At 57.5% G+C, this 228,199-nt stretch carries 213 protein-coding genes, 3 tRNA genes, 1 other RNA gene and 6 pseudogenes (2 of these 223 running past the window's edge); 102 read left to right on the forward strand and 121 right to left on the reverse strand.

Translation table 11 applies throughout. The annotated features are described in order from the left end of the window. The 4 genes from ACSQ13_RS06480 to ntrX form a co-directional block, all read left to right on the forward strand. Positions 1–358, forward strand: partial view of a two-component system sensor histidine kinase NtrB gene (locus ACSQ13_RS06480; RefSeq protein WP_176249871.1) — the 3' end only. It extends 737 nt beyond the left edge of the window; only the last 358 of its 1,095 coding nucleotides appear in the window; its start codon lies beyond the left edge, outside the window; its stop codon occupies positions 356–358. Positions 359–360: 2 nt separating this feature from the next. Then, a complete protein-coding gene (locus ACSQ13_RS06485) occupies positions 361–1,728 on the forward strand; it encodes a response regulator (protein WP_176249870.1) in 1,368 nt (455 codons plus the stop codon). Between the two features lie 132 nt (positions 1,729–1,860). After that, positions 1,861–4,083 carry a sensor histidine kinase NtrY-like gene (locus tag ACSQ13_RS06490; RefSeq protein WP_295508939.1) on the forward strand — a complete coding sequence of 741 codons (2,223 nt, stop codon included), beginning with the start codon at positions 1,861–1,863 and terminating at the stop codon, positions 4,081–4,083. Further along, positions 4,076–5,482, forward strand: a complete 1,407-nt coding sequence (gene ntrX, locus ACSQ13_RS06495) for a nitrogen assimilation response regulator NtrX (protein WP_176249869.1) — start codon at positions 4,076–4,078, stop codon at positions 5,480–5,482. Before ACSQ13_RS06490 ends, ntrX begins: the two co-directional genes overlap by 8 nt. Here the strand turns inward: ntrX and ACSQ13_RS06500 are convergent. Beyond that, positions 5,479–5,949, reverse strand: a complete 471-nt coding sequence (locus tag ACSQ13_RS06500) for a hypothetical protein (protein WP_176249868.1) — start codon at positions 5,947–5,949, stop codon at positions 5,479–5,481. The genes ntrX and ACSQ13_RS06500 overlap by 4 nt on opposite strands. Before the next feature lie 152 nt (positions 5,950–6,101). Here ACSQ13_RS06500 and trkA point away from each other — a divergent pair, with 152 nt between their 5' ends. The 5 genes from trkA (at position 6,102) to ACSQ13_RS06525 (ending at position 11,225) form a co-directional block, all read left to right on the forward strand. Then, positions 6,102–7,478, forward strand: a complete 1,377-nt coding sequence (trkA, locus tag ACSQ13_RS06505) for a Trk system potassium transporter TrkA (protein ID WP_176249867.1) — start codon at positions 6,102–6,104, stop codon at positions 7,476–7,478. Between the two features lie 22 nt (positions 7,479–7,500). Next, entirely contained in the window at positions 7,501–9,039 is a 1,539-nt protein-coding gene (locus ACSQ13_RS06510; RefSeq protein WP_176249866.1) for a TrkH family potassium uptake protein, read from the forward strand. Positions 9,040–9,180: 141 nt separating this feature from the next. Beyond that, a complete protein-coding gene (gene hfq / locus ACSQ13_RS06515; protein ID WP_093915014.1) occupies positions 9,181–9,420 on the forward strand; it encodes an RNA chaperone Hfq in 240 nt (79 codons plus the stop codon). Between the two features lie 41 nt (positions 9,421–9,461). Further along, a complete protein-coding gene (gene hflX, locus ACSQ13_RS06520; RefSeq protein ID WP_295508936.1) occupies positions 9,462–10,715 on the forward strand; it encodes a GTPase HflX in 1,254 nt (417 codons plus the stop codon). Positions 10,716–10,823: 108 nt separating this feature from the next. Continuing rightward, complete coding sequence (locus tag ACSQ13_RS06525) at positions 10,824–11,225, forward strand: DUF2177 family protein (protein ID WP_295508469.1); 402 nt, start codon at positions 10,824–10,826, stop codon at positions 11,223–11,225. A gap of 69 nt (positions 11,226–11,294) precedes the next feature. Here ACSQ13_RS06525 and ACSQ13_RS06530 read toward each other — a convergent pair whose 3' ends face one another. After that, entirely contained in the window at positions 11,295–11,858 is a 564-nt protein-coding gene (locus tag ACSQ13_RS06530; RefSeq protein WP_176249864.1) for a pseudouridine synthase, read from the reverse strand. After that, entirely contained in the window at positions 11,855–14,323 is a 2,469-nt protein-coding gene (locus tag ACSQ13_RS06535) for a penicillin acylase family protein (RefSeq protein WP_176249863.1), read from the reverse strand. Before ACSQ13_RS06535 ends, ACSQ13_RS06530 begins: the two co-directional genes overlap by 4 nt. Before the next feature lie 100 nt (positions 14,324–14,423). Between ACSQ13_RS06535 and ACSQ13_RS06540 the strand changes: the two genes are divergently transcribed. Further along, on the forward strand, positions 14,424–15,296 hold the full coding sequence (locus tag ACSQ13_RS06540; protein ID WP_295508465.1) for an NAD(P)-dependent oxidoreductase: 873 nt from the start codon (positions 14,424–14,426) through the stop codon (positions 15,294–15,296). A 43-nt stretch (positions 15,297–15,339) separates the two neighbouring features. Here ACSQ13_RS06540 and ACSQ13_RS06545 read toward each other — a convergent pair whose 3' ends face one another. Further along, positions 15,340–15,906: a YSC84-related protein gene (locus ACSQ13_RS06545; RefSeq protein ID WP_176249861.1), complete on the reverse strand. Its 567-nt coding sequence runs from the start codon at positions 15,904–15,906 to the stop codon at positions 15,340–15,342. Between the two features lie 142 nt (positions 15,907–16,048). Further along, positions 16,049–17,047 carry a porphobilinogen synthase gene (gene hemB, locus ACSQ13_RS06550; RefSeq protein ID WP_176249860.1) on the reverse strand — a complete coding sequence of 333 codons (999 nt, stop codon included), beginning with the start codon at positions 17,045–17,047 and terminating at the stop codon, positions 16,049–16,051. Between the two features lie 153 nt (positions 17,048–17,200). Between hemB and ACSQ13_RS06555 the strand changes: the two genes are divergently transcribed. Then, on the forward strand, positions 17,201–17,728 hold the full coding sequence (locus ACSQ13_RS06555) for a component of SufBCD complex (RefSeq protein ID WP_176249859.1): 528 nt from the start codon (positions 17,201–17,203) through the stop codon (positions 17,726–17,728). Positions 17,729–17,759: 31 nt separating this feature from the next. Further along, positions 17,760–21,242, forward strand: a complete 3,483-nt coding sequence (gene mfd, locus ACSQ13_RS06560) for a transcription-repair coupling factor (RefSeq protein ID WP_176249858.1) — start codon at positions 17,760–17,762, stop codon at positions 21,240–21,242. Between the two features lie 50 nt (positions 21,243–21,292). On the opposite strand, the gene ACSQ13_RS06565 is transcribed toward mfd, so the two are convergent. Then, the gene (locus ACSQ13_RS06565; protein WP_295508462.1) at positions 21,293–22,168 is read right to left on the reverse strand and encodes a DUF533 domain-containing protein; all 876 of its coding nucleotides are present in this window, start codon (positions 22,166–22,168) and stop codon (positions 21,293–21,295) included. A gap of 138 nt (positions 22,169–22,306) precedes the next feature. Here ACSQ13_RS06565 and ACSQ13_RS06570 point away from each other — a divergent pair, with 138 nt between their 5' ends. Beyond that, complete coding sequence (locus ACSQ13_RS06570) at positions 22,307–23,200, forward strand: DMT family transporter (RefSeq protein WP_176249856.1); 894 nt, start codon at positions 22,307–22,309, stop codon at positions 23,198–23,200. On the opposite strand, the gene ACSQ13_RS06575 is transcribed toward ACSQ13_RS06570, so the two are convergent. The 4 genes from ACSQ13_RS06575 to mazG all read right to left on the reverse strand — a co-directional run bounded on the left by ACSQ13_RS06575 (position 23,197) and on the right by mazG (position 26,938). Continuing rightward, positions 23,197–24,609 carry a protein adenylyltransferase SelO gene (locus ACSQ13_RS06575; RefSeq protein ID WP_295508459.1) on the reverse strand — a complete coding sequence of 471 codons (1,413 nt, stop codon included), beginning with the start codon at positions 24,607–24,609 and terminating at the stop codon, positions 23,197–23,199. The genes ACSQ13_RS06570 and ACSQ13_RS06575 overlap by 4 nt on opposite strands. Positions 24,610–24,650: 41 nt before the next feature. After that, on the reverse strand, positions 24,651–25,100 hold the full coding sequence (locus ACSQ13_RS06580; RefSeq protein WP_176249854.1) for a GNAT family N-acetyltransferase: 450 nt from the start codon (positions 25,098–25,100) through the stop codon (positions 24,651–24,653). Then, entirely contained in the window at positions 25,097–26,038 is a 942-nt protein-coding gene (locus ACSQ13_RS06585; protein WP_295508456.1) for a nucleoside hydrolase, read from the reverse strand. The genes ACSQ13_RS06580 and ACSQ13_RS06585 overlap by 4 nt, the downstream gene beginning before the upstream one ends. A 75-nt stretch (positions 26,039–26,113) precedes the next feature. Then, a complete protein-coding gene (gene mazG, locus ACSQ13_RS06590; protein ID WP_295508454.1) occupies positions 26,114–26,938 on the reverse strand; it encodes a nucleoside triphosphate pyrophosphohydrolase in 825 nt (274 codons plus the stop codon). A 63-nt stretch (positions 26,939–27,001) separates the two neighbouring features. On the opposite strand from mazG, the gene ACSQ13_RS06595 reads away from it, so the two are divergent. The 4 genes from ACSQ13_RS06595 to ACSQ13_RS06610 are packed head-to-tail and all read left to right on the forward strand — an operon-like array spanning position 27,002 to position 30,563. Further along, entirely contained in the window at positions 27,002–28,171 is a 1,170-nt protein-coding gene (locus ACSQ13_RS06595) for a M20 aminoacylase family protein (protein ID WP_295508451.1), read from the forward strand. Beyond that, positions 28,171–29,136, forward strand: a complete 966-nt coding sequence (speB, locus tag ACSQ13_RS06600; RefSeq protein ID WP_176249850.1) for an agmatinase — start codon at positions 28,171–28,173, stop codon at positions 29,134–29,136. Before ACSQ13_RS06595 ends, speB (ACSQ13_RS06600) begins: the two co-directional genes overlap by 1 nt. Further along, entirely contained in the window at positions 29,133–30,080 is a 948-nt protein-coding gene (gene speB / locus ACSQ13_RS06605) for an agmatinase (protein WP_176249849.1), read from the forward strand. Before speB (ACSQ13_RS06600) ends, speB (ACSQ13_RS06605) begins: the two co-directional genes overlap by 4 nt. A 51-nt stretch (positions 30,081–30,131) precedes the next feature. Beyond that, positions 30,132–30,563: a DUF1499 domain-containing protein gene (locus ACSQ13_RS06610; RefSeq protein ID WP_295508446.1), complete on the forward strand. Its 432-nt coding sequence runs from the start codon at positions 30,132–30,134 to the stop codon at positions 30,561–30,563. On the opposite strand, the gene ACSQ13_RS06615 is transcribed toward ACSQ13_RS06610, so the two are convergent. Next, on the reverse strand, positions 30,492–30,791 hold the full coding sequence (locus ACSQ13_RS06615) for a hypothetical protein (RefSeq protein WP_295508443.1): 300 nt from the start codon (positions 30,789–30,791) through the stop codon (positions 30,492–30,494). The genes ACSQ13_RS06610 and ACSQ13_RS06615 overlap by 72 nt on opposite strands. Before the next feature lie 63 nt (positions 30,792–30,854). Between ACSQ13_RS06615 and prfA the strand changes: the two genes are divergently transcribed. The 3 genes from prfA (at position 30,855) to ACSQ13_RS06630 (ending at position 33,681) form a co-directional block, all read left to right on the forward strand. Beyond that, complete coding sequence (gene prfA / locus ACSQ13_RS06620; RefSeq protein ID WP_176249846.1) at positions 30,855–31,910, forward strand: peptide chain release factor 1; 1,056 nt, start codon at positions 30,855–30,857, stop codon at positions 31,908–31,910. Further along, positions 31,907–32,749, forward strand: a complete 843-nt coding sequence (gene prmC / locus ACSQ13_RS06625) for a peptide chain release factor N(5)-glutamine methyltransferase (protein ID WP_295508440.1) — start codon at positions 31,907–31,909, stop codon at positions 32,747–32,749. The genes prfA and prmC overlap by 4 nt, the downstream gene beginning before the upstream one ends. Positions 32,750–32,964: 215 nt before the next feature. Further along, the gene (locus ACSQ13_RS06630) at positions 32,965–33,681 is read left to right on the forward strand and encodes a DUF4167 domain-containing protein (RefSeq protein WP_176249844.1); all 717 of its coding nucleotides are present in this window, start codon (positions 32,965–32,967) and stop codon (positions 33,679–33,681) included. An 81-nt stretch (positions 33,682–33,762) separates the two neighbouring features. Here the strand turns inward: ACSQ13_RS06630 and rsmA are convergent, their stop codons facing one another. From rsmA to lptF, 6 genes are read right to left on the reverse strand one after another with little or no spacing between them, the layout of a single operon-like run. Beyond that, a complete protein-coding gene (gene rsmA / locus ACSQ13_RS06635) occupies positions 33,763–34,605 on the reverse strand; it encodes a 16S rRNA (adenine(1518)-N(6)/adenine(1519)-N(6))-dimethyltransferase RsmA (RefSeq protein ID WP_176249843.1) in 843 nt (280 codons plus the stop codon). Positions 34,606–34,651: 46 nt separating this feature from the next. Continuing rightward, a complete protein-coding gene (gene pdxA / locus ACSQ13_RS06640) occupies positions 34,652–35,623 on the reverse strand; it encodes a 4-hydroxythreonine-4-phosphate dehydrogenase PdxA (protein ID WP_295508435.1) in 972 nt (323 codons plus the stop codon). Then, complete coding sequence (locus ACSQ13_RS06645; protein WP_255200164.1) at positions 35,620–36,855, reverse strand: peptidylprolyl isomerase; 1,236 nt, start codon at positions 36,853–36,855, stop codon at positions 35,620–35,622. The genes pdxA and ACSQ13_RS06645 overlap by 4 nt, the downstream gene beginning before the upstream one ends. After that, positions 36,843–38,960 (reverse strand): LPS-assembly protein LptD, encoded by a 2,118-nt coding sequence (locus ACSQ13_RS06650; RefSeq protein ID WP_295508431.1) that lies wholly within the window; start codon positions 38,958–38,960, stop codon positions 36,843–36,845. The genes ACSQ13_RS06645 and ACSQ13_RS06650 overlap by 13 nt, the downstream gene beginning before the upstream one ends. Before the next feature lies 1 nt (position 38,961). Continuing rightward, positions 38,962–40,059 carry an LPS export ABC transporter permease LptG gene (gene lptG, locus ACSQ13_RS06655; RefSeq protein WP_176249840.1) on the reverse strand — a complete coding sequence of 366 codons (1,098 nt, stop codon included), beginning with the start codon at positions 40,057–40,059 and terminating at the stop codon, positions 38,962–38,964. Next, positions 40,056–41,186: an LPS export ABC transporter permease LptF gene (gene lptF, locus ACSQ13_RS06660; RefSeq protein ID WP_176249839.1), complete on the reverse strand. Its 1,131-nt coding sequence runs from the start codon at positions 41,184–41,186 to the stop codon at positions 40,056–40,058. Before lptF ends, lptG begins: the two co-directional genes overlap by 4 nt. A 137-nt stretch (positions 41,187–41,323) precedes the next feature. Between lptF and ACSQ13_RS06665 the strand changes: the two genes are divergently transcribed. Together ACSQ13_RS06665 and ACSQ13_RS06670 are read left to right on the forward strand one after the other, a co-directional pair. Beyond that, the gene (locus ACSQ13_RS06665; protein ID WP_295508427.1) at positions 41,324–42,796 is read left to right on the forward strand and encodes a leucyl aminopeptidase; all 1,473 of its coding nucleotides are present in this window, start codon (positions 41,324–41,326) and stop codon (positions 42,794–42,796) included. A 3-nt stretch (positions 42,797–42,799) separates the two neighbouring features. Beyond that, positions 42,800–43,258 (forward strand): DNA polymerase III subunit chi, encoded by a 459-nt coding sequence (locus ACSQ13_RS06670; protein ID WP_295508425.1) that lies wholly within the window; start codon positions 42,800–42,802, stop codon positions 43,256–43,258. A gap of 18 nt (positions 43,259–43,276) precedes the next feature. Here ACSQ13_RS06670 and ACSQ13_RS06675 read toward each other — a convergent pair whose 3' ends face one another. From ACSQ13_RS06675 to ACSQ13_RS06685, 3 genes are all read right to left on the reverse strand, one after another. Next, positions 43,277–43,864: a retropepsin-like aspartic protease family protein gene (locus ACSQ13_RS06675; RefSeq protein ID WP_176249836.1), complete on the reverse strand. Its 588-nt coding sequence runs from the start codon at positions 43,862–43,864 to the stop codon at positions 43,277–43,279. Between the two features lie 51 nt (positions 43,865–43,915). Continuing rightward, a complete protein-coding gene (locus ACSQ13_RS06680; protein ID WP_176249835.1) occupies positions 43,916–44,569 on the reverse strand; it encodes a MarC family protein in 654 nt (217 codons plus the stop codon). An 82-nt stretch (positions 44,570–44,651) separates the two neighbouring features. Then, on the reverse strand, positions 44,652–46,514 hold the full coding sequence (locus ACSQ13_RS06685) for an ABC-F family ATP-binding cassette domain-containing protein (RefSeq protein WP_295508423.1): 1,863 nt from the start codon (positions 46,512–46,514) through the stop codon (positions 44,652–44,654). A 104-nt stretch (positions 46,515–46,618) separates the two neighbouring features. On the opposite strand from ACSQ13_RS06685, the gene ndk reads away from it, so the two are divergent. Continuing rightward, complete coding sequence (gene ndk / locus ACSQ13_RS06690) at positions 46,619–47,041, forward strand: nucleoside-diphosphate kinase (protein WP_176249833.1); 423 nt, start codon at positions 46,619–46,621, stop codon at positions 47,039–47,041. A gap of 92 nt (positions 47,042–47,133) precedes the next feature. Here the strand turns inward: ndk and ACSQ13_RS06695 are convergent, their stop codons facing one another. After that, entirely contained in the window at positions 47,134–47,478 is a 345-nt protein-coding gene (locus ACSQ13_RS06695) for a TfoX/Sxy family DNA transformation protein (RefSeq protein WP_176249832.1), read from the reverse strand. A gap of 372 nt (positions 47,479–47,850) precedes the next feature. Here ACSQ13_RS06695 and ACSQ13_RS06700 point away from each other — a divergent pair, with 372 nt between their 5' ends. The 5 genes from ACSQ13_RS06700 (at position 47,851) to ACSQ13_RS06720 (ending at position 51,417) form a co-directional block, all read left to right on the forward strand. Beyond that, a complete protein-coding gene (locus ACSQ13_RS06700) occupies positions 47,851–48,021 on the forward strand; it encodes an RSP_7527 family protein (RefSeq protein WP_176249831.1) in 171 nt (56 codons plus the stop codon). A 96-nt stretch (positions 48,022–48,117) separates the two neighbouring features. Continuing rightward, positions 48,118–48,330, forward strand: a complete 213-nt coding sequence (locus ACSQ13_RS06705) for a DUF1127 domain-containing protein (protein ID WP_176249830.1) — start codon at positions 48,118–48,120, stop codon at positions 48,328–48,330. A gap of 180 nt (positions 48,331–48,510) precedes the next feature. Then, the gene (locus ACSQ13_RS06710; protein ID WP_295508418.1) at positions 48,511–49,485 is read left to right on the forward strand and encodes a Gfo/Idh/MocA family protein; all 975 of its coding nucleotides are present in this window, start codon (positions 48,511–48,513) and stop codon (positions 49,483–49,485) included. Positions 49,486–49,570: 85 nt separating this feature from the next. After that, the gene (trhA, locus tag ACSQ13_RS06715) at positions 49,571–50,224 is read left to right on the forward strand and encodes a PAQR family membrane homeostasis protein TrhA (RefSeq protein ID WP_176249828.1); all 654 of its coding nucleotides are present in this window, start codon (positions 49,571–49,573) and stop codon (positions 50,222–50,224) included. Positions 50,225–50,349: 125 nt separating this feature from the next. Beyond that, positions 50,350–51,417 carry an IS630 family transposase gene (locus tag ACSQ13_RS06720; RefSeq protein ID WP_295508412.1) on the forward strand — a complete coding sequence of 356 codons (1,068 nt, stop codon included), beginning with the start codon at positions 50,350–50,352 and terminating at the stop codon, positions 51,415–51,417. A gap of 433 nt (positions 51,418–51,850) precedes the next feature. On the opposite strand, the pseudogene ACSQ13_RS06725 reads toward ACSQ13_RS06720, so the two are convergent. The 7 genes and pseudogenes from ACSQ13_RS06725 to ACSQ13_RS06755 all read right to left on the reverse strand — a co-directional run bounded on the left by ACSQ13_RS06725 (position 51,851) and on the right by ACSQ13_RS06755 (position 59,726). After that, a pseudogene (locus ACSQ13_RS06725) lies at positions 51,851–53,281 on the reverse strand (IS3 family transposase). Positions 53,282–53,599: 318 nt separating this feature from the next. Continuing rightward, a complete protein-coding gene (locus ACSQ13_RS06730; protein WP_176249826.1) occupies positions 53,600–54,043 on the reverse strand; it encodes a nuclear transport factor 2 family protein in 444 nt (147 codons plus the stop codon). Further along, positions 54,040–55,737, reverse strand: coding sequence for a dihydroxy-acid dehydratase (locus ACSQ13_RS06735; protein WP_295508408.1), 1,698 nt, complete (start codon positions 55,735–55,737; stop codon positions 54,040–54,042). The genes ACSQ13_RS06730 and ACSQ13_RS06735 overlap by 4 nt, the downstream gene beginning before the upstream one ends. Next, a complete protein-coding gene (locus ACSQ13_RS06740; RefSeq protein ID WP_295508406.1) occupies positions 55,734–57,026 on the reverse strand; it encodes a TRAP transporter large permease in 1,293 nt (430 codons plus the stop codon). Before ACSQ13_RS06740 ends, ACSQ13_RS06735 begins: the two co-directional genes overlap by 4 nt. Beyond that, entirely contained in the window at positions 57,023–57,496 is a 474-nt protein-coding gene (locus tag ACSQ13_RS06745) for a TRAP transporter small permease (RefSeq protein ID WP_295508403.1), read from the reverse strand. Before ACSQ13_RS06745 ends, ACSQ13_RS06740 begins: the two co-directional genes overlap by 4 nt. A gap of 94 nt (positions 57,497–57,590) precedes the next feature. Beyond that, a complete protein-coding gene (locus ACSQ13_RS06750; RefSeq protein ID WP_176249822.1) occupies positions 57,591–58,598 on the reverse strand; it encodes a TRAP transporter substrate-binding protein in 1,008 nt (335 codons plus the stop codon). A 537-nt stretch (positions 58,599–59,135) separates the two neighbouring features. Continuing rightward, entirely contained in the window at positions 59,136–59,726 is a 591-nt protein-coding gene (locus ACSQ13_RS06755; protein ID WP_435988230.1) for a rhodanese-like domain-containing protein, read from the reverse strand. A gap of 471 nt (positions 59,727–60,197) precedes the next feature. Here ACSQ13_RS06755 and ACSQ13_RS06760 point away from each other — a divergent pair, with 471 nt between their 5' ends. Next, positions 60,198–60,788 (forward strand): hypothetical protein, encoded by a 591-nt coding sequence (locus tag ACSQ13_RS06760; RefSeq protein ID WP_295511702.1) that lies wholly within the window; start codon positions 60,198–60,200, stop codon positions 60,786–60,788. A gap of 173 nt (positions 60,789–60,961) precedes the next feature. Here the strand turns inward: ACSQ13_RS06760 and ACSQ13_RS06765 are convergent, their stop codons facing one another. Then, a complete protein-coding gene (locus ACSQ13_RS06765) occupies positions 60,962–62,170 on the reverse strand; it encodes an MFS transporter (RefSeq protein ID WP_176249819.1) in 1,209 nt (402 codons plus the stop codon). A gap of 194 nt (positions 62,171–62,364) precedes the next feature. On the opposite strand from ACSQ13_RS06765, the gene ACSQ13_RS06770 reads away from it, so the two are divergent. Beyond that, on the forward strand, positions 62,365–62,733 hold the full coding sequence (locus tag ACSQ13_RS06770) for a helix-turn-helix domain-containing protein (protein ID WP_295511700.1): 369 nt from the start codon (positions 62,365–62,367) through the stop codon (positions 62,731–62,733). Positions 62,734–62,940: 207 nt separating this feature from the next. Here ACSQ13_RS06770 and ACSQ13_RS06775 read toward each other — a convergent pair whose 3' ends face one another. After that, complete coding sequence (locus ACSQ13_RS06775; protein ID WP_176249818.1) at positions 62,941–63,384, reverse strand: winged helix-turn-helix transcriptional regulator; 444 nt, start codon at positions 63,382–63,384, stop codon at positions 62,941–62,943. Between the two features lie 181 nt (positions 63,385–63,565). Here ACSQ13_RS06775 and ACSQ13_RS06780 point away from each other — a divergent pair, with 181 nt between their 5' ends. Further along, entirely contained in the window at positions 63,566–64,984 is a 1,419-nt protein-coding gene (locus tag ACSQ13_RS06780) for an MATE family efflux transporter (RefSeq protein ID WP_295511699.1), read from the forward strand. 274 nt (positions 64,985–65,258) lie between these two features. Here ACSQ13_RS06780 and ACSQ13_RS06785 read toward each other — a convergent pair whose 3' ends face one another. The 3 genes from ACSQ13_RS06785 to ACSQ13_RS06795 form a co-directional block, all read right to left on the reverse strand. Beyond that, on the reverse strand, positions 65,259–66,143 hold the full coding sequence (locus tag ACSQ13_RS06785) for a nickel/cobalt transporter (RefSeq protein WP_295511697.1): 885 nt from the start codon (positions 66,141–66,143) through the stop codon (positions 65,259–65,261). Further along, positions 66,128–66,778 carry a DUF1007 family protein gene (locus tag ACSQ13_RS06790; RefSeq protein ID WP_295511694.1) on the reverse strand — a complete coding sequence of 217 codons (651 nt, stop codon included), beginning with the start codon at positions 66,776–66,778 and terminating at the stop codon, positions 66,128–66,130. The genes ACSQ13_RS06785 and ACSQ13_RS06790 overlap by 16 nt, the downstream gene beginning before the upstream one ends. 188 nt (positions 66,779–66,966) lie before the next feature. Next, positions 66,967–67,917: a LysR family transcriptional regulator gene (locus ACSQ13_RS06795; protein ID WP_295511692.1), complete on the reverse strand. Its 951-nt coding sequence runs from the start codon at positions 67,915–67,917 to the stop codon at positions 66,967–66,969. Between the two features lie 90 nt (positions 67,918–68,007). Between ACSQ13_RS06795 and ACSQ13_RS06800 the strand changes: the two genes are divergently transcribed. From ACSQ13_RS06800 to ACSQ13_RS06815, 4 genes are read left to right on the forward strand one after another with little or no spacing between them, the layout of a single operon-like run. Further along, entirely contained in the window at positions 68,008–68,967 is a 960-nt protein-coding gene (locus ACSQ13_RS06800) for a TAXI family TRAP transporter solute-binding subunit (protein ID WP_176249813.1), read from the forward strand. A gap of 1 nt (position 68,968) precedes the next feature. Further along, entirely contained in the window at positions 68,969–70,828 is a 1,860-nt protein-coding gene (locus ACSQ13_RS06805; protein WP_176249812.1) for a TRAP transporter permease, read from the forward strand. Continuing rightward, positions 70,825–72,123: an acyclic terpene utilization AtuA family protein gene (locus ACSQ13_RS06810; protein ID WP_295511690.1), complete on the forward strand. Its 1,299-nt coding sequence runs from the start codon at positions 70,825–70,827 to the stop codon at positions 72,121–72,123. Before ACSQ13_RS06805 ends, ACSQ13_RS06810 begins: the two co-directional genes overlap by 4 nt. Further along, entirely contained in the window at positions 72,110–72,421 is a 312-nt protein-coding gene (locus ACSQ13_RS06815; protein ID WP_176249810.1) for an AtuA-related protein, read from the forward strand. The genes ACSQ13_RS06810 and ACSQ13_RS06815 overlap by 14 nt, the downstream gene beginning before the upstream one ends. 119 nt (positions 72,422–72,540) lie before the next feature. Here the strand turns inward: ACSQ13_RS06815 and ACSQ13_RS06820 are convergent, their stop codons facing one another. Further along, positions 72,541–72,759, reverse strand: a complete 219-nt coding sequence (locus ACSQ13_RS06820) for a hypothetical protein (protein WP_435988231.1) — start codon at positions 72,757–72,759, stop codon at positions 72,541–72,543. 61 nt (positions 72,760–72,820) lie between these two features. Here ACSQ13_RS06820 and ACSQ13_RS06825 point away from each other — a divergent pair. The 3 genes and pseudogenes from ACSQ13_RS06825 to ACSQ13_RS06835 all read left to right on the forward strand — a co-directional run. Continuing rightward, positions 72,821–73,066 (forward strand): annotated as a pseudogene (locus ACSQ13_RS06825) (transposase); the annotation flags it as partial. A gap of 243 nt (positions 73,067–73,309) precedes the next feature. Continuing rightward, entirely contained in the window at positions 73,310–74,677 is a 1,368-nt protein-coding gene (locus ACSQ13_RS06830) for an IS110 family transposase (protein ID WP_435988232.1), read from the forward strand. Between the two features lie 25 nt (positions 74,678–74,702). After that, positions 74,703–75,587, forward strand: a pseudogene (locus ACSQ13_RS06835) (IS3 family transposase); the annotation flags it as partial. On the opposite strand, the gene ACSQ13_RS06840 reads toward ACSQ13_RS06835, so the two are convergent. Then, positions 75,584–76,189 (reverse strand): NADP-dependent oxidoreductase, encoded by a 606-nt coding sequence (locus tag ACSQ13_RS06840; protein WP_295510320.1) that lies wholly within the window; start codon positions 76,187–76,189, stop codon positions 75,584–75,586. The pseudogene ACSQ13_RS06835 and the gene ACSQ13_RS06840 overlap by 4 nt on opposite strands. A gap of 41 nt (positions 76,190–76,230) precedes the next feature. Beyond that, on the reverse strand, positions 76,231–76,728 hold the full coding sequence (locus ACSQ13_RS06845; protein ID WP_295510317.1) for a lactoylglutathione lyase family protein: 498 nt from the start codon (positions 76,726–76,728) through the stop codon (positions 76,231–76,233). Positions 76,729–76,832: 104 nt separating this feature from the next. On the opposite strand from ACSQ13_RS06845, the pseudogene ACSQ13_RS06850 reads away from it, so the two are divergent. After that, a pseudogene (locus ACSQ13_RS06850) lies at positions 76,833–77,723 on the forward strand (LysR family transcriptional regulator). A 15-nt stretch (positions 77,724–77,738) separates the two neighbouring features. On the opposite strand, the gene ACSQ13_RS06855 reads toward ACSQ13_RS06850, so the two are convergent. The 8 genes from ACSQ13_RS06855 to ACSQ13_RS06890 all read right to left on the reverse strand — a co-directional run bounded on the left by ACSQ13_RS06855 (position 77,739) and on the right by ACSQ13_RS06890 (position 83,723). After that, positions 77,739–77,891: a hypothetical protein gene (locus ACSQ13_RS06855; RefSeq protein WP_435988233.1), complete on the reverse strand. Its 153-nt coding sequence runs from the start codon at positions 77,889–77,891 to the stop codon at positions 77,739–77,741. Between the two features lie 299 nt (positions 77,892–78,190). Beyond that, the gene (locus ACSQ13_RS06860; RefSeq protein ID WP_295510313.1) at positions 78,191–79,198 is read right to left on the reverse strand and encodes a zinc-dependent alcohol dehydrogenase family protein; all 1,008 of its coding nucleotides are present in this window, start codon (positions 79,196–79,198) and stop codon (positions 78,191–78,193) included. 70 nt (positions 79,199–79,268) lie between these two features. Further along, a complete protein-coding gene (locus ACSQ13_RS06865) occupies positions 79,269–79,592 on the reverse strand; it encodes an NIPSNAP family protein (RefSeq protein ID WP_295510311.1) in 324 nt (107 codons plus the stop codon). Between the two features lie 172 nt (positions 79,593–79,764). After that, a complete protein-coding gene (locus ACSQ13_RS06870) occupies positions 79,765–80,442 on the reverse strand; it encodes a type 1 glutamine amidotransferase domain-containing protein (RefSeq protein ID WP_295510308.1) in 678 nt (225 codons plus the stop codon). Between the two features lie 10 nt (positions 80,443–80,452). Then, positions 80,453–81,487, reverse strand: coding sequence for an NADP-dependent oxidoreductase (locus ACSQ13_RS06875; RefSeq protein WP_295510305.1), 1,035 nt, complete (start codon positions 81,485–81,487; stop codon positions 80,453–80,455). 12 nt (positions 81,488–81,499) lie between these two features. Continuing rightward, positions 81,500–82,657: an iron-containing alcohol dehydrogenase gene (locus ACSQ13_RS06880; protein WP_295510302.1), complete on the reverse strand. Its 1,158-nt coding sequence runs from the start codon at positions 82,655–82,657 to the stop codon at positions 81,500–81,502. A gap of 4 nt (positions 82,658–82,661) precedes the next feature. After that, positions 82,662–83,078 carry an organic hydroperoxide resistance protein gene (locus ACSQ13_RS06885; protein ID WP_295510300.1) on the reverse strand — a complete coding sequence of 139 codons (417 nt, stop codon included), beginning with the start codon at positions 83,076–83,078 and terminating at the stop codon, positions 82,662–82,664. 57 nt (positions 83,079–83,135) lie between these two features. After that, positions 83,136–83,723, reverse strand: coding sequence for a TetR/AcrR family transcriptional regulator (locus ACSQ13_RS06890; RefSeq protein WP_295510299.1), 588 nt, complete (start codon positions 83,721–83,723; stop codon positions 83,136–83,138). A 1,361-nt stretch (positions 83,724–85,084) separates the two neighbouring features. Here ACSQ13_RS06890 and ACSQ13_RS06895 point away from each other — a divergent pair. The 8 genes from ACSQ13_RS06895 to ACSQ13_RS06930 all read left to right on the forward strand — a co-directional run bounded on the left by ACSQ13_RS06895 (position 85,085) and on the right by ACSQ13_RS06930 (position 93,158). Further along, positions 85,085–86,371, forward strand: a complete 1,287-nt coding sequence (locus ACSQ13_RS06895) for a tyrosine-type recombinase/integrase (protein WP_295510297.1) — start codon at positions 85,085–85,087, stop codon at positions 86,369–86,371. Next, positions 86,364–86,933 (forward strand): hypothetical protein, encoded by a 570-nt coding sequence (locus ACSQ13_RS06900; protein WP_295510295.1) that lies wholly within the window; start codon positions 86,364–86,366, stop codon positions 86,931–86,933. Before ACSQ13_RS06895 ends, ACSQ13_RS06900 begins: the two co-directional genes overlap by 8 nt. Positions 86,934–86,997: 64 nt before the next feature. Beyond that, positions 86,998–87,207, forward strand: a complete 210-nt coding sequence (locus ACSQ13_RS06905) for a helix-turn-helix domain-containing protein (protein ID WP_367268344.1) — start codon at positions 86,998–87,000, stop codon at positions 87,205–87,207. A gap of 95 nt (positions 87,208–87,302) precedes the next feature. Then, a complete protein-coding gene (locus tag ACSQ13_RS06910) occupies positions 87,303–89,828 on the forward strand; it encodes a virulence-associated E family protein (protein WP_295510293.1) in 2,526 nt (841 codons plus the stop codon). Positions 89,829–90,150: 322 nt separating this feature from the next. Further along, positions 90,151–90,669, forward strand: coding sequence for a hypothetical protein (locus ACSQ13_RS06915; RefSeq protein ID WP_295510290.1), 519 nt, complete (start codon positions 90,151–90,153; stop codon positions 90,667–90,669). 509 nt (positions 90,670–91,178) lie between these two features. Further along, the gene (locus ACSQ13_RS06920) at positions 91,179–91,331 is read left to right on the forward strand and encodes a hypothetical protein (RefSeq protein ID WP_435988234.1); all 153 of its coding nucleotides are present in this window, start codon (positions 91,179–91,181) and stop codon (positions 91,329–91,331) included. Positions 91,332–91,701: 370 nt separating this feature from the next. Next, the gene (acuR, locus tag ACSQ13_RS06925) at positions 91,702–92,349 is read left to right on the forward strand and encodes an acrylate utilization transcriptional regulator AcuR (protein ID WP_295510288.1); all 648 of its coding nucleotides are present in this window, start codon (positions 91,702–91,704) and stop codon (positions 92,347–92,349) included. 170 nt (positions 92,350–92,519) lie between these two features. Next, positions 92,520–93,158 (forward strand): CaiB/BaiF CoA transferase family protein, encoded by a 639-nt coding sequence (locus tag ACSQ13_RS06930; RefSeq protein ID WP_295510285.1) that lies wholly within the window; start codon positions 92,520–92,522, stop codon positions 93,156–93,158. Positions 93,159–93,301: 143 nt separating this feature from the next. On the opposite strand, the gene ACSQ13_RS06935 is transcribed toward ACSQ13_RS06930, so the two are convergent. The 16 genes and pseudogenes from ACSQ13_RS06935 to ACSQ13_RS07010 all read right to left on the reverse strand — a co-directional run bounded on the left by ACSQ13_RS06935 (position 93,302) and on the right by ACSQ13_RS07010 (position 114,849). Beyond that, the gene (locus ACSQ13_RS06935) at positions 93,302–93,868 is read right to left on the reverse strand and encodes an outer membrane beta-barrel protein (RefSeq protein WP_295510283.1); all 567 of its coding nucleotides are present in this window, start codon (positions 93,866–93,868) and stop codon (positions 93,302–93,304) included. Positions 93,869–94,552: 684 nt separating this feature from the next. Next, a complete protein-coding gene (locus ACSQ13_RS06940) occupies positions 94,553–94,786 on the reverse strand; it encodes a hypothetical protein (RefSeq protein WP_295510281.1) in 234 nt (77 codons plus the stop codon). Between the two features lie 90 nt (positions 94,787–94,876). Further along, positions 94,877–96,628, reverse strand: a complete 1,752-nt coding sequence (locus ACSQ13_RS06945; protein ID WP_295510279.1) for an ATP-binding protein — start codon at positions 96,626–96,628, stop codon at positions 94,877–94,879. 8 nt (positions 96,629–96,636) lie between these two features. Continuing rightward, positions 96,637–97,674 (reverse strand): SIR2 family protein, encoded by a 1,038-nt coding sequence (locus ACSQ13_RS06950; RefSeq protein WP_295510276.1) that lies wholly within the window; start codon positions 97,672–97,674, stop codon positions 96,637–96,639. 40 nt (positions 97,675–97,714) lie between these two features. Next, positions 97,715–99,778, reverse strand: a complete 2,064-nt coding sequence (gene brxL / locus ACSQ13_RS06955; protein ID WP_295510274.1) for a BREX system Lon protease-like protein BrxL — start codon at positions 99,776–99,778, stop codon at positions 97,715–97,717. Positions 99,779–99,787: 9 nt separating this feature from the next. Continuing rightward, positions 99,788–102,283: a BREX-1 system phosphatase PglZ type A gene (gene pglZ / locus ACSQ13_RS06960; protein WP_295510272.1), complete on the reverse strand. Its 2,496-nt coding sequence runs from the start codon at positions 102,281–102,283 to the stop codon at positions 99,788–99,790. Further along, entirely contained in the window at positions 102,276–105,779 is a 3,504-nt protein-coding gene (gene pglX, locus ACSQ13_RS06965; RefSeq protein ID WP_295510270.1) for a BREX-1 system adenine-specific DNA-methyltransferase PglX, read from the reverse strand. Before pglX ends, pglZ begins: the two co-directional genes overlap by 8 nt. Position 105,780: 1 nt before the next feature. Next, positions 105,781–109,302, reverse strand: coding sequence for a BREX system P-loop protein BrxC (brxC, locus tag ACSQ13_RS06970; protein ID WP_295510268.1), 3,522 nt, complete (start codon positions 109,300–109,302; stop codon positions 105,781–105,783). Between the two features lie 4 nt (positions 109,303–109,306). After that, a complete protein-coding gene (locus ACSQ13_RS06975; protein ID WP_295510266.1) occupies positions 109,307–109,915 on the reverse strand; it encodes a DUF1788 domain-containing protein in 609 nt (202 codons plus the stop codon). Then, positions 109,912–110,526 carry a DUF1819 family protein gene (locus tag ACSQ13_RS06980; RefSeq protein ID WP_295510264.1) on the reverse strand — a complete coding sequence of 205 codons (615 nt, stop codon included), beginning with the start codon at positions 110,524–110,526 and terminating at the stop codon, positions 109,912–109,914. Before ACSQ13_RS06980 ends, ACSQ13_RS06975 begins: the two co-directional genes overlap by 4 nt. A gap of 71 nt (positions 110,527–110,597) precedes the next feature. Then, positions 110,598–110,852, reverse strand: a pseudogene (locus ACSQ13_RS06985) (hypothetical protein); the annotation flags it as partial. 319 nt (positions 110,853–111,171) lie between these two features. Beyond that, entirely contained in the window at positions 111,172–111,507 is a 336-nt protein-coding gene (locus tag ACSQ13_RS06990; RefSeq protein WP_295510252.1) for a transposase family protein, read from the reverse strand. 155 nt (positions 111,508–111,662) lie between these two features. Then, complete coding sequence (locus ACSQ13_RS06995; protein WP_295510249.1) at positions 111,663–112,106, reverse strand: hypothetical protein; 444 nt, start codon at positions 112,104–112,106, stop codon at positions 111,663–111,665. Between the two features lie 69 nt (positions 112,107–112,175). After that, on the reverse strand, positions 112,176–112,583 hold the full coding sequence (locus tag ACSQ13_RS07000; protein WP_295510247.1) for a hypothetical protein: 408 nt from the start codon (positions 112,581–112,583) through the stop codon (positions 112,176–112,178). Positions 112,584–112,865: 282 nt separating this feature from the next. Beyond that, positions 112,866–114,482: a recombinase family protein gene (locus ACSQ13_RS07005; RefSeq protein ID WP_295510244.1), complete on the reverse strand. Its 1,617-nt coding sequence runs from the start codon at positions 114,480–114,482 to the stop codon at positions 112,866–112,868. Positions 114,483–114,681: 199 nt separating this feature from the next. After that, positions 114,682–114,849, reverse strand: coding sequence for a hypothetical protein (locus ACSQ13_RS07010; RefSeq protein WP_295510218.1), 168 nt, complete (start codon positions 114,847–114,849; stop codon positions 114,682–114,684). A gap of 481 nt (positions 114,850–115,330) precedes the next feature. Here ACSQ13_RS07010 and ACSQ13_RS07015 point away from each other — a divergent pair. Beyond that, a pseudogene (locus ACSQ13_RS07015) lies at positions 115,331–116,353 on the forward strand (recombinase family protein); the annotation flags it as partial. A gap of 513 nt (positions 116,354–116,866) precedes the next feature. Here ACSQ13_RS07015 and ACSQ13_RS07020 read toward each other — a convergent pair. Beyond that, positions 116,867–116,957 (reverse strand) — tRNA-Ser (locus ACSQ13_RS07020). Positions 116,958–117,103: 146 nt separating this feature from the next. Here ACSQ13_RS07020 and ACSQ13_RS07025 point away from each other — a divergent pair. The 9 genes from ACSQ13_RS07025 (at position 117,104) to ACSQ13_RS07065 (ending at position 124,795) form a co-directional block, all read left to right on the forward strand. Continuing rightward, positions 117,104–117,946: a DUF2059 domain-containing protein gene (locus tag ACSQ13_RS07025; protein WP_176249076.1), complete on the forward strand. Its 843-nt coding sequence runs from the start codon at positions 117,104–117,106 to the stop codon at positions 117,944–117,946. Then, entirely contained in the window at positions 117,946–118,755 is an 810-nt protein-coding gene (locus ACSQ13_RS07030; RefSeq protein ID WP_295510208.1) for a hypothetical protein, read from the forward strand. Before ACSQ13_RS07025 ends, ACSQ13_RS07030 begins: the two co-directional genes overlap by 1 nt. Before the next feature lie 197 nt (positions 118,756–118,952). Next, positions 118,953–119,669 carry a 50S ribosomal protein L21 gene (locus tag ACSQ13_RS07035; RefSeq protein WP_176249078.1) on the forward strand — a complete coding sequence of 239 codons (717 nt, stop codon included), beginning with the start codon at positions 118,953–118,955 and terminating at the stop codon, positions 119,667–119,669. A 12-nt stretch (positions 119,670–119,681) separates the two neighbouring features. After that, positions 119,682–119,951, forward strand: a complete 270-nt coding sequence (gene rpmA / locus ACSQ13_RS07040) for a 50S ribosomal protein L27 (RefSeq protein ID WP_008225807.1) — start codon at positions 119,682–119,684, stop codon at positions 119,949–119,951. A gap of 186 nt (positions 119,952–120,137) precedes the next feature. Beyond that, positions 120,138–120,740: a LysE family translocator gene (locus ACSQ13_RS07045; protein WP_176249079.1), complete on the forward strand. Its 603-nt coding sequence runs from the start codon at positions 120,138–120,140 to the stop codon at positions 120,738–120,740. Beyond that, positions 120,737–121,279 (forward strand): GNAT family N-acetyltransferase, encoded by a 543-nt coding sequence (locus tag ACSQ13_RS07050; protein ID WP_176249080.1) that lies wholly within the window; start codon positions 120,737–120,739, stop codon positions 121,277–121,279. Before ACSQ13_RS07045 ends, ACSQ13_RS07050 begins: the two co-directional genes overlap by 4 nt. Before the next feature lie 28 nt (positions 121,280–121,307). Then, positions 121,308–122,342 carry a GTPase ObgE gene (gene obgE / locus ACSQ13_RS07055; RefSeq protein WP_295510193.1) on the forward strand — a complete coding sequence of 345 codons (1,035 nt, stop codon included), beginning with the start codon at positions 121,308–121,310 and terminating at the stop codon, positions 122,340–122,342. After that, positions 122,330–123,439: a glutamate 5-kinase gene (gene proB / locus ACSQ13_RS07060; protein WP_295510190.1), complete on the forward strand. Its 1,110-nt coding sequence runs from the start codon at positions 122,330–122,332 to the stop codon at positions 123,437–123,439. Before obgE ends, proB begins: the two co-directional genes overlap by 13 nt. Positions 123,440–123,517: 78 nt before the next feature. Beyond that, positions 123,518–124,795: a glutamate-5-semialdehyde dehydrogenase gene (locus tag ACSQ13_RS07065; RefSeq protein WP_176249083.1), complete on the forward strand. Its 1,278-nt coding sequence runs from the start codon at positions 123,518–123,520 to the stop codon at positions 124,793–124,795. Between the two features lie 6 nt (positions 124,796–124,801). Here the strand turns inward: ACSQ13_RS07065 and ACSQ13_RS07070 are convergent, their stop codons facing one another. Then, positions 124,802–125,398, reverse strand: coding sequence for a histidine phosphotransferase family protein (locus ACSQ13_RS07070; protein WP_176249084.1), 597 nt, complete (start codon positions 125,396–125,398; stop codon positions 124,802–124,804). Between the two features lie 29 nt (positions 125,399–125,427). Between ACSQ13_RS07070 and ACSQ13_RS07075 the strand changes: the two genes are divergently transcribed. From ACSQ13_RS07075 to ACSQ13_RS07085, 3 genes are all read left to right on the forward strand, one after another. Then, on the forward strand, positions 125,428–125,631 hold the full coding sequence (locus tag ACSQ13_RS07075; RefSeq protein WP_176249085.1) for a DUF3553 domain-containing protein: 204 nt from the start codon (positions 125,428–125,430) through the stop codon (positions 125,629–125,631). A 63-nt stretch (positions 125,632–125,694) separates the two neighbouring features. Continuing rightward, positions 125,695–126,459 (forward strand): GNAT family N-acetyltransferase, encoded by a 765-nt coding sequence (locus ACSQ13_RS07080; RefSeq protein WP_176249086.1) that lies wholly within the window; start codon positions 125,695–125,697, stop codon positions 126,457–126,459. Next, complete coding sequence (locus ACSQ13_RS07085) at positions 126,456–127,289, forward strand: lysophospholipid acyltransferase family protein (RefSeq protein WP_176249087.1); 834 nt, start codon at positions 126,456–126,458, stop codon at positions 127,287–127,289. Before ACSQ13_RS07080 ends, ACSQ13_RS07085 begins: the two co-directional genes overlap by 4 nt. 2 nt (positions 127,290–127,291) lie before the next feature. Here the strand turns inward: ACSQ13_RS07085 and ACSQ13_RS07090 are convergent, their stop codons facing one another. After that, positions 127,292–127,786, reverse strand: a complete 495-nt coding sequence (locus ACSQ13_RS07090) for a GAF domain-containing protein (RefSeq protein WP_295510167.1) — start codon at positions 127,784–127,786, stop codon at positions 127,292–127,294. A 361-nt stretch (positions 127,787–128,147) separates the two neighbouring features. On the opposite strand from ACSQ13_RS07090, the gene rpsB reads away from it, so the two are divergent. Further along, complete coding sequence (gene rpsB / locus ACSQ13_RS07095; RefSeq protein WP_176249089.1) at positions 128,148–129,017, forward strand: 30S ribosomal protein S2; 870 nt, start codon at positions 128,148–128,150, stop codon at positions 129,015–129,017. 125 nt (positions 129,018–129,142) lie between these two features. After that, a complete protein-coding gene (gene tsf / locus ACSQ13_RS07100) occupies positions 129,143–130,018 on the forward strand; it encodes a translation elongation factor Ts (protein ID WP_176249090.1) in 876 nt (291 codons plus the stop codon). Between the two features lie 87 nt (positions 130,019–130,105). Here tsf and aroQ read toward each other — a convergent pair whose 3' ends face one another. Together aroQ and ACSQ13_RS07110 are read right to left on the reverse strand one after the other, a co-directional pair. After that, a complete protein-coding gene (gene aroQ, locus ACSQ13_RS07105; RefSeq protein WP_176249091.1) occupies positions 130,106–130,543 on the reverse strand; it encodes a type II 3-dehydroquinate dehydratase in 438 nt (145 codons plus the stop codon). A gap of 54 nt (positions 130,544–130,597) precedes the next feature. After that, positions 130,598–130,999, reverse strand: a complete 402-nt coding sequence (locus ACSQ13_RS07110; protein WP_176249092.1) for a rhodanese-like domain-containing protein — start codon at positions 130,997–130,999, stop codon at positions 130,598–130,600. A gap of 131 nt (positions 131,000–131,130) precedes the next feature. On the opposite strand from ACSQ13_RS07110, the gene ACSQ13_RS07115 reads away from it, so the two are divergent. Together ACSQ13_RS07115 and ACSQ13_RS07120 are read left to right on the forward strand one after the other, a co-directional pair. After that, positions 131,131–131,955 carry an FkbM family methyltransferase gene (locus tag ACSQ13_RS07115; protein WP_295510156.1) on the forward strand — a complete coding sequence of 275 codons (825 nt, stop codon included), beginning with the start codon at positions 131,131–131,133 and terminating at the stop codon, positions 131,953–131,955. Between the two features lie 140 nt (positions 131,956–132,095). Continuing rightward, positions 132,096–133,088: an IS30 family transposase gene (locus ACSQ13_RS07120; RefSeq protein WP_295510153.1), complete on the forward strand. Its 993-nt coding sequence runs from the start codon at positions 132,096–132,098 to the stop codon at positions 133,086–133,088. Between the two features lie 133 nt (positions 133,089–133,221). On the opposite strand, the gene phoB is transcribed toward ACSQ13_RS07120, so the two are convergent. The 10 genes from phoB to ACSQ13_RS07170 all read right to left on the reverse strand — a co-directional run bounded on the left by phoB (position 133,222) and on the right by ACSQ13_RS07170 (position 142,697). Beyond that, the gene (phoB, locus tag ACSQ13_RS07125; RefSeq protein ID WP_295508955.1) at positions 133,222–133,911 is read right to left on the reverse strand and encodes a phosphate regulon transcriptional regulator PhoB; all 690 of its coding nucleotides are present in this window, start codon (positions 133,909–133,911) and stop codon (positions 133,222–133,224) included. Positions 133,912–133,914: 3 nt separating this feature from the next. After that, entirely contained in the window at positions 133,915–134,622 is a 708-nt protein-coding gene (gene phoU, locus ACSQ13_RS07130) for a phosphate signaling complex protein PhoU (RefSeq protein WP_176249095.1), read from the reverse strand. Positions 134,623–134,626: 4 nt separating this feature from the next. Next, complete coding sequence (pstB, locus tag ACSQ13_RS07135; protein ID WP_295508959.1) at positions 134,627–135,424, reverse strand: phosphate ABC transporter ATP-binding protein PstB; 798 nt, start codon at positions 135,422–135,424, stop codon at positions 134,627–134,629. Between the two features lie 16 nt (positions 135,425–135,440). Continuing rightward, the gene (pstA, locus tag ACSQ13_RS07140) at positions 135,441–136,778 is read right to left on the reverse strand and encodes a phosphate ABC transporter permease PstA (protein ID WP_176249097.1); all 1,338 of its coding nucleotides are present in this window, start codon (positions 136,776–136,778) and stop codon (positions 135,441–135,443) included. Further along, entirely contained in the window at positions 136,775–138,271 is a 1,497-nt protein-coding gene (gene pstC / locus ACSQ13_RS07145) for a phosphate ABC transporter permease subunit PstC (RefSeq protein ID WP_295508963.1), read from the reverse strand. Before pstC ends, pstA begins: the two co-directional genes overlap by 4 nt. 115 nt (positions 138,272–138,386) lie before the next feature. Beyond that, positions 138,387–139,427 (reverse strand): substrate-binding domain-containing protein, encoded by a 1,041-nt coding sequence (locus tag ACSQ13_RS07150; RefSeq protein WP_295508966.1) that lies wholly within the window; start codon positions 139,425–139,427, stop codon positions 138,387–138,389. Between the two features lie 157 nt (positions 139,428–139,584). Next, complete coding sequence (locus tag ACSQ13_RS07155; protein WP_176249099.1) at positions 139,585–140,640, reverse strand: ATP-binding protein; 1,056 nt, start codon at positions 140,638–140,640, stop codon at positions 139,585–139,587. A gap of 3 nt (positions 140,641–140,643) precedes the next feature. Next, a complete protein-coding gene (locus tag ACSQ13_RS07160; RefSeq protein ID WP_295508970.1) occupies positions 140,644–141,165 on the reverse strand; it encodes a gamma carbonic anhydrase family protein in 522 nt (173 codons plus the stop codon). Next, the gene (gmk, locus tag ACSQ13_RS07165; protein WP_176249101.1) at positions 141,162–141,803 is read right to left on the reverse strand and encodes a guanylate kinase; all 642 of its coding nucleotides are present in this window, start codon (positions 141,801–141,803) and stop codon (positions 141,162–141,164) included. The genes ACSQ13_RS07160 and gmk overlap by 4 nt, the downstream gene beginning before the upstream one ends. A 3-nt stretch (positions 141,804–141,806) precedes the next feature. Then, the gene (locus ACSQ13_RS07170) at positions 141,807–142,697 is read right to left on the reverse strand and encodes a YicC/YloC family endoribonuclease (RefSeq protein ID WP_295508976.1); all 891 of its coding nucleotides are present in this window, start codon (positions 142,695–142,697) and stop codon (positions 141,807–141,809) included. 299 nt (positions 142,698–142,996) lie between these two features. Between ACSQ13_RS07170 and ACSQ13_RS07175 the strand changes: the two genes are divergently transcribed. After that, positions 142,997–143,614, forward strand: a complete 618-nt coding sequence (locus ACSQ13_RS07175) for a PAS domain-containing protein (protein WP_295508978.1) — start codon at positions 142,997–142,999, stop codon at positions 143,612–143,614. A gap of 105 nt (positions 143,615–143,719) precedes the next feature. Here the strand turns inward: ACSQ13_RS07175 and ACSQ13_RS07180 are convergent, their stop codons facing one another. Next, positions 143,720–145,090, reverse strand: a complete 1,371-nt coding sequence (locus ACSQ13_RS07180; protein WP_176249104.1) for a class II 3-deoxy-7-phosphoheptulonate synthase — start codon at positions 145,088–145,090, stop codon at positions 143,720–143,722. 199 nt (positions 145,091–145,289) lie between these two features. On the opposite strand from ACSQ13_RS07180, the gene ACSQ13_RS07185 reads away from it, so the two are divergent. From ACSQ13_RS07185 to ACSQ13_RS07220, 8 genes are all read left to right on the forward strand, one after another. Continuing rightward, complete coding sequence (locus tag ACSQ13_RS07185) at positions 145,290–146,294, forward strand: GlxA family transcriptional regulator (protein ID WP_176249105.1); 1,005 nt, start codon at positions 145,290–145,292, stop codon at positions 146,292–146,294. Between the two features lie 195 nt (positions 146,295–146,489). Continuing rightward, a complete protein-coding gene (locus ACSQ13_RS07190) occupies positions 146,490–147,683 on the forward strand; it encodes an ABC transporter substrate-binding protein (RefSeq protein WP_176249106.1) in 1,194 nt (397 codons plus the stop codon). A 95-nt stretch (positions 147,684–147,778) separates the two neighbouring features. Next, the gene (locus ACSQ13_RS07195) at positions 147,779–148,552 is read left to right on the forward strand and encodes an ABC transporter ATP-binding protein (RefSeq protein ID WP_176249107.1); all 774 of its coding nucleotides are present in this window, start codon (positions 147,779–147,781) and stop codon (positions 148,550–148,552) included. Next, positions 148,549–149,115: a hypothetical protein gene (locus ACSQ13_RS07200; RefSeq protein WP_176249108.1), complete on the forward strand. Its 567-nt coding sequence runs from the start codon at positions 148,549–148,551 to the stop codon at positions 149,113–149,115. Before ACSQ13_RS07195 ends, ACSQ13_RS07200 begins: the two co-directional genes overlap by 4 nt. An 11-nt stretch (positions 149,116–149,126) precedes the next feature. Further along, positions 149,127–149,948, forward strand: coding sequence for an ABC transporter ATP-binding protein (locus tag ACSQ13_RS07205; protein WP_176249109.1), 822 nt, complete (start codon positions 149,127–149,129; stop codon positions 149,946–149,948). Positions 149,949–149,950: 2 nt separating this feature from the next. Continuing rightward, complete coding sequence (locus tag ACSQ13_RS07210) at positions 149,951–150,397, forward strand: hypothetical protein (RefSeq protein WP_295508985.1); 447 nt, start codon at positions 149,951–149,953, stop codon at positions 150,395–150,397. Beyond that, entirely contained in the window at positions 150,397–151,407 is a 1,011-nt protein-coding gene (locus tag ACSQ13_RS07215; RefSeq protein WP_176249111.1) for a branched-chain amino acid ABC transporter permease, read from the forward strand. The genes ACSQ13_RS07210 and ACSQ13_RS07215 overlap by 1 nt, the downstream gene beginning before the upstream one ends. Then, on the forward strand, positions 151,404–152,708 hold the full coding sequence (locus ACSQ13_RS07220) for a branched-chain amino acid ABC transporter permease (protein WP_176249112.1): 1,305 nt from the start codon (positions 151,404–151,406) through the stop codon (positions 152,706–152,708). The genes ACSQ13_RS07215 and ACSQ13_RS07220 overlap by 4 nt, the downstream gene beginning before the upstream one ends. Before the next feature lie 88 nt (positions 152,709–152,796). Here ACSQ13_RS07220 and ACSQ13_RS07225 read toward each other — a convergent pair whose 3' ends face one another. Next, entirely contained in the window at positions 152,797–154,347 is a 1,551-nt protein-coding gene (locus ACSQ13_RS07225; RefSeq protein WP_295508990.1) for a helicase HerA-like domain-containing protein, read from the reverse strand. A gap of 448 nt (positions 154,348–154,795) precedes the next feature. On the opposite strand from ACSQ13_RS07225, the gene ACSQ13_RS07230 reads away from it, so the two are divergent. Then, the gene (locus ACSQ13_RS07230; RefSeq protein WP_295508993.1) at positions 154,796–155,440 is read left to right on the forward strand and encodes an invasion associated locus B family protein; all 645 of its coding nucleotides are present in this window, start codon (positions 154,796–154,798) and stop codon (positions 155,438–155,440) included. Positions 155,441–155,521: 81 nt separating this feature from the next. Here the strand turns inward: ACSQ13_RS07230 and ACSQ13_RS07235 are convergent, their stop codons facing one another. From ACSQ13_RS07235 to ACSQ13_RS07250, 4 genes are read right to left on the reverse strand one after another with little or no spacing between them, the layout of a single operon-like run. Beyond that, positions 155,522–156,730 (reverse strand): beta-ketoacyl-[acyl-carrier-protein] synthase family protein, encoded by a 1,209-nt coding sequence (locus ACSQ13_RS07235; RefSeq protein ID WP_295508995.1) that lies wholly within the window; start codon positions 156,728–156,730, stop codon positions 155,522–155,524. 5 nt (positions 156,731–156,735) lie between these two features. Beyond that, positions 156,736–156,993, reverse strand: coding sequence for an acyl carrier protein (locus ACSQ13_RS07240; protein ID WP_295508997.1), 258 nt, complete (start codon positions 156,991–156,993; stop codon positions 156,736–156,738). A 35-nt stretch (positions 156,994–157,028) separates the two neighbouring features. Continuing rightward, complete coding sequence (gene lpxD, locus ACSQ13_RS07245; protein ID WP_176249117.1) at positions 157,029–158,120, reverse strand: UDP-3-O-(3-hydroxymyristoyl)glucosamine N-acyltransferase; 1,092 nt, start codon at positions 158,118–158,120, stop codon at positions 157,029–157,031. A 26-nt stretch (positions 158,121–158,146) separates the two neighbouring features. Then, positions 158,147–159,733, reverse strand: a complete 1,587-nt coding sequence (locus tag ACSQ13_RS07250) for a L,D-transpeptidase family protein (RefSeq protein ID WP_295509110.1) — start codon at positions 159,731–159,733, stop codon at positions 158,147–158,149. A 358-nt stretch (positions 159,734–160,091) separates the two neighbouring features. On the opposite strand from ACSQ13_RS07250, the gene ACSQ13_RS07255 reads away from it, so the two are divergent. Beyond that, positions 160,092–160,661: a YcbK family protein gene (locus tag ACSQ13_RS07255; RefSeq protein WP_176249118.1), complete on the forward strand. Its 570-nt coding sequence runs from the start codon at positions 160,092–160,094 to the stop codon at positions 160,659–160,661. A gap of 101 nt (positions 160,662–160,762) precedes the next feature. Here ACSQ13_RS07255 and ACSQ13_RS07260 read toward each other — a convergent pair whose 3' ends face one another. The 14 genes from ACSQ13_RS07260 to ACSQ13_RS07325 all read right to left on the reverse strand — a co-directional run bounded on the left by ACSQ13_RS07260 (position 160,763) and on the right by ACSQ13_RS07325 (position 174,677). Further along, on the reverse strand, positions 160,763–161,206 hold the full coding sequence (locus tag ACSQ13_RS07260) for a YqaA family protein (RefSeq protein WP_176249119.1): 444 nt from the start codon (positions 161,204–161,206) through the stop codon (positions 160,763–160,765). A gap of 524 nt (positions 161,207–161,730) precedes the next feature. Further along, positions 161,731–161,820: transfer RNA gene (locus ACSQ13_RS07265), tRNA-Ser, on the reverse strand. Between the two features lie 70 nt (positions 161,821–161,890). After that, a complete protein-coding gene (locus tag ACSQ13_RS07270; protein WP_176249120.1) occupies positions 161,891–162,610 on the reverse strand; it encodes an alanyl-tRNA editing protein in 720 nt (239 codons plus the stop codon). Beyond that, positions 162,607–164,940: a DUF3772 domain-containing protein gene (locus ACSQ13_RS07275; protein WP_295509002.1), complete on the reverse strand. Its 2,334-nt coding sequence runs from the start codon at positions 164,938–164,940 to the stop codon at positions 162,607–162,609. The genes ACSQ13_RS07270 and ACSQ13_RS07275 overlap by 4 nt, the downstream gene beginning before the upstream one ends. Next, on the reverse strand, positions 164,937–165,971 hold the full coding sequence (locus tag ACSQ13_RS07280; RefSeq protein WP_176249121.1) for a cysteine synthase A: 1,035 nt from the start codon (positions 165,969–165,971) through the stop codon (positions 164,937–164,939). The genes ACSQ13_RS07275 and ACSQ13_RS07280 overlap by 4 nt, the downstream gene beginning before the upstream one ends. 14 nt (positions 165,972–165,985) lie before the next feature. Next, positions 165,986–167,119, reverse strand: a complete 1,134-nt coding sequence (locus ACSQ13_RS07285; RefSeq protein WP_295509006.1) for an NUDIX domain-containing protein — start codon at positions 167,117–167,119, stop codon at positions 165,986–165,988. Positions 167,120–167,123: 4 nt separating this feature from the next. After that, positions 167,124–167,564 carry a TrgA family protein gene (locus ACSQ13_RS07290; RefSeq protein ID WP_176249123.1) on the reverse strand — a complete coding sequence of 147 codons (441 nt, stop codon included), beginning with the start codon at positions 167,562–167,564 and terminating at the stop codon, positions 167,124–167,126. A 31-nt stretch (positions 167,565–167,595) separates the two neighbouring features. Then, complete coding sequence (locus ACSQ13_RS07295) at positions 167,596–168,804, reverse strand: SAM-dependent methyltransferase (RefSeq protein ID WP_295509009.1); 1,209 nt, start codon at positions 168,802–168,804, stop codon at positions 167,596–167,598. A gap of 70 nt (positions 168,805–168,874) precedes the next feature. After that, entirely contained in the window at positions 168,875–170,296 is a 1,422-nt protein-coding gene (locus tag ACSQ13_RS07300; RefSeq protein WP_295509013.1) for a cryptochrome/photolyase family protein, read from the reverse strand. Positions 170,297–170,470: 174 nt separating this feature from the next. Then, complete coding sequence (gene acuI, locus ACSQ13_RS07305; protein ID WP_176249126.1) at positions 170,471–171,463, reverse strand: acryloyl-CoA reductase; 993 nt, start codon at positions 171,461–171,463, stop codon at positions 170,471–170,473. A 106-nt stretch (positions 171,464–171,569) separates the two neighbouring features. Next, positions 171,570–172,673 (reverse strand): dimethylsulfoniopropionate demethylase, encoded by a 1,104-nt coding sequence (locus ACSQ13_RS07310; protein WP_176249127.1) that lies wholly within the window; start codon positions 172,671–172,673, stop codon positions 171,570–171,572. Beyond that, positions 172,674–173,183 carry a DinB family protein gene (locus tag ACSQ13_RS07315; protein WP_176249128.1) on the reverse strand — a complete coding sequence of 170 codons (510 nt, stop codon included), beginning with the start codon at positions 173,181–173,183 and terminating at the stop codon, positions 172,674–172,676. After that, positions 173,180–173,887, reverse strand: coding sequence for a DUF1326 domain-containing protein (locus tag ACSQ13_RS07320; RefSeq protein ID WP_176249129.1), 708 nt, complete (start codon positions 173,885–173,887; stop codon positions 173,180–173,182). The genes ACSQ13_RS07315 and ACSQ13_RS07320 overlap by 4 nt, the downstream gene beginning before the upstream one ends. Position 173,888: 1 nt before the next feature. After that, positions 173,889–174,677, reverse strand: a complete 789-nt coding sequence (locus tag ACSQ13_RS07325) for a DUF2182 domain-containing protein (RefSeq protein ID WP_295509022.1) — start codon at positions 174,675–174,677, stop codon at positions 173,889–173,891. 91 nt (positions 174,678–174,768) lie between these two features. Here ACSQ13_RS07325 and ACSQ13_RS07330 point away from each other — a divergent pair, with 91 nt between their 5' ends. The 8 genes from ACSQ13_RS07330 to ACSQ13_RS07365 all read left to right on the forward strand — a co-directional run bounded on the left by ACSQ13_RS07330 (position 174,769) and on the right by ACSQ13_RS07365 (position 179,978). Further along, positions 174,769–175,503 (forward strand): FadR/GntR family transcriptional regulator, encoded by a 735-nt coding sequence (locus ACSQ13_RS07330; protein ID WP_295509025.1) that lies wholly within the window; start codon positions 174,769–174,771, stop codon positions 175,501–175,503. 41 nt (positions 175,504–175,544) lie between these two features. Continuing rightward, positions 175,545–175,891, forward strand: a transfer-messenger RNA (tmRNA) gene (gene ssrA / locus ACSQ13_RS07335). A 235-nt stretch (positions 175,892–176,126) separates the two neighbouring features. After that, entirely contained in the window at positions 176,127–176,288 is a 162-nt protein-coding gene (locus ACSQ13_RS07340) for a hypothetical protein (protein WP_176249132.1), read from the forward strand. After that, the gene (chrA, locus tag ACSQ13_RS07345) at positions 176,285–177,535 is read left to right on the forward strand and encodes a chromate efflux transporter (RefSeq protein ID WP_435988235.1); all 1,251 of its coding nucleotides are present in this window, start codon (positions 176,285–176,287) and stop codon (positions 177,533–177,535) included. Before ACSQ13_RS07340 ends, chrA begins: the two co-directional genes overlap by 4 nt. 75 nt (positions 177,536–177,610) lie before the next feature. After that, complete coding sequence (locus tag ACSQ13_RS07350; protein ID WP_176249134.1) at positions 177,611–178,078, forward strand: SspB family protein; 468 nt, start codon at positions 177,611–177,613, stop codon at positions 178,076–178,078. 102 nt (positions 178,079–178,180) lie between these two features. After that, positions 178,181–179,575 carry a class II fumarate hydratase gene (gene fumC / locus ACSQ13_RS07355; protein WP_176249135.1) on the forward strand — a complete coding sequence of 465 codons (1,395 nt, stop codon included), beginning with the start codon at positions 178,181–178,183 and terminating at the stop codon, positions 179,573–179,575. Further along, positions 179,572–179,748: a DUF4169 family protein gene (locus tag ACSQ13_RS07360; RefSeq protein WP_176249136.1), complete on the forward strand. Its 177-nt coding sequence runs from the start codon at positions 179,572–179,574 to the stop codon at positions 179,746–179,748. Before fumC ends, ACSQ13_RS07360 begins: the two co-directional genes overlap by 4 nt. Beyond that, on the forward strand, positions 179,745–179,978 hold the full coding sequence (locus ACSQ13_RS07365) for a ribbon-helix-helix domain-containing protein (RefSeq protein ID WP_176249137.1): 234 nt from the start codon (positions 179,745–179,747) through the stop codon (positions 179,976–179,978). Before ACSQ13_RS07360 ends, ACSQ13_RS07365 begins: the two co-directional genes overlap by 4 nt. A gap of 285 nt (positions 179,979–180,263) precedes the next feature. On the opposite strand, the gene ACSQ13_RS07370 is transcribed toward ACSQ13_RS07365, so the two are convergent. From ACSQ13_RS07370 to ACSQ13_RS07385, 4 genes are all read right to left on the reverse strand, one after another. Continuing rightward, positions 180,264–181,157 carry a fructose bisphosphate aldolase gene (locus ACSQ13_RS07370; protein WP_295509032.1) on the reverse strand — a complete coding sequence of 298 codons (894 nt, stop codon included), beginning with the start codon at positions 181,155–181,157 and terminating at the stop codon, positions 180,264–180,266. 68 nt (positions 181,158–181,225) lie between these two features. Continuing rightward, positions 181,226–182,578, reverse strand: coding sequence for a cytochrome P450 (locus tag ACSQ13_RS07375; RefSeq protein WP_295509035.1), 1,353 nt, complete (start codon positions 182,576–182,578; stop codon positions 181,226–181,228). Beyond that, a complete protein-coding gene (locus tag ACSQ13_RS07380; RefSeq protein ID WP_295509038.1) occupies positions 182,575–183,801 on the reverse strand; it encodes a hypothetical protein in 1,227 nt (408 codons plus the stop codon). Before ACSQ13_RS07380 ends, ACSQ13_RS07375 begins: the two co-directional genes overlap by 4 nt. A gap of 55 nt (positions 183,802–183,856) precedes the next feature. Beyond that, positions 183,857–184,609 carry a cytochrome c biogenesis CcdA family protein gene (locus ACSQ13_RS07385; RefSeq protein ID WP_176249141.1) on the reverse strand — a complete coding sequence of 251 codons (753 nt, stop codon included), beginning with the start codon at positions 184,607–184,609 and terminating at the stop codon, positions 183,857–183,859. Positions 184,610–184,711: 102 nt separating this feature from the next. Here ACSQ13_RS07385 and ACSQ13_RS07390 point away from each other — a divergent pair, with 102 nt between their 5' ends. After that, positions 184,712–184,939: a sulfurtransferase TusA family protein gene (locus ACSQ13_RS07390; RefSeq protein ID WP_176249716.1), complete on the forward strand. Its 228-nt coding sequence runs from the start codon at positions 184,712–184,714 to the stop codon at positions 184,937–184,939. 59 nt (positions 184,940–184,998) lie between these two features. Here the strand turns inward: ACSQ13_RS07390 and ACSQ13_RS07395 are convergent, their stop codons facing one another. Further along, positions 184,999–187,827 (reverse strand): Rne/Rng family ribonuclease, encoded by a 2,829-nt coding sequence (locus ACSQ13_RS07395; protein ID WP_435988236.1) that lies wholly within the window; start codon positions 187,825–187,827, stop codon positions 184,999–185,001. Positions 187,828–188,393: 566 nt separating this feature from the next. On the opposite strand from ACSQ13_RS07395, the gene ACSQ13_RS07400 reads away from it, so the two are divergent. Then, positions 188,394–188,681, forward strand: coding sequence for a hypothetical protein (locus tag ACSQ13_RS07400; RefSeq protein ID WP_176249143.1), 288 nt, complete (start codon positions 188,394–188,396; stop codon positions 188,679–188,681). Between the two features lie 30 nt (positions 188,682–188,711). Here the strand turns inward: ACSQ13_RS07400 and ACSQ13_RS07405 are convergent, their stop codons facing one another. The 5 genes from ACSQ13_RS07405 to purC are packed head-to-tail and all read right to left on the reverse strand — an operon-like array spanning position 188,712 to position 193,559. Next, a complete protein-coding gene (locus tag ACSQ13_RS07405; RefSeq protein ID WP_176249144.1) occupies positions 188,712–190,046 on the reverse strand; it encodes a sigma-54-dependent transcriptional regulator in 1,335 nt (444 codons plus the stop codon). A gap of 3 nt (positions 190,047–190,049) precedes the next feature. Continuing rightward, positions 190,050–191,810 (reverse strand): sensor histidine kinase, encoded by a 1,761-nt coding sequence (locus ACSQ13_RS07410; RefSeq protein ID WP_176249145.1) that lies wholly within the window; start codon positions 191,808–191,810, stop codon positions 190,050–190,052. A 36-nt stretch (positions 191,811–191,846) separates the two neighbouring features. Further along, positions 191,847–192,515 carry a phosphoribosylformylglycinamidine synthase subunit PurQ gene (gene purQ / locus ACSQ13_RS07415; protein ID WP_176249146.1) on the reverse strand — a complete coding sequence of 223 codons (669 nt, stop codon included), beginning with the start codon at positions 192,513–192,515 and terminating at the stop codon, positions 191,847–191,849. Further along, the gene (gene purS, locus ACSQ13_RS07420) at positions 192,515–192,745 is read right to left on the reverse strand and encodes a phosphoribosylformylglycinamidine synthase subunit PurS (protein ID WP_176249147.1); all 231 of its coding nucleotides are present in this window, start codon (positions 192,743–192,745) and stop codon (positions 192,515–192,517) included. The genes purQ and purS overlap by 1 nt, the downstream gene beginning before the upstream one ends. 52 nt (positions 192,746–192,797) lie before the next feature. After that, entirely contained in the window at positions 192,798–193,559 is a 762-nt protein-coding gene (purC, locus tag ACSQ13_RS07425) for a phosphoribosylaminoimidazolesuccinocarboxamide synthase (protein WP_176249148.1), read from the reverse strand. Between the two features lie 183 nt (positions 193,560–193,742). Between purC and ACSQ13_RS07430 the strand changes: the two genes are divergently transcribed. From ACSQ13_RS07430 to bmt, 3 genes are all read left to right on the forward strand, one after another. Further along, complete coding sequence (locus ACSQ13_RS07430) at positions 193,743–194,060, forward strand: DUF1476 domain-containing protein (RefSeq protein ID WP_176249149.1); 318 nt, start codon at positions 193,743–193,745, stop codon at positions 194,058–194,060. A gap of 133 nt (positions 194,061–194,193) precedes the next feature. Beyond that, positions 194,194–196,056, forward strand: a complete 1,863-nt coding sequence (locus ACSQ13_RS07435; RefSeq protein ID WP_295509051.1) for a phosphatidylglycerol lysyltransferase domain-containing protein — start codon at positions 194,194–194,196, stop codon at positions 196,054–196,056. A gap of 36 nt (positions 196,057–196,092) precedes the next feature. Then, positions 196,093–197,115: a betaine--homocysteine S-methyltransferase gene (gene bmt, locus ACSQ13_RS07440; RefSeq protein WP_176249151.1), complete on the forward strand. Its 1,023-nt coding sequence runs from the start codon at positions 196,093–196,095 to the stop codon at positions 197,113–197,115. Here bmt and ACSQ13_RS07445 read toward each other — a convergent pair. Further along, positions 197,112–198,191, reverse strand: coding sequence for a PA0069 family radical SAM protein (locus ACSQ13_RS07445; protein WP_295509056.1), 1,080 nt, complete (start codon positions 198,189–198,191; stop codon positions 197,112–197,114). The two genes, bmt and ACSQ13_RS07445, sit on opposite strands and share 4 nt — an antisense overlap. Before the next feature lie 216 nt (positions 198,192–198,407). Between ACSQ13_RS07445 and ACSQ13_RS07450 the strand changes: the two genes are divergently transcribed. Together ACSQ13_RS07450 and ACSQ13_RS07455 are read left to right on the forward strand one after the other, a co-directional pair. Further along, on the forward strand, positions 198,408–199,106 hold the full coding sequence (locus ACSQ13_RS07450) for a corrinoid protein (RefSeq protein ID WP_176249153.1): 699 nt from the start codon (positions 198,408–198,410) through the stop codon (positions 199,104–199,106). A gap of 65 nt (positions 199,107–199,171) precedes the next feature. Continuing rightward, positions 199,172–199,810 (forward strand): DUF1638 domain-containing protein, encoded by a 639-nt coding sequence (locus tag ACSQ13_RS07455; RefSeq protein ID WP_295509060.1) that lies wholly within the window; start codon positions 199,172–199,174, stop codon positions 199,808–199,810. A 68-nt stretch (positions 199,811–199,878) separates the two neighbouring features. Here the strand turns inward: ACSQ13_RS07455 and ACSQ13_RS07460 are convergent, their stop codons facing one another. Beyond that, on the reverse strand, positions 199,879–200,289 hold the full coding sequence (locus ACSQ13_RS07460) for a SufE family protein (RefSeq protein ID WP_295509062.1): 411 nt from the start codon (positions 200,287–200,289) through the stop codon (positions 199,879–199,881). Between the two features lie 118 nt (positions 200,290–200,407). Between ACSQ13_RS07460 and ACSQ13_RS07465 the strand changes: the two genes are divergently transcribed. Beyond that, entirely contained in the window at positions 200,408–200,929 is a 522-nt protein-coding gene (locus ACSQ13_RS07465; RefSeq protein ID WP_176249156.1) for a hypothetical protein, read from the forward strand. 31 nt (positions 200,930–200,960) lie between these two features. Here the strand turns inward: ACSQ13_RS07465 and rnd are convergent, their stop codons facing one another. The 3 genes from rnd to purM form a co-directional block, all read right to left on the reverse strand. Beyond that, on the reverse strand, positions 200,961–202,118 hold the full coding sequence (gene rnd / locus ACSQ13_RS07470; protein ID WP_176249157.1) for a ribonuclease D: 1,158 nt from the start codon (positions 202,116–202,118) through the stop codon (positions 200,961–200,963). 74 nt (positions 202,119–202,192) lie between these two features. Beyond that, a complete protein-coding gene (gene purN, locus ACSQ13_RS07475; RefSeq protein WP_176249158.1) occupies positions 202,193–202,789 on the reverse strand; it encodes a phosphoribosylglycinamide formyltransferase in 597 nt (198 codons plus the stop codon). Next, the gene (gene purM / locus ACSQ13_RS07480) at positions 202,786–203,832 is read right to left on the reverse strand and encodes a phosphoribosylformylglycinamidine cyclo-ligase (protein ID WP_176249159.1); all 1,047 of its coding nucleotides are present in this window, start codon (positions 203,830–203,832) and stop codon (positions 202,786–202,788) included. Before purM ends, purN begins: the two co-directional genes overlap by 4 nt. A gap of 136 nt (positions 203,833–203,968) precedes the next feature. On the opposite strand from purM, the gene ACSQ13_RS07485 reads away from it, so the two are divergent. Further along, positions 203,969–204,045 (forward strand) — tRNA-Ile (locus ACSQ13_RS07485). Between the two features lie 755 nt (positions 204,046–204,800). Here the strand turns inward: ACSQ13_RS07485 and ACSQ13_RS07490 are convergent. Beyond that, a complete protein-coding gene (locus ACSQ13_RS07490) occupies positions 204,801–206,426 on the reverse strand; it encodes a long-chain fatty acid--CoA ligase (protein WP_176249160.1) in 1,626 nt (541 codons plus the stop codon). Between the two features lie 89 nt (positions 206,427–206,515). On the opposite strand from ACSQ13_RS07490, the gene ACSQ13_RS07495 reads away from it, so the two are divergent. From ACSQ13_RS07495 to ACSQ13_RS07505, 3 genes are read left to right on the forward strand one after another with little or no spacing between them, the layout of a single operon-like run. Continuing rightward, on the forward strand, positions 206,516–206,995 hold the full coding sequence (locus tag ACSQ13_RS07495) for an acyl-CoA thioesterase (RefSeq protein WP_176249161.1): 480 nt from the start codon (positions 206,516–206,518) through the stop codon (positions 206,993–206,995). 23 nt (positions 206,996–207,018) lie between these two features. Then, a complete protein-coding gene (locus ACSQ13_RS07500; protein ID WP_295509066.1) occupies positions 207,019–207,465 on the forward strand; it encodes a GNAT family N-acetyltransferase in 447 nt (148 codons plus the stop codon). Positions 207,466–207,485: 20 nt separating this feature from the next. Continuing rightward, complete coding sequence (locus ACSQ13_RS07505; RefSeq protein WP_176249163.1) at positions 207,486–208,742, forward strand: cation:proton antiporter; 1,257 nt, start codon at positions 207,486–207,488, stop codon at positions 208,740–208,742. An 86-nt stretch (positions 208,743–208,828) separates the two neighbouring features. Here ACSQ13_RS07505 and pgi read toward each other — a convergent pair whose 3' ends face one another. The 3 genes from pgi to zwf are packed head-to-tail and all read right to left on the reverse strand — an operon-like array spanning position 208,829 to position 212,552. Next, positions 208,829–210,418: a glucose-6-phosphate isomerase gene (pgi, locus tag ACSQ13_RS07510; RefSeq protein WP_176249164.1), complete on the reverse strand. Its 1,590-nt coding sequence runs from the start codon at positions 210,416–210,418 to the stop codon at positions 208,829–208,831. Next, on the reverse strand, positions 210,415–211,086 hold the full coding sequence (pgl, locus tag ACSQ13_RS07515) for a 6-phosphogluconolactonase (RefSeq protein ID WP_176249165.1): 672 nt from the start codon (positions 211,084–211,086) through the stop codon (positions 210,415–210,417). The genes pgi and pgl overlap by 4 nt, the downstream gene beginning before the upstream one ends. Next, complete coding sequence (gene zwf / locus ACSQ13_RS07520) at positions 211,083–212,552, reverse strand: glucose-6-phosphate dehydrogenase (protein ID WP_176249166.1); 1,470 nt, start codon at positions 212,550–212,552, stop codon at positions 211,083–211,085. Before zwf ends, pgl begins: the two co-directional genes overlap by 4 nt. Positions 212,553–212,729: 177 nt before the next feature. Between zwf and ACSQ13_RS07525 the strand changes: the two genes are divergently transcribed. Continuing rightward, entirely contained in the window at positions 212,730–213,677 is a 948-nt protein-coding gene (locus tag ACSQ13_RS07525) for a radical SAM protein (RefSeq protein ID WP_295509071.1), read from the forward strand. Between the two features lie 3 nt (positions 213,678–213,680). Here the strand turns inward: ACSQ13_RS07525 and ACSQ13_RS07530 are convergent, their stop codons facing one another. Next, positions 213,681–214,742, reverse strand: a complete 1,062-nt coding sequence (locus ACSQ13_RS07530; protein ID WP_295509073.1) for a DUF2855 family protein — start codon at positions 214,740–214,742, stop codon at positions 213,681–213,683. 242 nt (positions 214,743–214,984) lie between these two features. Between ACSQ13_RS07530 and gyrA the strand changes: the two genes are divergently transcribed. Further along, positions 214,985–217,756 carry a DNA gyrase subunit A gene (gene gyrA / locus ACSQ13_RS07535; RefSeq protein WP_176249169.1) on the forward strand — a complete coding sequence of 924 codons (2,772 nt, stop codon included), beginning with the start codon at positions 214,985–214,987 and terminating at the stop codon, positions 217,754–217,756. 196 nt (positions 217,757–217,952) lie between these two features. Here gyrA and ACSQ13_RS07540 read toward each other — a convergent pair whose 3' ends face one another. From ACSQ13_RS07540 to ACSQ13_RS07555, 4 genes are all read right to left on the reverse strand, one after another. Beyond that, positions 217,953–218,276 carry a hypothetical protein gene (locus ACSQ13_RS07540; RefSeq protein WP_176249170.1) on the reverse strand — a complete coding sequence of 108 codons (324 nt, stop codon included), beginning with the start codon at positions 218,274–218,276 and terminating at the stop codon, positions 217,953–217,955. A 266-nt stretch (positions 218,277–218,542) separates the two neighbouring features. Beyond that, the gene (locus ACSQ13_RS07545) at positions 218,543–220,018 is read right to left on the reverse strand and encodes a carboxypeptidase M32 (protein ID WP_176249171.1); all 1,476 of its coding nucleotides are present in this window, start codon (positions 220,016–220,018) and stop codon (positions 218,543–218,545) included. After that, positions 220,015–221,169 carry a heme A synthase gene (gene ctaA / locus ACSQ13_RS07550; RefSeq protein WP_176249172.1) on the reverse strand — a complete coding sequence of 385 codons (1,155 nt, stop codon included), beginning with the start codon at positions 221,167–221,169 and terminating at the stop codon, positions 220,015–220,017. Before ctaA ends, ACSQ13_RS07545 begins: the two co-directional genes overlap by 4 nt. Positions 221,170–221,224: 55 nt before the next feature. Continuing rightward, entirely contained in the window at positions 221,225–221,977 is a 753-nt protein-coding gene (locus ACSQ13_RS07555) for an RNA methyltransferase (protein ID WP_295509079.1), read from the reverse strand. A 144-nt stretch (positions 221,978–222,121) separates the two neighbouring features. Between ACSQ13_RS07555 and ACSQ13_RS07560 the strand changes: the two genes are divergently transcribed. Next, a complete protein-coding gene (locus ACSQ13_RS07560) occupies positions 222,122–222,742 on the forward strand; it encodes a thiamine phosphate synthase (protein ID WP_295509082.1) in 621 nt (206 codons plus the stop codon). Between the two features lie 13 nt (positions 222,743–222,755). On the opposite strand, the gene ACSQ13_RS07565 is transcribed toward ACSQ13_RS07560, so the two are convergent. Next, positions 222,756–224,081 carry a HupE/UreJ family protein gene (locus ACSQ13_RS07565; RefSeq protein WP_295509083.1) on the reverse strand — a complete coding sequence of 442 codons (1,326 nt, stop codon included), beginning with the start codon at positions 224,079–224,081 and terminating at the stop codon, positions 222,756–222,758. Between ACSQ13_RS07565 and ACSQ13_RS07570 the strand changes: the two genes are divergently transcribed. The 4 genes from ACSQ13_RS07570 (at position 224,080) to ACSQ13_RS07585 (ending at position 227,624) form a co-directional block, all read left to right on the forward strand. Next, the gene (locus ACSQ13_RS07570; protein WP_176249176.1) at positions 224,080–224,895 is read left to right on the forward strand and encodes a DUF4198 domain-containing protein; all 816 of its coding nucleotides are present in this window, start codon (positions 224,080–224,082) and stop codon (positions 224,893–224,895) included. The two genes, ACSQ13_RS07565 and ACSQ13_RS07570, sit on opposite strands and share 2 nt — an antisense overlap. 69 nt (positions 224,896–224,964) lie before the next feature. Then, on the forward strand, positions 224,965–225,849 hold the full coding sequence (locus tag ACSQ13_RS07575; RefSeq protein WP_295509084.1) for a PfkB family carbohydrate kinase: 885 nt from the start codon (positions 224,965–224,967) through the stop codon (positions 225,847–225,849). Beyond that, entirely contained in the window at positions 225,846–226,760 is a 915-nt protein-coding gene (locus ACSQ13_RS07580) for a pseudouridine-5'-phosphate glycosidase (protein WP_295509087.1), read from the forward strand. The genes ACSQ13_RS07575 and ACSQ13_RS07580 overlap by 4 nt, the downstream gene beginning before the upstream one ends. Positions 226,761–226,847: 87 nt before the next feature. Then, a complete protein-coding gene (locus ACSQ13_RS07585; protein ID WP_176249179.1) occupies positions 226,848–227,624 on the forward strand; it encodes a DUF502 domain-containing protein in 777 nt (258 codons plus the stop codon). 168 nt (positions 227,625–227,792) lie between these two features. Here the strand turns inward: ACSQ13_RS07585 and ACSQ13_RS07590 are convergent, their stop codons facing one another. Beyond that, positions 227,793–228,199 carry the 3' portion of a 3-hydroxybutyrate dehydrogenase gene (locus ACSQ13_RS07590; protein ID WP_295509088.1) on the reverse strand. The gene runs 379 nt beyond the window's last position, so only the last 407 of its 786 coding nucleotides appear in the window; the start codon falls outside the window, past its right edge; the stop codon is at positions 227,793–227,795.

The raw sequence follows: 228,199 nt of genomic DNA on the forward strand, positions 1-228,199 counted from the left end.
AAACGCCTCCGAGGCGGCAGGCGATACCGGCGGCACCATCCGGTTGCACAGCTTTTACGAACATTCCTTCCGGCTGCGCCGCGCTGATGGGTCCGGCCAATCCCTGCCGCTTCAGATCGAAGTGATTGATGACGGCCCTGGATTGCCCGAATCCATTCAGGACGATGTGTTCGAACCCTTTGTGTCGGGCCGTGAAAACGGCACCGGGCTGGGGCTCGCGCTGGTCAGCAAGATCATATCGGACCACGGCGGCTGGATTTCCGTCAATTCCGCCCCCGGCAAAACCGTATTTCGTATTTCCCTTCCGCGCGCCGACAAGGCGCAGTCGGAAGCCCTCGCACCCGAACAGGAGACGTAAAAATGGATGGCACAGTTCTGGTCGCCGATGATGACCGCACAATCCGCACGGTTCTGACGCAGGCGCTGACCCGCGCGGGCTGCAAGGTCCACGCAACCTCCAGCCTGACCACGCTGATGCGGTGGGTCGGCGAGGGCAAAGGCGATGTGGTGATTTCGGATGTGGTCATGCCCGACGGTAACGGGCTTGAGATGCTGCCCAAGATCGCCAAGGACCGTCCCGGTTTGCCGGTTATCGTGATCTCGGCGCAAAACACCATCATGACGGCGATCAAGGCCGCCGAGGCCGAGGCCTATGATTATCTGCCCAAACCGTTTGATCTGCCCGATCTGATGAAACGCACGGCGCGCGCCCTTGAACGCAACGGCGCGCCACGTCGCGCGGTGCAAACCAATGATGCGGGCGACCGTGATGACCTGCCCTTGGTGGGCCGCACCCCTGTGATGCAGGCGCTGTACCGTGTGGTTGCACGGGTGATGAACACCGATCTGCCGGTGTTGATCTGGGGTGAATCCGGCACCGGAAAATCCCTGATCGGCAAGGCGATCCACGATTTTTCCGACCGCCGCAACCTGCCGTTTGTGACCGTCACCTCCTCGGAGTTGCAAGACATCGAAGGACCGGCCCGCGTATTGGCACGGGTGCGCGGTGGTACGCTGCTGATCGACGAGATTGGTGATTTCTCCGAAGAAATTCAGGCCCGCATTGCACGGATGATGGATACCCCCGGCGAACATGCGCCGCGTTTTCTGGCGACCAGTCAATCGGATCTGGCCGCCGCGATGAAGGCAGGCACCCTGCGCCGCGATCTGTATTACCGCCTGTCCGGTGCAACCTTGCACGTGCCTGCCTTGCGCGACCGCGTCGAAGACATCAGCCTGCTGGCGGCGCATTTTCTGGAACGCTCTGAAACCGGGAACACCGTGCCACGGGCGCTGTCCGACGGGGCGGCCAAAGTCTTTGCCAATTACCAATGGCCCGGCAACGTGCGCCAGTTGGAACATGCGATGCGGCAACTGGCCCTGACCAGCCGCGCGCCGGAGATTACCCAAATCGAGGCTGAACAGGTCTTGGGCGCGCAGCCCGACCCCGAACCGTTGCGCGCACAGGCAAATACCGAAAAACTGGGGGCCTCCGTCGAACGGCATCTGCAGCGGTATTTTGACCAGCACGGGTCGATGTTGCCGCCTCCGGGGCTTTATGCGCGTATCCTGCGCGAGATCGAGGCCCCGTTGATTGAAATCGCCCTCTCCGCAACCGCAGGTAATCAGGCTAAATGTGCCGATCTGCTGGGAATCAACCGCAATACCTTGAGAAAAAAGATCACTGACCTCGATATAGAGGTGACACGCGGTCGCAAAATGATGTAAAAGAGCCACATAACCGTGGCCATCGGGCCTCACAGCCCGATCAGGACCACATTAATAGGCAGTGGATGCATTCTTGCATCACATCATCGGTGAGGATTGCGGGTGCTAACCCGGTCACGCAGTTATTATTTGTTGCGTCTTGAGCGTTTGCGCCGTGTCCGGCGTTATCGCAATGTTGCAACCATTGGGCTGGTCGTTTTGGGTCCCGTGCTGGCGCTTGTCACCTATCTGGTGCTGGGGCCATTGGGGCAGGGGGCGAACACCCCCAGCTTGCGGCTGATCCTGCTTACCGATCTTGTCTATATCCTACTGGTTGCGGCGCTCGTGTTCAGTCAGGTCGCGCGCCTGATTGCGGCACGCCGCGCGAAATCGGCAGGCTCGCGGCTGCATCTGCGGCTGACCGGTGTGTTTGCGCTGATGGCGCTGATCCCCACGGTCAGTGTCGCGGTCTTTGCCGGTCTGACGATCAATGTCGGGCTTGAGGGTTGGTTTTCGGAACGTGTGCGCAGCGTGGTTGGCAATTCGCTGGCGGCGGCACAGGCGTATGAATCCGAACAGCGCGACGATCTGATTGCCGATGCCATTGCCTTGGCGCGGGGCATCGACACGGCCCGATCCCAAGGCGTGAACATCCCCGATTCCCAACTGCTGGCCGAAGGACAATTGCAGATCCAGCGCGGCCTGCGCGAGGCCTATCTGATTGATGGCACGGCACAAATTCGGGCGCGCGGTGACCGGTCCTATCTGTTCGACTATGAGGCACCGGATGCCGAGCAGATCAGGCAGGCCCAGGAAAACGAAGGCCGCCCGCTGGTCATCGAGGACTGGCCCAACAATGAATTCCGCGCCCTTGTCCCGCTTGACTCCTATCTGGACCGGTTCTTGTACGTCAGCCGCGACGTCGATGGCGAAATCCTGTCGCTGCTGGATGACACAAGGGAAACCGTGCGGCTGTATCAACAGCTTGAAAACGAACGCGGCAAGCTGTTGTTCGAATTCGGGCTGCTTTATGTGGGCTTTGCGCTGATCCTTATTCTGGCGGCGGTCTGGTTGGGGCTGTGGTTTGCCGAACGTCTGTCCGGCCCCGTGGGCCGCCTGACTGTGGCCGCGCAACAGGTGGGCGCGGGCGATCTTGAGGTGCAGGTCCGCGAAGAAAACGGCGATGACGAAATCGCGATGCTGGGCCGGTACTTCAACCAGATGACCAAACAGCTCAAGGGCCAGCGCGAGACCCTGCTGGACAATACCCGTCAGATCGAACGTCGGCGCCGCTTGTTTGACTCGGTGCTCAGCTCAGTCACGTCTGGGGTTGTGGGCCTTGATCCCGAAGGGCGCGTGGCCTTTGTGAACCGCTCCGCGATGCGCTTGCTGGATTGGGAGGAAGATCAGCAATCGCTGGCGATTGCGGTGGCGGTGCCCGAATTCGGGCCGCTGTTCAACACCGTGGTGTCCGGCCATGGCGAAGTCGCCCAAGGCGAGGTCAAAGTATCGCGGCAAGGCCAGATGGAGAACCTGCTGGTCCGCGTGGGCACCCGCCGCAGCGAGGACGGGCGCCTTGAGGGCTATGTTGTGGCCTTTGACGACGTGACCGATCTGGTCAGCGCCCAGCGGATGGCCGCATGGGGCGACGTGGCCCGCCGGATCGCCCACGAGATCAAGAACCCGTTGACGCCGATCCAGCTTAGCGCGGAGCGCATCCAGCGCAAATTCGCACGCAAATTGCCCGACGATGCAGAGGCGCTTGAGCAATTGACCGGCGTGATCATCCGCCAGACCGGCGACCTGCGCCGTATCGTTGACGAGTTTTCCAAATTCGCGCGGATGCCCGAGCCCGAAACATCCGAGCAGGATGTCGCGCAACTGGTGCGCGATGCGGTGTTGCTGCAACAAAGCGGCCAGCCTGACGTGACGATTGTCGCGACCCTGCCAGAGGGGCCGGTCGTGGCCCCCGTGGATGCTACGATGATGTCACAGGCCCTGATGAACCTGATTAAGAACGCAGGCGAAGCCATTGAAAGCCTGAAACAAAAAGGCGCTCCAGATGACCTTGATCCGCGCATCGAAGTGACCCTGACCGTGCAGCCCACAACAGTTCAAATATCCATCGCTGACAATGGTATCGGCTTGCCAGAAGACCGCGCGCGGCTATTTGAACCCTATGTAACAACCCGCAGCGAAGGCACAGGCTTGGGCCTGCCCATCGTGAAAAAGATAATCGAGGAACATGGCGGCACTCTGGTGCTGGAAAACGCCCCCTGTTTCGACGGCCAATCCCATTTTGGCGCTATGGCGATCATTACATTGCCCCTTAGTGGCACACCCCCGACAACCGAATTGGAGACCCCAGATGAGTGACATCCTGATCGTGGACGACGAACGCGATATTCGCGAACTGATTTCTGACATTCTGGAGGACGAAGGCTATGCCACGCGGCTGGCGGGCAATTCGGACGAGGCAATGGCCTCCATCAATGCGGAACCGCCAGCGCTGATGATTTTGGACATCTGGTTGAAGGACAGCCAGATGGACGGGATTGATATCCTCAAGACGGTCAAGCGTGACAATCCTGATGTGCCGGTCGTTATTATCTCGGGGCACGGGAATATCGAAATCGCCGTCGCCGCGATCAAGCAGGGTGCCTATGATTTCATCGAAAAGCCGTTCAACATCGATCAGTTGCTGGTGGTGATCCGCCGCGCGATGGAAACCTCGCGTTTGCGCCGTGAAAACCAGACGCTCAAGCGGCGCGATGTCACGAATGCCAAAATGATCGGGTCTTCGACCGCGTTCAAAACCCTGATGGGCCAGTTGGACAAAGTCACCAAATCAAACGGGCGCGTCATGCTGCGCGGCCCCGCCGGTGCCGGCAAGGAAATCGCCGCGCGCTATATTCACAGCAATTCCGCCCGCGCTTCGGCACCGTTTGTGACGATCAACTGCGCCAGTGTGGCCCCCGACCGGATGGAAGAAGTCCTGTTCGGCGTGGAAAGCGCTGAGCGCGGGATCGAGCCGGGATTGCTGGAACAGGCCCATGGCGGTGTGATCTTTTTCGACGAGGTCGCAGACCTGCCGCTTGGCACACAATCGAAAATCCTGCGGGTGCTGGTCGACCAGCAATTCACCCGCGTGGGCGGGCATGACAAGGTGCGCGTCGATCTGCGTGTGGTTTCCAGCACCAACAAAGACCTTGATGCCGCGATCAAGGCCGAAACCTTCCGCGAAGAACTGTTTCACCGCCTGAATGTGGTCCCGATTTCCGTGCCGTCCCTGGAGGAACGCCGCGAGGATATTCCGGTGCTGGCCGATCACTTTATCGCCGAATTCAACAGCAGTCAGGGCTTGCCTTTGCGCGCGTTCTCGGATGATGCGGTGGCCTTGCTGCAAACCATGGTCTGGCCCGGCAATGTGCGTCAGTTGAAAAATCTGGTGGAACGGGTACTGATCCTTGGCGATGGCACCGGCCCGATCGAAGCGCGCGAATTGCCCGGAGAGGACGAAAACACCGAGGAAGACGGTCGCGTCGTCCTATCCGGTGCCTTGGCGACCTTGCCGCTGCGCGAGGCCCGCGAAGCATTCGAGCGGGAATACCTGCTGACCCAGATCAACCGTTTTGGCGGCAACATCAGCCGCACCGCCAATTTTGTCGGCATGGAACGGTCCGCGCTGCACCGCAAGCTGAAAAGCCTTGGTGTCGTGACCTCGGCCAAGTCCGGTACGCGCATCGCCCATGTCGATGACGAAGTCGAAGGCTAACCCAAGGTGACGATCTGAAAGCTGCCGTCGGGGTTGCGGATCACACAGGATTTCGCATTCAACGGGGGCAGGGTGGTCGTCGCCCGTTGCGGGGCCGATTGCGCCACAGATGCGGGGCAGGCCGGAATCGACACGGGGGCAAACCCCTTGTCGGCCATACATTGGGCTTCGACCCTTTTGCGCAAATCGTCGTTGGGATCGACCGTATAAAGCATCCCCGGCTCGTAAAACCCCGGCACAACGTAACAGGTGCCCGCAGCGTTGCATTCGCTGCGCGCAGGGATATAGCGCGGCGGCGTTTGGACGATACGGGTCGAGGGCGGCACCTTGTCGAGCGCTTCGACCTCGCAGATTGTCGTCTGGCGCTGGACGGCTGCAACACTGGCACCCGCCTTGTAATAAGTGTTCAGCGGGGCGCAGGCCCCAAGCCCGAGGACCCCCATCACCCCTATGGTCAGAGTTTTCATCTTATGTACCGCCTTTATTGCCGCTGAATGCCGCTGGGGCCATTTAGACATTTGAATTGACCCTTGCATAGCCATCTGTCATTCAAATCAACGATCAAGCGGGTGGTTGCCGCCTTGCCCCGACATCGGGCGAAACGCCAAAGGAACCTTTCATGAAAGTGATTATTTGCGGTGCAGGTCAAGTCGGCTGGCAGATTGCACGCCATCTTTCCGGTGAACGCAACGATGTGACAATCGTTGACAGCAACGCCGATCTGGTGCGCCGCGCCACCGATACGCTGGATGTTCAGGGCATTGCCGGCTTTGCCAGCTATCCCGATGTGCTGGACCGTGCAGGCGCGCGTGACGCGGAAATGATCATCGCTGCGACCCATTCGGACGAGGTCAACATGGTGACCTGTCAGGTCGCCCATTCGGTTTTCGGCATCAACCGCAAGATCGCCCGTCTGCGCAGCCAATCCTATCTGACGGCGATTTACTCCGACCTCTACCGCCGTGACCACATGCCCATCGACGTGGTGATCAGCCCCGAAAAGGAAGTCGCGGCCGCAGCGCTCCAGCGGTTGTCGGCACCGGCGTCTTTTGACACCGAAACCTTTATGGATGGTATGGCCCATCTGATCGGCATCCAGATCGACGAAGGCTGCCCCGTGGTCAACACGCCGTTGCGCCAATTGTCTGATCTGTTTTCCACCCTGCGTGCCGTTGTCGTTGGTGTGCGCCGTGATGGCACCTTGTTTGCCCCAGAAAGCAAAGACCAGATTTTCGTGGGCGACGCCTGCTATGTCTTTACGCACCGCGATGACATCGCCCGCACGCTCGAGATTTTTGGCAAGAAAACCAGCAAGTTGGAACGCGTTGTTCTGGTTGGTGGCGGGAATGTCGGTCTGGCCGTCGCACAAAGCCTTGAGGGCAAGGAAAAACGCGTCCGCACCAAGATGATCGAAAAGAACCGTGCCATTGCCGAACGGGCTGCCGAAGCTTTGGAACGCACCATCGTGTTGAACGGGGACGGTCTGGATGCGGCCCTTTTGGCCGAGGCCGGGATCAGCCGCGCAGATGCGATGATGGCGATCACCGATGATGATAAAACCAACATGCTGGCCTGTGTGCGCGCCAAGGCCGAAGGCTGCCCCTATGTCATCGCGCTGATCAACGACCCGACGCTGGTACCCCTGATGGAACCGCTTGGCATCGACGCCTATATCAACCCGCGCGCCACCACCGTCAGCTCCATCCTGCGCCACATCCGCCATGGCCGGGTGCGTGCGGTCTATTCGATCGGTGACGCCGAAGCCGAAGTGATCGAGGCCGAAGTGCTGTCCACCTCGCCACTCGCTGGCAAACGCATCGCCGAGATTGATTTCCCCGAAGGGGTGCTGGTTGGCATGGTGCGCAAGGGCGACAAGGTGATACGGCCCCTTGGCAGCACCCGCATTGACGAAGGCGATGTGATCGCTGTTTTCTGTATGGCAAAAGACGTGCCGCAGGTTGAACAGTTGATGCAGGTCTCGATCGACTTTTTCTGATGCGATATCAGGACGCCGCCGCATGAGCCGCAAACGCAATATCCGCAAGGAGCTTTTGGAACTGCCGTTGTTCCTGCTCATTTTCGGGATTTTCTCTGCGTCAATGATCGTGCCTGCGTTCTATGGGGTGGTCACCGATGACCTGCTGGCGTCACGGGCGTTTTTCTATTCCGCGCTGTTGGGTATGGTTGTCTTTGCGATGATCGCCATCGCGCATTCGGGGCGCAAACCCCGGCATGGGGCGCTTGGGCCGTTGTTGTCGCTGTTTTGCAGCTTTGTGGTTTTGCCCGCGATCCTTGCGGTGCCGTTTCTGGAAGCCTTGCCAACCACGCGGTTCCTGAACGCCTATTTCGATATGGTCAGTTCGATCACCACCACAGGGGCAAGCCTGTTCGACGATCCCGGACGGCTGAGCGATACCTTGCATCTGTGGCGCGCGCAGGTGGCGTGGATGGGCGGGCTGCTGATGTGGGTCGCGGCGTCGGCCATTCTGGCACCGCTGCACCTTGGCGGGTTCGAGGTGACATCCCAGGCCGAACCGGGCAACCCCGACGACCGGCGCACCACCGCCACGGCCCCGATCAATCCGCGCTTGCGGGTGTTACGCTCGGCCGGGGCGCTGACGCCGACCTATCTGGCGCTGACGCTGCTGCTTTGGGTTTTGCTGCTGGCCAATGGCGACCGGTCACTGGTTGCGCTGTGCCACGCGATGTCGGTGATGGCGACATCCGGTATTTCCCCCCTGGGCGGCATCCATGACACAGGCGTCGGCTTCGGTGCCGAGGCGGTGATGATGCTGTTTATGCTGTTTTCGCTGTCCCGGCTGACCTTTTCCAAAGATACCGTTACAGCCACCCAAGGCGGTTTGCGCACCGATCCGGAATTTCGCATGGGGTTGGCCCTGATCATCGGTGTGCCGCTGGTCCTCTTTGCACGGCATTTTATTGGCGCATTCGACGTCTCCGCCACCTCCGAAGCGCAGGAAAGCGGCAGTGCGCTTTGGGGCGCGATCTTTACCGTGACCTCGTTTCTGACGACCACGGGTTTTGTCAGTTCGTCCTGGGCGCAGGCCCAAAGCTGGTCCGGGCTGGAAACGCCGGGCCTGATCCTGATGGGGCTGGCCCTGATCGGGGGCGGGGTGGCGACGACTGCCGGTGGCGTGAAACTGCTGCGGGTTTTTGCGCTGTACCGCAACGGCGTGCGCGAGTTGGAACGGCTGGTGCACCCGAATTCGGTGTCCGGCGCAGGGACTGCGGGGCGGCGCCTGCAAAGCAATGGCGCGTTCATCGCGTGGATCTTTTTCATGCTCTTTGCCCTGTCGCTGGCCGGGGTGACCCTGCTGCTGACCTTTGTCGGTGCACCGTTTGAGGATGCGCTGGTGATGTCGGTGGCAAGCCTTGCCACAACAGGACCGCTGATCGAATTTGCCGCCGATGCGCCGATTGCGCTGATCGAGCTGGGCGACCCCGCAAAGATGATCCTGATCGGGGCGATGGTGCTGGGGCGGCTCGAAACTTTGGCTATTATCGCCTTGCTGACCCCTGATCTGTGGCGTGCGTGACACGAATTGTAGCCCGCCTGACAGGGCTGCGTGACATTTGGGGTGGAAACTCCTGACGGGCACCTACATACTCGGTCGAAATCGGGGTCCGGTCCGCGGACATCAGCAAGAACAACAGCAAGAAAAAAAGGCGAGACCATTATGGCGTCTGACAGACAAAACCTTCAGGATGCATTCCTGAACCATGTGCGCAAAACCAAAGTTCCAGTGACGATCTTTTTGATCAACGGGGTAAAGCTGCAAGGCGTGATTACCTGGTTTGACAACTTTTGTGTGCTTTTGCGCCGGGATGGTCAGTCGCAGCTTGTCTACAAGCACGCGATCTCGACCATTATGCCAAGCCAGCCAATCTCGCTTTATGAAGGTGAAGACGCGAATTGACGCGCCCTCCTTTTCAGATCGACGACACCGCAGGCCCGAAAATGACACGGGCCTGGGTGTTGCACCCTGACATCAAGACCGACAACAACCGCCGAATCGCGGAACCGGCCCTGGCCGAAGCCGTTGCCTTGGCCGAAGCGCTTCCCCAGCTTGAGGTCGTCGGCCAGGAGGTTGTCATCTTGCGCACCGTGAACGCGGGGATGCTGTTCGGGTCCGGCAAGATCGAAGAGCTGAAACAGCGCATGGAGGCCGTCGAGGTCGAGCTGGTGTTGGTGGACGGGCATGTGACGCCTGTACAGCAACGCAACCTCGAGAAAGCCTGGGGCGTGAAGCTGTTGGACCGCACCGGTCTGATCCTTGAAATTTTCAGCGACCGCGCCGCCACCCGCGAGGGTGTGTTGCAGGTCGAAATGGCCGCGCTGAACTATCAGCGTACGCGGCTTGTGCGGGCCTGGACCCACCTTGAACGCCAGCGCGGCGGATTGGGGTTTGTCGGGGGTCCCGGCGAAACCCAGATTGAATCGGACAGACGCGCCATCGACGAACAACTGGTGCGCCTGCGCCGCCAGCTGGACAAGGTGGTCAAAACCCGCGCCTTGCACCGTGCGGCACGCGCCAAGGTACCGTTTCCGATTGTGGCGCTGGTGGGCTATACCAACGCCGGAAAATCCACGCTTTTCAACCGGTTGACCGGTGCGGATGTGATGGCGAAAGACATGCTTTTCGCCACCTTGGACCCGACCATGCGCAGCCTGGTGCTGCCCGACGGCCCCGAGATCATCCTCAGCGACACGGTCGGGTTCATCTCGGATTTGCCGACCGAACTGGTTGCCGCGTTCCGCGCGACCCTCGAAGAGGTTCTGGCCGCCGATATCATCTGTCACGTGCGCGATATTTCCCACGCCGAGACCGAAGAGCAGGCCCAGAATGTCCGCGATATTCTTACATCCCTTGGCGTGCCCAAAGACACCCGCAGCTTTGAGATCTGGAACAAGATCGACCTGCTGAGCCCTGACCGCGCCGACGCTGTACGCGCCCGCGCGGCACGGGACGAGAACGTGTTGGCGATCTCATCCCTGACCGGTGAGGGTCTGGACGAACTTCAGGCCACAATCGCAAAAGCACTGCAAGGTGCCGTGCGCGAGGCCGATCTGGTGCTGAGCTTTGCTGACGGGAAAAAACGCGCATGGCTGTTTGCGCAAGAGGTGGTTTTGCACGAAGAGCAGACCGAGGACGGCTTTCATCTGACCGTGCGTTGGTCAGCACAGCAAGAAGACCAGTTTCAACGTCTTTGATCTGCCGGTAGCCTAGGCGGAAAATTTTTTCGAAAAATTTTGCCGGAAAATTCGAATTTTCCGCTGCGCGACGCATATGGTGTACAGTAACTTGTGCGGGGAAATCTTATGACGTTGATCATTATATATGTGCTGACATTCGCGGTTTTTCTGGGTCTGGATTTTCTGGGACTGAGCTATTTGATCAAGCCGGTGTTCTCGCGTGATATCGGGCCGCTGTTGCTGGAGAGTTTCCGCCTTGCGCCGGCCTTGGTTTTCTATGCCTTCTACATCGCCGTTTTACTGTATTTCGTCTCCTGGCCCGCGGTGGTTCAGGATAAATCCTTGATCTGGGTATTCCTGAACGCGGCCCTGATCGGGGCGTTGGGCTATGGCACCTACGAGTTTACCAACCTTGCCACGCTCAAGGATTGGACCCCGCAGATGGTCGCCACGGATTTTTCATGGGGTGTGGTTTTGACGGGCGTATCGGCAACCGTTGGGGTTTGGGCCACGCGGTTGTTTTCATAAGGTGACAGGTTGGCTGGGGGCCAGCCCCCCGGCCTTTGGCCGCCCCCCGGGATTTTATCCCATTTGGAATTAACGGCCTGTTTCCGATGAAAAGCGCCATGTGCCGGGTTGCATGTTGTTGAGCTGCCAGTCGCCGACCTGGGCGCGGATCAGGCGCAGGGTCGGCAGGCCCACATGGGCGGTCATGCGGCGGACCTGGCGGTTGCGGCCTTCTGTGATCGTGATCGCAAGCCATGCGTCGGGGACCGATTTGCGAAACCGCACGGGCGGGTCGCGGTCCCACAGCACCGAGGGTGCGTCGATCTGGGATGCTTTGGCCGGGGCGGTTTTGCCGTCTTTGAGGGTCACACCGCTGCGCAGGGCGTTCAGGGCGGCCTCGTCCGGGGTGCCTTCGACCTGGACCCAATAGGTTTTTGCCAGTTTGTATTTCGGGTGGGAGATGCGGGCCTGCAAGGGACCGCTATCGGTCAGCACCATCAGGCCTTCGCTGTCGCGGTCAAGGCGGCCGGCCGGGTAGAAGCCTTTTTCATCGATATAGGCCGACAGGGTCGGGCGCGGAGATCCTTCGGTGCTTTTGTCGGTGAATTGCGACAGCACCCCGAAAGGTTTGTTGAACAGGATCACGCGGTTCATGGTTGCGCCGGGATCAGTTTGGTGACGCCAACCGATGCGGCGCGGGCCAGGTCTTCGTCGAGGGACATCGGGATATATTCACCGCGCCGCCACAGCTGGGCGAGGTTGTCATAGTAGCGCGACAGGAAATGCCCCGACTGTCCGGTCGAGGTGATGAAGACCGAGGAATCCGGATCGGCAAAGTCGTAGACGCCGCGGTACCCCGCACCATGGACGTTAAAGAACGGATCGGGCCCCGTGCCTTTGGTGCGGCCGCGTTGCAGGGTGTTATCCCCGCCCGAGGTCGATTGGCGGATGTTGACGAAATAACGCAGGATCGGGACGTCGCCCAAGGTTTGGTGGTCGTGGGTTGCCTGATGCGCATCGCCCCACCGCAAGGATTCAAGCTGGCTGCCCCATGTTTCGTTGATCCAGATCAGGGCATCATCCAGCGCAAGCCGCGCCATGTCGGGGCAGGTTTCAACCGGGGCGGATTGCAGGACATCGCACCACACACCCGCGCCATCGACATTGCGGAACACCCGTTCGATGAACAAGGGTTCCACATGGTCGAATTCGGCTGCCAGGGGGCCCAGTTCGTCCTGGATCAGACGTTCCTGCAAGGCGCGCAGCCATGCGGCATAGATCAGCGGTTCGGGCAGGTGTTCGTTCATCTCGCCCGACCAGCCCGCCAGCAGGATCAGGGCGCGTTCGCGTTGACGCTCGGAGGTGCCTTCGGCGGTGGCTTCGCCGGTGAACCACAATTCGGCCCCGATCAGGGGCAGCAGGGTGCGCGCGGTAAAGCTGACCGTGTCCAGTTGCGCTTCGATAAAGCTGTCGCGGGTGTGGACCTGACGGCGTTGCATCAGATTGCGCCAGCGTTGAATGCGCTGCGTATCGCCCCAGACAAAGGACACATGGTTGGGGAAGGGCCGGTCCAGCGTCTTGTTGTTGGTATTGCCAAGGATACCGCCGCGGGGCGCGACAAATTCGGGGTTGGAGCCATAGGGCAGGCGGCCTTGCCAGCGGTTGGCAGCAACCCAGCCTGCGGTGGGCATCCGCCCCTGACTTTGGTGGGCAGGATCGCGGGCAGGCAGGGCACCGATGGTTTTCATCGCAATGGTTTCGCGGTCCACCAATGTCAGGTTCTGTGAGGGTGCCAGGTAGTCGGCGGCGGCGGCAAGGCCGGTTTCGACCGATTTCGCCTCCATCAGCGCCATGGCAGAGGCAAGAGAGGTGTCGGCGGGGCTGAGCGCGGTCCAGTTCAGGGTGGCCACGTGGCCGGGCGGTGTGATGGCGGCAAGGTTATAGTGACTGCCGGGCATGACTGGGCCATTATCTGTCCAGCGCAGGGTCAGGGTGATGGGATCGGCATCTTTCACCGTGATGATAGAGGCGCGTTTAACAAAGGCTTTGAACCCGTCCGGCGTGCGGTATTCTTCGGGGTTTTCGGAGTTCAGCTCTTCGATATAGACGTCCTGATCATCGGCGTATGACGATGTCAGCCCCCAGCCCAGTTCGGCCGAGCGCCCGGTCAGCACCACCGGAATGCCTGGAATTGTCGCCCCGATCACGCCGCCCGATTGCAGGTCAAGCCGTGCCAGATACCACATTGTTGGCGCGGTAAAGCCAAGGTGGGGGTCATTGGCGATCAATGTCCCGCCCGAGGCGGAACGGGCCCGCGCGGCAGCCCATGCGTTGGAGGCACCGGCCAGATCAAAGGATTTGAACGGCGACAGCGGGTTCGGATCAAGCGGTTTGTTTTCGGAAAACTGCGGCACGCCCGGTACAAGGGCTGCGTATTCGGGCAGGGCGGCAATGCCACTGCCCGGCGCGTCGGGCAGGATATCCTGCAGGCGCTTTTGATCGGGCAGGGCCAGCGAGGTGCGGGCGCGCTTTACCTCGGCATCCAGATGTCCCGACAGCTGCAACGCCATCAGTTTGACCATCGCCAGCGAATCTGCCGGGCGCCACGGCGCGATCGGCGCGTCAAACAGCAGCATTTCGGGGGCACCACGGCCCAGGGCTTCTTCGTTGATCTGGTCCAGACGGGCGTTCACCCCTGCGGCATAGGCCTCGAGCGCGGCGCGGGTCTTGGGGTCGAGGGTGTCGACCGACCTGACCGCCAAAGTATACAGGTCAAACCGGCGCAACAGCCGGTCGATGTTGATGGTCGCGGTGCCGAAAACTTCGGACAGGCGGCCCTGCACGGTGCGGCGCATGGTGATCATCTGCCACAAGCGGTCCTGCGCATGGGCAAACCCGAGGCCATAGAACACATCGCGATCATTCTGCGCGAAAATATGCGGCACATTGGCGTTATCGCGCACGATCTCGACCTCGGCCCGCAGGTTGGGCACCACGACGGTATCGTCATAATCGGGCAAGGATCGCGACGCGAGCCAGTATACCCCCCCAACAGCGACCACAATTAGAACGATCAACAAGGTGGCAAGACGCATAAGCCACTTAAAAATCACTGCCATCGGGTGCTCCTGCATGGACCCCACATATGATTGACCAAAGCACGTGGGGTGTTAGGTATTGTACCAGCCAATAGCGCAACTGAATGATAAGGAAAAGACGATGGCAAAACTCGCATTTCTGGGACTGGGCGTCATGGGCGGCCCGATGGCCGCGCATCTGCTAAAAGCAGGCCACGAGGTTACAGTATACAACCGCACGACTGAAAAATCCCGTCAGTGGGTCGAAGCCAATGGCGGCGCGATGGCAATGACCCCGCGCGAGGCGGCGAAAGGCGCTGATTTCGTGATGTCATGTGTCGGCAATGATGACGATCTGCGGTCGGTCTGTTTGGGTGATAACGGGGCGTTTGCCGGCATGCACGAAGGCGCGATTTTCGTGGATCACACGACGGTATCCGCCGCCGTCACCCGCGAGCTTTATCAGGCTGCGGATGCGGCGCAGATCAGCTTTGTTGATGCGCCGATTTCAGGCGGGCAGGCAGGGGCCGAAAACGGCCAGCTGTCGATCATGTGCGGCGGCGACACCGGTGCCTTTGACCGCGCGCTGCCGGTGATGGAGGTATATTCCAAGATCTGCCGCCGTTTGGGCGACAGCGGTGCCGGCCAGATGACCAAGATGTGCAACCAGATCGCGATTGCCGGTCTGGTGCAAGGCCTGTCGGAGGCGCTGCATTTCGCCCAGAAAGCCGGTCTTGATGGCCGTGACGTGGTCGAAGTCATCAGCCAGGGGGCCGCAGGAAGCTGGCAGATGTCCAACCGTTTCGAGACCATGCTGGATGACAAGTTTGATCACGGGTTCGCGGTGGACTGGATGCGCAAGGATCTGGGCATCTGTCTGGATACAGCAGATGAAATTGCCGCCAGCCTGCCGGTCACGGCACTGGTCGATCAGTTCTATAAAGATGTGCAAAAGCTGGGCGGTGGCCGTTGGGACACCTCGAGCCTGATCAAGCGCCTGAACGCCGCAGGCTAAGAGAGCGCCCGGTCCGCAAGATCTGCGGGCCGGGCCTGTCCGTTTATGGAATGATGCGAGAGTATTTGCTGCCCTCAAGGGTGGCACCGATGCGCAGACCGGCGCGGCCGAACACAGCCGCCAATACGGGCGAAAGCGCCGTGGTCGTGTCGGCGTTCACACTGTCGCCTTTGTCATCAATCACATATTCAACATTGGCACCTGCCGCCCAACCGGGGGACCGGCGGAAGCCGTTCAACGCGTCTTCGGTCATGAAAAACAGAACATGCGCATATTGCTGAGCGCCAATCTGAATCCCGCCCGTCGCCTTGGTCATCGAATAATAATCGACGGTGACATTGTTCACCAGCAACGCACCGCGCCCGTATCCGCCACCCAGACCCAAGCCCGCTTCGGTCACCAGAGGCATGACCAGCATGCCGTTTGATTTTTGGGCCAATTGCCGTGTGTTGGGGAACTGGCGGTACATTTCTTGCAAGGTTGTAGCAACCCGTGCGTCGATCTGGCCGCTGCCACGGCTGCCCACACCATTACCACAAGCCGCAACGGCCCCGACGCTTGCCAACGCGCCCAACGCAAAAGCGCGGCGCGAGAAAGAGGAATTGTTCATTGTATTTTGCCTGTAATTGCCTGTGCCGGTTTGTCCCGACTTATCAGCAATCATATGCCGAATAATCCGCGGTGTCACCAATTTAGGCCACGAATCGGCGGTGATCTGCCACCCATTCGTGATTTATATACGGGTTTAAGGGCTAAGCCCCCATCAAACGCGCGACTGCCGGTGCGAAATAGGTCAAGACGCCATCACAACCGGCGCGTTTGAAACCCATCAGGCTTTCCATCATGACGCGTTCTTCGTCGATCCAGCCGTTTTGGGCGGCGGCCTTGATCATGCTGTATTCACCCGACACCTGATAGGCAAAGGTCGGCGCACCAAAGGTCGTTTTCACCCGGTGGCAAATGTCCAGATAGGGCAGGCCGGGTTTGACCATGACCATATCCGCACCTTCGCGCAGGTCGCGTTCAATCAGGCGTAGGGCTTCGTTGCTGTTGGCGTAATCCATCTGATAGGTTTTCTTGTCGCCCGTCAGGGCACCCGATGCGCCGACCGCATCGCGGAACGGCCCGTAAAATGCCGACGCATATTTCGCGGAATAGCTCATGATCATCACATCGGAATGGCCGGCCCCTTCGAGCCCTGCGCGAATGGCACCGATGCGCCCGTCCATCATATCCGAAGGACCGATGATATTTGCCCCTGCATCCGCCTGTGCCAGCGACATCTTTACCAGCGCCTCGACCGTGCGGTCATTGACGATAATGCCGTTTTCGACAAACCCGTCATGGCCATTGATATTATAGGTATCCAGCGCGACATCGGTCATGATCACCATCTCGGGCACCGCATCGCGGATCGCGCGGATGGCCCGGTTGGGGTTGTTGTCAGGGTCCCAGGCACCGGCGCAATCCTCTGTGCGGTCCTCGATCCCGGTATAGGGGAATATGCACATCGCCCCGATGCCCAGATCAGCCGCCTCGCGGGCGGCTTCGACCACCTTGTCCACGCTGCGCCGGAACACGCCGGGCATCGACGGGATCGGCTCTTCGATGCCTTCGCCGGACCGCACGAACACCGGCCAGATCAGATCCCCCAGCTCAAGCGAGTTTTCGCGCACCAGCGCACGGATGCCCGCAGATTGACGGGTCCGGCGCAGACGTGTCGCCGGAAAGGCAGCTTGTTGGGGTCTCATGAAAAAATACCTCGGATGTTTCAACACAAGGCTTGCCATTTATTTTTGCACGGCTCAAGGCTAGGAATTGGTGAAACGCCCCGTTATCACGGACGTAGGTTGTATTGCTATGCGCCGCTGCTATAAAATTTCACGATCAAAGACAGGCACTCCTTGGATTTATACCAAACAATTTTAGAAGTGATCGACATGCGGTCGTTCTCGAACCTGTGGTTCTGGATCGCGCTGGCGGTTATCTGGTCCTCTGCCAGCCATTGGGTGCTGGGTGTGCCCTATGACATGGTGCTGCGCGCGCGCCGTCAGGGCGAACAGGCCCAGATCGATCTTGAGGACATGGTCCGCATCAACGTGAACCGTTTGCTGTATATCACGCAGGTGTCGGGCATGTGGATTTTGGGCTTTAGCTGCTTTTTCCTGACCATGCTGTTCACCTTGGCCGTGTTTTATCACTTTGAATTCGCACAAGCGGTGCTGCTCTTGGCCTTTCCGCTGTGCCTTGTCGGGGTGCTGAGCGTGTCGACAGCCCAGCAAATCCACGAGGAATCGGCCACGGGTGATCTGCTCTACCGGCGTCTGACGCGGCACCGGCTTTATACCCAGATGATCGGGATCGTTTCGATTTTCGTCACCTCGATCTGGGGGATGTATCAAAACCTCTATGTGGGTCCGTTCGGCGGTTGACAAAACCCGCCCGAGGATCAAGTGACATCTCATGTCAAATACCACTCAGATAACGCTGTCCGGCGTGCCCGAAGGCTTTGATGCCCGCGCGTTGCTGGACGAGCTGACCAAAAACAAGCGCCCCGTGATCCATGTAGCGCGCGATGACAAACGTATGGCCGCGATGCAATCCGCGCTGCGGTTCTTTGCGCCCGATATGCCGGTCATCACCTTTCCCGGCTGGGATTGTCTGCCCTATGACCGCGTGTCACCCAATGCCGATATCTCGGCGCAGCGCATGGCGACGCTGGCGGGGTTGGCGCATGGGATGCCCGACCAGTTTATCCTGCTGACCACGTTAAATGCGGCGACCCAGCGGGTGCCCGCGCGCGCCATTCTGCGCGATGCCGCCTTTGCCGCCCGTGTCGGCGACCGCATCGACGAAGCAGCCTTGCGCAATTTTCTGGTGCGTATGGGTTTTGTCCAAAGCCCAACAGTGACCGAACCCGGTGATTATGCGATCCGGGGCGGGATCATCGACATTTACCCGCCCGGTGATCTGGGCCCCGTGCGGCTGGATCTGTTCGGCGACACGCTGGATGGCGCGCGCCGTTTTGACCCGCTGACCCAACGCACCACCGAAAAGCTGGATCTGGTCGAACTGGCCCCCGTGAGCGAAGTCATTCTGGACGAGGCGGCGATCACGCGGTTTCGCCAGAATTACCGCATCGAATTCGGGGCGGCGGGTACGGATGATCCGCTTTACGAGGCCATCAGCGCGGGGCGCAAACATCAAGGTGCCGAACATTGGATGTCGTTTTTCCACGAAGAACTGGAAACCATCTTTGATTATCTGCCCAAGGCCAGCGTCACGCTGGATGATCAGGTCACCGCACAGCGTTTGTCGCGGTGGGACAGCATCGCCGACCAGTACGAGACCCGCCGCCTTGCGATGGCGAACCGCTCCAAGATGGACAGCGTGTACAAACCCGCGCCGCCCGAAGGTCTGTATCTGACCGACACCGCATGGGAACAGGCACTAATCGGCAAGCGGGTGATCCAGTTCAAGCCCTTGCCGCAGCCCACAGGCCCGAATGTTCTGGATGCAGGCGGCCGTATCGGCCGTGATTTCGCGCCTGAACGCCAACAGGAATCTATCAGCCTTTTCGGGGCTTTGGCCAAACATCTTAAGGTGAAACTGAACGAAGGCCCCGTTGTCATTGCCAGCTATTCCGAAGGTGCGCGGGAACGGCTGACCGGATTGATCGAAGACGAAGGCATGGGCGAAACCATTGCCATCAAAAATGGTACGCGCATTGGAAAGCGCGGGTTGCATCTGGCGGTCTGGGCGCTGGAACACGGGTTCGAGGCCCCATTGGCGGCTGAGAAAAGCAAGCTCACCGTCATCTCGGAACAAGACATCTTGGGCGACCGTCTGATCCGGGCCACCAAACGCAAACGCCGCGCCGAGAACTTCCTGACCGAAACCCAATCGCTGACACCGGGCGATCTGGTGGTGCATGTCGACCACGGCATTGGCCGCTATCTGGGGATGGAGGTCATCACCGCCGCTGGTGCCGCCCATGAATGTCTGCTGCTGGAATATGCAGAGAATTCAAAGCTGTACCTGCCGGTCGAAAACATCGAACTGCTGTCGAAATACGGCCATGACGAAGGTCTGCTGGACAAGCTGGGGGGCGGCGCGTGGCAGTCGAAGAAAGCCAAGCTCAAGGAACGCATCCGCGAGATGGCGGACAAGCTGATCCGGATTGCTGCCGAACGCGCCCTGCGCCGCGCCCCGATCATGGATCCGCCGCCGGGCATGTGGGACGCGTTTTCCGCGCGCTTCCCCTATACCGAAACCGACGACCAGATGTCTGCCATCAACGATGTGATTGACGATCTGACATCCGGCAATCCGATGGACCGTCTGATTTGCGGCGATGTCGGCTTTGGCAAGACCGAGGTCGCGATGCGTGCTGCTTTCGTGGCCGCAATGTCGGGCTTGCAGGTCGCGGTGATTGCCCCCACGACCTTGCTGGCGCGGCAGCACTATAAATCCTTTGCCGAACGGTTCCGCGGCTTCCCGCTCGAGGTCCGCCAACTGTCGCGTTTTGTGTCGGCCAAAGACGCCAATGCCACCCGCGAAGGCATGGCCAAGGGCACCGTTGATGTGGTGATCGGCACCCACGCGCTGCTGGCAAAGAACATCAAATTCAACAACCTCGGCCTGTTGATCATCGACGAAGAACAGCATTTCGGCGTGGGTCACAAGGAACGCCTCAAGGCGATGCGCACCGATATCCACGTGCTGACCCTGACCGCGACCCCGATCCCGCGCACCTTGCAGCTGAGCCTGACGGGCGTGCGTGATCTGTCGATCATTGGCACACCGCCCGTGGACCGTCTGGCGATCCGCACCTATGTCAGCGAATTCGACAGCGTCACCCTGCGCGAGGCGCTGTTGCGCGAACATTATCGCGGCGGGCAGTCATTCTACGTGGTGCCCCGCATCAGCGATCTGCCCGAGATTGAGGCCTTCCTGAAGGAACAACTGCCCGAACTGACCTATCTGGTCGCCCATGGCCAGATGGCTGCGGGCGAGCTGGATGACCGCATGAACGCGTTTTACGACGGCAAGTACGACATCCTGCTGGCCACAACGATTGTTGAATCCGGTCTGGATATTCCGACCGCCAACACCATGATCGTGCACCGCGCCGATATGTTCGGTCTGGCGCAGCTTTATCAGATCCGCGGCCGTGTCGGGCGCTCAAAAACCCGCGCCTATGCCTATCTGACCACCAAACCGCGCGCCAAACTGACCGCCACCGCCGAAAAGCGTCTGCGGGTGTTGGGCAGTCTCGATACGCTGGGGGCAGGGTTCACGCTGGCGTCGCAGGATCTGGACATTCGCGGCGCGGGCAACCTGCTGGGCGAAGAACAATCCGGCCAGATGCGCGATGTCGGGTTCGAGCTGTACCAATCCATGCTGGAAGACGCGATTGCCAAGATCAAGGCGGGCGAGCTGGAAGGCGTGATCGAAGATGACGGCCAATGGGCACCGCAGATCAATCTGGGCGTGCCTGTGCTGATCCCCGAAACCTATGTGCCTGACCTTGATGTGCGTCTGGGGCTCTACCGCCGCCTGTCGGGCCTGACCACCAAGGTCGAACTCGAAGGCTTTGCCGCCGAGCTGATCGACCGCTTTGGCAAGCTCCCGCGCGAGGTCAACACGCTGATCCTCGTGATCCGCATCAAGGCGATGTGCAAACGGGCAGGGATTGCCAAGCTGGACGGCGGGCCAAAAGGCGTGACGATCCAGTTCCACAACGACAAATTCGCCTCGCCCGAGGGGTTGGTGACCTTTATCCAAAACCAGCGTGGCTTGGCCAAGGTCAAGGATAACAAGATCGTGGTGAAACGCGATTGGGCGACGGATACGGACAAGATCAAAGGGGCCTTTGCCATTGCCCGCGATCTGGCCGAACATGTCATCGCCAAGGAAAAGCAGCAGAAAAAAGCAAAAGCCTGAGCCGTTTCCGGCCCAGGCTTTCACCCGCGTTTTAATTCGGTTCTAGCGGATCAGGTATACAGCGACGGCACACCCATTTGCGCGTGGATTTCATTCACCGCAGCCGGTGCCATCCCATACCCATTGGCCAGCTGGTGCAGATATTGCGCCTCGTCTTGGGTATCGAGATCAATGGCGAGCAGGGACATGGCATAAACCTGCGCGGCCATGCCATCGGGGGTCTGGGCAACCAATCCGTCAATATCAACGGGTGCTTCCATACGCGCCTGCACAAAGGCCGCTTCCTCGGCATCGACATCGCCAAGATGGCTAAGCAGCTTCTCGCGCTCGGCCTCGTCAAAGGTACCATCGGATTTCGCGGCCTGAATCATCGCGGCAATCATCAATGCGGCCAGAACTTCCTGATCCTGCGACGGCTGGATCGCGGGGGTGGCATTGGCATCAAACTGAGAATTCAGCACAGCACCGAAATCGGCTTCCTCGCGTTCCGGTTTACCGCTGGTTGAGCCGCCAAGCCCCGCCAGCAGACCGCCAGCACCCGCAGCACCCGCCAGACCGCCCAGCAATCCGCCCAGACCACCGCCGGATGCGGCAGACCCGCCAGCGCCGCCCAACTGGTTCAACAAACCACCCAAACCACCACCAGAGGCACCGGAACTGCCGCCAAGCTGGTTCAGCAATCCGCCCAAGCCGCCGCTTGATCCGGCGCTGCCGCCCATCAAACCGCCCAGCATGTCTTGCAATCCGCCGCCCGCAGTCCCCGTGCCGCCCGACGCACCACCTGTCAGACCGCCCAGCAAACCGCCAAGGCCGCCCGCGCTGCCCGCGTTTTGCGATCCGCCGCTGCTTTTCTTCATCATCGCGCTGGCACCTTTGGCCACGGCAACGCCAATCGCCACCTTGGCCAGTGTTTTCATCAAGCTCATTTTCAAAATCCCCGTTGGTAAATTATGCGCAGACTGTGTTGCAAATGAGGGGGCGGCACAACCTAATATAGACCTGCGGCCCAAAGCTCGGCGGCTTTATGCGATTGACAAGCAGCAAGCAACACGGGTTTGTGAGGCATGGAACGCAAATCTCAGATAGACACATTCGGGGCCATCGCGCTGATCGCTTTCGCCCTCAACCTTGCCTTTAACCAGGTGGTGATCAAAGTCACGAATGGCGGGTTCAATCCGGTGTTTGCGGCGGGGCTGCGGTCGCTTGGGGCGATTGTGATTTTGGTGATCTGGATGAAACTGCGGGGTGTCAGTTTTGCCTTTCCCCGCGCGGCGCGCGGCTGGGCTGTCGTATCGGGGTTGCTGTTCACCTTTGAGTTCACCTGCCTTTTCATGGCGCTGGATGGCACCACCGTCAGCCGGGCGTCGATTATTTTCTATTCCATGCCGGTTTGGCTGACGATTGCCGCGAATTTCCTGATCCCCGGTGAACGCCTGACCCGGCTCAAGATCATCGGGCTTGGGATGGCGATGTCCGGCGTGGCGCTGGCGCTGAGCGACCGCAGTGGCGGGCATGTCAGCTGGACAGGGGATATACTGGCGCTGACATCGGCGTTTTGTTGGGCCGGGATCGCGTTGCTGGTGCGGGTCACCCCGCTGGAAAAGGTCCCGCCTGCGCAGCAGCTGATGTGCCAGGTTGCGATTTCCGGGCCCATTCTGGTGCTGATCGCGCCGCTGTTCGGCCCTTTGATCCGCGACGTTCAGATGATCCATCTGGCGGGTCTGGGGTTTCAGATCATCGCTGTCGCCAGCCTTGGGTTTCTGGCGTGGTTCTGGCTGATGTCGGTCTATCCCGCATCCACCGTGGCATCGTTCAGCTTTCTGTCACCGGTGTTTTCGGTGATCTTGGGGTGGCTGTTGCTGTCCGAGCATGTCGCATGGTCGGTCTGGGCTGCCTTGGTGTTGGTGGCGGCGGGCATTTACCTGATCAACCGAAAGCCCCGCCTGCCAAACGCCTAGGTCCCGCAAAAGGTCGCGGGCACGATTTCCTGATCTGTCGGCGGACGGTGCAGATCGGGGTCCGTCGCCTCGAACGGTGTCGCCAGTGCGGTCATCAGCCGATTGAACGGGGCCATGTCGCCAGCAACCGCCGCCTGAATCATCTGTTCGATCCGGTGATTGCGCGGGATGATCGCTGGGTTTGCCGCCGCCATCACGGCCTGCGCATCCGGTTGCGACGCAATACGCGCCTGCCATCTGTGCTGCCACACGGCAAAGGCGTCGCGGTCGGTGAACTGGTCCTGCGCCGTATCGGTTCCCAACGCGCGGAACGCATTGGTGAAATCCGCGTCGTTCTGTTGCATCAACGCCAGCAGGTCATCGATCAAGGCGGCGTCTTCGGGCTGCGCTTCGGAAATGCCGATTTTCGCACCGAACCGTTTCAGCCAGGCCGCCTCGATCTGGTCGGGCATGGCGTGCACGATCTCGGTTGCCTCGGCGATGGCGTCGTCTGCCGCCTCCATCTGCTGGATCAGCGCGGTGGCTAGCTGCGCCATGTTCCACACCGCGATTTGCGGCTGGTTGGAGAACGCATAGCGCCCCTGACGGTCGATCAAGCTGAACACGCGGTTGGCGTGGAACGCATCCATGAAGGCGCAGGGGCCGTAATCAATCGTCTCGCCCGAGATGGAGCAATTATCGGTGTTCATCACCCCGTGGATGAACCCCACAGACATCCACGCCGCGATCAGATCGGCCTGCGCAGCAGAAACGGCGCGCAGCAGCCCCATAGGCCCGTCGGCCTGCGGATAGTGACGTTTGATGGCATAATCGGTGAGGGTGCACAGGTTTTCAACCTCGCCGCGATGGGCGAACACCTGAAACGTGCCAACGCGCAGATGGCTGGCGGCAACGCGGGTCAGCACGGCACCGGGCAGGGCGGTTTCGCGGTATATATCCTCGCCCGTGCTGACAGCGGCCAAGGCGCGGGTCGTGGGGATGCCAAGGGCGTGCATCGCCTCGGACACCACATATTCGCGCAACACAGGGCCAAGCCACGCCCGCCCGTCACCGCCGCGCGAATAGGGTGTCGGACCGGACCCTTTTAGCTGGATATCGCGCCGTTGGCCGGTACTGTCGATGACTTCGCCCAGCAGGATCGCACGGCCATCGCCAAGCTGCGGGTTGTAATTGCCAAACTGGTGGCCTGCGTAAAGCTGCGCCAAAGGGTCTGCGCCTTGGGGCAGTTCATTGCCACCAAAAGTAAAGGCCAGGTCGTCGGTGCCGGCCTCGGCCAGACCAAGGGTCGTGGCCAGATCCGCGTTGAAGGCCAACAGCTTGGGGTCGGCCACAGGCGTCGGAGTGATGCGGGTATAAAAGCCATCCGGCAAGGCGGCAAAGCTGTTATCGAAGGGGGCATTGAATGTCATGGGTCAGATATAGGGGCCGATGGCCCGTTTCGCCAGCCCGATCACAGCTTGCGGGTCATGAACATGTAATTGTCACGGGGTTTGAACCCGGCGCGGGAATAAAGCTTTTGCGCCTTCTCGTTGGTCTTATCCACCTCAAGATGCATGGCCTTTACGCCGCCACCGGACAGTGCATTGGGCAGGGTCAACAGTGCCTCGGAGGCGATCCCGCGGCCGCGCACACCGGGCCGGACATAGATTTCATCGACAATCGCATCCAGCCCGCCAAATTCCACCGACCAGCCAAAAGTGATGATGACATACCCGATGGGCGCACGGGCAGGGCCGATCAAATAAGCAACCCCGTGGGGGATACCGTCCAGCAGCGGGGCAAGACCGTTGCGGCGCGCCTCGTCTGTTTGGGTGATCCCTGTCTCGGCGTGAAAGGCCGCGACAAGTGCGATCAACTGCTCCAGATGCTCTGGCCTGGCAAGGGTAAAGGCGGCGCTCATAACCGGGCCAGCCGTTCGGTCAACAGGCTGAAAAACCCGTCGGCGTCGATATCGCCCATAAAGGTCGCATTGGGCGCACGGTCGGTCACACCCCACCAATCAGCAACGGTCATGCCCATTGTCAGCTCGGACTGGGTTTCGATCTCGACGTTGATGTGGCGGCCCGTGAACAGATCGGGCCGGATCAGATAGGCGGTCACGCAAGGATCATGCAAAGGGGCCCCTTCGGAGCCGTATTTTTCCTTGTCGAACCGCTCAAAGAATTCGGTCATCTGCGCCACGGCGACGCCAACGGGGCTGCCGATGTTGCGGAATGCATCGTTGCGCGCGGCGGTGACCAGCGCCTTGTGGGTGACATCCAGCGGCATGATCACGATTGGAACGCCGGATTTAACAACAATATCAGCAGCTTGCGGATCGACATAAATGTTGAACTCGGCAACGGGCGTAATATTGCCCCCCTCGAAATAGCCGCCGCCCATCAGCACGATCTTGGCGATGCGATTGGCGATATCGGGGGCTTTCTCCAGCGCTGTGGCAATGTTGGTCAGCGGCCCCAGCGGGCAAAGCGTCACGGTGCCGGGGGCATGATCGCGCAAGGTATCAATGATGAAATCAACCGCGTGACCGTCTTGCAGCGGCATCGTGGGTTCGGGCAGATCGGGGCCATCAAGGCCGGTTTTGCCATGCACATGTTCCGCCGTGACCAGTTCGCGGCCCAAGGGGCGGTCGCAACCGGCAAACACCTTTACATCGGTCTTGCCCGCCAGTTCACACACGATCCGCGCATTGCGTGTGGTCAGATCAAGCGGCACGTTGCCCGCGACGCAGGTGATGCCCAACAACTCGATATCTTCGGGGCTGGCCAGCGCCAGCAGGATCGCAACCGCATCGTCCTGACCGGGATCGGTATCGATGATAATCTTGCGCGGTGTCATGGTTAACTCTCCTGTCGTGCCTGGTTCATTGCCTTGCCGCATGCCGTGCCGCTTGTCCAGCAGACAGCGGTTGGACTAGCTGCGTTCCGCCCGTTTCACCGCATCCCACAGCGCATCCATCTCGGCCAGATCGCTTTCTGCGGGGGTTTTCCCGATGTCAGCCAACCGCGCCTCGACCCCTTCAAAGCGGCGGATGAACTTGGCATTGGCACTGCGCAGGGCCGCTTCGGGGTCAAGGCCCAGATGCCGCCCCAGATTGGCCATCACGAACATCAGATCGCCGAATTCCTCTTCTACCTCGGCCTGGGTCAGGGTATCGCGGGCTTCGACCAGTTCGGCGGCTTCCTCGGCTATTTTGGCGACGACATCGCCGGTATCGGGCCAGTCAAACCCCACACGCGCCGCCCGTTTTTGCAGCTTGTAGGCGCGCAGCAGGGCGGGCAGGCCCACGGCAACCCCGTCCAGCGCGCCGCCTTGGGCCTTGTCCGCGCGTTCAGCCGCCTTGATCTTTTCCCAATCAGCGGTTTGCTGATCGGCTGATTTGTCGCGCGATTCATCACCAAACACATGCGGATGCCGCGCGACCATCTTGTCGCTGATGTTGCGCACCACGGATTGAAAGGTGAAATGCCCGTCTTCTTCGCCCATGGCGGTGTGATAGACGGTTTGCAGCAGCAGATCGCCCAATTCGCCCTCAAGCTCGGGCCAGTCGCCACGTTCAATCGCATCGGCAACTTCGTAAGCTTCTTCAATGGTATAGGGGGCGATGCTGGCGAAATCCTGTTCGATGTCCCACGGGCATCCGGTTTCGGGATCCCGCAAACGGCGCATGATCTCCAACAACCGCTCAATTCCCGCGCTTTGATCGTGGATCAATGCATCTTTCGTCTTCTCGCCCATTGCAGCGCCCTTGTGTCTGGTGTCAGATGCAACCTGACCAAGATATATGCAGGAGTCCACCCAATGCCCGTCGTCAACCGCATCGCCGATTTTGCCCCTTTGATGACCGAATGGCGCAGACATCTGCACACGATCCCTGAACTGGGCTTTGACTGCCCCAAGACCGCCGCCTTTATCAAGGAACGGCTGCAAGAATTCGGCGTCGACGAAATTCACGAAGGCATCGCGCAGACCGGCATTGTGGCGATCATCAACGGCAATGGCGACGGCCCCACGATCGGGTTGCGCGCAGATTTTGACGCGCTGCCGATCCTTGAGGAAACCGGCGTCGAATACGCGTCGACGCATGCAGGCAAAATGCACGCCTGCGGCCATGACGGCCATACGGCGATGCTGCTGGGAGCCGCTAAATACATGGTCGAGACGCGCAATTTCGCGGGCCGTGTGGCGCTGATTTTCCAACCTGCCGAAGAAGACGGCGGCGGCGCGCAGGTGATGTGTGCCGAAGGCATGATGGACCGTTTCGACATCGCGCAGGTTTACGGCATCCACAACATGCCCGGGGCCGAATTCGGGGCGTTTTTCACCACGCCGGGGCCGATCATGGCGGCGGTCGATTCCTTTACCATCCAGATCAACGGGCGCGGCGGCCATGGGGCCATGCCGCATGAAACTGCCGATCCGGTCGTTGCCGCCTGCGGCATCGTGCAGGCGATCCAGACGATTTCCAGCCGGAACGTTCTGTCGGCGCAGGAACATGTGATTTCGGTGACGCAGATCCACACCGGATCGGCCAGCAACATCATCCCCGATACCGCGATGATCAACGGGACCGTGCGGACCTTTGACAAGGATGTGCAGACGCTGATCCGCACGCGGATGGAAGCGATCATTCAGGGGCAGGCGGCAAGTTACGGCGTGACCGCAACGCTCGACTACGAAGAAGGGTATCCCAGCACCGTGAACGCCCCCGAGCAAACTGCGCTGGCCGCCGATGTGGCCCGCAGCGTCGTGGGCGATGCAAATGTCGATGCGGAATTCCCCCGCGTCGCCGGTGCCGAGGATTTCGCCTATATGCTGGAAGAACGCCCCGGTGCCTATCTGTTCTTGGGCGCTGGCGAGGGAGCGGGGCTTCACCATCCGAAATTCAACTTCAACGATGATGTTGCCCCCGTTGGGGCGTCGTTCTTTGTGCAGCTGGTCGAACAGCTTCAACCGACGGCAGGTCACTAATGGCACTAGAAGACGCAAAAACCCAAGTTGATCAGGCCTTTACCCGCGAGGAGCTAAAGGGACCAAGCTTTGAGAACGCCTTTGGCGGGGCGACGTCATTTCTACGCCGGCGCTATACCAAAGACCTGCGCGGCGTTGACATCGCCGTGACCGGCGTGCCGTTTGACCAAGCCGTGACCAACCGCACCGGCACCCGCCTTGGCCCGCGCGCGATCCGCGAGGCATCCAGCTTGCAGCCCTATGATCCGCCCTATGGTTGGGATTTCGACGTGCTAAGCGAATTTGCCATCGCCGATTATGGCGATCTGGCGTTTGATTACGGGCACACCAGCCAGTTTCCTGCCGCTTTGACCAAACATATCAAGGGAATACTGGACGCAGGTGCCGCAAGTGTGGTGCTGGGCGGCGATCATTACATCAGCTTCCCGATCCTCAAGGCCTATGCCGAAAAATACGGGCCGATCAGCCTGCTGCAATTCGATGCGCATTCCGACACATGGCCCGATGATGACATGGACCGGATCGACCACGGCACGATGTTCTACAAGGCGGTCAAATCCGGCATCGTTGATCCGCACACTTCCGTTCAGGTCGGCATCAGGACGACCAATCCGGACACTTTGGGGGTCACGACGATCGACGCCCGCGAAGTCCATGAGAAAGGCCCGCAAGCGGCAGTGGCCAAGATCAAACAGGTGCTTGGCGACCGGCCCTGTTATCTGACCTTTGACATCGACGCCCTTGATCCGGCCTTTGCGCCCGGTACCGGCACGCCGGTATGGGGTGGGCTGACATCGGCGCAATGCGCGATCATGATGCGTGATCTGGCGGGGATCAACATCGTCGGTGGCGACATTGTCGAAGTCTCACCCCCCTTTGACACCACCGGGGCCACGGCAATCGCGGGCGCACATGTGGCGACAGAAATCCTGTGCCTGTTGGGATGGAGAATGCGAAACACATGAGCAAGAAAAACCAACCCATCAGCGGCAATGATCTGGCGCGGTTTTCGGGGCCCAACACGTTTATGCGCTTGCCGTCGGCAAGTGACCTCAAGGGGTTGGACGTCGCGGTGCTGGGTATTCCACTGGATATCGGCACCTCGTGGCGGTCCGGCACGCGCTTTGGCCCAAAACAGGTCCGCGCCGAGAGCGCGATGCTGCGGCCCTATAATCTGGCCACAGGGGCGGCACCTTTTGACGGGCTGCAGGTCGCTGATATTGGTGATCTGGCGATCAACACATTTTCCCTTTCAGATAGTTTATCAATCATTCAAGAGAGTTACGACGCGATCTTGAAGTATGACGCGATGCCGCTGGCAATCGGGGGCGATCATTCGATCACCCTGCCGATCCTGCGGGCAATGGCGAAACGGCACGGGCCGCTGGCCCTTGTCCATGTGGATGCCCATGCAGACGTCAACGACGAGATGTTCGGAGAGCGCGAAACCCACGGCACCGTCTTTCGCCGCGCCTATGAAGAAGGTCTGATAAACTCGGAGAAGACCTATCAAATCGGCCTTCGCGGGTCGGGTTACGGGGCCGATGACTTCACCGAAGCCGCCGGTTGGGGGTTCCAGCAGTTCCCCGCACATGAGCTGTGGCACCGCAGCCTGTCGCCCCTGGGGGCGGAAATCCGGCGCGATATCGGCGATGCACCGGTCTATATCACCTATGACATCGACAGCCTTGATCCGGCCTATGCACCGGGTACCGGCACGCCTGAAATCGGCGGCCTGACCACGCCGCAGGCGCTGGAGCTTTTGCGTGCGCTCAAGGGGTTGAACGTCGTGGGGGCCGATCTGGTTGAAGTATCGCCGCCCTATGACACATCGGGGAACACGGCGCTGACAGGGGCGAATATCCTGTTTGAAATCATGTGTATCCTGCCCGGCGTTGCGTATCGCTGATCCGGCGGACGCTCCGCGGGGAGTTTATTTGGCAAAATGAAGGGTAAGCGAATGATGGGTTTCTTTTGGGTCGTGGTTTTGGTGTTTGTCGGGGTGCAGGCCTATGTGCGCTTTGCCCCCGGTGACGCGGCGAACTGGACCGTGGATGCCAATGCCGATGCGCCGGGGGCCTATCCGACGGAGGGTGGTTTCAGGGTTGTGGCCGCGGTTGATCAGGACCCCAAGCCCGTGCTGGAGGCATTTGAGGCCGCGATACTGGCGCAGCCACGGAGCCAGAAGCTGGGCGAGGTGGCAGGCCAGCAGATTTACGTGACCCGCTCGCTGCTTTGGGGGTTTCCCGATTACACCACGGTTGCTGTTTCGGACGACCAGAGCCGCATGACGTTTTTCAGCCGGTTGCGGTTTGGCCGGTCAGATATGGGCGTGAACCGGAAACGGCTTAAACAGGTTCTGGCGTCCATCGGGGTCGCGGTCCAGCCTTGAGGTCTGGCAGCCTTGTTGCACCTCGCGCCACATCGGCACGTTGAGCGACATCTGGCATTGCGCAAGAAACAGCCGACCGCCCACCTCCATGCAGATGGTATCGCCCAGTTCGACCCGTTTGCCTTGGGTGTCGGTGCAAAAGCAATCGACCGGCTTTCCGCTGGGATAGGTGGACTGGGCGGCGGCAGGCGGGGCAAACAGGCCCAATATCAGAGCAATCTGTTTCATGAGGTTGGATATTAGCACACAGCGGCCCTTGACCATAGCGCGATCATCAGCGACAGAAACCCGATGATCCCCATGGACCGCCTTGCTCAAATCACCCAACGTTTCCAGTTTCTGGAAGCGTCGATGTCGTCCGGGTCGGATGGTGCCGATTTCGCCAAGCTGGCCAAGGAATATGCCGACCTGCGCCCTGTGGTCGAGCAGATTGAGGAATACCGCCAGCTGTTGCAGGACATGGACGACGCGCGGGCCATGCTGAAAGACCCCGAAATGGCGGAGCTGGCCGAGGAAGAATTGCCCCGCCTGAAGGCCGCCTTGCCCAAAGCCGAAGCATCGTTGCAACTGGCGTTGCTGCCCAAGGATGCGGCCGATGCGAAACCTGCGATGCTGGAGATCCGCCCCGGTACCGGCGGTGACGAGGCTGCGTTATTCGCGGCGGACCTGTTGCGCATGTACCAGCGCTATGCCGAAACGCAGGGCTGGAAGTTTGATCTGATCGAAGAGCAGATGACCGAGTTGGGCGGCGTCAAGGAAGTCGTGGCCCATATCAAGGGTCAGAATGTCTTTGCCCGTTTGAAATACGAATCCGGCGTGCACCGCGTTCAGCGCGTGCCCACCACCGAAAGCGGCGGGCGCATTCACACCTCGGCGGCAACTGTCGCCGTGCTGCCCGAGGCCGAGGATGTGGATATTCACATCGACCCCAATGATTTGCGGATCGACACGATGCGCAGTTCGGGGGCAGGGGGCCAGCACGTCAACACCACCGATTCCGCCGTGCGGATCACCCATATCCCCACCGGCATTGTCGTCACGTCGTCAGAGAAATCCCAGCACCGCAACCGCGAGATCGCGATGCAGGTGCTCAAAGCGCGGCTCTATGATGCGGAGCGTCAGCGCGTGGACACTGCGCGATCGGCCGATCGGGCGGCGCAAGTCGGGTCGGGCGACCGGTCTGAGCGGATCAGGACCTATAACTTTCCCCAAGGGCGGATGACCGATCACCGGATCAACCTGACCCTGTACCGCCTTGATGCCATTTTGCAGGGCGATCTGGACGAAATCATCGACGCGCTAACCGCAGATGCCCAAGCCCGCATGATGGCGGAGATGGGCCAGTGAGCGCGCCGACAGCGGCGCAAGCGATGGCATCAGCTGCGGCACGTCTGCGCGCGGCAGGGGTGCCTGATCCGGCCCGTGATGCGCGGCTGTTGCTGGCCCATGCGGCATCGGTGGACGCATCGCGCGTCACCTTGATCGCGCCCGAAGAAATCGCCCCAGAAATCGCAGAACGCTATGAGAACCTGATTGCGTTGCGGGTTGTGCGGGTACCTGTGTCTCATCTGGTCGGCCAACGCGCGTTCTACGGGCGCGATTTCAAGGTCAGCCGCGATGTGCTGGACCCGCGCCCCGAAACCGAGACGCTGATCGAGCTGGCCCTGTCCGAACCCTTTGAGCGGGTGCTGGACCTGGGCACCGGGTCGGGCTGCATTCTGGTGACCTTGCTGGCAGAGCAGCAGGACGCCCATGGCGTGGGGCTGGACCTGTCGGAATCGGCCTGCCTGCAAGCCAGTGCCAATGCGGTGCTGCACGGGGTGCATGCGCGGGCAGACATCCGGAAATCCGACTGGTTCGAGGCGGCGGACGGTCGGTTTGACCTGATCGTCGCCAATCCGCCCTATCTGGCAAAATCCGAAATGGCGGGCGTATCGCCCGAATTGCGGCTGCACGAACCCGAGATGGCCTTGACCGACGGGCTGGACGGGCTCAGCGCCTACCGGGTGATTGCATCCCAGGCCCAGGGCTATCTGACCGCCACCGGCCGTGTGCTGGCCGAAATCGGCTGGCAGCAAGGCCCGGATGTGGCAGGGATTTTCAAAGCCGCCGGATGGGGCCGGGTTCGGGTGCTGCCCGATCTGGACGGGCGCGACCGTGTCCTTTGGGCCGATACGCCAGCATGAAAATGCCAAAATCCACCCGATCTTTCATATTCTTGACAGTTTGTGCTTGATCGCACCTCATAGCCGTGCTTATTCAATCTTGTTGAAGCGGTGGATGCTACATTGGCGGTCCCGCTCGGCGCTAAGCCCAACATATCGTATGGCGCGCTTTTGAAGGATGTAAATGCATCCGGCGGCTTTCTCGAAGCACAGCATAACAAGGCTGAACGAATTACATGAAATCTTCCAGATCACGTTCCCGATCCAAGAACAGTCGCAACCGCCAACCGCAAAGTGGCGGCAACGTCGTGAACCGCGTGTTCGACAGCTCTGGCCCCGAAGGCAAAGTGCGCGGCACGCCGCAGCAGGTTATCGAGAAATATAACCAGCTTGCCCGCGATGCCCAGCTGAGCAATGACCGCGTTGCGGCCGAAAACTTTCAGCAGCACGCCGAGCATTATCTGCGCATGCTGTCCGAAGCACAGCGCGAGATGGACCAGCGTCGCGAAGAGCAGGAACGCCAGCAGCGCGAGCGTCAGGAAGAACAAGACCGCCAGAACCGCGAACGCCAGGCCGAGCGGGACCGCGAGCGGGCCGAGCGTCAGGAACGCGATGCCGCCAATGGCGGACCTTCGCATGAGGGCGATGCAAACGGTGCAGACCAGCCAAGCACACAAGCCAGTGACGGTGATCAAAGACAGCAGCCTGCCCAAGACAGTGGCGACGCGCCAAAACGCCGCCGCAGCAGCAACCGCCACCCCAAGCAACCCGATGCCCCTCAGGGCGAGGATGCGTCGCAAGCTGGTGATGACAGCGACAGCAATCTGGTCGAGACACCCGAGAGCAAGCCAAAACCCCGCCGTGCGCCCCGTCGCAAACCACAGCCCAAGGCTGATGATGCGTCGAACGCGTCACCGGACGCGGGTGGCGACCACACGGAAGCGGCTGAATAAAGCACCGTGGATTTTATCGAAAAGGCCTCGCAATTTGCGGGGCCTTTTTCGTTTTACCATCGAAAGCTGATGCTCGGATGCCTAGGGTTTGGCCAGCTCGCGGGCCAGCGCACAGAACGCCTCAAGCGAGACTTGTTCGGCGCGCTCGGTCGGTTTGATGCCGGCAGCGATCAAACGGTCCTCGATATCGGGTGCCGCGCCTTTGAGCGCCGAGCGCAACATTTTGCGGCGCTGGTTGAACGCCATCGCCACAATACGGCTGAGCACGGCGGGATCGGCAGGGTAACGCGGCTCTGCCAGAGCAGTCAGATGGACCACCGCAGACGACACTTTGGGCGGCGGGGTAAAGGCCTCGGGGGGGAGGTTCATCACGATCCGCGCATCCGCCCGCCATTGCGCCAGCAAGGCCAGCCGCCCGTAGGCTTTGGAACCCGGCTTGGCAACGATGCGTTCCGCGACTTCGCGTTGGAACATCAAGGTCAGGCTTTCCCAGAACGGGGGCCATTGCGCAGGGGTCAGCCAGCGTACCAGCAGTTCCGTGCCGACATTATAGGGCAGGTTCGCCGCGATACGGATCGGCGGGGTCAGATAGGCCAGCGGGTCGATCTCGAGAGCGTCGCCTTCGATCACTGTCAGGCGGCCCGGGTAAGCCTCGGCGATCTCGTTCAAGGCGGGCAGGCAGCGTTTGTCTTTTTCGATGGCCAGCACGCGCCGCGCCCCTTCGGCCAGCAGGCCACGGGTCAGCCCCCCGGGGCCAGGCCCGATTTCAAGCACATCGCAGCCCGACATATCCCCTGCCTGCCGCGCGATTTTAGCGGTGAGGTTCAGATCAAGCAGAAAGTTCTGGCCCAGCGATTTGCGGGCTTTGAGATCATGGGTGTTGATGACGTCGCGCAGGGGCGGCAGGGTATCGATTGTGGTCATGTTGTACTTTCGCCTTCGGCGAGGATATTTAAGAGCCAGAGAAGCATCAGGACCCCGCCATTTTATAGGCAAGGCGAATGGCCTCGACCATACTGGTGGGGTTTGCGATGCCTTTTCCGGCGATGTCAAAGGCCGTGCCGTGGTCCGGCGAGGTCCGGATAAAGGGCAGGCCCAGGGTCACATTGACGCCGCGGTCGAAATCGAGGGTCTTGATCGGGATCAGCGCCTGATCATGGTACATTGCAATCGCCGCGTCATAGCGGGCACGGGCTGCGGCGTGGAACATTGTATCGGCAGGCAGGGGGCCCATCAGGTCATAGCCTTCGGCTTGCATGGTGGCGACCAGATCATTCATCCAGTCGATTTCCTGCCGGCCCATGGTGCCGCCTTCGCCTGCGTGGGGGTTTAACCCTGCGATGGCGATTCTGGGCTTGGCGATGCCGAATTGGGCGGTCAGCCCCGCCGCAGTGATTTCGATCACCCGGCGCAGGTGCGACGGGGTCAGCACATGGGCCACCTGATCCAGCGCGATATGGATTGTTGCAGGCACCACGCGCAACTGATCCGACGCCAGCATCATCACCACATCATCGACGCCCGCAAGGGCCGCAAGATATTCGGTATGACCCGGATAGGCGAAATTGGCCCCGTCTTTGAGGGCCTTTTTATGGATCGGCGCGGTGGTCAGCGCACAGGCATCGCCCGCGCGCACCAGATCAACGCCCCGTGCGATCACATCAATCACGGCTTGGGCATTGGCGGGGTCGGCCTGACCCGCCACATTGGGCGCGGGGAAGGGGTGGGGCAGAACCGGCAGTGCATCGGTGCCGACATCAAGGGCCTGATCACAGCGATCAATCACGCGGTGGGGGATATCGGCGGGCAGATGGCGCGGGTCGCCCAGCCAGAGCATCGGGACCTCACCAGCGAGCACGGCCCATGCACGGGCTGCGACCTCGGGGCCGATGCCTGCCGGCTCTCCGCAAGAGATGACGACAGGCCGTGTTGACCGGATCATTTGCGGACGATGCGCGCGTTGGCTTTCAATTCCGCAAGCAGCTGATCCGCATAGCCCACCAGACGTTGCTGGCGCAGGGCGTTGATCACGTCTTCGCGGCTGGCTTCCTGATTGGCGGCGGCGGTGCGGCCACACATCATCAGGAACATCAGCGTTTGACCGTTGGAGCGGGTTAGCGCGGTGGAGACTTCGCCCGGATCAAGCTTGGAAAGCTCGATCGCGATGTCCTGCGAAATCTCGCCCGGGCTTTTGGTCACACGTTCCAGCACTTCGGCGGGCTGGCCTTTGGCTTCGCCGTAAAGATCGTTGCAATTGTCGACGCGGGCGCGGATTTTCGCCGCTTGCGCCAAGGTTTCAGGGCTGCGGCCACCGGCAAGATAGTAAGCGGCATAATCAATCGTGGAATATGTCGGTGCCGATGTGCTGGTTTCCTGAATGTCGCGCAACTGGAACAAGGCCACGGCATTGGGGATCGGCAGCGGTGCTGTCACCTCGCCCGGTGCGAGGCCCAGGATCAACCCTTGCAGGCTGGGTGGCAAGGCGGAGAGGTCTTGCCAGTCCAGACGCCCGCCACGGCCGCGCGATGCGGTCGCGGAATATTTGCTGGCGTAGTTCGAGAATTCGGAAACCGAGCGGGTCTGCGAGATTTGTTCCGCCAGCGCGTTCACGCGGGCTGCGTTTTGCGGCGGGGCGGGAATGATGATTTCCGACACAAGAACCCGCACACCGCTGCCCCGTGTTGTCCCGAGCGCGCGGCTGATTTCGGCGTCGGTGATCTGCACGCGGGACGCATAGCGCGCCCGGACAAGTTCACGCCAGCCGATTGAATTGACGACGAAATCGCGGAAGGTCTCGGGGGAGACGCCGGCCTGACCAAGCGCTTTGGTGAATTCGGCAGCGCTCAGGTTTGCACGGCTTGCAAACTCTTCAAGACTTTCGTTGATGCCTTCGGCGGTCAGTTCGATCCCGGCATCGGCCACCGCTTCGTTGCGCAGGCGTTCGTCGATCAAGGTATCAATCGCGCCTTCGCGGGTGGCACCGGGTGCGTTCAGCAGTTGCAAGAACCGCTGGCGCTGTTGAACCTCGAATTCGGTCACAACAGACTGGTTCACCTTTGCCACCGGCGCATAGAGGTTTTGCGCAAGCGCGGGGGCGGCTGTGATCACGGCAAGGCCGATGATCGCAACACTCTGTGTCAGACGGTTCAGGTTCATCTTAGTTACATCCCACATGATCGCACATATCTTTCTTTTCCGTTGGAGGCCGAGAAGCCCCGCAGGCCGATGTTAAACCCGATATCCGTCGAGGGCTCAACACTTGTTGATGAGGTATAGCGCCGGCGGACCAAAAGGTCGACGCTGACGCATTCGTTGTTATAGGTCAGGCCCAGCCCCGCCGTTGCCGCGCGCCGGTTTTCGATATCATAGCGCACGTCCGCGCTGGCCGTCCAATGTTTGCGGAAATCATAGGACCCGTCCAGCGACAGTTCGGATATGGGATCGGGCCGGTTTTCGACCAGATCGGTCTCGAGCCAGACAAAGGTTCCACCCAGACTGGCATTGCGAAACAGCCAATCGCCGCGCAGTTCGGCCTTGGAAATCTGCAAATCGCTGTCCACCAAGGTGCGTGCGGTCAGGGACATACCGGCGCGGTTTCTGATTTGCCCCGCCAGCAGGATATCGGAACTGGTGCCGGACATGCCGGATGTATCGGTGAATTCGGCGTCAAAGACGGAGCGGAAGACCTGACCGACGGCCAGATGGGCATCCCAGCCTTTTGGGTCAACCCGCGCCCATGTCACCCCCACGGCAGAGAGCGTGCCGCGTTCGCGCCGGTCTGGACGCGGGAAGCGCGACAGGCTTAGCAGATTGCCCTGATCGAATTCGACCCGCGTGCTTTCGTCGTTGGGGATGTTCAGGCGTTGCCCGCCAACCCAACCGATTTGCGCCAGCGGGGCCAGGGTTTGGGTGACGCCATTGGCACCACGGCGGATCATCGGATAGCTCAGCCCGACCGCGGCAAAGGGCACCAGTTCAGCGTGGTTTTGCTCGAAACTGCTGTCTTGGGTAATGTCAAAGGCGTTGAAACTGAGCCCGCCACGGGCATCGGTGACGAAACCGCTTTGATGGGTAAAGCGTTGCAGATACTCCACCTTGCCATTGATCCGCGCAACATCGCGCCCGATCACATCAATCACCGAACTGCGTTGATGGCTGTGGGCCTGAAGCGATAACCGGACCTCGCCACCGAGGGATTTTGGAAAGAACCTGCGTTCGACTTCGCCGTCAATCACCAGCGTCGGCAGGGTGGAGTTGATTTCGCCGTCCCGCAGGGTTTCAAAGTTGTACAGGCTTGCGCGCACATAGTTGTCGCGGCGGGCGCGGGTCACGGTGACATCACTGCGCAGGCGGTCTTCGTCGGAATAACCGTATTCCGTGAAATAGGCGTCGTCGCTGACAATCTTGATGTTAAAGCTCAGCTCGTAATCGCGCGGCAGATCGAATGTGCCGTCCCCGACCAGATAGCCGCGCGTTGTACCGGGCAGTTCGTCATCGCGGGTATAGGCCCCCTCGAAGGACATACGTCCGGTGACAAAAGCCTGACGGTACCGGAATTCAAGCGTGCGGGTGGCGGTCGACAGGTAAGGGGTCAGCGTCAGATCGCGGCTGTCGCCCAGTTTGATGAAATACGGAACCTTGATCCCTGTCCCCAACTGGGACGTGGTGCGCACCGATGGCGTCAGAAAGCCGGTGGCGCGGTCAAGGGTCGGGTCGGGCATGCGCAAACGCGGCAGGTAAAAAACCGGTACGGTTCTGATGTGAAACCTCGCATCGTCAAAATAAAGCTGTTGGGCGGCTTCGTCATGGATCACCCGGCGGGCGCGGATCTGCCACAGGGGCACTTCGCCATCATTGCATATTTTACAAGAGGTTACGGCGGTTTTATAAAGCTGGCTATAGCGCCCGTCGACCCGGTCAAGCTGCACGGCGGCCAGTTGCACCTGCTGGTTCAACACCATGCGCGCGCCCAGAAGCAGACCGTTTTGCAACCCGGCGTCCAGTTCTGCGGCATCGGCCAAAATCACACTGCCCGTGCCATCGGTCAGCACAATCGGCCCTTCGATGGTCAGCGCGCCGGATTGTCCGTCATAGCTGATGGATTTTGCGCGAATGCGGGTATCACCTTGAAACGCCTCGACATTTCCGCGCGCAACCAGAACACGATCACGGGTGATCAGCAAATCGTCAGCCACCAGAACCGCTGGGCGCTCGTCCACGCTTTGGGCCCATGCGGGCAGGGGCAGGAATAACGACAGGATCAACAGAAGACGCCGCATTTCAGCCATCCTCCGCATGCAGCAAAAGACCAAGGGCCAGCAGAATGGACGCAGCAGGCGGAGCCCAGGCAGCGAGGATCACCGGAATTTGCCCGTTTTCACCCAAAATCTGTGCAAAGCTGCGAATGAAATACAAACCGAACCCCAACAAGACCGATGCCAAGACGGCAACGCCTGTGCCCCCAAACCTCGTATGCCGCATGGTGAATGCGCTCGCAACAAGAACCATCGCCACCAGGAAGAACGGCCGCGCCAGTTCGGTCTGCAGCCAGACCTTGTGACGGCGCGGGGAAAAGCCTGCTTGCTCAAGCTGGTGAATGAACGCCGGCAGCTCATAGATCGACACGGCACCAGGGTCGCTGATGCTTTCGCGGATGCGGTCAAGGGTCAGGTTCGACGGCAGGGTCAGCGTTTCGAAATACGCGGCGTTGCCTTCGGCATTTACCCCGACCTCAAGCGGCCACGACTTGGCCCCGGTGAGCACCCAGTTGCCATCCTCAAGGGATGCACTTGTCGCCTCGATCCGGCGGTTCGGGCCCCCCTCGGGCGCATAAGAGATAAAGGTCACATCATATAAAACCGACGCATCGCCGTTCGACCGCCATGCACGGATCACCGTCTGCCCCGGATCGCCCCCCTGACGCAGCCACAACCCTTCGTCGCTGATCGACAAGGCTGATGCACCGCCGGCGCGGATGTTTTCGGTGACCTGAGTATAGCGTTTCGCCGTGGCCGCAACGATCGGGTTCAGCATCCCAACCGCCATGATCCCGATAATAAACGCCACCGCCACAGGTGCCTGCAACGCGCTGAGCGCAGAGCGGCCAGCGGCACGGGTCACCACCAGTTCGGACGATCGGGCCAGCGACAGAAACAAAACAACCGTCGCCAGAATCATGATCAGCGGCAAGATCAGGTTCAAGGTTTCGGGCGTGTTCAGCAACGTGAGCCCCAGAACCCGTTGCCAGCTGATGTCGTAGCTTGAAAACTTGCGGGCCTGATCGACCATATCGACCAAGATCACCAACGCGAACAGCACCCCCGTGATCAGCAGGAAACCGGTCAAGAAACGCCGTGCGAAATAGAAATGCAGGATCATGCAGCGACCTTTCTGCGGCGCAACCGGCGCAGCCAGGCCGGATGGGCCGCATGCCAGATCATCCCCGTGACCAACACCAGCCCAAACAGGCTGGGCAGATAAACAAGCGGCCAGCGGCTGGCATCCCTCAGCACGATATCCACCAGACTGCCGTCGATCCCGTCAATGGCGATCAGCAAACCAAAGGCGATCACGATCTCGCGCCAGACCCCGAACCGCGAAAACCCGCCCAGAATCAACGTGGCATAGCCGATCATCGCAGCAACAATGCAAAACAGCGGCGCGGCAAAGCGGGAATGGAACTCCTCTGTGATAGCACCCTGGCTGATCAGCCCACTGCCGCCCAGATCGCCCCAACGGGTAAGCAACCGGGGCGTGACCATGCTGTCGATCGACAGGTTTTCCCTGGCTTGGTTCCTGACCAGCGCCGAGATATCAAACGAGAAATCGCGGAATTTGGCCGTGGACAACTGTTTGGTTTCATTGGACAAACGCTGCGCCAGCCCGTCTACCATGATCAGGGTGGTGCCGTCGCCGTTGTTCACAAGATAGGCTTCCGATGCGGAATAGATGATGCCTTCCTCGGGGTTACGGCGATCCGACAGGAACACATCGCGCAACACGCCATCGGCCCCAACCAGCCGGGTGTAAAACGTCACCTTGGAGGTAGGATGCAAAAATTCGCCCTCGGTCAGCAGACGCGCCGACACATTTTGCGAAATCTCGGTCTCGCGCTGGCTCAATTGCCCTTTTGCCATGGGCACCAGAAAATGCGTGAGGATCGACAACATCACCGCCACACAGATGCCATAGACCAGCACGGGCCGCGCCAGACGCCACGGGCCGCTGCCCGTTGCCTGCATCACAATCAGTTCGGATTCGCTGGTCATGCGGTTGATCACATAGACCGACCCTGCAAAAGCGGCGATTGGGAACACGGTGGTGATCAGCTTGGGCAGGCCCAGAACTGTAAACTCAAGAAATACCAGCGCGGTCTGGCCATCCCCAATCAGCCGGTCAAACAAGACAACAGCCCGATTGATCCAGAAAATCGCCACCAGTATCAGCGCGAAAAAACTGAACAGGATCAGCAATTGGGACAACATATAGCGGTCAAACTTAGCCAATCTGCATCCCTTAGGTGTTTGAACTGTAATTATTCGGTCACGATAAAGCAAAATAGCGCCCGCGAAAACTGCTATCTGGCCTTACCGGCGACTGCGCGCTAGGTCTTGGGGCAATTCTTATGAAAAGGACCCCGAACATGACCGCATTGACCCCAATGAGTTTTGTCCAAACCGACATCGACCAGATCGCAGGCCATGCCGGCCGCGTGGCGGTGACGGTGGATGCCACAGGCAAGATGAACCCAAGTGCGCGTCGGATCAACAAGCTGACCAAAGGCGCGTTGGAACGGCTGGTTCAAAGCACCAAGTTCACCGATCTGAAACCCGGCGACGTGCTGAGCATGGGCTATCCCACAGGCATGGCAGCCGAAGCCGTGGATGTGGTGCAACTGGCCAATAACGCAGACGTGCATGACCTGCGCAAAGCAGGGGCAAATCTGGCGAAACAGCGCGGCGAGGCGGATTTGCTGGTGCTGACCGGCGGGCTGCGCAAATCGGCGGAGCTGTGCTTTGGTCTGGCGATGCGCGACTATTCGTTCGAGGATAACAAAAGCAAAGGCAAGCCGCGCAAAGGGTCGGTTACGGTCATGGCCAGCACCCCTGACGACGTGAAAGCCGCAGCGGAGCCGCTGTTGGCCATTGCCGACGGGGCGTTTATGACCCGCGATCTGACCAATGAACCGGCCAATGTGCTGACCACAACCGAATTTGCCGACCGTCTGGCCGCGATGAAGAGCATCGGCCTCGAGGTCGAAGTGCTGGACGATGCAAAGCTGGAAAAGCTGGGCATGCGGACGCTTTTGTCTGTTGGACAGGGGTCGGCCAGCCCGTCCTATGTGGTTGTTATGAAATGGAATGGCGGCAAAAAAGGCACCGCCCCGCTGGCCTTGGTCGGCAAGGGCGTGGTCTTTGATACCGGCGGTATCAGCCTCAAGCCCGGGGCCGGCATGGAAGACATGACAATGGATATGGGCGGCGCGGGCGTGGTGTCAGGCGTGATGCGCAGTCTGGCGTTGCGCAAGGCCAAGGCCAATGTCGTCGGTCTGGTGGGCATTGTCGAAAACATGCCCTCGGGCACCGCGACCCGCCCCGGCGATGTGATCAAAACCATGAAGGGCGACACGGTCGAGGTCATCAACACGGATGCCGAAGGGCGGTTGGTGCTATGTGACGTGATGTGGTACGCGCAAGAACAGTTCAAACCCGCCGCCATGATCGACCTTGCCACCCTGACAGGCGCGATCGTAGTGGGCTTGGGCCATGAGAACGCAGGCGTATTTTCCAACAACGACACGCTGTGCAACGCCTTTTTGAAAGCGGCTGGTGCCGAAAAAGAAGGCGCATGGCGGATGCCGATGGGTGCGGGCTATGACAAGTTGCTGGAAAGCCGGATCGCCGATATGAAAAACATCGGCGGTCGCAATGGCGGTGCTGTGACGGCTGCGCAATTCCTTGGGCGGTTCGTGAAAGACGAAACCCCGTGGATCCACCTTGATATTGCCGGTGTTGCCTCGGTCAAAGAGGAAACCGCATTGGCCCCGAAAGGTGCGACAGGCTGGGGTGTGGCATCGTTGAACCGGTTGATTTCGGACCATTACGAGGGCGAATAGACAATGGGTGCCGCGTATTTCTATCACCTGACCCAGCGACCGCTGGTCGAGACGTTAACCATGCTGTTGGGCAAGGCCCAAGGGGCAGGGTGGCGCGTGGCAGTTCGCGGGACCGATGACACTTTGTTGGCGCAAATGGATGCCGCCCTGTGGCTGGGCCCCGATGACGGGTTCTTGCCACACGGGTTGGCAGGCGGCCCCCATGATGCGGACCAGCCGGTGTTGCTGACAACGAAAAGCGATACGCCAAACGGGGCGACTTGCGTTTTTTCGATCCACGGGGCCGATGTGAAGGCGGATGAAGTTGCAGCATTGGACCGCGTCTGCATCCTGTTCGACGGGCTGGACGAGATCGCGCTGAACAAGGCGCGCGGCCAGTGGAAAGCGCTGAAAGATGCCGGTGCATCGGCACAATACTGGTCCGAAGAAAGCGGCAACTGGGAGAAAAAGGCAGAAACCTGAACAGGTTGCGGGGCGGTCTTAACGTGTCAGGATCAGTTCGTTATTCGAAATCTCGATCCGGCCCCAGCGTTGCAGATAGCCCATGCCCAACAAGGATTGCGCCATATCTCCGTCATTGACCACGGCAGAGACATCGAAGTCACGCACCGTGCCCAGTTGCACCTCGTTCAGGCGCACGAATGCGGTGCGGACTTCGCCGTTGGCGGTGTTGGCGCGGCCAAGATAGTTCAAGGTATCTGGTGACAGACCAACGCGCTGCGCGTCGGCGCGGGTCAGGACCATGTCGCTGGCACCGGTATCCACCACAAAACGGATCGCCGCGCCATTGATTTGCATGGTCAGGTAATAATGCCCGTCGCGGGCGCGCGGGATGGTGACCGTGCCGATCCCGGCCTCATAGCTTTGCTGCGGCACGGCCGAACTGCGGCTGATATCGCCCCACAGACCGTAACCCGCCGCGGCCCCGATAAAGATCATGCCCCAGACCGCGGCCTGTTGCAGGGTTTTGTTAAACCCTTCGCCACGGCCTTGCATAAAGAACCAGCCCGCGACCATCGCAAGCAACACCAAAAGATAGATCAGACGGCCGGTTTCGAATTCTGGCATAGGTAAATCCCTTGTTCCTGATCTGGAATATGGGGTGTGTTGCGGCCTTTGTCAGCCCGCGCCGGGGCCAAATCCGAATGCGCTGAGGCCATCGAGCACGAATTGCACCGAGAGCGCCGCCAAAAGCATCCCCAAAAGCCGTGTGATGACGTTGATGCCGACCTTGCCCAAGGCCCGTTCCAGATAGCCGCTGGCCTGCATGGTGATGCCCATCAGGATCAACACCGCAAAGGTGATGCCCATCACGGTGACGAACCCTTCGATGCCCGGCTTTTCGCCTGTCAGCAGGATCACCGACGCGATGGCACCGGGCCCGGCGATAAGCGGGATCGCCAGCGGAAAGACCGACGGGTCGTCGTGATCATGATCGTCAGGGTCATGATCCGCATCGGCTGCGGTTTGTTCGCGCCGCTTGGTACGGCGGTCAAACAGCATCTCGAGCGCGGTCAGAAACAGCAAGATACCCCCCGCAACGCGGAAGGCGGCCATCGAAATGCCGATAAAATTCAGCACGGCCTCGCCGAAGGCGGCAAAAACCAGCAGGATCAACCCCGCGACAAAGACACCGCGCCATGCGATGCGGCGGCGTTGGGCGTGGGGCATGCCGGGGGTCAGGGCCAGAAACATCGGCCCGATCGCAAAGGGGTCGATGATCACGATCATGGTGGCAAAGGCCGTGATCATAAAGGCAATGTCGAGTGTCATCATATGTTGCTACCGGGGGCCAGCCCCCGGACCCCCGGGATATTTGTGAGCCAGAGAAGTCAGGCCGAAATGGGTCATAGTGTCAGGCAGAGGCGGTCTCCAGCTTTTCAAGAGCGGCCATCCAGATGGATTCGGCGCGTTCAAGGGCGGCCATCACTTCGGCGTATTTTTTGTTCCACACCTCAAGTTCGCCGACTTTTTCCTTTTCGTAAAGGGCAGGGTCGGCAAGTTTCTTGGCCAGCTTGTCGCGCATGTCGTTGATTTTGGTCACGCGGGCTTCGGCGGTGCGCACTTCGGAGCGCAGGGCAAGGATGTCTTCGCGCGAGACGCGTTTGGGTTTGGGGACTTCTTTGACCGGCTTGGCGTTCTTGCTGACCGGTTTTTCGACCGTGAGCAGCATTTTGCGGTAAGCCTCGAGGTCGTCCTCATAGGGTTTGACGGTGCCATCGGACACCAGCCACAGACGGTCGGCCACCATCGACAGAAGGTGCATGTCGTGGCTGACCAAGATCACAGCGCCCGAATAGCGGGTCAGCGCTTCGACCAGGGCCTCGCGGGATTCGATATCAAGGTGGTTGGTCGGTTCATCGAGGATCAGCAGATGCGGCGCATCCAGAGTGGCAAGCAGCAGCGACAGGCGGGCTTTTTGCCCCCCTGACAGGCGGCCGACCTCGGTATCGGCCTGGTCGGGGCCAAGGCCGAAACCGGCAAGTTGCGCGCGCAGTTTCGACTGCATCACGCCGGGGCGCGCCGTGATCATGTGCTGCAACGGGGTTTCGTTGATGACCAGTTCATCGACCTGATGCTGGGCAAAGAAACCGATGCGCAGTTTGTTGGAATTGACTGCTTTGCCTTCGAACAGCACCAGACGGTTGGACAGCAGTTTCGACAGGGTCGATTTGCCCTGACCGTTGCGGCCCAGCAGGGCGATGCGGTCATCCTGGTCGATGCGCAGGTTAAGGCGCGACAATACGGGCACGCCTTCGGTATAGCCGGTGGAGCCACCTTCGATGCTGATGATCGGCGGCGACAATTCATCAGGCTGCGGGAAGGTAAAGACCTTGCGCGCCGCTTCCTCTGGCGGGGTGATTGTCACCATCTTTTCAATGGCTTTCATCCGTGATTGCGCTTGCTTGGCCTTGGAGGCTTTGGCTTTGAAGCGGTCCACGAAAGCCTGCATATGCGCCTTGTGCGCCTGCTGCTTTTTCGCGGCGGCAGAGAGCTGCGCCCGTTTTTCGGCACGCATTTTGGCGAATTGGTCGTAGTTGCCCTGATAATAGGTCAGCTTGCGGTCTTCGAGGTGCAAGATACCCCCGACGGCGCGGTTCAGCAGGCCACGGTCGTGGCTGATGATGATCACCGTATGCGGATACTTGGCCAGATAGTTTTCCAGCCACAACGCCCCTTCGAGGTCGAGATAGTTGGTCGGCTCATCGAGCAGCAGCACATCGGGCTGTGCAAACAACACACCCGCCAGGGCGACGCGCATGCGCCAGCCGCCGGAATAGGCGGAACAGGGCTGTTGCTGGTCATGGTCATCAAAGCCGAGCCCCTTGAGGATCGAGGCCGCGCGGCCTTCGGCAGACCATGCGTCGATGTCGGCAAGACGGGTTTGTACCTCGGCGATGCGAACCGGGTCCTTGGTGGTCTCGGATTCTGTGATCAGCGCTGCGCGCTCCACATCTGCCGCCAGCACGGTGTCGATCAGGGACACGTCCGAGGAGGGGACCTCTTGGGCGACGCCGCCGATCTTGGCGCGCGACGGCAGCGAAATATCGCCCGCGTCCAGCCCCAATTCCCCGCGTATGATGCGGAACAAGGTGGTTTTACCCGCGCCATTGCGGCCGACGAGGCCCACTTTATGACCTTCGGGGATGACGGCGCTGGCTTCCTCAAACAAGGGGCGGCCTTCGACGGAATAGTTGATTTCTGAAATGCGTAACATGGGCGCGGTGTGAACCATGTCCGGCCCCGCGTCAATCACGGCTTTTCATGGGACAGGCACCATGTTAGGGATCGCCCAAATTAACCCCCATTAGGAGAGCTATCATGGCCCTTGAGCGCACATTCTCGATCATCAAACCAGACGCAACACGCCGCAACCTGACCGGCGCAATCGCGAAAAAATTCGAAGACGCAGGTCTGCGCATCGTTGCAAGCAAGCGTATTCACCTGACAAAAGCCCAAGCTGGCGAGTTCTACAAAGTGCACGCCGAGCGTCCTTTTTATGACGAACTGTGCGAATTCATGGCATCCGCGCCAATCGTAGCGCAGGTTCTGGAAGGCGAAAACGCCATCGCGAAAAACCGCGAAGTTATGGGTGCAACAAACCCAAGCGACGCAGCACCCGGCACAATCCGCGCCGAATTTGCTGAATCAGTTGGCGAAAACTCGGTTCACGGGTCGGACGCACCAGAGACAGCCGCGACAGAAATCGCGTATTTCTTCTCGGGTCTTGAGCTGGTCGGCTAAGCCCACCTGCATTTGACAGCTAAAGAAGGGTCGCGGGAAACTGCGGCCCTTTTTCTATATGCGCCACAGGGCAGGGTGCTGCGGCACATGTCCTAAGAGGGGGCGGGTCTGACGCCGATCTGATCCATCAGGCGTTCGAATTCAGCATCCACGGGGTCGAATGCGCGGGCTTTCATGGCGTCGAATTTCACACGCAGGGCTTTTTTCTCGGCCCCTTTGCAATCGTTCCACGGGCGCCCCTGAAGCCCCATGACCAGAACGTAATAGCCGATGAAATGCGGGCGGTGCCCGTTGCGCAACAGTTTCTCATAGGCGGCATCGGCACCTAATTCACGCAACTGTTCTGCGCTATGCACCCCCACCTTGGCAAAGCTTTCCTGAAATGCAGGGCCAAGGTTGCGGATGGATGAAACCGGATCGGAGTTGGAATGCGACATAGCGCCAAATTAACGCGCTTGCCGATCCGTGTCACGATCAGATGCTGGCGTAATCGGTGAAAACCGGTGCCTTTGTCTGCGGCTGCGAGGGTCGTGCAGGTGCGGGTGCGGGCTTGGCGGGGGTGGGTATGCTTTGGGCCATTGGACTGCTCCGTTCTGGATGCGAAATCTAAAGTTGTGGGCCCGTTAAGCCTGTTGAAACAATCTGTCCATCCCAAGGCGGCCCTGTGCTCATTTCATGCTGGTTTCCGCACCTGCAAAACCGTCGCCAGCCGAGCCATGCAAAAACCGCATATCGCCTATGGTTTGCACATTTCACATGTCCGGCACATATGAAGGTCACGGGCACGAAAGCCCAGAAACGGAAAGTAAATGATGAGTACCAACTTTACATATCGCACAGCGACACCGGCCGATGTTAACCGGATCATTGCACAGGCCCAAGCCGAACGCAGCGCGTTCATCGCAGCCTTTGCACGACGCACATCCGCCAAACTGCGCGGATTGTTCGTGAAAACACCACGCGGGGCAGTTCCTGCGTAACATCTGCTTCTGATCCCGATCCTCCCTGACGGATCTGACGCAGCACCAACCCGATTGCGGTGGATAGGCCACCGCAAAACCGTAGAAGAGAAAAAAATGAGCTATACAACCCTATCCGCACCAAGCTTTGACGTCGCAGCGAAAATGCACAGCCTGATCGAAGGCTTTCGCGCCAACCGCGCCCAAAAACGCGCCGTACGTCAAACCTTTGATGAGCTGTCCGCAATGAGCGACCGCGACCTGGCCGATATCGGCATCGCACGCGGCGAAATCCGCCACATTGCCGCACAGGCATCCGTTCTGCGCTAATCCGCGACCAGAACACCCCAAGATTTCACCGCCGCATAGCCCCGCTATGCGGCGGTTTCATATTTTAAGGGGTGCGTTTTCGGGTCGCTGTCCGCTTTGCTCCTGTGCTAGACTTCAACAGCGCAATTAACTGCCGGTCGACCGGAGTGTGCAGCAAGATGTGTGAATTTGGGGGATGCAATGACTATCAAAACAGCGATCATCGGCTTGGGCATTATGGGGCAGCGGATGCTGGAACATATGGTTTTGCACCCTGCCTATTCGGTTGTTGCGGTCTGGGACCCCAGCGAAGACGCCTGTCGCACGGCCGCGGTAAATGCCCCCGGTGTGACCGTGACCGCCACAGCCGAGGACGCGATTGCCACCGCTGATCTGGTCTATCTTGCCTGTCCTCCCGTGCCCCGCAAAGCCTATGCACTGGCTGCGGCGTCGGCCGGAAAGGCCGTGTTTCTGGAAAAACCCTTGGGAATCAACGTCGAGGAAAGCCGCGATCTGGTCGAAAAAATCGCCGCATCCGGTGTGCCTGCCGCTGTGAATTTCACCCAAGCCGCCGGGGCCGCCCTGACGGATGTCCATGCAGCGGCAAAAGCGGGCGAACTGGGCGAATTGGCAGGGGCCGATATCGTCGTGACCTATGCCGCATGGCCCCGCGCCTGGCAGCAAGCCGCCGACTGGCTGCGGTTTCGCGCAGAAGGGGGCATGACCCGCGAAGTTATCTCGCATTTTCTGTTCTTTTCCGAACGCATTCTGGGGCCGCTGGAACTGGTTTGGGCGCAGCCCGATTATCCGTCAGACAGCAAACTATGCGAAACGCATGTGGCCGCGCGTCTGGTATCGGCCAGCGGTGCGCCTGTGACGATCATGGGCAGCGTTGGCGGGGCGCAGCCGGACCGTCAGGAACTGACCATCAAAGGCAGCAAATCCAGCCGCCGCATTTCCGAATTCTACCGTGATGCCGTGTCGACGGGGGGCGATTTCACGCCTGTGGTGGACGATTACGCCGATCCGCGGGCGACCAGCCTGCGCGCGCAGCTGGATGATCTGGTCTTGCTGATTGAGGGTAAACCGAACCGTCTGGCCACATTGCCCGAGGCATTGCACGTCCAGATCCTGATCGAAGCCATTCTGGCAGGCAAACCGGCACCCGCCGCATAAAATCCGGGGCAGGTGACGCACCGGCGTTGTAGACTTTGACAGTTCGGGCCGCTAACGCAGGCCCAGACTGAGCCAGAGACGCCAAATGACCGATGTAAATTTCCCCAGTATCGTCCTCTCGCACCGGCGCGCCGACATGTTCGTGCACGCGGTCGGGCTGATCCTGATCCTGACCGCCGGCACGGCGTTGATTGTCAGATCAGCAACGCTGCCCGGCTATGGCTTGATCATTGCAGCGGCGATCTATGTGAGCAGCGCGCTGGCGTCCAACCTTGCGTCCTGGTCCTATCATTTCCTGCCATGGCACGCGCAGCGCATCAAATTACGCCGCATCGACCACGCTGCGATTTACCCCAGCATTGCGGGCACATTCACCCCGTTCTTTGTGCTTGCGGGCACCCCATGGACGCTGTTTTTACTGTGTTTCAGCTGGGCGCTCAGCGTCGTGGCGATCTGGAACAAGATCACCAACCCCCAAGTCAAATCCCCGTGGTCCACGGCATCCTATCTGGGGCTTGGCGCGATCGGGCTTGCCGCCTTGCCCGATCTGACAACGGTGCCCTGGGCGACCTTGTGGTGCGTGATCGGCGGGGCGTTTGCCTATGTCGTAGGGACTGTATTCTATGCCCGCAAAACAATGCCGCTGCGCTACGCGACATGGCATATGTGCGTCAACATCGGCAGCATCCTGATGTTTATCGGCATCTGGCGCGCCTTCTTTCCCGGCAATCCGGTTTGATGGTGAAGGCAAGTCGTCAACAATAATCCCATATACCGATATGCCTGAATTGACCTGAGTATTTCAGAGGCTTCCGAGTCAATTGGTCGCACTTCTTTTCCTCTGATATTCTGCATGATGTCGTCATGGACAAGCAGACAAAGTTAGTGGCCCTGACAGAAGAGCAACGCTCTGCCCTTCAGGCTATTTTCCGTCAGCGTAAGGTCGATGCTCTTTTGTGGAAGCGTGCCCGGGTGTTTCTACTTTTGGATGCGGGCTATGATGCCAAAACCATCTGCGAGATACTGGACATCGGTCCCACAGTATTACCGGAGTGGCGGTTTTCTTTTGCAGGCGCGGGGCTGTCGTTTTTCGGGCTGAAGGACTACAGCCAACGGCAGGGTCACCTTTCTGTTGAACAGGAACGGGCCACACAAGCACATTTCACGGAACATTCTGCGCGGAACGCAGATGAAGTTTGCGCCTATATTTTGGCTGAGCATTACCAAAGTTATAGCGCCTCTGGAGCCCCCAAGCTGATGCGTCGTTTAGGCTTCGTTTATAAAAAACCTCAGTCGTTGCCAGCTCAGGCCGACGAGATCAAACAAGCGGCCTTTATCGCCCATTATGAGGCCCTGATGACTGGACTGAGGGCGGATGAAATGGTCGTCTTTTCAGACGCAGTGCATCCAGAACATCAAAGTCGACCGGCCCATGGTTGGTTCCCCAAGACACAAAAGATCGCCCTGAAAGCAACATCGGGACGCAAGCGGCTCAACATTCAAGGTGCGCTTGATCTAGAGACCTTTCAGTTCACCTTTGTCGAAAGCGAGAAGATCAATGCCCAGACAACCCAGCAGATGTTGGAAAAGTTGGAAGCCAAGAACCCAGCCATTACGGCAATTCACGTCTTTCTCGACAATGCACGCTACCATCACGCCAAAATATTGCAGCCATGGTTGGAGAGATCAGAGCGACAGGTAAAGTTACATTTCCTGCCGCCATATGCGCCGCATCTAAACCCAATAGAACGTCTCTGGGGTGTCATGCATAAATGTGTCACCCACAATCGTCACTATGCCACATTCGACCAGTTCACAGAAGCAATTCTAGGGTTCTTTCGCAAAACATCGCCCCTCAAGTGGCGCGCGTTTACCGATACCGTCACCGACAATTTTCGGATCATCTCGCTCGACGAATATAAAGTGATTTGAGCACGTAGAGTTCAGCTCAATTCAGGCGTATGAGTATAATTTCAACTTAATTCTGAAGCCTTACGCTTCAAACTGATCATGGCCCAGTAACGCAGTGCCAACAAGACTGGTCAGCACGTTGGTGTCGTCTGTCCGGAGCGGGATCACTGATGTTTGCCCTTACAGCGCATAATTTCCATAACGGAGGAAAACAATTTCTTGAAATGGCCTACTAAAGGTAGCCTGTATGAGGAGCCAAGCTCTTCCATAGCGATCATGCAGCTGATGTCTGAATTTGGCTTGGAATTAATTTGACCTCAGTCTCTCGCCTAACGAAGCGATAGACCGACGAAGCAATTCCTCTTTTTTGGTGATCGGAATTGTCCGTCGTCATATAAAATGGGACATCAGAGCAGCTTGAGCATTGGAGGCTCTGGCTCGTGTGTGTTATTGATTATGCTGCTTGTTTTTGGTGTTGCAAGCGGCGTTGTTGGATTGTCTGTTTCTTGATCTCTGCCCTTTCTCTCAGAATGGATTTGTCTCGCCCGAAGTAGACGTCGGCCGGTGTGACGTTGTTCAGGTCTTCGTGGTAGCGTTGGTTGTTGTAGCAATCGACGAAGGCCCCGATTTGGCGTTCAAGATCACCGGGTAGGTAGTAGTTCTCCAGCAGAACCCTGTTCTTCATGGTCTGGTGCCAGCGTTCGATCTTACCTTGGGTCTGCGGGTGGAATGGCGCGCCGCGGACATGCGTCATTTTCTGATCCTCCAACCACTTAGCCAGATCACCAGAGATGTAGCAGGAGCCATTGTCCATTGCCCGACAGGGTCATGCAAAGCATGATCCCGAGAGGGGCTGAGCAGACGTGGCTTGTGCCGCACAACCGCCTGGTCGCAGCCTGATGTTGTCAACGCCAGTTCGATCGTGTCTGTCACGTCCTCTGCCCGCATATTTGTACAGAGTTTCCAGGCGATGATGTAGCGGCTGTAGTCATCCAAGATCGTGCTCAGATAATACCAGCCCCAGCCAATGATCTTGAAGTAGGTAAAGTCGGTCTGCCACATCTCGTTGATGGCTGTGGTTTTGTCTTTGAACTCCTCCGCCGCTTTGATCACCACATAATCAGGGGCAGTAATCAGTTCAGCAGCTTTGAGAATGCCCCTCTCGTGCATGCTGCGCATACCCTGCCGGGCAGTGGGTAAGCCGATGATTCAGAGACAAAATACCGTTTCTCATCGGTGTATTTGACGGCCAGCTCCCGTGTGGTCAGCGCTTCATGTTCCAGCGCAAATTCGATCAGGTTGTCACGACGGGCATCGGGGATGCGATTCCAGACAGATCCTGGGCGTGGGGATCTGTCAGCCAGCGCATCAAGCCCGCCATCAACGTAACGGTCGTACCATCGATAGAATGTCGTGCGCGGGATGCCCAGCATGTCGAGGGTCTGCTTAACCGGCAGATGCGATCCCTCAACGGTGCGGATGATCTCCAGTTTCTCGGACGCAGGGTATCTCATTCCTCGAACTCCCCAGCCCCTGTCATGCTTTTTTTGAGCAGACGGTTTTCAAGGGTCAGATCAGCGACGCATTCTTTCAGGGCCAAGGCCTCAGAACGCAAATCCTTTACCTCAGGCGATGTGGCCTGCCGCGCCGTGTCGCCAGATAACCGGCGCTTGCCGGCTTCGAGAAATTCCTAAGGCCAGCTGTAATACAGGCTCTCAGCAATACCCTCCCGGCGGCATAGCACCGAGATGCTTTCCTCGCCGCGCAGACCTGCCAATACAATGCGGATTTTCTCTTCCGCCGAATAGGTCTGGCGGGTCTTGCGGCGGATGTTCTTAACCACCTTGTCGGCGGCGTCTTTCGATGTCTGTGGCTTCTTCGTCATCTCGATCGCCTAATCGATAAGATGAACCAGAAATCCTCCCTTATTCAAATCCTCAAATCTGTCCCACGGGCGCTGACGTCAGACATACTGGGCGGCGTCTGATTTTACGTGATGGGGTGCGGATGCTGGAGCGGGCGAGGATGTTGGAAGGGTGGCTGCGGTTGCAGTGAGCGCATTTTTTATTCTATTTTCACAGATGCTTTGCGACGAAAAATAGAAAACCGAAACCCGCAAACGCTCGTTTTGAACGAGGGAGCCTTGGGGGGGGGCAGGTCACTGGCTATGCAGGCTTGCCCCCGTGCCGTTCGTCGCGTTGGGCTAGTCGAGATTGAAGAGCGTCTTGAAGCGATCAAGGTTCTCTGTTGACGGGCGCATTGGGTCGTAGCCCGGTTCCGGGTGTGGCTGCACAACGTCCCAGTGCTCCGCCATCTGGCCCTTGTCGTTGAAGCGCACGAAATCGGCGAAGATGTGCGTTGCGCTGATCTTGTGAAGGATCACCATATCGCCCGCCGAGAATATCTGTACCGGTCGCCACTCCTTGCGGCCCTCGCGGCGGTAGGCGATCTTTTCGATGTATTCCCGCACCCCCGCGCGTCCCTGTCCGATGCCGGGCGTATGCTGGATGTAATCTTCTGCCACCAGTGTATCGAGCAGCGAAAGGTCGTCGCCATGCATGCAATCGTTCATGAAACGCAGCAGAGTTTTCTCGTTTTCGGTCAAGTCATTGCGCGTTCTGGGATCGTAAGGGTTTGGTTCGGTCAATCTAAGTCTCCACTTGTGTCAACGGCTCCGGAATGTGTCACCGCGCCGCGCTCGGCACCTTGGACCGACGCGGCGTATTTCTCCAACAGCCCGCCTTGGCGCGGCAGTGCCGGAATCCCCCGCGCCTTTGCGCGATCTTCAAGGATAGCCGGATCAACCTCAAGCGTAATGCTGGCCACTTCCGGTCTTGCGTCGATGGTGATGAAATCGCCGTCTTCGACCAAAGAGATGGGCCCGCCGACGGCCGATTCAGGCGACGCGTAGCCGATGGACATGCCGCGCGAGGCACCCGAGAACCGGCCATCCGTAAGCAACGCGGTTTTCGCGCCCATGCCCTGTCCATAAAGAAGAGCCGTGAGCCCCAGCATCTCCTTCATGCCAGGCGCGCCCTTGGGTCCTTCGCCCCGCACCACGAGGACGTCACCCTCAACGTAGGCGCGCGTTTCCACCGCTTTCTGAGCAGCCTCTTCGCCATCAAACACGCGCGCAGGTCCCCGAAAACTGAGATCAGTCAGGCCCGCCACCTTGAGAAGCGCACCTTTGGGGCAGAGGTTGCCAGTCAACACCACGATGCCGCCGGTGGGCGCAATCGGTGCGGATAGGCTTCGGACAACGTCGCCATCGGGTGAGGCGGCATCGGCGACGGCCTCTGCAAGCGTTTGTCCGGTGATGGTCAAGGCCGACCCGTCAACATATCCGCCCGCGATCAGTTCCTTGAGGATGACAGGTGTGCCACCAATGGCCTGAACATGTGCGGCTAGGTATTTTCCGCCCGGGCTGAGATTCCCGATCAACGGGGTGCGCTGGAAAACCTTTGCCGCATCTTCGATTCCGAAATCGATCCCGGCCTCGTGCGCAATGGCAGCGATGTGAAGTGCTGCGTTGGTCGACCCACCCGTCGCCGCGACGATGGCGCAGGCGTTCTCGATCGCTTTGCGGGTGACAAGGTCGCGCGGCAGCGGTCCGTCCCCATCGATGGCGGCGACCACCGCACGGGCGGCAAAATACATCAGTTGTTCGCGCATCGGATCGCCGGCAGGGACCATCGACACGCCGACCGGTGACAGCCCGAGCGCCTCTGAAACCATCCCCATCGTGTTCGCGGTGAACTGCCCTGCACAGGCACCCGGGCCGGTGATAGAGTGGCGCTGGTAATCCTCAAGCTCTTCGCGGTCCGCATCGCCCGCGATCATCCGTCCGATGGTCTCGAATGCATCCAGCACGGAGACCTCCTTCCCCCGCACAACACCCGGCAATGTCGCACCACCGTGCAAAAACACACCCGGTGCGTTCACCCTGACCATGCCCATCATCATGCCCGGCAGGTTCTTGTCGCATGCGCCGATGGCGATCAGCCCGTCCCAGCAATGCGCGCGCATCGTCGCCTCAATGCTGTCAGCGATCAGTTCCCGCGAAATCAGCGAGAACCGCATCCCCGGATGCGCCATCGTCAACCCGTCAGAGACGGAAACCACCGGCGTCTCGTGCGGATAGCCGCCTGCCTGCCGCACGCCTTCGGCAGCATGGGCCGCCTGCGCGCCAAGGTTCATGTTGCAGGGGCTCATACCGCCCCCGGTGTGGGCCACGGCGATCTGCGGCTTTGCGATGTCGTCGTCGCTCATCCCCATACCGTAAAGAAACGCCTTGGAATTCTCGCGCATCAGCGTCGAGTATATGGTCGGAAATCGTCTCATTGCATCGTCCTCGGCAGCCAAAGAACCAGTACAGGGAAGGCGACAAGCAGTATCAGACGCAGGACGTCTGCACAGACGAACGGCAGCACCCCACGAAAGATCGTTGGCAGGGAAATATCGCGCGCAATCGAGTTGATGAGGAAGACGTTCATTCCCACAGGCGGCGTGATCAGCCCCAGCTCCACGGTCATCACGATAATCACCCCGAACCAGATCGGATCGAAGCCGAGCTGCGTCACGATCGGAAAGACGATAGGGACGAGCAGAATGATCATCGCCATTGCGTCAAGGATGCAGCCCATGATCACGAAAAAAAGAAGGATCAGCGCCAGCGTCCCATAGGCCCCAAGATCGAGTTCCACGAGCCAGGCGGTGATCTTCTGCGGGCTTTGGGTGATGGCGAGGAAATAGCCAAACAGGATCGCTCCGATCAGGATCGTATAGATCGCAACAGATGTCCGAAGCGCCTCGATCAGACTGTCGAGCAAGAGCCGTGCCGTAAGCCGCCCGCGCAATATGCCGATCAGCGCGGTCAGGAACGACCCCACCGCCGCCGCCTCCGTTGCGGTGGTAAAGCCGAAATAGATCGAACCGATGATGAGCAGGAAAAGCAACATCACCGCCCAAACCCCCGAAAGGGAGCGCACAGCCTGACCTAGGTTGAATTTCTCTCCGGCAGGTAGACGTTTGCCATAGGCAAAGCGGACGGCAAGCATATACATCAGGATGGCGATGATGCCCGGCACGATGCCAGCAATAAACAGCACGCCCACATCCTGTTCAGTGATATAGCCATAAACGGCAAGCACGACCGAAGGCGGGATCAGGATGCCAAGTGTGCCCCCCGCCGCGATAACGCCAGTCGACACTTCGTCCGGATAGCCCGCCTCTTTCATCTCTGGCAAGGCGATCTTTGTCATCGTGGCAGCGGTGGCAACCGACGACCCGCAGATGGCCGCGAACCCCGCGCAAGCACCGATGGTGGACATCGCCATGCCGCCTTTCATGAAGCCGAACCAGTGACGACCCGTGCGGAAAAGTTCGCGCGACATGCCGGAGTTGGTCGCAAGCACGCCCATCAGTACGAAAAACGGGATCAGCGTCAGGTTGAAATCGGTCACTGTGCGTATCGGCGATTGTGCCAGCAGATTAAGGGCAGGTTTCCAACCAGTCACGGCCGCGAAGCCGCCGACGCCGACAAGGCCCATTGCGATACCGATCGGGACGCGCAGGATCATCATCGCGAACAACGCGACAAATCCCAATATAGCGATCAGATCACCGCTCATGTTTCGTCTTTCACTTCAATGCTTTCGTAAGGGTCAAGAGATCCGCGGCCCGTCACGATGAGGATGAGCCGCGCGAGGATCGCAGGTAGGCTGACAGCGACACCGAGCCAGATCAGCCCCATCATCGGCCAGGCGGGCAAGCGCAGGTCCATGGTGGTTTCGTTGCTGATGGCAGCATTGGATACGCGGCCGAACATCTTCCAGGCCAGCAGTCCGGTAAAGATCAGCAGCAGGGTCCAAGCGAATGCGTCGATCCAGCGGCGTGGTCCGGGCGACAGGCGCTCTACTAGAATATCGACTTTGATATGTGAGCCCCGGAAGCCGACGCTGGCGAACCCCCACATGATAGCCGCCCCCAGCAAAAGGCGCGACATATCAAAGGCGTCAGGCAACGGGTAAGCGAACAGATACCGCCCCGTCGCAGAGGCAACGACCAGAAGTGTGACCAGCCCCATGATGCAGCCTGCCACGATCTCAATTCCGTGCGATATCCGCTCAAGCACGTGCTGCAGCCGCAACACGGGAGAACGGTTGGGCGGCCGCGGTGCCGCCCAACCTTTTGAGTCAGTATCGGGCGTCATGACGCTCGAGCGCTTCGACATAGCCGTCGTAGAGGGCCTGCGCGTCATCGCCGGCTTCTTCTTTCCATTGATCGATCAGCGGTGCCGCAGCGTCACGCCACATCTGCACCTCATCTTCTGTCGGCGCGTAGAGCGTGTGCTCACTGCTATCTACCATCTTCTGACGACCCGATGCTTCGTTCTCGGCCCAGCCCTCCGAGAAGCGGCGCGACCATTTCGGGGTGCAGTGATCATCCAGGATCGCCTTCAGATCATCGGGCATCCCGTTATAGCTGTCCTTGTTGATCAAAAGAAGCTGTGCCGAGATGTAGAACGGCATGTCGAGATGATACGGCGTCTCGCTGTCGATCCCGAAGATATAGACGGAATTCCAAGGGAAGGTGATCGCGTCCGCTGTGCCATTGGCGATTGCTTCGCGCGCCTCGGGGGCAGGTACCTGAACGGGGCCACCACCAAGCGAGCTGACAAAGCGCGACATGGTCGCGTGCGCAGGACGGACGTTCAGACCTTTGATATCTGCCGGCACTTTGATCTGGGTTTTGGAATGGAATGTTCCCGGATCGTGCGGGTTGGCAAGGCAGAACTTGACATCCGACATCTCGGTTTCTGCAATCGGGGCGTACCATTCATGCAATGCCTGTGCCCCGCCTGTGGCGTTGGAGGCGTGGAACGGAATTTCGACCAGGCTGTATTTCGGGAAACGCCCGGCTTGGTAGCCAGGGTTCGTGTATGTGATGTCGGCGATGCCGTCGCGCGCCATGTCGTAGTGGTCGGGCGCTGCACCAAGCTGTTGCGCCGGAAAGATCGTCACGGCGATCCGCCCGTCAGAAGCTTCCGTCAGCGATTTCACCCAAGGCTCGATCCCGAGCGTCTGAATGGGGTGCGTTGGTGGCACCCAATGCGACAGCCGGAGCGTCACTTCCTGAGCCCAGGCCGCACCAGATGTCAGTGCTGCGATCATTGATCCAGCCACCATCATGTTGATTTTCATTATCTTCCTCCCGTCTTAAATAGTCCGACTCGAACCGGCCGGATTGTCGTCGGAGCATGGCTTATGAGATTTGATACCGCAAGTCTGTTGAAAGGTTCGGACGATATGACAGCGACGTCGATGAGCGTCACATCGGACGGAAAGAACCGGAGTTGGACGGAACGAACGGGATTTTTGCCCGGAATGGTGACGTTGTCGGCGGCCTGTCGCAGGTCGCGATCAGCGATGATCTGGCTCTGAACTCGGGGCGCAGAACGCGAGTCTGATAAAGTTACCAGACGTTGAACCTCTAAGGTGTCACAAGGCACTTCAGCGGGATGACGAACGTACATTTCATGGCCTAAAGCCTGATCGATGTGCGAAGATCTGGCTGCTATATCCAGTGAAGATATCAGCGCTGTTCGAAACACACGAGCCTATAGAAAACCTACAGTGCCTCTAATCGTCTACAGCCCCAGATATTCTGCACCACTGACCATCGCCTGCTTTCGAGATGCCGCAGCGATTGCATTCGCAATGGATGGCCGATCTGGCTCGCTATTCGCCACCAATTACGGTCAAGCCAAGCAGACGCCAGGTTTGCATGCCTCCGCGATAATAGAAAATGCGGTTTGCCGGGTAGCCAGCCTTGATCATATTGCGGATCGCCGTGGGCGACTGGCCGCACCAGACCCCGTTGCAAAACAGCGCTACGGGCTTTGCCGCCGCACAGTCCCAGCCGTCAAAATCCGGCTCGCAGCCCAACTGTGCAAGCTCATCCACGACATATGTATAAGGAATGTTTATCGCGCCGGGTATCGTGCCGCCCTCGAACCAATCACGGGTGCGGCTGTCCACCACCACGGTATCGGGGTCCTTGAGCATCTCGATCAGTTCCAGTTCGCCGATCGTGGTGACCCCTTCCGCAGGGCTATGCGGTTGAATGCAAAAATCAGGGCAGGGGCGGGATGTCAGCGCCCATTCACCGCTCAATTGGTTTTCGGTGTCCTGGATCCGGTCGATCTCCACCATCCCGTTCGCCGTCGGCACGGTGACCGAAGGCATGTCCTTGGTGATACCCACTTCATTTCCCGCCATCGCAGCCCCGGCGATGAATGTCAGGGCGATTGTCCATGCGAGATTTTTCATGATTTGGTCCTCCAGATTACATCGGCGGTCTGTGGTTAAGCTTAGCGCCTGTATGGCGCTCCGTCATCAAAATTTACCCGATTTCAAGACGGCCCACCGTCATGACAAAGGTTTTGGTCGTCCTGCGACGGTGAGCCTCCATGACGTGTTCTGGAGGAATTCAGCCTCGTGTGGTGTCGTTTCGGACCGCGACTGGCGTCTCAAAATACTGAAAGCGCGGCGTGCTGCCAAAAGTCTCGCGATGCGAGCCTAAGGTCTGGTCGATCGCAATACAGCACTGGGCGGGAAGCTCTCAATCGTTGCAAATTGCACCAATGCCTGCTAAGCGAAAGTTAATATCTTTGGATGCCTGAAATCCAGATTGGCTAGTGTCGATACCACTTCCAGAATTTGATAAAAATTTAAAATGAAGCAAGATTTATTCATGTTCAGTGCGGCATCCGTCGCTGAGAAGAAAGATTTATTGTCGAAATGTCAGATCTGGATGCGATGGATGGCCTGACGTTTGCAACTGACCGAAATGGCATCATCCGAGACATCGGAGCAACCAACTGGAATGCGTTTGCAGTCCAGAACGGTGCGCCGGAAATCGCAGCAGAAGCGATTTTGGGTAGCAGCCTGTTTGACTTCATTGGCGGTAAACAGGTTCAAGATCAGTTGCGGCGTGTGATGGAGAGAATAGCGCTGGACCCCAACTGGTCTTGGGTGCTGCCTATTCGCTGTGACAGCCCGGACCGAAAGCGCAAGATCCGTCAAGGTCTTAGGCCAATTTTCTCAGATGATGTGTGCACGGGATTTATCTTTCAATCCGTTGAGCAGTATTCTCAGCAGCGGCCTCCAATAGGCCTATTTGATTTCAAGAGACTCCGAGAACTGGCGAAAGATGATAACCACCTACCGACCGCCATGATGTGCAGTTGGTGCCAAAGAGTCCAATCCCCCACGGTCCGCGAGGATCAATGGATGTCGGCTGAAGACTACTACGTTGGGTGCGGAAAGAGCGAAGTGCGCATCAGCCATGCCATCTGCGAAGATTGTTTTGAAGGCATGCTCAAACCTTAATGACGTAAGAAGGCCATCTACGCATAGCTTTTCTTGCGTTTGGGCACCCGCAGTAATGCCTCCCCCCCGGGTATTGCCTCAGTGTCAGGGCAAGCAAAACCTCCGCGCAGAACCCGCAACGCATAGTAACACAGCCGGAACTATCGGCCCTGCGCCACCAAGCTGTGGGGCCATCAAACCGCCTTGGCCTTGGCGTCGTGATGGGCGGCACTAGCTGACACCCGTCCTGATAGCCAATGATAAAGGGGCAGAAGGCCGACGGTGATGGCCAAGAGCACGGCTGCGAAGTGGAACGTCGCAGTAAGGCTTGCCCATTCGGAAACGAGGCCCGCGATCATCGGCCCTGCGGCAATACAAGCGTAATAGACGGTAAAGAAGACCCCCATGCCCACAGCGCGCGCCGCAGGCGGGAGGATCAAGGACGGCAAACTGACCATCGCGCCCACGGCCACCCCCGAAGAAAGTCCGATCGCGATGACGCAAAGGACCGAGGTCTCGATGAAAGCGCCAAGCACGATAAAAAACGCAAAGCTCAGGTTACCGATCGCGATAATCAGCAGTCTGCGCCCGCTGCGGTCCGCCAGATACCCGCCAATCGGGCCCATGATCGCAAGACACCAAAGCACGAGCGATGTCACGGAGCCCGCCTCGGCAAGACCCATGCCCCGGCTGACGAACAATTGCGGGCCAAAGCTGAACACGATGGCCAATGCCGCGTTGTAGATCCCCCAGATCGCACCCGCGGTCAGCACCACCCAAAAAAGGGCACCCTGCACTTTGGCAGACGATGCCACACCGGGGCGCGGGGCATCCTGGGGCGCGCGATAGATCAGCAAAAGGCCAAAGAAGGCCACGATGATCAGCCCCATGATGACACCCATAGCCAGCGTCAATCCCCCGGCCAGCGCAACAATCGGCAGGCCGATCAAGGCAACCGCGATCCCGACCGGCCATGAATTCACGAAAACGGCCATGGCGAAACTAATCTCGCGCCCCGCGAACCAGTCGGCGACCATCTTGGTCAGAAGCACGTTCAGAATGACGCCACCAACGCCCGAGACAAGGCGTCCGTAAAGCTGCATGGACCAACCGCCTGACAGGGACATCATGGCCCCACCGATCAGCATGAGGGCGAGCCCCGCGAGAACGACCTGCTTCTCACCGAAATGCCGGCCCAGTGCCCCGCCGGGGGCCGCGATGAAGATACCGGGGGCGAAATACAGACCAATCAGGACGCCGACATCGGCGAGGCTGACGGCAAAGGCATCTTCAATGACCGGGGACAATGCCGCGACCATCTGAAACTGGATCGCCATCGTCATGCGCACCAGAAACAAGAGAGCCAATATACGCCACCGTTGCGGGAAAGTTTGCTGCGGCATGTGAAGTTGCTCCGATTGGGGTTTCTGACGACGAGGTTCCAATACAATATACTTGTTCACGGGCCGTAGGTAACGGCCTAACGCATCATTGTTCCTGCACCATTTGCTGGACGGTGCCTCATGCAAATGCTGTATTGGCAAGAAAAAGAGCTTCAAGCAGGATGGTCCAGGCAAGCGATTTTCGAGGCCAGACAATGGACAAGGAACGATTGAGCGCACGGGAAACCGAAATCGCGCGCGCCTATGCAAACGGCGGCACCTACCACCGGATTGCGGAGCAGCTAGGCATAGCGCCCTCCACCGTGCGGACCCATCTTTCGTCAATATATCGGAAGCTGGAAATCTCGTCGAAGTTGGAACTTTTCAAGGTACTCGAAGGCGATGCCATCGGACCAAGAGACGAAACCGATCAAGCCGCAATCATCTCGGAGCTTGCGCTGAGCCTCGAAGAGTCCCTCAGTCGCGAACAGGCGCTCGGCGAGGTTCTTGGTATCATCAGCCGGTCGGAGGGCCGGATCGACGACGTGATCAAAGCGCCATCGCCATCGAAAATGCCAGAATGATAAGTGCGCTGCGCTCTACCATAGCACGTTAAGCACAATTTGCGCTTTGCCAGATCCAATCGATCTTCAATGATGCCCATTGGTATCTGGCAGGGTGTTCCGCAGCGCGGCAATCTTTACCGGTATGCTGTGCCTCGGTGTCAAAGCCCACTTTGCAAAGGCTGCATCGCGGCACCCCGATCGCCATGGGCGGAAGCCTTGGGCCGCCTATTCCGGTCTCAGAGCCATCACGGTCCGGTGGGTAATTTCCTCGCCGGTATTCGCATCCGTGAGCACGGGCGCGATGGGGGTCCCGGTCTTGCGAGAGACTAAAGTGACGGAGGATTCCACGGGCGGGGGCACGTGTTCGTTGGCCCATTCGATCACGGACACCAGAACAGGGTAGAGCGCCTTGCCGCGCTCGGTCAGCCGGTATTCGTGGCGAACCGGACGCTCTTGATAGGGCTCGCGGCGAAGCACGCCAGCCGCCTCCAGCTTGCGCAGACGGTCAGCCAGAACGTGGCGTGTGATGCCCAGCCGCTCTTGTATCTGTTCGAACCTGCGGATGCCCAGAAAGCAATCGCGCAGCACAAGCATGGTCCAGCGGTCGCCGATCACGGACAGGCCGCGGGCGACGGGACAGGCTTCGTTCTGAAGGTCGTTCCATTTCATCTTAACATTATAGCAGCAATTGACAGGTTCCGAAAAGGAACTTATGCCTAGTGCGTTCCGAAAAAGAACGGACTAGGCAAGTTTCACTTAGCGGAGGGGCAGGGATGAATGCGACTAGGATTGCCGCGATTGGGCTAAGGGTCTGCAATTCCCCCAACAACCTTGGCCGCGGGGTAATCTGATGGCTGTCTCGAGCCCCGTCTCCGACGCACATCCGCCCGCCGATGCGGCAGGGCGTGCGCGGGCGTCCCGCACCCGCCTGCTGCTCGAAGCTCCCGTCGCACCGACACTCGCGAGGCTGGCTGCGCCAAACGTGATCGCGATGTTCGTGCAGGCCGCGCAAGGCATCGCCGAGGCCTATTTCGCCAGCCTGATCGGTGTCACGGCCCTCGCAGGGCTGGCATTGGTGTTTCCACTGGTGATGCTGACACAGATGCTATCGGCAGGTGCGATTGGCGGGGCGATCTCAGCTTCAGTCGCTCGGGCGCTCGGGGCCAGGGACATCGCGCGGGCGGCCACGCTGGCCGTGGCCGCCTGGATCATCGCAGGCGGGCTCGCCCTCGTGATGGCGGTGTTGGTCACACTGTTCGGGGCGCGCTTTTTCGGCCTGCTCGGGGGCGGGTCCGAGGCCGTCGCGGCCGCCACGACATATGCGTTGGTTTTCTTCCCCGGATGCGCTGCGATCTGGCTCTGCAATGCCTCGCTCAGCGTGATCCGCGGCACGGGCGACATGCGGGTACCCGCACTTGTCTTGCTCAGTGTCTCACTGATGTCGATCCCCTTGTCGGGTGGATTTGCCTTTGGGTGTGGCCCGTTGCCTGCGCTCGGCATGGCCGGGCTGGCGCTTGGCCCGATCTCGGCCTTCGCGCTCGGCGGCAGTGCCGCAATAGGCTATATCGCCTTCGGCCGAGCCGGCCTGGTCTTCAAAGGGGCGATCGGACGCCTTAACGCTGGCATGTTTCGCGACATCCTGAAGGTGGGGGCGCTTGCGTCGATCATTACCGTGCTGACGACCACGACGATCATCATGATGACGGGTCTGGTTGGGCGCTTCGGGGAAGGGGCGCTGGCTGGCTACGGCCTTGGCGCACGGCTGGAGTTCATGATGATCCCGGTGATTTTCGGCATCGGTGCGGCGATGACGGCGATGGTTGGCGCGAACATTGGTGCAGGTCGGACCGACCGCGCTCTGCAAGTGGCCTGGACCGGTTCCTGCGCGGCGGCCGGGATTGTCGGCGGGATCGGTTTGTTGTTGGCTGTCTTTCCGGACCTCTGGCTTGGCTTGTTCTTGGAGCCCTCGAACGCCGCCGCGCTTGACGCCGGGCGCAGCTATTTCCGTTTTGTAGGCCCCTTTTACGGTTTATTCGGGCTGGGCCTCGGGCTCTATTTCGCCTCCCAGGGGGCCGGTCGGATGGTATGGCCGGTGATCAGCAGCCTCGGCCGCATGGCTGTTGCGCTTGTCGGTGGGCTGATCCTCACGACATACACGGAAATGGGTGTGAACGGCGTCTTCGCGGCCATCGGTGCTGCCATGCTGGTTTACGGCGGGATCATTGCCCTTGCTGTCCGGTTCGGTGGTTGGAGCAAGGCAAGGCCATGACGGCAATTTCATCTTGCGGATTTCACTTGGGGGCAGAGGTTCGTCCCCAGGGGCATGATGGTCGGAGAGGGGAAGAACTGGCTGCGATCCGTTCGTCGCGGAGGTTCTAGAGGTGAGACCAACGCAGGTCATGAGCAAGGTGCGCAGCAGAACTAAAAAACAGGGTGATCAGGTGATCCATGAGTTTGTTGCCAAACCGATGATCAAAGTCTTTGGCAAAACCGAGACGGTTCAACATTGACGAAACGGTTTGGCCAGAGTGGAACAGCGCGTGTCAAAGCGCCCTCAGCAGCAATCCAGCCGCAAGCAGAGCCACAAAGCTGCCGGTGGCGATTTCGATCACTGCGGCCAGTCCCGCCGCCCGTGGAGAGTTGGCAAACCCGGCCAATACGCCATTGCGCAGCACGCCCGCGCCCATGCCAACGGCAATCGTGATGACCGCCGTGCCAAACGCCATTGCAAAGGCACCGGCGATACCGATTTCGGCAATCCCCATCTGCCACGTGATGATCAAGACGAACAATGCGCCGGTGCAAGGACGCACCGCGATGCTTGAGATCAGAACAAGCGCCTCACGCAGGGTCACGGCCTGTTCGACTTCGGCAATGGTCGGCCCGTGCGCATGGCCGCAGCTTGGGCAGATATCGTCGTTATGATGGTGATGGGCTGCGGGCCTGAAATATCGCACGCCGCGCCACACCAACCACAGGCCGATCAACCCGATCGCGGCATAGCTGGCCGGGGCCATGATGGCCTCGGTCATGCCGACCATCGCCTCGCGACCCAGTTTAAGCAAAGTCACACCGGCATAGACCAGCGCCACCGCCGTAACGGCCTGCCCCAACGAGGAGGCCAGCGCAATCACCGCCAGCCGCAGCATCGGCACACTCTTTGCCATACCATAGCCGCCGATCAGCACCTTGCCATGTCCAGGGCCTGCGGCATGCACCACGCCATAGGCAAAACACGCAGACAGCAACGCGGCAATCGCCCCGGGCTGACCGCCACGCGCGGCACGCAATGCGGTGGCAATAGTGTTCTGAAACTCGCGCTGCTGGCTTGCGGCCCAATAGGCAACGCGGTCAAAGCCGCCGGTCCACCACAGGGCCAACAGCGCGATGATCACGGTCAGTGCCGCCAGCGTCAGAGCGCGGCGCATGTGATGCTCACAGTCGTTGCCATTTGCGCGCCGATTTCGGGCAGTCCGGCATCCGACGGATTCATATCGGGGTCCAGCATAGAAAGTTCTTGTTGCAGCGCGACCACCCCGGCGTTCACATCCGGTGCTGTCTGCGTGATATCGCAGGTGCTTTCACCAATCAGGGTGACGGGTCGGGTCACTTCGTAGGCGGTGTAATAGGTCGGATCGTAGGCCTTGATGATCGCTGTTTCACCTGCTGGAATGGGTGCTTCAAGCGTCCGCAAATGCGTTGTGATGATGCGGCCAGCCTCAAATTTCGTCGCCACTTCCGTCGGCCCCGAAAGCGGAACACCCTTATCGCCAGCGGCGATCACAAGGTCGCCATTGAACCCTTCGATCCACTGCATGTCGAACCCATTCAGTTTGCCGATTTCGTCTGCGGTCAGTATCCCGTCGCCATCCGGGTCCAGCGACATGTCTTCAGTGATCAAAAGCGAATAAAGCTCGTCATATTCCCAAGTTGTTCTCACGTGGGTCAACTGCCCTGAATCGTCAACGATCAGTTCAAACCCTGTATCAATGAAGACATGAGGATGGGCTGCCAGGGAAGTGGCAAGGGCACTACAAAGCAAGGGAGCAAGAAATCTGAGCATGATTTTTGATTATCTCTGCTCGAAGTTTAATGCAACTGGCCGTGGTTTGCTTAAGCAATTGTCGGCCAAGAGGAAAACGGGCCCGCGGTTCCTTTTTGGCTTTGTGACGCCACGAACAACAAACGGCCCTAAGATATGGCGAGCGATAACAGCAAGAGAGCAAGGAGCCATCCAGTGTCGCGAAAGTGTCAGTGATTGCCAGATCGTCTTGCCCGAATGCCGACGGGCGAGTGTTTGGATTTGACGGGCGTTTCCGACAGAACCTCCAGAAAAGCACTGGCTGCGGGAGAGAGAGATCGACCGGTTTGACGCACCAGACCGATGCGCCGTCTGGCACCGAATCCGATGATGGATCGCTGGACAAGGCGTTCAGTCGGCAACACCGGCAGTGTCAGTTCCGGCAAGGCCGTAATGCCCAGTCCCTCGGCCACCAAGGCACCTGCGGTCGCCAGATGCGCGACCTCAAAGCGGGGGGAAAGCGGGCGGTTCAACCGCAGGCATGCGCCGTCCAGCAATTCACGCACGGACGTGCCTTGGGCCATTGCGATGAACGGCATCTCGACCAGCTCTGACCAATCATAGGCCCGATCTTCCTCAAGCGGCCCGTCGGGTGCCCCGATTGCGACAAATGCATCATCCATCACCGGTTGAAACGCCAGACGTGACCGCGTTGAAAGAGTCCCCGCAGTAAATCCGATTTCCGCACGCCCCGTTTCAATCACCTCGATCACGCTTTCTGATAGCGCGTCGATGATTTTCAGGTCGATGTCCGGGTACTTGGATGTAAAACGACGAAGGATCTGGGGCAAAAACGCCGCCGTGACAGACGGTAGCCCCGCAATGGTTAGCTGTCCGTGGCGCGCAGAGAGATGAGCGTCGAACTCTGCATGGGCATCCTGGGCGGTGTTAACCATACGCGCCGCGATCCGGGCAAGCACAGTGCCGCTTGCTGTCAGTTTGACGTTGCGCGTGTCCCGGTCAAAAAGCCGCGTTCCAAGCTGATCTTCGAGCGCGGAAATCTGGCGGGAAAGCGCAGAGGGGGATATGCGCAAAGCCTCGGCGGCGGCGCGGAATGATCCGGCTTCTTGCAGTGTCAGTACCGCGGTGTAATCAGACAGGGACATATTGTTGCGATTCATGCATCAATTATCCCAAAATCAACTATTTTCGCAACAGGTAATCCATTGCATCATCACCCGGCCCCGATAGGGCATCCAAGGGAGGAAATCATGAAACATACATTCGCCGCGCTTTTGGGCGCAACTTTGCTTGCATCGCCACTGGCTGCGCAGGAAACCGACCTACTGATAGGGTCGACCTCGGCATCGTCCAGCCATTACGGCTATTTCGTTGCCGTAGGACAATTGATCAACGAAAACACCGAAGGGCTCAAAGCCTCTGTGGTCGAGACAGGCGCGACGTTGGACAACATCCGCCGCATGAGCCGCGGACAGATCGACCTTGGTCTGGTGACAACAAATGCCGTCCAGCACGCCGTGTCGGGGACCAACGCGTTTGAGGGCGATGCGCAGGATCTGCGTCTGCTGTGGGTGTATACCAACGCGCCACAAAACGTCGTTGTTCGCGCTGATGCTGATGTGGACAGTCTTGAGGGGCTGGCGGGAAAACGATTCAATCCTGGCATCAAGGGCGGTTCTACCGAAGCCACGACCGAAGCCGTGTTCAAAACTCTTGGCCTGAGCGCCGATTACGTGCGCGGGTCGACAACCGATATCGTGGGCGCAATCAAGGACAATCGCCTTGTGGGCTATGTCAAATCCGGCTCGGGCATCAAGCTTGACGGGTCCACGATGGATATCGCGGTTTCGACAGATATTTCGGTTCTCGGGCTAAGCCCCGAACAGGCCGAAACCCTGCGCACAGACATGCCAGACATTTCCGTCGTGGAAATTCCAGCAGGTGCTGCTGATGGTATCCCCGCTTACAGCACCTGGGCCTTTGGGGTTGGTGTTGCGGCACCGGCATCCATGGACGATGAAACGGCTTACCAAATCGTTTCTGCCATCATGGCTGACGAAACGGCACAGGCCAATGCGATGGCCTCGCTCAAGGGTGTCAACTTGGCGCAGATGACTTTGGACTATGGCACCGTACCACTGCATCCCGGAGCCGCGCGCTGGTTCGAGGAACAGGGCATGGAAATCCCGGCCAAGCTGAAGGCCGAGTAAGATGACCCTTGCGAATATCCAAAAAGCGCTTGCCATATTGGTAGGAGCCTTCGTTTTCTACACAGCGGCAAGCGGCCCTTTCGAAGGGCTGATCCAGCGCGCGGTTTTCCTTGCGCTTGTATCCACTTTGGGTTTCGCACTCTACCCGTTGGGCGCCGGCACCCGCTGGCGTCCGATGGGTGTCGCAATTGATCTTGCGCTTTGCGCCCTTGTCCTGATCGCTTGCGGCTACGTTGTCTGGAACTACGACGAAATAATGACATCCCTGCCGTGGGCCACAACCTTGGACAAAGCGCTGACCGTAGGGCTTGTACTGGCGGTTCTGGAGCTTGGGCGGCGCACCGTCGGGTTGATCTTTCCGGTCCTTGTTATGGTGGGGCTTGGTTATGCCCTATTCGGAAACCTGCTGCCCGGAGCCTTGCGCCATCGCGGTTTCGACACGGCCTTTGTGACCGAAACGATCTTTCTGGGGGATCTCGGGATTTGGGGCATGCTAACGGGCGTCGCAGCCACGGTCATCGCGGCTTTTGTCTTGTTTGGCGCGCTGTTGCTGCACACTGGCGGTGGGCAGGCGTTCATGGACCTTGCGATGCGCCTTGGCGGTCGCCAGCCTGGTGGCGCGGCCAAAATCGCAACGATTGCGAGTGGATTGTTCGGGATGATCTCTGGCTCCGCTGTGGCAAACGTTGCGACGACGGGTAACTTTACCATCCCGATGATGATCCGGCTGGGTTATCCGCGCCCCTTCGCCGCAGCGGTTGAGGCCGTGGCATCGACAGGGGGCCAAATTGCGCCGCCAATCATGGGGGCTGCCGCCTTCGTCATGGCCGAAATTCTGGGCCTGCCATATACCACGATTATCCTCGGGGCGATCATTCCTGCGATCCTGTTCTATGCCTCTGTCTTCGTTACCGTTCATTTTGTCGCTCTGCGCCGCGGTCTTGCGGTTGTCCCAGAGGACGAGCTGCCTGCATGGGCAACAATCGTGTCACCGCGTCGCGTCGCACCGATCCTTTGTGCGCTTGGCGGGCTGGGCATCGGCATCTGGCTTGGCCGCTCTATTGCTACGGCTGCATTTTACGGCGTCATCGGTCTGCTGATCGCATTTGTTGTGACCGAAGCCGGCAGACTATCCCCGCGTGAGATGATCGCAAAGGTCATCAACGGATTGGAAGATGCGGGAAAAGGCATGGTCATCATCGGCGTGCTGTTGGCGGGCGCGCAGGTGCTGGTGTCGATGATCAATCTGACGGGCATCGGCGTCACGTTGTCCTCCCTGATTGTGTCGATGGCCGGTGACAGCGTGCCAATGGTTGCGGTCATCGTGGGCTTTGTCTGCCTGATCATGGGGATGGGTCTGCCGACGACCGCCGCCTATGTTCTGGTTGCCGCCGTGCTGGCACCCGCAATGACAGCTGTGGGGGTTGACCCCTTGGCCGCCCATCTTTTCGTGTTCTATTTTGCCACCATCTCTGTGATCACGCCGCCCGTCTGCGTGGCGGTCTTTGTGGGGGCCGGCATAGCAAACACGAACTGGCTGCCTGCCGCCGGGCAAGCCGTTCGTCTTGGTGCCGTGACCTATCTCGTGCCCTTCTTGCTGCTGCTTTTTCCGGGCATGTTGCTGCAAGGGGGCCCGGTGGCGATCGCCGAAGCGATCTTGGCAGGGGCGGTGCTTGTGATTGCGGTGCCGACATTGCTGACAGGGTCGCCGCTTGTCGGTAACCGGCTGATTGACACGGCTTTGCTGATTGCGGTGATCCTTCTTGCGATCTGGCCCCACCCAATCACGCCAATCATTGCATTCGCTGTGTATTTCGGCGCGCGCAAGCTGGGCCAACGGTCCAAGGAGGTCTTGGCATGAAACCGTTCAGAATTGGCTGTGGCGCGGGATTTCAAGGGGACCGGATCGAACCGGCTACCGACCTTGCCAATCGCGGGGCGCTGGATGTTCTGGTCTTCGAATGTCTGGCAGAACGCACCATCGCATTGGCGCAAAAGGCACGGCTTGACGATCCCAACGGGGGGTATGATCCCCTGCTTGAACGCCGCCTTCGCGCGACCCTACCGGGCTGTGCAAAACACGGCACAAAGATTATCACGAACATGGGGGCAGCCAACCCGCGTGCAGCAGCGAAAAAAGCGCGCGCCATCGTGGCTGACCTTGGCTTGTCGTTGAAAGTCGCGACGGTGACGGGGGACGATGTCTCTGACCGGATCGCGGATTTCATTCTTGACGAAACCCATCAGCCCGCCTCGGCCCTAGGGCAACGCATGGTTTCGGCAAACGCCTATATCGGCATTTCCGGCGTCGTCGAAGCGCTTTCGCAGGGTGCTGACATCGTCATATGCGGCCGTGCGTCTGATCCTGCGCTGTTTCTGGCGCCGTTGGTGCATCACTTTGGCTGGGCCATGGACGACTACGAAAAGCTCGGCCGCGGTACATTGATCGGACACCTCCTTGAGTGTTCAGCGCAAATTACAGGCGGGTATTTTGCCGATCCGGGCGTCAAGGATGTGCCTGACATCGCCAATATCGGCTTTCCCTTTGCCGAGGTGACGGCAGACGGTAATGCCGTTGTGACCAAGCTTGAGAACACCGGCGGAACTGTCACACCGGCCACGTGTACCGAACAGCTACTTTACGAAATCCATGATCCCGCACGCTACCTGCAGCCGGACGTTGTGGCCGATTTCTCAAAGGTCACCTTCGAAGCCATTGGCACGAACCGGGTGGCTGTCCGCGGTGCAGCCGGACATCCTCCGACCGGACAGCTCAAGGTTTCGGTGGCTTACCGGGATGGCTGGCAGGGAGAGGGGCAAATATCCTACATGGGTATCAACGCCCGCGCCCGTGCCGAACTGGCCAGATCAATTCTGGACCAACGGCTTGATGCTCCTGATATCCAAGAGCGGCTGGGTCATCTGATCGGAAGCGACGATCATACACGTCTGCGCTACACCGCACGCTGCACCAGCGCCGCCACAGCCCGTCTGATCGGCGAAGAAGTGGAATCGCTTTACCTATGCGGCCCCGCAGCAGGGGGTGGCGTTTCAAAATCAGTGCGGGAAATCATTGCCATTGCCTCGACATTGATGCCTTCAGATAGCGTCTTGTTGCGCTCTGACCTTTTGGGAGTGAACGATGAAGCTGCATGATCTGGCGCACGGCCGAACCGGAGATAAAGGCGATACTTCGAACATATCCATTATCGCTTACCGCGCAGAGGATTTTGATCGTCTGCTTGCCGATGTCACAGCCGACCGTGTCGCCGCGCACCTGAACCAACCAGCCAGTGCCGTGACGCGCTATGTACTGCCTCAGCTTTGTGCGATGAACTTTGTCCTTGCAGGGGCGCTCAAAGGCGGGGTGACAAGATCCTTGGCACTGGACGCCCATGGCAAATGTCTTTCCTCAATCCTGCTTGAAATGCCGCTGACGCCCGATCATTCGTAAGCGGCCGGCACTGAAATATTGCCCAACTGCCGATCCAGTCTGTCAACCCACCTTGCGGACACATCAATGATGAACAGGTCAGTTTTCAAAACTTACGACAGCCTCAATCGCGTGGCAGGCTAATCCGTTAGATTGAGGTTTCGTGCGGCTTGGCCAATGGCTTCCAATGCATCCAACGACGGGCTTGCTGCACATACACGGGTTATTTCAGCAAAGAACTCTGAATCCGGCCCTGAAGTGGAAAGCGAATAAGGCTTGGATAGATCGAACCCCATTAGGTCCTTATCCTGAATGAATTTTTCCATCATAATTCCATATACCCATCTGAGATGCCCCATGAGATGCCCCTAGATTTGTAGACGCTTTGCTTGGTAATTTTGGAACCAAGGAGAGACGGAAATGAACAAGGGAATACGTTTTACGGACGAGTTCAAACAGGACGCTGTGGCGCAGGTTGTTGAGCGTGGTTATGCGGTCAGCGAAGTAGCTGAGCGGCTAGGGATCAGCACTAAGTCGTTGTACACGTGGAAGGCTCAGTTTTCGAAGTCGCCACGTGTCAGATCTGAGGTTGCCGATCAAGCTGCTGAGATCAGACGTTTGAAGCGGGAACTGGCGCGGGTGACTGAGGAACGTACCATTCTAAAAAACCGTTCCGGGTTGGGGCCCGCTTGTGCGCGGTAGAAACAGCCTGTGCTACAGTCGCGCCATGAAGGGGAGCGGCCGTTCGCTTATTGGTGGTCCGTCTGAGGGCGGAACCCCGTTAAAAAACGTGGTCCATGGGTTGATGCGAACTTGAGAGTGGTGACGCTGCTTTGGCAGTGTTCCCGGTTAGGAAGATGACGGATTTGCATAGCCCACGCCCTTCTGTTGCCAACAGGAGGATAGACAATGGCAAAGCAAAAGACCCGCAAGATTCCTACGATTGAGACTGTGAACATTGGCGCTGCCGCCGTTGATATTGGTTCACGCGAACACATGGCGGCTGTAAACCCAGAGGTGGCAGACTCACCGGTGCGCGCGTTTGGGACCTTCACTCATGATCTGCATGATCTCGCTGACTGGTTCAAATCGCACGGTGTGACCAGCGTCGCGATGGAATCCACGGGCGTTTACTGGATCCCAGCTTACGAGATATTAGAGCAGCACGGCTTCGAGGTCATTTTGGTTAACGCGCGCTACGCCAAGAACGTGCCGGGTCGCAAAACCGATGTAAGCGATGCCAGTTGGTTGCGGCAGCTGCATTCCTACGGTTTGCTACGTGGCAGTTTCCGCCCATCCGCTGAGATTGCCACACTGCGGGCGTACCTGCGCCAACGGGAGAGGCTGGTAGAGTATGCGGCGGCCCATATCCAACACATGCAGAAGGCACTGATGGAGATGAACCTGCAGCTGCATCATGTTGTATCTGACATCACGGGTATTACGGGGATGAAGATCATCCGTGCGATTGTCGCAGGCGAACGGGATTTGGACGTGTTAGCCGGGTATCGCGACGTGCGTTGCAAGGCTTCAACGCAGACAATCAAAGCCGCGCTCAATGGGAATAATCGCCCCGAACACATCTTCGGGCTGACCCAGTCGCTCGAACTCTATGACTTCTATCAGGCCAAGATGCTGGAATGTGATCGCCATCTTGAGGCGACGCTTGTGGCATTGGGCGCAGATACCGAACATGATCCCAGTCAACTGCCACGCCCGCGCACAAAGACCAAGCAAGTCAGTACGCCTTCGTTTGATGTACGGGCCGCGCTGTTCGGCGTCCTGGGTGTTGATCTGACTGAGATCCATGGAATGGGGCCGTCTCTGTCACTCAAATTGGTTGGCGAATGTGGCACTGACCTGCGCGCATGGCCAAGCGCCAAACACTTCACCTCGTGGCTCTGCTTGGCTCCGGGTGACAAGATATCTGGCGGTCAGGTGCTGTCATCACGGACAAGGCGATCTTCCAGTCGGGCTGCGGCCTTGTTGCGTTTGGCTGCGGTCACAATTGGGCGCAGCGATACCGCTCTGGGGGCTTTCTACCGGAGATTGGCGGCACGCGCAGGTAAAGCCAAAGCAGTCACGGCCACCGCGCGCAAGATTGCCGTTCTGTTCTACAACACCCTCCGACACGGCATGACATACAAAGACCCCGGTGCGTCCCATTATGAGGAACGATACCGCAATCGCGTACTCGGTAATCTCAGGCGCCGCGCAAAGTCTTTCGGGTATGATTTGCAAGAATTGCCACTGGAGGCCGACATGGCTGTTTCTTAGGAAGGCGACCGCGTACTTCGCGAGAGTCTCAGTGAGGTACGCGTTTATTGAGGCTCACCGCGCAGAGTTTTCGGTACGGTCGATGTGCCGAATGCTGTGCGTTCATTTCAGCGGGTTCTATGCATGGCTTAAAGAACCGTTAAGCCAGCGTGCGCTTGAAGATGCACGCCAGACAGAGCTGATCCATCAGGCGTGGACGGACAGTGGCAAGGTCTATGGATATCGAAAGCTGACAGATGACCTGCGCGATGCTGGTGAAACCTGCTCGGAGAACCGTGTGGCACGTTTGACCGGTCTTGCGGGTATCACGGCGCAAATCGGCTACAAACGCCGCCCTGGTCGATATGGTGGCAAGCCTGCTGTGGTCGCTGACAATACGCTGGATCGACAATTCGAGATTGATGCGCCCGATACGGTTTGGGTGACCGACATAACTTACATCAGAACGCACGAAGGTTGGTCTTATCTGGCCGTCGTGATTGATCTGTTCTCAAGGCGGGTCGTCGGATGGTCAATGCAATCCCGCATGACAACGGACCTTGCGTTGCAGGCTTTGTTGGCTGCCGTTTGGCGGCGCAAACCAAAGCAAAAGGTCATGATCCACTCCGACCAAGGTTCCCAATTTACCGGCGGAGAGTGGCAATCATTCCTGAGAAAACACAACTTGGTCGCCAGCATGAGCCGTCGCGGGAATTGCCATGATAATGCTGTCGCGGAAAGCTTCTTTCAGTTGTTGAAACGAGAACGGGTCAGGCGGCGGACATACACCACACGCGACGCTGCAAGGCGGGACGTGTTCGAATACATCGAGATGTTCTACAATCCGACACGCAAGCACACCAACAACGGCATGCTGTCGCCAGTTCACTATGAAATCAAACAAAGGAAAATGAACAAAGCAGGTGTCTAGGAAACTAGGGGCACCTCAGTCTTGTAGTCAATCACGACATCTGCCCCAAGATTGCGGACCAGGTCCGCATTTCGAACACTGCACGTGGTGGCGACGTGGGCTCCGAAGTGTTTCGCGATCTGGATCGCAAGGGTACCGACACCGCCCGATCCGGCATGAATCAACACCTTGTCTCCCGATTTCAAATTCGCCTTCGAAATCAGCGCCTGCCACGCCGTCAGGCCCGCAAGAGGAACCGATGCTGCCTCCTGATGGCTGATGTTTTCGGGTTTCAAAGCCATTTCGGTCGCTTTGAGACGCGCAGTCTGCGCAATCGCGCCCGCGTCCTGCTGGTTGGCGCGTGCGAAAACCGCGTCGCCGACTTTGAAGCCTGTGACCGCCTTGCCGACCTCGGTGATCTCGCCTGAGACGTCAAACCCCATGATATGCGGGAACTCCAACGGTATCATTTCCTTCATCGCACCGGATTGCAGGATGTAATCGATGGGGTTCACGCTGGCCGCATGGACTGCGATCAATACGGAATCATCTTTCAATTCGGGCGGGTCGATGTCGGCGATTTCGATCTCGCTGTCGTAGTCGCGAATGATGGCTGCTTTCATAGTGTAGGCTCCTTTGTTGAGTGGATCATGCGATGTCCGTCTTACGAATAGGCACCTGCCGAATAGGTCAGCCCGTAGCTGTGGCTATAGATTTCGAAGATGACGCCGAATGGGTCCTCGACATAAACCATGCGGAACGGCTTTTCGTCGGGGAAATATTCGCGGACAGGCATGCGCTGCTTGCCACCGGCTGCGATGATCTTTTCCAGAAGGTCCTCGAGGTTCGGGTCCTGTACCGCGAAGTGGAATGTCCCGTGTCGGCGATATGCGAAATTGTCGTCTGGCTCTTCGTTACCCTTGAACTCGAACAGCTCAAAGCCGATGCCATCGGCGGTCGACAGATGCGCGATCCGCAGGCGGTCCCAACCAGGGCCAAAGACGTCGCTACACATCACGCCGATGGCGCTGTCGTCCTCGGTTACCTCACTGGGCTGCATGATCACGTAAAAGCCCATGACCTCGGAGTAGAATTTGACAGCGGCATCCAGGTCGGGAACGGAGATACCGATATGAGAGAATGTGCGTGGTGTCGGGGTCATTAGGATTATCCTTTGCTTGCTGAGTTGCAGAAGAGATAGACAAGGCCGCTCCCAATGTTAAATTATAATATCTGATGTTTATAATAATTTAGTGAAATCAAAAAATGCTCAACGCGACATGGCTCGAAACATATGTCACCCTGACCGAGACCGGGCATTTTACCCGCGCGGCGGAGAAGTTGAACATGACCCAGCCGGGCGTGTCACAGCATTTACGCAAGCTTGAGGAACAGGTGGGTCAGAGCCTGATCGCGCAAGAGGGCAAAAGCTTTACCCTGACGCCAGCAGGCGAGGCGGTGCGCGACCTTGGACTGTCGCGGCGGACCGAGGAGCGGCACCTCCGCGATACCATTATGGCCGATGATCCCAATGTGGGCGAGGTGAAGATTGCATGTTCGGGCAGTTTCGCCTAGCTGCTCTACCCACGGCTTCTGGCGCTCATGAGGGACGCGCCGCAGCTCCTGATACATTTGGAAGCCGCCCCGCAAGACACTGTTGTTTCAGGCGTTTTGGGTGGGCGCTTTGATCTGGGGGTGGTGGGGCAGGACACCGGTCATCCGCGTCTCAACGCCCAGTCTATTGGACGGGAAGAGCTGTGCTTGATCCTGCCCGCTGATGCCGCTGATGAGACGGTCACATTTGAGTCCCTCGAAGATCGTGGCTTCGTCGCACATCCTGATGGTTTCGCCTATGCCGACGATCTTTTGTCTTTGAACTTTCCGGAAGCGTTTACCGGGGCAGATCGGATTAGGGTGCGGACTTTTGTAAATCAGATCGGGCAAATCCCGTCGCCAGTGGCCGAGGGCATCGGCTACACTCTGCTGCCACGCAGTGGGATCGAAGCGTTCTTCGGACGCAACCGGCTGAAGGTCGTCTCTCTGCCACACCGCCGATACCACGAACTGTGGTCAGTCACCCGGCGCGGCCCTGAGCCAACCGCGCGGCTTCGTGCGATTATGAGGATCGCCCATGATGTCGCCGGAGAGATCGGATGACCTGGCACGGGACCCTCATTTCCAAGGCATGACGAGGTATTTCTCACCTGTCTTCATTGCGCGATAATCGGTCACGGCTTCCTTGGTCAGCATCTCTGCGAGATCGACCCGTTTCTTGTAGTGGCTGGCAAATGTCGTCGTCAGGTTCTTGAGCACACGCTTGCGCATCCGTCCCACGGTTTCCGTTCCGACCGATTGATTGATTGATTGATTGAATGAAGGGGAACAGGAGCCAGCCTGACAGTGTCCAGCCAAAGCCGTAACTGGGCGACAGGATCGTCGGACCAGTGTCCAGACGCCCGTAGATGAACATGCGCTTTTGCTGGTTGGAACCATAGCGCGAATATTCGGTCATCTTGCCGACCGCGACCTGTTCCATGGCCTTGAAAACACTGTGGAATGCCCCCTCTGGAGTGGTCCACCCACTGGGATATGATTATCCCGTTTTCAGATGGGCCCTTGGATCGCTACATCTTGATAACCAGCTTTCCGAAATGTCCGGCACCTCGCATAGCGTGATAGGCTGATCGGGCATCCTTGAAGTCAAAAGTTTGATCAATCACCGGTTTCATGTTATGGGCCTCGATTGCGCGGTTCATATCGGCAAACATAGCCCTTGATCCGACGTAAATACCCTTCACGGTTATGGACTTTGCCATGATCGGAGTCGGGTTGGTCGCACCTGAAACGCCTGTTAAGACACCAATCAGACCGATAATACCGCCAACTCTGACTGCATTTACTGATCGGTCAAATGTCCCGGGGCCGCCGACTTCGACAACGCGGTCGACGCCTGATCCGGCCGTAAGTTCCAAGACAGCCGCATCCCATTCAGGGTTTGTTCGATAATTGATGACGTCACTGGCACCCAGCGCCTTCATCTTTTCCAATTTGTCGTCCGAAGATGAGGTGACGATTGTCCGCGCCCCCATCATCGTACAAAATTGCTGGGCGAAAACAGAAACGCCACCGGTTCCAAGCAACAGCACTGTTTCTCCAGCCTTCACTGGGCGCGGAAGAGTGAGTGCATGCCACGCCGTTAGCGCTGCACAGGGAAGGGTAGCAGCTTCCTCATCAGTTAGGCCGGGTGGTGTGGGAATAACACCGTCTTCGGGCAGAATGACTTCCTCTGCCAAGACGCCCTGACGAGCTCCTCCCAACGCTGAAGCCATGACGGAAGCGCTGATTTCACCGGCTACCCACTCTTCAAAAAAGCAAGAGGTAACCCTATCCCCTTCCTTCAACTTAACTCCTTCACCTACGGCGGTTATAACACCCGCCCCATCAGAGTTTGGCACAGTTGGAAATGGCAACTTGCGCGCACCCGCTCCCTCGATCGTAATCAAATCACGGTAATTGATAGAGTTCGCTTTCATGCGTACCCTCACCTGTCCGGGGCCGGGGATGGGTGTTTCGCGCTCTACGAGTTTCAGTGCATCTACGCCATCACCAGAAACGATTTCCCATGCTTGCATTCCAATAGTCCTTTTCAAATATCAATATAATTAGAGTCGTATCCGCTGGTTAACTTAACCGCGTCCGAGATCAGGGGTGAGGTCCCCAAGGGGCGGCCTGCAACAACTGGTTTTTCTGGCTCATCAACAAAGGTCTGATCTTGCTTCCAAAGACCATGAAGTCTTCATCCTTGAAGAGGCTGCTCCAGAAGTTACGGCGATCTGCATCGTCGTCAAATTTCCACAGATGCACGAGTTGGTGCAACTCACCGGTATCTGAAGTGAAATAGCCGACCAGTTTGGCATCAAAGCCGCCTTTTTCCAGCGCTGGCCAGCCATAGTCTCGGTAGACTCGGATGACCTCGGTCATTTGGCCAACATAGACCTGATAAGTTCGCAGTTCATAAATTGCCATTACGATTTCCTGTGTGAAAGGGTGTCGTTTTGCTGTTCCCTGATCCGTTTCATAGACCCAATTAGACCGGTCGTCTATATCTGACACAACATTCTTTGATCACTGATACTATTTTCAGAAGGAGATAGGCGCGTTGAATGTTGACAACGCGCCCATCTGGCCGATGGCTTCTTTATGTCAACAGCGCAAGGATCTGTTGCGCGGCGGCACCGGATGAGGCGGGGTTCTGGCCAGTGACGAGATTGGCATCACGCAGGACAAAGCTGCTCCAGTCTGCCCCTTTTTCATACTTGCCACCATTTGCCTTCAGCATGTCCTCAACCAAGAACGGCACGACGTCGGTGAGGGCCACAGCCTCTTCTTCGGTGTTGGTAAAGCCCGTCACACGGCGGCCAGACACCAGCGGTTTGCCGTCCGTCCCTTGCGTGTGGCGGAACACGGCGGGGGCGTGGCACACCGCACCAACGGGCATGTCGGCGGCGTTGAACGCCTCGATCAAACGTTTGCTGTCGGCGTCTTCGGCAAGATCCCACAAGGGGCCGTGGCCACCCGGATAGAAGATGGCGTCAAACCCGTCTTCGGTCACGTCCGAAAGTGTCAGCGTGTTCGCAAGATGCTTTTGCGCGTCGCTGTCGTCTTTGAAGCGACGGGTGTCATCCGTCTGTGCGTCCGGGCTGTCGCTGGAGGGATCAATCGGCGGTTGTCCACCTTTGGGCGAGGCCAAGGTGATATCCGCCTCAGCGTCTTTGAAGACGTAGTAGGGGGCCGCAAACTCCTCCAGCCAGAAACCAGTTTTTTTGCCAGTGTCCCCGAGCGTGTCGTGGGATGTCAGTACCATTAGAATTTTCATGTTCTTACTTTCAGTTGCGGCCAACGCGGATGACGCGCTTGCCAAAGTTTTCGCCGTTCAGCAAACCGATGAATGCTTCGGGCGCATTTTCCAGCCCATCGATCATCTCTTCGCGGTATTTGATTTTGCCGCTTTCAATCCACGGACCCATCTCTTTGACAAAGTCCGGATAGAGATGGCCGAAATCGTCAAAGATGATGAAGCCCTGTAGCTTGATTTTTTTGCGAAGAACCTGCCCCATGAGCCAGTTCATCCGGTCCGGCCCATCGGGAAGACTGGTCGCATTGTATTGCGACACCAATCCGCAGACCGGCACCCGCGCGTTCGGGTTCAATAGCGGGATGACCCCGTCCAGAACCTTGCCGCCAACATTTTCGAAATAGATATCGATGCCATCAGGGCTGGTCTTAGCAAGCTGTTCGGCAAAGTCATCTGCCTTGTGATCGATACAGGCGTCAAAGCCCAATTCATCGACCGCGTAGGCGCATTTATCTGGTCCGCCAGCGATGCCGACTACACGGCAGCCCAAGATCTTGCCGATCTGGCCCACGGTGGCACCGACGGGACCAGTTGCAGCCGCTACAACGATGGTCTCGCCAGGCTTCGGCGCGCCGATTTGGGTGAGACCAGCCCAAGCGGTAAAGCCGGGCATCCCCATGATCCCAAGTGCCCAAGACGGATGTGCAGGCGATTTACCCAGATTGGTGACGCCTGCTCCTTCGGTCAGAGCATAGTCCTGCCAGCCATTGAAGCTGAGTACATAGTCGCCCGGCGCGAACCCATCGACGTTCGAGGTAACGACCTGTGCCACTGTTCCGCCCTGCATGACACCGTCAATTTCCACGGGTGCGGCGTAAGAGGGTGCATCACTCATGCGCCCCCGCATATAAGGATCCAGCGACAGGAATTCCGTGCGCAGAAGCATCTGACCCGCGCCCGCAGAGGGAACCTCTCTCTCAACCAGGCGGAGTGTGTTCTTTGTCGGTGCGCCTTTGGGACGCTCCGCCAGAACAAGTTGGCGGTTCACTGTTTCGGTCTGTGTCATGTTCAAAATCTCCTAAAGGGCCGCTTCAAGAATGCGGCGGGTATCGTCGGTGGTGATGGCGCTATTTTCGCCAAGCGCGGTCAGGCCGTGGTCCTTCAAGGAGATGATGATGCGGTCAATCTCGGGCGCAGCGACGTCGTAATCACCCAGCCGCGTTTTGATCCCCATCGCCTCAAAAAATCCACGCGTAGCATCGATTGCTGCGTCGATTTGGTCATCCTCTGACCCCTCGCGGATGTCCCAGACGTTGGCGGCATATTGCAGCAGTTTCTCACGTTTCGGGCCGCGCTGGTCGTTCATCAGCGCTGGCAGCACTACAGCCAGAGTTCGCGCGTGATCGGTATCGTTCAGTGCGGTAATCTCATGCCCGATCATATGGCTGGCCCAGTCCTGCGGAACGCCCGCACCGATCAGGCCGTTCAGCGCCAGCGTTGCCGTCCACATCAGGTTGGCGCGGATATCGTAGTCGTCCGGCGTCTCAATCGCTTGGGGCCCAAGCTCGATAAGGGTACGCAGCAGGGTCTCGGCAAAGCCGTCCTGAACGCGCGCAGCAGACGGATATGTCAGATACTGTTCAATGATATGAACAAACGCGTCCGCAACACCGTTCGCGATTTGGCGGGGCGGCAGCGAGAAGGTGACCTCAGGGTCCAGCACCGAAAAGACCGGATAGCAGTGGGCGCTCATGAATGGGAGCTTCGCGCCCTTTTCAGAGTTAGTGATCACAGAGGTGGGATTCATCTCTGACCCTGTCGCGGGCAGTGTCAGAACGGTGCCAAACGGCATGGCACCCGTCACGACCGAGCCGTGCGATGTCAGGATGTCCCACGCGTCGCCATCATACAACGCAGCTGCTGCGATGAATTTTGTGGCGTCGATGACCGACCCGCCGCCGACGGCAAGCAGGAAAGTAATGTCTTCCTGACCGATGATCTCAACCGCCTTGAGTGCGGTTTCAAAACGCGGGTTCGGCTCAACCCCACCGAATTCGACCAAAGTGCGACCCGCAAGCGCCTCTCGCACCTGCACAAGAACGCCGGTCCGTTCAGCGCTGCCCCCGCCGTAGACGATAAGGACTTTTGCGTCTTCAGGGACTTGATCTTTCAGGTCCGCGATACGGCCCTTGCCGAACAGGATACGTGTCGGGTTGCGAAAATCAAAATTGTTCATTGGTTCAGGCCTCTTCGGTTTCAACGTGTAGGCGCACGTCGATGTTGCCACGTGTAGCGTTGGAGTAGGGGCAGACCTGATGTGTCGCTTCGACAAGACGCTGCGCGTCGTCGGGGGCCATGCCCGGCAAATGAACGGTGATGTCCAGATCAAGCCCGTATCCGCCCTCGGCGCGTTGGCCAATGCCGACCTCGATCGTGGTTTTGGACCCTGTGGCATCCAGCTTGAGCTGCTTCGCCGTGAGGCCCATCGCGCTGTCGAAACACGCAGCATAGCCAAGCGCGAAGAGCTGTTCAGGATTGACCCCTGGCTCGCCACTGTCCGGGCGGACCATCTGGACCGAAAAGCTGCCGTCGTTAAGGGCAGAGGTGCCGGAGCGCCCCCCGGTTGCCGTTGCGGTGGTTTTGTAGAAGATTTTCATAGGTTTTCCTTTTGTGAATAGACCGGTCGTCTATTCTGCTGGCAAAGTTTTTGGGATTTAGGGGGCTGGAACAAGGGCCTTCGTGGCATCCATTGCGGAATTGAGGGGGGCATCACTGTGCGAGATGCTCGCAATCAGGCTGGCCCCAAGCCACATATGATAGAGCATTTCCGCCGAGGCTCGGGGATCTTCGAGCGGAGCGATTGTGCCATCTTCCGCGCCCTGTTCAAGGGTCCGCGCCAGATGCGCCACAATATCAGAAACGCCTTTTTGCAGGATAATGCTCATGTTCGCAGATAGATCAGCAACCTCCGCCGATAGCTTGACGACCAGGCACCGGTCCTCAGGGTCCGGGCTAAGCTGTTTCGTGCGCCACCTTCCGAAATAGGTGAAAACCCGAGACCGCGCATCCATATCGGGATGCGCCAGTGACGCATTCAGGCGAGTGCCATACTCTGTCATAAACTCTTCCAACAGCGCACAGCCATAAGCCTCCTTGGAAGCGAAGTAATGATAGAACGACCCCTTGGGAACCCCAGCTTCTTTCAATAGAGAACTCAGACCGACACCTGTGTAGCCCTGCTGGGCCGTCAGGCGGCGTCCTGTGGTCAATATCTGTGAGCGGGTGTCGGTTTGCTGTTCCATAACTCCCCATATAGCCTCATTAGACCGGTCGTCTATAGCTAGCGTAGCATTTTTGATCACTGATATGTGAGCGATACTGAAAGCTGGGGTGGAAAAGCGCATCGATTGACATCGATGCCAGCCAGCATCGCTATCTAGCATGAACATTTCAACAAACCACGCAGATGCAAATCGGGTCAGCGCGTCCTTTGTCACGGACGCCCGAAAGCATGGCCGTCACCGCCGAGTCATTACCCTGTGATCGCGGAGTTTGACCTCACACCTTTTCAGGATTCTGTGGCTTATTTTTTGATCGCATAATGCAGTATTTGCCAGATGACCGCATCGTGAATTACACCTGCATAAAAAGAAGTCTCTCAATTTCGTATCAAACCTAAAGCCGCCATTGGTTCACTGTGCAGCATTGGTCGTTTTGGGCTTATTTTGTTGAAAAAGTCGGAAAATCGAAGACTGCATTTTTCCGCCAGAACCGCGCCAGATGCAAAAGTCCGGAGTATCTGTGTCTGAGCGGCTGGAAGGCTCCCCGGGAGAAGCAGAAGACGATTTCAGCCGACACCCTCGCCGAAATTTTTGGTTGGTCATGTAGCAGCTTAAAATTCTCAAACCCGGTGCCAAATCCGACTTTTTCAACAAAATAGGCTCGAAGCTGCCGTTCGCTGCAGGCTGCTCAAAGGTCCGCTAAGGGCCGGATACGTTCAATGAACCTTGGTTGCAGCCACCACTTCGAGCAGCCAGATTTCTACACCAAGCTTATCTCGGCGCGGACTGCCAGAAATGAGCGCTTAGGCCGCCATGGTTTGCCCTAAGGTCTTGGGAAAGATTGAGCGGATTGGGTGCACAGTCTTATGGCTTCCGATAACTGTCGGTTATCGGAAGCCAGTAGCGATAGCCTAACTATCTAACCTGTAAGATCGCGGACACGCAGTGATTTCCCGGTGCTCAGCTGATTTAAGTGACGCGAGGCAAGACTTATGTCGCGCAATACGCCGCCCGGCTGGGCACCGTTTCAAGACGCCCATGGGGCGGGTCGCTTCGGCGCTAAGTCGAGCGAGTAATGAATGGACGTGTCCCAAAATGTGTCCCAAAGCGCGACCCAAATTTCCTACTCATTGGAGGAATAACACTTATAATAGAGGATTATATGAAGTTTTAACCATTTTGAGGAAGTTAAAATGGCGGACAGACAGTCCGCCTAACATATGTCCGCTCATGTTCTCATGTGGTCATTTTAACTTATATTTTATTGAATATATTACCAAATCATAGCAGTACTTGTTCGTACGCGTTCATTGCCGTTCCCATAAAACCATGCTATTATAGGGGAACGTTTATGGTAACAAACTCAAATCGAGGAAAGAGTTATGCCGAAGAAGCTCAGCAATGCACTTGATGCTAAGACCGTAAAATACGCAAAGCCTGGACGACATGTCGATGGTGGTGGCCTGCACTTGCTAGTCAAAAAGTCAGGTGCGCGTTCTTGGGTTTTTAGATATATGTTGAAAGGTAAGTCACGGGACCTTGGGCTTTCTCGGTGTTCTGAAGCAACGGCGATACTGCAAGGTGCCGGTCACGATGAGTTAACCTTAGCCCAAGCAAGAGACGTAGCAACCATTTATAGACTAAAGGTCAAAGCAGGTATCGATCCAATAGCCGAGCGTGAAGACCTTGCTATTGCGAAAGCTGCAGAGGTTCAGGCGCAGAAAATCGCTAAGGTGCGGTTCAAGGATGTTGCTGAGGCCTATATTGATGCGAATGGAGATAGCTGGAAAAACAGCAAGCACAGACAGCAATGGAAGAACTCCCTCGCAACTTACGTCTACCCCATCATGGGAGATTTAGCTGTATCTGATATCGAAACCAGTCATGTACTTGCGGCAATTGAGCCTATCTGGAAAGACAAAGCCGAAACTGCAAGTCGTGTTCGTGGACGTATCGAAACTGTTTTAGATGCTGCAAAAGTGAGAGAATATCGAACCGGGGAGAACCCAGCTCGATGGCGTGGGCATCTTTCTCTAATTTTACCTACTCGAACAAAGTTATCCCGAGGGCACCATAAAGCTGAACCTTATCTTTCAGTACCTCAGATAATAACGCAGTTGCGCTCGCGCCGAGCCGTAGCCGCTCTTGCTCTTGAGTTCACAATTTTGACTGCTGCACGCACAGGAGAAGTTATAGGGGCCACGTGGAACGAGATTGATATTGATAGAGCGGTTTGGACAATTTCCGCGGAGCGTATGAAAGCTGGTCGAGAACATAGAGTGCCTCTTTCAAAGCGCGCCATAGAAATATTGCAAAATGTTAAGATGTTAAATGCTTCACATGTATTCTCTGGAAACAAAGGTGGTCCATTATCTCAGATGGCAATGTCTATGCTGCTCAGGCGCATGAAAACGGATGTCACAGTCCATGGCTTTCGGTCTAGCTTCAGGGACTGGGCCGCTGAATGCACAGGCTATCCCCATGAAGTTTGTGAAATGGCACTGGCGCATACCATCGGCAACAAAGCTGAGGCCGCGTATCGGCGTGGTGATTTATTTGAGAAACGTCGGCGGTTGATGGATGAATGGGCCGAACATTGTAATGCTCAGATTAGTGGAACCGCTGAAGTTGTTCCACTGAGAGGGATAGCTGGAAGTGACCATGGATAAAAGTTCACTTGAGGAACGGCAGGAGAAACTAGCCGAGCATTTTGATCTTCTTAGGCTTAAAGCCACTAGCGACACCGAACGCGGTGAAATCATGAAAGATTTTGTGTTGAAATTAGAACGAATGCGGCACAATTGCTCTGAATCTGGCACTGAGCGGGATGAGATTGACCGGCGTACACTCGCAAAGCTTGCTGATCCGCTAGAGCTTGGTCCGGAATTCTGCAGAGATGAGGGTTTATTCAGACGTTTGGCAATCGATCCAGCCGCCGCTAGCCGTTATTGGGACCAATCTCATGAGCAATTAAGTGCAGCCCAGTCAAAACGAGCAAGCAAACCCAGACCAAACAATAGGGATAAAATTACAACGGCGATCGAGGAAATTTTATCAGACAACCCAAAACTCAGTGCAAAAGAGGTGGGGCAACGTTTAACGAGCGGTGCTGATGTCATATTGATAGAAGAAGAATTCCGTCATTGTGAGGATGCATCGACACTTAAAATTAGCAACCTTCCCAATCGTGTGACAGATGCAAGAAAACGATTGAAGAAAGATTCAGGGTAGCCAGGTTAGCCTGATTATAAATGCGCTAGCACCGATCTATTACCAGTATGATCGGAGAGACCCAATGCGGTTCGACACACACCTGCCCAAACTTGCCTACAGTATTAAAGAGGCCTGTCAGGCCTCTAGCTTGGGCAAAACTACAATTTACGCCCACATCACTGCGGGCCGGCTACGAGCCGTTCGTATAGGTGGTAGAACCGTCATACCCGCAGATAGTCTTGATGCGTTGATAAATGGTGAAGGCTGCAAATCAGCAGCAAACACTCAATAAAAAACCACGCACCCTAAAGCACGCGGTAGAGTGTTCTTGTACCCATTCGTATAGCATGCATTAGGCGCGCCTTCAAAAAAAAAAGTGGGCAAGTTATGGCATATATCACTGTGATAAAGACTATCCGGCCGGTGTCACTCGGCAAACAATTTGGACTTAGTAAAAATGGATTTTTAACAAAAAATGTTGTTGCAAACATTTCAGAAGGTACCACCATTACCTTCGCTGAAGTCACCCCGAACAGGTTGAAAAATGTTCTAAAAAAAGCTGCTGCACGGGGTGATATAACCTTAATGCCCGGGCGTTTTTTTGGCGAGCAACCCAAGGCTGAGGCCACGCTCATTACAGAAAAAAATCTTGCGAAAAAGCTAGATTGTTCAGCATCAGATGTACCCGGAGGCGTACAAGAAATAGATGGCAAACGCTATGTCGCCCGCATCAAACCCGGGATTGAACCAAGCGATTGGATAGTGATCGACGCCGACAACCCGGAGGGCATTCCAGACAAATGGAGAGTCCTGAACCTGCAAGAACGCCTTGAGCTGCTTGAGCCGCTAGTTGCGGGGATCAGCACCTGTCTGCGTGTTGAGTACCGCTCGTCCAGCGCACGTGTTGTCAAAGATGGTCAACAGACAGGCGGCGCTACACACGCTTGGATACAGATTTCTGACCCTGCGAAAATGGAAATCCTGCGTGAACATGTCAAAGTTAATATGCAGCTGCAGGAGCTATCGTTTCCATCACCGCGCTTTAGTAAAAAAACTAAACAGGTGATCGGACATGAACAAAAAACCGTGATCGACCTGGCTGTTTGGCTACCGGGGCGTTTGGTATTCTGTTCAAAGCCGACTGTTTCGGCCGAGGGCTATGCTGTTGTTTGTGCAGACGTCACAATCGTAAACCCGGATGGTGGCATCCTAGACGTATCATCAATTGAATTGCCATCCGGCAACGACTTAAAACAACTACAGAAAGAAACCGGTCGTTTGCTATCATATTCCCAAAACAATGGGCTAAAAGTATCGGATACAGGCACCCTGACCCTGGATACCGAGATTGAAATCAAAGGGGCATCAAAACCTTTAAGCGAGGTTATCGCGAAGATGAAGCCAGGTGAAAAGGTTCGGTGCGAGACCCCTTTTCGTGCCAGTAAGTCTGAGGCGGCATTTATCCGATTACTCGACAACGGCTTGCCGATGCTGCACGACGTTGGCAACAGCACGAATTACTACCTGTCTGCGGGTCATGAAACGCGTCTGCGGAACGAAGATATTAGAGATATGTCCTCCCTTTTCTCTGATGCAACTCCAGGTACTGAGTTGCTCCAAAGGTTGGCGAACTCAAGTTCGCGCGATGAGGATGTGAAAAGGCCTGTATTACATTTGCTGGATGATCCAAACGCTATCATGCGGCGTGGTAAAAATCCTATAGCAAATCACTCAAATGCAATGGCAATAATTCGTTATGCCGCCGAGTGGGACGGCGTTTTGGCATATGATGAGCTTTCAGAAAACTTGGTACTGCTAAAACCTATACCGGGGACGCGGACACCCAAGTCTACTTTTAAGAAGCGGCCTATTTTAGATGATGATTTTATCTGGGCCTTAGCTTGGTTTAACCGTCATGGGTTCCCGAACATAGGAAAAGATAAAGTCATTGACGCCGTCGAAACAGTTGCAAAGGAGACTGTTATCTCTCCTATTCGCCACTATCTTGAAGACCTCGAAACCAGAATAAAATGGCACCCCAGCACCCACAGCGCTAAACTGCACCGCCTGTTCCAAGACTACTTTGGTACGATCGAAGACGCGGGTTTACCGGGTGCTGATCCAAAGTATCTGTCGACGGTTGGACAGAAGTTCATGATTTCTGCTGTAGCACGTGCCCTCAGACCTGGCTGCAAAGTCGACACCATGCTCGTACTTGAAGGGGATCAAGGCGCTGGAAAATCTTCTGCGGCGCGCACACTGGCCGGGGTTGAGTATTTTAGCGACAACCTACCCACGATGGGCACAAAAGATGCCAGCGACCACGTACGAGGCAAATGGATTATAGAAGTCGGTGAGCTGTCAGCGATGCAGAAGTCCGAAATTGAAACTACCAAAGCCTTTATCTCGCGTCAGGATGAGAAGTTTCGCCCAGCCTACAACCGGAAAGAAATCACCTATCCACGCCGGTGTGTGTTTATCGGTACGACAAATCAAAGGGCCTACCTACGCGATGAGACAGGTAATCGGCGGTTCTGGCCGGTGCAGGTTGGTAAAATTAACCTTACAGCATTGCAGCGGGATCGTGACTTGCTCTGGGCCGAGGCTATTTATTGGTATAAGGCAGGCGTGAAATGGTACCTGTCGGCTGAAGAAGAGGCGATGGCAAAAGAGGTCCAGAGTGACAGAGTATCGGAAGATATTTGGCAGGAACAACTATCTATTGCGCTAGAAGGTATCACGGAGATTTCTCTAACCGAAGCTGCCAAAGAACTTTTTTTGGATACTGCAAAAGTAAGCCGTGCCGATCAGAACAGGATCACAGCTAGCCTCAAAAGTCTTGGTTTCGTGCGGGAAGGCAAATTCACACAAGGCGCGTACCGAAACTCGGCGCGGTATATCCGCAAAAGCTAACCGAATTTGTGCCAAATCCTTGCGCACAGCTGATGCGCACAACCCTTAGTTTTGAGACATCTAAAATTGCGCACATGCGCACGACTTTTCCATGAAACTTTCTAAGTATATTTAACTATATGATATATAGCATATATTTAGGTTTATGTCTCAAGCACCCTAGGCTGTGCGCAAAAAATACGCTCAGAGAGGTTAGTTGCCAAAAGTCGTGCGCATATGCGCACGGGCCTCAAAAGCAAAATTGACTAAAAATAAACACTCTTGCGATTCACAAGCTATTCTCTTGTGTGTTATAATATAACTCACCATTCAGAGGTAAAACATGACAAAAATCTGCCATAAATCCTTCGCCTCGGGCAAAGCAAATAGGGAACTAAATCCTTTGCGCGCAGGTGGCTATAAACTGACGGAATCCTATGGCACTTGGCGACGCCGATACGACGCCTTGAATGTAATCGAGAGCGCGCTGGAAGATAAAATAGAAATACCAGCTGACTATGAACTTGGGGGCTGGACTGGCGCAGATTGGCCCACTGAACTCGAACGGCTCCCGGAGGATTTAGCGGAAGACATAGGTTATCGAATTTTACCGGGAGCCTTATCGCTATGTGATTATGCTAAGGCTACACCGGAAACAGCGACACTCGCCGCAATAGCCGAAAGAAAAGCTTCTGATATTGTAAATACCTGCGAACGATATCGGCCCTCAATTACTCGCCCAACAAAACGCTACAACGCTACACTTAATAGAATTAGTTCTGCTCGATACTTGGTTATTCAGGTACTAATGATGATCGAAGACAGTTTTGCGATGGCTAACGTACCTCTTTCTTTGAGGTAACCGAACTATGCCCCTACCATCCGTCTCTCAGCACAGCGCCAACCAATGCACAGCACGTGCAAAAAGCACAAAGCACCGTTGCCTAAATCCTGCTGCCTATGGATGCCGTACCTGCAGACTACACGGCGCAAGGAGGCGCAGTTCAATAAAAGCAGGCACAGACCATCCAAACTACCTACACGGCATAGAAACGCTCCAAGCTAAACGACAGCGCAGTGTGAAGCTAGCCGAATTACGATTGATAGAAAACGAGTTGTACAGCCAAGGATTAATACGCGGAAATAAAACATCTGGCAGAAAACCAGTTATTGGGTAATTGCAAAAGGGAGACTGCAATATGGCAACGGTAACATCTGTATAAATAGCGAAGTAGAAGAAGAAGTGGCGCTGCTACGAGACGTTCTCTAGCGTATTGCTGAAGCTTATGAAGGGCACTGTAGCAGGTGTTGTCAGACAAAGCCTATCACGTCTCAAAGTGCTATGTTCACACAAACCTATGAAGCGCAGATTTGGACCACATTTTCAGAGAAAAAGGCCGCGTTGTGATCGCAGAGTTACACCGTGTTGGGCCGTTCCGAGGAACAGTTATCCAAGCCGATGAGGAACAGGTCGAGGTGCTGGTCGATGAGGAAGAAGGTAACAAGCACTTCTGCACCGTGTAATCCAAGAACTGGAGCCAAATATCAAAAACTTAAATTAAATATATATCAGTTAGTTCTTTAAAATATAAAACGATATAAAGCACCTGTTATAGTCAATATTGGTGGCATAACAAAATCCCCCACATGAAAGCCTATTTTTTCGATAATGAACAAACCAGGAAAAAACACTAACAAAATTGCTTGTGGAAAAACAAACACTCCAATTATGGGCTAGTTTGCAATCTTGGAAGCAGATGGCAGTGTAGCCAGACAAACTATAGTTTGTATCCAATTATTTTAACTATATCCCAATATAGGACTAAACTAATATAATTTATAATACATATTGACATTAATTAATCGATCGGTCTAAGTTCTCTTGCTGACACTTATGGATATTCTTTTGCTTTCATCTGCAACACATAAACGTCGCCGAGGGCGCCCCCCAAAAGAACTTGCAGGATATAGTGAGACACGTGAAGCACTGCTGTGTGCAGGTGTTGCGGCTTTAACTACAAAAGGATTTTCTGCAACAGGTATTGATGAAATCTTAAAGAGTGTGAATGTACCCAAAGGTTCATTTTATCATTATTTTAAAAATAAAGAAGCATTTGGCGCACTACTCATTGAAAGATACGCATTATATTTTGCAACCAAATTAGATCGAATTTTAAGTAACAATGAACGTACTCCTTTACAACGGATGTATGATTTTATTGATGATGCTGCCCTAGGAATGAAAAAATTTAACTTCTCTCGTGGATGCCTTGTTGGGAATCTAGGTCAGGAAATGGGAGCCTTACCCCCTGCGTACCGAAGCTTACTTGTTGAAGTATTTAATGACTGGCAACAACGTACTTCTGCTTGTTTAAAAGAAGCTGTTGACGAAAATGAAATAGATTCAGATGTCGATTGCAATGCATTATCAGAATATTTCTGGATAGGCTGGGAAGGTGCTGTTTTAAGAGCTAAACTAGAACAATCTGAAGCACCACTTCGTCAATTTTCCAAAGGATTTTTTTCTGGAATAGAAATATGAATTTTTTTTCGTCAATTAATAGACGATCGGTCTATTTTATAAAACCTTATTTAATACAAAAATTAAAAAATTTTAAAAGCTATGAATCTCAACAGATATATCATCACAAATACTAATCAAAATATCTATATAATCATGGATTTCAAACAATAAAGAAAAGAGATTTTACTATGATAAATTCTGACAATAATAAATTAGAGGGTGGCCCTCTATCTGGAATTACTGTCCTTGATTTCTCACGCGTATTAGCAGGACCTTATTGTACAATGGTGCTTGCTGATCTTGGCGCTCGCGTAATAAAAGTTGAAAAATTTGGCACTGGCGATGATACCAGAGCATTTCCTCCTTTTATAAGCGCTGAAAGCGCATATTTTATGTGCTTTAATAGAGGTAAAGAAAGTATTGTTTTAGATATTAAATCGCCCAGAGATCGCGAATTGCTAGAAAGGTTACTTAATACTTCTGATGTTCTTGTAGAGAATTTCAGACCTGGAGTAATGGATAGACTTGGATATGGTCCAGATAGATTAGCTAAAACTCATCCACACTTAATTTACACATCTATCTCAGGATTTGGGCACTCTGGCCCTATGTCTGAATTGCCAGGGTATGATATGGTAGTTCAAGCAATGGGCGGTGTAATGAGTTTGACTGGATGGCCTGGAGAACGCCCTGCCCGAGTTGGGACAAGCTTTGGGGATCTTGGAGCTGCTTTATTTGGTGTGATTTGCATTTTATCAGCTTTATATCACTATCAACAAAATATAAATCTTTGGATACAATTCTTGTGGAGCGCCGGGACCGAGTAGGATTAATTACACTAAACCGGCCAAAAAGCTTAAATGCATTGAATATACAATTAGCCCGTGAACTTGTGCAAACCTTAAAAGATTTTGATAAAGGAAAGGCGCCCCAATCGGGACGCCTTTGTTAAATGCTAAGTGTGTGTCGGTTAGAAACGAAAGCCAAACACTAAAGAAAAGCTGTTATATTCCTGGGTCTTCTGTTCCATGGCGTTGATTTTCTTATCTTTGAATACTGTTTGATACTTGACTTCGGTGAGCACTTCGTTTGCGCCCAATGGTAAGCGCACTCCAAGGCTAATCTGTCCGCCCGGGGTATTATAATAACCGTACTTTTCACTGTCACTGTTATCATATTCTACTTTGATCACACCAAGACCGAGCCCTGCATATCCGGTAACGCCATTGGCAATCTGAAACGGATACCGTCCATTCAGCATCAAAGAGGTTGATTCCACACCGGTTGGATACCCAGCGTATCGGCGATCCGTAATCATGAAGTCTGCGCCAACTTCAAACCCAGCAAGATCCGTATAGGCACCCACACCGAGGGCGTGGCCCTCGGCCATCGGAAAGTCGTTGCCGGGAGTGCCATGTTGTAGGCCGGATGTGTCCTTAAATGCATAGCCACCATAGATCTCGTAGGTAAAGTTTTGTGCGGATGCCGATGAGGCAAATGCGATAGTTGTTAAAAGTGCTGCGATCAGATGTTTCATAGTTTTCTCATTTTCCAAAATTTTTTTTAATCTTAGTAGATGATTGGTTTACGTAGACGATCGGTCTATTTTTATAAAGCCTTATTTAATAGGAAAATAAAAAGATTTTAAAAGTGTCTTTTTTGCAACAGGATATTTCAACGACCCTCGAAGCCCTTACGTTGCCGTGCCGTTTTAATTCGCCTGATACTGTTACCCCGCGCTGTAGCCTAGACAAACCTGCGGGACACTTATTGGGCTACTGTAGCTTGTCTCTGAGAGCTTCGTGAGATGGAACAGATCCTCAAGAATGCAGGTTTAATAATCTGATACCAGTTTTCTGATTAGTAGAAACATTTCATTTTCACTAAATTCAAAATTTTTGCCCAGATTCGTATTATGTATGACGGGGGCTTTTTGCTAAAATTAGGGGGGTGCCCCCCGGGTGGGGTGGTAGATGTGCAAGTATTTTCAATGGGGGGCAAGCGCCTACTTTATTGGGGAACCATTATGGTAACGGCAGAACTCAACGCAAAAAAAACATGATAAATCAATAATAACTGGCGGGCCATTCGGGATGAAAGTGGGCACTCGGAACACTTTGAAATTGTTGCAAACTTTGAGAATGTTGACGGTCGCACTGAAGCAAGATCGGAAGCGCGGAGCTTTGCGGAGGAGCTTTTGCGACCATATGCGGCGGGACAATCAAGGCAGGATGAAGAATGTCCTCACCTCCAGATCGTCAGCGCTGTTCAGCATAAATTTCAGTTGCCTCGGCATCGTGCTTACCGTGGCGTCGACCGAGCTATGGAATATCTCGGAATAGCTAAGAAAACTTCCTGAGCTGCCTGCAGCGCTTGATGTCTGGAATGATTGCCCAGCCACGTCATCGGGCAGAACGCCGAGTTGCGCGGCGATATCGCACTCAATCTCGGTCATTGGAGACCGTGCTTCAATCGCTCGAGCGCAGATGCGATGACGGGTCTCTCCCCGTTCAAACAATCTGTTGTAGATGTTTTCGCTCTCCTTCTAACGCGCGCTCTGTCGTCTCCACGAAAGAACAGCTCCTGCAATATCGGAATCCGGCACTTCGCCCGCCCAACGGTCCCAAAAGTCGATGGTTGCACTGTTCGGTTTGTACTTGGGCTCTCCAACGCGGACTCTTGTAGGTAGGAGGCTTGCATCACCGACAACCAGTGCTTCGCCAACATCAAGTACCGGCAACAGGTCGCCAAAACCGCCCAGACTATCTGGCAAAAGTCGTCGGATAACATTCTGATCGTCACCATTCGTCAGGCGCATGGCGATCACGTTGTTGCACTGGCTCAAGACTGTTCGGTTCACTTCAGATGGTCGCTGACTGATGACCACAAGCCCTACGCCATACTTGCGGCCCTCCTTCGCAATGCGCTCGAATATACCGACGGAAATATCATCGATGCCATCACGTCCGGCTCGTTCAGGGATATAGAGATGCGCTTCGTCGCAGAACAAGGCAACTGGATGACGCTTCTCAATCGGCGTCCATTGCGTAATATTGAAAACGAGCCGCGCAAGAAGACTGACCATTAACGGCAATATGTCGGAAGGTACTTCCGAAAAATCAATAATCTTGATGCCACCTTTGTTGTCACTTTGTGTTCCTCGACTTCCAGTCAAAGCGTGCGCCAACCTTGGTAGCCACTCCATATCCATGCATTCTGCGTGCGGTCGGAAAAGAAAGCCAAGACGGCGGTCCAAATGTTTTGCCTCAAACCGCGCAATAAGTCGGCTCAGTTTACCGTTAAAGTCACCCGCTTTGTCGGTGCCTGCTTTGGCACCGGGAACACGCTCAGTGTCGAGATGATTTAGGCGGTCAAGAATTTCTTGAAGTGGGAAAGGCACTGGGCTGTCTACAGTGAAATTTGTTAATACTTCCGTATGTTTTCCGTCCTCAAGGTATTTCCGTTTGGCATCGGTGATACTGTTGGCCATCACCATCGCTTGATTGGGCGCATTCTGGTCGGAACGATCTACGAAAAGAGACACCATCGCCTCATACCCGAGAAGCCAATATGGAAGGTAGAGAACTCCATCATCAAGCCCTTGGTCTTGGTCAAGATCGCCTGGACCAGCTACACGCAAATGCCGAAATTCTTCGCCATTCAACGTCTTATATTCACCGTGGATATCAAACAAAATGGCGTTTGCTTGTTCCAGCGCGGCAACTTGATCCAGCATCCGAGCCGTCGTATAGGACTTGCCTGATCCGGTGCTGCCGACGACCACGGCATGACGTTGGAACAACTTGTTTCCGTTGAGGAAAGCGGTAGCGTTTTCATCAAGCGTGTACTTGCCCAACTCAAGTTGAGGACCATCGCCGGTCACGTTCGAAATTACTTGCATGAAATTAGTGAGACGCTTGCCCTCAAGAGCAAAACAGTTCGCATCAATTTCAGGTACAGTTTCAAGGGTCCTCCTGAAGACATTTTCGAGCAAGCCTTGTTTGTCGATCAGGGTTCCAATCAACGAAACACGCACCAGATTGTTTTCCGGCAACTCAATTACTTCATCAGGATTAACCTCAGACGCATCTGGCGTGATTTCAGGGGCCCTACGCGTAATCCGAGACACGACGCCAACCAAGTGCTGGCCGGGTTTGCTGCTTTGAATTGCAACCAATCGGTTGACCTGCACACGTTTTAGTCGTTCAAGCTCGTCAACTCTGACAACGACTATCGCGGTGTCCACAGCGATGATCTTCCCTAAGGCTTCACCGTCGTCATAATCAAAAATCGGCATCTGCTACCTCACAAGACCATTTTGTTGAAACTATCAAACGACCACAGGTCGGGTTTCGCGATTGTCACGCCATCCGGGTAATCAGGCGAGAACAGTCGAGTTCCGTCCCCGTCGCGTTCGAGGGCCATGTACGCTTGCCCCGCACTATCCGCGAGAAAACCCTTGGCCTCATCCGTGAGTGTCCGTGCTAAGATCACGATTGGGACATTGCGCTGTTTGCACCTATCGACGATTTTCGGCTGGATATGTCGATCACGAAAACCGTATCCCACACAAAGAAATGCCTCCGCTTGATCCATGGCACCATCCGCGCCTTGAATAGAAGACCGAAAGGGCTCGTCATGGGTGCGTTCATATTTGCTGACCCCGGGTGTCACAATCAGTGGATCAAAGCCGTCTGGCAGTTTGTCCGAAATCGGCAACGACACCACGCGACCTGAAGAATCTGCAAACCAATCGAGCGAGCCGTGAACTTTCCAGATCTTTACAGTTCTTGCCGCGTGGGCACCTCGTCGCAAAGAGATTGTTTCGGTACCTTCCCGATGGCGAATTATCCCAGGCGCGAAGCCAGCCGTATGAAAATATCCTGAAATATCAGATGCGTATTCTGCAACGCGGTCATAGTTCGGCGTAACAATATTTGCAGTCATATGGGTGCTTTTGAACATCCCAGCAAGCAAATCGGCCAAGCTGAACCGCTCATCTCCCTTGACCGCTCGGCCCATCAGGGCCAAGTCATCTTCTGCAATGGCTTGCCATGTCAGCGCGACAATTTTCCTTACGAGCGTCAATGGTGCTGTCGTCTTGAGAAGTGCCTCTTCAAGGCCATCACCGGCCGTCAAAGCCGTTCGAATGAGCAGCCAAGCATCGGTTTCCTCACCTTCGTCAGGTTGGATGTGTTCCCGGAGGTATTGTGCCAAATCACTCATGCCCCTCAGACCATGCACGACCGATCCACCGCTTCCCAAAATGACAACCGGATGTTTTTGAAAACAGCCTTGAGCGATAATTGCTATCTTCTCAATGATTTTTTCTTCGTCGGTCAAACTGAACCTACTTTCACTTGGAATTTATCTTTTATACCAATTACTGGCGCACATATGTAACGTAAAACCCCTTCAACATACGTTGCTCTTGCAGTCGGTCGCTGAGGTTGAAGCCTTCGCTACGTATCGGTGCCTGGAAGATATCCAGACCGCGGTCGAGGATAATTTTCCAACCTTTATCTGTTACTATATCGCGGGCGTGTGCCGAGCCCGAGGTATCAAAGGCCCAAGTGAAGCCGACGCCAGATCCTGAACTGGCTGAGACTACGCTATCCAGAAGATCGCGTTGTTTTTGAACTTCTCCATCGAAAGGACCTGTGACCAGATGGATGGATACCTGGTCTTCTGGGGCCTTTCGCTGGATCACCATTTCGACGAACTCCATCATATTCTTGATTTGATAAAAGTACCGAATGTAAGGGTCGGTTACGACAATCCGTGTCGCGCCATCGATGTAGGGACCAAATAGCTTGTCATAGCTGACGCCTTTACGGTTTTCAGCGAACACGTGGTGTCCCTCTTCAAGTGTCGCATTTTGACTTGATTGTGATGGCGCAGTGGGAGCGATGCCGTCATCGGCTTCCATCACAATGGCTTCACCCTCACTATTCTGCTGGTTTGGATCTTGCGCTGGCTTCTTGTGATAGAACTGCGGGTATTCCTGTTCCTCAACCGTTTGAATGTGTCGCTTTTCGCCGTCGGCACCGGTGTAGTAAAAATCCACTTCCGGATATGTTGCATCAATCCGGAATAGTTGATCTTTTACCCGCTTGCGACTTTCGAGCGCCAACTGAAGCAGTTCTTCAACATCCGCGGCACTTTCACCACCCGCTGGGAAAATGATCTTCAGCAGTCCAGACATTGTTTTGTAAACAGCGTCCCGGTCACGCGTTGATATTTTTTCACTGATCGTGAAATGCTGATTGGGCCGGTTCGAGAAATCCTCTTGCCGAAGGTGGCGCAGGATCTCAGCGAGATAGTCGACAATAAATCCGTAGCCACTGGTGAACATCTCGCCACGGATCACATCGACCTCCCAACCAGGCAGATAGGAATGCAAACGGTCGATAAACGCAGAATCGTGAAACTGTGACGGAAGGGCTTCGAACAAGTCGCTGTTCTTAAGCATGTAGGGCACATTGTGATCGGTGTTACCAACAAAAGCAAAGCTGGCTTCGGCTCCCATGGGACTGACACCACGTGAGAACGTCTTGTTTGCCATATAGTTTTTCATGATGTCGACGAGCGCTTTGTTCGTCTTCTTTTCTCGTCCGGCGAATTCGTCGAAGGCTACAACGTCCCAATATCCAACCAGACCAATGCGCCCGTTCGAGTTGTTCACGAATAACTTGGGTATCGAGACTTCACCGCCGGAAATCAGCTGCCCATGAGGCGAAAATTCAGAATAAACGTGAGATTTTCCCGTTCCCTTGGGGCCAAGCTCAATGATGTTATAGTTGCGCTCCACAAATGGGATCAGCCGCATCAGTTGCAAGAGTTTGCTCCTCCGCCCGAAAGCATCGGGGTTGAAGCCTATGGATTGCATGAGCAAGTCAATCCAATCATCTTTGTCGAACTGAGCGCGGGCGGCTTTATAACTTTCGTAATCGACCTTTGCGATCTGGATCGGTTTGATGCTTTCCAGCACCCATGGCGATGTCCGCGCTTCTTCGGTAAACTCGTACTGCACGTCGGCGATGCACCAGACAGCGGTAACTAAAAGCTTCGGGTGGGTCTTCACGGTGCCGCTGTCTACCGCAACCTTCTTAATCCCAAGATTGTCGAACGTCGCCTCATAGCTGTCTGTCTTTTCATTCAATGAGACACTGATCTGGTCGATAACCTTATAGCGGCCTTTTTCCTTTATGGTCGATTGGATCAAGCCTGCTTCATTGCGATGAACATAGTGTTTGCGCAGGATGTCCTTGACGGTCTCAATGCCACTTTCGATCGATGCTTCGTCGTCCGTCGCACAATACTGCCCCAGGAGATATTCCAGCACATAAGTCGGTACGATAGCATTGCCCTTGACAGCCTTTACCAAGTCTTTGCGGACCACATAGCCTGCAAAATGCTCGTTTATTTTCTCATCAAGTGCGCTCATGTCTGTCCCTTAAAAGTCGAAGTCTGTTGTGATGCCACGGCGCAGCTGAAAGCGATGGCTGGTGTAATCTTCATAATGGCTTGTTTTGCCAATCTGTTCGCGCAACTTCAGGAATACATCCTGGTCGTTGAACCGGTCGGCTTCCCGAGAAAGCAGAAACTTGATCGGCAGCTCCCGCTCTCGAGGGTTTTGCGATATGAAATCCAAGCACAGCTGGTGCTCATCCGAAATCAAAGTACCATCGCCCGCATAGATGCCGGCCAACAGGTCGCGTTGTTGCTGTTTTTCCGAGAGGGCTTGGACTTGGTAAAGGGTGACCGCCGTTTGACCAGAGGAGATTAAGCTGCGCCCCGAAACTACAATCTGGACATCGACCTTGCCGACATCCGCTTCGCGACGCTTGCCGACCTTCAGAACCGGTATTATCACCTCTTGAAGGGTGGCCCCTCCATGGACAAAGCGGCTTCCTGCACCCTTCACCCGTATCCGGTTGATTGAGTTTGGAAGCAAGACATCCAGATCGCCGGAAAGCCCAAGGGACCTTGAGCTGAACTTTTTCATTCCAGCCGTCTCGTTCAAATCGCGTCCGATGACGAAGCGCCGATTTTTGAAGAGGATTTCCGCACCAGTAGGATCGGCTACGGAAAAGTCAGTCTCTTCCAACGCACGATGCTGATAAATGAACCCGTGATCTGCGGTGATCAAAATATTAGAAAAATTTGCCGTCGTCAGTTTGCGAACCAGCTTGGTCAGATCCTCGATGGCACCCTCAGCTGCTTCAGTCACGCGCTCCTCGGTCGCAAGTTTGTCGCCAATGATGTCGATCCGGTTGTGATAGAGGTAGAGAATGTCGTGATCGCGAAATACCGCTTTGCCCTCATCAGCCTTCATGCTCATGAAGTCATCCGCTTTCATGGCTTTCACCCGGTCCCCAGTACGACCTAATCCCAGAACCTTCTCCCGGTTCGTAGTGCCCTGGGTAGCCTGCCCAAATGATGACACAGCAGCATCGCCGGATAGTGTTAGATCCTTGTTCGGCAAAAGCGCCGCCATTCCGAGCTGCGTATAGCTGGGTAAGGCAGATATCATCGGCTTCAGCTCCGCATCAAAACGGTTCAGTTTCCGGATTTCACGCAAGCATTCCTCGGCGACTTCATAGCGCAGCGCATCCGAAATGATGACAACAACTTTCTGATCCCGGCGGCGGAACTCAGCAGCTTGATTGGTGTAGAAATCTGTCTGTTTTTCGTATCCTGGAACGGACCAGGCAGATAGTTTTGCAATTTGGTCTTGCCACGCATCGTTTACAGCCAGCAGGAAGTTGGTGGTGTAGCGGTTTTCGACACTCTCAAACAGCGCGCCCAGCAGCGATGCTTGGCCGCTTTTCTGCATGTGGAAGATGAACTTCCGATACAGCTGGTCAATCTTGTACCAGCTCGTGACATATCGCTTCACACCCTCAGCAGGCGACGTCATACCCAACGTGGCCTCGGCCAATGCTTGCTGGAACTCCGTGGCGTATCCGATGGCCTCATAGACATCGCGGTAGATCGCATACCAGTGGCTCTGACGGCGTTCTCTGACAGTTTTCAGCGCCTCCGCCGAGGTAACTGTCTGGCTCGACATAGCAGCCACCAGCTTACGAATAATCTGGCGGTCAATTTCTTCAAAATAGTCGATAGCACGCAGCTGCTTGATCTCGCGATCCAATAGATCGTCGGGGATGCGTAGGATGTCTTGGTACTTTCGGCTCAAGGCCTCAAATGCGTCCGCCCCGTGACGGTTGTTCTTCCAGCGGCGAAAGATCAGCAGGGCCTCTGCATTCAGCTTAGCGTCCTCTTCGAACGCGCGGCAATAGCAGGATTGGAACAGCGTGATGGCAAAATCTTCAAAATCTGGATCTGTCGACGCGTACCCATAGGCGTTCTCGACCTGTGTCCAGAAAAAGTCGCGTAGTCCGGCGCGGTCCATCAGGCGCAGCGCATCGTCGCGGCCCTCCGCCAGCTCCCCCAGCAGCGCCTCGATCACGGTGTCGAGAGCGCCCTCTGCTCCGGCACAGACAGCCAGCATGCGGCGCAGGACGTCCGTTTTGGTGTCCGAGCCAGTCAGGAGCCGTTTCAGGTGCTCTATGCGCCCGTTTGAACGGTAGAACTCCGTGTGGTCGCGCACTACGTCCTCGAATTGCGTGGGCAGGCCCAGTTCGGCCAGCCAGATCGCGGCCTGGTCGGCCTTAAACACGGCTGTCGCCAGTTGCAGGTCCAATAGCCAATTATCCGCTTCTTCCGGCTCGGGACCCTCTTTGAACAGCAGGAATTTCTGCTTCGGCTCCTGCCGCAGCATCCGGTATTTCAAACCGAATTCGTTGTTCGCAATTTCGGCCTTTTCGACACCCTCAAGTGCTACGGCCTCATACTCTGCGCGCATATCGCGCGCGGTGTCATACCAGAATACGATCCTGTGCTCATCGAACAGGCGCGCCAGACCGGCCTTGATGCGGTCAGTCATCCTTGGCCTCCAGCCCTGAGATCTTCTTCAGCGCCGCGTCTAACTTCGGGTAATTTGCCTTGACCCCGTCATCCAGGTCGATTTCTATCTTTGCTTGCGCCAGCGGAAAGATCACCTCGCGCTCCCATTCGTTCAGCTCGTCGATCTGCTTGGCCACTACGCTGGCGTCCTTGATCGCCTTGGTGCGTTGCGCTTGGGTAGCGGTTGCGTCATCCGAAAGCTTGTCGAGGCGCGCGCGTTCGCCTTCCAGCTTGCTGATGAATTCGCGCAGGTAGTCGTTCAGCAGGACCGACACCGTGTCGCTTTGATAGCGGTGCATGTAGATCAGCGCGTTGAATGTGCCCTTGGGGCTGGAGAACATCCAGTAGATCGGGCGTTTCTTGTAGCGCTTCACGTGGTCGGCGTAGAAATCCTTGGTGAAATACTTGCGGATGTCTTTGCCGAGGGCCTCTTCGATGTAGCGAAGGTTCTCGCGGAAATGCGGCTCGCCGAAAGTGGTGCGCAGGAACAGGCGGAAGCGTTCGGTGATGTCGTCTGGGAACCAGTCAGCGTCGAGCACGGGGATCACGTTGTCCTCGTCAGGCATGAAAGACGGTTCCGGCACACGGGCGAGGTAGTCGGCCAGCGTTTCGCCCTGATTGGCGAGGATCAGGCCCGGCGCGTCGAGGCTGTAGCGCCCGAACATGCAACCCACGGCGTAGGAAAGGAATTCGGCCATAGTGTCGGCGCGCAGGCGGGTCTCGTTTGCCTCGGCGTCGTTCTTGATGCCATAGCGATAGGCGGGGTTGCAGGTGAGGGTGATCTCGTTCAGCGGCACCTCGGGGGTCAGTTCGTCTTGCAAGCCGTATGCGTCAATGAAGATGCGGTTGTTCTCTTCCTCCAGCCGCTTCATTTCGTCCGTCATGCCCTGCCAGTGGGTGCGGATGGCGGTGTAGGTGGCCTCCAGCGTCTCGGCGCGGTGGTCGGGCTGGAGCAGCGGGAGCGTGGTGAAATCCCATGAGGTTTCGTAGGCGTCCCAGTCGGAGCGGGCGATGTTCACCAAGTTCGTTACATTGCCGGACGTCTTTTGATCTTCATCTGGAAAGTGTCCGGGTAACTTCGAAATATCACCCGGTTGGTAGTTAAATGTTGGGGAGATCAGTGGGAACACGGACATCATGACCTTAGAGTTTATGAAGCCCATGGCCAATTTACTCTCTGAGGTGCTTCTTGCAAATAATGACGAGCCCGCATTGTCAAAGAGCGAGCAGTCACTCTGTCTGGCAGATGTTTTTGCTGAAGTAAGCGCACTCCAAGTGACACCACTTTTGAATATGAAGTCCAAATTGTAATTGTGCGATCGCACCTTGCCGGTTTTTTGATCCTTGAAACTCTGAATAGAAGAGCCGTCGTCCTCCCAATTTACGACGCAATCCAGATTCCCGTGCCACTTCCGATACTCACCGCCCTTTTGATAAGGGAACCATTTTTTACCAGATTCCTGCGCTTGTTCGCGAGAATGGGCGTCTGGCTTAAGTTTCATTCGGCTGACCTCAGACCAAAACCTTACAAACAGGTTGTTGTCGGCAGTCGCCATTCCCAGCCGGGTATCAGCAATTTCGCCTAACGTGCCCTGGGCGAACGCCTCGCGGACGCGTTCACTTGCAGAATATGCAATTGGACTTCCTGGAATTTTATCAAAATCTTTAGCAGACACATATGAAACAAGGTCTGCATCCGGTGGAAAGCTAAATGGGACCCCTGATTTATCTGTTTCGAAATATCGAACCGGAAAGTAGACGCCTTTAAGTTCTTTGTTGCGTTCATTTGAAACCACGAATGCACAGGTTCCGAAGTTGATACCCATGCTCGTTCCCCCTTTACCAAGGTAGGGCATGTGGATGAGCGAATTAACCGTGTAGAAGTCGAGAATGTCACGACGCATCTTTTCCAAGGATGACAGGAACATCCAGCTTTCCATGGTAACCATGGCGGAGTAACCGTTTCGGAGAGCCAATTTCAGGCCTCTGTCAATAAAAGCCGCGAAAAGGTCGGATTTCCCAGATGGATAAAAATGCTTTATCCAGTCCGAAAGCACTTCGTTCATGCCTTTACTGCCTAAATAAGGCGGATTGGCCACCACTACGTGATACTTCGGCGACAGCGCCTCGGTCATGCGCAGCACGGTCACGAGGCGCTCCAGAACCGGTTTTAGCACCAGATCGGCATCCGAAATCCGCGCCTCTACCACCCGCAGCGGCTCTGCCGGGTCGCACAGTCTCGGCGCAATCAGCGAGCCGAAGGTCTTGGCCTGCTCGAACTGGCCCAGCGTCTCACGCAGCTCATCCGTGAACAGATCCTTGCCCACCACGGCGGCCACGTCCTGCATCTCGGCCTCGGTAAAGGCCACGTTCTGCAACACGCAGATGTCGGGCTTTGCCTCCATCCGCAAAAACCGCCGCCGCCCCAGCTTGCCCGCCGCCTTCATCGCCAGTGCAAAGGCCGCCAGCGCGCCCGCGCGGTCGTCAATCTCCACCCCGGTCAGGTTGTGCTGCAGAATCAGTGCGGGGATCTCGGTCGCGTCATATCCCTCTTCCTCGTAGATGGCGTAGAGCAGGTCAAAGGCATAGGTCAGCATGTGCCCCGACCCCGCGGCGGGATCGCAGATGCGGATGTCTTCGGGGCGGGTGATGCGCAGAGAATCCGTCTCGGGCTCTTCGGGTGCGATGTAGTAGTCCATCTGCTCAGCCAGACGGCTTCGGGGCCTGTTCAGCAGCCAGAGCCGCCCCAGCGAGTTCTCCACCAGATAGCGGACGATCCAGTGCGGCGTGAACAGCTGCGTCGCGGCGGGAATGTTCTCGGCCGTGATCTTGACGTTCTTCTTGAGGCCATCAAAGACGTCCTGTTTCTTTTCCGAGATATAGAACTGGTAAAGCCAGCCGATGATCTCGACGTCCTGGCAGGCGTCCTCGGTCATGACCTTGCGCAGTTCGGCGAGGATGGAGGTCTGCGACAGCAGATCCTCGGGCATTAGCAGTTCGGTATAGTCGTCGATTTCCTCGAACAGGAACGGCATCGGCCCGTGCCATTGGTTGCAGGTATGGACCAGCAGTTGGCGGTAGGCTTCGGCCTGCGGGTTGTGCGAGGGCGTGCGCCCGTCCAACAGGGCCGTAATGGTCGCGGGGGCACCGTCGGGCAGATTGCCATCCATGGCCTCCGACAGAATCTCGGGCCGCGTGGCACCCTCGGCAGGGGAGACGGCGCGCACGGAGGTATAGCCATTGGCATCCATGAAGCGCAGGGCGGTAAAACGGTTGAACCACGTATAGGCGACCTGTTCGATGACGTGCTGCTTACCCGCACCCGCAATGGCACGCTCCAGATCCTTGACCGCTGATGCGTTTTCACGCCGCGCAGGGGACGCATCATCCAGCACCAGATCCAACTTGGCCATAACCTGATCGATTAGAACATTGCGGGCACCTTGGGCGAATTTCTTGAGCGCGTTGGTATCCATGTCAGACGATCACTTTCTTGCCCGCGTGGATTTGCTCCAGCAGGGACTTTTTCATTTGCGCGAGGTAGTTATCGACGTCGTCTTCGTTCAACAAAACGGATTTGGACGCCAAGACTTTCAACTGGGATGCAAGGACCGTCGTCGGCTCCTTTGGAGCTGGGCTTGGTCCTTCATGCCAACCAGATGTTATTTCCGCCGCCGTAGGGGTGGGACGCGCAAGGCAATCCACTTCATTGATGACTTCGGTCAACAATTGGGTGTGCGCGCTGTTGGCCTTGTTTTGAAGTAGGGGGATCAGGCTGATGCTATCCAGATCGGATTTGTGTGCCTCAAAGCGGGCTGTAATGCGCGCCTTCTTATCCGCATCAAGCTCTTGGTAGTCAGACATCTGCGTGATCTTGGCGGAAACCTCGTCCACAGCTGCAATGACCGCTTTGCGTTCTTCCAGCACTTTGAGCTCAACCTTGTTCTTCAGGTCAAACAGGTCGGTCTTCAAGGTCTGGATGGATGTACCCTTGTAGCAATCGGGGTCAGCCAACGCCGCCCGCAGTGTCGCGCCCGCTTCGCCATCGACATATTCGATGTTGGCTGATTGGCTGGCGAGGGTGTCGCGTGCATCGTCATAAATCTCGCGCTGCGCGCCACCCATGAAGGATTTGATCTTGTCGAAGACGTCTTCCTTGGCATCGAGCAAAGTGTCTTCGTGTTTTGGTGCATCGGTGATGAACCAGGCGGCAGGTTTGCCCTTCATGCCACGCAGCTGTTCCTGGAATGGCGCGAGAGAGGTCATGAAAGGGTATGCGTGAACCTGACGTGTCTTGTCATCAACATCGGCTTCAAGCTCTGCAATGCTGGTGGCCCATTCCGCACCAAGACTGCGCGCATCGTTGCCACTCGCGGGCTTGGAAAAAAGCTCCTGATATAGCTCTTTCGCCTTGCGGACTTCGGCGGTCGAGAATTCCTGCTGTGGTGTCAGGAGAATGTTTGGCAAAGCATGGCTGTTGTTCAGCGCCTTTGCGAGATCGAGCCCTTCGGTAACGGTGCTATCGACACGCGCCTCTACCTTGCCCTTGGCGACAAGGCTCCCAGCCAGACACAAGACGGCCGTGCTCGGCCAGCCATAGGGCTTGGAGGTGAACCGCTCCACCAAATATTTGACCGAAACTTTGACGCCGTTGCGGGCCTGAGCATTGAAAAAACTGAGCACGTCTTGCTCCGCCTCTCCAAGACCTGTGCCATCAACCCCGAAGAGGCTGCTTTCGGCCTGTACTGCCTTATTGATATCTGCTTCTGAGTAGCTGACGCCGCGTAGCATCGGCAGGTTGCTGTAGACCTTGTCTACGAGCGATTGGAACGCTTTGACGATGCGCTCCGGTGCCTCCTCGCCGCCGATGTCGAGCTCCTCCCCCCGAACAAAGAGACGTGCCTCGCCCATAAGTTTGCGCAGGCGCAATTCGAGATCCTTGGCCCTACGTCCGTTCTGCTCACCTTTTTCCGAGACTATGCGGTCGCGGCCGATCTGTGGAGAGCCGCTGCGTGATTGGCGGATGAACTTGTCGGTTTGTTTGAACAGCATCAAGTCCCGAACAAATTGTGAGTCAGCCTTCATCACGACAGCCAGCTCTTCGCGGGTCATGGTTCTCATACGAACAGCGTCTGGGCTGCCGGCGTCTTCGCCGAAGGGCGAGATGATGTTGATCGCCAGTTCATACTCCCGGCCGACGGTATGATCGTCCAGCTTGCGGGTGAATGCATACTCATTATTGGTCGCGAGGTGCCTGATCTTGCGGTGCCGCAGGATCGTATCGAACGCGATCGTCTCGAGCTCTTTGGACAACTCTGAAGGATCAACGCTAAGTGCTTTGATTTCTGCCTCGACGTCTTTTTCTTCGTTCGTCAGAAATTCGTAGACCTCGCCGTTGCGCTGTATCAAGGTGTTGCGTTCCAGAAGGGACAATGCCTCTTCGATGCGACGGCGTTGTTGAGATTGATCCGTATCGAATTCCGAAAGCAGCAGGATCGAAATATTGCGAACTGAGGGTTTGAATTCCTTGACATATTTTACAAGAAACAGCGCCTTCAGGACACGAATTGCAAATGGATCGTCAAGGTTCTTTTCGGCAATCTGGATACTCTGTTGAGCCGATGATTTCAGGGCCGTTCGGATGCCTTCAAACATCAGATCGAAGGTTGCCAGTCCGCCGACTTCTCTGTCCTTCAGCTTCTTTGCAACCTCCTGGAAAACACCCAGCATTGATCGCTCACCCACAGAGCTGTGCTTGCCCTCAAAGGCGTTGTGCTGGGACAGGGATGTGATTGCCATTTGAAACAGTGTGTATTGGTAGGGCGGGAACGGATAGCTCGAAACAAAATGATCGCGGTCGCGGTAGTTCTTGAGCGTGATTGATCCGTCCGCAAAGTCGAACAGCGTCTTAAGGTTGTTTTCTTCGCTGTCATGGAGGTTGCCCAGCGTCACGGTGGCCTCCGGCGTTTTCGCCAAGAGGCGACGCTGGATGACCTCAGCGACATCAGCTGAGTTCAGAGGCATCCTGTTTCCAAAACGCGCCTGGATCTTCGAGAAGTCATTTTCTTGCTTTTGTGTCATGTCCCCGATCACGGAGGCCATGTCCTGCTGGGCTGTTACGATGATCCAGGCCTGTCCTTTGCATTTCGTATTCAGGCTTTCCGCAATTGTTTGCAGGTTAGTCATCAGCTTGATGTTGTCCGCGATATACTGGCCGACTTCATCGACGAAAAAGTTCAAACGGAATCCTTTGGGCTGATCATCGATCCATGCCTTGATGGTGTTTGCAAAGTCTTCGATCGAAACACGCGTATCCTTGCGGTACTGGCTGAGGATGTCTTTGGCATCGGCAGAGTCCCCGCCAGTGGCAGCTGCAAAAGCGGTCGCGATGTTCTTTGCTTCCAATAGGGCCTGTTCCCGGCCGCTGAGCCAAGATTTTCCAGCAGTATCCTGAAAGGCGGCCTTAAAAGCGTCGAACTGCCCACGACTGTCCAAATCCCGCTCGAACTGGGCTATATGCGGTTGCTTGCCGTAAAAGCCGCAGAATTCGTCAAATACCTTCTGAAACACGGCCAATAGTGCATCGACATCGGCCTTTGAGATCACGTCAGCTTTCTGGTCAATATTGAACAGGATCGATTTCGACGGGATCGCAACGGCCTTGTTCAGGGCACCGGCCAACATAGGCTCGCCCTTTAGCTTATCGGCGAAAATGTCATGCGCGTAGATGCCGTCTACTTCTCGGTTTTCCAGGATTAGGGCCAACATCTTCAGCAGATGGGATTTTCCCGAACCGAAGAACCCTGAAATCCAAACCCCATTGGACGTATCGTAATTGTTGTAGGCTTCGAGAAACTGTTCAAGTTTCCGCCCGATCTCATCGGTGATGACGTATTCATCCAGCTCGATGCGCAGGCTGGCATCGTCGTCGGCTTTAATGACGCCATCAATCGCGCGGTCGACGGGTTTTTCAAAGATATCTTTTAGCAGTTTGCCCATCGGGTTAGACCTCGTAATTCAGGATGTTGAAGGCGCGGTAGTACTTGTCATCGTGAAGCCTGCCGAACAGATCCAACGAAGCGCCGGTCGCCAGAGCATGCGTGTAGCTTCCAGGAAAGAACAGTACGGTGGGGGCATCTTTCGCGGTGCTTTGAAGGTTGTTCAGGACGCTATGAGACCTGATGTAGGGATAGACCTCACCGACACCGGACAACAAAATCACGTCGTGTGGCGTTGCCGCAATAGCTTCGCCGACCCGTGGTATGAGGTGGGCCTGAGGATCGAGAACCCCTTGCAGCAGTTCCTTAATTTCTGCCTTTTCACATGTCTGTTCGATCTCGAGGACTTCCTCAAGGATTCCCCGCTCAGACAAAATGTCTAAAGCCATGTCGTATAAATTCAGATCAAGAACTTTTGTGCCTGCATGCGCAATCCGTGTTGCCAGATCTTTGCGATCATCAACGATCGACAGACCTTCCTCGGCAGGAAAGGGGCAAATGAAGAAAGGTACTTCATTGCCCAAGCCCTGCTTGGTCAAGAAGCGTTCACTGGTGATCACGCGGTACAGGTGTTCGGCGCGTTCCTTGCGGGTTAATTCAAGTTTCAAGCTCATACTCCGCCGATCAAGATGCCAGGGAATATGGCCAGTTCCGCAGGATTAGCCTCTTCAATCATCGCCTTCAGTCGAGGTGACAGTATAGCCAGCTGAATACGGTTATTGTTAGACAGAACTCCAGCCTCACGCATCATGCGAAATAGAATTTGCCGCAATTTCTGTCGAGTAGACGAACTGAGGTTTGCCAGCCCCTCATCCCATTCCGCTTTGGCCTCGAACAGGATGTCAAAGGACACTAAAGGCAAATCCATTTGATAGGATAGATGGCGCTCGCGAATAACCTCAACCGCGAATTCGCGCACAAAACGGTAAGCACGGCAGGTTCCCAACCAAAGAAGTGCCTGCTGATCCGTACGATCCGCCTCGTCCAGTAAAAAAAATCGCTCTTCACGAGTAAGCGCCCTCAAGCGGTTCGATATCTCGCGCAGTGTGCGCCGGTTAGAGGCGGTTTTAGGAAGCGAAGTTGCACTCTGCTCCAGTGCGCGAGAAACTGTTTGCTGCCAAGGCTCACCCTCAACATGGAGCCGCGCGACCGTCAGGCTTTCATTCAACAACAGTCCGCCTGTGGTAAAGGACATCTGGTAGTCTTGTTCGCTGGTTCTGCTCATGAGGATCGCCGTTGCAGTGCGCTTTGTACTTCTACGGCGTTACCGATCGCATTATGGGGATGCCGCGGAGGGCGGGTGTGCAGATCGTTGACGAACTCGGTGACAATGTAGGCCATGTCCTGACCTTCAAGCCCGGCAGAGCTAAGCTCCATCTCCGATTGCTTAATGCCCTTCGCGCTCCTTGGCTTCGGCATGGCGGAGATGAGGTCGGACCGCCGTCTTTTCTCGATTACGATGTCAGTAGGACGCCCGTCGTCATCCAGTTCCCAATGTTGTTCCGGAATTTTGTACGGCGAGTTTAGAATCGGCTGCTCAAAAAATGACATTATTCGCTCTAAAATTGTTTTCGGCACTAAAGCAAAGACTTGCGCGCGAAGCAATGGCTGCTCTGCCGAGCCGTTGGCAACCGACTACCATTCGCATTGGTCGGTAACCCATCAAGAAGGTGAACTGTCTTAAAAAAGAATTCCCCAGCCGGGCGAAAAATCCGGCTCTTGAGGTTACCCTGAACTATTCGGCGTTTCCGAATTTGCAGTCTTGATAGTCGGAAGACATACATCAGGTTACGAGTCGCTGAGCCTCTCCCAGCTCTGCGGATGTCAGCCTCTTCCCTATTTCGCAATGAGATCTTCGTCTCAAGAGCGGTCAGGAAGAGGAGCCGATGATCGGCGCTGCGGCGTTTGCACGATTCGTCGGGATGCGTCGCGAAGGTTGATGATCCGGAAGACCTCCGAGAAGGCATTCATGCGATGGAATGGCATGCTTGAGTTTCAGGAAGTTCTTGAAAAAGCTCTCTTTTGCACGACCAAATGCGGCCATCTCCGCGCGGGATGTCGACCCACACAAGACCAAAACGAAGGCGATAACGAGCAATTCCCCAAGGTCGTAGCGCACGTTACGCGCGCGCGGATCAGGAACTTCATCGAAGGCGGATAGAAAAATATGCATGACGATGAGCACCCGATGAAAACAACCACCCATCCAGAACCCATCCCGCCATCACCTGCAAGATCAATCTTATACCCACTCAGTTCCAAACGCGATTCCCCTGATGAAGCCACTCAGTGAGGGAAATTATCAATCAAATTGAGCCCCCTGAAAAAGGAGCCCAATGAGCCATTTTTTTGTTGGCAGTATCACCTCATAAGGCGACATATTAGACGATCAGCGTTGGCGCGATCCATCAGCTTTCGGCGAGCATCTACAAATGAGATGATAAGCAGCTCCAGAGTTTGAAGTGCGCTGCCTTTATCGGTAAAAACCGTTAACTGTTGCATTTCACAAATGGCACCGTCTTCATCATAACCGATGACTACAGGTTCAGTACGAGTTCCGCGGGCTTCTTGAAAAATTTCAGAGCCAATATCACTTTGAATATTACGAATTGTCACTTGGTCCTTTCCGTCGCTGAGATCGCCAACTTGTAAACGACGCAAAAGCGCGTTGACATCCGCAAGTGAAGCAGTTTGCCTCCCAGCGTAGGACATTTCCTCGAGAGCCTCGCAAACTTCGCGTCCGAGACGAACGGCGAGCATAGCAAGTTCTTCGATTTTCTGGCTTTTGAGCTGTTCAGGTTTCATGGGGTATCCTTCTCTGGCCGTGCGCCTTATCGGCGCTCAAGGCGATCCCGCCTTAGCGGGACCGGGAATTTAAGCCGCAGCGTCCAAGACAGGACGCCATACCGGGTCGAGATACTCAGCACGCGCCAGAGCCACCAAATGGTCGAAGAGCCCGTCACTGAGTAGGCACACCTCTTCGACGACCGGTGAAGCGGGATCAATTTTCGCAAAGCAAGCGGCCTCGATGCTCTCGAGGTCATCAACTGCCTGAAGCGAAAGCAACCGGTGCAGGTCAACGAATTCAGCGCGCAAATGCCGACACAGAGGTGCTCTTTGCAAAATCTCATTTATCAGTAGGGACGTTCTTTGGGCGGCCTGCTCGCCACCGAGAAGGTGCGCGGCAGATACAAGCGCATCTGCATATTCAGACATGAATTGGTAGACCGCGACGGCGGGGGTAATCTTTGCGCGAACGAGCATGATATCATGATTGGACATCGTAGACTCCATTTCCTTTGGCGACAGCGTAAGTGCTGGTCAAGAAGTTCCCTTTGAATCGGGTTCCGTCGCCAATTTTTTTATTTTTTCGGAGTTCGAACTGCATCGCGGTCTCACCAAGACGACCGCGATGCAAATCGCAACTTCCGGATAGATATCGTTTCAACATCTTTCCGAAGCGTTTCTGAAAGACAGGATATTCCGGGGCGCGAATGCTATCTCGCCTTCAAATTGCGAGAAAAACTCAGACTATCGGGTCACCATTCTTCTCCCCATCGATGGCTATGCGCTTTGTCTGGGAACGACGTAGAGCAGCTTCCATCGAGATGCCTTTCGTTTCTTTCGATTACGCTTATGAAAGGCGCTGAGCTTTGAACAATCGTCCTTGGCGTAAATCCGAATCTCTGTTTTATCGATCTCAATCCTGCCAAAGATAGACCGAAGATAGCTTTGCCGCATCGGCGCGCCTCTCGTGGTCAGGTGTTCCCGCAGCAAAGCAGCGAAAGCCGACACATGCACTTCAGAGATGTCCGCTTCCGGGTTCAGTTGGGCGGCGGTTGCGTCCACAGTTTTTTTTGCGAGTTCATGTTCGACCTTGAGATCTGCCAATCGGTCAGCCAGCACTGGTTCAGAAACGTCCATGATGCCTTTTTCGACCATCGAAAGCAGCCGTGCCATTTTTTCCTTTACCTCGGATAGATGCCTTTGTTGCCGTGATAACCGATCAGCGCGACACACATTACCTGTGGCTTTCCGCTTTACAAATTCATTCAGTAATTTGCTCAATCGGTCAGGGGCGAGGCAGTCTTTCAGCATCGCAGATACAACCAAGTCATCAGTCTCGTCCATGCGAACACGCAGTCCTACGCATGCCGTATCGCCTTTACGCAGCCGTGAACCGCAAGCGTAATACCGATATTTCCCTCCTTTTCCGGTACTCAAAAGCATGCCGCCGCCACAAAAAGGGCAGACAGCGAGTCCCGCTAAGAGAGTCGGTGTACTGATCGTTCTCGGAGGCGTGCTCTTGGGGTTCCGAGCCCTCAGGCGACGTTGGACATCGTCGAACCCCTCTGTGGACACAATTGCTGGAACCCGAACGAGAATGGGTTGCTTATTTCCATTCGAAGTCTCGCGCCAATATTCCCCCTTATAGATCGGATCAGTAAGAAGCCGATGAACAGGGCCGATTCCCCATCGGGCACCATTGCGCGTCTTGTAGCCATTGGCGTTCAGCCACGTGGTTATTTTCTTGACCCCTTTAGGTCCAGACTTCCCGTCACCAAACCGGTAGAGATCGTAAATGTGCTGGACCAACTCCGCCTGCTTCTCATCCAGTACCAATTTCTTCTTAATGGTATTTCCACGTTTTTCGACCCCTACTGCCTGGAAGCCGAACGGCGGGACGCCGCCGCTAAAAAATCCCTGCCGTGCATTTTCAGCCATTGAACGCGACACGTGCTTGCCCGTCTCCAAAGAGTTGTATTCATCAAATTTTGCCAAGATGCTGCGCACCAGATCGCCGGTGGCATCGTTGCTGACCTCCTGCGTAATGCTGATAAGTTGGATGCCGTATTTCGCAAGTTCCCTGGTCCGGAGTTCGAGTTCAACCTGGTCACGGAAAAAACGGCTGAACGAGTGCACCAAGATTACATCGAATGGCGGGTTCGCAACTCGCGCAGCGTCCAACATGTTCTGGAAACCCGGCCTGTTGTCATCCCGGCCCGTACGGGCATCCGAATATTCGCCGACAATCCCCCAACTCTTGGCTGCGCAGTAGTCGCGAAGCTGTCGTCGTTGGTCAGGTATGGACAAGTCCCTCTTTGCTTGCGTTCCGGTGGAGACCCGCATGTAAATGGCGGCGCGGATAATTTTCGTCAATGAGCTTGGTTCTTTTGTCATTGTGACCCCTTTGAGAGGTTGATGTTTATGGTGTCGACACAGGTTTCCCGGTCCCAAAAGCTGGCAGCTTTAAGGTTCGCAAATAGCAATCAGTAATTTTAGTAAGCGTTGAGTGGTGGTTGACGCGGCGCATAGTTGAACACCGCAACAACCAGCACTCATGACGCCAGGTTACGCGTCGATTCTGGTGGCAGAGATTTTACATTCCCAAAATTTCGAGGACTTTATGAAGTAGAAACCCCTCAACGACCTCCAACTCCTCTTCGGATATCTCTAAAATGTTGCCGAGTGCCGCGTCCTCAGGTTCCACTTGTTTCGGCGAGTTTCCCAAAAAATTCGGGCCTGTTGATTTTTCTTTCATGTCCATGTCCATCACATTTCTTGTGATGCGTGAGACGATCACGCGTCGGACGGATCAATTGCTGATGCGGTCAAGAGCGCCAAAAGATAACGCAGTAAGTACATCAAATATAACAATAAAATATAATGTTATAAAGAATCTTATTTTCTTCGTGTTTACCAAAATCAGCCAATATTACTCGATTCACTTCCGAAAAGTAGAGTATCGCCGATGTCCGATTGGGCTCAGCAGCTAATTTTTCCCTCTGAACGCCATATTAAATAGAAATCTGAAACCGTCGGGTTTGGGATGCTCGTCTCGGCCTCTTACTAAAAAGAGGTCGAGACGAACGTCCCAACCCGCGACTCGAAACTCTCCCAAAACGACAAAAATCGATGGTCTAAGCTGACTTCCAAGCTATGCTCTCGACACTAAACGGGGATCCGCAATGACCGAACGCCATACACGAAGACAGACCAGTAACCTGGGCTTGCGCGCCGCACTTTACATGCGCGTTTCGACAGGAGCGCAAGCGAAGAAAGACCTCTCTGTGCCTGATCAGAGGCGACAGCTTCATGAATACTGCGCATCCAAAAACTGGACGATTGTCGATGAATATTCGGACGCCCGTACCGGGCGAGATGACAACCGGCCAGGGTTTCAGCAGATGTTGGATGCAACGCGAGACGGGGACCCGCCATTCGATGTGATCTTGGTGCATTCGTTCAGCCGTTTTTTCCGCGACCAGGTTGAGCTTGAACTCCGAACCAGGGAATTTGCGAAGCGGGGCATTCAACTTGTCAGCATAACGCAGGAAGTCAGCAACGACGCCATGGGCGATCTGGTCCGCAGCATCTTGGCAAAGTTTGACGAATACAATTCTGCGGAGACGGGCAAGCACGTGTCGCGTTCATTGGCCGAGAACGCCCGGCAGGGGTTTTTTAGCGGCGGCGTCCTGCCCTTCGGTTTCCGGGCGGTGGAGGTCGAAAGACGTGGCAGCGCAAAGAAGAAGAAACTTGAAATTGAAGAGGCGGAGGCCGAGGTCGTTCGGCTCATCTTTGACTTGTATCGAAAAGGGGACGGAAAATCTGGACCGTTGGGTGTGACTAAGATTGCACATTGGCTCAACGAGCATGGTTACCGCACCCGCGGTAAAAAACGATGGACCATTTCGATCGTGCACCGCCTCTTAAGAAATCAAATTTACATGGGGGAATGCTGGCGGAAGACGAGCACGGGAACGGGAGAGCCAATCCTGATTACCGTCCCTGCAATAGTATCGTTAGAAGTCTTCGAAGGCATACAGCGAGAACTGTGCTCTCGTGATCCGAAAAAATTACCTCCCCAGAATGTGGGGGGACCGATACTTTTGAACAGTTTGGCGACCTGCGCATCCTGCGGCAGTTCCATGACCATCAGCACAGGCAAGAGCGGTAGGTATCGCTATTACGCTTGTGGTGGCCGGGCGCGCCAAGGCGTCGGAAAATGCAAAGGGCGGCGAGTACGAATGGAAGACCTGGACAAAACCGTTCTGACCGCGATTCACTCGCATCTGCTAACATATTCGGAAATTTCTCGGCTAATCGAGATCAAACAGAAGCACTTGGAGTCAGAGAAGTCGGAAAAAACCGAACGTCTTGTCGGCTATCAAACAAACCTCAGTGAAGCCAAGTTGAAACTCGCACGTCTTCTGACTTTGGTTGAGGGCGGTATCATGGAAAGTTCCGACCCGGCTTTGGCGGAACGGCTTGATGAACTGCGCGCGGAGAGAGATGTTGCACAGCGTGCGGTCAATAATCTCACTTCCGAGCTCAAGCCAAAAGCGCAAATTTCCGAGGAAAAAATTTCGACTTTTGTCGATGCCATGAACAAAGCGCTGTCATCCGGCGATAATCGAAGAAAGCGAAGTTTCCTTCGCATCATCATTGACCGAGTCGAAGTCGACGGTAAAGAGCTTCGCATTCAAGGGAGAAAAGACCAGATTAAAAAAGCAGTCATGCGCGATGAACTTACTGGCACGGCAGTGCCCAGTTTTGTTCGCAAATGGCGGAGAGACAGGGATTCGAACCCTGGGAACCCTTTAGAGGCTCAACGGTTTTCGAAACCGTCCCGTTCGACCACTCCGGCACCTCTCCGCATCGGTGTGGTGCGCTCGTTTAGTCCCGATTGGACGGGCTGGCAAGGGGGGCAGGGGCAGAATTCTGGGTCACGGGGATTTTCATTGTTGCCCGGCGGATTTCTTCTAAGATCAGAGGCGTAAATAACAAAAGGATGCAGTGTGATGCGGGCGCTCTTACGAATTTGTCAGTATGTGACCTTGGCGACGGCCATCGGGATCGCGGGTTTTGCACCGCCCGCACAGGCAGCCGACCACCAGCGCGTCGATGCGTTTCTGGAGGTGACGGGCTTTGACGTGGCGCTGGAAAGCATCCGGCTGTCGGCAGATTCGGCCCCGCAGATGCTGGGCATTGATGCCGCTGATTTCGGGTCTGAATGGTCACGGCTGGTCCGCGAGGTATTTGACACCGATGTGATGCTGCAAATGGGCTCCGATATTCTGTCGGAAACGCTGGATGATGACGCGTTGGACCATGCGGCGGCATTTTACGCCACCGATCTGGGCAAACGGCTGGTTGCTGCTGAAAACGCGTCGCATATGAAAGAGGATTCCGATGCCAAGTCGGAAGCAGGCACCGCGATCCTTGAGGGGCTGCGCCGCATCAATCCCGCCCGTGTCGCCTTGCTGGCCAAGCTGAACGCGGCAAGCGACGTCGAAGACAGCTCGATCCGGGCGATCCAGGAGGTGCAGATCAGGTTTCTGATGGCCGCCGCAGGCGCAGGGGTGATCCGCTTGCAAATGGAAGAACCCGACCTGCGCGAGGCTGTGCGCCGTCAGGAACCCGAGATGCGCGTATCCATCAAGGAAAACGCGCTGGCGGGGTCGGCCTATACCTATCAGGCCTTTTCGGATGACGAGGTCCTGACCTATGCGCAGGCTTTGGAAGACCCGAAGATGCAGAAGGTCTATGCCCTGATGAATGCCGTTCAGTACGAGATCATGGCGAACCGCTATGAGGCTGTGGCCCAAAGGTTGGCGGGCATGCAGCCCAGTCAGGATCTGTGATGCGCCATTTCTTAATCCTTCCGCTGCTCTGGGTGCTGGCCGCGCCGGTCTGGGCCGATGCGCGTGCGCAGGTTCTGATGGATGTCCTCAGGATCGACGAGGTCGCAGTGATCTTGCAGGCCGAGGGGGTCGAATATGCCGAGACCATCAATCAGGACATGCTGGGCGGGCAGGGGGGCGCAGGCTGGCAGTTGCAGGTCGATGCGATCTATAACCCCCAACGGCTGACCGAAACCTTGCGCGCCCATCTTGAGGCAGAAGTGCAAGGCGACATGCGCGAAGAGGTGATCCGCTTTTTCGCGACGGAGCCAGGGGCGCAGGTCATCACACTGGAGAATGCCGCCCGTGCCGCCATTGGCAATGAGGATATCGAGGATGCCGCGCGCACGAAATTCGCCGAACTCGAAGGGACCAACGACCCGCGTCTGGCCCGGATCACTGCGCTGATCGACGGTGGCGACATGATCAACCGCAATGTCACCGCCGCGATGAATTCGAACTATCAATTCATGCGGGGTCTGGGCGATGGCGGTGCGATGGACATGACCGACGGTGAAATGCTGGCCGAAGTCACCGATCAGCAGGACGCGATTACCGAGGACACCACCGGTTGGCTTTACGGGTATTTGCTGCTGGCCTATTCGCCGCTGGAGGATGCGGCGCTGGACCAGTACATTGGATTTGCCGAAACCAAAGCCGGTATTGCGCTGAACAGGGCGCTGTTTGACGGCTATGGTGCCGCCTATGCCGAGATTTCCTATGCCTTGGGCCGTGCCGTCGCGTTGAATATGGTCGCAGAGGAGCTTTAACCCTGAAAACCCCGGTTCGGCGCTTGACATAAAGGGAGCGGTGGTGCATTTGGCAGCTCTTAACCAAGGGTATCCGTTTCGGGTGCCTTTATTATTTTATGATCATCCCGAAATGGGGTGCGCTGTCCGAGGTGGGTTTCGACCCGAAAACACCCGATACGGGGACCACAGGATGCGGAAACGAAAAAGGAATACGCATGTTTGCGGTCATCAAGACAGGCGGCAAGCAGTACAAAGTTCAATCCGGCGATATGCTTCGGGTAGAACGTTTGGCTGCTGACGCGGGCGACACGGTACAATTCAACGAAGTTCTGATGCTGGGCGGCGACAGCCCCGTTGTCGGCTCCCCTACGGTAGACGATGCCGGCGTTCAGGCCGAAGTTGTTGACCAGATCAAGGGCGACAAAGTCATCCACTTCGTCAAGCGCCGCCGGAAGCACTCTTCCAAGCGCACCAAGGGCCACCGTCAAAAGCTGACGCTGGTTAAAATCGGCGAGATCATGGCATCTGGCGCAGGCAAGTCCGGCGCGAAAGCAGCCATCGGTACCGGTTCGGTAAGTGCAGCAGCCGTTGCCGCCATCGAAGCCAACGCCGCTGCCAAGTTTGACGCAGCCAAGCCTGCGAAGAAAACCAAAGCAGAGAAGAAAGCAGCAGCACCAGCCGCTGAAAAGCCCGCCAAAGCAAAGCCCGCCAAAAAGGCAGCCGCCGTTGAAGGCGCAGACGACCTGAGCAAGATCTCTGGCGTTGGCCCGGTTATCGTTGGCAAGCTGCACGCGGAAGGCATCACCACATTTGCACAAATCGCAGAGTGGACAGACGCTGACGTAGAAGCGATTGAAGAGAAACTGTCGTTCAAAGGTCGTGTGGGTCGTGAAGACTGGATCGCACAGGCCAAAGAACTCGCAAAAGGCTAAGGAGAGACACCAATGGCACATAAAAAAGCAGGCGGTTCATCCCGTAACGGTCGCGACTCCGCTGGACGTCGTCTTGGCGTTAAAAAATATGGCGGCGAAGCTGTTATCCCAGGCAACATCCTGGTGCGTCAGCGCGGCACAAAATTCTGGCCAGCAGAAGGCGTTGGCATGGGCAAGGATCACACAATCTTTGCAAAGGTTGACGGCAAGGTACAGTTCCACAAGGGCCTGAAAAACCGCACGTTTATCTCGGTTCTGCCAGTGGCAGAAGCCGCAGAGTAAGCCGTACCTTATAGGGTTTTGAAAAATTCAGGGATCGGCGGAAACGCCGGTCCTTTTTTGCTATTCATTCATTGATGTTTTACCCATCCGGAAAGGAGGGGCCGATATGATACTGATACCATGCCCCGTCCTGTTTGCCGGGATCTGCTGCGCGTCCGGTCACGTGAGCGCCGCAAGGAAACCATCATGAGCGTCGCAGTTGCATCCCTGGCGGTTTTTGCCGTCAGCCAGGTCGGCACGCCGGGCCCCGCCAATATGGCGATGATGGCCACCGGCGCGCGCTTTGGCTTTCGCGCGGCATTGCCGTTTGTGGCCGGTGTGGCCCTTGGCAAGCAGCTGATCATCTGGCCCATCGGTTTCGGCTTGATGGAGCTTGCCGCACGCGCGCCGCTTTTGTTTACCACGCTCAAATTCGCCTCGGCGGCCTATATCATCTGGCTGGCGTGGAAGGTTGCGAACCTGCGCTTGGGGCAGGGACATCAGACCGAAAACGCCCCCGGTTTTGCAGCCGGCCTGATTGTGCACCCCCTGAATCCCAAAGCCTGGGCGATGATTTTCGGCAGCTTTACCGCCTTTGTCACCCCCGGCACGCCAACCCTGGTCGCGACCGCGACAATCGCTGCGATATTGCTGGGCTGTCAGATCATCCTGCATCCGTTGTGGACGCTGGCAGGTGCTGGTATTGCCAAGACCGTTGCCGGCACCATCTGGGAAAGATACCTGATGTGGACGCTGGCATGTCTGACGGTCGCATCAGTCCTATTCGTATTGTTCGGAGGAGGAACATGACGGTGGAAGCCTTGAAAATACCGCCCCAGCCCGTGATCGAGACGGAACGGTTTGACCTGCGCCCCGTGCGCCGCTCGGATCAGGGGTTGATCGAACTTTATGCCAGCGACCCGCGCGTCGCGTTGAACACGGTGTCGATCGCCCATCCGCTGCCCCCCGGCGTGATCGAGGCCTATATCGCCCGTGCCACCGCAGATCCGCGGACCGAAGATGTCTGGGTCATGGATGGCCTCAAGACCGGCGGTTCCGAAGTGATGGGCGTGATATCGCTTGTTAAAATGGACCGTGACCAATCCGAAGTCGGATATTGGGTTGCACCTGCGTTCTGGAATACCCATCTGGCATCCGAAGCCGTACAAGCGCTGGTTCAGGCCAACCCTTTGGGCAACCAGAATATGTTCGCCTCGGTGTTCCGCGATAACCCGGCTTCGGCCAAAGTATTAACCAATGCGGGTTTCCGCTATCTTGGCAATGCCGAAACCTATTGTCTGGCACGCGAGACCTGCGTACCTACATGGACCTATAGCATCAAGCTGTAACCACCTGCGCCCCGGAAAGGCCCCTGAAATGAAGTTTCTCGACCTGTGCAAAGTCTATATCCGCTCTGGCGCAGGCGGGGGCGGTTGTGTGTCGTTCCGTCGCGAGAAATACATCGAATATGGCGGCCCTGACGGCGGTGACGGTGGCAACGGCGGTTCCGTCTGGGCCGAGGCCGTGGATGGTCTGAACACGCTGATCGATTTTCGCTACCAGCAGCACTTTTTCGCCCGCAACGGCCAACCCGGCATGGGCAAACAGCGCACCGGCAAGGATGGCGACGATATCATTCTGCGCGTTCCCGTCGGCACCGAATTGCTGGACGAAGATCAGGAAACCGTGCTGGCCGACATGACCGAATTGGGCCAGCGGGTTGAACTGGCCCGTGGCGGCAATGGCGGCTGGGGCAACCTGCACTTCAAATCCGCCACCAACCAGGCCCCCCGCCGCGCCAACCCCGGCCAGGAAGGCGTGGAACGCACGATCTGGCTGCGTCTGAAACTGATCGCCGATGTGGGCCTGCTGGGCCTGCCCAATGCGGGTAAATCCACGTTTCTGGCCGCAACCTCCAACGCGCGCCCGAAAATCGCCGACTATCCGTTCACAACCCTGCACCCCAACCTGGGCGTTGTGGGCGTGGACAATACCGAATTTGTGGTCGCCGATATCCCCGGCCTGATCGAAGGTGCCTCTGAGGGGCGCGGCCTTGGCGATCTGTTTCTGGGCCATGTCGAACGCTGCGCCGTGCTGTTGCATCTGATTGACGGAACCTCTGAGACCATCGCCGAAGATTACCAGACCATCATCACAGAGCTGGAAAAATACGGCGGCGATCTGGCGGATAAGCCCCGCATTACGGTGCTCAACAAGATTGATGCATTGGATGAAGAAGAGCGTGTAACCGCCCGTGATGAATTGGAAAAAGCCTGCGGCTGCGAGGTCATGATGATGTCGGGCGTGGCCCGCGAAGGCGTCACCGACGTGCTGCGCGCCCTGCGCGGCCAGATTGACGATGACCGCCTGCGTTTCCGCCCCGCCGAGGAAGAAGCACCTTGGCAACCCTAAGCGACGGCAAACGTATCGTTGTCAAAATCGGCTCGGCCCTGTTGGTGGACCGGGCAACCGGGAAGCTGCGCGCCGAATGGCTGCATTCGCTGGCGCAAGATGTGGCATGGCTGAAAGGGCAGGGCAAAGACGTCGTGCTGGTCTCTTCCGGCTCCATCGCCTTGGGGCGCGGCGTGCTGGGGCTGCCGGCGACCACCCTGGCGCTGGAACAATCCCAGGCCGCGGCAGCCGTTGGCCAGATCCGCCTTGCCCGCGCCTATGAAGAAGCGCTTGAACCCCACGGCATCACCACCGCGCAGGTGCTGGTCACTTTGGAAGACAGCGCCGACCGCCGCCGCTATCTCAACAGCCGCGCCACGATGGAGCAGCTGTTGTCCTTGGGCGTCGTGCCGATCGTGAATGAAAACGATACCGTGGCCACCGATGAAATCCGCTTTGGCGACAATGACCGCCTTGCCGCACAGATCGCGGTGACCGTCGCGGCGGACCAGCTGATCCTGCTCTCTGACGTTGACGGGTTCTATTCCGCCAACCCCAATGATGACCCTGATGCCATCCGCTATGAGACCGTCACCACCATTACCCCCGAAATCGAAGCCCAGGCCGGCGATGCGGGGTCTGGCCTGTCCAAGGGCGGGATGAAGACCAAGCTGATGGCCGCCAAAACGGCCACCGCCGCCGGCTGCGCGATGGCGATTTCCGAAGGCTCGCCCTTGCGGCCGCTTCTGGCGCTGGAAAACGGCGCGAATGCCACCTGGTTTGCCGCGCAATCCGACCCCCAAACCGCCCGTAAATTGTGGATCACCGCGATGAAACCGCGCGGCAGCGTCACCCTTGATGCGGGCGCGGTCGCGGCGATGTCGCGGGGCAAATCCCTGCTGCCGGCGGGCGTCACAGCCGTGCAGGGCCCCTTTGCCCGCGGCGACAGTATTTCGATCCTGACGCCCGCCGGACATACGATCGGCTATGGGCTCACCCGTTATTCCTCCCGCGAGGCCGAGATTATCAAGGGCCACCAAAGCTCTGAAATTGAAGAGCTTTTAGGATCACCGGGCCGCGCGGCATTAATCCACAGGGACGATCTGGCGCTGTCTTGAATTCCAAATGGTTTTAAATCCTCGCCGAAGGCCTTAGGTAGTGCTTTACCCGAAATGAATAAAAGTAGATCTGAGACTATGACTTTGGACATGACACAGACATCCGACATTCCCGCGTTGATGGCAGAGATTGGCCGCCGCGCCAAAGCGGCCGCCGCGACCCTTGGTTTTGCCAGCGCCGAACAGAAACAAGCCGCCCTTGAAAACGCCGCCGACGCCATGTGGGCCGCGCGTGCCGATATTCTGGCCGCCAATGCGCAAGACATGGACTATGGCCGTGAAAAGGGCCTGTCAGATGCGATGATGGACCGGCTTTTGCTGGACGAGGACCGGATCAAGGCGATCACAGACAGCCTGCGCAGCATTGCCGCGCAAAAGGACCCTGTGGGCGAGGTGTTGACCGAATGGGATCAACCCTCCGGCCTGCATATCCAGCGCGTGCGCACCCCTTTGGGGGTGATCGGCGTGATCTATGAATCGCGCCCCAACGTGACCGCCGATGCCGGTGCCTTGTGTCTCAAGGCGGGCAATGCGGTGATTTTGCGCGGTGGGTCCGAAAGCTTCCACAGCTCGCGCGCCATTCACGCGGCCTTGCAAAGCGGTCTTGAGGCGGCGGGCCTGCCCAAGGACGCGATCCAGCTGGTGCCCACCCGTGACCGCGCCGCCGTAAGCGAAATGCTGACCATGACCGATACGATTGACGTGATTGTGCCACGTGGCGGCAAGGGTTTGGTGGGGCTGGTCCAGCGCGAGGCCCGCGTGCCGGTCTTTGCCCATCTCGAAGGGATCGTGCACATCTATATTGATGAAAACGCCGACCCTGAAAAAGTGCTCAAGGTAGTGTTGAACGCGAAAACCCGCCGCACGGGCATTTGCGGGTCGGCCGAATGTCTGCTGATCCATGAAAAAGTTGCCCGTACCATCGGCAAGGGTGTGATCAAGGCACTGATCGATGCTGGCGTAGAAGTCCGCGCCGCAGCCCCCTTGTCCGAGATCGAAGGCACCGTTCCTGCAAGCGAGGACGACTGGGGCCACGAATATCTTGATATGATCATCGCCGCCAAAACCGTGCCCGACATCGACGGTGCCATCGCGCATATCCGTGAATTCGGGTCCAACCACACCGATTGCATCATCACCGAAGACGATGCCGCGGCGACCAAGTTCATGACCCGGCTGGATTCAGCAATCCTGATGCATAACGCATCAACGCAATTCGCCGATGGCGGGGAATTCGGCATGGGTGCGGAAATCGGCATCGCCACAGGCAAGATGCACGCGCGCGGCCCTGTCGGGGCAGAGCAGTTGACCTCGTTCAAATACCTTGTGCGCGGTGACGGCACCGTGCGCGGCTAGGCGGGTCTAAAACGACAGGGTAATTTCGGTCTGTGAGATATTCGATGTAATCTGCTGCCCGGCGTCGCGAGCGAGGACGGGCAGCAACCCGAATTGCACCTGCGCCGGACACAGTTTGATGCTGCATGTCGGCGTGGCCAGAACCGCCCAAAGATCGGGATCAATGTTCAGCTTTTCCGTCTGCCCGCGCAAAACCCACCTGTCACCGGATGTTTCGACCCGGATTGACCCGCCATAGGGCATGCCGGTTTCCAGACAGAGCAACGCCAGAAAACACATCCGGACGTCTATGCGTTTTTGCGGGTCAACCGGTGCCCATTCAACCGACCATCTGCTGCCGCGATAATAGTCGCGCAAAATCGCGTTGATTTCGCCCGCTCCAAGCATCTGGTTTGCCGCCGCACCAAATGCCACGCGGAAAAACCGGATGCGCGCGCTGGCACTGTCAACGCTGTCCCCGATCAAGGCCAGTTCCGGGCTGGGACTGACACCGGTCATGGAAAGAAGTTCCAAGCCATTGTTGACAGCGCCTATGGGCGATATCAGATCATGACAGATGCGGCTGCCAATCAAGGCTGCGAATTCGATCTCTGACTCAGGCATTTTTTGCCCACCCTGCTAAAGGACCGCCCATGGATGATCTTAACGCCATATTGACGCCGGGCATGTTAGTTCGCCATCCCGAACATCCGGACTGGGGTGTCGGACAGGTCCAAAGTAACATAGATGGCAAGTTAACAGTGAACTTTCGAAGCGAGGGCAAAATGGTCATAGACAGCTTTCGGGTCGGTTTGACTCCTGTGTTTGATGGCAGGTCTTCATTAGCAAACGGTTAATATCACCGGCAAGGCTGGCAGACCGACGGGGTTTCGGTCACCTCGCGACCAAGGAATGACCTGATGATCATTGAAAAAAACGCAAATTTCGAGGTCGGGCTGGCCCGCACACCGTCCGAGCTGCACGCCGCACAGCGGTTGCGCTATGATGTGTTCGTGTCTGAACTGGGCGCTGGCGGGCCTTTGGTCGACCATGATCAAAGGCTCGAGAAAGACCAGTATGATGCCTTTGTCGACCACCTGATCCTGACCTGCAAGAAAACCGGCCAAGTGGTTGGCGTTTATCGTCTTTTGCGGGCAGGGGCGGCTGAAAAGGCCGGGGGGTTCTATTCTGAAAACGAATATGATCTGACCCTGCTCAAACGCTCTGGCCGGCAGATCCTTGAATTGGGGCGCTCGTGTCTGCACCGCGATTACCGGGGCGGGGCCGCCATGCATTACCTTTGGTCCGGGCTTGCCCAATATGTTGCACAACACCGGATCGAAATCCTGTTCGGTGTGGCCAGTTTTCATGGAACCGACCTGTCAGCCCTCGCGCAGCCCTTGTCGCTGTTGTGTCAGAACCATCTCGCCCCGCCAGAGCTGCGGGTCCGCGCCCGCGAGGACGCCTATCAGAACATGGACATGATCCCTGCCGCCCAGCTGGACCGTCGCCAGGCCATGCTTCAGGTGCCCAGCCTGATCAAGGCCTACCTGCGCCTTGGCGGCTGCGTCGGGGACGGGGCCTTTATTGATCACGCCTTTAACACCACCGATGTCTGCCTGATCATGGACACGACCAAACTGAACGACAGACAGGCCCGAATCTATGGCGGAGCACCGAAATGAGCACACGTTGGGATGGCACTGAAACCCTGCCGGAACACCGGATCGGCCCGATGGGATGGCTGCGGGTTATGCTGCGCGGGCTGCTGTTGGGGGCTGTTGTTTTCTTTGGGCTGTTCATTTTGCTGCTGCTGCGCCTGATCGAACGCCCGCTGTTCGGCCAAGAAAGACCGGTCACGCCGCATCTGACCCAATCGGTTTGCCGCACGGCCTTTTGGATCATCGGGCTGCGCCGCCGCCGGATCGGGTCCGCCATGCAGCATCCCGGCGCGGTTGTTGCCAATCACGCAAGCTGGTTGGATATCTTCTCGCTCAACGCCAGCCAGCGCATCTATTTCGTCGCCAAATCCGAGGTCGCCGGTTGGCCCGGAATTGGCTGGCTGGCCCGCGCCACGGGTACCGTGTTTATCGAACGCAACCCCAAACGCGCCCGCGAACAGACCGAGGTTTTCCAGCAGCGGCTTTTGCACAATCACCGGCTGTTGTTCTTTCCCGAAGGCACCAGCACCGACGGCCAGCAGGTTTTGCCCTTCAAGACGACCCTGTTTCAGGCATTCATGGCCCCCGAGCTGCGCGACGTGATCTGGATACAGCCCGTCAGCGTCACCTATACAACGCCCGACGGGTCCGATGACCGGTTCTATGGCTGGTGGGGGGATATGACCTTTGGCGCGCATCTGTTGGCGACACTGGCAGCCAAGGACCACGGCACCGTCATAACCCGCTACCATCCGCCGCTGAAGGTAAACACGTTCACCGACCGCAAGACACTGGCACTGGCGTGCGAAACGCTGGTCCGGCAGGGGCACCAGATAGATATGGGGCGCGGCTAGGATCAGGTCAGCAGCGCCACAGGCACAGCCAGAACCGTGGCCAGAACATCGGCCAAAGCGATCTCATCGCTGGTAAATCTCCGGTTTTGCGCGGTGCCTGACAGCTCGACCGTGCCCCATACCGCGCCGTCAAACAAAATGGGCACCCCAAGAAAGCGGCCCGGGCTTTGTCCGGTCAGATCGACCGGCTTTTCGATCGGGGTTGCCGCTGTCTTCTCCAGCACGACCAGTGATTTTCGCGCAAGAACCAGCCCGGTCGTATACTTCGCGATATCCCTGAGCGCGACATGCAGCGGGAATATCTCGGACGAGGTCGCACAAAGGACCGTGAGCTGCTTGTCCTTGACCTGCGTGACACAGGCATGGTCCATCCGCAGCGTTTCACAGGCCGTAAGCAGCACCATCAACAGACGGTCGTTGATCGATATTCCCTTTGCCCCAAAGATATTTTGCACCTTGCTGGCGAATGGCCCGATGATCCCGTCCGCCGTTTGCATATCTTCTTGGAAAAAAGGGGGGGGGTCTGATGATCCAAAGGACACTCCTTTCTTAGCCACTCCATCCGCAAGCGAGTGCGACCCGTTACCGGTATCAGGCTATGGTCCCCGAAATCTTTGACGCAGATCAACTCTACCTAGAAGCGCAGCAATAGATCCCATCAACGCGTGTATATTTCACCCGAGAAAGCCAGCCGCCCGGAAACAGCCCTTGTACATGGCAGAATTCCGGCCTATACGCGCGCTACTTAAACCCGCAGTCGGGGTTGGGCCTTTGAGGGAGAAATCCTTGAACGTCCGCCGGTTGGTCCCACCAGGGATCGAGACCCCCGACGAGGCAAAACCGGAAAGGTATAAAGACATGGCTCTTCCAGAGTTCTCCATGCGCCAATTGCTTGAAGCAGGCGTACACTTCGGCCACCAGACGCAGCGTTGGAACCCACGTATGGGTCCGTACATCTACGGCGCGCGTAACGGCATCCACATCATGGATTTGACACAGACTGTTCCAATGCTGGACCAGGCCCTGCAGGTCATCCGTGACACCGTCGCCAAAGGCGGCAGCATTCTTTTCGTCGGGACCAAGCGTCAGGCCGCACAGCCTATCGCCGATGCCGCCGAAAAATGCGCACAGTATTACATGAACCACCGCTGGTTGGGTGGCACATTGACCAACTGGCAGACTGTTTCCAAGTCGATCCAGCGTCTGAAGTCCATCGACGAGCAGTCCGAAAACGGCTTTACCGGCCTGACCAAGAAAGAGCGTCTTGGCATGGAGCGTGACCAGTTCAAACTGGAAGCATCCCTTGGCGGTATCCGCGAAATGGGCGGCCGTCCTGACCTGATCTTTGTCATCGACGTGAAAAAAGAAGCACTGGCAGTCGCCGAAGCCAACAAACTGGGTATCCCGGTTATTGCGGTTGTCGACACCAACTGTTCGCCAGACGGCATCGACTACATCATCCCGGGCAACGACGACGCGGCACGCGCCATCGGCCTGTATTGCGACCTTGCAGCACGTGCAGCACTTGACGGCATGTCCGCTCAGTTGGGTGCAGCTGGTGTAGACATCGGCGCAATGGAAGAAGCACCTGTAGAAGAAGCATTGATCGGCGGAGGCGTTGAAGTCGGCGCAGCATCTTCCGAAACTGTTTCCAACGATGCAATGGGCGCAGATGCACCACTGGACATCGAATCCAAGCAGGACACTGTTGAAGCAGCTAAGTCCTAAGAGACTGTGCTGACAGGCGGGCAGGGGACCATTCTCTGCCCGCCAAACACACCAATCATTTTTGAGACATGAGAGCAGGCATCACCTGCCCCTCGTATCATCCCAATTCAAGGAGAACCAAAGCGATGGCAATCACAGCATCCATGGTCAAAGAACTGCGCGATTCCACCGGCGCAGGCATGATGGACGCCAAAAAGGCGTTGACTGAAACAGACGGCGACATGGAAGCGGCCGTTGACTGGCTGCGGACCAAGGGTCTGGCCAAAGCGGCCAAAAAATCCGGCCGTACTGCTGCTGAAGGTCTGGTCGCGGTTAAAGTCGAAGGCGGCCACGGTGTTGCAGTCGAAGTTAACTCCGAGACCGACTTTGTTGGCAAGAACGCTGATTTCCAGAAAATGGTCTCCGGAATCGCAGATGTTGCGATCAACGTTTCCGACCTTGACGCGCTGAACGCGGCCGACATGGGCGGCAAGCCCGTTTCGACCGTCATCACAGACGCAATCGCGACAATCGGCGAAAACATGTCGGTGCGCCGCATGCAGTCGCTCGATGGCGACCTTGTTGTATCCTATGTGCACAACGCTGCTGCACCTAACATGGGCAAAATCGGTGTTCTGGTCGCAATGACCGGCGGCGACGAAGCGCTTGGCAAACAGATCGCGATGCACATCGCCGCTGTTAACCCTGCGTCCTTGTCCGAAGCAGATCTGGACCCGGCAGTTGTCGAGAAGGAAAAGCAGGTTCAGATGGACATCGCACGCGAATCCGGCAAGCCAGAAGCCGTGATCGAAAAGATGATCATTGGCCGTATGCAAAAGTACATGTCCGAAGTGACATTGCTGAACCAGGCATTCGTTGTGAACCCTGATCTGACCGTTGGTGCCGCTGCAAAAGAAGCCGGCGCGACCATCACAGGTTTCGTACGTCTGGAAGTTGGCGAAGGCATCGAAGTCGTCAAAGAAGATTTCGCGGCAGAAGTTGCAAAAGCCGCCAAAGGCTAAGCAATCCGATACCAAGATTGAGGGGCGGGGGCGCAGATGCGCTTCCGCCTTTTTCGTTTCGGGCTTTTTCCGTTTCAGATCAGCCGATTACTTGGCAAAATGCCCTTTCAGAGCATCCAACGCCATCACATAGCCCTGTGCCCCGAACCCGCAAATCTGCCCCAATGCAACGGGCGCGATATAGGATTTGTGACGGAATGCCTCGCGGGCGTGAATATTGCTCAGGTGGACTTCGACCACCGGCAGTTCAACCGACGAAATCGCATCCATCAACGCCATCGACGTATGTGTATATGCACCCGCATTCAGGATAATCCCGGCATGGGTGCCTTTGGCCGCGTGAATAAGATCAATCAACACACCTTCATGGTTCGATTGCTCGAACCCAAGCGCAAAGCCAAGCGTGTCAGCGTGGGTCCGGCACATGGCCTCGACGTCTGCCAAAGTGGTTGAGCCGTAAACCGCTGGCTGCCGCGTGCCAAGAAGGTTCAAGTTTGGTCCGTTCAGGATCAGAATAGATGTCATGTGCCATGCCTTTTATCGTTGTGCCGCACGCCTATCACAGGCGCGAAACCCTGTTTAGTCTTTCTTTTCAGGGAATTCGACCGGTCCCCCGTGTTTTTCCCATGTCGAAAACCCCTCGCGCAGATGTGCCGCCTCGAACCCCATATCAAGCAGGGTCGCGGTGGTGATGGCCGACCGCCAGCCCGACGCGCAGTAAAAGACGAATGCCTTATCCTCGCCGAAAACCGGCTTGAAATACGGGCTTTCGGGGTCGATCCAGAATTCGATCATGCCGCGTGGCGCATGGAAACTGCCCGGAATATAGCCGCTGCGCTGGCGTTCGCGGATGTCGCGCAAATCAACGATCACCACATCGGGGGCGTCGATCATCGCGATCAGATCGGGGGTTTCGACCTCGTTAATCCGGGCGCGTGCAGCATCCACCATCTGCGCAGCCGTTACTTTTAATCTGGTCATTCTTTATCCTCTCAAGGCAGATCAACTGGGCTGAAACCCGCACCAAAACCTGCGAAAACATTGCATTGGCAGCGGTGTTGTGGACTATGACAGCAGATCACAGGACGTAAAGACAAGGAAATGCACAGCAGATGAACTATCCCGCTTTCGAGGCAGATCAATTCGCGCTCCAGAACGATATGGTAGAAAGATACGACCGCGCATTCCGGCAGTTTTCCAATCAGGAACTGGTTCGCGTTTTCCATGAAATGATCGCTTTGGAAGACGTCACATGCATCCTTGAACTTGGCGCGCACCGTGCGCCGACATCAAAACGCTTTGTGCGCGCCCAGGAAGGCCGCAAAGCCGTCGCGATTGAGGCGAACCCGTTTAACTATGCGAAATTCGGGCCGCTGGCCGAGGATGTCGGCGTTTTGTACCTGAACTATGCGCTGACCGATAAAACAGGCCCGTTGAATCTGGTGCTGAGCGATTCAGACCGCGACCGCAAACGCGGCCACACAAAGACGTCGAACTCGATCCTGTTGAATCTTGATTTCGGCCGCACGAAAAAAGTCGAAGTGCCGGGCATCACCTTTGACGATCTGGAAAACGAAGCCGCGTTCAAGGAATATCTGCCGTCATTGACGGACACGCGCGCTGCCTTGTGGATCGACGTCGAAGGGGCGCTGAGCCAATTGCTGGATGGCGCAAAGACCGCGCTGCCCAAATGCCTGTTCGCCATGGCCGAGGTGGAACGCGTCGAACGGTTCGAAGGACAAAAAACCGTAGAGCATGTCGCCAAACAATTTGCCGATCTGGGTTTCTATCCGTTCTTGCGCGACAGTGAGTATATGCCGACACAGCATAACGTGATCTTTGTGAACGGGGCGCTTATCAAGTCACAGAAATTGGCAGACATAAAAGGCGGTTTTATAAACAGGATCAAGAGCTTCACACCAGAAGCTAATGCATAAGGTAAGGTTAATCAGCGCGGGCTTAGCATCCCCTTACATTACATAATACTGATTATAAGTAACTTCCAACCACCAGCGGCACATTCTATACTGGGTTGCGAAATTTCCCCTATCTTGCTGGAAAGCAAGGAGAATGAAAGATGGCCCATACAGAGCTAAACCTGCGTGAACGGCGCACGATCGAGGATATGTTGAATGTTAAAATGTCAGTCGGTGAAATCGCGGCTGAGATTGGCAGGCATAGATCCACAGTCTACCGCGAGATCAAGCGCAACTATTACAACGATGAAGATATCCCTTATCTGAATGGGTATTATGGAGTTAACGCGCAGGACTATGCCACGGATCGACGCGCGCGCCGTCGCAAACTGGTACGCCTGGATGGGTTGCGCAAAGCTGTGATCAAACAGCTCAAAGAAGGTTGGTCACCCGAACAGATCGCAGGCCGATTGTACTTCGAGGGTCAGACCGTGCGCGTGAGCCATGAGACGATCTATGCCTACGTTTACGGCCCCGATGGCCAATCCAGAGAACTTGCCCGCTACCTGCCAAACCGCCGCAAGAAACGAAGACCGCATCATTCGCGTAAGCCACGTGGCCTTGTGTTTCCACCGGATCGATCCATCCATGAACGACCAGACTACGTTGATACCCGCGAGACGTTTGGCGAATGGGAGGGTGATCTGATGATCTTCGAGCGTGCTCAAGGCAAGATGAACGTCGCCTCATTGGTCGAACGCAAGACGCGCTTTGCCGTCCTGTTCCGCAACAACGACCGCAGCACGACGCATCTGATGAACCGGCTCATGGGCGTGATGGAACCCCTTCCCCAGCCAGCCCGTAAATCCATCACCTTTGATCGTGGGATTGAGTTCAGGAACTGGCGTGAACTCAAGCCAGTGATCGGAACAGAGGCCTGGTTTTGTGATCCACAATCACCTTGGCAAAAGGGTTCAGTGGAAAACCTGAACAAGCGAGCGCGTCGATATCTGCCACGTGACGCGCCCGTGGCCACGCTAACAAATCGGGACATGAAGTCGATTTGTGATCGCTTGAACGGCACCCCCAGAAAGTGTCTAGGATGGCGCACCCCAACCGAAGCCTTCAGAGAAGAACTGATGAAACTGAGATAGCGGAAACCGTCGCAACGACCCTTGAGAATCCACCCACCCCGCAAATACGTGCAGCCTGTTTGATGCAATCCCGTCATGCATCACACGGCTAGACGCACTTAGTTTTATATATTCAGATCAAAGCCTTGCGGGCTTACCCTAACGCATACCCTGCACCGCGCACCGTGCGGATCGGATCATTGCCACCATTCTGGGTCAACGCTTTGCGCAGCCGCGCGATGTGCACGTCAACGGTGCGCGTATCAACATAGATGTCGCGGCCCCAAACGTGATCCAGCAATTGATCGCGGCTGAACACGCGGCCCGGTCTTTCCAGAAATGTCACCAGTAACCGGTATTCTGTCGGCCCCAGTTTCAACGGCTGGTCGGCGCGGCTCACTCGGTGGGTTTCGGGATCAAGGGTGATGTCGTCAAAGCTCAGCGGCGCACCCCCTGTCGAAGGCCGTACACGACGCAACTGGGTGCGTACACGCGCCATCAACTCGCGCATGGAATAGGGTTTGACCACATAGTCATCCGCGCCCGTCTCAAGCCCGCGCACGGTGTCCACTTCCTCGGATCGCGCGGATAGCATGATCACGGGGATATGGCGCGTATCCTCGCGGGTTTTCAGCTGGCGGCAAACTTCGATGCCGCTCAGCAATGGCATCATCCAGTCCAGGATCACCAGATCGGGCAAGGCTTCGGCGACCAGCAGCATCGCTTCTTCGCCATTCTCGGCGCGCCGAACCTCGAACCCCTCGGCCGACAGGTTATAGGCCAGAACTTCGCGCTGTGCCGGTTCGTCTTCGACCAGCAAGATCTGAGGCTGCGCCACCGACATGACCTACCCCTTGAGCTGGGTCGATGTATCGTCGGCTTTCACCCGGTCTTCGTCGGGATGCGTGCCCGTGACCAGATAAACGACCTGTTCGGCAATCGACGTGACCAGATCACCCATGCGTTCCACGTTTTTGGCGATGAAATGCAGGTGCATGCACGACGTGATATTGCGCGGGTCTTCCATCATAAAGGTCAGGAATTCACGGAACAGCGCATTGTACATCTGGTCAACATCGGTGTCGCGCGCGATCACATCCATCGCCAAGGCCGCGTCACGTTGCACATAGCTGTCCAGCGCGTCTTTCAGCATCGCCTCGACGGTTTTGCACATCCGCCGGATCGCACCGGTGCTGTCGCTGACTTCGGGCAGTTGCGCCAGAACCGTATTCCGCTTGGCCATGTTTTTCGCATAATCGCCAATGCGTTCAAGGCTGGCGCTGATCTTGATCACGCTCAGGATCAGACGCAAATCAATCGCTGTGGGCGCGCGCAAGGCGATGATGCGGGCGGCACGTTCGTTGATCAGCTCTTCGAGGGCATCAATGGCCTTGTCCCCTGCCCGCACCTGTGCGGCCAGTTCTTCGTCGCGGGTTTCAAGCGATTGTGCGGCCAGCCGGATGGCGTCTTCGACCATGCCGCCCATTTTCATGATCTGCGCTTGTACGGCTTCCAGATCGCGGTCAAAAGCTGAGGCAATGTGTTGATCTGACATGATATTATCCAATCCGGCCTGTGATATAGCTTTCCGTCCGAGGGTCCTCGGGCGATGTGAAAATCTTGTCTGTTTCGCCGTATTCAACCAGATGTCCGAGGTGGAAAAACGCGGTTTTCTGGCTGACACGCGCGGCTTGCTGCATCGAATGGGTTACGATCACCACCGAATAATCCTGGCGCAGCTCGTCGATCAGTTCTTCGACCTGTGCGGTGGCAATCGGGTCCAACGCCGAACAGGGCTCGTCCATCAGCAACACTTCGGGTTCGGTCGCAATGGCGCGGGCGATGCACAAACGCTGCTGCTGCCCGCCTGACAGGCCCGTACCGGGCGCTTGCAGGCGGTCTTTGACCTCGTTCCAGATCGCCGCCCGTTTCAGCGCACGTTCAACGATTTCATCCAGCTCTGTTTTGTTGCGGGCCAGACCGTGGATGCGTGGGCCGTAAGCGACGTTATCATAGATGGATTTCGGGAACGGGTTCGGCTTTTGGAACACCATCCCCACCTTGGCACGCAGCTGTACGGGGTCGACATTGCTGTCATAGATGTCTTCGCCATCAATCAGGATGTCCCCTTCGACGCGGCAGATATCAATCGTGTCGTTCATCCGGTTGATACAGCGCAAGAACGTCGACTTGCCGCAGCCGGACGGGCCGATAAAGGCGGTGACCGTCTTATCCTGAATCTCGACCGAGACATCCTTGATGGCGTGGTTTTCGCCGTAATAGACCTGTACGTTACGGGCCGAGATTTTGATCTTGTCTGTCGTCACGTCGACCTCCGGAATATAGTTATCTTTCATAGCCTTACCGCCCATTCTACCAGCGCCGCTCGAACCTGCGCCGCAGCATGACGGCAATGGCGTTCATGGTCACAAGGAACACCAGCAAGATGATGATCCCGCCCCAGGCCCGCTCATAGAAGGCAGGGTCGGCACGTTTGGCCCATTCATAGATCTGCGCTGGCATGGCCGAGTTCGGGTCCATCAGCCCCGATGCGATCCCGTCTGGCGGGTTCGATGCGATGAAGCCCACCATACCGATCAACAACAAGGGCGCGGTTTCACCCAAGGCCTGCGCCAGACCGATGATCGTTCCCGTCAGAATGCCCGGTGCGGCCAAGGGCAGCACGTGGTGGAACACCGACTGCATCTTTGACGCCCCTACCCCCAACGCCGCATCGCGGATGCTGGGCGGGACGGATTTCAGCGATGCACGGGTCGAGATGATGATCGTGGGCAAGGTCATCAGCGTCAACACCAGCCCGCCCACCAAGGGGGCGGAGTTTGGCAAATGCATGTAGTTGATGAACACGGCCAGACCCAGAATACCGAACACGATCGACGGCACCGCCGCGAGGTTCGAGATGTTCACCTCGATGATATCGGTGATCAGGTTCTTGGGGGCGAATTCCTCAAGATAGATCGACGCGGCCACGCCGATGGGCAGCGCCAGCGCCAGCACCACCAGCATCATGAACAGCGACCCGATCATCGACACGCCCATGCCAGCTGCCTCTGGCCGGGCATCGGATGCGTCGGCACCGGTGATGAACGCAAGGTTAAAGCGCTTTTCCAGGGCACCGTCCTTGACCAGCGCATCGACCAGATCCAGTTGAGCGGCGTTGATATTCTTGTCGTTGGCGATGCTTTCGCGGGTCACACGCCCCTTCATATATCCGTCAACGCGGCTGTTGGTCAGGAAGCGGAACTGAACCGACGTCCCGATCAGATCGGTGTTTTCCAGCACAAAGTCGCGCAATTGGGCGGCGGCGTCCTTGGACAGCAACGCGGCCATTTCCTTGGGTTTCAGATCGCTCTCGACAGCGCTTTCAGCGACCTTTTTTTCTAGCGCGGCAGCCATCAGGGGGGCGTATCCAAAGGTCGACACCTTTTTGATGTCCTGCAGATCGCGGTTGCCCTTTTTGTCCAGCTTTGCCTCAAGCAATTGCACATCCAGCGTCAGAAACGTCTGTTGAAACGCACCTGTCCCGCGGCCGATGATGGTCACCAGCAAGATCACCAGCATCAGCAGGCCCACCGAAATCGCGGCAATGCCATAGGCCTTGAAACGGGTTTCGGCGCGGTTGCGTTTGACGGTGCGCGCGTCCTGACGCAGCAGCGAATTCTTTGGCGTCGCGTTTGGCATGTCGGTCATTCGTACTGCTCCCGGTATTTGCGCACGATATAAAGCGCCAGCACATTCAGCCCCAGCGTCAGCACAAACAGCGTCAGGCCAAGGGCAAAGGCCACAAGGGTTTCAGGGCTGGCAAAGTCGGTATCGCCGGTCAACTGGCTGACAATGCGGGTGGTGATGGTCGTCATCGCCTCGAGCGGGTTCGGCGATATGCGGGCGATGGCCCCTGCCCCCAGCACCACGATCATGGTTTCGCCAATCGCACGGCTGGCCGCCAGCAAGATCGCCCCCACGATGCCCGGCAGCGCCGCTGGCAGCACCACCTGGCGGATGGTTTCGGAATGGGTGGCACCCAGCCCGAATGACCCGTCGCGCAAGGATTGTGGCACCGCGTTGATGATGTCGTCGCTCAGCGAGGACACAAAGGGGATCAGCATGATGCCCATGACCAGACCGGCGGTCAGCACCGATGTGGCCCCGCTCATCCAGTCGACGCCCAGAATGCCGTCTTCGCCACGCCCGAACAGGTTGACCAGAAACGGCCCCACCGTCAGCAGCGCGAACAGACCATAGACGATTGTAGGAATACCGGCGAGGATCTCCAGCAGCGGTTTGGCCACGGCGCGGACTTTGCTGTTGGCATATTCCGACAGATAGATCGCCGCGAACAACCCGATGGGCACCGCCACCAGCAGCGCGATGATCGAGATATAAAGCGTGCCCCACAGCAGCGGCAGGATCGACAGATCGCTATCCCCGCGAAAGTTCGGGGCCCATTTGGAGCCAAGAAAGAAGTCCTGCCACGGGTGCAGCTTGAAGAAATTGATTGTCTCGAACAGCATCGAGAACACGATCCCAACGGTTGTCAAAATCGCCAGTGACGCCGCGACGATCAGCAGGCTCAGGACAAAGCGTTCGACCATATTGCGGGCGCGGAATGTTTTGGTGGTTGCGCGCAATGCGATCAGCAAGCCGGCAATCGCAATCAATGACACGACTGCGGTCATTAGCACTTGCCCCGTCGATTGCATTCCGCGGTAGCGCTGTGCGGCGGCCAGTACCTCGGCGGTGACATCCGACCCCAAAGCAACCCCCGTCCCCGCAAGGACAGAGCGCACGTCATCCGCCGCCGTCAGGGCCTTGGCCGCATCCGCCGTCAGCGCGCCGGACTTGACCGCGCCATTCAACCCGTCGGCCACGCGGCGCACATCGCTCATCACCAGATTGACCGAAGACCCTTCGGACACAGCGCTGGAAGGGATCATTTCAATCACGGCATTCTGGATCAGCACTGGCTGCAACAGCATCCAGATCACCAGCACGAACAAGGCCGGGATCGCCGTCAGCATCGCGGCGTTATAGCCATAGTAGCCGGGCAAGGAATGCAGTTTTCGGGCGTCGCCCCCGGCCGATGACATCGCGCGGCTGCGCGCGGAAACATAGGCAATGCCGGTCAGGATCAGAACCGCAAGAACCAGCAGCGTGGTTGGTGCCACATTTAGAAAGTTGCTCACGTATGGCCCCCCGGTCGTACCCGTCTAGAACGGGTTGTCGTATTTCAAATCTTGGCAGTCAGCAGCAGACAGCCCGGAGAAGCAGTAACGCTCCTCCGGGTCATTTCAAAGAAGTTTAGGAACCGCCGCCCAAAACAGTTTCATTTGCAACTGTTTCTTGAACTGTGACCAGCTCCGGGTCGGACACAAGGCCGTATTCAGCCAAAGGACCATCAGGGCCCGCGATTTCATCGGCAACGAAGAATTCAGCGTATTCTTTCAGGCCCGGGATAACGCCGATATGCGCTTTCTTGACGTAAAAGAACAACGGGCGCGATACAGGGTAATCACCGGTCGAGATGCTTTCGACGGTTGGCTCGACGCCGCTCATTGTCGCAACGCTCAGCTTGTCTGTGTTGTTCTCGTAGAACGCCAGACCGAATACGCCGATGCCGTCTTTGTTGCTCTCGATGCGGGCCAAGGTCTCTGTATAGTCACCGTCGATGTCCACGGATGTGCCATCGGTGCGGATCGCGATACAGGCTTTCTCGGCGGCTTTCTTGTCGTCGCCATTGGCCGCCTTGAACACGTCGAAATCACCTGTGGCTTCACAACCGGCCAGGATCACTTTTTCCTCGAATACTTCGCGTGTGCCGTGCTTGGTGCCCGGAATATAGGCCTGGATAGGCTGGTCAGGGAAGCTCGCGTTGACTTCGTTCCAGTTCTTATTGGGGTTTGGCACGATTGCACCGTCAACAACGATGGTTTCGCTCAGCGCTTTGTACCAGTCTTCGGGTGTGAATTCGAATGTGTTGCCATTGATATCGGATGCAAACACGATGCCATCATAGCCGATGCGCACTTCGATGATGTCGGTCACGCCGTTGGCGGCACAGGCTTCAACTTCGGAGGATTTGATCTGACGCGATGCGTTTGCCACGTCGATCGTATTTTCGCCTACGCCTTCGCAAAACCGCTTGAGACCCGCCGAGGAGCCGCCGGATTCAACGACCGGTGTCGGGAAATCAAAGTTTTCGCCAAACGCTTCGGCGACGATGGACGCATAGGGCAGAACGGTGGAAGAACCGGCAACCTGTACCTGATCGCGGGCAACGGCAGCCGTTGCACAAACGGCGGAAATGGCCAGAGCGGATGTAGTGATTTTAACGAGCGACATGATGTCTCCTGTCAGCTTTGAATTCTTGACCACCCCCATGGTGATCTGGGTGCAGCACTACGGGGGCTACGTTTGGCTTTTGTGACACCAGTGTTACAGTTTTATGACATGGCAAGAAATCAAAAAGATTTCACGGCCCCGCTGCGCCTGATGCAGCTTATGCAGCCCCCAAAGGCATGTCCAAAGGCAGGATAACCGTGAATTGGCTGCCTTTTCCAAGCTCGCTGGTGATTTTCAGCCGTCCGCGATGCCGGTTCAGGATGTGTTTCACAATCGCCAACCCCAACCCCGTACCGCCAAGCGCACGGCTGCGGTGGCTGTCGGCGCGGTAGAAACGTTCGGTCAGGCGCGGGATGTGCAACGGGTCAATGCCGGGGCCGTGGTCTGTGACCGTCACCCGCACCGCAGGTCCGCGCAACGACGGATCACGCAGGGTGGTTTCCACGTCAACCTCGACGGTTTTGCCCTTGCCACCGTATTTTATCGCGTTCTCGATCAGATTGGTGAACACCTGCAAAAGCTGGTCCGAATCCCCGATCAACGGCAGTTCATCATCGGCCATGCGAGATACCAGCGTCACGTCAGCCTCGACCGCCAAGGGGTTCAGATTGCGCAAGGTCGATTGCACCACATAGCGCAGATCGACCTTTTGCGTGGGCCGCAGGCGTTCTTCGGATTCGACCCGGCTGAGGGACAAAAGATCGCCCACCAGACGGTTCATGCGTTCCGCCTCTCCGGTCATGATCCCCAGAAAACGGTCGCGGGCGGGCGCGTCATCGCGTGCCGGGCCGCTCAGGGTTTCGATGAACCCCATCAGCGCGGTCAGCGGCGTGCGCAATTCATGGCTGACATTGGCCACAAAATCGCGGCGCATCTGGCTGGCCTTGGTCACTTGGGTAATGTCCTGAAAGCTGAGCAAGACATAATCGGTGCCGGCGACCTTGCTGACATGGACCTGAAACCGCGTGTCATTGCCGCCGTTAGTGGCCAGATAATGGGCCTCGCGGGGGGTGCCATCGCGCTGGCATTGTTCCACCGCATCCACCAACGTGGGCTGGCGCAAGACGTTGATATAATGGCGGTCCAAGGCGGCGGCCCCGACAAGGGCCTGCGCCGCCGCGTTCATCGCAACAATCCGTTCCGCACGGTCAATTGCAAGGGTCGGCAAAGGCAAAGCCGCCAGCAGATCAGGCAAAAGCGGGCGGATCGCCATGTGCTAGACTGGCTTTAGATCGCGGCGGAACCGGCGGGCGTTTTCCTGATAATGCAGCGCGCTGGCGGTCAGACCGGCAATGGCAGCCGCATCCAGATCGCGCACGACCTTGCCCGGCGCACCCATGACCAGCGACCCGTCAGGGATCACCTTGTTTTCCGTAATCAGCGCCCCTGCCCCGATCAGACAATTCTTGCCGATCTTGGCCCCGTTCAGGATCGTAGCCCCCATACCGACCAGCGAATTATCCCCGATGGTACAGCCATGCAGCATCACCTTGTGACCGATAGTGCAATTTTCACCAATGGTCAGCGGGCAGCCCGGATCGGTGTGAAACACACAGTTTTCCTGCACATTGCTGCCTTTGCCGACCTTGATCAGCTCGTTATCGCCACGCAGGGTGCAGCCGAACCAGACCGACGATCCGGCCTCGAGCATGACATTGCCGATCACATTTGCATCGGGTGCCACCCAGGCATCGGCATCTACGGTGGGGCTCAAATCGGCCAGGGCATATAGGGTCATTTCGTTTCCTCGAATTCAGCTTGCAACGCGCGAACATGATCCACCAGATTTGGCTGTTGTGAAAGCCGCAAACGCTCGGCGGTGATAATCGCCTTCAGCCGGGCCTCGGTATCGACCAGATCGTCGTTGATCAAAACATAATGGTAGCCATCCCAATGGCTGATCTCGTCCCAGCTTTTCTCCATCCGCAAGGCGATGGTTTCGGCATCGTCCTGACCGCGGGTTTCAAGGCGGCGGCGCAGTTCCTTGATCGAAGGCGGCAGGATAAAGATCGACAAGACATGCTGTTTCAGCGCCGAATTGCTGATTTGCTGTGCGCCCTGCCAATCGACGTCGAACAACACGTCGCGGCCATTGTCGATAGATTTTTGCACCGGCCCTTTGGGCGAGCCGTAGTAATTGCCAAAGACCCGCGCGTGTTCCAGCATCTCGCCGTCATTGACCATGCTGCGGAACTTGTCTTCGTTGGTGAAAAAGTAATCCTTGCCGTCGATTTCGCCCACACGCGGCGCGCGGGTGGTGGCCGAGACGGAAAATTGCAGCGATGCATCCCAGTCACGCAGCTTGCGTGCAAGGGTGGATTTCCCCGCCCCCGAGGGCGAGCTGAGGATGATCAAAAGGCCGCGGCGGTCGCTCATGGTTTACTCCACATTCTGTACTTGTTCGCGCATCTGGTCGATCACGGCCTTGAGCGCCAGCCCAACCCGCGTCAACGCGCTGTTCTGCGCCTTTGAGCACAATGTATTGGCCTCGCGGTTGAATTCCTGCATCAGGAAATCCAGCTTGCGCCCGACCGGCCCGCCCTGCACCAGCAGTTCGCGGGCGGCACCGATATGGGCGTGCAGACGGTCGATTTCTTCGGTCACATCGGATTTGACAGCGATCAGCGCCAGTTCCTGTGCCAACCTGTCCGCATCAACGCCGTCGCTGTTTTCCAGCACCCGCGCCAGATTGCGTTGCAGCGTTTGGGCCATCTCGGCCTTGCGGTCCTGTGCCATGGCTGCGGCTTGGGTGGTCAGGGTTTCAACCTCGGCCAGTTGGGCCTGTAACACGATTTCAAGAGCCGCCCCTTCGCTGGCGCGCATGGCGTTGAAATCAGCCAGAACCGCCGCAAATTCCGCCAGCAGGGTTTTGGCAAGGGTCGCCACATCATCAACCGTATTGGCCTGTTCCAGCACGCCGCGCATGGTCACGATATCGGTCGCCTTGGACGGGGCCAGCGACACGCCTGCATCCATGGCCCGCGCTTCGATCTGGTGCAGCGCGTCCAGCACCGTATCAAGCTGGGCGGCGTTCACGGTCAGACCGCCGGTGTTTTCATCACGCGCAATCCGCAGGTTGCAGGTCACATTCCCGCGCGCGACCGCGTCGCCCAACTGCTTGCGCAACCCCGCCTCAAGCCCGTCCACCCAATCGGGGACACGCAGGCGCAGATCCAGCCCCTTGCCGTTCACCGACCGCACTTCCCATCCCCAGCTATGGGGGGCCAACGCGCCATTTCCAGAGGCGAAACCGGTCATTGAACGTATCATAAAGAGATCCTGTCGGCTGTGGTGTCTTTGGGTGCCTTAAAAGCCAAAGCGCCAATTTGGGCAAGTCGAAAGCCGTGGGGGGCTTCGGGCAAACCCTAGCAAGAGATTAACCACTTCGTGCGATTTAACTGCAAATTTGTAACGAAATCGCTATGGATATCCCAAGGCGGTGGCCGGCCGTTTCGAAACAACGCTCCGCGATTGCGATGCCCTGCGGTCGCCTGGGTAAACGAATACAGTGAAAGAGACGAGCCAAATTCATGGATAACGACCCCCAAGACCCCCGGAATATTCTGAATATGACATATTTTCACAGCGGCCACAGTTTTTCGGCAACGTCCCAGGTCGAAGCCTATTGGGATGGGTTGCGTCAGGATCAACTGCTGCCGCGGCGATCTGACATCGACCCGCGCGGGATCGAATCCGCTTTGGAATATGCCTTTATCCTTGAACGGGTCGCCCCCGGCGTGGCGCGGATGCGCATTGCGGGCAGCCATCTGAGCGATCTGATGGGCATGGAAGTGCGCGGCATGCCGATTACTGCGTTTCTATCGACCCAGTCGCGCCGCCGCTTCAGCGACATGATGGAGGAACTCTTTGAGACACCCGCAATCGGCACGCTGTCCCTCAGAAACGAAATTGGCCGCTCCGAAGGGCGCATGATCTTGCTGCCGTTGAAAAGCGACATGGGCGATGTCAGCCGCATGTTGGGGTGCTTTGTCACCAAGGGCGGCGTCTCTGACGACCCCTGCCGGTTCGAGATCGATAATATCCAGATCAGGCCGATCACGGTCAAACGCCCGCAGCCCCAACCGGCAGTCGAACCGGCACCACCGCCAATAACTCCCACCAGCACGCGCCTGGCGGGCGGCAAACGCAGTGTCCCCTATCTCAGACTGGTGAAATCCGACACATAGGCCCCGTTTCACAGCGATGTTTCACAGGCACAACGTTTCACAAGCACAAAAAAGCCGCGTATCGGGAAGATACGCGGCTTTTTCCTTGTCTCGGTTTTCGCAGGCTTAGCTTGCTGCTTTGGCCTGGTGTGCCGTCCGGCGCGCCGAAAGTTCCTCGGCGACAAGGAACGCCAGTTCCAGCGATTGGCTGGCGTTCAGACGTGGATCGCAGGCGGTGTGGTAGCGATCTGACAGGTCCTCGTCCTGCACGGCACGCACGCCGCCGGTGCATTCGGTCACGTCCTGGCCGGTCATCTCGAAATGTACGCCACCGGGCACGGTGCCCTCGGCGGCATGCACCCCAAAGAATTCGCGCACTTCACGCAGCACGGAATCGAAGGGTCGTGTTTTATAGCCGCTGGACGACTTGATGGTGTTGCCATGCATCGCGTCACAGGTCCAAACCACATTTGCGCCTTCTTGCTGAACCGTCTTGATCAGGCGCGGCAGGTGTTCACCCACATTGCCCGCACCGAACCGCGCGATCAGGGTCAGACGCCCCTCTTCGTTTTGCGGGTTCAGGGTTTTCATCAGCTTTTTCAAGTCGTCGCTGGTCATGGTCGGGCCGCATTTCAACCCGATGGGGTTTTGTACGCCACGGGCAAATTCAACATGCGCACCGTCGGGCTGACGGGTACGGTCGCCGATCCAGATCATGTGACCGGAACCCGCCAACCACTTGCCGGTCTGGCTGTCCTGACGGCACAGCGCCTCTTCATACTCGAGCAAAAGCGATTCGTGGCTGGTATAATATTCAACCGATTGCAGGGTATGCGCCGTCTCTGACGTCACACCGGCAGCCGCCATGAAATCCAGCGTGTCGGAAATACGGTTGGCGATTTCGCGGTATTTTTCGGCCTTTTCGCTTTCGGTAAAGCCCAAGGTCCAGCCGTGCACCTGATGCACATCCGCATAACCACCGGTCGAAAACGCGCGGATCAGGTTCAAGGTTGCCGCCGCCTGCGTATAAGCGCGCAACATCTTTTTGGGGTCGGGAATGCGGGCTTCGGGGGTGAAGTCCAAGCCGTTGATGATATCACCGCGGTAGCTGGGCAGCTCGACACCATCGACAACTTCGGTCGGGGCCGACCGCGGCTTGGCGAACTGGCCGGCCATACGACCCACCTTGATCACCGGTACCTTTGCACCATGGGTCAGAACGATCGCCATTTGCAGCATGACCTTGAACGTATCGCGGATCATGTCGCTGCTGAACTGTTCAAAGCTTTCAGCGCAATCGCCCCCCTGAAGCAAGAACGCCTCGCCCCGGCCAGCCGCCGCCAGATGCTTTTTCAACCGGCGCGCTTCGCCTGCAAAAACCAACAATGGATACCGGGACAATTCGGCCTCGACCGCCTGCAATTCAGTCTGGTCTGGATAGTCGGGCATCTGGATCCGCGGTTTGTCGCGCCAGCTTGATTTTGTCCAATCGGTCATCTCATCTCTCCGAAGTAGGAATTGCGCCGGGTGTCCAGCGCTAACGGTTGAATTTATCGTATACAAAAGCCTGCGCCCGGTGACCAGAACGGAATTCCACCTATTGACCTTGCGCCCGCCCCGTGGGCAATGTTTTCGTCGGGTTTTACGGGAGAAAAACCTGGACACCTAAAACTCTGTATTTCCTGAAAGGGCAACGATGACAGACGTCAAATCGGCCATCCGCGTTCCGGTCAATGAAGACAAACCCAAGCTGTTTGTGTTTGTCTTGCTCGAAAACTTCACTTTGCTGAGCTTTGCTTCGGCGGTTGAATGTTTGCGCATTGCGAACCGGATGGCGGGCCGAACTGCTTATGACTGGCGTTTGATCGGGGAAAGCGGCACCTATGTCAGCTGCTCTGCGGGGGCACAATTTACCCTCGATGGCGATCTGGGCGACGTGCGCCGCGAAGACACGCTTGTGGTGTGCAGCGGCATCGACGTGCAATCGGCCACCACCAAGAAACTGCTGGGCTGGCTGCGCCGCGAGGCCCGCAAGGGCATGATGATCGGCGGGCTGTGCACGGCGGCCTTTACCCTTGCCAAAGCCGGTTTGCTGGATGGCAAGAAAGCGACGATCCATTGGGAGAACCAGGACAGTTTCACTGAAGAATTCGAAGAGGTGAACCTGACCAAGTCGGTTTTTGTCGTCGATGGCAACCGCATGACCACCGCAGGCGGCACGTCCTCAATCGACCTGATGCTGAAACTGATTGCCGATGATCTGGGCGAAGATCTGGCCAATGCGGTCGCCGACCAGCTGATCTATTCCTCGATCCGCACCGATCAGGATACCCAGCGTCTGTCCGTGCCCACCCGCATCGGCGTGCGCCACCCCAAGCTCAGCCAGGTCATCCAGATGATGGAAGGCAATATCGAAGAGCCGATCAGCCCCTCGACCCTGGCCCGTGATGTGGGCATGTCCACCCGCCAGCTTGAACGCCTGTTCCGCCGCTATCTGAACCGCAGTCCCAAGCGGTACTATATGGAACTGCGCCTGCAAAAAGCCCGCAACCTGCTGATGCAAACCGATATGAGCGTGATCAACGTGGCGCTGGCCTGCGGCTTTGCCTCGCCCTCGCATTTCTCCAAATGCTACCGCGCGCATTACGACACCACGCCCTACCGCGAACGCGGGTCCCATGCGGCGCGATTGTCGATCTGAGAACAAAGCCAGAGCGCCGGAAAACCGGATCGGACAAGGGGAACGCCCCTCAAAGGTGAATCCCACACCAGAAGAACGGTTTTCTCGTAAATCACCCCCAGATGACCCATCGTGAACGCCTGATAGCACTTTTCTTTTCCAATATCCCCGCATAGGCTCCGTTTTGAACATAAAGTTCCAACACGGGAGACAACCATGAAAAAGATGCTTATGGCCACAACGGCTGCAGCACTATTTGCGACGGGCGCTTACGCGGGTTCGCATTCCAACGAAGTTAAACTGGGGATCGTATTCGGCTTTACCGGCCCGATTGAATCCCTGACCGGGCCGATGGCGTCCGGTGCCGAAATGGCCATGAAAGAAGTCACCGACAGCGGCAAGCTGATGGGCGGCGCAACCGTAACGCCCCTGCGTGCGGATTCGGGTTGTATTGATAACGCGCTGGCCGTGGCCGGTGCTGAACGTCTGATCGCCGAAGGCATCAACGGTCTGATCGGTGCGGATTGTTCCGGTGTAACCGGTGCGGTTTTGCAAAACGTCGCTATTCCAAACGGCATGGCAATGATCTCGCCTTCCGCCACATCGCCCGGTCTGTCCACAATGGAAGACAACGGCTTGTTCTTCCGCACCTCCCCATCGGATGCGCGTGAAGGTCAGGTTATGGCAGAAATCCTGCAAGAGCGTGGCGTGAAATCCATCGCGCTGACCTACACCAACAACGACTATGGCAAGGGTCTTGCTGACGCGATCCAGACTTCGTTCGAGGCAATCGGCGGTGAAGTCACCATCGTTGCAGCCCATGAAGACGGCAAAGCCGATTACTCTGCCGAAGTTGGCGCGCTGGCATCTGCCGGTGGCGAAATCTTGGTTGTTGCGGGTTACCTTGACCAAGGCGGTCCTGGCATCATCAACGCCGCGCTGGACACAGGTGCATTCGACACATTCGGCCTGCCCGGCGGGATGATCGGTGACACATTGCCCGGTCGTATCGGTGACGATCTGAACGGCTCCTACGGCCAGATCGCCGGTTCCGAAGGTCAAGGCATCGAAGTCTTCACCAAAATGGCCGAAGACGCGGGCTTTAACGGCACATCGCCTTACACACCAGAATCGTATGACGCAGCGGCGCTGTTCTTGCTGGCCATGCAGGCGGCAAACTCGACCGATCCAGCGGCTTACGGCCCAAAGATCCTCGACGTTGCCAACGCACCGGGCGAAAAAATCTATCCTGGTGAACTGGCAAAAGCGCTTGAGCTGATCGCGGCTGGCACGGATATCGACTATGTCGGCGCATCCGCGGTCGAACTGATCGGACCCGGTGAATCTGCGGGTACCTACCGCATGATCGAAGTCAAAGACGGCGTGATCGAAACCATCGGTTTCAAATAAGCCTTTAGACGCTAAAATGACAGCAGTCCGGGCAACCGGGCTGCTGTTTTCAAAAGTTTACCGCGCATCTACGACGCGGACACAGGGATAGTCATATGATCGTCGTTGACGATGTACACAAACACTTCGGTGGCTTTCATGCCGTCGACGGGGCCAGCCTGACCATTGGCAAAGGCACAATCACCGGATTGATCGGCCCCAACGGCGCGGGAAAAACCACTCTTTTCAATGTGATCGCAGGCGTTCTTAAACCAACGTCGGGCCGTGTCACGATGGATGGCGAAGACATCACCGGCCTGCCGCCCCACGAATTATTCCACAAAGGGTTGCTGCGTACCTTCCAGATTGCCCATGAATTTTCCTCGATGACCTGCCGCGAGAACCTGATGATGGTGCCCGGCGATCAGGTGGGCGAAACACTCTGGAACACCTGGTTTGGCCGCAAACGCATCGCCGATCAGGAACGCGCCCTGCGCGCCAAGGCCGACGAAGTGCTGGAATTTCTGACCGTCGAACATCTGGCCGAGCAAAAGGCCGGTCAAATCTCGGGTGGTCAGAAAAAACTGCTGGAACTTGGCCGCACCATGATGGTTGACGCCAAGATCGTGTTTCTGGACGAGGTCGGCGCAGGCGTGAACCGCACGCTGCTCAATACCATTGGCGACGCGATTATCCGGCTCAATCAGGAACGCGGCTATACTTTTGTGGTTATCGAACACGACATGGATTTCATCGGCCGCCTGTGTGATCCGGTGATCTGCATGGCCGAAGGCAAGGTTCTGGCCCAAGGCACCCTGCCCGAGATCAAAGCCAACGAACAAGTCATCGAAGCCTATCTTGGCACGGGCCTCAAGAACAAGACCGCATGAAGTACCGTTTCGCACTTCTGACACTCACCGCCGCTTTGGCGTTGCCGCAGGCGTCCCTTGCCTGTGCGCAACTGTCTGCGGACGTGTGGATGTGCGACCGGGGCACCGCGTGGGAAGCCGCCAAATGGGACGTCATCGGCGATGGATCCACGCGCTATATCGAAGACTATATCCTGAACTTCACTCAGGAATGGCCGGGGTTCGAGATCACCGACAGCGTGGCCACCCTTGATGAACAATTCGCGACCTATTCCCAATGGGTTGCGGCCGACGACAGTGCCCCCTTGGAAGTTTTGCAGGTCGACAAGATCGTAACCCCGCGCGGGCTGACCCTGCGCCACCTGCAATATGACAAGATCAACGGCGACCGTACCCTCAGCGCGGTGATGCTGTCGCAGGTCGGCCCTGCACGGATCATGCTGTATCTGGATACGGCTGACACAACACCGCTTGAGGACATGGAAAAGATGTCCTTTGACGTGGCGATGATGCTGCGCGACACCTGCGAGGACGCTCTGTCTTGCGCTGACAACATAGACCCGCCCACCAGCGGCACCGACTGAAAGAGGCTGACATGAGCGACCCATATGGTGATCGAGGTAACAAAGACCTCTCGATCGGCAATACCAAAGGCCAAGGCACGGCGCAGCCCGTCAGACAGGGCGGCAAAAGCCATGCGGCCCCCGGTGGCCCCTTCCTGATTGGCGAGGCCATGACGGGCGGCTATGGCAAAGGGCCCGATATTCTGCACGACTGCACCATTGCCGTGGAAAAAGGCGAAATCGCCGTGATCGTCGGCCCCAATGGCGCGGGCAAATCCACCGCGATGAAGGCCGTGTTCGGGATGCTGGACGTGCGTCAGGGTCACGTGCGGCTGGACGGCGAAGACATCACCGCCCTGTCGCCGCAGGACCGCGTGGCCAAGGGCATGGGGTTCGTGCCGCAAACCTCGAATATCTTTACCTCGATGACCGTCGAGGAAAACCTCGAGATGGGTGCCTTTATCCGCCGCGACGATTTCCGCGATACCATGGCGCAGGTCTATGACCTGTTCCCGATCCTCAAGGACAAGCGCTATCAGGCGGCGGGTGAATTGTCGGGCGGCCAGCGCCAGCAAGTCGCCGTGGGCCGTGCGTTGATGACCCAGCCCAAGGTTTTGATGCTGGACGAACCCACCGCAGGCGTCAGCCCCATCGTGATGGATGAATTGTTCGACCGCATTATCGAAGTCGCGCGCACCGGTATCCCGATCCTCATGGTGGAACAAAACGCCCGCCAAGCGCTTGAAATCGCGGACAAAGGTTATGTTCTGGTGCAAGGGGCCAATGCGTTTACCGGCACTGGCAAGGAACTGCTGAACGACCCCGAAGTCCGCAAATCGTTCTTGGGGGGATGAGGATGCGACTGATCCTTTCCCTTGCTTTGATCGCCTGCGCGCCCGTTTTCGCGCAGGCCAGCGATGCCGTCGATGATCATGCCGACAGCGCGCCCGCAGACAGTCTGACGATCGAGACAGCCCCCTTCCGGCAGGAAATCAAGCGCCAGTGCAATTTCGTCACCGAATGCGTTGAAAACGAACCCTGCACCGAAACCGAATTCACCCCTGTGATTACAGGCATGGGCGGCGGATTATCTCCGGATGATCTGGTGGTTCAGGCCCAAATGGTCACCGACGCGGAAACGGTAGAAATGCTGGGCGTTACTTCGGGAAAATCGATCTCGTTGTCGGGGGGGACTTTTGCAGCGCGCCACCTGATCACGATCACTGAAAACGGTGCCACGCGCTATACCGTGCATTATGCTGACGGGCCTTTCGTCATCAGCTATCTAGGGACATGCAACTGATGGATTTTTTGAACGCTTTTGTAGCACTGGCCAACTACGTGCTGGTCCCCGGCATCGCCTATGGCTCGCAGCTTGCGCTTGGTGCGCTTGGGGTGACACTGGTTTACGGCATCTTGCGATTTTCGAACTTTGCCCATGGCGATACCATGGCGCTTGGGGCGATGTCGGCGGTGTTGATCACCTGGGGGTTTCAGGCCATCGGTCTGCACCTGTGGGTGCTGCCAACCGCATTGCTGGCCCTGCCCTTTGCGATTTTGCTGACCATCGGGTTGCTGCTAGGCACCGACCGCGTCGTCTATCGCTTTTACCGCGAGAAGAAGGCCAAGCCGGTGATTTTCGTGATCGTGTCACTGGGGGTGACGTTCATCTATAACGGCATCACGCGGTTTATCATCGGGTCTGACGACAAGAATTTCCTTGATGGCGAACGGTTCATCATCTCGGCACGGACTTTTAAAAAGATGACCGGTCTGGAAGAAGGTCTGGCGATCAAGACCACCCAAGGGCTGACCGTGATCACCGCCATTATCGTGGTTGCGGTGTTGTTCTGGTTCCTGAACAAAACCCGGTCGGGCAAATCCATGCGCGCCTATTCCGATAACGAGGATCTGGCGCTGCTGTCAGGGATCAACCCCGAACGTGTGGTGATGATCACATGGATCATCGTGGCCTGCCTGGCGACCACCGCGGGCGTTCTCTATGGCCTTGATAAGTCGTTCAAACCCTTCACCTATTTCCAACTGCTGCTGCCGATCTTTGCCTCGGCTATTGTGGGCGGTCTTGGCAACCCTGTGGGGGCCATCGCCGGTGGTTTCGTCATCGCCTTTTCCGAAGTCACCATCACCTATGCGTGGAAAAAGGTTTTGGGGTATATGATGCCCGCAGGCATGGAGCCGGACGGGTTGGTCCAACTCTTGTCCACCGACTATAAATTCGCCGTCAGCTTTGTGATCTTGTTGATCGTGTTGCTGTTCAAACCCACAGGTCTGTTCAAGGGGCAATCGGTATGAACGAGACGCTTAGAAACACCGCATTATTCGCGATTATTGCAGCCCTGATCGTCTATACCGGCTTTGCACAAAGCTGGAACGCGGCGCTGCTGATTATCTCCATGGGGCTGATTTCCAGCATCATGGCCTTGGGCGTGAACCTGCAATGGGGTTTTGCCGGCCTGTTTAACGTGGGCATCATGGGCTTTGTCGCCTTGGGGGGGCTGGCGGCGGTTCTGATCGGCATGCCCGCCACCGAAGGCGCGTGGTCTGCGGGGGGCTGGGGTATTCTGGGTGCCCTGCTGCTGGGGGCTGGCACCGTGATTGCAGCCGTTCAGGTGATGAAACGCATGGCCAAGGGCTGGCGGCGCACTGTTGTGGTTCTGGTGGTTCTGATCGGCGGGTTCTTTTTGTTCCGTGCCGTGTTTGACCCGTCGGTCGCGGCGGTCGAAGCCGTCAATCCTGCGCATACCGGATATCTTGGCGGGCTTGGCCTGCCTGTGATCATCGCCTGGCCCGTGGGCGGCTTGTTCGCCGCCGGGGCCGCTTGGGTGATCGGGAAGACCGCGCTTGGCTTGCGGTCGGATTATCTGGCCATTGCGACCCTTGGCATCGCCGAGATCATCATTGCCGTCCTCAAGAACGAAGACTGGCTGTCGCGCGGCGTGAAAAACGTCATCGGCATCCCGCGTCCCGTTCCCTACGAGATCGACCTGCAAAACAATCCCGGCTTTGTTGAACGCGCCGCCGGTTTCGGATTTGATCCCGTCGAAGGGTCAACGCTTTGGGTCAAGTTCCTGTACATCGTGCTGTTCGCGGCGGTGCTGTTGCTGTTGCTATGGATGAGCCAGCGGGCGCTGAACTCCCCCTGGGGCCGGATGCTGCGCGCGATCCGCGACAATGAAGTCGCCGCCGAAGCCATGGGCAAGGACGTCACCGCGCGGCATTTGCAAGTGTTCATCCTTGGCTCTGCCATCTGCGGGATTGCGGGTGCTATGATGACCACCTTGGACAGCCAGCTGACACCGGGGTCTTACCAGCCGTTGCGCTTTACCTTTTTGATCTGGGTGATGGTGATTGTCGGCGGGTCCGGCAACAACTTCGGGGCCGTCTTGGGCGGGTTCCTGATGTGGTACCTGTGGGTCATGGTAGAGCCGATGGGCCTTTGGCTGATGAACATGATCACCTATGGCATGAACGACGGCTATTGGTTGAAAGACCACCTGATCGAATCCGCCGCCCATATGAGGTTGATGACCATGGGTGCGGTGCTGTTGCTGGTCTTGCGGTTCAGCCCGCGCGGGTTGATCCCCGAAAAATAGGGTTCAGAGTCTGAACAAAGAAAAGGCCTTATCCCCCGTGGGATAAGGCCAGCCTTCGGCGAGGATTTTAGTCCATTTGGAATGGGGCCTAGCGCCCTTTGAACAAGCCGCCCAGGATACCGCGAACGATGCGCCGTCCTGTGGTGCCTTTCAGTTCCTTTATCACAACATTTGCAATCGCCCCCCCGAAGCTTTCGCCTTTTTTGTCGGCGGGTTTGGAGGTCGAGCGGTCAACGCCTTTGCCCGCATAGCGGCGCGCGGCATTGAATTCGCGCAAGGTGGGTGTGGCTTCTTCTGCTTCCGCTTCGGCTTCGGCCGCTGCGGCGGCTTTGGCGGCGTCATCAGCACGTTTGGCCAACATCTCGAAGGCGGATTCGCGATCTAGGCGGGTGTTGTATTTCGTGGCCATGGCGCTTTGCGCCATCAGGGCGGCGCGTGTCGCGTCATCAATCGGGCCAAGCTGGGAGGACGGCGGGCGGATCAGTGTACGTTCGACAATCCCCGGCACCCCTTTTTTCTGCAACATCGAGGTCACGGCCTCCCCGACGCCGACCTCGCGGATCGCTTCTTCGGTGTCGAAGCGCGGGTTCTCGCGGTAGGTTTGCGCGGCCATGCGCAGTTCCTTGCGGTCCTTGGCGGTAAAGGCGCGCAAAGCGTGCTGGATGCGGTTGCCAAGCTGGCCAAGGATGTCTTCGGGGACGTCAGCAGGGTTTTGGGTGATGAAATAGACGCCGACACCTTTGGAGCGGATCAGCCGCGCGACCTGTTCGACCTTGTCCACCAAGGCTTTGGGGGCGTCGTCGAACAGCAGGTGGGCTTCGTCAAAGAAGAACACCAGCTTGGGTTTATCCGGATCGCCGACTTCGGGAAGTTCTTCGAACAGTTCTGACAGCAGCCACAACAGGAAGGTGGCATAGAGCTTGGGCGAGCTCATCAGCTTGTCGGCGGCCAGAATGTTGATGAACCCGCGCCCGTCGGAATCGGTGCGCATCAGATCGGAGAGTTCGAGCGCCGGTTCCCCAAACAGATCGGCGGCACCCTGGTTTTCCAACACCAGCAAGCGGCGTTGGATCGTGCCCACCGATGCGGCAGAGACATTGCCATAACGCAGGGCAAGGGTGGAGGCGTTTTCACCGACCCAGACCAGCAGCGCCTGTAGATCCTTGAGATCAAGCAGCGGCATGCCGTCTTCGTCCGCCACGCGAAAGGCGATGTTCAAAATGCCCTCTTGCGCCTCGCTCAGGCCCAGCAACTGCCCCAGCAGCAGCGGTCCCATCTCGGAGACTGTCGTGCGCACCGGGTGGCCTTGTTCGCCGAACATATCCCAGAACGCGACCGGGAAAGACGCATATGCAAAATCGTCAAAGCCGATTTTCTTGGCGCGCTCCGTAAAGGGACCGTGCAGCTTGTGGGTCTCGGAACCGGCACTGGCGAGCCCGGAAAGATCACCTTTGACATCAGACAGGAACACCGGCACGCCCTGGGCCGAAAACCCTTCGGCCAGAATTTGCAGCGTTACGGTTTTACCCGTCCCCGTCGCCCCCGCAATCAGCCCGTGGCGGTTGGCATAGCCAAGGCTCAGAAACTGCTGCGTGGCATAGTCTGGGCCGCCGCCCCCGATAAAGATATCATTTGTCACGTATTCATCATCCTTTTAGGTCCCGCCGCAGCGGGCAAAGTGCCGCATAAGCATACAAACTTAACGTTTGTGTACCATAGTGAATATGTTCCGGATCGACATGTCCTTTTGATCCGTGAACACTTCCTCCCTGTCAGACTGGCCGTGCCTTCGGGTACGGCCTTTTTTTGCTGCGGCGCAGCATAAGTATCCGACAATATTGCATATTTCCTATTGACCGCCCTTGTGCGCTTTCGTAACCTTCCCTCAATAAGTCGGCCCAGTCCGACGGGGAGAAAAGAAGAACAGGGGAAAGGGCGCTTTGCGTCCTTTTTTCTTTTCGGGCCCCGGATTTTCTTGTGACATCAGCAAGAAACTGCCGGATCGTTTTGCAATGCCAGCGTATCTTGCCTGACATTCATTTTATGACATGGTAAATGCTATTAAATTTAACTGATTTGGACCAAGCATGAACAAGTATTTGAACATCCTTCCCCTTTGTGCAGCATTGGCTATGACCCTGCCTGTGGCGTCTTTCGCGCAAACCGCAACGACTGAAACCACAACAGAAACACCGGCTCCGGAAACAAAGACCGCGCCGGTGACCAGCACGATTGAATCGCAGCTCAGCATGGGTGACGAGACCGAGGCCAATACCGATGTTGGCAAGCCTTACACCAAAGAGGTGATCGGTTCGTGGGAAATGCGCTGCATCAAGACCGAGCAAGAGACCGACCCCTGCCAGATGTATCAGTTGATGGATGACGGCCAGGGCGTGCCCGTGGCCGAATTCTCGTTGTTCCGCTTGCCCGATGGCGGCAAGGCCACGGCAGGTGCAACGGTTGTTGTTCCGCTGGAAACAGCCCTGACCGCCCAGCTGAGCATTTCTGTCGATGGCGGCAAAGCGCGCCGCTACCCTTATGCCTTTTGTAACCCCGTTGGTTGCTATGTCCGCATGGGTCTGACCGCCGACGATATTGCAGCCTTCAAGCGTGGCAAAGAAGCGGTGATCACCATCGTGCCGGCATTGGCACCTGACCAGACCGTAGAACTGGCCCTGTCGCTGGACGGCTTTACAGCATCCTTTGACAAGTCATCGGTTATTGAACAGTAAATCTGGTTCTCTTTCACATGATCCAAGGCCGTCTCGTCACCGGGGCGGCCTTTTTCACGGGCCCTGCCCTAGGTTATGCCGCTAGATTTTGCGTAACGCGATCACAGCGTTCATGCCGCCAAAGGCAAAGGCATTCGACAGGGCGACCGTGACCTTGGCATCGCGGGCGACATTGGGGACCACATCAAGGGCGCATTCGGGGTCGGGTTCCTGATAGCCGATCGTGGGGGCAATGACCCCGTCACGCAGCGCCATGATACAGGCCAGCAATTCAACAGCGCCCGTGCCACCAATCAGATGCCCGTGCATTGACTTGGTCGAACTGATCATCAATCGGTCTGCATGGGCCCCGAACACATCCGCCACAGCCGCGCATTCGGTTTTGTCATTGGCTGCCGTGCCCGTGCCATGGGCGTTGATATAGCCGACCTGATCCCCGTTGATTTGCGCGTCTTGCAATGCGCCCTTCATTGCGCGGGCGGCCCCTGCTTTGGATGGCATCACGATATCGCTGGCATCCGATGTCATGGCAAAGCCGATCACCTCGCACAGGATATCGGCACCGCGGGCGCGGGCGTGGTCATAATCCTCGAATACGAAAACCCCTGCCCCTTCGCCCTGGACCATCCCGTTGCGGTTGGCTGAAAACGGGCGGCAGGCATCGCGGCTCATGACGCGCAGACCTTCCCAGGCTTTGACCCCGCCAAAGCACAGCATTGATTCAGACCCGCCGGTGACCATCACCGGGGCCATGCCAGAGCGCACCATCGCGAAGGCCTGAGCCATCGCGTGATTGGAGGACGCACATGCCGTCGAAACCGTAAACGACGGCCCCTTGAGGTTATGTTCCATGCTCACATGGGCAGCGGCCGCGTTGTTCATCAGCTTGGGCACGACAAAGGGGTGAACGCGGTTTTTGCCTTCTTCATAGACGGCGCGGTAATTGTCGTCCCAGGTGCTGACACCGCCGCCAGCCGTTCCCAAGACAACCCCCGCTTTCGCGGATAATTCGCCCGAAAACGTCAGGCCGGATTGATCAATCGCCTGTTTTGCAGCCGCCAGAGTGAATTGCGTGAAGCGATCGTATAGCGACATTTGCTGGCGGTTATGGCGGGCTTCGGCTTCGAAATTCTTGACCTGACCGCCGATCTGGATCGACAGCCGATCGACATCGCGAAATTCAAGCGGGCCGATGCCGCAGACACCGTTTTGCATGGCGACCATCGTGTCTGGCACATTCAGGCCAAGCGCGTTGATCGTCCCGGCCCCGGTGATGACTACACGTTTCACAGGTTCTAACCCTGCTCGGCTTTCAGACGTTCGATGCCCGCGACAATGCTGGCCACGCTCGAGATGTCGAAATCCGACGCTTCCGGCTGGTTGGCGTTGAACGGCACCGAGATATCAAAGGCTTCTTCGATGGCAAAGATGCTTTCGACCACGCCCATACTGTCAATGCCCAGATCCTCAAGCGTGCTTGCCATCGTGACGTCTGATGGCTCCAACACGGCTTGTTCCGCAAGGATGGCAATGACCTGATCTTGAATGCTCACTCCGGGCTCTCCTTCTTATCTGTCCCCCTTGCGCGTTATGCATCGGCGTCGGGTTTGGACAATTCTTTCTTCAAGGCCGCAAAATCGCGCAGCAAACGGGGCAGACGCCGCAACGCTTTGTAGCTGTCGATTTGCTTGCTCATCTCTGTTGCGGGATAGCCCAGCATGGCCCGCCCGGCAGGCACGTTCGACATCAGCTTGGTACTGCCGCCCGCAATGACCCCGTCGCCCACAAAGATATTGTCGCTGACGCCGCATTGCCCGCCAAGCACGACATTGTTGCCAATGGTCGCTGACCCCGCGATGCCCACCTGCCCGCAAATCAGGCTGTTGGTGCCGATCACCACATTATGCCCAAGATGGACCTGATTATCCAATTTGGTGCCATCACCGATCACCGTGTCGCGGATGGTGCCACTGTCGATCGTACAATTCATGCCACATTCAACGTCGTTCCCGATGGTCACACTGCCAAGGCTGTGGATACGCGTCCATTGTTGCGCTTTTGTGTCACCGCGATCGCCGAGCGTCTTGCGGGTCTGTTCGACCGTGCTGGGTTCTGGCGTCACAAACGAAAACCCGTCGCCGCCGATACAGGCCCCCGGCTGCGCGATGAAATCATCACCAATGGTGACCCGCGCGCCGATGCTGACATGATCGCGCAGATAGGCGTTGCGGCCCAGTTGCGCATCCTTGCCGATGTGGCACTGCGGCCCGATCATGCTGCCCGCGCCGATTTTCACGCCCGCCGCGATGACCGTGAAAGGCCCGACCGACACATCTGCGCCCAGTTCCGCCGTGGGATCAATGACCGCCATCGGGTGAATGCCCGGCGCAAAGCCCTGTCCGGGGTCCATCATTTTCGTGAGGCCCGACATGGCATAGCGCGGGCGGTCCGGCAGGATCGCGGCCTTCAGGCCAAGCGCTTGCCAATCTGCATCGGGCCACAGCATTGCCGCCTGTGCCGTCCCTTCGGATAGGCTTTCGGCGTATTTGGGGCTCATCGCGAGGGCAAGATCATTGGGTCCGGCCTGTGCCGGCTCGGCCAGTTTTTCGATCCTAATCGAAGTGTCACCAACGGCTGTCGCCCCCAGTGACACGGCAATTTCTTGAATGGTATGGCGCATGGTTCATTCCCCTTGTCGGGGATGAATTAACCCTGAACAGCGCCCAATGCTACCCCTGCCTTGCTGAGCGCATCCCAGATCTTGGCGTCACGCCCATAGATATCGTCACGATACTGGGTATGCCCGCGCGGCGTGGTAAAGGCGGTGCGGTAGATCAGGTGGACCGGCAGTTCATTATCCAGATGCACAAATGTCTCGCGGCCCGTGGCCAGCTGCGCCTTGAAGAATTTCACCGGATCATCGACCTGAGCGGCCAGCAACGTATAGGCAAAATCAAACGGATCGGCCAGACGCACGCAGCCGTGGCTGAACGCGCGCACATCACGGGCAAACAGGTTTTTGGACGGCGTGTCATGCAGGTAGATGTTGTATTTGTTGGGAAAAATAAACTTTACCAGCCCAAGCGCGTTGCGCACCCCCGACTTTTGACGCATCCCAAAGGGGAAGTTGCGCGCATTATAGCGGCTGAAATTCACCGATCCCCGATTAACGACGCGCCCATTGCCGTCGATCAGATCAATGTGACCTGCCGCACCGGCGTTGCGCTGCATCGAGGGCAGATATTCCTTGGTCACGATTGACCGCGGCACCGTCCATGTGGGGTTGATAACGATATATTCCATCGTATCGGAAAATTCGGGCGTATGGCGGCCGTCTTCATTGGCCCCGACAACCGAACGCGTCTCGAAGGTGACCCGACCGTCATCAATCACGGCTGCGGTAAAGGCAGGGATGTTCACCAGAATATGCCGCGCGCCACGTTCCTTGTTCAGCCAGCGTTCACGCTCCATCGCGACGATCACAGATTTCAACCGGGTTTCGACGCTTTTGTTGATCTCGGACATGGTCGCGGCACCGGCAACACCGTCGTCGTTCAAACCGTGGTCTTGCTGAAACGCGCGCACGGCTTCTTGCATGACCTTGTCATAGGTCATCGAATTGGAGCGTTTCAGATAGCCCATCGCGATCAGACGGTTGCGCAATGCGACAACCGCATTGCCTTGGGCATCGGGTTTGAGCGAGGGCGCAGGCACAACAGGACCCCAACCGCCCTTGGACAGCAGCGCTTCCATCTCGAGCTTTTCGCGCATCAATGCGTTATATTCCAACGTCCGGGGGCGCAGGTTGCGCAAAAATGGCATCGGTTCGGATTTGATGAAATCCGCAATATAGGTCTGGCGGTCGCGATACGGGACTTCGCGCACGATTGAACTGTCGATGCGCGACGGGATCAGCACGCCGGTTTGCAGATCGCGGGCATATTGCAAGAATACCCGGGTCATCTCGACTTCGGCCAGGCCACGATCACGCGGGGTTTTGGCATTCTTCAACGTCGCCATCAGCCCGGTCGGATCATAGCGCGCCAGCGGCAACCCGTGTTTGTCTGCCGTTGTGATGGCAGCCATCAGTGCAGCGCGCCGCGCACGGTGGGTGTCTGACCCTTCGGTCCAGACCGCCTCGTAATCATGGGTGCGGTAATAGGCAGCAATATCGGCATCGCGCGCCGCAGCTTCGGCCACGGCTTGTTTAAAGGCGGTCACCTGCGCAAATACAGGTGCAGGCAAGGTGGAAATCAGAAGGGCTGTCGCAGCGGCGGCCAGAATGCCGGTCATGCCGCGCGTGGCACCTGCCACAGTTCCCAAATTTCTAATCATCGATTCCTCCGAAAGCCTAAAATACAATTGGTTCCGATAACGCGTGGAACCACTGGATTTTGTCCAATAACAATCCGTGTGATCACGCCATAAACCCTTGTAATGGTGCGTTTTGGCATCATTCGATGTGGCAAAAATGAATACCCTCTTATCTGTTGCGCAAATTTTCGCCTAAAATCCTTGATAGATGGAACCATTCTGATTCAGCACTTGGTTAAGGAATCGCTCTATGGCATATAAGCGTTGCATCTGGGGACGATCGAGAAACTCCATGTAACATCATGGAAGATCAGGTATAATACAGGACGTTGAACGCATGAGTGGTACGAATTCTTCGGGCATGACCCGCCGCGCCCTGCTGGGTGCCTTCGCAGCGACAGCCGTAACAGCCGCACCGACATTCGCAAATGCAGCAGGTTTCCTGCGTGGTGCCGGTGACATCCGCCGCATCAAGATGTTTTCGGGTCGCACCGGCGAACGCATAGATATGATCTACTGGATCGAAGGCGAATATATCAAAGACGCAGTTAAGGAAGTGAACCATTTTATGCGCGACTGGCGCACCGATGGCGTCAAATCCATGGATTTGCGCACCGTCGACATTATGGCCGCCTCCCACAACCTTTTGGACGTGAACGAACCCTATATGCTGTTATCCGGTTACCGCAGCCCGCAGACAAATGCGATGTTGCGGTCGCGGTCTCGTGGTGTGGCGAAAAACTCGCTCCATATGCGCGGTCAAGCTGCTGATTTGCGTCTGGCCTCCCGGTCGGTCAACCAGATGGCAAAGGCTGCTGCGGCATGTCGGGGTGGCGGTGTTGGCCGGTATTCGGGCTCCAACTTTGTCCACATGGATTGCGGCGTGGTCCGCACCTGGGGTGGTTGAAAGATCACTCAACCCGTTGAAAACAAAGCGCCGAGAGGCGCTTTTTTCATGTCTGGCGGGTGCCGTCCACTGACCTGTCGCCCCGAAAACCTGTAAACATCTCAGGCCGGCCCGACAGGAAACCAGTAAACTGTGATCATCGCCAAGGCCACATAGCGCGCGCTTTTGCCGATTGTGACAATCGCCACGAACGACCAAAGCGGTTCACGCAACACACCCGCAATAATCGTCAGCGCATCCCCGACGATGGGCAACCAGCTGGCCAAAAGCGACCACCGCCCGTAGCGGTGATACCAAACCTCTGCGCGCGCCAGTTGCGCGTCATTGGCAGGAAACCAGCGTTTGTGTTTGAACCGCAACGCCACGCGCCCCAAGACCCAATTCACAACCGATCCCAACACGTTGCCCGCCGTTGCGACCACCAGCAAGATCACAAGCGAATGCTGGTTGTTCAACATCAACGCGACCAACAACGCTTCGGATTGCATCGGAAGAAACGTCGCGGCAATGAAGGCCGCCGAAAACAGGCCCAGATATCCGATCATCGGGCGGCCTTACCCACGCTCATCTTCACCCCGTATTCCAACGTTTTTACGCACCTCTAACACATTGATATCATGAACGGTTTCCCAACCCACCCACCGTAAAACAGCCTGGAAGATGTCACCCCTTGCACGCCCGCCTTGGGGCGCGGTGCGATTGAGCAAAAGGGATAAAGCCGGATCGACAGCCTGCGGAACCCGTCCGGCAAGGCCCTGCATTAGCGATAGAACCGTTTTGATGTCAAGAATTCTGTCCCAGAAACAAGGACGTGCCGACGCGATCACTGACCCGGATCAACAGACCCCACGATAAAATCCCAATCCTTGGGAATATCGCCCCTTGCATCAAACCTGAGCAGATCAATGCGCCCCTAACATTCAGCGCTCCATACAGGGTGGTATCTAAACACCAGCCCCCTAAATCGCGGTGAATCCGCAAAATACTTTACATTTTGCTATACAAAACGAAATACAGGCGAAAAAATTATCGCCTGATTTCAATACGTCATCAATAAAATATGGGGTAATGGCGGACAGACAGGGATTCGAACCCTGGAGACGGTCTCCCGCCTACACACTTTCCAGGCGTGCGCCTTCGACCACTCGGCCACCTGTCCGTGAGGCGGTGTTTAGCGTGAGGTGCGGTCGGGGTGCAAGAGCTAAATCACCTCAATTTCAACATGATGACTAACCATCCAGATGAACGTAAATACGACGGTTTTGGCGGCCCTTCTTTTCGATCTTGCCCAGCACAAGCCCGCCCACTTCGCCTGTGCGCGCCACATGGGTGCCGCCGCAGGGCTGCAAGTCGATCCAGCTTGCCCCGTCGCCGATCCGGACCAGACGCACCTTTTCCGGGCCCTTGGGGGGCTTGACGGCCATCGTCTTGACCAACTCGGGTGCGGCTTGCAGTTCGGCTTGGGTGATCCAGCTTGTGCTGACACGCAGATCGGCCTCGACAAAATTGTTCAACACGGCCTCGATCCCTTCGCGGTCTTCCGGCGCGTCGGGCATGTCGAAATCCAGCCTGCCGTGGCGGGCCGAAATCTGCCCCCCTGTCACCCCAAAGGGCACGGCAACCGACAGCAGGTGCAACATCGTATGAACACGCATGTGTTTGTGCCGCCTGTCCCAGTCCAGAACCTGGGTCACATGGGTGCCGACCTCGGGCATTTGCAACGGCTCGGCGGGGACAAGGGCAATGTCATCGCCCTGCCCCTTGACCGTGGTGGCGATAGGCAGCCGTTTGCCATCCCAGGTCAACCAGCCGCTGTCACCGGGCTGACCGCCACCGGTGGGGTAAAAGATCGACCCATCCAGCACGATCCCGCCTTCCTCGGTGATTGCGGTGACAATGCCGTGGGCATCGCGTTGATAGGCATCTTCCAGATACAGCGCTGCGGTCATGTGTCGGATTTTCCTTTCAACGCCTCGGGATTGCGGAGCCATATGTCGCGCTGTGCAAAAGGCACTTCGATGCTCTCTTGGGCAAACCGGCTGGCAATGGCGTGGTTGATGTCGCTTTTGACCTGCATGATCCAGTTCACATCCCGTAAAAAGGCGCGAATTTCGAATTCCAGCGCATCCGCGCCAAAGTTCACGAACAATACATTCGGGGCCGGATTTGCCAGAACCATCGGTTGATCTTCGGCGATTTCACGCAAGATCGTCTCGACGCGCCTTGTATCGGTGCCATAGGCCACGCCGACCGGAATGATGACCCGGCCGACCGTATTGCCACGGGTAAAGTTGGTTACCGTGCCACTGACCAAATCGGCATTGGGGACGATCACGTCGGTGCGGTCAAAGGTCTCGATCCGGGTGGAACGCACGGAGATATCGCGCACATAGCCGCTTTTGCCACCCACCTCGATCCAGTCGCCCTCGGAAATCGGGCGCTCGATCAGCAGAATAATGCCCGAGACAAAGTTGCTGACGATGTTTTGCAGACCGAAACCGATACCAACCGACAATGCCCCCGCCACGATCGCAAGCGAGCTCAGGTCGATGCCCGCCCCGGTGATCGCAGCCAAGGCCGCAAGAAATATCCCCACATAACCCAGCCCCGACAGCAGGGCATTCTGCCCGCCAATGTCGATCTGGGTTTTCGGCAGCACGTTCGAGCGCAAGGTGCCCTGCAACAGCCGCGTCAACAGATACCCGACCGAGAAAATGATCGCAAAGGTCAGCAGGTTTGACGGCGAAATCCGTGTGTCTCCGATCGCAACCCCGCTTGCAAAGGTTGCCCAAAGCTCGCTCAGGTCAGTCAGGCGCGCGCCCCATAACAGCGCCAGAACGGGCATGGCCAGGATCAACAGGATCAGGCCGAAAAACACCGGCATCAGGGCCTCGCGGGCGGCGACACCCTGCCCCGTGATCGCGCCATACACATCCGCTGCAAAACGTTGCAGCGCCATCACAAGCCCCAAGACGACCAATGTGGTCACATAGGGCCGCAAGATTGCGTCGGACAGATCCTCGTAGCCAAAGGCAAACAGCAGCGGCGCCAGAATACCGATCGCCATCGCCCCCAAGCCCAGACTGCGCACCATCCGCGCAAGGGTCGAGCTGCGTTGCACCGTTTCAGGCTCGCTGGTTTCTTCCTCGGGGTCTTGATAGCTGCGCAGGATTTGTCCGACCCTGAACAGCGCAAAGCTGATCAGCAGCGCAAAGGGGAAAGCCACCACCGCAGTGGTCGCCGCCGTGGGCAGATCGAATTCAACAACCTTGAGGGTCAGGATCTGCACGATCATCACAATCGTGATGCCGTTCACATAAAACCGCGCCCTGCGCCGTTGTTCCTGATCCAGCAACAGCAATGCCTCTTCGTCATCGCGCGAGAATACCCTTTCCGATACCCAGCGGAACCCGAAGATAACCAGACCCAACACCGGCAACAGCCGGGTGATTTCGGTCCCGCGGACCCCCAGAAATCCGGTTTGACGGGCCGCGGTCGCAAGCAGGAATAGCCCCGCCAGCGGCAGGAAGATACGCAAGAGCGAGACAACAAACCGCCAGATGCCCAAACCGCGCGCCTGATGGTTGCGCAATCCGGTGACCATCATCACGGCCCAGCGACGCCCGCGAAACAGCAACAACAACCCCAGCAGGCTGCTAAAGAACACCAAGGGCAGGTTTTCCCGAAGTGCCGTGAATTTCTGCGCGTTGCTCACCTCGCTCCGGTCGATCCACATGGCCCCAAAGGCGGCTTCCAGATCTTTCAGCGCCGGTGCCCAATGTTGCGGATTCAACGGTGACGGGGTCGTTGTCAGCAGCTTTTCGGTCTGCCGGGTGCGCACGATCTGGTCGATCTGGCGGACCAATCCGTCGGCCCGCAGATACTCACGCTCCGCGATCTGGACCGGCACCAACAGCGCGTTGAGCTGCTGGTTCAAATCCGCGCGGGTCTGGGCCAGTTCGGGGGCCTCGGGTTCGGCGTTCTCACCTTCGGGCGGGGCACCAAGGGCCGCGATTTGACTGCTCAGCGTTGCAATACGCTCCGAATTATTCTGGCGCGCCGTATCAAATTCCGCCCGGAAGCCGACGATGCGCGCGCGCAACGTCTCAAGCACCGTGTCGCTGGCGGTCTTTTCATCCACCACCGTCTCGGCGCTTGTCGCGACGTTTTCCCAGCGATTAATATTTTGGGACGGCTCGTCTTGTGCGAATACCGCCCCGACAGCCAGCCACAACCCAAGGCACAGCCCCGTGAACAGCGCGCGCATGGTCAGTGTCATTGGTCCTCAAAAACGCCGGGGATGGATTGTGGGGCGCGGTCCAGCCAGCCCGGAACCGGCAAACCTTTTTCCCGCAGGAATTCGGGATTGAACAGCTTGGACTGATAGCGCGTGCCGAAGTCGCACAGGATGGTCACAATGGTGTGGCCCGGCCCCATATCGCGGGCCAGACGCATGGCACCGGCAACATTCACGCCGGACGACGCGCCAAGGCACAGCCCTTCGTGCTGCAACAGGTCGAACACGATCGGCAAGGCTTCGGCATCATGGATATTATAGCTGAAGTCGGGGGTGAACCCTTCGAGGTTCTTGGTGATGCGCACCTGCCCGATACCTTCGGCGATAGACCCGCCTTCGGCCACCAGCTCACCCTTGGTATAATAGCTGTGCAGCGCCGCGCCATCGGGATCGGCCAAGGCGATTTTCACGCCCTTGGGCTGCAACGCCATGCCAATGCCCGCCAGCGTACCACCGGAACCGACTGAGCAGCAGAACCCGTCGACCTTGCCACCGGTTTGTTCCCAGATTTCGGGGCCGGTGGTTTCAATATGCGCCTGACGGTTGGCCACGTTGTCAAACTGGTTGGCCCAGATCACACCTTCGTTGGTGCTGCGGGCCAGTTCATTCGCCAGCCGTTCGGAATAGCGCACAAAGTTGTTGGGGTTGCGATAAGGCGCGGCCGGCACCTGCACCAGCTCGGCCCCGGCAAGGCGCAACATGTCCTTTTTCTCTTGGCTTTGGGTTTCGGGGATCACGATCACCGTCTTGAACCCCATCGACGCGCCGACCAGCGCCAGACCGATGCCCGTGTTGCCAGCCGTCCCTTCGACAATTGTACCGCCCGGTTTCAACGTGCCCTTTGCAATGGCATCGCGAATGATAAACAACGCCGCACGGTCCTTGACCGATTGACCAGGGTTCATGAATTCGGCCTTGCCGTAGATCTCACAGCCGGTTGCCTCGCTTGCCTGACGCAAACGGATAAGGGGTGTGTTGCCAATGGCTTGCGCCAGATCAGATGCGACGTGCATGGGGTGCTCCTAATTCAAGTTACATCAGGTGTAGCCTCGGGGGGGGGCAACCTCAAGCGGTCGCGGTGCCGTGCGAGCCAATATGCAGCAATCACCAGCGGCGCATTGGCGGCTTGTTGCGTATCCACCATCGCCATCAGATCCTCAAAAGACATCAGATGCGACCGGATGTCCTCGTCTTCGGTGTCCAGCCCGCTGACGCCGGTGGATTTGTCCGGCAGGTCGGCAAGCCCCACGTAGATATAGAAAAATTCGGTGGAATCGCCCGGTGACGCATAGACCTCGGCCACCAGTTCTAGGGAATTGAGGGTTATCCCCGCTTCCTCGGCGGCCTCGCGGTGCGCTGACTCTTGAGGGGTCTCGCCCGGATCGACACGGCCTGCGATGGGCTCGAACTGCCAAACCGATGTATCACCCCGCGCAATTGGCCCCATGCGCAACTGTTCCACCAGCATCACGCAGTCGCGCTGCGGATCATAGGGCAGCACAAGTGCCGCATCCGACGCCACAAACACCGCGCGCTCCAGCACCTGCGTCATGGTGCCATCAAACCGTTCATGTCGCAGCTGGTATTCGTTCAGCGCAAAGAAATTGGTGTAAACGCGGTCGATCCGCTGCACATCAACAGTGCCATCAAATGTCCCTGCCCCGTGTCTGGACTGCGCCGCATTTACCATCGCCGCGGCCCGTGTGCGGATCATCGGGAACATCCTGCCGACCTGTGTCACGGAATATTTGCCAAAATAATCCATCACCTCGCGCGCGGCAAAGCAGCTCAGCGCGGCCCAGTCCTTTTCCCACTCGGCCAGATCCCAAGGCGCGGCTGTTGTCCATACCCCCGGCGTCGGGAAATAGACCTTTGCGCGCTGGCCACCTTGCAGCGTCACATCGCGCAGATCATAGGCAAAGCTGCCCTCGTAGAAATCAAGCCGTGCAATATCGGTGTCGCTCAACCCTTCGACCAGCAGCCCCTGGGTGACCGCGCCGGGCTGTTCCACCACACAAGGAAACGGCCCTTCGGCCACGGCAAGTGCGGCATGATCCGCCAGCCCTTGCGGCGTGAGTGCGATGTCGGCCGCCGGACGGCCCAGCACGATCTCAAGCAGTGGAATATGCCTGAGAGTGCCGTAAAAAAACAGATTTTTCATGGAGTTAGGGCCATTTTCTTTCGGCATAATTGGTCGCGATACCGCTGATAATGCCCCCGACGATCAAGGCAATCCCAATCGGCACTGTGGCCATCACCAGCAAGTATTCCGCGCTGATCGTCAAAACCGCCAACAGCGCCTCGCCCATGCCGTCATAGCGGCGCTGCATGGACAGGTCGAGCATCCGGATCACCGCATGGGTCGCCAAGCCCCACAACACAAGCATGAACGCGCCTGTCAGCCCGTTGGTAATGCCCGCGCCCATGCCATGCCCCGAGCGCGGGGCCATAATGACCCAGCCCACCAACGCCCCGACTGCCATGTTGATCGGCACGAAATAGCCAAATTCAGACCGCTCCGGCATGAGCGGCATAATCATCTGAGACACAACAAAAGCTAATGAAGCCAGACAGAAGGCGGCCATCAATTTGGCAGCAGTGGGCATTGAGTGCTCCTTAGCTCACAAGGTTGCGCTGTCAAACACGGCGCTTCACCGTGATTTGTGTCACATCACAATTGCCACTGTCAAAGGTTGAAGCACAGGAGGTCAGGTAGAAATTCCACATCCGCTTGAACCGCTCGTCAAATCCCATAGCGGCGATATCGTCCCATTTTTCATTGAAGGTCTCATGCCACCGCCGCAAGGTCAGGTTATAGCTCTTGCCGAATTCGATTGATTTCTCGACCGCAAGCCCGGCTTTTTCCACCTGTTGACGCAGCACTGTGGGGCTGGGCAACATGCCCCCCGGAAAGATGTATTTCTGAATGAAATCAACGCCTCGCTTGTAGACCTTCCAGCGGCGGTCCTGCACGGTGATGATCTGCAGGGTCGCCAGTTTTCCAGGTTTAAGTCTGTCGCGTAACGTGTTGAAATAAGACGGCCAATACTTCTCGCCCACGGCTTCGAACATCTCGATGCTGGCGATCCCGTCATAGACCCCGCGTTCGTCCCGGTAATCTTGCAACTTGAGATCTACCAGATCGGAAAGACCAGCCTTTTCAATGCGTTCTTTCGCGTACTTAAACTGTTCCTTGCTGATGGTCAGGCAAGTCACCTTCAAACCACGTTCTTTTGCGGCATATTCGGCAAATCCCCCCCAGCCGCAGCCGATTTCCAGCACATGATCGCCCGGTTCAACGCCCATCTGGTCGACCATCGACGCGTATTTGGCAGTTTGCGCCGCCTCAAGCGATTGTTGCGGGCCGTCCTCGAACAAAGCGCTGGAATAGGTCATCGTGTCATCCAGCCACAATTTGTAGAAATCATTCCCCAAATCATAGTGATAGCTGATGTTCTTGCGCGCCTGCTTCTTGCTGTTGCGCTGCAGCCAGAACCGCAGGGATTCATATTTGCGCACAAGCCCCATGCCGGGAAATGAATCGTAGATATCTTCGTTGGCGTGAACCACGTCCATGAACGCCTGCAAATCCGGCGTGCTCCACCAGTCATCCAGATAGGCATCACTAAAGCCCAGATCCCCGTCGCGGATCAGCCGCGCGAACAGATCCGCATTGTTGATATGGATTTCGGCCACCGGAAACGGATCAGCCCCCTTGGCCCTGAACCGCCGACCGTCAGGCAAGACAAAATCCACCTGCCCCTTGTGCATCTCTTGTGCCATCGCAAACACACGCGCAAAATATCTGGGAAGGGATACTTGTCCTTCGGTACTGGTTAAGATCATTTCAGGCTCCCTGAACGCGGATTTAATCGCGGAATTAAAGTTTAAGTGCACAACGCACGTTCACCAAGCGTTAAAAGTTTCGGTTCTTGTACAGATCAAGCGCGCGTTCGCGCCCCTTGTCCAAAGCGATGATCCGGTCGGGATAATCATCGTCAGGCGACAGGTTCCAGCGCTGTGGCACGGCGTCGAAAAAGGCCAGCGCATCCTTGTGCGGCTTGGCACGGCCTTCGGCGATCCAACGGCTGGAATAATCGCGGTTCTTGTCAAATTTGTCCAATTGCGTCTCGGGGTTGAAGACACGGAAATACGGCGATGCATCCGGCCCCGACCCTGCTGCCCATTGCCAACCCATCGCATTGCTGGCGGGGTCCCAATCGATCAAGCAGTCCTCGAACCATTTTTGCCCGATACGCCAATGACACATCAGATGTTTGGTCAGATAGCTGGCCACGATCATGCGGCCACGGTTGTGCATCCGCCCCGTCACATAAAGCTCGCGCATGGCGGCATCGACAAAGGGCTCGCCGGTGCGGCCCTGTTTCCACGCCTTGACCTCGGCCAGCCGTTCGTCCTCGTTCCAGGGAAACCCCGCCCATTCCTCGCGCCAGTTCTGATCCAGAATGCGCGGGGTGTGGTGCATCAGATGATAGGCAAACTCGCGCCACACCAGCTCCTTAAGAAAGGTTTCCGCCCCTTGTTTCCCATCATGCAAGGCCCGTTGCCCCGCATGCCAGCATTGCTGCGGGCTGATTTCTCCCAGCGACAGGTTTTCCGACAGGTTCGATGTTCCATCCACCCCTGGCAGATCGCGGTTCTGCTTATATTCGGCCACCCCATGGGCCATGAAAGCCCCCAGACGGGACTGCGCTGCCTTCTCGCCCAGCTGCACAAAGGGCCGCACCACATCGGCCCCGCGCCGCATCTGCGCGCCCATGTTCCAGTCATCCAGATCGTCGCTTTCAGGCCATTGCACAGGCGCTTTCAAGTCTGACGGTGCCGCCAGCGGCGCATCGACGCCCCTGTTCTTCACCGCATTCCAGAAGGGCGTGTAGACCTTGTAATAGCCGCCGGTCTTGGTCTCTACCGTCCAGGGCTCGAACATCAGATGCCCGCCAAAGGACCGCGCATCGACGCCCGCCTCTTTCAGCGCCTGCTTGACGCTGCTGTCGCGTTCAGTGGTTTGCGGATCATAAAGCCGCGACCAATAGACCGCCCCCGCCCCGGTCTGCGCGATCAGCTCTTGCAGCACCGCAAGCGCATCGCCCCTGCGCAACACAAGCTGGCTGGATTTGTCCCGCAGCGCCCCGGCAAAGCTGCCAACCCCCAGACCCAAACGCCACTTCGGCGCGGCGGCAAGTGCCTCAACAAGGCCATCGTGGATGAAAACAGGGATCACAGGACGGCCCGTTTGTGCCGCGGCATGTAACGCGGGATGATCGCTCAGCCGTAAATCGCGGCGAAACCACACAAGGATCGGGGATGTATCAGACAAGGCAAAACTTCTTTGTTAGGTAAGATGAGACATAGCCCAACGCCCCCGCTTTCAAGGAGAATTTCGCATTTTCGGCAAAATTCCCTTCGTGCCCGTTTCTGTCCTTGAAAAAGAACGGGCCGCATCTTTTGAATGCGACCCGAAGTGGCGTCAAACTCTGTCAGGATGCGCCGCCTAGCCGTTTACATCCACAACAACGCGGCCCCGTACCTGCCCGGCCAGGATGTCCTTGCCCAACTGCGGCAAATCCTTGAGCGTTGCCGGCACGACCATCTCCTCTAGCTTGGCCATCGGCAGATCCTTTGCGATCCGCTCCCAGGCGCGCAAGCGGTTCTCATAGGGCTGCATCACGGAATCGATCCCCAACAGGTTCACGCCGCGCAACAAGAACGGGATCACCGTCGCAGGCAGACCGGCACCGCCCGCCAAACCAACCGCCGCAACCGATGCACCGTATTTCATCTGCCCCAGGACCCGCGCCAGCATCGCGCCACCGACGGCATCAATACAGCCCGCCCAGGTTTCCCCTTCAAGCGGGCGTTTGACGGTCTCGTTGATCTCTTCGCGTGCAACGATCTGGCTGGCCCCAAGCGCCTTGAGGTAATCCGCCGTCTCGGGGCGTCCGGTCACAGCGGCAACCTCGTGGCCCAATGCAGCCAAAATCGCCACAGCCACCGACCCGACACCACCCGCAGCACCGGTAACCAACACAGGCCCATGTCCGGTTTTCAGCCCGTGGTCTTCCAACGCCATCACCGCCAGCATCGCGGTAAAACCCGCCGTGCCGACAGCCATGGCCTGACGCGTATCAAGCCCCTCGGGCAATGGCACCAGCCAGTCGGCCTTGACCCGCGCCTTTTGCGAATACCCGCCCCAATGCGCCTCGCCCACGCGCCAGCCGGTCGAAACGACCTTGTCGCCGGGCTTGTAGCGGTCATCATCCGACGCCTCGACCGTGCCTGCAAAATCAATGCCGGGAATATGCGGATATTTGCGTACCAAACCGCCGCCCGGCCCGATGCACAAACCGTCTTTATAGTTCACCGTCGAATATTCCACCGCAACCGTCACTTCACCCGCTGGCAGCTGGTCCAGATCAATCTGCGTCACCGCCGCAGAGGTCTTGCCGCTCTCTTCGTCCTTGGTCACCATCAACGCATCAAACATAATCTCTCCTATCCGGGTCACATTTCGTCACCCTTTTCATTTTGCCAGCTAAACTCCGGGGAGCCCGAGGGGCTGGCCCCTCGGCCCCCAACTCTGATCCAGACGCTTACGCCCAGAAATTCTCGCGCACGACCGCATCGCGCAGACCCTGGGGCGTGCGGACCTGCACCTCGCAGCCGTCGTCCCAATGGGTCATCCGCACCATGCCAATGGCCACATTGGTCTTGAAATCCGGCGAATACGCAGCCGAGGTCACTTGCCCGACCTTCTTGCCCTTCACTTCGATGTCCCACGCCCGATCACAGGGCGGCACCGCATCGCCCGGGATATCAATCGCGCGGACCTGCTTGGTGGGGCCTTCCTTGGCCACCCGCAACAGCGCGTCGCGGCCAATACAGCCGATCGCCGTCTGGGTGTCGCAAAACCGGCCCAAGCCGCATTCATGGGGCGTGTTGTCGTCGGTCATGTCATTGCCATAGCTCAGCAATCCCCCCTCGACACGCTCGATCCCGTTGGGGCAGCCCGCGCGCACATCCAGATCGCGCCCGGCCTCCATCAGCGCGTTCCACAGCGGCATCCCCTTGTCTTCGCCATCGACGTAAATCTCGAACCCGCCCTGTTTGGAATAGCCCGACCGCGCGATGGCCATCGACCGCCCCTCAAAGTCGAACATGCCAAAGCGGAAGAACCGGATGTCGCGGACCGCGTCGCCGAAAACCCGTGCCAGCAGGTCATCGGCCTTGGGGCCCTGAATGGCCAGCGGGCTGATATCGGGTTCGTCGATCAGCACATCCAGCCGGTAGCCGTTGGCGATCCCCTTGACCCAGAGCATCAGATCGCTGTCGGCAATGGAAATCCACCAGCGGTCCTCGGCCAGTTTCACCGCCACCGGATCATTCAGCATCCCGCCGGTTTCATCGACGATCGGCACATAGAAACACCGCCCCGGCAGCATCCCGCGCAGATCGCGCGGCGTCAGCATCTGCATCAGCTTTGCCGCATCCGGCCCGCGCAATTCGACCTGCCGTTCGCAGGCCACATCCCAGACCTGCACCGCCTCTTTCAGGTGATGGTAATCTTCCTGCACGCTCTTAAAGACCGTGGGCAGCAGCATGTGGTTATAGACCGTATAAGCCGATACGCCTGCGGCTTCGACGCCTTCGGAAAACATCGTGCGCCTGATCCGGCGCGATGGGGAAATGAGGGCCATTTATGCGGTCTCCGGCAGATAGATGATGTCACTGACAGGTGCCGCTTCACCGGCGGCAGTCAGCATGGCGTGGATTTGACCCCGATGGTGGGTCTGGTGGTTGAACAGTTGTACCACAGCAAGACCGATGGGCAGGCTATAGGGGTCGCCTCCGCTGGCGGGCACACAGTGCAGATCCCCCAGCAGGTCCAACTCGCGCAGGGCCCCTGCCCAATGGCGGATTTTGCCATCCACCCGGTGCCGGTCTGCGGCCCAGGCCCGTGCGTCCTTGTGCAGTTTGGGCCAGTTGTCAAACGCCTCGAAGGGCGGCTCCGTCGACGGGTCAAACCGCGACATCCACAACATGTCCCCACATAGCAGATGGTTCGCGGTGCCAAGGATCGACCCGAAAAAGGCCCCGCGATCCTTGGTCAATTCGGCCAATGGCATGTCCAGCAACAGCGGCATCAACTGGTCGTTCTGCCAACTGTTATAGCGCGCCATTGTCCGGACATAGCCTGTGTTTATCATGGGTTGGGGCCCTGCCAGTTGATCGGGCAAATCTCGGCTGATTTGCCGCCGAAATCCCAGACGCGACCGTAATCTCGGACCTTCGATTTCAGCCCGCGTGCCGCGATAATATCCGGCCCCATCCAGTATTTCGAATTCGAGATCATCACCGGATGATCCGCCGATTTGCCCGCAATCATCTCGATCTCGCCGGCGATCTTGCGGCCGATCTGGATCGACCGTTTGGTACCGTCGCGGATGATTTTCACAGGGGCGCGTTCGGCCCCGATGATCTCGGATACCAGCATGGTGAACAGGCCCGTGGTGCCGCCCGCCGCGCCGGAAAAGATTTGCAAAAGCCCGTTATAGGCTTTGCCACTGGCGTTTTCATCGACGTAAGCCGCGACTTTCCAGTTGCCTTCGCCCATGCGGCCCGGAATATCGACCAGCAGGCCCACGTTCAGCCCCGACAGGTCTTCGCCCTCGTAATGGCCCTCGTCGATGGCAATGGCCATCCACGCGTGGCAGTGCCCCTCTGTGGGCGGGTGTGCGCCAAGGCTGACAACACAGGGGCAGAACATCTCGCACGAGCAATTGAGGAACAGCTCGCCCTTGATCTGCCAGTTTGTCGGGGTCGCTTCGCGCCGTTTGGGGTTCGGCATCCGCTGGTCGATCCGCTGACTGATCGGCAAACGGTCTGCATCGGCTCTTTTGTTGGTCGCCATCTTATCCTCCTGAATACAAGGGCCAAGCCGCCACAGCGCATGCGCCAAGGATCAGCAAAACACCCATGGGTTTTACCACTTTATGCCCGATCTGGGGCAATTTTTCGAGCACCATGAACAAGGTCGCCAATCCCATCCAGGCCAAATTCATCACACCGCCCGCAAAACCGAGCGCCATAAAGCCCCAGCAACAGGCCACGCAAAACGTGCCAAGCCCCAGCCCCATGCGCAAACCGCCAGCAAAGCCGGAACGCCAATGGCCGATAAAATACATCATCGGGGAATGGCACACGCCATGGCAGATTTCCTTGGCGCGGGTGAATTGGAACACGCCCACGGCCAGCAACAATACCGCAGCAAACCAGCGGGATTTCGCAATGCCCAGCATGTCGATCACCCCGCCATACAGCAGCGCCAGCTGCGTGGCCGTGATGACAAGGGCAAAGCCGATCCACATGATGAAATAGCCCAGTAGCACGCCAAACCACCCCGCCCGCGTGCCATTGGCGCTGACCATCAGGTCTTCGTAGCTGCGCAAGGTCGGGATCATCGTGGGCAACATCATCGCGGCCATCATCGCGGCCCACATCACCGCCAAAGGCCCGAAACTGGCCATCGGCATGTACATATCCATGCGGGGGTCCATGGTACGCATCAACTGGCCCATGTCATTGGGACGGCCCAGCAGATCCAGCCCCATGCCCGTGCTCATGGCATACATCATCGTCCAAGCCGCAAGGATCAGACCGAAAAAGCCAAGCCAGAGCGCAGAACGGATGACAGGTGCCATGTGACGCGATCCTCCCTGATATGCGCGACTCGGTACTTGAAAAAGTAATGTCAGACATTTAAAGTTTTTCCAAACCCTAAATGTAAGACATATGAAAACCAGCCTCGTCCCCTCTGCCGATCTGTCGGCCCAGATCGCTGCGAATATCCGCGATGCCATCGTCAGCGGTGCATTGATTGTGGACGAACGCCTGCCGTCCGAGGCCGAACTGGCGCTGAAATTCGATGTGTCCCGCGCCACCGTGCGCGAGGCGCTCAAGCGGCTGGCTGCGCAATCGCTGATCCGCACACAGCGTGGTGCCACGGGTGGCGCATTCGTGAACCGCATCAGTTTCGAGGCTGCCCAAGCCCAGCAAATCACCACCTCAACCTTGCTGTTGTCGATGAATGACGTGAGCTTCGAGACCGCCTGCGAGGCGCGCTATGCCCTGGAACGCGCCTGTGCGCCGCTTTCCGCAATGCGCCGAAATTCAAATCATATCAATGCGATGCGAGACGAAATTAAAGTACAAGGTGAAGTGGAATTGAGCGATGAAGCGTTCTGCGCATCCGACGTCGCCTTTCACCGCGCGCTGGTCGATGGTGCGGGCAATCCGGTGCTGTCATACCAACTGGCCGGTGCCGTCGAGGCGATGCAGCCCCTGATGAACATGATCACCTTTACCGCCCGGTCCCGCGACGCGATCATCGCGCTGCACGTCGCCATCGCCGATGCGATCGAGGCCCAGGACGGCCCCGCTGCCAGCGCAGGATTGACCGCACTCGAGGCTGAAACCCAAACCCTTGCCCGCCGCGTCTTTGCGCAGCGCAAGGGGCACACCGGCTGAGCTTGCCCGCCCGCCTTTTATCACCTGTCGCAGATTAAAGAGCCCTTGCAAACCGCGCAGGGGTTCCTATGTTATATCTGTCCTTCGGGACTATGGGTATAAACGCGCATGTAATAAGCGGTTCGGACCCGGGGGCGGTACCCGGCGACTCCACCAATAATCCGTCATTTGCGGATCATGGGGTCGAAACAGGATCGACGAACGTCTAAAGATGTAGCCTTATCTCGGCTGACTGCCACCGTTATCGGCGTAAAATGTACAATTGCAAATGACAATCGTGCTCCAATGGCGATGGCCGCGTAAGCGACCGGAACTGTTGAAACTTAAGTCCTTGGGTTTAGCGACCTAAGGCGGGGTTCGCAGGTACCTGGCAACAGAAACCTGCACTTTACCCCCCCTTTATTTTGATGACTGTGGTTTATTCCGAGTGCGCCCTGCATGTTGCTGACGCCGGTCCAAAAGATGCCTTCGGCGAGGATTTTAGACCATTTGGAAGACAGGTGTCGCGTGACTTGACCTGTTGTGTCGTGCTGTGTCAGAAGTTTTAGATGGGGATTTTCGCGAACGCCCCGTGAGGCGCCAGCCAGAGGTTCGCATGTTTCCGGTTTGAAAGGATGCATGCCATGGCTGCCCCGAACAAGACGACTGCCCCGCCTTTTCAAAACCTTGTATTTCCGACCGATGCATTGGTGTCTGTTGAACTCCTTGCAGATCACGGCATCAGCGCGGATCAGGTTTCGTTTGCCGCCCTGGTGCCGATCAAGGGTGCGGGGCGTGGCGCGTGAGCGTGCCGGGCTGGCCACAAATGCTGCGTGTTTTCGGGCGTATCGGGCTGTTGTCTTTTGGCGGGCCTGCAGCGCAGATCGCCTTGATGCACCGCGAGCTGGTGGAGCGTCACGGATGGCTAAGCGAAGCCGCATATCTGCGCGCATTGTCGTTGTGTATGCTGTTGCCCGGCCCCGAAGCGATGCAGCTGGCCACCTATGCCGGCTGGCGGTTGCGCGGGACTGCGGGCGGGCTGCTGGCGGGGGTGCTGTTTGTCGTGCCGGGGGCGGTTGTGATCGGGGTTTTGGCCCTGGGCTATGCCTATTACGGGCAGCTTCCGCTGGTTCAGGCCGCGTTTCTGGGGATCAAGGCGGCCGTCATCATCGTTGTCTTTCAGGCGCTGCGCAAAGTTGCCGCCAAGGCGCTGACCGGGCTAGAGGGCGTGGCTTTGGCCGCGCTGTCGTTTGTTGCGCTTTTCGTGTTCGGGCTACCGTTTCCGCTGATTATTCTGGCCGCTGGGATTTGGGGGTTTTTGCACCATTCCACGACCCGTGTGCCGCTTGACCCTGCCCCGACCGGGTCTGCGCATCCCGTAAGGACGCTGGTGATCTGGGGCGGGCTATGGGCGGCCCCTTTGCTGCTGGTTTGGGCGTTGGGTCAGCAGTTCTTGCTTCAACTGGGTTTGTTTTTCTCAAAGCTTGCGGTGGTGACATTTGGCGGGGCCTATGCGGTGCTGGCCTATATGACGCAAAGCGTGGTGCAGGATCACGGCTGGATCACCACCCAGCAGATGATTGACGCCTTGGGCCTTGCCGAAACCACCCCCGGCCCGCTGATCTTGGTAACTGAATTCGTGGCGCTGCTGGCCGGGTTTGCGCAAAGCGGCATCAGCGGGGCGGTTGCGGCGGGGGCGCTGGCGCTGTGGGTGACGTTTACCCCCTGTTTTCTTTGGATATTCCTTGCCGGACCTTATCTTGAGGCGCTCTCGGGGATGCCAAGGTTAAGCGCTGCATTGCGCGCCATCACAGCCGCTGTCGTCGGTGTGATTGCCAATCTTTCGGTCTGGTTTGCGTTGCATGTGGTATTTGAACGGGTCACGCTGGGGGGCGTTTTGGCGATGCCCCTGCCCGATTGGTCCAGCTTTGACGCCACCGCCCTTGGGCTGACGGTCCTGGCCGGAATTTTAATGTTGGTGTTCAACCGCGGCTTTGTTTTCACCATGTGCGTTTTGGGAGTGGTCGCAGTTGGGCCCGCTGTCGTCGGATAATTCCAAAGAGCCCCCTTTTCACTGTTGGTAAATGGCGTATGCTAGGGCGATCAAACTGGGGGTTGAACAGATAAAATGAGCCGAACCATTGAGTATGGCAACCTGATGCATGACGCGATGCGCGGACTGATCCGGAAGGTGCTTTTGGATGTGGCAGCCAATGGTTTGCCCGGAAATCATCATTTTTTCATTACATTTGACACCGAACACCCCGATGCCGAACTGGCCGACTGGCTTTCGGACCGCTATCCCGGCGAGATGACCGTGGTGATGCAACACTGGTACGACAAGCTGGAAGTCACGGACGAGGGATTCTCTGTCACGTTGAATTTCGGCGATGCACCGGAGCCGATGTATATCCCCTATGACGCGATCCGCACCTTTGTGGACCCCTCCGTCGAGTTTGGCCTGAAATTCGAACAGCAAGAGCCCTCCGGTGACGATGGCGGGACCTTGCCGCAAAAGAAAGAAAGCGAGCTTGAGGTACCAGAAGAGGCACCCAAAGCCGCCGAAATCGTGTCTTTGGACAGTTTTCGCAAATAACTTCGCCTATTGCAGCCGCGTTAGCGCGATCGCTTGATTGCGCAGCGCCCCTGCGCAGGCTAAACCCTGATCCAACATATTGCCAAGATCAGGAGCCTGCACATGGCCGGTACACGCACAGAAACAGACAGCTTTGGCCCGTTGGAGGTCCCTTCCGATAAATATTGGGGGGCCCAGACCCAGCGGTCGATCATCAACTTCCCGATCGGTTGGGAAAAACAGCCCGTGCCGATCATCCGCGCCTTGGGTGTGGTGAAAAAAGCCTGTGCGATGGAGAACCTCAAGCAAGGGGATCTGAGCGCCGAGATTGGCGATGCGATTGTCGCGGCGGCCACTGAGGTGATCGAGGGCAAGTTTGACGATAACTTTCCTTTGGTGGTGTGGCAGACCGGGTCCGGTACCCAGTCCAACATGAACGCCAACGAAGTGATCTCGAACCGTGCCATTGAGATGCTGGGCGGCGAGATGGGATCGAAGAAACCCGTTCACCCCAATGACCATTGCAACATGGGCCAGTCGTCAAACGATACATTCCCCACGGCAATGCATGTGGCGATTGCCATGCAGGCCCGTGATGTGTTGCTGCCCGGTTTGCAAAAGCTGCACGATGCGCTGGCCGCCAAATCGGTTGAATTCAAGGACATCATCAAGATCGGCCGCACCCACACCCAGGATGCGACGCCCCTGACGCTGGGCCAGGAATTCTCGGGGTATACGCATCAGGTGAAAAAGGGCATTGAACGCGTCAACGCCTGCCTGCCCGACATTTACGAGCTTGCCCAAGGCGGCACGGCGGTGGGCACCGGGCTGAACACCAAGAAAGGCTGGGCCGAAGCGGTCGCAGCCCATATGGCCGAGATCACCGATCTGCCATTTGTCACCGCCCCCAACAAGTTTGAATCGCTGGCCGCCCATGACGCGATGGTCATGTTCTCGGGCGCGCTGAAAACCGTTGCCGGATCGCTGTTCAAGATCGCCAATGACATGCGTTTGCTGGGCTCCGGCCCGCGGTCAGGTCTGGGCGAATTGATCCTGCCGGAAAACGAGCCGGGATCGTCGATCATGCCGGGCAAGGTAAACCCTACACAGGCCGAAGCGCTGACAATGGTCTGTGCCCATGTCATGGGCAATGACGCCGCCGTCGGTTTTGCCGGATCGCAAGGCCATTTTGAGCTGAACGTCTATAACCCGATGATGAGCTATAACGTCTTGCAATCCATGCAGCTTTTGGGCGACAGCGCATCGGCCTTTACCGATAATATGGTCGTCGGCACCCAAGCCAATGTCGACCGCATCGACAAGCTGATGAAAGAAAGCCTGATGCTGGTCACAGCGCTGGCCCCCACAATCGGCTATGACAACGCAACCAAGGTTGCAAAAACAGCCCATAAGAACGGAACGACCCTCAAGGAAGAAGCAATCGCCCTGGGGTTTGTCGACGCTGAAACATTCGACCGCGTGGTGCGGCCGGAGCAAATGATCGGACCAAAAGAATGAGCGCCCCCATCAACCTCAACAAGGTCAAGAAAGAGCGCAACCGCGCCTCTCGCAAGGCCCGCGCTGACGAAAACGCAGTGCAATTCGGCCAAAGCAAGGACCAAAAAGAGGTTCTGAAAGAACGTCTGGCGAAAATTGCACGCAACCTGGAAGCCCATAAGCGCGAGACATGAGCGCACGGCCCGTCAAACACTCGGTGACCCTAAGGGGTCACCGGACATCCATCTCTCTGGAAGATGAATTCTGGAATGAATTCAAAAGAATAGCAGACGATATGGACCTTCCGATCAATGCGCTGGTGGCGCAGATCGATGCAGATCGCGGACTGGAAGCCGGGCTTGCCTCGGCCATTCGGGTGTTTGTTCTGCGCACCTTAAAGGAAAGTTTACCAAGGGCGGAATAGCATTTCATATGGCTATTCCCTGTGAACTTTCACCCCAAGCTTGGATCACCCACTTGTTCAGTGCAAAAACCGCGCGACAAGGTGGTGTGGTTCGCCGAAACCTACGTGATATCGAGAGATACGTCGGTCGAGATGTATTCGAAGCAGAGCTGCAACGGCGCGGGTATCACGCCGTTGAAAACGCAGGGCAATTGATCATCTTTTGCAATCAAGAACCCATACGTCTGATTTTGTAGTCGATTTTTTCAAAAAAATCGGACCGGATTTTTTGAAAATTCCGCCGCGTTACGCCACCGATGCTTTGTAAATCTTGTCGATATTCGCGCCCAATGCCGCGTTGAATTCTGCATTGGTCATTTTCACGTTCAACCCTTCGGTCAAGGCACGCGAAAAGCTGGCGATCATCTTGGCGTTCTGGCTTAGACGCGCGCTGGCATCATCCGTCGAATACCCACCCGACAGGGCAACAACCCGCAAGACATTCGGCAGGTCCGCCAGGCTGTCATACAGCCCCGCTTTTTCGGGAAGGGTCAGCTTGAGCATGACAATCTCGTCCGGTGCCAGCAGCGCAAGGTGGTTTTCCAACTCTGCCTTCAGGATATCCTCGCATTCCGCTTTGCTGGCGGAATGGATATTCACCTCGGGCTCGATGATCGGAACCAGACCCGCCGCACAAACCGCTTTGGCCACTTCGAACTGCTGGGCGACCACGGCGCGGATACCGTAAGCATTGGCAGACTGGATGACAGAGCGTTCTTTTGTGCCAAAGATACCCGCCGCCTTGGCGCGCTTCAGCAAGACATCCAGATCAGGCATAGGTTTAAGTAATTGAACGCCGTTTGTCTCGTCCTCAAGACCCTTGTCGATCTTCAGAAAGGGCACAACACCGCGGTCGTTCCACAGCACATCTGCGACGGGTTTGCCGTTGATCGTCTCGTCCATGGTGCGTTCAAACAGGATGGCACCCAGGACTTTGTCGCTGGTAAAATCATCTGCCAGGATGATCCGGGCGCGCATGTCATGCATGGCCTGAAACATCTGCGCATCGCCTGAATAATCTGACGGTTCAACGCCATACAAGCTAAGCGCTTTGGGGGTCGATCCGCCGGATTGATCCAGGGCTGCTACAAATCCCTTGCCGGTCGCCATTTGTGTGCGTTGTGCGTCTGTCGTGCTCATGGTGGTGCAGGCCCTTATTGATTCCGTTTCGCATGGTCTAATGCATCTATCCGCGCGATGATATATCGTTAGCGTCGGACAAATCGCAGCCAAATGCCATCTTTCGACCTTACCGTCAGATGCGCGACGGGAACAGGCACCTTGGTGGCAACAGCTTCGATGCGGTAATCCCGCAAGAGCCGCGACAGGATCAAAGGCCCCTCGATCATGGCAAATCCGGCCCCCGGACACACCCGCGCCCCGGCGCTGAACGGCAGATAGGCCTCTCGTTGGCATTTCTGGCCATTGTCGGTGTGCCAGCGCGCGGGGTCAAAGCCGTCGGGGTTATCCCACAGGCGTTCCTGACGGTGCAAATGCCACGGGCTGATCACCACCTGCGCGCCTGCCTGCACCGTGCGGTCGCGGAACTGTTCGGGGCATGTTGCCTCGCGCACCATCATCGGGACGGGCGGATACAGCCGCAGCGCCTCGCGAAACACATCGCGGCTCAGGCGCAGCTTGGACATGACCGAGAAATCACAGCCCCCCATCTGCTGCGCTTCCTCGGCCAGCTTGTCCTGCCAGTCGGGATGCGTGGCCATCAAATACAGCGTCCATGCAAGCGCCGAGGCGCTGGTCTCGTGGCCGGCAAGGAAAAAGATCGCGACCTGGTCGACCATTTCCTGGGTGCTGAAGGTATCGCCATCGACGGGATCGAAAGTCGTCATGATCTTGGTCGCCAGATCCTGCGGGGCCGTGCCTTGGGCGATCTGCGCCATGCGGTCTTCGGTCAACTGTGTGATCAGCCGGCGTATCTTGGCCGCACTTGACCGGGTGTCTTTGCGAAACAGGCGCGGCAGCCAGCGCGGCAGCGGGATAAACGCGGCAATGTTCAGGATCGGCTGGCTGCGTTGGTAGGTTTTGAATTCTTCAAACACCTCGCGGGCCAGATGATGGTCGATGGGCAATGAAAACAACGTGCGAAAGATCACATCGGCCGCTGCATGGCTGGTTTCGGCCTCGATCTCGATCACCTGCCCGGTTCGCGGTTCCAGCCGTTTGGCCATCGCCTCGGCCGCGTCCCACATCGCGGGAAAGCTGTCGCGCAGCCGCCCCCCCTCAAAGGCCGGATCAATGATGCGCCGTTGCCGTTTCCAGGTCTCGCCATTGGTCAAAAACACCGAATTGCCCAACAAGGGGCGCAAGCCTTCGCCGATACGGTCGGATTTGGGGAAATCGCCGGGCCGTTCTTTCAGGACCGTTTTGATCAGTTCCGGCTGGTTGATCAGATAGCTGCGAAAGAACGGCGTTTTGAATTCCGCCATCCAGGCGCGGTACAAACGGGCGGGCTGCGCCGACAGGATGTCCTGGCGAAACAGCTGGGCATAGCGCCACAGCGATACCTTTTCAGGGCGGCTGTCGGGTTTGGGCGGCAAGGTCATGGCGCGGTCGAGGTGAATTTATTCACCGGCTTCACGATCCGCGACTTTGATGCGGGCCGGTGGGCATAGCGTTCGGCAAGGGAATGCGGGCCTGCGGTGATCTGGAAATAATCATAATCCTTGGGTGCATCAAACGCGCAAAGGTACTGGAAATGCAGACGGAAAAACCGCCAGCGCAATTCCTTCCACCGCGCGGGGCTCAGCGATTGGGTAAAGGCCGCCGAGAACACCAAGGGCCATTTCTTGCCCTCCGGCGCGACACCGGACACCGCCACAGGGTCACAGAGCGCAAAGGCGCAGCCGTCGCCGGGGGCCGTTACATCAACCCATGTCAATTCATCCCGTTGGGAAAGATAGCGCAGATCGGCCCGCAAACGGTGCGCATCGCGCAGGAAAGACACCATCGGCACCACCTGCCCCAAGGTTAAAAACCCCAGATCAGGCCCGTCGTCAGGCACCAGCCCTGCACGCACCAGATCGGCCAGCATCGACACCCCCAAATGCGCACCGGATGAATGGCCAACGACCAGAACCTCATCCACGTCGGATTTCAGGGCCTCGGCGACGACCTCGCCAAATTCGGCCATGCGGCTTTCCAAGGCGGGCGGGTTCGCGCCGCGTGTTGCAGCCCCGAAAGCATAGTCATGCATCAGGTAATAGGCGAAAAACTTGCCGTCGTGTTTCTTGAACCACTCCAGCACCGACCAACCGACAAACACGCCAACCGACGCGACAAGGCCCTTGAACCAGAACGGCCCGCCGAAATAGGTCAGCGCGGCAAAGACCACCCTGCCCGCAAGCACCGCAATCAACAGCTGCACCAGCAACATGCCCACCGGATACAGCGCCGCAATCACCGGCCCCTTGCGCAGCTTCATCAGCCGCCACAGCGCCCCCGACGCGATATAGACCCAGGCGGTTTGAACCAGTTGCCCGTAGGTGGCCAGAATCGAATTGCGCATCGAAATCCGTACGATGTCGGACCAGACCAGCACCTCGACCTGCGCATCGACCTGCACCCCGTCGATTTCGGCATTAACGGACCAGCCGTAATTGCCCTTGGTGGTTTTTGGTTTCAGCCCGATTTTATAGCCGGAAATCCGCGCCTGATCGGTGGATTCCTTGCGGTATAATTCGCGGTATCTGCGGGGATGGATCGGGTCATAGCCCGGAATGTAGAACACCCGGCGCCGTTTGACTGTTTGTTCGATATCTTCGGCCATGTCCCACCTGTCGTTCGCATCAGTTTAGACAGGTTTTTTGGCAAGAGTAAGGCCCCTAGCCCAGGGAACCAAGCGCGGGGAATGTTTCAAGCAGCCAGAAGGAAAACGCCGAAAACGCACCGGTCAAAAGCGCCAGCCCCACGACAATCAGCAAGATGCCCATGATCCGCTCGATCAGCTTCATATAGGGTTTGATCCGGTTCATCAGCAGCGTCGCGCGGGTGATGAACATCGCAGCCAGCAGAAACGGAATGCCAAGCCCCGCCGCATAGACCCCCAGCAGCAATGTGCCACGCGCGACCGACGCCTCCGATGCGGCCAGTGACAGGATCGCCCCCAGTTGCGGCCCGATGCACGGCGTCCAGCCAAAGGCAAAGGCAAGCCCCAGCACATAGGCCCCAAAGGACGATCCACCCTTGTCACCCGCATCCAGACGCGCCTCCTGGTCAAGGAAGGGGATGCGGAACACCCCAAGGAAATGCAGGCCGAAAATAACCACAACCGCCCCGGAGGCACGGGCGAAAAGCACCTGATTTTGCAGGAAAAACGCGCCAAAAGCCGAGGCGGTAAAGCCAAGAATCAAGAACACGGTACTGAGGCCCATCACGAAAAACAGCGCTGCGATCACCGCCTTGCGCCGTGCCGATCCGACATTGGACATATCGTTCAGGGTCACGCCGCTCATATAGGCCAGATAGGGTGGCACAATCGGCAAGACGCAAGGGCTGAGGAAGCTGATAACCCCCGCCGTCAATGCGATGAAAATGGCAGGCAGCAAGCCCGCGTCGATCAGATCAATACCAAACATACGACACCTTTACTGCGCTTTGGCGGTGGCGTCACGCCCTGTTGCACGGGCCCGCGTCACAAGGTTGTGGACGCTTTGAAACATCTGCCGTATTTGGGGCATATGAATGAAGAACATATCCTAGATGCGACGGGGTTGCTGTGCCCCTTGCCCGTGCTCAAAGCACGCAAACGATTGCAGGGTCTTGCCTCCGGCGCGGTCTTGAAAGTGCAGGCGGATGACCCCGCCGCGATCATTGATATCCCGCATTTTTGCGCCGAGGCAGGTCATGAACTGGTCAGTCTCGACTCTGATGACAGCCCCCAGATCTATGTGATCCGCAAAAAGTAACAGGCCCTGAAACGAAAAAGGCAGACCCGAAGGTCTGCCTTTTTTAATATCATAGCACCTCAGGAGCCGCCGAGTGACCACCAGCCGCGCCGTTTTGGCTTGGCCGGTTTTTCCACGACCTTTTCAGGTTCTGGGGCAACGGTCGGTTCAGGCAGTTCTTCGATCACAGGCGCAGGGGCCACCTCTTGGGTCGCAGGAACCTCAACCGGGGCCGCATCGACCGGAACTTCGACTGGAACTTCGACTGGGGCCGGCGTTTGAGCTACCGGAGCAGGCTCTGGCGCGGGTTCAGGTGCCGGTTCAGCCGCCTGCTCTGGTTCAGCCGCAGGGGCTGGCGCAGGTGTTTCCTCGGCTTGATCCGACGGCTTTGCCTCTGCACCTTCCGCAGGTTCAACCGGTTTCTCCTCGGCTGCGACCTTGGGCTTGCGCGTGCGGGTCCGCTTTTTCGGCGCAGGCTTTTCATCAGCCTTTTCTTCGGGCGCATCTGCCGCGTCAGACGCCGCCGTCGCATCGGCGCTTTCCGCACCCTCTGCGACCGCTTCGGCCTTCGGCTTGCGAGACCGGCTGCGGGTGCGCTTGGGCTTTTCAACCGGCGCGTCCTGAGCATCTGCCGCCGCTACTTCCGCGTCAGCAGGCGCTTTATCCGCATCATCAGCCGTGGAACCAGCGTCCTCTTGGGATTGGCCGCTGTCTGACTTGGCGTCGTCGTCGCCGTCACCGTTGTTTTCACCGTTTGCGGCATCATCCCCGTTGGATTTGCCACCGCGCCGCCGACGCCTCCGACGACGGCGTTTCGGTTTGCCCTCTCCATCGGTGTCATCGCCATCGGCATCCGTATTGCGGGTGGCTTCACGGGTCGAGGTCTGCTCCTCGGCCTCTTCTTCTTCCACTTCGATGATCTCGGCTTCTTGCTCGTCGATCTCGTCCATCAGGGTGGTATCAACAGAAACAACATGTTCGATCGGTGTCACCACACGGGTGGCAGTCTTGAACTTTTCGATCTTGAAATCGGGGCTGACCAAGGTCGGGTCGCCTTCGACCCGCACGGACATGCCATAGCGGCCCTCAATATGGGCGATATGCTCGCGCTTTTGGTTCATCAAGAAGTTGGCGATGCCGACGGGTGCCGTGACCAGCACCTCGCGGGACCGTTTGCGTGTGCCTTCTTCTTCGATCTCGCGCAGGATCGACAGGGCAAGGTTGTCATCCGACCGGATCAGACCTGTACCATGACAGGCGTGGCACGGCTGGGTCGTTGCCTCGATCATGCCGGGGCGCAGACGCTGGCGCGACATTTCCATCAAGCCAAAGCCCGAAATGCGGCCGACCTGAATGCGGGCGCGGTCGGTCTTGAGCTTGTCCTTCATCATCTTTTCGACGGCGATGTTGTTACGACGCTCGTCCATGTCGATAAAGTCGATGACGATCAAACCCGCCAGATCGCGCAGGCGCAGCTGTCGTGCGACTTCGGCGGCGGCCTCAAGGTTGGTTTTGGTCGCTGTCTGTTCGATCGACCCTTCTTTGGTGGCCCGCCCCGAGTTGACGTCGACCGCAACCAAAGCTTCGGTCACACCGATCACGATATAGCCACCCGACGGCAGCTGAACCGTGGGGTTGAACATGCCCGACAGATAGGATTCGACCTGATAGCGCGCGAACAACGGCATGGTTTCGCTGTACAGCTTCACGTTTTTCGCATGGGACGGCATGATCATCTTCATGAAGTCCTTGGCGATGCGATAGCCGCGTTCGCCTTCGACAAACACTTCGTCGATATCACGGTTGTACAGGTCGCGGATCGACCGTTTGATCAGGTCGCCCTCTTCGTAGATTTTGGCAGGCGCGATGGATTTCAACGTCAGCTCGCGGATTTGCTCCCACAGACGTTGCAGATATTCATAGTCGCGCTTGATCTCGGCTTTGGTGCGCTGTGCACCGGCTGTGCGCACGATCAGACCGGCACCCTTGGGCACCTGAATCTCGTTCGCGATCTCTTTCAGCTTTTTGCGATCTGCTGCGTTGGTGATCTTGCGGCTGATCCCGCCCCCACGCGCCGTGTTTGGCATCAAGACACAGTAACGACCGGCCAGCGACAGATAGGTCGTCAGGGCAGCGCCCTTGTTGCCGCGTTCTTCCTTGACCACCTGGATCAGAAGAATTTGACGTACTTTTACGACTTCCTGAATTTTATAGCGCTTGGGACGTGGCTTGCGCGCAGGACGCAGGTCGTCCTGATCATCATCATCGGCAACAGATTCGATGCTGTCATCCTTGGAGGATGCGTCCAGTCCCTTGGATCTCGACGCGCCGTTGTCATCCCCGTTATCATCGGAATCATCTTCATCCGCGTCCGAGACATCATCGTCCTGATCGGGTTCTTCGACAGGCGTCTCGGCAACACGCTCCATCGGCGAAGACCCTTCGTCCTCGTCATCCAGATCAACCGTTTCCATGCCTTCGATCTGGTCGCTGTCAGCTTCTTTGCTGGCAACGGCGTCATCGCTGACGGTGTCTTCGGCCTTGGGCTTGCCACGGCTGCGCGACCGCGTGCGGCGCTTGGGTTTCTCGTCGTCATCTTCCTTGGCGGCCTGCGCTTCTGCATAGGCACGCTCTTCCTCCATCAGCGCGATACGATCGGCGACGGGGATCTGGTAGTAATCGGGGTGAATTTCCGAAAACGCCAGAAAACCATGGCGATTTCCGCCATAATCCACAAAGGCCGCTTGCAACGAAGGCTCTACCCGCGTGACTTTCGCGAGGTAGATGTTGCCAGCTAGCTGGCGTTTATTCTCTGATTCAAAGTCAAATTCCTCGACCTTGTTTCCGTCAACCACAACAACGCGAGTTTCCTCAGCGTGGGTGGCATCGATAAGCATTTTCTTAGGCATAAATCCATTTTGCACAGCTGCGCACGCAAGCGTCCCGGTGGGGCACCGTGCGGCAGGGTATGTCTTGTCAGGGCGATGGGTGACGCGGCTAAAACAGGGCCCAAAAGGCCGCCTGTCTGTCTGCTCGTGGCGTCTGCGCGCGTCATCGCGGTTCTTCTCCGACGTGAAAGGCACCTAAATGCGGTTCACATCCATTAATTACTGCATTTGATCAGGGCCTTGGCCCATGCCATCCGTCAGCGGTTCTCTGGCCTTTTTTAAGGGCCTCATCGGTCTGCCTGGACACCGGTGTACGGGTAACCGAGGCAGCGAAACTGTCAAAGGGCCTTTGATTGCGTATCAATGCACAATCGACCCTTCCCACCAATTAATGCCAGAAGTGATCAAATGACAATGGTCAATCGCGTATTGGACAGGTTTGTCGTGGATCAATTCAGGGCCGCGGGTTGACGCAGCACCACCGCTTGACATCACGCCCCCGTGTGGGAAACAGTCATATCGGGCCTTTTGCTCGGTATGAGGATCAGGTCCGTTTTGGACTGCACCCCGGAAATAAGGAAGATACGATGCACTTTTCCCTGCGTTTTGCGCTTTGCCTGCCGTTTATGGCGCTTGCTGCTTGCGAAGATATGGCCACAACGGGCGATCCCGCAGCACGTGCCGAACTGGCCTCTCAGAAAAGCTGTATTCGCGCGGTCGAAAAACACACCGGCGTGTCTGGCGCTTCCATCAACACAACGATTCCGATTGTCGAGACCGGCCAGTTTATCATCGATCTGCCCGGCAAAGCGCCCTGGACCTGCTACACCGATGAAACCGGTGCCGCAAAGCAGTTGATCGAGACCCGGCTGTAACCCCGCGCCCCGATCCAGAAACGCCAGCGTTCAGAGATAATCTGAGCGCTGCAAACCGTATTTAGCCATCTTTTCGTTCAAGGTCCGGCGCGGCAGGCATAATTCGTCCATCACGCTGGCGATTGACCCTTTGTGGCGACGCATGGTGTTGTCGATCAGCATCCGTTCAAACGCTTCGACATATTCCTTGAGCGGCTTGCCATCGGTGGTCATCACCGGCTGCATTTCCTCGTGATCGGTCATCAGCAAGGATGCAATCGACCCCGACCCGCGCCGCGATTGCAGCACCGCACGTTCGGCCACATTGATCAGTTGGCGCACGTTGCCCGGCCAAGGGGCCTGCAACAGTTGCGCCGCTTCCTGCGCAGAGACCTGCGGGGCCTCGCAGCCGTATTCATCGGCGAATTCCTCGCTCAACCGTGTGAACAGCGTCAGAATATCCTCGCCGCGCTGGCGCAGGGGGGGCACCGTGATGCGCAACGCCGCCAGACGATAGAACAGGTCCGACCGCAGCGCGTCTTCCGACGTGCGTCCGGCTTCTTGCAGGTTCGAAATCGCGACGATCCGCGTTTCGGCCGGGGTGCCTTGCTCGTTGATCGCGCTCAACAGACGCGCTTGCAGGGTCTCGCTCAGCGCCTCGATCCCCTCAAGCACCAGCGTCCCGCCGCGGGCTTCCTCGATCGCGGGCAATTGTGCGTCTTCAGGCATCATCGGGCCGAACAGGCGTTTGCTCAGGGCGTCTTCCTCAAGGGCGGCACAGCTGACCAGCACGAATTTCTTGCCCGCCCGCGACCCGACCGCATGAAGCGCGTGGGCCACCAGCGTCTTGCCGGTACCGGTTTCGCCGTCGATCAACACGTGACCATCCGCCTGCCCCAGATCAAGGATATCCTCGCGCAGGCGTTCCATGACCGGCGACCCGCCGATCAGCTTTTTCATCAACTGGCTGCCATCGGATAATTCACGGCGCAGGGCACGGTTGTCCATCACCAGACGGCGTGCATTGGTGGCCTTTTTTGCAAGCTCGCTCATCCGGTCGGGGTTGAACGGTTTTTCAAGGAAATCAAACGCACCGACGCGCATTGCCTCGACCGCCATGGGCACATCGCCGTGACCGGTGATCATGATCACCGGCAGCGCACTGTCACTGCCCATCAGTTTTTTCAGGAACTCCATCCCGCCCATACCCGGCATCTTGATGTCGGAAATCACGATGCCCGGATAGTCGGGCCCCAGTTTTTTCAACGCATCTTCAGCACTTGGAAAGGTTTCGGTGTCATAGCCGGACAGTGCCAACCATTGGCTGATCGACTGCCGCATGTCTTGTTCATCATCAACAATCGCGATTTTCATTGCCTGAGCCATAATTTACTCTGCCGCCTGTGTGTTTTCCGAGCTGGCCATAATGGGCAGCTGCATTTCAAAGACCGCGCCGCCGTTCTGGCCGTTGCGCGCTGTCAGCCTGCCCCCCAATTCGGTCACGATGCCGGAGGAAATGGCAAGCCCCAACCCGACGCCATCGCCGGGCTGCTTGGTTGTGTAAAACGGCTCGAACAGCGCATCGAGGTCTTCGATGCCCGGGCCGTTGTCCCGCACGGTCAAGGTGGCGGTTTCGCCAGCCGATAGGATAATCTCGACCTGTGGGTTCCGTTCTGATTTGGTGGCATCCAACGCATTTCGCAAGAGGTTGACCAACACTTGTTCCACCCGCATCCGGTCGCCCATCACCCGTACGGGGACGTCGGGCAGGATCCGGCTGATGTGCACCTGACGCTGGCGCAACTGCGGTTCCATCATCGACAAGGCCGATGCCAGCGCATCGCGCATATCAAAGGGCGAGAAACTCTCCTGCCCCTTGCGGGCATAGCTTTTCAGCTGCCGCGTGATCGCGCCCATCCGTTCGATCAGGTCGTCAATCCGCCCGAAAGACGACAATGCCTCGTCCAGCCGGTTGCGGCCCATCAGCAACCGCGCGCCCGCCAGATAGGTTTTCATCGCAGCCAGCGGCTGGTTCAGCTCGTGGCTTACCGCCGCCGACATTTCGCCCAAGGCCGCCAGTTTGCTTGACTGCTCAAGCGTTTGTTCGGCCACGGCCAGAGTTTCCTGCACCCGTTTGCGTTCGGCGATCTCGCGTTGCAGCGCCACGTTCAGCGCCCGCAGCTCGGCGGATTCACGCTGGAACAGGGCCGCCCTGCCCGCCGTCCGCCGGCTCAGCGCATAAAATGTCAAAGCCAGCAGGATGGCAAAGCCCATGACTTCAAGCGCCAGTACCCCGTTTACCTTTTCGCGCACCGACGCATAGGTTGTATAGCTTGCGATCCGCCAGCCGCGAAACGGGATACGCGACGACAGCCGCATCACGGCCTCGCCCTGCAAATAGGCGTCGGGCGGCAGCGCCGTCCAATCCGCAGTCGCCTTGATCGCGCGCTCGATGGCGCTTTGCGGGGTCTGGTTCGACAGGGCCTCGGATTCCGTCAACCCGCGCCAGCGCGGTTCGGTCGCCATGATGATATCGCCGGTGCTGTCGGTCACGATCACCGCGTCCGAAATGCCCGCCCAGGCCCGTTCAAACCGCTGTAAATCCACCTCGGCGGCGATGACACCCAAGGTGGTGCCGCCTTCCTGGATGCGGCGGGAATAGAAAAACTGATAGCCGCCTGTTTCGCGCGGAATGACACTGAAAACCGTAGAGTTCGAGCGCAAGGCATCCACAAAATAGGCGTCCGACCGGTGCGATGCCCCCAAACGGTTGCGATCCGTCGCCGCCACCACGCGCCCGTCAATGTCATACAACATCAAGGACGCAGCACCGATTTCCTCGACAAAGGAAATCAGCCGTTGGGTCGATAGCGAATAGTCGGACTGGATCAGGGCCTGGATCAGCGCGGGATCACGGGCCAGCAGCTGCGGCACAATGGCGTTCTGGCGCAGCTCGGCCAGCAGGTTGCCGCTATATAGCGCGATCCGCAGCTCGGCGCGGTTGCGGGTGCTGTCGGTGAACCGGTCGGTCAGCAGCTTGTTGGTGATGGATATGGTGGCGACTGCAATGACCAGCAATAACGCCAAAGCCAGCCGGACACGCCAGCTGACTGAAATGGAATTCGCGCTTGAGGGCGTAGATTGGGTCATTGTGCCAATCTACGCAACCTCGGCGGTGCACTCAAGTCACGCTGTGACCAGTGCCCCCGCCAATGCGCGGAAGAGCGCCACCCCGTCGGTGCCGCCATGTACAGGGTCGGCCATCCGCTCGGGGTGCGGCATCATGCCAAGCACGCGCCGGTTGGCAGACAGGATGCCCGCAATATCGGCCAGCGCCCCGTTCGGGTTGTCCTCATAGGTGAATGCAACCCGGTCTTCGGCCAGCAATTCGGCGATGGTGTCGGCATCGGCATAGTAATTGCCGTCGTGATGCGCGATCGGAATGTTGATCACCGATCCCGCAGTGTAACCCGATGTGAAATCGCTGTCGGATGTCGCCACCTTCAGACCAACGGTCTTGCAGATGTATTTCAGCCCCGCATTGCGCAGCAACGCCCCCGGCAACAGACCGGTTTCGGTCAACACCTGAAAGCCGTTGCAAATCCCCATGACGTATCCGCCACGATTTGCGTGGGCGGCCACCTCACCACAAATCGGCGAATTTGCGGCAATCGCGCCGCAGCGCAGATAGTCGCCATAGGAAAAGCCGCCCGGAATGCCGACAATATCGACGCCCTCGGGCAATGCCGTGTCCTTGTGCCAGACCATCGACACTTTGGCCCCGGCAGCCTCGAATGCTACCGCCAGATCACGGTCACAGTTAGAGCCCGGAAAAACAATGACGGCTGCATGCATCAGACCATCTCCACGCTGTAGGATTCGATCACCGTGTTGGCGAGCAGCTTTTCGCACATCGCCTCGACATCGGCCTTTGTCACACCGGCGTCCAGATCCAGCTCGATCACCTTGCCCTGACGCACGCCCTTGACGCCGTCAAAACCCATCGCCCCAAGCGCGTGGCGCACGGCCTCGCCTTGCGGATCCAGAACACCTGTCTTCAACATCACATGCACCCGTGCTTTCATGGCGCGTCCCCCTGCTTCATTTTGCAAAATAAACTCATATCCAACGCCATCCTCAGTTGATCAACGTTGGTTTCATCATCGGTGTCGACGTCTTGGGCATTACCCCCAAACGGCGCGCGACTTCGGTATAGGCATCCGCCAGCGACCCCAGATCGCGGCGAAACACGTCCTTGTCCAGCTTTTGGCCGGTTTCGATATCCCACAAACGGCAGCTGTCCGGGCTGATCTCGTCCGCGATAATCAGGCGCTGAAAATCACCGTCATACACGCGACCGACCTCGATTTTGAAATCCAGCAAGCGGATGCCGACGGCCATCATCACGCCGGACATGAAGTCATTCACCCGCAACGACAGGCTCAGGATGTCTTCCATGTCCTGCTGGCCGGCCCAGCCAAAGGCCGCGATATGTTCTTCGGTGACCAGCGGATCACCCAGATCGTTATTTTTATAATGGTATTCGACGATGGGCCGGGGCAATTGCGTGCCCTCTTCGATCCCCAAGCGCTTTGATAAACTGCCTGCGGCATAGTTACGCACGACGATTTCAAGCGGAATGATTTCGGCCTGACGGATGAGCTGCTCGCGCATGTTCAGACGTTTGATGAAATGCGTCGGCACCCCGATATTGTTCAACCCGGTCATGAAAAACTCGGACAAGCGGTTGTTCAGCACGCCCTTGCCCTCGATCACGGCTTGCTTGCCCGCACCGACAGCTGCGGTATCGTCCTTGAAATACTGGACAATCGTCCCCGGCTCCGGCCCCTCATAGAGGATCTTCGCCTTGCCTTCATAGATTTTGGTGCGACGGGCCATGCGCATACCTTCCAGTCTTCAGGTGAACGGCAGGGGCCGCCGGTCCTTTGGGGTGTCACATAGTGTAACCATCCCTTTCGTGCAAGCATATGGCCCCGGTGCACGTTGGGGGCTGATACTTGTTGGCAGCGTCAGCCATTCCCATGTACTGTGAACAAGAGTTCAACTTCGAGGAGATCAACAATGACGACCTTCAATGACCGCGAAAATGCATTTGAAAACAAATTCGCCCACGATTCGGAAATGCAGTTCAAAGCCGAAGCGCGGCGCAACAAGTTGCTGGGTCTTTGGGCCGCTGGCCTATTGGGAAAAACCGGCGATGATGCATCGGCCTATGCTGCCGAAGTGGTCAAATCCGATTTCGAAGAAGCGGGCGAAGAAGACGTCTATCGCAAAGTATCCGGTGATCTTGGTGATCGCGCCGACGAGACCACCATTCGCGGCAAAATGGCCGAACTGATGGTCGAGGCCAAATCGCAGTTGATGCAAGACCTGACCTGACCCCAAATTTACCATCCATAACCGGAAAGCGCGCCTTTGATTAAAATCCGAGGCGCGTTTTTTTGTGCCCTTAACCCGTTGGCAGGGCCTTGCGGGGCAGTCTGCGGCCTAAATCGGGTCAGGGGATAGCACCATGATGAAACGCCTTCTTTCGGGGCAAGGCGCGCGTGCCGTCCAATTGGCTGTGTCTGTGTCGATCGGTGCGGTGTGTCTTTGGGTTTTGCACGGTCAGTTGTCTGCCGGTTTCTGGCACGATGTTGCGGTTGAACTGCGCAGGCTTGATGCCGGGGCGGTGATGCTGGCCATCGGCTGCACCTGCATCAGCTTTTTTGCACTTGGCCGCTATGACACCGTGGCGCACCGCCATCTGGGAAGCGACATCCCCACGGCGCAAGCCTGCGGCGCGGGCACCGTTGCAATCGCCTTGGCGCAGACGCTCGGATTGGGGGTATTGACCGGGGCACTGGCGCGCTGGCGGATGCTGCCCGATATCACAATGGCACTGGCGCTGCGCCTTTCCGTCTTTGTGTGCCTGAGCTTTATGGTGGCCTTGCTGGTGATCACGGCAGCGGTCAGCCTGGCCCTTCCCGCACCGCCCGCCCTGTTCTGGCCAAGTATCCTTATCATCGCGACGCTTCCCGTTGCCGTTATTGCCTTGTTTTCCCATCCGGTGGTGACATTGGGCCGTTTCACCATCCGCTTGCCCAGCCTGCGCGCCTTCGGGTCCATCCTGATCTGGACGGCGATTGATGTGCTGGCGGCATGCACCGCGCTCTACCTGCTTATTCCGGGCAGCGATGTCGGTTTCGCGGTCCTGCTTCCCTTGTTTCTGGTCGCGCTTGGGGCTGCGTTGATCAGTGGCACGCCGGGGGGCGTGGGGCCGTTTGAACTGGTGCTTTTTACCGGCCTGCCCCAAGGCGACGCGATCGAGGTTTTGAGCGGTGTCATTGCGTTTCGCGCGATTTACTATGCGGGTCCGGCCTTGATTGCGATTGTGCTGATGTTGCGCCCCTTTGCAGGCCAGCGCGGTGCAAAACCGGTCCCGCAGAACGATATATCAACCGCCCCGCGGGCAGAGATCGGGGTGATCCGGCAAAACGGCGGCTTTGTCGCGGATCACTGCGCAGTTTGGGACACCGGCCAGACGCTTTGCAATCTGTTCGACCCGGTTTCACCGGCGGCGGCGGACCCGGTTAAAACCGTCTCAAGCCATGCGCGCGCCCGGAACCTGATCCCTTGCCTGTATAAATGTTCCGCCCGAACGGCCGTGTTGGCGCGGCAGCGTAACTGGTTCTTGTCCCACATCGCGGACGAGGCTGTCGTGACCCCGCCCACCTTTGACACCGCCACCGCCCCCTACCGCACCCTGCGCCGCAAACTGCGCGCGGCCGGCAAGGCGCATATCAGCATCACACAAGCCACCCGTTTGCCAATTGCCGAAATGGCCCGGATTGATCGGTTGTGGCAGCACGCACATGGCAAGGCGCGCGGGGGAACGATTGGTATTTTCAGCCCAGACTATCTGGTGCAGCAAAAGGTGTTTCTGGCCCATGAGGGCGATCATCTTGTTGCCTTTGCCAGCTTTCACCACAGCAGCCGCGAATGGTGCCTTGACCTGATGCGCCACGCCCCCGCCGCGCCCGATGGCACCATGCACAGCCTTGTACACGCCGCCATTCGCAGTGCTGCGCGCGATGACATCCCCCGTTTCAGCCTTGCCGCTGTCCCCGCCTGCCCCGATCCGTCCTCGGCGCTGATGCGGCGTTTGTCACTGATCGTGCTGCGTAAAATGGGCGGTGCGGGTCTGCGCCAGTTCAAATCCAATTTCCGTCCGCGCTGGCAACCGCTTTATGCCGCTGCCCCCAATCGCGCGCTTTTGGTGCTGGCTCTGGCGGATATCGCCCGCGCTGTGCAGCGCCCTTTGCCTCTGGCGGATGTCGGTCAACCTCATTACGATGATGAAAATTATGAGGTTGCCTCACGTTTGGCATCGTGAGATGACGCGCAATCACACCTTTAGCGGAGCTTTTTCATGTCCAATCCCCTGACCGACCTTCTGGCTGAAAAAGGCACGTTGCTGGCCGATGGTGCCACGGGCACCAACCTGTTCAACATGGGGTTGATGTCTGGCGACGCCCCCGAGATGTGGAACACGGACGAGCCGCAAAATATCATCAAACTGTACAAAGGTGCCGTTGATTCAGGCAGCGACATATTCCTGACCAACTCCTTTGGCGCGAATGCCTCGCGGCTCAAGCTGCACGGCGCTGAAAAGCGCGCGCACGAGCTGAGCCGCGTTTCCGCCGAACTGGCCCGCGAAGTTGCCGACAAGGCAGACCGCAAGGTCATCGTGGCCGGATCGGTCGGCCCGACGGGCGAAATCATGGAACCCGTCGGCCCGCTGACCCATGCGCTGGCCGTCGAGATGTTTCACGAAACCGCCGATGGTCTAAAGGCTGGTGGGGCCGATGTGGGCTGGCTGGAAACCATCAGCGCCCCCGAAGAATACCGCGCCGCTGCCGAAGGGTTCAAACTGGCGGGTCTTGATTGGGTCGGCACGATGAGCTTTGACACCGCCGGACGCACCATGATGGGCATGACATCCGAAGCGATGGTCGACATGGTTCATGCGCTTGACAACATGCCGCTGGCCTATGGTGCCAACTGCGGCACCGGCGCGTCCGACGTCTTGCGCACGGTTCTCGGCTTTGCCTCCAAGGGGATGCCATTGCCGATCGTTGCAAAGGGCAATGCCGGCATCCCAAAATATGTCGAAGGGCACATCCACTATGATGGCACGCCCGAATTGATGGCTGATTATGCCGAAATGGCGCGCAACTGCGGCGCGTCGATCATCGGCGGCTGTTGCGGTACCATGCCCGAACATCTGGTTCACATGCGCGCCGCCCTGGATAGCCGCCCCAAAGGCGATGCCCCCACGCTGGAACAGATCGTCGCCGCATTGGGCCCGTTCACTTCGGCCAGCGACGGCACCGATGGCGAAGGTCCGGTGCGTGGCCCGCGCCGTGGACGCCGGGGCGCAAAGTCCAGCTAAAACAGATCCAGCTGTGCGCTCGCCCGTTTGGGCGGGCGAAACAGATCGCAGCGCATCGGCGGCAGCAGGGTCGAAAGCCCCAACCGCTTAACCGCCAGATCAAACCGTTGCCCGATCATCTCGGCATAGGGGCCTTCCCCGCGCATCCGGCTGTGCCAGTTTGCGTCATATTCCTTGCCCCCGTGCATTTCGCGCAACCGCGCCATAATGCGCCCTGCCCGATCGGGATAATGCTGCGCCAACCAGTCCTGCATCAAGACCGACACCTCGCGCGGCAGGCGCAACATGATCCAGCTGGCCGATTGCGCCCCCGCGTCGCGCCCCGCGGTCAAGATCGCTTCCAACTCGGGGTCTGTCAGCGCTGGCACCAAGGGCGACGCCATGACCCGCACCGGAATGCCCGCCCCCGTCAACCGCTCGATAATCTGCAACCGCCGCTTTGGCGCAGGCACGCGCGGCTCCATCAAGCGGCTTAGCTTTGCATCCAGCGTGGTCACCGAAATGCCGACCCGCACCAGCCCGCGCTGCGCCATATCCGAAAGAATATCAATGTCCCGCTCGATCAGGCTGCCCTTGGTGACAATCGCCACGGGATGATTCACCTCCGACAACACCTCAAGCAGGCCGCGCATGATCCGGTGGTCTTTCTCGATCGGTTGATAGGGATCGGTGTTGGTGCCAATCGCAATCGAGGCCACCTGATAGCGTTTGCCCGCCAGTTCGCGGCGCAACACATCCGGCGCGCCGGGCCGCGCAATCAACCGGGTTTCGAAATCAAGCCCCGGCGACAGGCCCAGATAGGCGTGACTGGGGCGGGCAAAACAATAGACGCAGCCGTGCTCGCAACCGCGATAAGGGTTGATCGACCGGTCAAAGGGCAAATCCGGTGACCGGTTATAGGTGATCACACTGCGCGGTATTTCCTCGCTCACTTGGGTGCGCAACACCGGCAGCGGTTCATCATCACCGGCCCAGCCATCGTCAATAGCCGTCGTGGAAAACCGCTCAAACCGGCCCGAATGGTTTGACGATGTCCCCCGCCCGGCAAGTTTATATCTGACGTCTTCGCGATCCATTCAATTCTTCTGGAACAAATACGGAACATCGTCAAGATATGATCGCCAAGCCATTGTTTTACAGGACCATTGGCGTTAATTTATCCGGACGAAAGCGGCGTTTATGGAACGGGTCGTTTGTGATACGGACCGTGTCGCAAATTGCACGCGATCCGGTGCGATTTCGTGACACAAGGGCAAAAGCCCGGTGGGCACGCTAACCGATGAGGAAAGACTATGTCGGACGAAGACGAAATTATCCTTGCTGATCTGAACGACGAAGACCTTGTTCAACAAATGTTTGACGACCTTTACGACGGTCTGCGCGAAGAGATCGAGGAAGGTGTAAACATCCTGATCGGTCGCGGCTGGATTCCTTATGATGTCCTGACCAAAGCGCTTGTTGGCGGCATGACAATCGTGGGTGCCGACTTCCGCGACGGTATTTTGTTCGTCCCCGAAGTATTGCTGGCCGCCAATGCGATGAAGGGTGGCATGGCCATTCTCAAACCGCTTCTGGCTGAAACCGGCGCGCCGCGCGTGGGCAAGATGGTGATCGGGACCGTTAAGGGCGACATTCACGACATTGGCAAAAACCTTGTCTCCATGATGATGGAAGGCGCGGGCTTTGAGGTGGTTGATCTTGGTATCAACAACTCGGTCGAAAAATACCTCGAAGCGATGGAAACCGAAGGGCCTGATATCCTTGGGATGTCCGCGCTTTTGACGACCACAATGCCCTATATGAAAGTCGTGATCGACACGATGATCGAACAAGGCATTCGCGATGATTACATCGTGTTGGTCGGCGGTGCCCCTCTGAACGAAGAATTCGGCAAGGCCATCGGCGCAGACGCCTATTGCCGTGACGCGGCCGTTGCCGTGGAAACCGCCAAAGAATGGGTCGGTCGCAAGCATAACAGCGCCAAGGCCTAAGAATTTGATATTGTGCGTAAAAGGCCTCTCCTGACCGGAGGGGCCTTTTGTGTTAAAGGGATATGATGGATACGCCTTCAGACAGTCAGCTTACCGAAACAGGCATGCCGCTCACGGCAGCCAAAGGGCGCATCTTGCTGATCGCCTGTGGTGCGCTTGCCCGCGAAATTCTCGATCTCAAGGCCGCCAACAACTGGACCCATCTGGACCTCACCTGCCTGCCCGCCAATCTGCATCTCTACCCTGAAAAAATCACCGATGCCGTGCGCGCTGCCCTCGCCAAATATCGCAGCCAATATGATGATATCTTTGTGGTTTATGCCGATTGCGGCACCGGCGGATTGCTGCAAGCGGCCTGCGACGACATGGGCGTTCAAATGGTGGCAGGCCCCCACTGCTACAGCTTTTTCGAAGGCAATGACCGCTTTGCCAAAACCGCCGAAACCGAAATCACAACCTTTTACCTGACCGATTTTCTGGTCCGGCAATTTGACGCATTCATCATGAAACCCATGGGCCTCGACCGGCACCCCGAATTGCGCGACATGTATTTCGGCAATTACGAAAAACTGGTCTATCAGGCCCAGACCGATGATCCGGCCCTGACGGCCAAGGCCGAAATCTGTGCGAAAACCCTTGGCCTTGCCTTTGAACGGCGGTTCACCGGCTATGGCGATCTTGAGGGCACACTCAAAACCCTTTGATTTTCATTTTGCCAAATAAACTCAACTGCGCGCAGACCAGCCCGATGCGCCAGCCTGTCTCACAGCCACTATCCCTGCGCGGCTGCCGTTTCGCGCACCCGTTCGATCATGGCGGTCAGCCCGTTCGACCGCTGCGCCGACAGATGTTCGTTCAACCCAAGCCGTCCCATTTCCGCGCGGGCATCGATGGCCAGCACATCAGCAGGCGCTAACCCGTTGTAAAGCGACCGTAAAACAGCGATCAACCCCGACACGATCATCGCGTCACTTGCGCCGTCAAAATGCAGCGCTCCGTCTTCGAAACGCGCGTGCAGCCAGACCTGACTGGCACAGCCGTCAACCTTGGTGGCGGGCACACAAAGCGCTTGTTCCAGCGGGTCCATCGCCTTGCCCAGATCGATCACATGCCGGTACCGATCTTCCCAATCGTCCAGAAATTCAAAATCCTCGACCAGTTCTTCAAACGCTTGTGTCGCCACGATGATGCCCTCGTTGTTCGCGCGTTACAGGTAGGTTGCGCATTGGCAAAGGTCCACCCCTTCCCAACCGCCTTGGGATGGGTTAGTCAAATAGCACGGTAATTTTACGGCGGACCCCATGCGCAAATCATTTTCAGCCATTTTGGTATCTACTCTTGTTTTGACTGGCTGTGCGACACTGCGCGATAGCCGGGTTAACCCGTTTAACTGGTTCGGTTCTTCCCGCTCAGAACCGATTGGCCAGACCGAGGTCAACACCAACCCGCTGATCCCGCAGTCCTCGGGGCTGTTTGCATCGGCCCGCACACGGCAGGCAACCTATGCCGGGCGGCCCTTTGACCAGATCACCAACCTGACCGTCGAACGGGTTCCGGGCGGTGCGATTATTCACGCGACCGGGCTGGCGGCGCGGCAGGGCATCTACAAGGTGCAACTGACGCCCGCGAACGAAGACGAACTGCCCGTTGATGGCGTGCTGACCTACCGTCTTGAAGGGGTCGAGCCAACCAAGAACACCCCCGTCGGCACAAACCCCACCCGTGAGGTCGTGGCCGGTCGCAAGCTGACCGATCAGCAGCTTGCCGGTGTCCGTACGATCCGCGTCGAAGGGCAGCGCAATGCGCTGACCTCCCGTCGCTAGGCATTCCTGAATTATAACAATGGGTTGAGCCTTAAAGCTCAACCACTTTTACGTTCGGACCAACGGCGGTCAATGCGATCTTGCCTTCGCACAGCAGCAACGCATCATCCCCGAACACTTCACGCCGCCATCCTTTTAGCGCCGGAACATCGCGCAAACCTGCGGCGATGGCATCTAGATCGGCAGCAGGCGCAATCAACTTGGCCGCGACCCCCGCGCTTTCGGTTTTCGCCTTGAGCAGGACCCGCAACAAATCTGCCAGCGCCGGGTTCACCTGCAGCTTGTCACGGCTGCGATCGGGTTGCGGCATGTCTGACGCAGGGCATTGCACCCCAGCCGCCACAGCCTTGAGAATACCATCCGCGATCTCGCCTTTGCGCGCGTCGCGCAGCAACAGCCGCGCGCGGCCCAGCTCTTCGTGGTTTTTGGGCTTGTTGGAGGCCAGTTCAACCAGCGCATCATCCTTATAGACCCGGCTGCGCGGTACGTTGCGGGTCTGGGCATATTCCTCGCGAAAGGCAGCCAGCTCGCGCACGATCGCCAGAAACTTGGATGAATTGGTCCGTGTTTTGACGCGTTTCCAGGCATCACGCGGGGCTGTCGTATAGGTGTCGGGGCTGGTCAATGTCTCAAGCTCTTCCGCGACCCACCGTGCGCGGCCGCTGTCTGCCAGCTTGGTCGCCAGATATTCATAGACCTGACGCAAATGCGTGACATCCGCCAAAGCGTATTTGGCCTGTGCATCGCTTAGCGGGCGGCGCGACCAATCGGTAAAGCGCGAGGTTTTATCAACGGCCTGATTTGCAATCTTGCGCACAAGGGTTTCATAGCCGACCTGTTCGCCAAACCCGCAGACCATCGCCGCGACCTGTGTGTCAAACAGCGGCTCGGGGAACACGCCTGCATCCACAAAAAAGATCTCGAGATCCTGACGCGCGGCGTGGAACACCTTGACCACCGACGTGTCGCGAAACAGCGTATAGAGCGGTTCAAGCGACATATCCCCGGCCAGCGGATCAACCAGCACGGCATTGGAATCGTCGGTGCCCGGCATCGCCAGCTGGATCAGACAAAGCTTTGAATAATAGGTCCGTTCACGCAGAAATTCCGTGTCGACGGTCACATAATCATATCTCGCCGCTTCAAGGCAAAACGCTTCAAGCGCGGCGGTTGTGGTAATTGTTTTCATAGAAGTTACTTTGACCAGAGCTGTGCCAACAGGCAATGTGAAATCGGAACATGACAGGCCAAAAAGCCCGATGCTTAACTGTCGAGCGTCAAAAGACTACGGTCGCCGGCGGCAAAACGGCGCAATACCGCAGGATAAAGCCGGTGTTCCTGAACCAGAACACGTGCTGCCAGATCATCGGCGGTATCGCCGGGCAAGACCGGCACCCGCGCCTGACCCAAGATAGGGCCGTCATCCAGCGCGGCTGTCACCTCGTGAACCGTACAGCCATGCACGGTATCGCCTGCCTCAAGCGCGCGGGCGTGGGTGTGCAAACCTTTGTAGAGCGGCAGCAATGACGGATGAATGTTGATCATGCGCCCTGCCCAGGCGTCGGTAAACTCAGCCGTCAGTTTTCGCATGAACCCCGCAAGGCAGATGATATCGGGCGCATATGCGGCAAGGCGCGATGACAGCTCGGCCTCGAACGCCGCGCGGTCCCCCTGAAACGGTTTGTGATCCACCACTTCGGTCGCGATGCCACGGGCCTTGGCCCATGCGATACCGCCCGCATCAGCCACATTCGACACCACCACACAGGGGCGTGCGGGGTGGTCGCCGGTCATGTCCTCGACCAGCGCGCGCATATTTGAGCCGCCACCGGATAGAAAAATCGCGACCCGTTTGGTCACAGCAGCTGGCCTGTGTATTCAACGCCCGCGGCCGTGGTCACATGACCCATGGGATAGACGGTCTCGCCCGCGTCGGTCAGCAGTTTTTGCAGGCTGTCAGCCTGATCTGCGGCCACGACCAAAATCATCCCGACACCGCAGTTGAAAGTCTTGAGCATTTCAGTCTCGGAGATGCTGCCAATCTGCGACATCCATTTGAACACACCGGGCAGATCCCACGCGTCCAGATTGATGTCAGCGCCCAGATCTTCGGGCAATACACGCGGCAGGTTTTCGGTCAGACCACCACCTGTGATATGGGCCAGCGCATGAACGCCGCCTGCCCGTACGGCCTCCAAGGCCGGTTTCACATACAGACGTGTCGGGGTCAGCAGCGCCTCGCCCAATGACCCGTCGGCCCAGGGGCACTCCGCATCCCAGCCAAGGCCGGACATCGTCACCAGCTTGCGCACCAGACTGTAGCCGTTGGAATGCACGCCGTTGCTGGCAAGCCCCAACAAAACATCGCCCGCCGCAACGCCGCTTGGCAGATCGGCACCACGTTCCATTGCGCCAACCGCAAACCCTGCAAGGTCGAAATCACCGTCGGAATACATGCCGGGCATCTCGGCGGTTTCGCCACCGATCAATGCGCAACCCGATCCTTCACAGCCGCGCGCGATACCTTCGATAATGCGGGCGGCTTCTTCGGTTTCCAGCTTGCCCGTGGCAAAATAGTCCAGAAAGAACAGCGGCTCGGCCCCTTGGCAGACCAGATCGTTGACGCACATCGCAACCAGATCAACGCCGACGCCGTCGACATTGCCTGTATCAATCGCGATCCGCAGCTTGGTCCCCACACCGTCCGTGGCCGCCACAAGGATCGGGTCCGTGTACCCTGCCCCTTTGAGATCGAACAACGCACCAAATCCACCCAGGCCCGACATCACGCCGGGGCGCTTGGTCCGTTTGGCCGCCGGCTTGATCCGTTCAACCAACGCATTGCCAGCGTCAATATCTACACCTGCGTCCGCATAGGTGATTCCGTTTTTGGAGTTGGTCATCGTCGGGCCCCGCCGCTTATTGCCTTTGCGACAGCGGGTTACAGCACCGCGCGCGGGCGCGCAATGCAAGAGACGCCATTGCAGCCTATCTTGGTCTTGACGCGGCACCCCCGCACCCTTACGAAACCGCTATGGCGGGCCTGTAGCTCAACTGGTTAGAGCAGAGCGCTCATAACGCTTTGGTTGCGGGTTCAAGTCCTGCCGGGCCTACCACCTTTCCAAATCACCGCCATCACAGCCTATGAAACCGGAATTGATTTCGGATGAAAAATGGATTGATTTCAATGGATTAAGCGGAATGCCCCGGCAGACACCGCAGATGGTGCCCTTTCAAAATCCGGCAATGCCACCGCAGGTCACCCCGCCCCACACAGCACACCAAGGCGGTTCATCACTTCACCCAAATCGCGGGGGGCAAAAAAGCCTTCGACCTGCGAAATTCTTTGGCAATTGCGCTGTTTCATTCCGAACCCAATCCGCTCGCCAAAGCCGATTTGAGGATGGGCCCTTTGCAAAATTTATCGCTCGACAACAGCGGCCAAAGCACCGAGTGTCTTCGGATATTATTAAAGCCTAAATATTACGCTAATCCTGAATTACACCCGCTCCAAGTTGTATCCCCTTGAAAAGGAATAACTTTGGATTGAAGAAACGCCGAATTATTTTGACTATTTCATTTCAATCGTTAACCCTGAACGCTTGACCAGTTGCCGAGTTTAATGACTTAAATTTCGATCTTTATTTTACAAACCCAATAAAACTCCACAGGTTATCAAATGCCCTCTTCACTTATTCGCGCGTTTTTGCGCGTTCCCTGCTTTTTTGGTCTTCACCGCTGGCGCCCAAGCCGCGCAATGCCCGAAGATGTCTGCAAATGCTGCCACAAGCGCCGCCGCACCTACGTCTGACGCACCGCTTGGTAAAAAGAACGCTGCTGATCTGAATTAACAGACCAGCAGCGCAAGTTCTTACATCTTGATCAACACCTCTCCGAAGGCGTCGCGCAGATTGCGTTTTAGCACTTTGCCCGTCGCATTGCGGGGCAGAACATCGGTAAAGACCACGCAGTCGGGGATTTGCCATTTTGCAATCTTCCCGTCGAACACCGCCAGAATTTCTTCTTCGGTGGGCGCGTGGCCTTCGCGGATGACAGCAATCAGAATCGGCCGCTCGTCCCATTTCTCGTGACGCGCACCGATAACGGCGGCATCTGACAGCTTTGGATGCGCGATCGCGATGTTTTCCAGTTCGACCGAACTGATCCATTCGCCACCCGATTTGATGATGTCCTTGGACCGGTCGCGGATCGTGACATAGCCGTCGGCATCCATCGTCGCCACATCGCCGGTGTCGAACCAACCGTCTTTGGTCAGTGTTTCCTCGCGGGTTTTGCGGAAATAGGCGTCCAGAATCCAGAACCCCTTGGTGACCAGATCGCCTTGGGTTTTACCATCATGGGCGACAGGGTTGCCTTCGTCGTCCAGAATTTCCAGTTCAACCCCGTACACAGGCCGGCCCTGATTTTCGCGCAGGCGGTGCTGTTCTGCCTCGGGCAGTTCCAGATGTTTGGCCAGCGGCTGGTTGATCGTGCCCACGGGCGACATTTCGGTCATGCCCCAGGCATGGATCGTCTCGACGCCGTATTTCTCGCGAAAGGCGGTGATCATCGACGGCGGGCAGGCAGAGCCGCCAACGACGGTGCGTTTCAGACTGCTCAGCGTCGATCCGATCTTGTCGGCCTCGCCCAGCAGACCCAGCCAGATCGTCGGCACCCCAAGCGCCAGCGTGACCTTGTATGTGTCGATCAAGGCAACCAGCGACGGACCATCCAGACCCGGCCCCGGCATCACCATACGCGCACCGACCATGGCGCAAGCATATGGCGCGCCCCATGCGTTGACGTGGAACATCGGCACAACGGGCAGCACGACCTCTTTGGCGGAAATCGCGATGCTGTCGGCTAGGTTGATGCCAAAGCTGTGCAAAACGGTCGAGCGGTGCGAATACAACACGCCCTTGGGGTTGCCCGTGGTACCAGAGGTGTAGCACAGGCTTGAGGCGGTGTTTTCATCCAGTTCGGGCCAGTCGAATTCGGGATCACCGCTGGCAACCAGATCGTCATAGAACTTGAGGCCGGGGATCTGCTTGGCGGCTTCGGCATCGGTGCCTTCCATCAAAACGACGTGGTCCAGATGCTCGAGCTTGTCCATGATCGCGGCGACCAGCGGCACAAAGGTCTTGTCGATAAACAGCACCTTATCTTCGGCGTGGTTCAGGATATAGACCAGCTGTTCAGGAAACAGGCGCGGGTTGATCGTGTGGCAGACAAACCCACCGCCCGACACACCAAAGTAGATCTCAAGGTGGCGGCGGTTGTTCCATGCGATCGTGCCGCAGCGCGCCTGCTGGTCCAGACCAAGCTTGGTCAGCGCAGACGCCAGTGCCCGTGAATTACGCCCGACCTGCCCCCAGCTGGTTTCCTCCACACCGCCGCCGGTATTGACCGAATAGATCTCTCCGCCCGCGTGATAGCGTTGCGCGTGTTCGATCAGACTAGAGATCGTCAGCGATTTTTTCATCATTTGGCCAAGCATGGCGCATCCTCCCGATTGCGATTTTTCCAACACCCTGAACAATCCATCCCCCTCTTGCAAGCGCCCAAACACATGCTTACGCAGGGTGAATGAAACTAGTTTACCACACCCCCCTGACAGCGGATCAGCAACGCGATGCCGGTCTGACCGAACCACAGCCTCTGGCAATGGCAGATCAGGTGCGGTTTTCCGATCTGGACACCAACAACCACGTCAACAACTGTACCTATTTCGAATGGTTTGAACGTCTGCGCATCCGCTATACGCAATCGCTTGTTGAACAGGGCCTGCTGGACGCACCGGGCCCCAAGGTGGTTATCCGGTCGGGGTCGATCCGGTATCTGCACGAATTGCTGGAACGCGAAGATTACATCGTGACCTGCCGCTGCACCGGCTTTCGCAACACATCCTACAGCCTGAGCCAGCAAGTCTGGGTAGGCGGCCAGCTGCGCGCGACATTTGACTGCGTGCTGGTCCTGCTGGACCGCGAAGGCACAGGTCGCTTCGCCCTGCCCGACCGCCTGAAACACCATTTCAAGACCCACGACAAAGCAACCGCCGACAGCTGAGCGCTGCCAGAAAGGAATTCGCCATGACCGTAACAACACGCCCGCTCGCTGCGTCAGACCGCGCCGCCTGGGAGACGCTCTTTGCCGGATATGCCGCGTTCTACAAAGTTGACCAAACACCGGACATGCGCGCGACCGTGTTTGGATGGCTGATGGACGAAACCCACAGCAGCAATTGCATTGTCGCCCAGGACGCATCGGGCAAGCTCATCGGGCTGACCCATTACCGCCCCTTTGTCAGCCAGTTGCGGGCGATTACCAATTGCTTTCTGGATGATCTGTTCGTGGACCCCGCCGCACGTGGATCGGGTGCCGCCCAAGCGCTGATCGGTGCGGTGAAATCCGTGGCCGAGGAAAAAGGCTGGGGCACCGTGCGCTGGATCACCGCCGAAGACAATTATCGCGGCCGCGCGGTGTATGACAAGCTCGCCACCCGCACGCCTTGGGTCACCTACGACATCAAGCTTTAGACCTGAAAGAAAGTCCCGCCATGACCGTTTTGCAAATCGCTTCGCTTTTGATCGTCATGGCCGGTGGGTTCGGGGCAATCAACTACCTGTTTCTCAAGCTGCCGTCTTCCATTGGCATTCTGGTGGTGGCGCTGATCGCGTCTTTCGGGCTGCTGGGGCTTGATCTGATCTGGCCCGCCTTGGGGATGGCCGACACCGTGCGCGGCGTGGTCAAGGGGATCGATTTCTCCGAAGCGCTGCTGGAGGGCATGTTGGGCCTGCTGCTGTTTGCCGGTGCCTTGCATGTCAAAACCTCGGATTTGCGGCGCGAATGGGGGATTGTGGCCCTGATGGCGACCCTTGGTGTGGCGCTGTCGACGGCCGTGGTCGGATTTGGCTTTTCATGGCTCACGGGGATGCCCCTGCTCACGGCACTGGTGTTCGGCGCGCTGATTTCGCCCACTGATCCGGTCGCTGTTCTGGGCGTCCTGCGCGAGGCGGATTTGCCCAAGTCGCTGGAAACCAAGATTGCCGGCGAAAGCCTGTTCAATGACGGCGTCGGCTATGTGGTGTTTTTGATCCTTGTGGGCCTCGCCTTTCCGGCGCTTGACAGCCACGGGGCCGAGGGCAACGCGGTGCTGGGCGCGGGACGGCTGTTTTTTCAGGAAGCCTTGGGCGGTGCCGTGCTGGGTCTGGTACTGGGCTGGCTGACCTTTCGGATCATGCGCCGGATCGACGATTATTCGCTTGAGGTGCTGCTGACGCTGGGGCTGGCATTCGGGGGCTACGAGCTGGCGGTCGCCCTGCATGTCTCGGCCCCGATTATGGCGGTCTGTGCGGGGTTGCTGATTGGCGATGTGGGGGCCGCGCGGGGCATGTCGGAAGAAACCCGCAGCTATGTCGATGCGTTCTGGAAGCTGATCGACGAGATCTTGAATGCGGTGCTGTTTTTGATGATCGGGTTCGAGGTGTTCGCAATCGCCTTTAACGGCGATCTGTTCCTGACCGGTATGGCGGCGATCATCCTTGCCCTGCTGGGGCGTTTGGTGGCGGTTGCCGTGCCGATCCTGATCCTGCGCCCGTTCCGGAATTTCAACCAAGGTGTGATCCCGATTATGACCTGGGGCGGCCTCAAGGGCGGGATTTCGGTGGCTTTGGCGCTGTCTTTGCCCGACGGGGACTGGAAGCCGGTGATCCTGACCTGCACCTATATTGTGGTGGTGTTTTCGATCATCGCCCAAGGGTTGACCGTGGCCAAGGTTGCAAACCGGATGGGGCGCAATCCTGATCTGGTTTGAGGCCGGACATGGTTTTGCAGAAAGGATGAGGGGCGCTGCCCCTCAAACTCCCCGGAGTTTATTTGGCAAAATGAAATGCCGAAATATCAGTCTGCGTGTTTGGCGATGAAGGCGACAAGGGCGGCGGTGGAGCCGTCTTTTCCGGTGGCGGGTTCTGAGCCGTCTACGACGGGTTGCAGCGACGTGGCCAGTTCCTTGCCCAGTTCCACCCCCCATTGATCGTAGGAATTGATGCCGAGGATCACCCCTTCGACAAAGACCCGGTGTTCGTAGAGCGCGATGATCTGGCCCAGCGTGAAAGGGTCAAGCAGCGGATAGCTGAGGGTCGTTGACGGACGATTGCCGGGGAATACGCGGTGGCGCGCCTGACGGTCGAGTTCGGCCCCTGTCAGGCCCTTGGCGGCCATGATTTGCGAGGCTTCTTGCAGGCTGCGCCCGCGCATCAGCGCCTCGGATTGGGCGAGGCAATTGGCGATCAGCAGTTTGTGGTGGTGGGTAAGGTCGGGTTCGTGGCTGTTGGCGGCAATCAGGAATTCGCAGGGAATCACGCGGGTGCCTTGGTGGATCAGCTGGTAGAACGCGTGCTGGCCATTGGTGCCCGGCGCGCCCCAGACCACGGGGCCTGTGTGGAACGGCGCGGTGGTGCCATCCATTTGCGTGGTTTTGCCGTTCGATTCCATTTCAAGCTGTTGCAGGTAATCGGGGAGCTGGCCCAGACGTTGATCATAGGGCAGCACGGCGCGGGTGGCGTAGCCGCAGATCTGGTTGTGCCAGATGCCCACAAGCGCCAGCAGCATCGGCATGTTTTCATGGGGGGCAGCGGCGCAGAAATGACGGTCCATGGATTGCGCGCCGCGCAGGAATGCGTGAAAGGCGCGCGGGCCGGTGGCGATCATCAAAGACAGCCCGATCGGGCCCCAGACGGAATACCGCCCGCCGACCCAATCCTCGAAGCCGAAGACCTGCGCGGGATTGATGCCGAACGCATCTGTCTTGTCCTGGGCTGTGCTGAGGGCGGCAAACTGCTGTGCGGGGTCGCCGCCATTTTCTGTCATCCACGCCCGCGCGGTGCGGGCATTGGTCATGGTTTCGATCGTGGTGAAGGTTTTCGAGGCGACGATGACCAGCGTGGTTTTTGCATCGAGCCCGCGCAGCGTATCGGCGATATGCGCACCATCCACATTTGACACGAAATGGCAGCGCGGCCCGTCATGGTAGGGCGACAGCGCCTGCACGGCCATCGCAGGGCCAAGGTCGGACCCGCCGATGCCGATATTCACAACATCGGTAATGTCGCTGGCGCGGATATTGTCGGCAAAATCGCGCATCCGGTCGAGCGTCGCCAGAATGCCCGGCATGACATCCGCCCCGTCAACCATCACCGGCCCGCCATCAAGGTTGCGCAAGGCGGTGTGCAAGACGGCGCGGCCTTCGGTTTCGTTGATCTTGTCGCCTGCGAACATCGCGTCGCGCCGCGCCTGAACATCGGCCCCGTCGATCAACGCCAGCAGCGCATCCATCGTTTCGCGGTCAAGGTTGGTCTTTGAGAAATCAAACAGCATGTCGCCGGTTTGCGCGCTGAATGTCGCCGCGCGGTCGGCATCGTCGAACAGGGACAGGATCGACCGGTCCTTGACCGCTGCCTGCATCGCAATAAGAGCGTCGAATTTTGTCATGCTGCCCAATGGACCACCGCCTCTTGTAATACTGCGCCGATGGGGGCCTCATGGGCTGGCAGGGTCAAGGCCCGCTCTACCGCTGCGCGTTTTTCATCACCGAAGATGACCAGATGTTTCGACATGGCCCCCTCGAGAACCGGTCGGGAAAGTGTAATGCGGCCAATGTCTTGGCCAGCGACGTTAATGGGGCAGACTGCGGGTGCATCATCGGCCATCGCCGCTGCCAGCCCGTCCGATCCGGGGAAAAGCGAGGCCGTGTGCATATCGGCCCCCATGCCCAGAACCAGCACGGAAATCGGCAGATGCCGGGTGATGGTTTCTGACAATTGCTCGGATGCTTCGGCGGCGGTCAGACCGTCAAGGTAAAACGGCGTGAACCCCGCCGCGGCCGCCGGACCAACCAGCAAACGCTGGCGCAGCAACCGTGCGTTCGACATATCGTGATCGGGGGCGACCCAACGTTCGTCGGTCAGCATCACCTGCACCCGCGACCAGTCAAGGCTGGCAGCGCTGAGACTGTCGAAAATCGGGCCGGGCGTGGTGCCACCGGGCACGGCCAGGCTGACCCTGTCATGGGACAGCAGCGCGTTTTCCAACTCTCCTGCCAGAATATTCGCCACATCCAGCGCCAGAATGTCCCGGTCTGCGTATTCGATCAGTTTCATGCCGAAAGCTCCCGCCATTTACGGTTGTCGCGCCGCATCATTTCCATCGCATCCGTAGGCCCGTCAGAGCCGCTGTCATAGGGTTTGGGCACGTCGTTGCGGGCCTCCCAGCCCTGGATGATCGGGTCGGTCCACGCCCAGGCGGCCTCGACCTCGTCGCCGCGCATGAACAAGGTCTGGTTGCCACGGATCACATCCATGATCAGGCGCTCATAGGCGTCAACCTGTTCGGCCCCTTCAGCCCCCAATGCATCGGCAAAGGTCATGTCCAGCGGCACGTCGATCAGACGCATGCCGCCGGGGCCGGGCTCCTTGATCGTCACGCCCAGCGTAATCCCCTCGTTCGGTTGCAGCCGGATCGACAAGACGTTGCGGTGCCGGCCTGCGTCTTCGGCAAAGATCGAATGCGGGGTTTCCTTGAACACCACTGTGATCTCGGAGGACCGCGCCGCCATGCGTTTGCCGGTGCGCAGATAGAAAGGCGTGCCCGCCCACCGCCAGTTGCTGATGTGGGCTTTCAGCGCGACAAAGCTTTCGGTGCGCGAACGGGGGTCGCCGACGGCGGTGCGATAGCCGGGATGTTCGGTCTCGTTGCACGGTTCGGCCTGATATTGCCCGCGCGAAATGTGATGTGGCAACACCGGATCCAGCGCGCGGATCACCTTGAGCTTTTCATCGCGCACCGCGTCAGGATCAAACCGCGCCGGTGGTTCCATCGCGATCAGACACAGCAATTGCATCAGGTGGTTTTGCACCATATCGCGCATGGCACCGGATTTGTCGTAATATTCACCCCTGCCCCCGACGCCCACGGTTTCGGCCACAGTGATCTGGATGTGATCGACATACTGGCTGTTCCAAAGCGGCTCGAACAGCATGTTGCCAAAGCGGACAGCCATGAGGTTTTGGACGGTTTCCTTGCCCAGATAATGGTCGATCCGGTAAATCTGGCTTTCGTCGAAATATTTGGCCAGCGTGGCGTTCAAGGCGCGTGCGGTTTGCAGATCGCGGCCAAAGGGTTTTTCAACCACGATGCGACTGTTCGCATCGGCCATGCCCCATTGCTGCAACCGCTCTGCCAGATCACCGAAAAGCGCCGGAGAAACCGAGAAATAATATGCCTCGACCCGGTCCTTGCCCGACATCAGCTTTTGCAGATCGGCCCAGCCATCTGTGCCCTTGGCATCAATGGTGACGTATTCCAGACGGGTCAAAAACCCTTCAAGCTGGCCTTTTTCATGCTCGAAATCCGCGTTGAACTCTGCAATCGCCTCGGCAATCATCACCCGGTAGCCGTCGGCATCCATATCTGTGCGCGCAGCACCGATAATCCGGGCGTTCTCAGGCATTTGACCGGAACAGAAACGCCGGAACAGACCGGGCAAGATCTTGCGTCGGGCCAAATCACCGGTACCGCCGAAAATCACCAGATCGAACGGATCGACCGGAATAACGCGTGAGACCATGGGGCAACTCCTTGCTGCACGGGCACAGCATTTATGGGCGGTTCATTCAATGTTAGCGCAAACATACAGGATTTTCTGCACTTCACAAGTATGTGCGAAAGAATACACAGGGTTTTCTTGAATTTACCATTCGCCTAGACAAAGAAATTGCACAAACCATTAAGGGGCGCATTGTCGATGAAAGATATTGCACTGGCCAACGCCGGAAAATTCGAAAACCCCCTGGTGACTGCCAAGGGCGAACCCCGCGCGACCGTCAGTCTGACCCATCCGCAGACCTTGTGGTTTAACACAGGTACGCTGTGCAATATCGAATGCGTGAATTGCTATATCGCGTCGAGCCCCACCAATGATGCGCTGGTCTATATCACGGCTGACGAGGTCCGCGATTATCTGGGGCAGATCACGGCGCGCAACTGGCCCGTGACAGAAGTCGCCTTTACCGGCGGTGAACCCTTTATGAACCCGCAAATGATCGAGATGACCGAGGCATCCTTGGCCGCCGGCTATGATGTGCTGATCCTGACCAACGCGATGCGTCCGATGATGCGCAAACCGGTGCTGGCAGGGCTGAAACGGTTGAACGCCGCCTACCCCGGCAAGCTGACCCTGCGGATTTCGGTCGATCACTATCGCGCTGATCTGCATGATGCTGAACGTGGCCAAGGCGCGCTGGCCAAGACGGTCACCGGCATGGAATGGTTGCGTGACAACGGCCTTCGCATGGCGGTTGCCGGCAGGTCGGTTTTCGGGGCCAGTGACGAAGACAGCCGCGCCGGATATGGCGCGTTTTACGCCGAACACGGGTTTGACATCGACGCCAATGATCCGGGCATGACCGTGCTGTTCCCCGAGATGGACGAAACCGTCGAAGTTCCTGAGATTACAACGGCTTGCTGGGGTATCTTAAACAAGTCTCCTGATGTGATCATGTGTTCATCTTCGCGGATGGTGGTCAAACGCAAGGGCGCTGAAAAGCCTGCCGTGCTGGCCTGCACCCTGCTGCCCTACAGCGCGGAATTCGAACTGGGCAACAGCCTTGAAGAAGCCGAAAAAGATGTCGCGCTCAACCACCCCCATTGCGCCAAGTTCTGCGTTTTGGGCGGTGCCAGCTGCTCCGCCTGACCTCTAGGGCCGGATAATCACGCCTGTCGTCGGGTCCGCCTGCCCTGTGACCAGCGCGTGATACGGGGCCTCGGCTGCCGCGATGCCCTGATGGACCTGCACTTTCATCCAGGTTGATGCATCCGCCGCGATCCGCTTCCATGCCGCGGTGATCTGTTTCTCGATCTCGCCCGGCCCCCAGTCTGCCCGCCGTTTGGCCACCTGCGACGGCGCGAAAAAGAATTCGGGCTTTGGCCCTGCCAGCTTTTGCGCGGGCGCAAAGTGATCCCAATGGCTCAGCCCCACGGCCGAGGAATGCTTGAGCGCGTCGCCCAAATGCGCATGCAACGCGGCCTTGACCGCGCTGTTGCCGGACATATCCACATAGACCGAAGGCACCTGCGCAATATCGTCGATCTGGTCATAGGTCAGCACGCTGTTGCATGCGCCAAGGCTTTCCACAAACTCACGGTTTTTCGCAGATGTCAGACCGACAATCCGATAGGCGCGATCCGCAGGTTCAGCCAGATATTTGCACAGCCCCAGACCGGTTTTCGACGATGCGCTGCCGATGATGATCTGCCGCGCGCCGAAACAGTCATTGTCCTGCAACCAGTCGAACAGCAAAAACGATGTGGCCAGCAAAGGCTGTAAAATCGCCCGCAGATGGTCGTCAGCATCGCTGCCGGATCGTACCGGCGTGTATTGGTTGTAGATCAACGGCAGTTTCGCGCGGTGCTCTGCTGCGTCCACAAACCCGCCCTGCGCAGATTTTGGCGTTATCACCATCTCCTCCGCCATCGGGTAAAAGCCGTAAAGCCGCGTGCCGACCGCCAAAGCATCGCTGCGGCTTTCCACAACTTTGGCCGTGCCCCAGACCGGGACGATGCCCCAACCTTCGCTTCCGCTTGGGAAAAACTGCCAATAGCCGATGTCAAACCCCGCTGCCGCATAGGTCACGTTGTTGGAGGTCAGCGCAAAGCTTTCTAGCACAAGCCGTGCCTGCCCCGCCTCAAGCGGCGCGCTGGCGACGTCCTGATGCCGGGTTTGGGCGATAGACGTCTGATTCACCAATATTCGCTGCATTTCCGGCTCTCCCTCTGACAATTGCACGCATCCTAGCCGCGATTTCGCCACTTGTGGGCAGCGTAATAAATTGACGTTACGCCACCTGAAATGGGCACGAATTAGTCTGCTTGTTTTTCAATAACTTAGCTGTTCTCTCCGATTCAAATCGACCCAGTAAGCCCACAGGCATTGCACCCTATATACCCCGTCTGCTATACAAAACCCCAATATATAGAACCAGCAAGAGCTAGGCAGATCACGTGAACGACACGCCAGAAACACCTGAAAACGATGACAAAATCCCGGCAGAGCGCCCCGTTTACGATGGCCCTTCGGTCACCATCGAACACGAGATGCGCACATCCTATCTGGATTACGCCATGTCTGTCATCGTCAGCCGCGCCATCCCCGACCTGCGGGACGGTCTGAAACCCGTTCACCGCCGCATCATCTATTCGATGTATGAAAAAGGCATCACCCACGACAAGACCTATCGCAAATCCGCGAAATCCGTGGGCGATGTGATGGGTTCGTACCACCCGCATGGCGACAGCGCGATTTATGACGCCTTGGTGCGGATGGCGCAGGATTTCTCGATGTCCCTGCCGCTGATTGATGGCCAGGGCAACTTTGGCTCGATGGACGGCGATAGCGCAGCGGCGATGCGCTATACTGAATCGCGTCTGGACAAGGTCGCGTCGTTCATGACCAGCGATCTGGACAAAGATACCGTTAACTTTATCGACAACTACGATGGCAAGGAACGTGAACCCACGGTTCTGCCCGCGCGGTTCCCGAACATGCTGGTCAATGGTGCGGGCGGTATTGCCGTCGGTATGGCGACCAACATTCCGCCCCATAACCTGGGCGAGGTCATCGATGCCTGTCAGGCGCTGATCGTGAACCCCGATCTGACCTCCGAAGACCTGATCGAATATATCCCCGGCCCCGATTTCCCGACCGGTGGTATCATGCTGGGCCGCTCCGGTGCGCGCAAAGCGTATCTTGAGGGTCGTGGCAGCGTCATCATGCGCGCCAAAACCCGTGTTGAAGAGATCCGCAAAGACCGTTTTGCCATCGTCATCGACGAGATCTGCTATCAGGTGAACAAATCCACCATGATCGAAAAGATCGCCGAGCAAGTACGCGAGAAAAAGATCGAAGGCATCGCCCACGTCCAGGATGAATCCGACCGCAACGGTGTGCGCGTCGTGATCGAGCTGAAACGCGATGCGACAGCCGAAGTCGTGATGAACCAACTGTTCCGTTATACGCCGATGCAAACCTATTTCGGCTGTAACATGCTGGCGCTGAACGGCGGCCGCCCCGAACAGTTGACGCTACGCAAGTTCCTGACCTATTTCATTGATTTCCGCGAAGATGTGGTTGCCCGCCGCACAGCATTCCTGCTGCGCAAGGCCCGTGAACGCAGCCATATCCTGTGTGGTCTGGCCGTGGCCGTCACCAATATCGACGAAATCGTCGCGACCATCCGGTCTTCTGCCGATGCATCCGAAGCGCGTGAAAAACTGATGACACGCCGTTGGCCTGCGGAATCGATTTTGCCATACATCGCGCTGATCGACGATCCGACCCATACCGCCAATGACGACGGCACCTATAACCTGTCCGAGGCCCAAGCCCGCGCCATTCTGGAACTGCGGTTGCAGCGCCTGACCCAGATTGGCGTCAAGGAAGTTACCGACGAGCTGGAAGAGCTGGCCAAGAAGATCCAGGAATACCTTGAAATTCTGGGCAGCCGCGAGCGGATCATGAGCATCATCTCGGATGAACTGGCCGAAGTGAAAGACCAGTTTGCCGTGCCACGTCGGACCGAGATCGTCGATTGGTCCGGTGACATGGATGACGAAGACCTGATCGCGCGCGAAGACATGGTCGTGACCGTGACTTCCGGCGGCTATATCAAACGCACACCTTTGGTGGATTTCCGCAGCCAGCGCCGCGGTGGCAAAGGCGTGTCGGGGATGCAGACCAAAGAAGAAGACGTGGTCACCACGCTTTTCGTCGCCAACACCCACACGCAGCTGCTGTTCTTTACGACCGACGGCATGGTGTACAAGCTCAAGACATGGCGTTTGCCGCAGGGCAGCCGCACATCGAAAGGCAAGGCGATCGTTAACATTCTGCCGATCCCGGTTGGTGTATCCATCGCGGCCATCATGCCCGTTGACCGCGACGAGGCCGAATGGGCCGATTTGCAGGTGGTATTCGCCACCTCGGCAGGCACCGTGCGCCGCAACAAGCTGTCGGATTTCACCAATGTCATGCGCAACGGCAAGATCGCGATGAAGTTCGAGGACGATCACGCCGACACCACGCTGATCAATGCGCGCATTGCATCGAATGATGACGATGTGATGCTGGTCACCAATTCAGGCCGGGCGATCCGTTTCCCTGCCACAGATGTGCGCGTGTTCAACAGCCGCGCGTCGGTTGGTGTGCGTGGCATCAAGCTAAGCGGCGACGACAAGGTGGTTTCCATGTCGATCATCCGCCACTTTGATGCGACATCCGAAGAACGGTCGGCCTACCTCAAGATGCGCCGCGCGATGGCGGGTCTGGCCGATGATGCCGATGTTGTTTCGGACGAAGAAGAAGTAGACGCAAACGCGACCATCAGCCAGGAACGCTATGCCGAAATGTCAGCCGCCGAGAACCTGCTGCTGACGATCACCGAAAAAGGCTCGGGCAAATTGTCGTCCAGCCATGATTATCCGGTGCGCGGGCGTGGTGGTCTGGGTGTGACAGCCATGGACAAGGCCATGCGCGGTGGCGATATCGTCGCCTCCTTCCCTGTCGAGATGGACGACCAGATCATGTTGGCCACGTCCAAAGGCCAATCCATCCGCGTCCCCGTCGAGGGCATTTCCTTCCGGTCGCGCAGTGCCGGCGGTGTGAAAGTGTTCGATACCGGCAAGGGCGAAGTGGTCGTGAGCGTCGCATGGATCGCCGATCAGGGTGATGACGAGATTGATGGCGAGATTGAGGGCGAGGCGACCGAAGAATCCTAATTCGCCGATATCTGCACAGAACATGAAAAAGCCACCCGGTCTGATACCGGGTGGCTTTTTTCTTTGATGCGGCATCTTTCGCTGGGCAGTGAATTTTACAGGTCTGGCAATTTCACAGGTCTGAAAAACCGTTGCACAAACGAAAAAAAGCGCCCCGGATCGGGACGCTTTTTCTAAGCTGCAACTAAACTATTGTTTAGTTGGTGCCGTTTGTACCGTTGCTGCTGTTGGCAATCGCGGCGACTGCTACGACAGCTGCTACCATACCGGCAATGCCACCTGCGCCGATACCACCAAAGCCTGCACCAGCACCGGCACCTGCGCCTGCTGCTGTAACGCAGTTATATACGCCGCCGATGAGCGGACCACATGCATAGGCAACGCCATTTGCACCGATAACGCTTGTTGGGTAACCAGGAATGCCTGTTTCACCACCAACTGCTACTGCGGTTGTATCTTGGGCGGATGCCATGCCTGCAGTCAAAAGAAGTGCTGCTGTGATTGCTGTGAAACGTGTCATTCGTCGATCTCCAAATCTCGAAAAAGAATTCATCGTGCTTTTTCTCGCATAATTTGCCTGCCATTGCAAACGGGTTTAAGTGCCAAAACGCCCCTTGAACACCCAATTTTATGGCTTGGCCGGTAATTCCAGCCTGCCCATTGGCTGTTTCTACCAAAGCGTCCCAATCCCCGCGCCTAAAACCAGACCGTTTAATGATACCGCCGAACTTTACCTAAAGGTGAGCGAATCGCGTTCCGCCCACCTTGGAAAGCCTGATTTTATGGTCAGACCTTGTATAATTCGCCGAATTTGGTCTTCAGATAATCCAGCAAAGGTGCCTCGGTCGGGGCCGTGCCCGTGGCGCGGGTGATCAGGTCTTTGGGCTCATAAAGGCCACCGTGGGTCTGCACATTATCTTTCAACCAAGCCGTGGCAGATCCGGTTTCCCCTTTGGCCAACTGGCTGTCCAGATCCGGAACATCCTTGCGCAACGCCGCGTTCAGGCAGCCCGCATAGACATTGCCCAAGGAATAGGTCGGGAAATAGCCAAACAGCCCCACCGACCAATGCACATCCTGCAAGACACCGTTGGACGGCTTATCAACCTCATAGCCGAAATCGGCCTTGAAACGGTCATTCCACGCGGCCTCAAGGCCATCGACCTGAAGATCGCCGCCCATCAAAGCCCGCTCGAGATCAAAACGCATCATGACATGCAGGTTATATTGCAACTCATCCGCTTCGGTGCGGATAAAGCCGTCAGACACCCGGTTCACGATCCGGTAGAACATATCCGCATCCGCGACGCCGAAATCGCCAAAGGCATCTTTCATCTGGCCAAACAGCCATTCCGTAAAGGCGCGGCTGCGGCCCAGCTGGTTTTCGTAAATACGGCTTTGGCTTTCATGGACCCCCATCGACACACCGGCCCCCAAAGGGGTCAGCAAATGGTCGCGGTCGATCCCTTGCTCATAGCAGGCATGACCGACCTCGTGGATGGTCGAATAAAAGCAATTGAACGGGTCCGTCTCGTTGGTGCGCGTGGTGATCCGCACATCAAGGCCCGATCCGCTTGAAAACGGATGCACTGCCTTGTCCACACGGCCCATGCTCATGTCATAGCCAAAGGTCTTGGCCAATTGCCGCGTCAGCTTCATCTGTGCGGATTCGTCAAATTTGCCTTCCAGTTTCGGCGGTGCCTCTGCCGCGCGCACAGCTTCGCGCAGGCGGGTCAATTCGGGGCGCAATGCACCAAACATCGCCTCAAGCTCGGCCCCCGTGGCACCCGGTTCATAATCGTCCAGCATCGCATCATAGACGTCGCCACCGGCGGCCAGCGCCATGCCCTCCTCACGTTTCAACGTGATCACTTCGGACAGGGTCGATGCAAACGCCTTGAAATCATCTGCTTCGCGCGCCTCGGCCCAGATGCCTTGCGCCTCAGAGGTGACCCGCGCCAGACGGGCGGCCAATGCGGCAGGCACCTTGCTGGCCCGCGCATGGGACCGCCGGATATGGCGCAATTGCGCGCTTCCGGCCTCATCCAGATGGCCTTCGTCGATCATCCCCAGCCAGTCCGCAATGCGCGAATCCACCCGCCGTGCATGCAAGACCCCTTCGATGGCGGCCATTTCTTCGCCCCGTTGGGGGGCCGCACCGCGTGGCATCATGGTTTCCTGGTCCCACCCCAAACGCCCCGCAATCTGGGACAGCGCCTCTGTTTCGCGTTGAAACGCCATCAGATCATCAAAAGCACTCATTTGGTTTTTCCTCTCAGGGAAGTTGGAATGGGATAGCCGCTTAGGAACCGCGCCCGCAGAATAAGGACCCACAAGACCACAGCGAGTACCTGATGCCAAATGGCGATATGCACCGGGGCCGCGTTCAAAACAGTGACGATGCCCAGCACAACCTGCCCCGCCATGGCCAGCATCATCAGATTGAAGGCGCTGCGCGTGTTTGGATGTGCCGATGTGCGCCCGCGCAGCCATACGACCACGGCAAAAGCAAGCAACAAATAGCCGGCCATGCGGTGCATGAACTGCACAAGCCCCGGATTTTCAAAGAAATTCCGCCAGACCGGCGTGATGCTGAATGCATCGGGTGGAAAGAACTGCCCCTGCATCAACGGCCAATCGACGAAATAGCGCCCCGCATCAATGCCAGCGACCAAAGCACCCAGCAAAATCTGCAGGAATGCGAAATGCAGCAGCCCGGTGGACATGCCAAACAGTTTGCTTTCCTTAGCCCGACGCGCCTGCATCAGGTCCTTCTCGGGACGGCCCAGCATCAAGGCGTACCAGGTGATGAACCCCAGGATCACAAACGCCAGCCCCAGATGTGTGGCAAGCCTGTAGCTGGCCACATCCAAAACCGCCTCGCCCGTGGTGACGCCCGAGGATACCATCCACCAGCCAATCGCGCCTTGCAGGCCCCCAAGCCCGCCCAGCAACAGCAAACGCCCCGTCCAGCCGGTCGGAATTTGGCGGCGCAGCAAGAACCACAAGAACCCGATCGCCCAAACCAGCCCGATCACGCGGCCCAGTTGACGATGGCCCCATTCCCACCAGTAAATCAGTTTGAAATCGCTCAGTTGCATCCAGGAATTTTGCACTAGGAATTCGTCGATCTCCTGGTATTTGGCAAATTCCGATTGCCAGTCCGCCTCGTTCAGCGGTGGCATCGCCCCGGTAAAGGGCCGCCATTCAGTGATGCTGAGCCCGCTATCGGTCAACCGCGTCAGACCACCAACGGCGATCATGACAAAGACCAGCGCGAACAGCATGAACAGCCAGATGCGAATGGCACCGCGTGCGCCGCCCCGCCCCCGATCAATCCCGCCGGTATGTGCAACAGGGCGCGCCGCTTGTGCATCGCCCACTTCCTCAAAAAGCTTACGTTTCTCGGCCATGGTGCCTCTTGTCTGCTAGGTTTGTTGCAGAAATAGGTCACGTAGGCGCAAAGGTCTAGCCGCGCTCTTTCCAGCGTACCATCTGTCGCAGGGTGCCATGCAACATCTGCACATCCGCACGCGTCAACGGCAGGCGCGACCACATGTTGCGCAGATTGACCTTCATGCTGGTGGCCTTGTGTTCGGGATAAAAGAATCCTGCCACATCCAGCCGTTCCTCGAAATGCCGCGCCAGATGCTCGATCTCGCTGTTGTCGGCCCAATCGGTGCCTGCCATCTCGACCTGCTGGGGCACCACCTCGGATTGGGCGCGCATCCATTCATAGCCCATCAACAGCACACATTGCGCCAGATTAAGCGAGGCAAACTGCGGATTCACCGGCACCGATACAATCGCATTGGCCCTTGCAATATCGTCATTCTCAAGCCCTGCCCGCTCCGGCCCGAACATCACCGCGACCCGCTGGCCCTGGGCAATCAGTTCAGCCGCCTTGGCCATCGCGGCTTCGGGGCTGTACATCGGCTTGGTCAAATCCCGCTCGCGCGCGGTGGTGGCAAAGACAAAGGCCGCATCCCCCAACGATCCCGCCAGATCGTCATAAACGACCGCCTCGTCCAGCAACCGCCCCGCACCCGACGCCATGGCATCGGCAGCAGGGTTCGGCCAGCCGTCACGCGGTGCGACAATGCGCATCCGGTCCAGACCGAAATTCCACATCGCGCGCGCAGCGGCACCGATATTCTCGCCCATTTGCGGGCGCACCAACACAAAAGCCGGTATCTTGGGGTTCTCTACAGTATCATTCATGCCTGCCTCTTACCCGCGCAACGCTACTCTCACAAGAACGCCCCCTGCTTCCAAATGGTAAAAAATCCCCGCCGGAGGCATAAAAGTTTTTCTTTCCCTGCGCGATCCGTTAATTGGCACCAACACAGCAAAGGACCGCTTGCCATGACAACGCCCGAACAGCCGCAGCTTTACCTGATCACCCCGCCCGAATTCGAGCTGGAAACCTTTCCCCAGACATTGGCCCGCGTTCTTGACACCCAACCCTTCGCCTGCGTGCGCCTCGCGCTCAGCACCCGCGACGAAGATGTGGTGCTGCGCGCCGCAGATGCGGTGCGTGAAATCACCGATGCGCGCGACATTGCGATGGTGATTGCCGACCACACATTGCTGGCCGAACGCATCGGGTTGGACGGTGTCCACCTGACGGATGCCGCGCGTTCCGTGCGCCATGCCCGCAAAACCCTTGGAGAAGACGCCATCGTCGGCAGCTATTGCGCAGGATCGCGCCATGACGGCATGGCCGCAGGCGAGGCCGGTGCCGATTACATCAGCTTTGGCCCCGTGCGCCCCAGTGCGCTGGATGACGGATCCTATGCAGAACTGGATCTGTTTCAGTGGTGGTCCGAAGTGATCGAAGTGCCTTGCGTCGCCGAAGGTGGTCTGGACGAGGCGCTGATCCGCACCCTCACCCCCTTTACCGATTTCTTTGGCATCGGCGATGAAATCTGGGCATCAGACAATCCGGCCCAAACACTGGCCACCCTCGTCGCCGCGATGAAGTGAGATCAGGCGGGTGTTATAAAAACACCCGCTCGACGAACCAATAGGCCCCCACGGCCGCGATCCCGACAGAGGCCGGGACCGCCACAAACCGCCGGTATGGCGCGGCTGTCTGGCGAAATTGAACCGACAGAAAGCACGCCGTAAAGACCAGCGCAAAGGGTACCAGGAACAACGGCACAGGGGCCTCCAGCGCGGCGGCAACATCCGGCATCGGCACAAAGCACAGAGCCAAAGCGGCAATCGCCAGCCCGGTATAAAGCAGCTTTGCCCCCTGCGCCCCGCCGGCACCCCGCGCCACGCGCAAGGCTTGCCAGACGCACAGCGCCATGATTGCGATCACTGTCAGCTGGCCGATCTCGACCCCAATGTTAAACCCGATCAGCGCCGGAATGAACTGGTCTTCAGGCAGGCCGAATTCCCCCAGAACCGACGCAAAGCCCAGCCCGTGCAGCAGCCCGAACCCGAAAATCACAAAGGGCCGCCAACGGCTTAGCCCCGAGGTAAAGATGTTTTCGACAGCGACATAAACAATGGATGCAGCGATCAGCGGCTCCACGATCGACCCCGGCACCGTCACCACCCCAAGCGCCCCAAGCGCCAGCGTCACCGTATGCGCCGCCGTAAAGGCCGACACCTGCCAGATCAGCGGTTTCAGCTGTGTCGACAAAAAGAACAGGCCCAGCACGAACAAGATGTGATCCAGACCTTTGGGCAGGATGTGGTCAAACCCCACGGGAATATAGGTCAAAAACGCCTGCCATGCGGTTTCCTGCCCGCCGCCCGTCAGAACGATCTCGGGGCTTTGCGCGCCGCCCTCCAGATAGCCGGTATAGGGGTCCTGGACCCCTTGTTGCCGCAAGACCATCGCGCCCGATCCGGCAGGCCAGGCCACCACGACGGCCCGCGCCTCCGCAGGGATCCGGGCTTGCAGCAGCACTTGCGAAATCCGCGGCAGCTCTTCGTTCACATTTTCGGGAACACTGACCGACACGGTTTCCAGATCTACCGCCTGCCCGTCGACGCGCAGCAAGGGGCCCGCGTTCCATGCGGCCAGCAGTTCCGGCACTCGCGCAGCAATCTGTTCGGCCGGCAAGGCGCGCAAACTGTCATAATCCCCTGCATTTTCGGCATCATTGGTGTCTGCGACCGCATCCAGATCAATCCCAGACAACAGCGCCTCAAGGTTGACCCGCAACGACAGATCAGCGATGCCATCCGCCACGGTCAAATCCGCAATGGTCGGGACCACCTCATGTGCACGCACCGCCCCCGTCACAGCACTTGACAAAAGCACCGCATAGACCAGCTTGAGCATTACTTTATATAAGGTGTCTATCATGTTTCTGTCCCGTCTTGCGCTTGTGATGTCTGTCGGTTTTGCCGCATTTCCGGCCGTTGCCCATGAATTCTGGCTCGAAGCGCCGACATATCAAGTAAAGCCCGGCGCGGAATTGACAACCAGCATAAAGAACGGCCAGATTTTTGAAGGCACCGATATCGCCTATTTCTCGAACCGGACAGATCGTTTTGACCTGACCTTCGAGGGGGAAACCCTCCCGATCCAAAGCCGCATGGGCGATTCCCCCGCGTTGCAGACCAAAGCACCCCCCCGTGACGGTTTGCTGATCGTCGCCCACGAGGCATCGCCGTCCTCGCTGACGTATAAAGACTGGGACACCTTTGTCGGCTTTACCGAACACAAGGATTTCAAAACTGCAGTGGCCGAACACCGCGCCGCCGGTTACCCCCAAGACAGGGTGCGCGAACGCTATACCCGCCATTCCAAGGCTTTGATTGCCATTGGCGACGGCCACGGCAGCGACATAAATCTCGGGCTCCAGACCGAACTGACCGCGTTGACGAACCCCTATGACCCGGATTTCGACGGAAACATGACGGTCGCGCTGACCTATCAAGGGGAACCGCGCAGCGATGTGCAGATCGAAGTCTATGCGAAATCCGCCGAAACCGAACCGACAGTCACCGTGTATCGCAGTGACGACGCGGGCCATCTGACCTTTCCGGTGACCGCCGGCATGACCTATCTGGTGGATTCAGTGGTCCTGCGCCCCGCAGCGGATGCAGGCAAAACCGCCACCAGCCCCCATTGGGAAAGCCTCTGGGCATCCTTGACCTTTGCCGTGCCCAAGTGATCGCAGTCTGTTCCCTGACACATTCAACCGGGCTTGCGCCTTGGCGCTGGTCTGGGCAATACGGACCCCATGACAGATACACCTGAAATTCTTTGCATCGGCTCGGTCCTGTGGGACATCATCGGGCGCGCTGAAACCCAAATGCGGCAGGGCTCGGATATGCCGGGGCGCATCACGCGCCTGCCCGGCGGCGTCGCCCTGAACATTGCGATGGCCCTGGCCCGTTTCGGCCTGTCGCCCGCGCTGATCAGCGCCGTGGGCCGCGACGCAGAAGGCGACGAGTTGATCGCGGCGTGCAAGCTGCGCGGGCTGAACACCGATTACGTCTACCGGTCTGACGATCTGCCTACCGATCAATATATGGCGGTCGAAGGCACGAACGGCCTGATCGCCGCCATTGCGGACGCCCATTCGCTCGAGGCCGCCGGCGATAAAATCCTGCGCCCCTTTGCCGACGGGTCACTGGCAACGCCCTACACAGGGGCCGTCGCCCTTGATGGCAACCTGACCCTTGATCTGCTGGCCGAAATGGCGCGCAGCCCGCTGTTGGCAAATGCCGATCTGCGCGTGGCACCTGCCAGCCCCGGCAAGGCCATGCGCCTGAGCCCCTTTATCCAGGCCAAACGCGGCACGCTTTATGTCAACCTCGAGGAAGCCGGACTGCTGTGCCAGACCACCTTTGACAATTCGCGCGATGCGGCCACCACCCTGCTGGACCGCGGCGCTGTCAGGGCCGTTGTCACCGATGGCGGCAACCCCGCGACCGTTGGCCAGTCAAGCGGCCTGATCACCCAGATCCCGCCCGCCGTATCCGTCACCCGCGTGACCGGCGCTGGCGATACCTTTATGGCGGCCCATATCGCGGCCGAGATCCAGGGGGCCACAGCCGATGCTGCCTTGACCCATGCCCTTGAAGCCGCTGCACAATATGTTTCCGGAGAGACCAAAATATGATCCCCCTGCACCGCTGCGCCGAAGTTGCCAAAGCCCACCGTGACGGCACGCCGATCGTCGCCCTCGAAAGCACGATCATCACCCACGGCATGCCCTATCCGCAAAACCTCGAGGTCGCCCGCCAGGTCGAAGCCGACGTGCGCGCAGCCGGTGCCACCCCTGCGACCATCGCCGTGATCAACGGGCAGCTTCACATCGGGCTCGAGGACGCCGAGCTGGAGAAACTGGCCCAGGCCAAAGGCGTCGCAAAACTCTCGCGCGCCGATATGGCCGCCTGTATCGCCACAGGTGGCACAGGGGCCACCACCGTGGCCGCCACCATGATTGCGGCACATCTGGCAGACATCTGTGTGTTTGCCACCGGCGGCATCGGCGGCGTGCATAAAGGTGCCGAAACCTCGTTCGACATCTCGGCCGACCTGCTGGAACTGGCCCAAACCCCCGTTACCGTGGTTGCTGCCGGTGCCAAGGCCATCCTCGACGTAGCCAAAACCCTCGAAGTGCTGGAAACCCAAGGCGTGCCTGTGATCACCGTGGGTCAGGACAGCTTTCCCGCGTTCTGGAGCAGCACCTCGGCCCTGCGATCCCCGCTGCGCATGGATGACCCCGCCCAGATCGCAGCAGCACACGTGACCCGGGCGCAATTGGGCCTGCCCGGTGGTCAACTTGTCGCCAACCCGATCCCGTCCGCCGACGAAATCCCGGCCGCCGACCTTGCCCCGATCATCGCCACCGCACAAAATGACGCAAATACCCACGGGATCACCGGCAAAGCCGTCACCCCCTATTTGCTGCAACGGATTTTCGAACTGACCGAAGGCAAATCCCTGACCGCAAACATCGCACTGGTCCGCAATAACGCACGTCTGGCGTCCAGAATAGCGGCAGCACTGGCCCTGAAAGTCAATTGATGCCCGAAATCCATCCACCGTCCATTGTAGGCTAACATCAAAGCACTTAGCTCTGGCTGGACACTTATTTGGAAGACATAAACGCCGATGAACACGCCTTTCACGCCCCATAGCCCGCCTCCTTTGCCAAAACGCACGGTTTTTGCCCGGCTGCGGGGATCGTTTTTAACGGGCCTGGTTGTGATTGCACCGGTGGGCCTGACGATCTGGCTGATCTGGTCGGTCATCGGCTGGATCGATGGCATCGTGCTGCCCATGGTGCCCTTGAACTACCATCCCGACCGGTTGATCCAGACCTATTTCGGGCTTGATCCTTCGGCGCAAATCAACGTCCGCGGGATCGGCGTGATCATCTTTTTGCTGTTCACCATCATCGTCGGCTGGCTGGCCAAAGGCATCATCGGGCGGTCCTTCATCCGCTTTGCCGAAGGGCTGGTGCAACGCACCCCCGTCGTGCGCACCATTTATTCGGGTATCAAACAGATTTCCGAAACGATTTTCGCGCAAGGCGAACGCAGCTTCGAGACCGCCTGCATGGTGGAATATCCCCGTCCCGGGGCATGGGCGCTCGGGTTTATCTCGATCGCAGCCAAAGGCGAAGTGGCCCGCCACGTTGGCGTCGACAAGGAACTGGTCGGCGTGTTCATCCCCACGACGCCAAACCCCACTTCCGGATTCTTGCTGTTTTTCCCGCGTGAAGACGTGATTGAACTGGCTATGACGGTCGAGGATGCCGCCAAGCTGGTCATCTCCGCAGGCCTTGTCTATCCGGCCGAACGGCCCCTGCCCGTCGAAGGCGCGCAAATCGATACAGCGGATCAAAAACCGTCCAAAACCGCCCTGAACTCATCGCCCGCACCCTGACGACGCGGTATCGCCCAAAAGGCAAATCACGCGCTGACCCCCGTTTAGCTTATGATCCGGAATAAAGGGCAGATGCCTCCGGCGGGGATATTTAAAAGCCAGAGAATGAAGGACCGGCGCAGTCCCTTCTCTGGCTTTAAAATATCCTCGCCGAAGGCGAAAAACTTGCTACAGCGCGGTCCAGCCCCCATCGACGCTGACTGTCGTTCCGGTGATTTGTGCCGCCGCATCCGAGCACAAGAAGGTGGCGGTGCCGCCCAATTGTTCAACAGTCGCGAATTCCTTGCTGGGCTGGCGTACCAGCATGACGTTCTTGATCACCTCTTCGCGGCTCATGCCGTATTCTTTCATCGTGTCGGGGATTTGCTTTTCGACGATGTCGGTCAGAACATAGCCGGGGCAGATGGCGTTACAGGTGATCGCTTCTTTGGCTGTCTCGAGGGCGGTGGTTTTGGTAAGCCCCACGATGCCGTGTTTTGCTGCGACATATGCTGATTTAAACGGGGACGCCGTCAGGCCATGTGCAGACGAGATGTTCACGACCCTGCCCCAGCCGGCTTTGCGCATCATCGGCA

This window comes from Sulfitobacter sp. SH22 (assembly GCF_965641905.1).
GTDB lineage: Bacteria > Pseudomonadota > Alphaproteobacteria > Rhodobacterales > Rhodobacteraceae > Sulfitobacter.

Excerpts from the sequence above, each read along its gene's own strand:
- prfA (WP_176249846.1), top strand. The coding sequence starts at position 30,855 with ATGATCCCCATGGACCGCCTTGCTCAAATCACCCAACGTTTCCAGTTT.
- ACSQ13_RS07350 (WP_176249134.1), top strand. The coding sequence starts at position 177,611 with ATGAGCCGAACCATTGAGTATGGCAACCTGATGCATGACGCGATGCGC.
- ACSQ13_RS07360 (WP_176249136.1), top strand. The coding sequence starts at position 179,572 with ATGAGCGCCCCCATCAACCTCAACAAGGTCAAGAAAGAGCGCAACCGC.
- ACSQ13_RS06500 (WP_176249868.1), bottom strand. The coding sequence starts at position 5,949 with ATGAAAACTCTGACCATAGGGGTGATGGGGGTCCTCGGGCTTGGGGCC.
- ACSQ13_RS07315 (WP_176249128.1), bottom strand. The coding sequence starts at position 173,183 with ATGATAAACACAGGCTATGTCCGGACAATGGCGCGCTATAACAGTTGG.
- acuR (WP_295510288.1), top strand. The coding sequence starts at position 91,702 with ATGGATATTCTTTTGCTTTCATCTGCAACACATAAACGTCGCCGAGGG.
- ACSQ13_RS07435 (WP_295509051.1), top strand. The coding sequence starts at position 194,194 with ATGATGAAACGCCTTCTTTCGGGGCAAGGCGCGCGTGCCGTCCAATTG.
- ACSQ13_RS06565 (WP_295508462.1), bottom strand. The coding sequence starts at position 22,168 with ATGAGCTTGATGAAAACACTGGCCAAGGTGGCGATTGGCGTTGCCGTG.
- brxL (WP_295510274.1), bottom strand. The coding sequence starts at position 99,778 with ATGAGCGCACTTGATGAGAAAATAAACGAGCATTTTGCAGGCTATGTG.
- ACSQ13_RS06585 (WP_295508456.1), bottom strand. The coding sequence starts at position 26,038 with ATGACACCGCGCAAGATTATCATCGATACCGATCCCGGTCAGGACGAT.
- ACSQ13_RS06675 (WP_176249836.1), bottom strand. The coding sequence starts at position 43,864 with ATGCCAGAATTCGAAACCGGCCGTCTGATCTATCTTTTGGTGTTGCTT.
- ACSQ13_RS07275 (WP_295509002.1), bottom strand. The coding sequence starts at position 164,940 with ATGACACTGACCATGCGCGCGCTGTTCACGGGGCTGTGCCTTGGGTTG.
- ACSQ13_RS07500 (WP_295509066.1), top strand. The coding sequence starts at position 207,019 with ATGACCGTAACAACACGCCCGCTCGCTGCGTCAGACCGCGCCGCCTGG.
- ACSQ13_RS07430 (WP_176249149.1), top strand. The coding sequence starts at position 193,743 with ATGACGACCTTCAATGACCGCGAAAATGCATTTGAAAACAAATTCGCC.
- ACSQ13_RS07560 (WP_295509082.1), top strand. The coding sequence starts at position 222,122 with ATGACAACGCCCGAACAGCCGCAGCTTTACCTGATCACCCCGCCCGAA.
- ACSQ13_RS07155 (WP_176249099.1), bottom strand. The coding sequence starts at position 140,640 with ATGGCGATCCGCCCGCTTTTGCCTGATCTGCTGGCGGCTTTGCCTTTG.
- ACSQ13_RS06765 (WP_176249819.1), bottom strand. The coding sequence starts at position 62,170 with ATGCCGCAGCAAACTTTCCCGCAACGGTGGCGTATATTGGCTCTCTTG.
- ACSQ13_RS07090 (WP_295510167.1), bottom strand. The coding sequence starts at position 127,786 with ATGCAAACGGCGGACGGGATCATCGGGCCATTCGCCAGCAAGGTGCAA.
- ACSQ13_RS06705 (WP_176249830.1), top strand. The coding sequence starts at position 48,118 with ATGAGCTATACAACCCTATCCGCACCAAGCTTTGACGTCGCAGCGAAA.
- ACSQ13_RS07175 (WP_295508978.1), top strand. The coding sequence starts at position 142,997 with ATGACATATTTTCACAGCGGCCACAGTTTTTCGGCAACGTCCCAGGTC.
- ACSQ13_RS07180 (WP_176249104.1), bottom strand. The coding sequence starts at position 145,090 with ATGACCGATTGGACAAAATCAAGCTGGCGCGACAAACCGCGGATCCAG.
- ACSQ13_RS06770 (WP_295511700.1), top strand. The coding sequence starts at position 62,365 with ATGGACAAGGAACGATTGAGCGCACGGGAAACCGAAATCGCGCGCGCC.
- rpmA (WP_008225807.1), top strand. The coding sequence starts at position 119,682 with ATGGCACATAAAAAAGCAGGCGGTTCATCCCGTAACGGTCGCGACTCC.
- purM (WP_176249159.1), bottom strand. The coding sequence starts at position 203,832 with ATGACCAACTCCAAAAACGGAATCACCTATGCGGACGCAGGTGTAGAT.
- phoB (WP_295508955.1), bottom strand. The coding sequence starts at position 133,911 with ATGTCGGTGGCGCAGCCTCAGATCTTGCTGGTCGAAGACGAACCGGCA.
- ACSQ13_RS06580 (WP_176249854.1), bottom strand. The coding sequence starts at position 25,100 with ATGAGCGCCGCCTTTACCCTTGCCAGGCCAGAGCATCTGGAGCAGTTG.
- purQ (WP_176249146.1), bottom strand. The coding sequence starts at position 192,515 with ATGCATGCAGCCGTCATTGTTTTTCCGGGCTCTAACTGTGACCGTGAT.
- ACSQ13_RS06535 (WP_176249863.1), bottom strand. The coding sequence starts at position 14,323 with ATGGCAGTGATTTTTAAGTGGCTTATGCGTCTTGCCACCTTGTTGATC.
- ACSQ13_RS06885 (WP_295510300.1), bottom strand. The coding sequence starts at position 83,078 with ATGAAAATCTTCTACAAAACCACCGCAACGGCAACCGGGGGGCGCTCC.
- ACSQ13_RS07280 (WP_176249121.1), bottom strand. The coding sequence starts at position 165,971 with ATGCACGTCGCATCTGATCTGGCGCAAGCCATTGGCAACACACCCCTT.
- ACSQ13_RS06870 (WP_295510308.1), bottom strand. The coding sequence starts at position 80,442 with ATGAAAATTCTAATGGTACTGACATCCCACGACACGCTCGGGGACACT.
- pdxA (WP_295508435.1), bottom strand. The coding sequence starts at position 35,623 with ATGATCCGGTCAACACGGCCTGTCGTCATCTCTTGCGGAGAGCCGGCA.
- ACSQ13_RS07295 (WP_295509009.1), bottom strand. The coding sequence starts at position 168,804 with ATGATCTTAACCAGTACCGAAGGACAAGTATCCCTTCCCAGATATTTT.
- ACSQ13_RS06780 (WP_295511699.1), top strand. The coding sequence starts at position 63,566 with ATGGCTGTCTCGAGCCCCGTCTCCGACGCACATCCGCCCGCCGATGCG.
- ACSQ13_RS07320 (WP_176249129.1), bottom strand. The coding sequence starts at position 173,887 with ATGGCGACCAACAAAAGAGCCGATGCAGACCGTTTGCCGATCAGTCAG.
- ACSQ13_RS06790 (WP_295511694.1), bottom strand. The coding sequence starts at position 66,778 with ATGCTCAGATTTCTTGCTCCCTTGCTTTGTAGTGCCCTTGCCACTTCC.
- ACSQ13_RS06890 (WP_295510299.1), bottom strand. The coding sequence starts at position 83,723 with ATGGAACAGCAAACCGACACCCGCTCACAGATATTGACCACAGGACGC.
- phoU (WP_176249095.1), bottom strand. The coding sequence starts at position 134,622 with ATGTCAGATCAACACATTGCCTCAGCTTTTGACCGCGATCTGGAAGCC.
- ACSQ13_RS06570 (WP_176249856.1), top strand. The coding sequence starts at position 22,307 with ATGGAACGCAAATCTCAGATAGACACATTCGGGGCCATCGCGCTGATC.
- ACSQ13_RS07080 (WP_176249086.1), top strand. The coding sequence starts at position 125,695 with ATGATCATTGAAAAAAACGCAAATTTCGAGGTCGGGCTGGCCCGCACA.
- hemB (WP_176249860.1), bottom strand. The coding sequence starts at position 17,047 with ATGAGACCCCAACAAGCTGCCTTTCCGGCGACACGTCTGCGCCGGACC.
- ACSQ13_RS06645 (WP_255200164.1), bottom strand. The coding sequence starts at position 36,855 with ATGTGGGATGTAACTAAGATGAACCTGAACCGTCTGACACAGAGTGTT.
- ACSQ13_RS07185 (WP_176249105.1), top strand. The coding sequence starts at position 145,290 with ATGACAGACGTCAAATCGGCCATCCGCGTTCCGGTCAATGAAGACAAA.
- trkA (WP_176249867.1), top strand. The coding sequence starts at position 6,102 with ATGAAAGTGATTATTTGCGGTGCAGGTCAAGTCGGCTGGCAGATTGCA.
- pgi (WP_176249164.1), bottom strand. The coding sequence starts at position 210,418 with ATGACAAAATTCGACGCTCTTATTGCGATGCAGGCAGCGGTCAAGGAC.
- ACSQ13_RS06670 (WP_295508425.1), top strand. The coding sequence starts at position 42,800 with ATGGGTGCCGCGTATTTCTATCACCTGACCCAGCGACCGCTGGTCGAG.
- ACSQ13_RS07455 (WP_295509060.1), top strand. The coding sequence starts at position 199,172 with ATGGATACGCCTTCAGACAGTCAGCTTACCGAAACAGGCATGCCGCTC.
- ACSQ13_RS07540 (WP_176249170.1), bottom strand. The coding sequence starts at position 218,276 with ATGACACGTTTCACAGCAATCACAGCAGCACTTCTTTTGACTGCAGGC.
- ACSQ13_RS06740 (WP_295508406.1), bottom strand. The coding sequence starts at position 57,026 with ATGAGCGGTGATCTGATCGCTATATTGGGATTTGTCGCGTTGTTCGCG.
- ACSQ13_RS07160 (WP_295508970.1), bottom strand. The coding sequence starts at position 141,165 with ATGACCCTATATGCCCTGGCCGATTTGAGCCCCACCGTAGATGCCGAT.
- ACSQ13_RS07490 (WP_176249160.1), bottom strand. The coding sequence starts at position 206,426 with ATGCTTGGCCAAATGATGAAAAAATCGCTGACGATCTCTAGTCTGATC.
- ACSQ13_RS06845 (WP_295510317.1), bottom strand. The coding sequence starts at position 76,728 with ATGACCCCGACACCACGCACATTCTCTCATATCGGTATCTCCGTTCCC.
- ACSQ13_RS06755 (WP_435988230.1), bottom strand. The coding sequence starts at position 59,726 with ATGAAAAATCTCGCATGGACAATCGCCCTGACATTCATCGCCGGGGCT.
- ACSQ13_RS07270 (WP_176249120.1), bottom strand. The coding sequence starts at position 162,610 with ATGACCGCAGCGCTGTATCTGGAAGATGCCTATCAACGCGATGCCCAC.
- ACSQ13_RS06875 (WP_295510305.1), bottom strand. The coding sequence starts at position 81,487 with ATGACACAGACCGAAACAGTGAACCGCCAACTTGTTCTGGCGGAGCGT.
- ACSQ13_RS07375 (WP_295509035.1), bottom strand. The coding sequence starts at position 182,578 with ATGACCTTGCCGCCCAAACCCGACAGCCGCCCTGAAAAGGTATCGCTG.
- ACSQ13_RS07405 (WP_176249144.1), bottom strand. The coding sequence starts at position 190,046 with ATGGCTCAGGCAATGAAAATCGCGATTGTTGATGATGAACAAGACATG.
- pgl (WP_176249165.1), bottom strand. The coding sequence starts at position 211,086 with ATGAAACTGATCGAATACGCAGACCGGGACATTCTGGCGCTGGATGTG.
- gmk (WP_176249101.1), bottom strand. The coding sequence starts at position 141,803 with ATGAGCGACCGCCGCGGCCTTTTGATCATCCTCAGCTCGCCCTCGGGG.
- ACSQ13_RS06750 (WP_176249822.1), bottom strand. The coding sequence starts at position 58,598 with ATGAAAATCAACATGATGGTGGCTGGATCAATGATCGCAGCACTGACA.
- lptG (WP_176249840.1), bottom strand. The coding sequence starts at position 40,059 with ATGATCCTGCATTTCTATTTCGCACGGCGTTTCTTGACCGGTTTCCTG.
- ACSQ13_RS06695 (WP_176249832.1), bottom strand. The coding sequence starts at position 47,478 with ATGTCGCATTCCAACTCCGATCCGGTTTCATCCATCCGCAACCTTGGC.
- speB (WP_176249849.1), top strand. The coding sequence starts at position 29,133 with ATGAGCAAGAAAAACCAACCCATCAGCGGCAATGATCTGGCGCGGTTT.
- ACSQ13_RS06575 (WP_295508459.1), bottom strand. The coding sequence starts at position 24,609 with ATGACATTCAATGCCCCCTTCGATAACAGCTTTGCCGCCTTGCCGGAT.
- mfd (WP_176249858.1), top strand. The coding sequence starts at position 17,760 with ATGTCAAATACCACTCAGATAACGCTGTCCGGCGTGCCCGAAGGCTTT.
- ACSQ13_RS07445 (WP_295509056.1), bottom strand. The coding sequence starts at position 198,191 with ATGGATCGCGAAGACGTCAGATATAAACTTGCCGGGCGGGGGACATCG.
- ACSQ13_RS06540 (WP_295508465.1), top strand. The coding sequence starts at position 14,424 with ATGGCAAAACTCGCATTTCTGGGACTGGGCGTCATGGGCGGCCCGATG.
- ACSQ13_RS07555 (WP_295509079.1), bottom strand. The coding sequence starts at position 221,977 with ATGAATGATACTGTAGAGAACCCCAAGATACCGGCTTTTGTGTTGGTG.
- ACSQ13_RS07255 (WP_176249118.1), top strand. The coding sequence starts at position 160,092 with ATGAGTGGTACGAATTCTTCGGGCATGACCCGCCGCGCCCTGCTGGGT.
- ACSQ13_RS07365 (WP_176249137.1), top strand. The coding sequence starts at position 179,745 with ATGAGCGCACGGCCCGTCAAACACTCGGTGACCCTAAGGGGTCACCGG.
- ACSQ13_RS07575 (WP_295509084.1), top strand. The coding sequence starts at position 224,965 with ATGACAGATACACCTGAAATTCTTTGCATCGGCTCGGTCCTGTGGGAC.
- ACSQ13_RS07380 (WP_295509038.1), bottom strand. The coding sequence starts at position 183,801 with ATGGCCGAAGATATCGAACAAACAGTCAAACGGCGCCGGGTGTTCTAC.
- ACSQ13_RS06975 (WP_295510266.1), bottom strand. The coding sequence starts at position 109,915 with ATGAGCTTGAAACTTGAATTAACCCGCAAGGAACGCGCCGAACACCTG.
- ACSQ13_RS07115 (WP_295510156.1), top strand. The coding sequence starts at position 131,131 with ATGAACTATCCCGCTTTCGAGGCAGATCAATTCGCGCTCCAGAACGAT.
- ACSQ13_RS06510 (WP_176249866.1), top strand. The coding sequence starts at position 7,501 with ATGAGCCGCAAACGCAATATCCGCAAGGAGCTTTTGGAACTGCCGTTG.
- ACSQ13_RS07070 (WP_176249084.1), bottom strand. The coding sequence starts at position 125,398 with ATGCCTGAGTCAGAGATCGAATTCGCAGCCTTGATTGGCAGCCGCATC.
- ndk (WP_176249833.1), top strand. The coding sequence starts at position 46,619 with ATGGCCCTTGAGCGCACATTCTCGATCATCAAACCAGACGCAACACGC.
- speB (WP_176249850.1), top strand. The coding sequence starts at position 28,171 with ATGGCACTAGAAGACGCAAAAACCCAAGTTGATCAGGCCTTTACCCGC.
- ACSQ13_RS06865 (WP_295510311.1), bottom strand. The coding sequence starts at position 79,592 with ATGGCAATTTATGAACTGCGAACTTATCAGGTCTATGTTGGCCAAATG.
- pglZ (WP_295510272.1), bottom strand. The coding sequence starts at position 102,283 with ATGACTGACCGCATCAAGGCCGGTCTGGCGCGCCTGTTCGATGAGCAC.
- ACSQ13_RS06800 (WP_176249813.1), top strand. The coding sequence starts at position 68,008 with ATGAAACATACATTCGCCGCGCTTTTGGGCGCAACTTTGCTTGCATCG.
- rnd (WP_176249157.1), bottom strand. The coding sequence starts at position 202,118 with ATGAAAACAATTACCACAACCGCCGCGCTTGAAGCGTTTTGCCTTGAA.
- ACSQ13_RS07545 (WP_176249171.1), bottom strand. The coding sequence starts at position 220,018 with ATGAGTGCTTTTGATGATCTGATGGCGTTTCAACGCGAAACAGAGGCG.
- acuI (WP_176249126.1), bottom strand. The coding sequence starts at position 171,463 with ATGTTTGATGCGTTGATGGTGACCAAGGACGAAGAGAGCGGCAAGACC.
- pstA (WP_176249097.1), bottom strand. The coding sequence starts at position 136,778 with ATGACCGACATGCCAAACGCGACGCCAAAGAATTCGCTGCTGCGTCAG.
- ACSQ13_RS07285 (WP_295509006.1), bottom strand. The coding sequence starts at position 167,119 with ATGAAAAATCTGTTTTTTTACGGCACTCTCAGGCATATTCCACTGCTT.
- ACSQ13_RS06795 (WP_295511692.1), bottom strand. The coding sequence starts at position 67,917 with ATGAATCGCAACAATATGTCCCTGTCTGATTACACCGCGGTACTGACA.
- ACSQ13_RS06815 (WP_176249810.1), top strand. The coding sequence starts at position 72,110 with ATGAAGCTGCATGATCTGGCGCACGGCCGAACCGGAGATAAAGGCGAT.
- ACSQ13_RS06700 (WP_176249831.1), top strand. The coding sequence starts at position 47,851 with ATGATGAGTACCAACTTTACATATCGCACAGCGACACCGGCCGATGTT.
- trhA (WP_176249828.1), top strand. The coding sequence starts at position 49,571 with ATGACCGATGTAAATTTCCCCAGTATCGTCCTCTCGCACCGGCGCGCC.
- ACSQ13_RS06805 (WP_176249812.1), top strand. The coding sequence starts at position 68,969 with ATGACCCTTGCGAATATCCAAAAAGCGCTTGCCATATTGGTAGGAGCC.
- ACSQ13_RS07325 (WP_295509022.1), bottom strand. The coding sequence starts at position 174,677 with ATGGCACCTGTCATCCGTTCTGCGCTCTGGCTTGGCTTTTTCGGTCTG.
- ACSQ13_RS07215 (WP_176249111.1), top strand. The coding sequence starts at position 150,397 with ATGGATTTTTTGAACGCTTTTGTAGCACTGGCCAACTACGTGCTGGTC.
- ACSQ13_RS06995 (WP_295510249.1), bottom strand. The coding sequence starts at position 112,106 with ATGAAACCTGAACAGCTCAAAAGCCAGAAAATCGAAGAACTTGCTATG.
- ACSQ13_RS07565 (WP_295509083.1), bottom strand. The coding sequence starts at position 224,081 with ATGATAGACACCTTATATAAAGTAATGCTCAAGCTGGTCTATGCGGTG.
- ACSQ13_RS06525 (WP_295508469.1), top strand. The coding sequence starts at position 10,824 with ATGACGTTGATCATTATATATGTGCTGACATTCGCGGTTTTTCTGGGT.
- ACSQ13_RS07450 (WP_176249153.1), top strand. The coding sequence starts at position 198,408 with ATGTCGGACGAAGACGAAATTATCCTTGCTGATCTGAACGACGAAGAC.
- ACSQ13_RS07525 (WP_295509071.1), top strand. The coding sequence starts at position 212,730 with ATGAAAGATATTGCACTGGCCAACGCCGGAAAATTCGAAAACCCCCTG.
- zwf (WP_176249166.1), bottom strand. The coding sequence starts at position 212,552 with ATGGTCTCACGCGTTATTCCGGTCGATCCGTTCGATCTGGTGATTTTC.
- ACSQ13_RS07410 (WP_176249145.1), bottom strand. The coding sequence starts at position 191,810 with ATGACCCAATCTACGCCCTCAAGCGCGAATTCCATTTCAGTCAGCTGG.
- ACSQ13_RS06900 (WP_295510295.1), top strand. The coding sequence starts at position 86,364 with ATGGATAAAAGTTCACTTGAGGAACGGCAGGAGAAACTAGCCGAGCAT.
- ACSQ13_RS06915 (WP_295510290.1), top strand. The coding sequence starts at position 90,151 with ATGACAAAAATCTGCCATAAATCCTTCGCCTCGGGCAAAGCAAATAGG.
- ACSQ13_RS07580 (WP_295509087.1), top strand. The coding sequence starts at position 225,846 with ATGATCCCCCTGCACCGCTGCGCCGAAGTTGCCAAAGCCCACCGTGAC.
- ACSQ13_RS06785 (WP_295511697.1), bottom strand. The coding sequence starts at position 66,143 with ATGCGCCGCGCTCTGACGCTGGCGGCACTGACCGTGATCATCGCGCTG.
- ACSQ13_RS07205 (WP_176249109.1), top strand. The coding sequence starts at position 149,127 with ATGAGCGACCCATATGGTGATCGAGGTAACAAAGACCTCTCGATCGGC.
- ACSQ13_RS06665 (WP_295508427.1), top strand. The coding sequence starts at position 41,324 with ATGACCGCATTGACCCCAATGAGTTTTGTCCAAACCGACATCGACCAG.
- ACSQ13_RS07585 (WP_176249179.1), top strand. The coding sequence starts at position 226,848 with ATGAACACGCCTTTCACGCCCCATAGCCCGCCTCCTTTGCCAAAACGC.
- ACSQ13_RS07230 (WP_295508993.1), top strand. The coding sequence starts at position 154,796 with ATGAACAAGTATTTGAACATCCTTCCCCTTTGTGCAGCATTGGCTATG.
- pglX (WP_295510270.1), bottom strand. The coding sequence starts at position 105,779 with ATGGATACCAACGCGCTCAAGAAATTCGCCCAAGGTGCCCGCAATGTT.
- ACSQ13_RS06720 (WP_295508412.1), top strand. The coding sequence starts at position 50,350 with ATGGACAAGCAGACAAAGTTAGTGGCCCTGACAGAAGAGCAACGCTCT.
- fumC (WP_176249135.1), top strand. The coding sequence starts at position 178,181 with ATGGCCGGTACACGCACAGAAACAGACAGCTTTGGCCCGTTGGAGGTC.
- ACSQ13_RS07170 (WP_295508976.1), bottom strand. The coding sequence starts at position 142,697 with ATGATACGTTCAATGACCGGTTTCGCCTCTGGAAATGGCGCGTTGGCC.
- hfq (WP_093915014.1), top strand. The coding sequence starts at position 9,181 with ATGGCGTCTGACAGACAAAACCTTCAGGATGCATTCCTGAACCATGTG.
- ACSQ13_RS06735 (WP_295508408.1), bottom strand. The coding sequence starts at position 55,737 with ATGAGACGATTTCCGACCATATACTCGACGCTGATGCGCGAGAATTCC.
- ntrX (WP_176249869.1), top strand. The coding sequence starts at position 4,076 with ATGAGTGACATCCTGATCGTGGACGACGAACGCGATATTCGCGAACTG.
- ACSQ13_RS06680 (WP_176249835.1), bottom strand. The coding sequence starts at position 44,569 with ATGACACTCGACATTGCCTTTATGATCACGGCCTTTGCCACCATGATC.
- ctaA (WP_176249172.1), bottom strand. The coding sequence starts at position 221,169 with ATGGCCGAGAAACGTAAGCTTTTTGAGGAAGTGGGCGATGCACAAGCG.
- ACSQ13_RS07000 (WP_295510247.1), bottom strand. The coding sequence starts at position 112,583 with ATGTCCAATCATGATATCATGCTCGTTCGCGCAAAGATTACCCCCGCC.
- ACSQ13_RS07310 (WP_176249127.1), bottom strand. The coding sequence starts at position 172,673 with ATGGCCCTCATTTCCCCATCGCGCCGGATCAGGCGCACGATGTTTTCC.
- ACSQ13_RS06595 (WP_295508451.1), top strand. The coding sequence starts at position 27,002 with ATGCCCGTCGTCAACCGCATCGCCGATTTTGCCCCTTTGATGACCGAA.
- ACSQ13_RS07010 (WP_295510218.1), bottom strand. The coding sequence starts at position 114,849 with ATGGACATGAAAGAAAAATCAACAGGCCCGAATTTTTTGGGAAACTCG.
- ACSQ13_RS06760 (WP_295511702.1), top strand. The coding sequence starts at position 60,198 with ATGTCAGATCTGGATGCGATGGATGGCCTGACGTTTGCAACTGACCGA.
- ACSQ13_RS06810 (WP_295511690.1), top strand. The coding sequence starts at position 70,825 with ATGAAACCGTTCAGAATTGGCTGTGGCGCGGGATTTCAAGGGGACCGG.
- ACSQ13_RS07220 (WP_176249112.1), top strand. The coding sequence starts at position 151,404 with ATGAACGAGACGCTTAGAAACACCGCATTATTCGCGATTATTGCAGCC.
- aroQ (WP_176249091.1), bottom strand. The coding sequence starts at position 130,543 with ATGACATCTATTCTGATCCTGAACGGACCAAACTTGAACCTTCTTGGC.
- ACSQ13_RS07190 (WP_176249106.1), top strand. The coding sequence starts at position 146,490 with ATGAAAAAGATGCTTATGGCCACAACGGCTGCAGCACTATTTGCGACG.
- ACSQ13_RS07390 (WP_176249716.1), top strand. The coding sequence starts at position 184,712 with ATGAATGAAGAACATATCCTAGATGCGACGGGGTTGCTGTGCCCCTTG.
- ACSQ13_RS06895 (WP_295510297.1), top strand. The coding sequence starts at position 85,085 with ATGCCGAAGAAGCTCAGCAATGCACTTGATGCTAAGACCGTAAAATAC.
- ACSQ13_RS07260 (WP_176249119.1), bottom strand. The coding sequence starts at position 161,206 with ATGATCGGATATCTGGGCCTGTTTTCGGCGGCCTTCATTGCCGCGACG.
- ACSQ13_RS07085 (WP_176249087.1), top strand. The coding sequence starts at position 126,456 with ATGAGCACACGTTGGGATGGCACTGAAACCCTGCCGGAACACCGGATC.
- ACSQ13_RS06820 (WP_435988231.1), bottom strand. The coding sequence starts at position 72,759 with ATGGGGCATCTCAGATGGGTATATGGAATTATGATGGAAAAATTCATT.
- ACSQ13_RS06710 (WP_295508418.1), top strand. The coding sequence starts at position 48,511 with ATGACTATCAAAACAGCGATCATCGGCTTGGGCATTATGGGGCAGCGG.
- ACSQ13_RS07200 (WP_176249108.1), top strand. The coding sequence starts at position 148,549 with ATGAAGTACCGTTTCGCACTTCTGACACTCACCGCCGCTTTGGCGTTG.
- purS (WP_176249147.1), bottom strand. The coding sequence starts at position 192,745 with ATGAAAGCACGGGTGCATGTGATGTTGAAGACAGGTGTTCTGGATCCG.
- hflX (WP_295508936.1), top strand. The coding sequence starts at position 9,462 with ATGACACGGGCCTGGGTGTTGCACCCTGACATCAAGACCGACAACAAC.
- ACSQ13_RS07035 (WP_176249078.1), top strand. The coding sequence starts at position 118,953 with ATGTTTGCGGTCATCAAGACAGGCGGCAAGCAGTACAAAGTTCAATCC.
- ACSQ13_RS07330 (WP_295509025.1), top strand. The coding sequence starts at position 174,769 with ATGAAAACCAGCCTCGTCCCCTCTGCCGATCTGTCGGCCCAGATCGCT.
- ACSQ13_RS07120 (WP_295510153.1), top strand. The coding sequence starts at position 132,096 with ATGGCCCATACAGAGCTAAACCTGCGTGAACGGCGCACGATCGAGGAT.
- ACSQ13_RS07025 (WP_176249076.1), top strand. The coding sequence starts at position 117,104 with ATGCGGGCGCTCTTACGAATTTGTCAGTATGTGACCTTGGCGACGGCC.
- ACSQ13_RS07395 (WP_435988236.1), bottom strand. The coding sequence starts at position 187,827 with ATGCCTAAGAAAATGCTTATCGATGCCACCCACGCTGAGGAAACTCGC.
- ACSQ13_RS07505 (WP_176249163.1), top strand. The coding sequence starts at position 207,486 with ATGACCGTTTTGCAAATCGCTTCGCTTTTGATCGTCATGGCCGGTGGG.
- ACSQ13_RS06880 (WP_295510302.1), bottom strand. The coding sequence starts at position 82,657 with ATGAACAATTTTGATTTTCGCAACCCGACACGTATCCTGTTCGGCAAG.
- ACSQ13_RS06830 (WP_435988232.1), top strand. The coding sequence starts at position 73,310 with ATGGCAAAGCAAAAGACCCGCAAGATTCCTACGATTGAGACTGTGAAC.
- ACSQ13_RS06990 (WP_295510252.1), bottom strand. The coding sequence starts at position 111,507 with ATGGGTGGTTGTTTTCATCGGGTGCTCATCGTCATGCATATTTTTCTA.
- ACSQ13_RS06630 (WP_176249844.1), top strand. The coding sequence starts at position 32,965 with ATGAAATCTTCCAGATCACGTTCCCGATCCAAGAACAGTCGCAACCGC.
- ACSQ13_RS06610 (WP_295508446.1), top strand. The coding sequence starts at position 30,132 with ATGATGGGTTTCTTTTGGGTCGTGGTTTTGGTGTTTGTCGGGGTGCAG.
- obgE (WP_295510193.1), top strand. The coding sequence starts at position 121,308 with ATGAAGTTTCTCGACCTGTGCAAAGTCTATATCCGCTCTGGCGCAGGC.
- ACSQ13_RS07030 (WP_295510208.1), top strand. The coding sequence starts at position 117,946 with ATGCGCCATTTCTTAATCCTTCCGCTGCTCTGGGTGCTGGCCGCGCCG.
- ACSQ13_RS07210 (WP_295508985.1), top strand. The coding sequence starts at position 149,951 with ATGCGACTGATCCTTTCCCTTGCTTTGATCGCCTGCGCGCCCGTTTTC.
- ACSQ13_RS07370 (WP_295509032.1), bottom strand. The coding sequence starts at position 181,157 with ATGAGCACGACAGACGCACAACGCACACAAATGGCGACCGGCAAGGGA.
- ACSQ13_RS07065 (WP_176249083.1), top strand. The coding sequence starts at position 123,518 with ATGACTTTGGACATGACACAGACATCCGACATTCCCGCGTTGATGGCA.
- ACSQ13_RS06905 (WP_367268344.1), top strand. The coding sequence starts at position 86,998 with ATGCGGTTCGACACACACCTGCCCAAACTTGCCTACAGTATTAAAGAG.
- ACSQ13_RS06485 (WP_176249870.1), top strand. The coding sequence starts at position 361 with ATGGATGGCACAGTTCTGGTCGCCGATGATGACCGCACAATCCGCACG.
- ACSQ13_RS07075 (WP_176249085.1), top strand. The coding sequence starts at position 125,428 with ATGGATGATCTTAACGCCATATTGACGCCGGGCATGTTAGTTCGCCAT.
- ACSQ13_RS06615 (WP_295508443.1), bottom strand. The coding sequence starts at position 30,791 with ATGAAACAGATTGCTCTGATATTGGGCCTGTTTGCCCCGCCTGCCGCC.
- ACSQ13_RS06935 (WP_295510283.1), bottom strand. The coding sequence starts at position 93,868 with ATGAAACATCTGATCGCAGCACTTTTAACAACTATCGCATTTGCCTCA.
- ACSQ13_RS06530 (WP_176249864.1), bottom strand. The coding sequence starts at position 11,858 with ATGAACCGCGTGATCCTGTTCAACAAACCTTTCGGGGTGCTGTCGCAA.
- brxC (WP_295510268.1), bottom strand. The coding sequence starts at position 109,302 with ATGGGCAAACTGCTAAAAGATATCTTTGAAAAACCCGTCGACCGCGCG.
- ACSQ13_RS07050 (WP_176249080.1), top strand. The coding sequence starts at position 120,737 with ATGACGGTGGAAGCCTTGAAAATACCGCCCCAGCCCGTGATCGAGACG.
- ACSQ13_RS06940 (WP_295510281.1), bottom strand. The coding sequence starts at position 94,786 with ATGACCGAGATTGAGTGCGATATCGCCGCGCAACTCGGCGTTCTGCCC.
- ACSQ13_RS06840 (WP_295510320.1), bottom strand. The coding sequence starts at position 76,189 with ATGAAAGCAGCCATCATTCGCGACTACGACAGCGAGATCGAAATCGCC.
- bmt (WP_176249151.1), top strand. The coding sequence starts at position 196,093 with ATGTCCAATCCCCTGACCGACCTTCTGGCTGAAAAAGGCACGTTGCTG.
- ACSQ13_RS06775 (WP_176249818.1), bottom strand. The coding sequence starts at position 63,384 with ATGAAATGGAACGACCTTCAGAACGAAGCCTGTCCCGTCGCCCGCGGC.
- lpxD (WP_176249117.1), bottom strand. The coding sequence starts at position 158,120 with ATGCGCCATACCATTCAAGAAATTGCCGTGTCACTGGGGGCGACAGCC.
- mazG (WP_295508454.1), bottom strand. The coding sequence starts at position 26,938 with ATGGGCGAGAAGACGAAAGATGCATTGATCCACGATCAAAGCGCGGGA.
- ACSQ13_RS06545 (WP_176249861.1), bottom strand. The coding sequence starts at position 15,906 with ATGAACAATTCCTCTTTCTCGCGCCGCGCTTTTGCGTTGGGCGCGTTG.
- ACSQ13_RS07340 (WP_176249132.1), top strand. The coding sequence starts at position 176,127 with ATGGCTGCCCCGAACAAGACGACTGCCCCGCCTTTTCAAAACCTTGTA.
- ACSQ13_RS07290 (WP_176249123.1), bottom strand. The coding sequence starts at position 167,564 with ATGCCCACTGCTGCCAAATTGATGGCCGCCTTCTGTCTGGCTTCATTA.
- pstB (WP_295508959.1), bottom strand. The coding sequence starts at position 135,424 with ATGAAAGATAACTATATTCCGGAGGTCGACGTGACGACAGACAAGATC.
- ACSQ13_RS06930 (WP_295510285.1), top strand. The coding sequence starts at position 92,520 with ATGATAAATTCTGACAATAATAAATTAGAGGGTGGCCCTCTATCTGGA.
- ACSQ13_RS07385 (WP_176249141.1), bottom strand. The coding sequence starts at position 184,609 with ATGTTTGGTATTGATCTGATCGACGCGGGCTTGCTGCCTGCCATTTTC.
- ACSQ13_RS07400 (WP_176249143.1), top strand. The coding sequence starts at position 188,394 with ATGCACTTTTCCCTGCGTTTTGCGCTTTGCCTGCCGTTTATGGCGCTT.
- purC (WP_176249148.1), bottom strand. The coding sequence starts at position 193,559 with ATGGCCCGTCGCACCAAAATCTATGAAGGCAAGGCGAAGATCCTCTAT.
- ACSQ13_RS06685 (WP_295508423.1), bottom strand. The coding sequence starts at position 46,514 with ATGTTACGCATTTCAGAAATCAACTATTCCGTCGAAGGCCGCCCCTTG.
- rsmA (WP_176249843.1), bottom strand. The coding sequence starts at position 34,605 with ATGACCACAATCGATACCCTGCCGCCCCTGCGCGACGTCATCAACACC.
- ACSQ13_RS07195 (WP_176249107.1), top strand. The coding sequence starts at position 147,779 with ATGATCGTCGTTGACGATGTACACAAACACTTCGGTGGCTTTCATGCC.
- rpsB (WP_176249089.1), top strand. The coding sequence starts at position 128,148 with ATGGCTCTTCCAGAGTTCTCCATGCGCCAATTGCTTGAAGCAGGCGTA.
- ACSQ13_RS07110 (WP_176249092.1), bottom strand. The coding sequence starts at position 130,999 with ATGACCAGATTAAAAGTAACGGCTGCGCAGATGGTGGATGCTGCACGC.
- ACSQ13_RS07495 (WP_176249161.1), top strand. The coding sequence starts at position 206,516 with ATGAAACTAGTTTACCACACCCCCCTGACAGCGGATCAGCAACGCGAT.
- ACSQ13_RS06945 (WP_295510279.1), bottom strand. The coding sequence starts at position 96,628 with ATGCCGATTTTTGATTATGACGACGGTGAAGCCTTAGGGAAGATCATC.
- ACSQ13_RS07150 (WP_295508966.1), bottom strand. The coding sequence starts at position 139,427 with ATGTCGCTCGTTAAAATCACTACATCCGCTCTGGCCATTTCCGCCGTT.
- ACSQ13_RS07465 (WP_176249156.1), top strand. The coding sequence starts at position 200,408 with ATGCGCAAATCATTTTCAGCCATTTTGGTATCTACTCTTGTTTTGACT.
- ACSQ13_RS07005 (WP_295510244.1), bottom strand. The coding sequence starts at position 114,482 with ATGACAAAAGAACCAAGCTCATTGACGAAAATTATCCGCGCCGCCATT.
- tsf (WP_176249090.1), top strand. The coding sequence starts at position 129,143 with ATGGCAATCACAGCATCCATGGTCAAAGAACTGCGCGATTCCACCGGC.
- ACSQ13_RS06980 (WP_295510264.1), bottom strand. The coding sequence starts at position 110,526 with ATGAGCAGAACCAGCGAACAAGACTACCAGATGTCCTTTACCACAGGC.
- ACSQ13_RS07530 (WP_295509073.1), bottom strand. The coding sequence starts at position 214,742 with ATGCAGCGAATATTGGTGAATCAGACGTCTATCGCCCAAACCCGGCAT.
- ACSQ13_RS06860 (WP_295510313.1), bottom strand. The coding sequence starts at position 79,198 with ATGCAAGCATGGGAAATCGTTTCTGGTGATGGCGTAGATGCACTGAAA.
- ACSQ13_RS07045 (WP_176249079.1), top strand. The coding sequence starts at position 120,138 with ATGAGCGTCGCAGTTGCATCCCTGGCGGTTTTTGCCGTCAGCCAGGTC.
- ACSQ13_RS06910 (WP_295510293.1), top strand. The coding sequence starts at position 87,303 with ATGGCATATATCACTGTGATAAAGACTATCCGGCCGGTGTCACTCGGC.
- ACSQ13_RS07570 (WP_176249176.1), top strand. The coding sequence starts at position 224,080 with ATGTTTCTGTCCCGTCTTGCGCTTGTGATGTCTGTCGGTTTTGCCGCA.
- ACSQ13_RS06855 (WP_435988233.1), bottom strand. The coding sequence starts at position 77,891 with ATGCGCAAGCGTGTGCTCAAGAACCTGACGACGACATTTGCCAGCCAC.
- ACSQ13_RS06650 (WP_295508431.1), bottom strand. The coding sequence starts at position 38,960 with ATGCGGCGTCTTCTGTTGATCCTGTCGTTATTCCTGCCCCTGCCCGCA.
- ACSQ13_RS07250 (WP_295509110.1), bottom strand. The coding sequence starts at position 159,733 with ATGACCGGCATTCTGGCCGCCGCTGCGACAGCCCTTCTGATTTCCACC.